Genomic DNA, 227259 nt, shown 5'->3' with positions numbered 1-227259 from the left:
GCAGAGGGTGTCGTTGGCGACGGCGAGCTCGAGCAGGCCCTGGCCGCCGCCGCCGTACTCCTCGGGGATGCAGAGACCGAGCCAGCCGCCGTCACCGAGGTCCTTGAAGACCTCGTCGGGGAAGCGGTGCTCCTCCTCGCAACGCGACCAGTACGCGTTGTCGTACTTCGCGGCCACCGCGGCGACGCCGTCACGGACGGCGAGCGCGGACTCGGGCAGGTTGAAGTCCATCAGGAGACCCTCTTCTCGGGCACCGGCCCGGCGTCGCGGTGCCGCTCGGCGCTGACGTCGCGCGGCCCGAGGTCGGAGATCTTGTAGCCGAACGGGTAGGTCCGGCTGGCGTCGTGGCGGTACGGGTCGTCCGCCGCGCGGGGCGGCAGGTGCCGGATCACCCGGCCGCGCAGCCGGAGCGCGCGGTCGAGGAGGCCGACCAGCCAGGCCGGCTGCTTCGGCAGGCCGAGCGCCACCCGGAGCGGCTCGTCGAGCATCGCGATCGTGACCCGGCGGAAGAGCGGCTGCACCGGGCGCGGGTACCAGTCGGTGACGATCCGGATGCTCGCCTCGGCGACCCGGGTGTTGGCCGGGTCGTAGGCGAACCGCTCGGCCTCGTACTCGTCGTGCAGGCGCTCGTACTCGGCGTACGTGGTCGGCAGGTCCTTGATGCCCATCAGCGTGCCGAGCCGGCTCGTGACGATCGTCATCGCGGCCCGCTCGTTCGGGTGCAGCGGTCGCCAGCCGTAGCGCTCGATGAACCGGACCGGGCCGACCAGGGTGGTCGCGAGCACGTAGCGGAACTCGTGGTTCGGGATGCCGTAGTGGCCGTGGATCTGGTTCATCCGGCGGATCGAGGCGTGCCCGCGCTCGGAGTCGACCCCGTCCACGGCGTACTCGTAGCCGATCAGCACGGTGTCGTCGTACCGCTTCTGGCCGTCGTGCTCGAAGCGGCCGGTGCGGTCCAGCAGGTCGCTGATCGTCGGCACGCCGTAGTCGCGCATGAACGCGATCGAGGTGCCTTGGACGACTTCCCAGGGGAACTCGTGGTACGCGACGAGCTGGAAGATCTCGTCGTAGTCGACCGCAGGGTCGAGCCGCTCGATCCGTCGCAGGTTCGCGAACCGGCCGCGCATCTCAGATGCCTAGCGATCGGCCGATGATTTCCTTCTGGATCTCGGTGGTCCCGCCGTAGATGGTCGAGATCCGGCTGTCCAGGTAGGCCTTCGCGATCGGGTACTCCAGCATGTAGCCGTAGCCGCCGTGCAGCTGGACGCCCTGGTTCACGTGCTTGTTCTGCAGCTCGGTGGCGTGGTACTTCGCCATCGAGGCGTCCACCGCGTCGAGCTTGCCGGCCAGGTGCTTCTTCAGGCAGTCGTCGATGAAGACCCGGGCGATCTTGGTCTCGGTGGCCATCTCGGCGAGCAGGAACCGGTTGTGCTGGAACTTGCCGATCGGCTTGCCGAACGCCTCCCGGGTCTTGGCGTACTCGAGGCACATGTCCAGGACCGCCTCGCACGCGGCGACCGCCTGGGCGGCGATGATCAGCCGCTCCTGGGGCAGGTTCATCATCAGGTAGATGAAGCCCTGGCCCTCCTCGCCGAGCAGGTTCTCCTTGGGCACCATCACGTCGGTGAAGGAGAGCTCGGCGGTGTCCTGGGCGTGCAGCCCGATCTTGTCGAGGTTGCGGCCGCGCTCGAAGCCCTCCATGCCCTCCTCGAGGACGATCAGGCTGATGCCCTTGTGGCCGGCGTCCGGGTCGGTTCGGGCGACGACGATCACCAGGTCGGCGTGGATGCCGTTGCTGATGAAGGTCTTCGAGCCGTTGACCAGGTAGTGGTCGCCCTTGTCGATCGCGGTGGTCCGGATGCCCTGCAGGTCCGAGCCGGCGCCGGGCTCGGTCATCGCGATCGCGGTGATGGTGTCACCGGAGACGCAGCCGGGGAGCCAGCGGGCCTTCTGCTCGTCGTTGGCGATGCTGATCAGGTACGGGACGATGATGTCGGTGTGCACCGAGAAGCCGGGGCCGCTGACGTTGGCCCGGGTCTGCTCCTCGGAGACGATCACGTTGTAGCGGAAGTCGTCGACCCCGGGACCGCCGAACTCCTCGGGTACGTCGAAGCAGAGCAGACCGGTCTCGCCGGCCTTCTTCCAGAGCTCGCGGGGGACGATCCCGTCCTTGTCCCACTGGTCGTGGAACGGCACGACCTCTTTCTCCATGAAGGCGCGGACGGTCTTGCGGAAGTCCTCGTGCTCGGCGGTGAAGATGTCACGCATGGAAGGGCGGTCCTTTGCTGGGTTCAAACGCTCCGGGTAACGCTGACAAGCCAACTGTTACAGCAATACTGTCACGATACAAGAGGCGCGTGACCTGTCCCACGCGGCGCTCGGTCAAACTGCCAGTTCTACTGTTACAGTCGCACCGTGCCAGTGGAGTCCAGCGCCGTTCCCGACGTGGTCGCCGAGGAGTCGTACACCGTCGACGAGCTCGCCGCGATCACCGGGATGACCGTGCGCACGACCCGGTACTACGCCGGTCTCGGCCTGCTGCCGCCGCCGATGCGCCGCGGCCGGATGGCCTACTACTCCGCCCAGCACCGGGCCCGGCTGGAGCTGATCCGCGCGCTCCAGGACCACGGGTTCACGCTGGCGGCGATCGAGAAGTACCTCGCCCGGATCCCCGCCGACGCCTCGGTCGAGGACCTCGCCGTGCAGAAGGCGATGCTGACCAGTTGGAAGACCGGCGGCCACGAGGTGGTCACCCGGCGCCAGCTGGAGACCCGGGCCGGGCGCAAGCTCTCCGAGGAGGACGTCCAGCGGCTGGCGGCGACGCTGGCGGTCGAGGAGCTCGACGACGGCCGCTACGAGCTGCTGCCGGCGTTCACGGTCGGGCTGCAGGTGCTCGACCTGCCGATCCCGGTCGACTCGATGGTCGCTGCCGGCGAGGCGATCAACCGGCACATGGTCGAGCTCGCCGACGAGCTGACCGCCGTCCTCAAGGACCGGGTGCTGACGCCGTACCTGGAGAGCCCGAAGAGCGAGGCCGACAAGGCCGAGTTCGAGCAGACCATGGCGCGGCTGCGCCAGCTGACCCTGGAGGCGGTGGTCAGCGGGTTCCAGCGGGCAGCGAACCAGGTGATCACCCGGTCGCTGTCCCGCTGAATCCTCAACCCTGCGGCATGATCGCCCAGGCCACGGCGTAAGCGACGATCGTCGCCGGGAAGCCGATCACCAGGGCGACGACCGCGCCGACCCGGACCAGCGTCGGGTCGACGCCGAGGTAGCGGCCCAGGCCGCCGCAGACGCCGGCGACCATCTTGTCGTCGTTGCTGCGCATCAGCCGGCGGATCGGCGGCGGGGGCGCCTGGTAGGTCGGAGGCTGGTACGGCGGCTGGGGAGCTCCCTGGGGAGCCTCCTGGGGTGTCTCTGGGGCGCCGTCCTGCGGGGGAGTGACCTGCTCGCAGCTCATGACTCGTCCTTGCGCTCGTCGAGGACGAGGGTGTCCTCGGGGGTGGTGGGCTCAGTGGTGCCGGCCTCGGGTGCGTCCGTCTCGGGTGCGCTCACCTCGGTGGCGGCGAACTCCTCGACCGGGGCTCCGGTCGCGGCTTGGATGCGCGTGTTCCGGCGCCGGCTGAGCACCGCGGCGATGAGGCCGATCACGCCGGCGCCGATCAGCACCACCGGGAGCCCGGCTGCCTGGTTGTCGAAGTCGGCGTCGTTGGCGTTGCCGATGAACCAGAGCGTCGCGATCCCGCCGAAGATCAGGCCGAAGATCAGGTGCGCGATGCTCAGCGGACGGGTGGTCGGGGTGGTCGGTGTCTCGGTGCTCATCGCTGCTCCACGTTGATCTGGCCGACCCGGACGTCGATGTCCAGGTCGAGGGCGGGGGTGGTGGTGGCCGGGGTGCCGGTCAGGCTGCGCTCGGCGGAGTCCTGGACCCCGCCGCCGTCGTACCCGGGGATGTCGATGCCCCCGGCGAAGCCGAGCTCGGCGTCGATGTCGACGTTCAGGCTCTTCGGCACGATCACGGTGATCTCCCCGGCGTTCAGGGTGAGGTCGATCTCGCGGCCGGCGAGTGCCGCCGGGTCGGCGACCTTGGTCAGGTCGACGTAGATCCGGCCCATGTGGGTCTTGTAGCTGGACTGCACCTCGGCGGCTGTCTTCGGCTCCGCCTCCAGGTTGCGCCCGTCGATGTGGAAGGTGCCCAGGACGGTTGCCATGCTCAGCGCCATCGTGGAGACGATGCCGACCAGGATCAGTCCGCCGGGACGTCCGAAGAACGAGCCGACCAGCAGCATCACGCCGGTGATCGCGACCGCCACCGCCGGGTAGACGCCGGGGTCGACCTGGTGCGCGTTGGTGTCGAAGATGCCGACCACGCCGAGCCCGATCGCGATCAGCGCGATCGTGGGCCAGAACCAGAGGATGCCGGTGCGCTTCGGGTGCGGCGGGATCAGCGGCGGCTGCGCCACCGGGGGCTGCCACGCGGGCGGGGCGGGAGGTGCGTAGGCGGGACCCTGGTCGGCCGGCTGCGGGTACGTCGACTGCGACGTCGCCGGGTAGCTCGTGGTGGGGTCGTGCGTCGCGGCGGCCCAGGGCTGGGCCGGCGTCTCCGCCGCGGGGTCGTTCTTCCCGCCGCGGCGGTCACGGGCGATCAGCACCACGCCGATCACCACCGCGACGCTCGCGATCGGCCAGCCGGCGTCCCAGCCGCCGCCGAAGACGTCGCCGACGGCCAGCAGGCCGGCCACGCCGACCGCGGCGAGCAGCAGGATCTTGCGCGGCTCGCTGCTGACGTTCACCGCGGACCGGTCCTTGCCGTCCTCGGGGACGAACATCCAGGCGACCGCGTAGATCAGCACGCCGGCGCCGCCGAAGAGGGTGAGCACGGCGAGCAGGACCCGGATGATGGTCGGGTCGACGCCGAAGTGCCGGCCGATGCCGCCGGCGACACCGGCGACGTAGCGATCGGTGACACTGCGGCGGAGCCGGTCCAGATCCTGGTGCGGCGGCAGCGGTGCCTGGTTGCCTGGGGCCCCGGGGGGTGTGCCGGGGCCGTACGTGGTCTCGTTCATGTCCTCCATCGTGGTCCGTGACCAGGCTCGGCACCATCGGGGAGAGCCCTGATTCTCGGGGAACGCCGTCTCAGGGTGACATCTCGGGGTCGCACCTGATGTCCCGATCGGGTCCGGATGCCACGATGGTCACATGACCCCCTCCGTGCCGCCTCCGAGTGCCGGCGTCGCCGCGCCGCCGAAGGCGTACCGGAACACCGAGGAGGGCCTGGTCGGCGGAGTCGCCGCCGGGCTGGCCGAGCACCTGCGGCTCCCGGTGATGTGGGTCCGGGCGGCGTTCATCGCCGCGTCGGTGATGGGCGGCTTCGGGCTGATGTTCTACGCCGGGCTCTGGATGCTGCTCCCGGTGCAGGCCCACTTCGACGACACCGCCCCCGGCCTGGCCGCCGCCGAGCGTCAGGGCAAGCGGCCCCGGCGCAAGCTCCGGCTGGTCGACTACGGACCGTTGATCGCGATCGCCACGATCGGTATCGGGACCGCCCTGCTGCTGGCGATGGTCACCGGTCGCGGCGGGATCTTCTGGCCGCTGCTGCTGGCCGTCGGCGGTGTCGCCGTGCTGTGGCGCCAGGCCGACGAGGCCCAGCGCGAGCGGTGGGTCGACTCGAGCGGACGGATCAACGTGGTCCGGGCGATCGTCGGCGGTGGCGGCGCCGCGTCGTACCTGCGGTTGGTCGCGGGCGTCGTGATGCTCGTCAGCGCGATCACCTTGTTCTCGTTCGGCGGCGGCGGGTGGGGCGCCGCGCGGGACGTCGGGATCGCGAGCACGCTCGGCATCCTCGGGCTGGCCTTCATCGCCGGGCCGTGGCTGATGCGGCTGACCTCCGACCTCTCCGAGGAGCGCGCCGAGCGGGTGCGGTCCCAGGAGCGCGCCGACGTCGCGGCGCACCTGCACGACTCGGTGCTGCAGACCCTCGCGCTGATCCAGAAGTCCGCGCACGACCCGGCCGCCGTGGCGAGGCTCGCGCGATCCCAGGAGCGTGACCTGCGGTCCTGGCTCTTCGACAGCTCCGGCGCCGACGCGACCACGCTCGCGGTGGCGCTGCGCACCCTGGCGGGCGAGGTCGACGACATGTACGGCGTTTCGGTGGAGGTGGTCTGCGTCGGCGACCCGCCGGTGACCGAAGGGTTGCGCGCGCTCGTGCTCGCGACCCGGGAGGCGGTCGTGAACGCGGCCCGGCACTCCGGAGCCGCCAAGGTCGACGTCTACGCCGAGGCCGGTGCCGAGATGATCGAGATCTTCGTGCGCGACCGCGGTGCCGGCTTCGATCCGGACGCGGTCGCAGCGGACCGGCACGGGCTCCGTGACAGCATCGTCGAACGGATGCGCCGGCACGGCGGCGCCGCCGAGGTCCGCAGCACGCCGGGCACCGGCACCGAGATCCGACTGAGCCAACCGACCGGGGAGTCCACCTGATGCCCAGACACAGCGTCGTGATCGTCGACGACCACGCGATGTTCCGCGCCGGCGTGCGCGCCGAGCTCGGCGACGCGGTCGAGGTGCTGGCCGAGGCCGCCGACGTCGACCAGGCCGTCGCGGCGGTGATCGCCGGCCAGCCCGAGGTGGTGCTGCTCGACGTGCACCTGCCCGGCGGCGGCGGTGGCGAGGTGATCCGTCGTACGGCGGGGAAGGCGGTCGATACCAAGTTCCTCGCGCTGAGCGTCTCGGATGCCGCCGAGGACGTGATCGGCACGATCCGGTCGGGTGCGCGCGGGTACGTCACCAAGACCATCACCGGCGACGAGCTCGTCGACGCGATCGCCCGGGTGGCGGCCGGGGACGCGGTGTTCTCACCACGACTCGCCGGCTTCGTGCTGGACGCGTTCGCGGGCACGATCGAGGTGGCCGCCGTCGACGAGGACCTGGATCGGCTGACCGAGCGGGAGCGCGAGGTGATGCGGCTGATCGCTCGCGGGTACTCCTACAAGGAGGTCGCCGCCGAGCTGTTCATCTCGATCAAGACCGTCGAGACCCACATGGGGTCGGTGCTGAGGAAGCTCCAGCTCAGCTCCCGCCACGAGCTCACCCGCTGGGCCTCCGAGCGCCGCCTCCTCTGACGTTGAGTAGGCCCAAAATCCTGTCGAACGGGCCCTAGTTTCAGCCGAGATGCAGATCTCGCCGGCGGTACGGGCCCACTCGACGGCTTTTCGGACCCACTCGACCTAGTCGGGGAGGAGGGTCGCCCAGGTCGGTCTCCAGGCCGTGCTGCGCTGCTGCATCTCCCAGCCGAGCGCGCGCAGGGTCGGCCCCTTGCCGTCGTACCAGGGCGGGAGGCTGTCGAACGCCCGGACCAGCGAGATCCTCCCGGCGGAGACCCGGACCTGCGCCGCGATCCAGGCCCCGGACTCCTCGCCGGCCTCACCGCGGTGCAGCTCGCGCAGGACGTTGGTCAGGCTCCCCAGCAGCGGGTCGGGGAGCGGGGGTGCGTCACCGAGGGTCACCAGCTCGCCCTCGTCGATCACCACGGTGTGCTCGAAGTTGATCCCGGGTTCGCTGACCCGGTGCCAGCGCGCCAGCAGGGTGGGTCGCTCCGGGAGACCGCGGTCGCGCTCCTCCGCCTCCCGCATCTGCCGGTGGATCTGGCTGCGCAACCGTTTCCGGATGGCGCCCTGGGCGGCGACGTGCGCGACACCGTGCGCCTGGCGCAGCAGCGGAGCGTCGGCGATCCCGGACTTGGCCTCGGCGACCAGCCGGGGATCGGCGCGGAGCAGCGGGGTCACCAGGTCGACGACGCCGTCGAACATCCCGGAGGTGCTGGTGTCCCACCCGTCGCGGGAGTACCAGGCCAGGAAGCCCGGCTTCACGTTGCGGATCGAGCGCCAGGCTGCGTTCGAGCTGGCCCAGTCGGGGGCTCCGTCGAGGACGTCCAGGTGCTCGCTGACGGCGTCCCGGGTCGAGCCGGCGGCGGTGCCCCAGATCACCGCGCGGCCACCGCCGATCCGCTGCATGAACACTGAGGAGTCGCCGTACGCGTAGCTCAGGACGTGCTCGGCGGCGTCGAGCTCGGCCACCGCCCCTTCGGGCAGGCGACCGTCGGCCGCGAGCACCGCCCAGGACCACCACAGCTCGTCGGCAGACGCCAGATCGTCCGCTTCCATGACGTCATTGTGCAGTGCGCGACGGCGCTTGGGCAGTACCTCGTTGGCGCGCCGCGCTACTGCGCGACCTCGGCCAGCGAGGCATCGATCAACCACTCCACCGGCGCGACGTCGTCGGTGTAGACGCGCCCGCCGGTGAGGCCGGGTGCGATCCGGGCCGCCGTGGCACGAGCCACCTCGGCGACATCGGCAGGGACGACCTCGGCGGCCTCGGCGAGCCGTCCGGCCGGATCGGAGGCGGTGCTCCCGATCAGCATCGTGTTCGTCGGCTCGGCCGGGTCCCGCCAGACCTGGTCGCGCCCGAACTCGGCCGCCATCGTCGCGGTCAGCACCTTCTCCAGCGCCGTCGAGCCCTCGGGGTGCCCGACGTTGATGATCACCAGCCCGCCCGGGTTCAGGTGCTCGCGCACCAGCGCGAAGAACTCCCGGGTGGCCAGGTAGAACGGGATGTAGGGCTGCCGGTAGGCGTCGACCATGATCGCGTCGTAGGTGTTCTTGCTGGCGTGCAGCCACGGCCGGGCGTCGGCGGTGAAGGTGCGCAGCCTCGGTCCGCGCATGTCGAACAGCTCCCGGCCGACCTCGGTGATCTCGCCGTCGATCTCGACCGCGTCGACCCGGGTCTCCGGGAAGTAGTACCCGATCGCGCGCGCCGTGGTGCCGGCGGCGTTGCCGAGGATCGCCACCGAGGACGGCGGCGCGGACCGGCCGGCCAGCGAGAGCGCCAGCAGTTCGTCCCAGTAGTTGCCGGTCAGCCAGTCGCCCGCGGTGTAGACCGAGTGCACCGCGTGCCCTTCGTTGAGCTCCAGGCTGCGCTTGCCGCTGGCGTTCTCGACCACCCGGGCGTACTGGTACTCGGTCTCCTTCTCCCAGATCACCTTCTTGCCGGCTTCGGCGGCCTTCAGGGTGCCGGTCGGCAGGGCGATCAGTCCGAGGATGGTCGCCGGTACGACGGCCGCGAGCAGCCGCCCGCGGGCCAGGTGCGGGAGCGCGGCGAGCGCCATCATCGCGGCCAGCAGCAGGAACGTCCGCCGGGTGCCGACCACCGGGATCAGCAGCAGCGAGGAGAGGAAGGTGCCGGTCAGCGAGCCGACGGTGGCGATCGCGGAGAGGCGGCCCGCGGTGCGGCCGGCATCGGCCACGGAGTCGACCGAGAGCCGGACGGCGTACGGCGACACCATCCCGAGCATCAGCAACGGCACCGCGAGCAGCACCCCGACCCCGACCAGTGAGCCGAGGAAGGTGGCGGCGCTGAGCTGGTCGACCGCCTTCACCGCCTGCCGCAGGAACGGGCCGCTGATGAACGGGACGATCGCGAGCAGCACCGAGGCGACCAGGACGATCTTGGCCAGGCCGGCTGGTCGCGGATCCCGGTCGGCGAAGCGGCCGCCGATCGCGTAGCCGATGGAGAGGGCGACCAGGACGATCGCGATGGTGTTCGCCCAGACGATCGTGCTGGCACCGAACCAGGGTGCCAACAGGCGGGCGGCGGCGATCTCGGACCCGAGGGTCCCCGCTCCGACGGCGAACACCAGGACTTCGAGGGAGCGGGAGCGGTTGGCCACGCGCGGAGCCTATCGAGCGCCCGAGCTTGCTCGAGGTCGAGTGGGCGACGACGCGATGACGAACGAAGTGAGGACCACGCGCGGAGCCTAACGGGGCCCTGGGAACCGGCCCTGCAGCTCGGCCTGGATCGCGACGTGCCTTTCCAGGAACCGGCGCTCGTCGAGGCGCTTGCGGCGCAACCAGCCGGTGACCTCGTCGTTGCACTTGCTGGCGTTGCAGGAGGCGCAGGCCGGTGCGATGTTGTCGAGCGTGTAGCGGCCGCCGCGCGAGATCGGCTGGACGCAGTCGCGCTGGAGCGGCCGGTCCGTCGCGGCGCAGTAGGCGCAACCTCCCCAGGCTGCCTGGAGCGCGTCCCACTGCTCGGGGCTGAGGTCGTGCTCGACCGCGTCCATCCGGCTCTTGCGGCGACGCGCGTACCGGGCCTTGCGAGTTCGGTTGGCCGGCATGCGGCTCAGCCTAGGAGGAGGCGGGCGGCAGATCCGGCTGACACGACGGGCACAACCACACGGTCCGCTCCTGGCCCTCGGGACCGAGCTCACCGGTCCGGACCGGGGTGCCGCAGCGCAGGCACGGGCCCTGGCGGCGGTACACCCAGAGCCGCCGGCCCGGTCGGCGGTCGCCGGTGGTGATCCGGCTGTGCCGGTCGCGATGGGTCTCCAGGAGCTGGTGGGCGATCGCGACCAGCTTCGGCAGGTTCCGGACCGCGTCGACGCGGGTGTTCGGGTCGACACCGGCGAGGAAGCAGGCCTCGGCGCGGTAGATGTTGCCGATGCCGGCGAGGTTGCGCTGGTCGACCAGGGCCTCGCCGATGCTCAGGTGCGGCAGCCGTTGCAGGCGGCGGACGGCCAGCACCGGGTCCCAGTCGGCACCGAGCAGGTCAGGGCCGAGGTGGCCGACGAGGCTCTGCTCGGCCTCGGTCGCGACCACGTCGAGCAGGATCGAGAAGCCGATCGCCTCGGACTTCTCGGTCCGCAGCACGGCGCGGGCCTCGTGCGCCGGCCGGCGCCACGGGGTGCCGGCGGCCTGCACGTCCCAGCGGCCCTCCATCCGCAGGTGCGAGTGCAGGGTGATGCCGTCGGTGAGCCGGGTCAGCAGGTGCTTGCCGCGGCTGACCGTGCCCAGTACCTGCCGGCCGGCGAGGTCGACGGTCGCCAGGCTGGGGATCCGCAGGTCCGAACCGGTGAGGACGTGACCCTCGAGTGCGTCCAGGCGCCGCGCGGTCTGCCAGACGGAGTCGCCCTCAGGCATCGGTCACCTCAGGCACGGAGCCTCAGCCCCTTGCTGGTCGCGACGAAGCCGGCTGCCTCCAGGGCGAGCCGGATCGGCTCGGCGTCGGCGCCGAGGATCCCGACCCCGTCAGCCTTCTCGACCGTCAGCTTGCCGAGAGCGCCGCGGCGGACGGCAGTGCCGAGGCTCTCGATCGCGGCGGCGGTCAGGGCGGCGTCCTCGGCGAAGGTGAGCAGGGTGCGGCCGCCGCGCTCGACGTACAGGGTGAGCTCGCCGTCGACCAGGACGACCAGCGCACCCGCCTTGCGGCCGGGCCGGTGGCCCGCGTCCTGGGGAGGCCAGGGCAGCGCGGCGCCGTACGGGCTGGCCGGATCGGTGGCCGCGAGGGTGACGGCGACCGGCTTGTCGCCCTCGGTCGTCGGCCCGAAGGTTCGCAGCCGGTCCACGGCTCCCGCGGTGCCGAACTGCGCCGCGCCCAGGCCCTCGACGAAGTACCCGCGGCGGGCACGCCCGGACTCCTCGAACCGCGCCAGCACCCGGTACGCCGCCGCGAACCCGCCCGGGGTCCGCTCGCTCACCACGGCCCCCCGGGTGACGACGCCGTGCCGGTGGAGGAGGCCCTCGGCGGCGGCATGGGCGCGCCGGGTGGCGTCGCCCTCCGGCTCGGGGAGCAGGAACCAGCGTCCGGCCATGTCCGGGGGGCCGCTCCGGCTGGGCATCGGCGCTCTGCCGGTGCCGGTGCCGGCGATCCGGGCCCGCGGCGGTGGCCGTCGGCTGCGGTGGCTGGCGCTCCCGGAGCGGGTCAGCGCGCGTAGCGGGGCCAGGGTGTCGTTGCCGACCCGGCCGGCCCAGACCAGCTCCCAGATCAGGGCCGCCAGGGCGGCGTCATCGGTGGAGGTGACCTGCTGGCCGAGCTGGCGGAAGAAGTAGGCCCCGCCGCCGGACAGGGCATCGAGGACGACCTGGTGCTCGTCGGTGATCTCGAGCTCGCCGACGGGCAGGGTCAGGGGTGCGGAGTCGGCCGGGTGCAACGAGACCCAGCCGTCGGCGCCGGTGATGCCGCCGTGCCCCGCCCAGAGCACCTCGCCGGACGCGGTCAGCTCGTCGAGGTAGGCGGGCTGGTAGTCGACGACCCGGCTCGGCAGCACCAGCGACTCCCACGCCGAGGCCGGGACGGCGCAGCCGGCCAGCTGCTCGACCACCGCGAGCACACCGTCCGGTCCGCGCAGTCCCCGGGATCCCGCGCCCGCGACGTGCTGCCAGGCCGGCAGGAACCGGCCCAGGGTGGCCGGCTCCACCGGCTCCACCTCGTGCCGGAGCCTCGCCAGCGAGCGCCGCCGCAGCTTCCTGAGGACCTCCGCGTCGCACCACTCGCTGCCCGCGCCGGCCGGCCGGAACTCGCCCTCCAGCACCCGGCCCTGCGCGGCCAGCCGGACCAGGTTCTGCCGGGCCACCGCGACGCCGAGGCCGAGCCGGTCGGCCACCTCGGCGGTCGTGAACGGGCCGTGGGTGCGGGCGTAGCGGCCGATCAGGTCGCCCAGCGGGTCCTCGACCGGGTCGGTGAACGCCTCGGGCGTGCCGGGCGGGACCGGGACGCCGAGGCCGTCGCGGAGCCGGGCCACGTCCTCGACCACGGCCCAGCGTTCGGCACCGGCGATCCGGACCTCGACGATCCGGCGCGCCCGGGCGAGCATCCCGAGGGCGTCGTCGACCTCGACCAGGGAACGGGCAGCGGCCTCGTCGCGCGACAGCGGGCCGATCAGCCTGAGCACGTCGACCAGGCCCTCGGGATCCCGGGCGCGACGGTCCTCCGCCAGCCGCTGCAGCTCGGACTCGACCTCCTCGAGCACCTCGACGTCGAGGAGCTCGCGCAGCTCGGTGCGGCCGAGCAGCTCGGCGAGCAGGCCCTGGTCCAGGGAGAGTGCGGCGGCCCGGCGCTCGGCGATCGGCGAGTCACCCTCGTACATGAACGCGGCCACGTAGCCGAAGAGCAGCGACTGGGCGAACGGCGAGGCCCGGTGGGTGGCGACGTCGACGAGCTGGACCTGGCGCTCGGCGATCCTGCGCTGAAGTCCGACCAGGGCCGGGACGTCGTACACGTCCTGGAGGACCTCGCGGATCGTCTCCAGCACGATCGGGAAGGACGGGTAGCGGGACGCGACCTCGAGCAGCTGGGCCGAGCGCTGCCGCTGCTGCCAGAGCGGCGAACGCCGTCCGGGGTCCCGCCGGGGGAGCAGCAGCGCCCGGGCCGCGCACTCCCGGAACCGAGCGGCGAAGAGGGCCGACCCGCCGACCTCGGCCGTGACGAGCTGCTCGATCTCGTCGGGCTCGAACACGATCAGCTCGGCCCCGGGCGGGTCCTGGTCGGTCTCCGGGATCCGCAGCACGATGCCGTCGTCCGCCGCCATCGCCTGCGCATCGACGCCGTACCGCTCCCGGAGTCGGGCATTGATCGCCAGCGCCCAGGGCGCGTGCACCGGAGTCCCGTACGGCGAGTGCACCACCAGCCGCCAGTCGCCGAGCTCGTCGCGGAACCGCTCGACGACGAGCTGGCGGTCGTGCGGGACCGCGTTGGTGGCTTCGCGCTGCTCCGCGACCAGCGCGACCAGGTTGTCGGCCGCCCAGGCGTCGAGCCCGGCTCCGAGGGCCCGCTCGGTCGCAGCCTTCCCGGAGAGCGCCGCCAGCTCGCGGGTGAACGCGCCGATCGCCTCGCCGAGCTCGGCCGGGCGGCCCAGGGTGTCGCCGGTCCAGAAGGGCAGCCGGCCGGGCTGGCCGGGCGCGGGGGAGACCAGCACCCGGTCGTGGGTGATGTCCTCGATCCGCCAGGTGCTGGTGCCGAGGGTGAAGAGGTCGCCGACCCGCGACTCGTAGACCATCTCCTCGTCGAGCTCGCCGACCCGGCTGGCACGCTCCCCGACGAGGAACACGCCGAACATGCCGCGGTCGGGGATGGTGCCGCCGCTGGTCACCGCGAGCCGTTGGGCTCCCGGGCGCCCGGTGAGGGTCCCGGTCACCCGGTCCCAGACGATCCGGGGACGCAGCTCGGCGAACTCGTCGCTGGGGTAGCGACCCGCGAGCAGGTCCAGAGTGGCGTCGAAGGCGCTGCGCGGAAGACCCGCGAACGACGCCGTACGACGGGCCAGGTCGAACAGCTCGTCGGCCTGCCACGCCTCCAGCGCGGTCGCGGCGACGACCTGCTGGGCGAGGACGTCGAGCGGGTTGGTCGGGATCCGGAGCGCCTCGATGCCACCGCTGCGCATCCGCTCGACGGCGACCGCGGTCGGCACCAGATCGCCGCGGTGCTTGGGGAAGAGCACGCCGCGGGAGGTCTCGCCCACCTGGTGCCCGGCGCGCCCGACCCGCTGCAGCGCACTGGCGACCGAGGGCGGCGACTCGATCTGGATGACCAGGTCGACCGCGCCCATGTCGATGCCGAGCTCGAGGCTGCTGGTCGCGACGACGCAGGGGAGCCGACCGCGCTTCAGGTCGTCCTCGATGACCGCGCGCTGCTCCTTGGAGACCGAGCCGTGGTGCGCCCGCGCGATCACCGGCGGGGCGCCGTGGGACTGGCCGGACTGGGCCATCACCTCGGCCGGGGTGCGGGTCGCGGGCGAGTCGGCGTCCGAAGCCGCCCGCTCGGCGACGATCTCGTTGAGCCTTGCCGTCAGCCGTTCGGCCAGCCGGCGCGAATTGGCGAAGACGATCGTCGAGGTGTGCGCCTCGATCAGGTCGACGACCCGCTCCTCGACGTGCGGCCAGATCGAGCCGGACCGTGGCGAGTCGTCGTCGGCGTCGAGGGCGGTCATGTCCTCGATCGGCACCACGACCCTCAGGTCCCAGGTCTTCTCCGAGGGCGGCGCGACGATCTCGACCGGCGCCGAGCCGCCGAGGAAGCGGGCGACCTCCTCGATCGGCCGGACGGTCGCCGACAGCCCGACCCGTTGCGCCGGTCGCTCCAGCAGGGCGTCGAGCCGTTCGAGGGAGAGCGCCAGGTGGGCGCCGCGCTTGGTGCCGGCGACCGCGTGCACCTCGTCCAGGATCACCGTCTCCACCCCGCGCAAGGCCTCCCGCGCCTGCGAGGTCAGCATCAGGAAGAGCGATTCCGGGGTGGTGATCAGGATGTCCGGAGGGTTGGTCTGCAACCGGCGGCGGTCCGCGGCGGAGGTGTCGCCGGAGCGGACGCCGACGGTGATCTCCGGGACCTCGGTGCCGAGCCGCTGCGCGGTGTGCCGGATCCCCGCCAGCGGTGCCCGCAGGTTGCGCTCGACGTCGACGGCCAGCGCCTTCAACGGGGAGATGTACAGCACTCGGCAGCGCAGCTGCTTCTCGGCCGGCCGCGGGTCGGTGGCGATCTTGTCCAGCGATGCCAGGAAGGCGGCGAGGGTCTTGCCGGAACCGGTCGGCGCCACCACCAGCGCGTCGCGACCCGCGGCGATCGCGTCCCAGGCGCCCACCTGGGCGGGGGTGGGCGCGGCGAAGGCGGCCTGGAACCAGGTCCGGGTCGCTTCGCTGAACTGCTGCACCCGGCCATCATTCCCCAGGACACCGACATCGCGGGGTGCTGGACGGGTCGGTCAGGGCCCGAAAAGGTTGTGCGGGATCCCCGGCGGGGTTCGGCGCGGGCTGGCTATGCTCGGCGCACCCGGCCGGTCCCGGCCCGCACGGAAGGCACACCGACGTTGAACGACGTACGGGCCTGGATCGAGAGGGTCCGGGTGACCCTGTTCGAAGGGGGCCGGCGCCGCACGATCGGGGTTCTCTGCGCCGGGTTCCTGGTGATGGAGCTCTTCGCCTACGCCGTCGCCGGGATCCTGGTCGGCGGTGGGAACGAGGCGGACCGCGAGGCCGTCGTGGCACAGCTCCGGCCGCTGGGGCTGCAGGGTGTGCTCAGTGCCCCGGGCGCGCAGCCGAAGAAGCTCGAGGAGCCGCGCGGGATGGGCTCCGAGAAGGCCGGCGTCGCCGTACTCGCGCTCTCCGAGGTCGACGCCGTGAAGACCTCGTCGGGGACCCGGCGAGCACCGGAGGGAAGCCGGCTGCTCGCGTTCCGGTTGGGGGACTGGGTCTGCGAGGTCGAGCCCTGCGAGGGCTGGCGGTCGGTCGCGCCTCGGGTGGACGTGGACGGCAGCTACGAGGACCTGCCGGCGGGCACGGACACCTTCGTGGTGGTGCTCCCGCCGGGCACCCAGGACGTGCGCCTGGACATGGACGCGGACGGCTTCGACCAGTCCCTCTCCCTGCTCGACGACTCGGCAGGCGAGGGCAACATCGCGCTGCTCGCGCAGAAGGACCAGACCGAACGGGTCCCGCTGAACCGGACCTTCCGGGTGATCGAGCGCACCAGCGTCCCGCTCCAGAACGCGAGCGGGCAGGTCAGCGACACCTTCACCCGGGACGTGACCGTGGAGTTCCAGCAGCGCCGGTTCTTCCTGGACGGCCTGGCGCCGTCGAGCCCGCGGCGGGTGTTCCTGATCGTCAACGCCTACTACTCGTACGCCGGCCAGACCCAGAAGTACGTCCCGGTCGACGAGGTGACCTTCGTGGACAAGAAGGGGCGCAGCTATCCCGGCCGCGACCTCGACCCGGACGCGTCGGTGGCCCTGGTCGGCTTCGAGATCCCGGCCGACGTCCGGGCCGGCGTCTTCCGGATGGGCGGGAGCCGGACCAAGGTCTCCACCAACGGTCAGAGCTACACCTCGACCCTCGGTGACGCCGAGATTCCGATCACCCTGCGCTAGGCGCACCCTAAGAAGACATAGTTGATCGGATATGTGTAGTTTAGAGGCCCGGGCGTTGGCTCGTCCGGACCAGAACCCTCACGGCCGGCGCCTGTCCTGGTCAGACGGGCGCCGGTCGTGAGGTCCGGTTGGACAGCCTCACCTAAGATCAGCCCGTGACCACATCTCAGCAGGAGCATCCCTACTCGCGGGCGCTGACCAACGTCGTCGGTACGACGATCTTCTTCAGCCGCTGGCTGCAGGCACCCCTCTACCTGGGGCTGATCGTTGCCCAGGGCGTCTACGTGGTGCTGTTCTGGAAAGAGCTCGTCCACCTGATCCAGGACTTCGGCCACATGACCGAAGAGACCATCATGCTGATCGTCCTCGGACTGGTCGACGTGGTGATGATCGCCAACCTGCTGATCATGGTGATCATCGGCGGCTACGAGACCTTCGTCTCCCGGATCAACATGCGCGGCCACCGGGACGAGCCGGAGTGGCTCTCGCACGTCAACCCGAACGTTCTCAAGGTGAAGCTGGCGATGTCGATCATCGGCATCTCCTCGATCCACCTGCTCAAGTCGTTCATCGAGGCCGAGCGTCTCGACAACGACACCCTGATGTGGCAGACGATCATCCACATGGCCTTCATCCTGTCGGCGATCGGCCTGGCCTGGATCGACAAGATGGGCTCCGGCGGGCACTCGCCGGCGCCGCAGCACGGCTGACTCGGCGAGCGCCGGCAGGTCAGAGCATCCGCTGGTAGATGCCGACGTCGATCATCCGGTCCTGCTTGTCGCCGACCTCGCGCATCGTCCCGGCGAGCTCGAACCCGGCTCGCTCGTGCAGCTTGACGCTGGCCTTGTTGGGAAGCGCGATCAGGGCCAGCGCGGTGTGGAAGCCGGCGTCGACCAGCCGGGGGAGCAGGTCGTCGTACAGGCGGGAGCCGAGGCGCTCGCCGCGGGCCGCGCGGTGCAGGTACACCGAGACCTCCCGGGTGCGCCCGTACGCCGGCCGGTCCCGGAACGGGGAGGCGTACGCGAAGCCGAGCACCTGGCCGCCGTCGACCGCCACCAGGAACGGGTCGCCGCTGTCGAGCTTGTGCTCCCAGTCGGAGAGCGGCCGCTCCTCGGTCTCGAACGTCGAGTAGGCGTAGAGCGACTCGTAGGTGTAGATCTCGGCGACGTACGGAAGGTCGGCCGCGATCGCGTCCCGGATGATCACGTTGCCCATGGACGAATAATCCCATCGGTGCCGGGAGCGGCGTGCGGCAGACTGCTCCCGTGGCCATCGAACCTGACACCAAGGACTGGACCTGGGTCCTCGAGCGACCGTGCCCGGAGTGCGGCTTCGACCCGTCCGCGATCGACGCGACGACGCTGCCGGACCTGATCAGGAGCAACACCCGCGGCTGGTACGGCGTCCTGGACGGTGCGGACGCCGCGGTCCGACCGGGTCCGCAGACCTGGTCGCGCCTCGAGTACGCCTGCCACGTCCGCGACGTGCACCGCCTCTTCGGTGAGCGGGTCGGGCTGATGCTCGACCAGGACGACCCGCAGTTCGCGAACTGGGACCAGGACGTCACCGCGATCGAGGACCGGTACGACGAGCAGGACCCGAGCGTGGTCGCCGTCGAGCTGGTCGAGGCCGCTGCCGACGTGGCCGCCGTCTACGCGGGCGTCGCCAGTGACGCCTGGCAGCGCACCGGCCGGCGCAGCAACGGCTCCCTCTTCACCGTCGAGACGCTCGGGATCTACCACCTGCACGACGTCGTCCACCACCTCTACGACATCGGCGGCAGCCCGGACTCCGGACCGGACGCCGAGTCCGCCACGTGAGGCACACCGAGTTCTGGGACCGGATGGAGCACGCGCTCGGTGCCAGCTACGCCCGCTCCTGGGCCTCGCTGTACGTGATCAGCGAGCTCGGCGGCCGGACCGCGGAGGAGGCGCTGGCCGCGGGAGTCCCGCCGAAGGAGGTCTGGCGCGCCGTCTGGGCCGTGCTCGAGCTCCCGGCCAAGGAGCGGTGATGGACGCGGTCGCGGCCCAGCGCCGTACGGTCTCGACGCTGGTGGGCGCGCAGGCGTTCGGCGCGCTCGGGATCACGATCGGCATCGCGACCGCGTCGCTGCTGGCCCGGGACATCTCCGGTTCCGAGGAGCTGGCCGGCACCGCGCAGACCGCGCAGGTGCTCGGCGCCGCGGGTGCCTCCTGGCTGCTGGCCCGGCTGATGGCGGCGCGCGGCCGCCGGATCGGGCTGGTCGTCGGCTACCTGCTCGGCGCCGCCGGCTCGGCGCTGGCGGTGCTGGCCGGCGTCCTGGAGTCGATGCCGGTGCTGCTCTTCGGTGCGGTCCTGCTCGGCGCGACCAGCTCGGCGACCTACGCCTCCCGGTACGCCGCCACCGACCTGGCGCCGCCGGACGGTCGCGGCCGGGCGCTCTCGATCGTGGTCTGGGCGACCACCCTCGGTGCCGTCGCCGGCCCGAACCTGACCGGCCCGTCCGCGGACTTCGCCGACTGGGCCGGCATCCCCGAGCTCACCGGGCCGTTCGCCCTCGGCACCGCCGGGATGCTGATCGCCGCGGTCGTGATCGGCGTCCGGATGCGCCCGGACCCGTTGCTGCTGGCCCGCTCGATCCACGCCGGCCAGGTCGCCGACGGGACCCAGTCCGCCGAGGAGAAGCAGCCGTTGCGGACCGTCCTCGCCGAGCGCCCGGTGATCCTGGCGGCGATGATCGGCCTGGCCGCGGCGCACGCGGTGATGGTCTCGGTGATGGTGATGACGCCGCTGCACATGGAGCACGGCGGCGCGGCGCTGAAGATCATCGGCGTGGTGATCAGCCTGCACGTCCTGGGCATGTTCGCGTTCGCACCGGTGATGGGCTTCGCGGTCGACCGGCTCGGTCCCGCGACCGTGCTGGCCGCCGGCGGCGTGGTGCTGCTGGTCTCGCTGCTGCTCTGCGGACGCGCGCCCGAGGGCAGCTCGACCGAGATCTTCGGCGGCCTCTTCCTGCTCGGCGTCGGCTGGTCGATGGCGACCGTCTCGGCCTCGACGATGGTGGCCGGGCACGCGCCGCTGTCTTCGGTGACCGAGGTCCAGGGCACGGCGGACCTGGTGATGAACCTGGCAGCCGCGATCGGCGGTGCCGCGTCCGGGGTGATCGTGGGGGAGTACGGCTTCTCGACCCTGGCCGGATTCGCCTCCGTCTTCGCGTTCGCCGCGCTCGGTGCCGCCGCGTACGCCGGGCTGCTGATCCGTCGTACGGGCGCGGTGGCGTAGGCAGGTTTCGCCGTCCGGGGCAGCGGGTACGCCCTGCCCTGGACGGGGCGCCTACTCCCTCCCCTCATGCGGGCGCCCCGTTTCCCCTGCGCGGCACGCGCTCCCGCGACACGCGGAGCCGATGACTCGCAAATCGAACACCTGTTCGGCTACGGTGAGATCCACAGGCCGGGATCGAGCAGCCGTTCTCCACAGCCACCGGCAACGGTGGCAGTGAGTGTCGGGGGCCGTCCCTAACGTCTGGCGGACACACAGAGCTGGATGACCTCAAGGACAGGACGAAGACATGGCGGGCAACACGGAGAAGGACAAGGGCAAGGCCCTCGACATGGCCCTGGCCAGCATCGAGAAGTCGTACGGCAAGGGATCGGTGATGCGACTGGGTGACGAGACCCGGGCGCCGCTGGAGGTCATCCCGACCGGTGCGATCTCGCTCGACATCGCCCTCGGCCTCGGCGGCCTGCCGCGCGGTCGCGTGGTCGAGATCTACGGCCCGGAGTCCTCCGGTAAGACGACGGTGGCCCTGCACGCGGTCGCCAACGCCCAGGCCGCCGGCGGCATCGTGGCCTTCATCGACGCCGAGCACGCGCTCGACCCGGAGTACGCCAAGGCGCTGGGGGTCGACACCGACGCGCTGCTGGTCTCCCAGCCCGACAGCGGTGAGCAGGCGCTCGAGATCGCCGACATGCTGATCCGCTCCGGCGCGCTCGACCTGATCGTGATCGACTCGGTGGCGGCGCTGGTGCCCCGCGCCGAGATCGAGGGCGAGATGGGTGACAGCCACGTCGGCCTGCAGGCCCGGCTGATGAGCCAGGCGCTGCGGAAGATGACCGGTGCGCTCAACAACACCAACACCACGATGATCTTCATCAACCAGCTCCGCGAGAAGATCGGCGTGATGTTCGGGTCGCCGGAGACCACCACGGGTGGCAAGGCGCTGAAGTTCTACTCCTCGGTACGCCTCGACGTCCGCCGGATCGAGACCCTCAAGGACGGCACCGACATGGTCGGCAACCGGACCCGGGTCAAGGTCGTGAAGAACAAGGTCGCGCCGCCGTTCAAGCAGGCTGAGTTCGACATCATGTACGGCAAGGGCATCTCCCGCGAGGGCGGCCTGATCGACGTCGGCGTGGAGCAGGGTCTCGTTCGCAAGGCGGGCGCCTGGTACACCTACGAGGGCGACCAGCTCGGCCAGGGCAAGGAGAACTCCAGGTCGTTCCTGAAGGACAACCCGGACCTCGCCAACGAGCTGGAGAAGCGGATCCTCGAGAAGCTCGGCATCGGCCCGACCCTCGACAACCCGGCCGACATCCCGCCGAAGGTGATCGACCCCGATGGCATCGATTTCTGATGGAGTCCGTGAAACCGCGGCGTTGGCCGCGTTGTCGATCGGTCGCCGGCCGCTCCGCTCTAAGGCCGGCTTCCCTCCTCCGCCTTGCCACCACCACGGTTTGACGAACTCCAATGGCTTCCCTCTCTGACCCCCAGGCAGTAGCTGATCTTTTCGGGGTCGCCCACGAGCCGATCAACCTGGCAGTGGGCACCCCGGAGAGGTCCGCGCCGGGGGCGGAGGAGGCCGCAGGGCCCTCTGCGCGACGAGGCTCCGGGCGGGCTCGGCGCCACCCGGGGCGTGGCCGACGATCGGCAGAACCTCCTCCGGAAGGTGACGCCGACCTGGGCCCGGAAGCCGATCCGGTATCGGTCGGGCGCAAGATCCTGCTCGACCAGCTGACCGGTCGCGCCCGCAGTCGGGCCGACCTCGCCAAGAAGCTGGCCGAGCGCAACGTCCCGGACGACGTCGCGCTCGGCCTGCTGGACCGGTTCGAGGAAGTCGGCCTGATCGACGACGCCGCCTTCGCCCGCGAGTGGGTGGCGCAGCGCCAGGAGGGGAGAGGGCTCGCCCGCCGGGCCCTTGCTCAGGAGCTCCGCCGCAAGGGCATCGACGACGAGCTGGCCCGCGAGGCGCTCGACACCGTCGAGGAGGAGGACGAGATCGAAGCGGCGCGCCTGCTGGTGCAGCGCAAGCTCCGCTCGATGCGTGGTCTCGACAAGCAGGTGGCGATCCGACGCCTGGTCGGCATGCTGGCCCGCAAGGGCTACTCGAGTGGAGTGTCGTTCCGCGTGGTGCGCGAAGAGCTGGACGCGGACCTGGCGGATCCGGAGCTCTAGCCGCCGAGCGCGGCGAGCATCCTCTTGCCGACCTCGCTCAAGGTCCCGTGCTGATCCGCGACACGACACCACTCGCGCGTCATGTCGGCGAACTTCTGCGGGTTGTAGATGTCCTCCTCGCGGATCAGGTTCCCGTCGTCGTCGAACGTCAGGATCGTGATGTTCGAGGCCTCGTGGACCGACCCGTCGCCGGGGTCGCGCATGATGTTGCGGACGTCGCAGATGACGCGGTTCGTCGGCGGGTCGAAGACGAACCAGGCCGGCGGGAACCCGATCATCTCGCTGCCCGGGAAGCTGGTCATCGTCTTGACGATCCAGGGACGGATCTCCTCGCGGCCGTCGAAGTCTCCGTACACGTGCTCGGAGTAGGTGGCGTCCTCGGTGAACATGTCCGCGAACGCGGACCAGTCGCGGGTCTCGCAGATGCCCTCGACGGTGTCCAGGTAGCGCTGGAACGCGGACTGCAACATGTTCTCGTTTTGGCTCACCGGCCCATCAAACCATCCACGGCAGAATGAGGGGATGCACTTCGAGATCCTGCGCGATCAAGCTGCCGCCGCGTCGTCCTGGGCCGATGCCGCGGATCGCCGGCTGGCGGAGCTCGGTGAGGCCGGTCCGGTGCTGGCGGTCGACCTGTCGGGCGAGCTGCTCCGGTTCCGGACCGATCCGGAGCACCGGTTCTCGATACGGCCGATGACGCGGGGCGACTTCCCCGATCTGGTGCGCTGGGTGAACGAGCCGCACGTCGCGCGCTGGTGGGACGAGAACCGCTCGCTCGAGCAAGTGACGGAGTACTACGGCAAGGCCCTGACGGGCGAGGACCCGACCCGGCTATGGATCTGGGAGGTCAACGGGCGCTCGATCGGGTTCAGTCAGGACTACCGGATCAGCGACCATCCGGAGTACGCGCTGGTGTGCTCGCGCCCTGACGCGATCGGTTTCGACTACGCGATCGGCGAGCCAGCGTTCGCGGGGCGGGGGCTCGGGACGTCGCTGCTGTGGGTCTTCCTCCGCGACATCGTCTGGCCGGCGTATCCGGGCGCCCGCGAGTTCTTCGCGGCCCCCGACCACCGCAACGCCGCGTCGCTCCGGGCTCTCGCGAAGCTGGGCCTGAGCGAGGGCGTCTGGTTCGACGAGCCGAAGGGGAACGGCGAGACGGATACGGTCGTCGGCTGCTCGCTGGATGTGGCGCAGGTCATGGGCCTGAACCCCTCGACCGAGTAGTTACTCGGAAGTAACCTCGAGGCATGCCCAACGTCGCAGACCTGTACAAGAAGTCCACCACGCTGCCGATCGTCGGACCGCTCGTCGGTGACCGGCTGTTCTCGATCGCGTTCGCGCAGAAGGCGCCGTACTTCGCGACCATCCACCCGCGGTTCACCGTGGTCGAACCGAACCACGCCGAGGTCGTGATCCCGAAGCGCCGCTCGGTGCAGAACCACATCGGCACCGTGCACGCGATCGCGCTCTGCAACGGACTCGAGGCGGCGATGGGTGCCCTGGCCGAGTCGACGATCCCGAAGAACAAGCGCTGGATCCCGAAGGGGATGGACATCTCCTACACGGCCAAGGCGACCTCGGACATCACCTGCATCGCCGAGACCGACCCGGAGCAGTGGACCAGCGACGACCCGGACCTGCACGTCCGCGTGAAGGGCATCCGCACCGACGGCGTCGTCGTCATCGAAGGAGTTATCAAGCTCTGGGTGACCGAGAAGCCGGGAGCGTAGCCCGGAGCGCAGTGACGCGGAGCACACCGCATTAGTCCTCCGGTAGGACGCGCCCGCCCCGCCACGATCGGGACACTTCTCGCATGAATCCCGAAGGCGCCGAGTCCGCGACCCTGGCCCGGTTGGCACGGTTCGCCATCAGGCGCGCCCCGCTGATGATCGGCGGCTGGCTCCTCGTCGTCCTCGCCGTCAACGTGCTGGTGCCGCAGCTCGAGACCGTCGTCGCCAAGGACAGCACCCCGTTCGTCCCGGAGTCCGCCCCCTCGCTGCGGGCGGTCAAGGACATGGACACCACCTTCGGCAACGGCAAGAGCCGCAGCTTCATCGTGCTGGTGGCGGCCCGCGACGGCGGCCTGACCAAGGCCGACGACACGTACCTGACGAACCTGGCCGACCGGCTCCGCAAGGACACCGAGCACGTCACCTACGTCCAGGACATCACCGACCCGACGCTGCGCTCGGCGTTGACCAGCGCCGACGGCGAGGCGTCGTACTTCCAGATCGGTCTCGCCGGCTACACCGGTGCGCCGACCTCGGTCGGCCAGGTGGAGGCGGTCCGCGACGACGCCAAGGTCGGCCGCCCGGAGGGACTCGACGTCAAGGTCACCGGAGCCTCGGCCACGATCACCGACATGGTGGTCGAGGTCGAGAACAGCATCGTCAAGATCACCGCCGTCACCCTGGTGCTGATCGCGATCATCCTGATGGTGATCTACCGCTCGGTGGTGATCACCGCGTTCGTGCTGTCGGTGATCGGGATCGCGCTCGCGGCTGCCCGTGGCGTGGTCTCGTTCCTCGGCGTGCACGACATCTTCGACGTCTCCACCTTCACCGGATCGTTCCTCACCGCGATCGTCCTCGGCGCAACGACCGACTACGCAATCTTCCTGATCAGCCGCTTCCACGAGCAGCGGCGCCGCGGCGTCGAACCGCGGGAGGCCGCCCGGGTCGCCTCGTCACGGGTATCCGCGGTGATCATCGGCTCGGCCCTGACCGTGATCCTCGCGAACGCCTGCCTGGCACTCGCGCACGTCGGCCTGTTCCGGACGACCGGCCCGGCGATCGCTGTCAGCGTCGCGCTCGCCCTGGGCATCTCGCTGACCCTGACCCCGCCCCTGGTCGCGATCCTTGGTGCTCGCGGCTGGCTGGAGCCCCGTCCGCGTCCCGGCAGCGACCGAGGCTGGATGCAGTGGGGCAACCGCGTCGTCGCCCGCCCCGGGATGGCCCTGGCCGCGGGCCTGGTCCCGCTGGTGCTGCTGGCCGCGTTCTTCCCGGTGTTCAAGCCGAGCTACGACGAGCGCCGGGTCCAGCCGGACGATACCGAGAGCAACGACGGCTACGCGCTGATGGACGCGCACTACCCCGTCAACGAGGCGCTGCCGGACTTCGTGCTGGTGACCGCCGACCACGACCTGCGCAACTCCCGCGACCTGGCCGCGCTCGAGCAGGCGGCTGCCTCGGTGGCCCGGGTCCCGGGCGTCGGATCCGTCCGCGCGGTCACCCGGCCGACCGGCACCACCATCACCGAGGCCTCGGTCGGCTACCAGGCCGGCGTGGTCGGCACCAGGCTGTCCGAGGCGAGCGGCAAGCTCCGCGACGGCAAGCAGGACACGACCCGCCTGGTCGACGGCGCGGGCCAGCTCGCCGACGGTGCCGGCGAGCTGGCGGCCGGTGCCGGCCGAGCCGCGAACGGTGCCGGCCGCGTGCTCGCTGGAGTCAAGTCGCTGCACACCGGTCTCGAACGCCTTGCGCACGGCAGCCGCGACGCCGTCGCGGGGAGTGCCCGGCTCCGCGCCGGCGCGAGCGCGCTGGCGGACGGGCTCGACACCGCGGTCGAGCAGACCCAGGTGGCGGTCGACGGTCTGGGGCTCGCCTACCAAGCACTCCGCAAGAGCCTCACCTGCGGGCTGGACCCGTACTGCAAGGGGGCCCGCGAGGGCATCCGCCAGGTGTACGTCGGCGAGCGCGACCAGCTGATCCCCGGCCTCCGCGAGGCGGCCGCGGGAGCACGCCAGCTCGCCGACGGCACCACCGACCTGGAGTCCGGCCTGAAAAGGATCCGTGGCGGCCTCGCCACCGCGGAAGCCGGATCGGCGAAGCTCCGCGACGGCCAGCAGTCCCTGGCCGCCGGGCTCGACGACCTCGCGGCCGGCACCTCGAAGGTGGCCGACGCGGGTTCGCAGGTGGCAGGTGGCACCAAGAAGCTGACCGGTTCGATGGACGAGTTGCAAGCCGGCCTGGCCACGGCTGCGGCGTACCTGACCTCGACGGCCCAGGCGACGAAGACCGCCGACGGCGGCTTCTACCTGCCGCCGAGCGCGCTGAAGGACCAGCGGTTCGCGCTGGCCAGCGGTGCCTACCTCTCCGCCGACGGCAAGGTCGCCCGGCTGATCGTGCTCGGCACTACCAATGCTTTCGGTCACGAGGCCGCGTCCCGCAGTAGGCAGATCGCGGCTGCGGCGAACGACGGCTTGCGCGGAACCGAGCTGGCCGGCAGCAAGGTCGCGATCACCGGGATGGCGGCGACCAACGCGGACATCACCGAGCTGTCCAGCTCGGACTTCCGGCTGGTGGCGATCGTGGCGCTGATCGCGGTGTTCCTGGTCCTCCTGCTGCTGATCCGCAGCATCGTGGCCGCGAGCTTCCTGCTGGCCTCGGTGGTGCTCTCGTACGCCGCCACGATGGGGCTCGCGGTGCTGGTCTGGCAGCTCCTGCTCGGCGACCCGCTCGAGTGGACGGTGGCCTGCATCGCGTTCGTGCTGCTGGTGGCGGTCGGCGCCGACTACAACCTGCTGCTGATCAAGCGGATGCACGAGGAGGCGCCCGACGGTTCCCGGGAGGGCATCGCCCGGGCGGTGGGCCTGACCGGTGGCGTGATCACCGCGGCCGGCGTCATCTTCGCCTCCAGCCTGTTCGCGATGATGAGCGGCAGTGTCACGACGCTCGTGCAGCTCGGGTTCACGGTCGGGCTCGGACTGCTGATCGACACCTTCGTCGTACGGACCCTGGTGGTGCCGGCGTTCGCCGCCCTGGTCGGCCCGCGCCTGTGGTGGCCGTCCCGCGTGAGCACGCCGCTCTCCTAGGCGCGGCGACCCTGGTCGCGCGCCTTGCCGACAGAACCTCATGTGCACGATTCCGTCATTCCCGTTGAGTGAAGTGGATGCCGTCGGTTTGATGTCGGTGGTGGTAGTCGGGGTCGTGGATGCGTCGGTGGTGGAAGCCGCAGAGCGGGATGGCTTGGTCGAGGTTGGTGGTGCCGCCGTGGCTCCAGGGAACTTCGTGGTGGAGTTCGCACCAGGCGTAGGGGCGTTCGCAGCCGTGGGCGGCGCAGGTCTGGTGGCGGGTGGCGAGGGCGACGCGTTGGGTTTCGGTGTAGAGGCGGTTGGTGCGGCCGAGGTCGAGGGGGAGGCTGGGTCCGTCGAGGATGGCGGGGAGGATCCCGGAGTTGCAGGCGAGGCGTCGTAGGTTGCCGGCGGAGAGGGAGTCGCCGGTGTCGAGTCCGGCCGCTCCGATGGCGGCTGTGAGCCGGGTGTGGTCGATGGTGACGACGACGGTGGCGGCGACCTTGCTGTGGAGGTGGTTGGTGGGGAGGTGTTCGAGGAGTTCGACGAGCGCGAGGCCGGATTGGTGGGCCCAGTTGCGGCGTGCGCTCGGGTCGCCTGCCTGGGCGGCGGGCGCGCCGAGGTGGGCGCGTCGGGGTGCGGTCATGGACTGGATGATCTTGGTCAGGATTGCTGCGGCGGGGGTGGGGACGGTGAAGTGTCCGCTGGTGGTGCCGTCGTGGTTGTCGTGCAGCGTGAGGCGGGTTCGGGCGAGGGCGGTGGTCTCTTCGGTGCGTAGGAGGGTGTCTTCGTGTCGGTCGACGGTCTGTTGGTCGGGCTCGATCGCGGCGAGGGCTCGGCGGGCGACTCGGCGGAGTTGGTCGGGGGAGAGGCGGGTGGCTTTCTCGACGAGTTCTTGTTCGACGGTGGCGACCGCGGTGGGGTTGAGTCCGGTGGGGAGTTGTTCGGTGGTCTTGATGATGACTTGGGCGTGGGCTGTGGAGAGGGAGCCGTCGGCGAGTGCGGTGGCGCACGGGCGTGGTGGTTCGGAGTGGTGCGGGGCGAGGGCGGTCGCGAGGTGGGTGTCGCGGGAGGCTTGGGCTGGGTCGGTGCGGGTGTGCTGGGCCAGCCAGGAGGAGGTGTCGGCCATCCCGGTTTGTTCGGCGATCCGGGCGGTGTCGGCGTCGGCGATGACGCCGAGCTGGAGGTACTCGAGGCGGCGGATCGCTCGGGCGTAGCTGGCGACCTCGGCGTCGTACTCGGCCGCTGTACGTCCCGGGCGGGCCGGAGGGTCCTGGAGCTGGTCGATGACCGCGTGCAGTGCGTCCAGGCCGGTCGGCGCGTCGAGGACTTCGACGTCGCGGGCGAGGAGAGTGGTCATGACGAAAACGCTATCGAACAGATGTTCGAGTCCTCAAGACCTGTCCCGAGAATGTGGATAACCCGCCAGTTCGGGTCACCTGTGGATCACTTGTCCGCGGTATCCCCGGCGCCGCCCCGCTCCTCGATCGTCTTGCGTAGGACATCCAGCAGCCGCGTCGTCGTCCACATGAACATGAAGATGAACCCGAGAATCAGCGCACTGATGCTGAGTCCCATCCCGTACGCCGACCGGGCAGCTGGTGCTGCGAAGAGCTCGCTGCCGAAGACGTCCTGGTACGTGCTGCCCAGGTCCCGTGCGCGATCGATCACAGTGCCGAACTGGGCGACCGAGAACCCGACGATCAGTGTGGTCACCGCTGTCGAGATCTTCGCCAGACCCGTGTTGTACGAGAGTCGGACGATGGCGGACCGGGTGGCGGACAGGTCCGCGGTCAGGGTGGCCTCGTCGCCTTCGCTGGGTTTCGGGATCCCCATGATGAAGCCCACCAGCGCGCCGACGGCGGCGAAGGTGAAGACGATGAGAACGGACAGCGAGAGCGCCTCCGGTTTCGCTCGCGTGGCGAGGAGGACGATCAGGGCCATCACTCCCGCCCACACCGCGATCGCCTTGAAGAGACCCTCGGCGAACAGTTCTCCTAGATCCTTGATCGTGGCCATCCGATCACTCCATCGCTCGGTGATGATGGAGCAACCTATGCCGGCGGTTCCGGGACCGTCGGGACTCGTTAGTCGAAGGGCTAGACCAGGGTCATCCGGGCGCGGAACGTCCGGATTCACCGATGAATCTCCGCGCACGTACCCTTGATCCGCTATGTCTGAGCCCCGCACCTACGAAGTCCGCACCTACGGGTGCCAGATGAACGTCCACGACTCCGAACGCCTGACCGGTCTCCTCGAGGACGCCGGCTACGTCGCCGCGCCCGACGACCTCCAGGCCGACGTCGTCGTCTTCAACACCTGCGCGGTCCGGGAGAACGCGGACAACAAGCTCTACGGCAACCTCGGGCACCTGGCCTCGGTCAAGGAGAAGCACCCCGGCATGCAGATCGCCGTCGGCGGCTGCCTGGCCCAGAAGGACCGCACCACGATCACCGACAAGGCGCCGTGGGTCGACGTCGTCTTCGGCACCCACAACATCGGGTCGCTGCCGGTCCTCCTCGAACGCGCGCGCTCGCTGGAGGAGGCCCAGGTCGAGATCCTGGAGTCCCTGGACGTCTTCCCGTCCACGCTGCCGACCAAGCGCGAGTCGGCGTACGCCGCCTGGGTCTCGATCTCGGTCGGCTGCAACAACACCTGCACGTTCTGCATCGTCCCGGCCCTGCGCGGGGCCGAGAAGGACCGCCGTCCCGGCGACATCCTGGCCGAGATCGAGGCGCTGGTCGCCGAGGGCGTCACCGAGGTGACCCTGCTGGGCCAGAACGTGAACACGTACGGCGTCGAGTTCGGCGACAAGCTGGCGTTCGGCAAGCTGCTCCGCGCCTGCGGGGAGATCGCCGGTCTGGAGCGGGTCCGGTTCACCTCGCCGCACCCGTCCTCGTTCACCGACGACGTGATCGCCGCGATGGCGGAGACCCCGAACGTGATGCCGCAGCTGCACATGCCGCTGCAGTCCGGGTCCGACAAGGTCCTGCGCGACATGCGCCGGTCCTACCGGCAGGAGCGCTTCCTCGGGATTATCGACCGGGTCCGCGAGGCGATGCCGTACGCGGCGATCACCACCGACATCATCGTCGGCTTCCCCGGTGAGACTGAGGAGGACTTCCAGGCGACCCTGGACGTCGTCCGGAAGGCGCGGTTCGCCAACGCCTTCACCTTCCAGTACTCCAAGCGCCCGGGCACCCCCGCCGCGGACCTGCCCGACCAGGTGGACCCGGCCGTGGTCACCGACCGCTACCTGCGCCTGGCCGCGCTGGTCAAGGAGGTCGCGCTCGCCGAGAACCAGACGTTCGAGGGCCGCTCCGTCGAGCTGATGGTGTCCGAGGGCGAGGGCCGCAAGGACGCGGACACACTGCGTCTCTCCGGGCGTGCTCCGGACAACCGGCTGGTGCACTTCACCCCGGTCGACGCCGCCGGCACGCGCGTGGAGGTCCGGCCCGGGGACGTCGTCACGGTCACCGTTACCCATGCGGCCCCGCACCACCTGGTCGCGGACTCCCCGGTGCTGTCGGTACGCCGTACCCGCGCCGGCGACGCCTGGGAGGCCCGTACGACGACCAAGGCAGCGGGCGTCTCGCTGGGTCTGCCGACGGTCGGCGTACCGGCACCTCTGGCCGACGCTCCGGCCTGCGGCTGACCCGTCAGCCGGCGCGGCCGCGAACCCGCCAGGCGCTCGGCGAGGTCTCGTGCTTGCGCTTGAACGCCCGGCTGAACGCCTCCTCCGACTCGTAGCCGACCCGCCGCGCGATGGCCGCGACCCCGAGCTCGGTCGAGGTCAGCAGGTCCTGGGCGAGGTGCATCCGCCACGCTGTCAGGTACCGGATCGGCGCCAGCCCCAGCACGCCGCGGAAGCGTTCGTCGAGGAGCGACTCGGAGACCGCGGCGGCCGACGCCAGCTCCGCGACGGTCCACTTCCGCTCCGGTGACCGGTGGATCAACGCCATCGCCGGCGCGAGCACCGGGTTCTGGATAGCGCGGATGAAGCCGAGCTCCGGAGCCGGCGCCTCCGCCAGGTAGAGCCGGAGCACTTCCACGAAGAGCAGCTGCACCAGGTGCGCGGGGGACTCGGCGTGCTCGGAGTCGACCAGGGAGGTCTGCGTCAGCGCGTAGTCGATGCTGGCCCGGACCCACTCGGCGGCCGACCCGGTCGGGTGCACGACCAGTACCGGCGGGAAGACCCGCAGGTCGGCGTCGAACAGCCGGTCCTCGGAGGTCAGGTAGCCGCAGACCACGTGGGTCGGGTCGCCGCCGTGGCCGTACTCGATGAACGGCATCGACGTCCACGGGGGAGGGTCGACCAGGGTCATCGCGTCGACGATCTCGGAGTCCTCGGTGCCGCCCATCAGGTGCGGGTCGCCGTACGGGAGCACGATGACGTCGCCGGCGTCCGCCCAGTGCCGGTCGCCGCCGACCTCGATCCAGCACCGGCCCTCGGCGACCAGGTGGAACGGGACGATCCGGCGGGCCTGCGGAGCGAGCAGGGCGGCGAGGTCCTCGGTCGGCACGGAGCTGTACGCCCAGCCTTCGGTGTACCGCGCGTGCAGGAAGATCGCGCCCTGGATGTGCAGCCGCTTCAGGGCGTCGGCGAGCGCCGCGTCTCTGGGTTCCTGGTCAGGTACGGCGGGGATCTGGTCATGGCCTGTCGGCGACCGGGGCACAACTCTGAGTGTGACAGCAAGCCCACCCGAACAAGGAGACTCCGATGCCACTTTTCATGGATGTGCACGAGACGATGCCCGAAGGCGCGACCGCTGCCGACGTGGCCGGTGCCCACGCCGAGGACCTCAAGGTCCAGGGCCAGTACGGCGTCGACTACAAGAGCTACTGGGTCGACGAGACCAACGGAAAGATCTTCTGCCTGGTCGATGCGCCGGACGCCGAGACGGCTGCCCGGGTGCACCGCGAGGCGCACGGGCTCGAAGCCGACCACATCTTCCCGGTGGTCGCCGGCTCCTGAACGACGATGCCGCCGGACCGCGCGAGGCGGTCCGGCGGCATCGGAGGTGTCACTTGATGTCGTCGTCCTGGCCGTCGAGCCCGTCGAGGGCGTCCTTGGCCTTGTCGACCCCGGTGTCGACCTTGTCGCCGAACTTCCCGCCGGTCTTCTCGTTGATCAGGTCGCCGGCCTTGTCGAGGCCGCTGGCGATCTTCTCGCCCTGGCTGTCGACGGCCTTGGTCAGCTTCTCCTTGGCGTCATCCAGAAATCCCATACCGGTCCTTCTTTCTGTCTTGCCGTTAGATGCGGTGAGCCCGCGGATCGAGCCCACCACATCATCGGCCGGAAGTACACAGCTCAAACCTCGGAGCTACCGGACCTTGGTCGCCCGGACGACCTTGCGGACGACGGTCGCGTACCCGGGCTTGGACAGCGTGATCCGGACACCGACCTTCTTCCGCTTGTCCTTCCGGACCAGCTTGTACGTCGCCCGGGTGGCGCCCTTGATCGCGACGCCGTTGCGCAACCACTGGTACCTCACGGTCGCCGCCGGCGTGCTCCTCGGCGCCACGGCGCGCAGCCGCTTGCCGACCTTGGGCTTGCCGAGGACGGCGGGCTTGGTGGTGAGCGTGAGGACCTGCAGCGCGATGGTCGCCGGGAGGGTCGAGACCGTCACCGGCTCCAGGCCGGTCCGCTGGGCGGTGATCGTCATCGTGATCCGCTTGCCCGCATCAGCGGCAGTGACCTGGTAGTTGAAGTCGTTCGGGTGCGGCACCACCACGCCGTTGCGCAGCCACTGGATCGCGTAGAACTCCGGGTCGGCGTTCCAGGTGCCCGGCACCCCGGTCAGCGTCGAGCCGACCTTGCGGGTCCCCGTGATCGAGGGCTTCGTCAGGTTCTGGAGGGGCGGCAGCGGGTCCAGCTGGGCGTCGAGGTCGGTCGGCGGTGAGCCGGCGGTGATGACGACGCTCTGGCCGGCCTGCACGGTATCGGCGTTGTTCCAGAACTCCTTCTTCAGGACGCTGGCATTCGTGGGGCGGAACTCGACCCGGTAGGTCCCGGACGGCAGGAACATGGAGTAGGTGCCGTTCGCCTCGGTGAACGCGGAGCCGTCGATGGACCCCCACCCGGTGCCGTCGTTCATCCAGAGCTGGACCAGGACGTCGGGCACGTTGTCTCCGGAGCCCGACGCCGTGACGGTGCCGCTGATGGAGCCCATCAGGGTCAGGGTCGGGTTGATCCCGGTCACGGCGGTCGGTGGGGTGACCGTGATCGGGTCGGCGGCCGCGAGCGTGGTCTTGCCGTTCCACCAGCTCTCGAAGCCGATGTTGTTCTCGTCGTAGACCTGGAAGTTGAGCTTGTAGTCGCCGGCGGGCAGGTTCGACAGCGTGTAGGTCCCGTTCGAGACGTTGGACCGGTAGTCGGCGTAGCCGCCGGGATAGCTGGCGTCCGCGACGTACGCCCACACGTAGCCGCCGGCGGTCGGCACGCTGACGGTTCCGCTGATCGATCCACCCGGGGCCACCTCGGCGTTGACCGTGGTGACCTGGCCGGCGGTGACCACCACCGGGGTGGAGCCGCCGCGGGTCGGAGAGTTGCCGTTCCACTCCGGCGCTTGTCCCGGCTCAGCGATCTTGATCCAGTAGCTGCCCGGTGCCAGCGCGAGCTCGTAGGCGCCGTTCGACCCCGTCGAGACGGAGGCCGTCTCGTTCTTCTGGCCGACGAGGAAGGCGGTCACCACGGCGGACATCGAAGCAGGTTCGCTCCGGGTGATCGTTCCGGCGATGCCCTGCGTCACCGCCGCCTGGGCGGCCACGGGCACGAGCAGGCCGGCGAGTGCCAGAGCGAGGGCAGCGAGGAGCGTCGTCAGAGGGCGACGTGGACTGAGGACCTGATTCGACATGGCGAACTCGATTCCAGAACTGGGAGGTATCGCAGAAACTAACAGCGCCCACCGGGTTCGGCCAGCACCACCGGTTCTTGGCACACTGCTCCCATGCCTCCCGTCCCGATCGTCGCCGTGGTCGGCGCGACCGCGGCCGGGAAGAGCAGCCTCGCGCTGGATCTCGCCGAACGCCTCGGCGGGGAGATCGTGAACACCGACGCGTTCCAGGTCTACCGAGGCATGGACATCGGTACGGCGAAGCTGCCGGTCGCCGAGCGACGGGGCATCCCGCACCACCTGCTCGATCTGGTGGAGATCACCCAGCCGACCACCGTCTCCTGGTTCCAGGAGCTGGCCAAGGCCGTCATCGCGGACTGCAGGGCGCGCGGCGTCGTGCCGGTGCTGGTGGGGGGATCGGCGCTGTACACCCGGTCGGTCGTGGACGTCTTCGAGTTCCCGCCGACCGATCCCGAGATCCGGGCGGGCTACGAGGCCCGCCTCGAGGCCGAGGGACCCGAGGCGCTCCACCGCCTGCTCGGCGAGCTCGCCCCGGAGGCTGCGGCGGTGATGAACCCGCTGAACGGTCGGCGACTGGTCCGAGCCCTCGAGGCGATCGCGGTCACCGGGAAGCCCTGGTCCGGCACCCTCCCGGCGCCGACGTACGCCGACCCGAGCACGGTCCAGATCGGGGTCGACATCGACCGACCGACCCTGGACGCCCGGATTACCGAACGCGTCGACGCGATGTGGGCCGACGGCCTGGTCGAGGAGGTCCGGTCCCTGGCCGCCCGCGGACTGCGCGAGGGGGTGACCGCCTCGCGCGCCATCGGGTACCCGCAGGTGCTCGCCTTCCTCGACGGTGAGATCTCCGAGAGCCGGGCGCGGGAGCAGATCGCCGCCGGCACCCGACGGTTCGCCCGGCGCCAGGACGGCTGGTTCCGCAAGGACGGCCGGATCTCCTGGGTCGCGTACGACGACCCGGACCGGATCGACAAGGCCGTCGAGAGTGTCGGTGCTCGATGACAACCTCGTCGCATGCTGACTCAGTACTTCACCGCCTCCAGCCTTGACGGGTTCATCGCGGCCGAGCCCGAGGACGGACTCGCCTGGCTGATCACCCGTGACGTCGACAGCGCCGGCCCGCAGGGGTACGACGCCTTCATCGCGGAGGTCGGCGCCCTCGCGATGGGAGCGACCACCTACCAGTGGCTGCGCACCCACCATCCCGACGAGTGGTTCTACGAGATGCCGACCTGGGTGTTCACGCACCGCACGTTCGACCCGCCACCGGGCGACGTCCGCTTCACGACCGACCCCGTTCCCGAGGTGCACGTCGCGATGGTCGAGGCTGCCGGCGGCAAGAACGTCTGGATCGTCGGCGGCGGTGAGCTGGCCGGCCAGTTCCACGACCACGGTCTGCTCGACGAGGTCTGGATCCAGTACGCGCCGCTGACCCTCGGATCCGGAGCGCCGATGCTGCCGCGGCGGATCGAGCTCGAGCAGATCGCCCTGGACCAGAACGGGGAGTTCGCCTGCCGGAGGCTCCGGGTCAAGCGCTGAGCTCGTCCGATCGGCCGAGGTGCCGCTCGGTCACGTGGCCGGGGACGTCCCAGCCGTCGGCGAGGTCCGGGCTCGGGACCGGCATTCCCCAGGTCTGGGTGATCGGCAGGACCCCGGCCCAGGCGGCCCCGGCATCGACGTCGTCCTCGTCGTCGACGGGCGGGCCGGTGCGGATCTTCACCGACGCCTCGGTGAGGTCGAGCGCGAGTACGGTCGTCTGGGCCAGCTCCTTGCGGTTCGGCTCCCGGGTGTGCGCCCACGACCCCGGCGCGAGGTGCTCGGTGAGCACCCGCAACCCGTGCAGCTTGTCCGCGTCGTCGGTGAGCACACGGGCCTGGCCGTGCACGACGGCGCACCGGTAGTTGACCGAGTGGTGGAAGACCGAGCGCGCGTAGACGACCCCGTCCAGGTGGGTGACGGCGACGCAGATCTCGCTGGTGCCGGCGGCGCTGAGGCTGCGCGCACCGGAGGACCCGTGCAGGTACAAGGTGTTGCCGTCGCGGCCGTAGCCGGTCGGCAGCACCAGCGGCGCGCCGTCCACGACGACCGACAGGTGGCAGATCAGGCCGGCATCCAGGACGGCGTCCAGCGCCTCGCGCTCGTTGACGGCTCGTTTCTTGCCGCGTCGGATCGTGCTGCGCGGGGTGGGGGAGAGGGTGGCTCGGTTCACGCTTCCAGCATCGGGCAGCCAGTGGCATCCTAGAAGGGCCAAAAGCATAGAAGATTGAGAGGCCACTTGTGTTCACCGTGCCACCGGTCGAGCTGGACCGCGATCGAGACGTCCCCCTCGCCGTCCAGCTCGCCGACGCCCTGCGTGCCGCGGCGGCGAACGGCCAGCTGCGCAGCGGCGACCAGCTGCCGTCCACCAGGGCGCTCGCGGTGCAGCTCGGGGTGAGCAGGACGGTGACCGCGGCGGCGTACGAGCAGCTGCACGCCGAGGGCTGGATCGCGGGCCGGCGCGGCTCCGGCACGTTCGTCACCACGGCTCCGCCGGGAACTCGGCCCGGGAAGCCGCGACGCTCGCGGGCGGACGCTGCCGCCCGGCCGCTGATCGATCTGACCTCCGGGGCACCCTGGGCCGCGGGGATCGACCGGGCGGCGTGGCGTCGGGCCTGGCGGGCCGCGGCCGACGCCGACCCGCTGCCGCGTCCGGAACGCGCCGGTCTGCCGGCGTACCGGGAGGTCGTGGCCGAGCACCTGGTGCGGCACCGCGGGCTGCTCGTCGAGGCCGACGGGGTGCTCGCCACCGGCGGCACCACCTCGGCAGTCCTGGAGCTCGCCGCCGCGGTCCTCGACCGGGGCGCCACGGTCGCGGTCGAGGAACCCGGCTACCAGCGCGCGGTCCAGGTGCTCAAGGCTGCGGGGATGAACGTCGTCCGGGCGCCGGTGGACGTCGACGGTCTCCGGGTGGCCGAGATCCCCGCCTCGGTCCGCGCGGTGTTCTGCTCGCCCGCGCACCAGTACCCGTTGGGCGGGCGGTTGCCGGCCGGCCGACGGGTCGAGCTGGTCGAGCGCGCCCGGCGCGAGGGCTGGCTGGTGATCGAGGACGACTACGACGGCGAGCTCCGGTACGACGTCGCGCCGCTGCCGCTGCTCGCCGCACTGGCGCCGGACGTGGTGGTGCACCTGGGGACCACCAGCAAGATCCTCACCCCGACCCTCGGCACCGGCTGGATGGTCGGATCGCCGGCGGTGACCGAGGCGGTCCGCGCCCTCCGGGTCCGGACCGCGACGGGGCCGTCGGTCGCCGGGCAGCGGCTGCTGGTCGAGCTGGCCCGGCACGGGGACCTGGGCCGGCACCTGCGGCGGCTGCGACGGGAGCTGTCGGAGCGGCGTGCGCTGATCGTCGACGTGCTGGGGTCGGCCGGGATCGCTGTCCGGGGCGACGACGCCGGTGCCCACGTGGTGGTGCCGTTGCGCTCCGGCCGGGCCGAGGACGAGGCCGTACGCCGGGCCGAGAGCCTCGGCATCCGACTCGACGGCCTGGCTCGCCACCACGCCGGTCGTCCTCGCTGGTACGGCCTCGTGCTGGGGTACACCGCGTGCTCCCGCACCGAGCTCACCGCGGCGCTGCCGACCTTGGTGGAGCTGCTGAGCGGCCGCGAGTCGGGGGACTAGGCCGCCGGCCCGGGAGCCTGCGGTCGCGCAGCCCTAGACTGGGGTGGTGGATTACTCCTTCGTCAAGGGACACGGCACCGAGAACGATTTCGTGCTGATCCCCGATGCCAACGGCCGTCACGAGCTCACCGCCGAGCAGGTGGCCCGGCTCTGCGACCGCCGGGCCGGGATCGGCGCCGACGGCGTGATCCGGGTGGTGCGCACCGACGCCACCGAGGACCCCGCGGCGGTCGCTGCGCGCGGCCAGGCGCGCTGGTTCATGGACTACCGCAACAGCGACGGCTCGCTCTCGGAGATGTGCGGCAACGGCATCCGGGTGCTCGGGCTGTACCTGGCGACCCACGCCGACGTCGATCCGCGCGAGCCGCTCCTGGTGGCGACCCGGGCCGGGATCCGGACGCTGACCTTCGACGGTGATCGGATCACCGTGGACATGGGCGCCCCCGAGGTGGCCGGCGAGACCAAGGTGACCGTCGGCGACCGCTCCTGGGCGGCGACCCGGATCAGCATGGGCAACCCGCACGCGGTCGCCTTCGTGGACGACCTCGCCGACGCGGGCGACTTGCGGACCGAACCCGAGTACGACCGGGTCGCCTTCCCCGACGGGGCGAACATCGAGTTCGTCGTACGGCGCGGGGAGCAGCACGTCGCGCTCCGGGTGCACGAGCGCGGCTCGGGGGAGACCCGGTCCTGCGGCACCGGCGCCTGTGCGGTGATGGTCGCCGCGGCACTCGCCGACGGGGCCGAGCGCGGGACGTCGTACACCGTGGACGTCCCGGGCGGGACGCTGGAGATCGTCTGGACCCCGGACGACCGGATCCTGATGACCGGCCCGGCGGTCCTGGTCGCGGAGGGCGTCACCGACCTCTGAGCCGCGGGTCAGGCCCCCAGGATCAGGCAGGTCGTGGTCGCGTGCGCGATCAGCTTGCCGTCCGCCGCGTAGAGCCGGCCCTCCGCGGTCGACTGGGTGCGTCCGCGGTGCAGCACCGTTCCGGTCGCGCGCACCGGCCCCATCCCGGGCATCATCGCGCGCAGGTAGTGCACGTTGAGCTGGGCGGTCGTGTAGCCGACGCCGGCCGGCAGGGTGGTGTGCACCGCGCAGCCCATGCAGGAGTCCAGGATCGTCGCCGCGATGCCGCCGTGGATGGTCCCGAGCGGGTTGGTCATCCGCTCGTCGGGGGAGAGCTCGAAGGTGCAGACGCCGTCGTCGATCTCGACCGGCATCATCCCGAGGGTGACCGCGATCCCCGGTGGCGGTACGTCCCCGCGGCCGACGGCGCGCATCAGCTCCAGTCCGGTCATCGCGACGATGTCGTCGAGGGTGAGGGGCGCGCTGTCGAGGGTCATGCCGGGTCTCCGATCTCTGCGGTCGTGGACGGTGCGGTGGCCCGGGCCGGTCGGGGCAGGGCCAGGGCAGCCAGCGAGGTGAGGACGCCGCAGAGCGCGAGCATCCACCAGACCCGCTGGAAGTGGTCGAGGGCGTTGAGCGGCGTCACCGTGCCGAGAAGCGCCACGGTCAGGGCTACCCCGAAGGTCGCGCCGAACTGGCGGATCGCCTGGTTGACCGCCGACCCGGCACCGAAGGCATCGGCGGGCAGCCCCTGGACCGCGGCGCTGGTCAAGTGCGGGATCACCATCGCGACGCCGAGGCCGCCGAGCAGGGCGCCGGGCAGCAGGTGCTCGACCCAGTGCGGCTCGGTGGTCATCGCCGCGATCAGCCACAGTCCGCTGGCCGCGTAGATCAGTCCGCCGGGGACGAGGATGGCGCGCTGGCCGATCCTGCCGGCGAGCCGGCCGAAGAGCGGCGCGAGCACGATCACGACGACCGGGCCGGGCATCATCACCAGGCCGGTCCTCACGATGCTGTAGCCCCAGACGTTGGTGAGGAAGAGGACCTGGGCGAAGAACATCGCGGTGAAGCCGATGGTGAAGGCGGCCGTCGCGATGTTGGCCCAGCGGAACGACGCGGCCCCGAACAGGCTGAGGTCGAGCGCCGGGTGCGGGTGGCCGAGGGTGCGGACCACGAAGACGGTCAGCACGACCAGGCCGGCGACCAGGGCGCCGATCGTGCGTGCCGAGAGCCAGTGCCACTGGTCGCTCTGCACGATGCCGAGCGCGAGCAGGCTCAGCGCACCGGCGAGCAGCAGGATGCCGATCGGGTCGGGGAACCGGGTCGTCTGCGCCTCGCGGGACTCCGGCATCGTGCGCCGGGCCAGCACGAGGGCGACCGCGCCGATCGGGAGGTTGATCAGGAAGACCGCCTGCCATCCCCAGGCGTCGACGAGCAGGGCGCCCGCCGTCGGGCCGACGGCCGCGGCGAGCGCGGCGATAGCGCCCCAGATCGCCACCGCGGCCGGGACCTTCTCGCGCGGGAAGACCGAGAGCACGATCGCCAGCGAGGCCGGGACCAGCGCCGCGGCACCGAGCGCCTGGAGGACCCGGAAGCCGACGAGCAGGCCGGGGGAGGCGGCGACCGCGCAGAGCGCCGACGCGATCGTGAAGGCGACCAGTCCGATCAGGAAGGTACGTCGGCGGCCGAACCGGTCGGCGAGCCGCCCGGCCGGGACCAGTGCCGCCGCCAGCGCGATCGTGTACGCGGAGAGCGTCCACGACATCGTCGCGAAGGAGACGTCGGGGAAGCTGGCGCGGATGTCCTCGAAGGCGACGAAGAGGACCTGGGTGTCGAGGAAGACCATGAACGCGGCGATGCTCGCGACCCCGAGCACGGCCCAGGGGCTCACGGTCCGGTCGGGTACGGCGGGATCCGCGGCGGACGCCGGGGTGGCCGAGGGGACGGTGGAGGTCATGGACGTGACCCTAGTCGATGTCGCTTTAAAAAATCAACCAATTGATAAAGAAAGTAAACCGTCCTATCCTGGGCGCGTGCCGTCCAAGAGCTACGACCAGCCCTGCACCATCGCCACCGCGCTCGACCGCGTCGGCGACCGCTGGACCCTGCTCGTCCTCCGCGAGCTCTCCTTCGGTGAGCAGCGCTTCACCGACCTGCGCGGCGCCCTCCCGGGGATCGCCTCCAACCTGCTCACCGACCGGCTGCGCGATCTCGAGGCGGCGGGTCTGGTGGAGCAGCACGAGTTGCCCGCCCCGGCCGCCCGCACCGTCTACCGGCTGACTCGCGACGGCACCCGGATCCGTCCGGTGCTCCGCGCCCTGGCCCAGTTCGGGATGCCGTACCTCCGGGAGCCGGCGGAGGGCACCATCCCGCCGCGGATGGCGGTCTTCGGCGGCGCCGCCGCGCTCTTCGACCCGGTCGGCGCCGCCGGCAAGGACCTGCGGGTCCGCTTCCTGCTCGACGGCGAGGAGCACTGGGTCGAGGTCCGCGCCGGCAAGCTGGTCCGCGCCGACACCACGGCCGCTCCCGACCTGACGTTCTCCGGGACGGCCGCCGGGCTCTTCGCGATCAACCGCGGCGGCGAGCTCGACGCGACCCTCGACGTGGAGGGCTCCCGAGCCGCCCGGGCCGTGTTCCGGGACTGCTTCCCGCCCTCGACCGCCCAGGTGTCGGTCCCTTCCTGACCCCGCGCCGGGCCGGGTCCTAGGATGCCGGGCATGGACATCAATGGAGCCAGTGCAATCGTCACCGGCGGGGCCTCCGGAATCGGGGCCGCCGCCGCTCGTCAGCTCGCCGCCAAGGGAGCCGTCGTCGTCATCGCCGACCTGAACGCGGAGGCCGGCGAGGCCCTCGCGAAGGAGATCGGCGGCGTCTTCGTCACCGTCGACGTCACCAACACCGACCAGATCCAGACGGCCGTGAACACCGCCGTCGAGCTCGCCCCGCTGCGCGCCGTGGTCAACTCGGCCGGCATCGGCTGGGCCCAGCGCACCATCGGGCGCGACGGCAACCCGGACTCGGCGCACAACCTGGACGCCTTCAAGAAGGTCATCTCGATCAACCTGATCGGCACCTTCGACTGCGTCCGGCTCGCCGCCACCGCGATGAGCCTGAACGAGCCGAACGAGTCCGGCGAGCGCGGCGCGATCGTCAACCTGGCAAGCGTCGCGGCGTTCGACGGCCAGATCGGCCAGGCGTCGTACTCGGCCTCCAAGGGCGGCGTCGTCGGGATGACCCTGCCGGTCGCCCGCGACCTCTCCGCTGCCGGCATCCGGCTCAACACGGTCGCCCCCGGTCTGATCGACACCCCGATCTACGGCGTCGGCCCCGAGTCGGAGGCCTTCAAGGCCAACCTCGGCCAGAACGTGCTCTTCCCGAAGCGTCTCGGCGTCCCGGACGAGCTGGCCAGCATGGTCGTCGAGTGCATCACCAACTCCTACATGAACGCCGAGACGATCCGCGTCGACGGCGGCATCCGGATGCCTCCCAAGTGATCTCCCGTCGTGCGCCTGAGCCCGTCGTCGATGACGTGATCAGGCGCACGACTGCTTTAACCAGTGGCGCGCCCGCCTACTCTGGTAACCAATGACGAACGCACCTGAAGACTTCGACCTGGACGACGAGCTGGCCGAGACGGCCGGCTGGGACGACGAGGCGGACCCCGAGGAGACCATCGGTTCGATGGAGCTCGCGGAGCGGCACGCCCTGCGCCGGGTCGTCGGACTCTCCACCGAGCTCGAGGACATCTCCGAGGTCGAGTACCGCCAGCTCCGGCTCGAGCGCGTCGTGCTCGTCGGGGTCTGGACCGAGGGCAGCGTCCAGGACGCCGAGAACTCGATGGCCGAGCTCGCGCTGCTCGCCGAGACGGCCGGGTCCCAGGTGCTCGAGAACGTCTACCAGCGCCGGGACAAGCCGGACCCGGCGACCTACATCGGCCGCGGCAAGGTCGACGGGGTGCGGGAGATCGTCCAGGCGACCGGCGCGGACACCGTGATCATGGACGGCGAGCTCGCGCCCAGCCAGCTGCGCAACCTCGAGGACAAGCTCAAGGTGAAGGTGGTCGACCGGACCGCGCTGATCCTGGACATCTTCGCCCAGCACGCGAAGTCCAAGGAGGGCAAGGCGCAGGTCGAGCTCGCCCAGCTGAGCTACATGAAGCAGCGGCTGCGCGGCTGGGGCGGCCAGCTCTCCCGTCAGGCCGGTGGCCGGGTGGCCGGCGGTGAGGGCATCGGTGGTCGCGGCCCCGGTGAGACCAAGATCGAGACCGACCGCCGCCGGATCAACGACAAGATCGCCAAGCTCCGCCGCGAGCTCGCGCAGATGAAGACCACCCGGGTGACCAAGCGCGGCGAGCGGCACCGCAACGCCGTCCCCAGCGTCGCCATCGCCGGGTACACCAACGCCGGCAAGTCCTCGATCCTCAACCGGCTGACCGATGCCGGCGTCCTGGTCGAGGACGCGCTGTTCGCGACCCTGGATCCGACCACCCGCCGTACGACGACCAGCGACGGCCGGGTCTACACGATGACCGACACCGTCGGGTTCGTCCGGCACCTGCCGCACCAGCTCGTCGAGGCCTTCCGCAGCACCCTGGAGGAGGTTGCCGACGCCGACCTGATCGTGCACGTCGTCGACGGCTCGCACCCCGACCCCGAGGGCCAGCTCTCGGCGGTGCGCGGCGTCTTCGCGGACGTCGACGCGGGCAAGGTCCGTGAGCTCGTGGTGATCAACAAGGCGGACATCGCCGACCCGCTGACCCTGGCCCGGCTGCGGCTGAACGAACCGCACTCGGTGGTCTGCTCGGCGAAGACCGGTGAAGGCATCGCCGAGGTGCTCGCCGCGATCGAGGACGACCTGCCGCGCCCGGCCATCGAGGTCCGGCTGCTGCTGCCTTACAGCCGCGGCGACCTGGTCAGCCGGCTGCACGACAAGGCGGAGGTGCTCGCCACCGAGCACACCGCCGACGGCACCCTGGTGCACGCACGGGTGAGTGAGGCGTTGGCCGGGGAGCTCGAGCTGTATACGTTGAGCGAGTCCGAACCGAGCTGATGATCCGGAGTAGGGTCGCGCCATGAACGACCCCACGGTGCCGGAGATGCTGATGTCGATGATGCTCGCGCTGCTCAGCATCTTCTCGTTCATGGGCGGTCTCGGCGGCTGACGATCGCTAGGGTCATCCCCATGAAGCAACTCCTGGCACGGGTGCTGGCCATGCTGGTCCTGGCGGCCGTGGTCGCCATCGGTGGAATCTCCTTCTCGGCCGTCTCCTCGCCCTCGGCCCCGTCGGAGTCGGCGACGATCACCAAGTACGAGTCCGACTACGACGTGAAGGCCAATGGCGACGTCGACATCGTCGAGCGGCTCACTGTCGACCTGCCCTGCTGCGACCGGCACGGCATCTTCCGGCTCTTCGACACCCGGGACCCGAACGTCGAGAAGAACCGGCTGATCCCGAAGGACATCACCGTCACCCGGGACGGGCGCGACGAGCCCTTCGACGTCCAGAGCAACGAGCGCGGCCGCTTCCGCAACGTGAAGATCGGCAGTGGTGACACCACCATCCAGGGCGAGCACGTCTACCGGATCTCCTACCGGATCAAGGGCGCCCTGACGCCGGGTCACGACGGCTCGCCGACCCAGTTCTACTGGAACCTGATCGGCGCCGGCTGGGTGATGCCGATCAAGGAGTCCGACCTGACCGTGCACCTGCCCGCACCGGGCACCAACCTGCGGTGCGCGGAGGGCGCCGGCAGCGGCGCCGGCTCCTGTACGGCGGAGGGCGACGGCACCGAGACGATCCGGGTGAAGACCGGGCCGCTGGCGCCGAACACGCCGGTCACCATCAAGACCGACCTGGACCTCGCGACCCCCGACGGCGACACCCGGCCGTGGGCCAGCAAGCTCGACCCGATCCTCGGTCAGCACCCGGTCCTGCTCGGCTTCGTGGTGGTGCTCGCCGGCCTGCTCGGCGTGGCCGGCGCGGCGCTGAGCCTGCAGACCCGGGAGAAGCAGCCGCCGTACCCGCTGATGTACGCGCCGCCGGAGGGCATCGGGCCGGCGCAGGCGGCGTACCTGATGACCGAGAAGGTGGAGAACAAGGCCTTCGTCGCCACGATGATGTACGCCGCGGAGCAGGGCGCGGTGACCCTCGCCCAGGACGGCAAGTCCTGGACCCTGACCGGCACCGACAAGACCGACACCTGGAGCAGGATCGACTCGGTCACCCAGCTCGCCGGGACCTCGCTCGGGGTGGCGAGCCCCGGTGCGGCGTTCACCGCGTCGCCGTCCTCGGTGAGCTCGGGCCAGAAGCTGAAGACGGCGCTCTCCGCGTTCGACGCCAACACCAAGGGGTGGGCGAAGACGTCCGGGCTGATGGAGAACGTCGGTCTCGGCGGATTCGGCGGGTTCTTCCTGTTGCTGCTGCTCGGCGCCACGGTGTACCTGGGAGCGTTCAACCCGTTCGACATGTCGATCATCGCGATCGTTCCCGGCATCTTCCTGATCACCGCGATCAGCGTCGGCGCGACCGGTGCAGGCACCCGCCGTACCGCCGCGGGCCGGGATCTCTGGTCGCGGGTGGGCGGCTTCTACCGGACCCTGTCGACCCCGTCGGCGCAGGATCGCTTCGACTTCTCGGGCCGCAAGGAGCTCTACACCTCCTACCTGCCGTGGGCGGTGGCGTTCGACTGCGCCGACGAGTGGGCCAAGAAGTACCGGATCGAGACCGGCGAGGAGCCGCCGGCACCGAACTACTTCCCGACGTACACAGGCGTGCACGCCGCGACCTTCGTCAACCAGATGGTCGACAGCTTCGACTCCACCGTCTCCTCGGCGATCTCCGCCTACAACGCCACCCAGAGCTCGTCCTCCAGCGGAGGTGGCGGGGGCGGCTTCAGCGGCGGCGGCGGAGGCGGTGGCGGAGGCGGCGGCTCCTGGTGAGTGTTGCTGAGCCCGCCCATCCGCTTGAATAGCCGTACGAACCTCAGGGAAAGAGGAACCACATGATCGTCGCCCTCATCATCGTCGCCGTCCTGATCGCGCTGGTCGGCTTCGTCATCGTCGGCTTCAACAAGCTCCGGACCACCGACATCGCCGCCCAGGAGGCGCTGGGCGGGATCGACGTCCAGCTGACCCGGCGCGCCGACCTGATCCCGAACCTGGTCGAGACGGTCAAGGGGTACGCCGCCCACGAGTCCGGCGTCTTCGAGGAGGTCACCAAGGCGCGGGCCGGCCTGGCCGCCGCGGCCGAGGGCGACGACGTCCCCGCGAAGGCTGCTGCCGACGCTGCCATGCAGCAGGCGCTGGTGAAGGTGAACGCCGTCGCCGAGGCCTACCCGGACCTGAAGGCGAACATCCAGTTCCTCGACCTCCAGCAGCAGCTGAAGGACACCGAGGACAAGATCTCGTTCGCCCGCCAGTACTACAACGACGCGGTGGCGACGCTGAACAAGCTCGTCGTGACGATCCCGTGGATGTTCCTCGCCGGCTTCGCCGGGGTGAAGACCCGCGACTTCTACGAGGCGCCGGCCGGGCAGGACGTCCCGCCGACCGTCAACTTCGGCACCGCGACCCCGCCGGCCCCGCCGACGCCGCCCGCGGCCCCGGCAGCCCCCGCCGCTCCGCCGGCACCGCCCGCACCGCCGGCTGCTCCGCCGGTGGCCGCTGAGCCTCCTGCTGCTCCGCCGGTGGCTGCTGAGCCCCCGGCCGCTCCGCCGGTGGCCGCCGAGCCGCCTGCCGAGCCGCCCGCCGCTCCGCCGGTTGCCGCGGAGCCTCCGACGGCACCGGAGCCGCCGACCGCTCCGCCGGCGGCACCGCCCACAGCCTGACGACGAGCACCCGAAGCCCCCGCCGGTCGCGACCGGCGGGGGCTTCGTCCGTACCGCCGACTACTCTTCCCCTCGTGCCCGACACCCCTGAGAAGCCGACGGTCCGCGACGTCCTCGCGGCCGCGGTCAGTGCTGTCGGGGGCTCCGAGCGCCCGGGCCAGGTCCGGATGGCGGAGGCGGTCACCGCCGCGATGGAGTCCGGCCAGCACCTGCTGGTCCAGGCGGGCACCGGCACCGGCAAGTCGCTGGGCTACCTGGTCCCGGCGCTGCTGCACCACCAGCGGGTCGTGGTCGCGACCGCGACGCTGGCGCTCCAGCACCAGCTCGTCGAGCGCGACATCCCGGCGCTGGTCGAGGCAGCCGACGAGGTCCTGCACGAGAAGGCCACCTTCGCGGTCCTCAAGGGCCGGTCGAACTACGCCTGCCTGCACCGGGTCCGCGAGGGCGTCCCGGACGACCAGGGCACCCTGGTCGACCTCCCGACCGGCTCGATCGGTGCCGAGGTCGTCGCGCTCCGCGAGTGGATCGAGGACGAGGCCAAGGAGGGCGGGACCGGCGAGAAGGACAACGCTCCCCGCCATACCGACCAGGTCTGGCGCCAGGTCAGCGTCAGTGCGCGCGAGTGCGTCGGCGCCGCCAAGTGCGCGTACGGCGTCGAGTGCTTCGCCGAGCGCGCCAAGGAGAAGGCCGCCAACTCGCAGCTGGTCGTCACCAACCACTCGCTGCTGGCGATCGACGCCATCGAGGGCATCCCGATGATCCCCGAGTACGACGTCGTGGTGATCGACGAGGCGCACGAGCTCACCTCCCGGGTGACCCAGGCCGCCACCGACGAGCTCTCCCCGAACGATGTCGAGCGCACCGCGCGCCGGTCCCAGCGCCACGTCGACGGGGACGAGGCGGATGCGCTCGCCGATGCGGCGGAGGCGTTGCGCGATGCCGTGGACACCACCCCGGGCGGGCGGCTGGAGACGGTCCCGGTGGCGATCAGCGATGCGCTGGAGCTGGTCCGCGACGCTGCCCGCGCGCTGATCACCGCGTTCCCCAAGGCGGCCCCCGGGGCCGAGGCGGACGCCGGCGCCACCCAGGCGCGGGGCTGGACCCAGGAGCTGTTCGCGACCGCCGAGCGGATGGCGGCCGACTCGGAGTACGACGTGCTCTGGATCTCCGAGCGCGAGGCCCGGCACGGCGGCAACCGGCTCTGCGTGGCACCGCTGAACGTGGCCGGGCAGATGCGCGAGAAGCTGCTGGTCGACAAGACCGTCGTCTTCACCTCGGCCACCCTGATGCTCGGCGGCGACTTCTCGGTGGTCGCCGGATCGGTCGGCCTGGACCGGGAGGCGGAAGGCGGCTCCTGGCAGGGGATCGACGTCGGCTCGCCGTTCGACTACGGCCAACAGTCGATCCTGTACGTCGCCAAGCACCTCCCGCAGCCCGGTCGCGACGGACTCCAGAAGGTCCAGCTCGACGAGATCGTCGACCTGATCGACGCGGCCGACGGGCGCACCCTCGGGTTGTTCTCCAGCCGCCGCGCCGCCGAGGCCGCCGCCGAGGAGGTGCGGACCCGGCTTCCGCACCTGACCACGCTCTGCCAGGGCGACGCCCAGCTGCCCGAGCTGACCAAGCAGTTCCTCGGCGACCCGCACACGAACCTGTTCGGGACCCTCAGCCTGTGGCAGGGCCTCGACGTCCCGGGGGAGACCTGCCAGCTGGTGCTGATCGACCGGATCCCGTTCCCGCGACCGGATGATCCGCTGATGTCGGCCCGGGCGCAGGCCGCGGACAAGGCCGGCGGCAACGGCTTCATGTCGGTTTCCGGCACCCACGCCGCGCTCCTGCTCGCCCAGGGCGCCGGCCGGCTGATCCGGACGACCAGCGACAAGGGCGTCGTGGCGATCCTGGACCCGCGCCTGGTCACTGCGCGCTACGGCAGCTTCCTGAAGGCGAGCCTGCCGCCGATGTGGATGACGACCGACCCCGAGGTCGTCCGGAAGGCACTGACCCGGCTCAGCGGTCGCTGAGGCACGCCTTACCCGCTCGCGGTGGCGGCGCCGTACTTCTCGCGGGTCGCCAGCGCCCAGGTGGTGACCGGGCGCAGGGCGATCGCGGCGCCGACGATCAGTCCGCCCATCACGAACCAGCCGGGTCGTCCCCAGGTGATGCAGAGCAGCGTGACCAGGGTCGGAGCGACCACGTTGGCCAGCCCGAAACCGAGCCCGGCGAACCCCTGGTACTGGCCCTGGCGCTCGGCCGGAGCGAGCCCCATCGACACGCCCCACTGGCCGCCGCTGCTGATCATCTCGCCGACGACGTGCACGCAGGAGCCGACCACGAGGAGAGCGATCGCCGCGACCCGGGCGAGGCCGTCGGTGAGTCCGATGACCGCGAACCCGCCGGCGATCCAGAGCGCGCCGCGGAGCATCTCCCGGGCCGAGCGGGCGACCGTGTCGGACCCCAGGCTCAGCCGGACCTGGAACAGCGCGACCAGGCTGGTGTTGATGATCAGCAGGACCGCCACCAGGGCGGTCGGGGCCTCGGTGTGCTCGCTGATCCACAGCGGAATGCCGACCTCCATCACCACGAAGTGCATCGACACCACGCCGGTCAGCAGCGTCACCAGCACGAACGGGGCGTCGCGGAGCACCGCCAGCCGCGGTTCGCCGTCCGCGCGCGGCGGTGCGGGCTCGAGGTGCGGGAGCCGGGTGAACAGCAGCCCGGCCAGGATCGAGGTGCCGGCGTCGAGCACGAAGACGGCGAGGTAGGCCCACGGTCGGTCGATCGCGAGCGCGACGCCGCCGAGCAGCGCGCCGAGTCCCATGGCGACGTTGGTGATCGCCCGCAGGTACGCCTTGAACCGGACGCCCTGGCCGCCGACGGCGATCCGGGCGACGTACCCGTTGCGCACCGAGTTGGAGACCGCGTCGGCGGCGTTGATCAGGGCCATCACCACGATCAGTGCCCAGAGCGGACGGGCGACGAGCAGCCCGAGGGTCGCGACGCCGGTGGCGATGGTGGCGACCCGCAGCACCTCCCGCGGTCCGCGGACGTCACCGAGGTGGCCGCCGGGCACCTGGACGAGCATGCCGACCAGGGCGCCGAGCGAGAGCGCCACGCCGACCTGGGCCGGGTGCAGTCCCACCTCGCGGGTGAAGAAGAGTGCGAACGTGGTGACCAGCGCGCCGGCGCCGGCGCGGTTGATCAGGGTGCCGAGGGCGAGGACCCGCAGCGTCGGATCGATCGGTACGCCGCGCCGGGTCAGCGGCGGCAGCGGGTCCGAGGTCACCGGTCGAACCTACCCAGAGGCCTTCGCCGGGAGCCACCGGGTTTCGGTCGGGGCTACCTGCTCAGCACGATCCGCGAGTAGCGCGAGTACGGCGCCGCGCCGACCCGGTTGTACGCCACCACCCGGAACTTGTACCGGCCGCCCGGAAGCGCCCAGGTGTAGGACCGGGTCGAGGGCTTGCGCAGGCCGGAGACCCGCGTCTTCACGATCTTGCCCTTCGCGTTCACCTGGTAGGCGATCACCTTGTAGCCGGTGATCGGCGATCCGCCGGTCCTGGCCGGCGCCTTCCAGCGCGCGATCGCGTTCTTGGCGCCGCCCCTCTTGCCGGAGGACGCGGTGCCGATCCCGGCAGCCGTCGGCCGGCTCGCCGGGCAGCCGCTGATCGTGACGGTGTACTGGCCGACGCTGCCGTAGTCGGTGTAGCCGTTGGCCGGCGGAGTGCCGTTGCCGACGCCGTCGACCCGCACGTAGTACGCGCCGGCCGCCGCGCCGCTCACGGTGACGGTCGCGCCGACGCCGTCAGGGACCGCGTCGCCGGCGGAGTTCAGGTGCTGGCTGGACGGCGGGTTGTTCGAGCCGAGCAGGTTGGCAGCTGCGCCGTACACCTTGAGGTCGATGTCGAGCGCCCCGCCCAGCCCGATCGGTCGCGCGGTCGCGGTGAGCGTCCCGGTGCAGGCGCGGTTGACCTTGAAGACGTCGACGTCGCCCGCGCTCCGGATGATGCCGGTGCGCCGGTAGACCGAGTCGGTCGGCAGGGTGCTGGCGGTCCCCGGCGTGTTCGGGTAGTCGTCGGCGCGGTACGGCGCCCCGTGGGCGGCGATGATCGCCAGGTCGTCCTCGGTGTTGGTCGCGTTGGCGTACTCGCCGCGGCTGAACTGGGCGAGCGCGACGCCGTTCGTGGACAGGCCCATGATCGGGATCCAGTTCTCGTGCCCGCCGTAGTAGTCCGTCCCGCCGATCAGCCCCGACTTGCCGTCGTGGTGGAGTCCGAAGGTGTGCCCGGCCTCGTGGGCGATCACGTTCGCGGTGGCCACGCCGATTCCGGACGTCGCCGACGCGTAGACCCAGGCATGGCGGATGTGGTTGGCGTTCGGATCGTCGAACACCCCCAGGTAGGCCTGGCCGGCGCAGCCGCCGCACCCCTGGCTGCGCGGCCGCGGGTCGCTCGTGACGATCATCCGGACGCCGAAGGCGTTGTCGCTGGCGCTGGCTCGCTGCAGGCCCGCCGTGCCGGGGTCCTGGGTGGTGACGTCGAGGTTGAACGGTGCGTACTTCTCCGCGACGATCCGCCAGATCTCCTGGATCCGGGTCAGCTCCGCGGCGGTGAAGGTGCTCGCGGAGCCCTCGAGGTTGAAGCCGCTCACCGGCCCGGCGGCCGCGCCCGACCAGTCGCCGCCGGAGGGGATCGTGTAGCCGTTGAAGTCCAGGTACAGCTTGCGAGGCGAGGAGGCCAGGCTGTGCAGCCGGAAGGTCTGGTTCAGCGGTGCCGCCGCGGCGACCGGGCGCGCGACCCGGTCGGCCTGCTCAGGGCCGCTCAGCTCGGGCGCCGGGTCGACGTAGTACCGGAAGCCGTCCGGGGAGGTCCGGAGGGTGTCGTCGTGGCCGGGGAGGGCAGCGCGCTCGGCGCCGGCGAACTGCGTCGGCAGCAACGCCGCGACGACGGCGAGCGAGACGCTGAGAACGATCCGGGACTTCATGGCGCTGAGTGTGGCACTCAGCGGGACACCACGAGCCTGGAATAGCCGGATGCGGGGGAGGCGCCGATGGCGTTGTACGCCACCACCCGGAACTTGTACGACCCGCCCGGCAGCCGCCAGACGAACGAGCGCGCCGAGGCGGGCAGGACGCGCGACGTGGCGGTCCGGACCACCTTGCCCTTGACGATCTTCGAGGCGATCACCCGGTAGCCGGTGATCGGGGATCCGCCGTTGCTGGTCGCGGTCCAGCGGGCGACCGCGTTCTTGACGCCCCGCTTCGCCCCCGAGGCCGCCGTCCCGATCCGCGGCGCCGACGGCTTCCTCGGCATCGTGAAGGTGAGCGAACGGCTCGGCAGGCCGGCCTGGTCCTCGGCGAGGTACGACGGCCGGAGCAGGAACGTGTAGGTCTTGCCGGCGGTCAGGCCGTTGAGTACGAGACTGGTCGCGCTCGCTGCCGGATGCAGGGTGACCGGGGTGGCGCCCAGGTTGTTCGTGCTGAGCGTCCATCCGGTCAGCACGGCCCTCCCCGGGTTGTCGGCGGCGCTGACGTCGGCCCACCGCAGCGTCGCGTTCAGCTTGCTGGTGCTGACGCTCAGCGACGGCTTCACCGACGGCACCCAGGTGTCGACCCCGAGCGTGGTCGTGGCCGCGGTGGCGGAGAGGCCGTTCGCGTTCCGGGCGTAGATCGAGACGGTGTAGGTCTCGCCGGGCACGAGGCCGGTGGCCGGATGGCTCAGCGCCGTACCGAGCGTCTTGGTCCCGCCGGGCAGGCCGGTGACGGTGTAGCCGGTGATCGGGCTGCCGCCGTTGCTCGCGGGAACCGTCCAGCTCACCGTGCCGGTGGTCGTCCGGGCGTTCGGCGCCGCCGTCGCGGTGCCCGGGGCGCCGGGGATCGTGCCGACCACGACCGGGCAGGCGCTGACGGTCAGGTGGTACTGCCCGATCGAGCCGTAGTCGGAGTAGCCGACGCTCGGGTCGGCTCCGGCGCCGGTCCCCTCGACCCGGACCCGGTACGTCGTCCCGCTGGTCGTCGGCGAGTACGTCGCGGACGCGTCGAGGCCGGTCGGGAGGTAGCCGATGTCGCCGGGCTGCGAGGTGTTCTGCCCGGACGGCTCGTCGTCGCTGGCGAGCACCGTGGACCCGTCCGCACTCAGGATGTCGAGCTCGATGTCGAGGCTCTGACCGGATCCGATGCCGGTCGCGGTCGCCACCAGCGGCGCGGTGCAGGTGCGGGTCACCGAGAACAGGTCGTCGTCGGACGCGCCGCTGATCACCCCGTCGATCACGTAGTTGTTCTGTGCATCGGGCGGCAGCGCGTCGATCGCGGTCGGGCTGTTCCCACTGCCGTAGTCGTCGGCCAGGAGCAGGCTGCCGGCGGTGTGGGTGTCGCCGTTGAGCGCGATCTCGGCGAGGTCGTCCTGCTGGTTGGTCGCGCCGGCGTACTCGCCCTTGCTGAACTGCGCGACCGCCTTCTGGTTGGTCAGTCCCATGATCGGGATCCAGTTCGCGTGCCCGGCGTAGTAGTTGGGATTCGCCGTACCGCCGTCGTGGCCGAGCCCGAGCGTGTGGCCGATCTCGTGAGCGGCCGTGTGCGCCGTCATCTGTGCCGAGCCGAAGGTCTTCGACGAGAACACCCAGGCCACCGTGTAGGCGGCGGTGTTGTACAGGTTTCCGTCGAGCCAGCCGTCGAAGAGCCCGCCGAACGCGATGCCGGCGCAGGAGTTGCCGCAGATCTGGGTGACCGGACTCGGATCGTTGGTGACGACCACCTGGACGCCGTACTCCGTGTCGTTGCTGGCGGTGCGGGTCAGGGCTGCCTGGCCGGGATCGACCGTGGTGACGTTCACGTCGAAGGGGGCGTACTTCTCGGCGACGATCCGCCAGGTCTTCTCGATGAAGTCGACCTCGGCCTGGCTGAAGTCCGCGCTGCCGTCGAGGGTGAAGCCGGTGTAGTTCCCGGCCGCGATGGTGTCTCCGGGGCCGACGGTCCAGTCACTGCCGGCGGACAGCGCGATGCCGTCGAAGTCGAGGAAGATCGTGTGCGTCGACGAGCTCCGGCTGTTCAGGACCGGGATCGCCAGGCCGGCCTCGCTGGTGGCGAAGCCGGGGGAGCGCTGCGGCCCGGTGAGACCGGCGGGCGGCTCCGGCGCCGGGTCGACGTAGTACAGGAAGCCGTCCTCGTCGAGGTGCGCGGTGTCGTCTGCCGCGAGGATCTTCTCGACCCGGGGCGAGACCCCGCTGTCGCCCGGTGCCTGGTCCGCGGCGGCGGGCCGGACCGGCGAGAGCGCGACCGCGAACAGGCTGAGAACGACCAGGGCCCCGGCGCTCTTGCTCATGAGAGCAAGTGTTCCCCAGCGCCGGGGCCTCTGTGCCGGAAATGTCCGGATTGGCGAAAGTATTTGTCTGTCGGTCAGACCTTGCGCAGGACCGCCGTGACGATGCCGAGGATCGAGGCGTCGTTGCCGTTGATCGGCTCGAACGCGTCGTTGTGCGGCATCAGCCAGACGTTGCCGTCCTTGCGCTTGAACGTCTTCACGGTGGCCTCGCCGTCGATCAGCGCGGCCACGATGTCGCCGTTGCTCGCGGTCCGCTCCTGGCGGATGACCACGTAGTCGCCGTTGCAGATGGCGGCGTCGATCATCGAGTCACCGACGACCTCGAGCATAAAGAGGGTGCCGTCGCCGACCAGGTCCTTGGGCAGCGGGTAGACCTCGGTGACCTGCTCCTCGGCGAGGATCGGTCCACCGGCCGCGATCCGGCCGACGAGCGGCACGTTCATCGCGGTCGGCATCAGGTCGCCGATGCCGGTCACGTCGGGCTCGGTGTCGTCCGCGCTGGAGATCGACTTGCGGGCGGCCATCAGCTCGGGCAGGAACACTTCGAGAGCGCGCGGGCGGTTGGGGTCGCGCTTGATGAACCCCTTGCCCTCGAGCACCCGGAGCTGGTGCGCGACGCTCGACGAGCTGGCCAGGCCGACGGCCTCGCCGATCTCGCGGATGCTCGGCGGGTAGCCGCGCTGCTCGATCTCGTCGCGCAGGAACCCGAGGATGCGCTTCTGCCGCGGGGTCAGCCCGGTCGCGTCCGGGGGAGCGTCGGGAAGCTCGCTGATGTTGTTGCCGTCAGTCGCCATGGGTCGACGGTAGACCCAAAGACGGGTCAACTTCAAACACATGTTCGAACGGGCGTGTCGCATCTCGGCGCCGAGCGTGGAATCGAAGTGTTCGAACATACGTTCTTGACATGTTCGAACAGGTGATCTAACTTCGTACATGTGTTCGATCGAACGTCTGATCGAGGAACCGGCCGGATGTGTCGGGGGTCCTGGATAGACAGACCGCACACGACGTAGGGGTCACAGAACCGATCTTCCCCAGGAGGTTGACCACCATGAGCACACTCAGCATCTCCCCAGCTTTCGTTGCGGGCACCGCGCGTACGCCGCGCCTGACCCGCAACGCGACCGTCCGGCTCACGCAGCGCGGACGCATCGTCTTCCTGTTCGCCTTCCTCGCCATCGCGCTCGTCGTGATGGTGAGCCTCGGCGGCCTGGCCACCGCGACCCTCGACTCCGGTACGCCGGAGCCGGTCCGCGTGATCGAGGTCCAGCCCGGTGACACCCTCTACGGCATCGCCGGCGACCTCGCCGAGCCGGGCAAGGTCCGCGAGATGGTGCACCGCATCCAGCAGCTCAACTCGCTGCCCGGTGGCGGCCTGGTCGCCGGCCAGAAGCTCGCGATCCCGCAGGGCTGATCGCCGGGCACCCCAACGTCCGAAGACCCCCTCGACCCGGGTCGTCGGCTGTGTGAAACGAAGGGCGGGATCTCCGTGGTCCCGCCCTTCGGCATGTCCGGGCGCCGGGTGACGCCCCTTTTCAAGAGATGCACCGACCGATAGCGTCGCGGCGCAGTCCGTCCCCTACGAAATCGGGCCGATGTTGTCACCTGATGCGAGCCACCTGAGCAAGTACCTCACCACCCTCGGTGTGGGGATCGTTGCGGCGACTCTGTCCGCCGGTGGTCTCTTCCTGCGGTTGCAGGACGGCTTGATGGTCTCCCGCAAGGAGCTGGCCGGGTTGACGCCGTCGGCCCAGCGGACGATCCGCGACAAGCAGGGCTTCCTCGAGTTCGCGACCAACGCGCTGCCGTGGTTCCTGGTCGTCGGCATTGCGGTGGGACTGATCGTGGCCTACCTCGGGTTGCGGGGATGGATCCCGCGGCAGGAGAGCGAGGACAAGGCCGACAAGGTGGCGGCCGAGCTGCAGGAGGTGGAGCTCCGCAAGCTCACCGAGCCGGAGCGCCGGATCGCTGCCGAGGCGGAGGCGCTTGCCCAGGCTCAGGACGACGCCTCCCCGGAGTCCGTCGGTGGTGCCTCGGGGGCGGAGCCGGCTTCTCGGGCCTTGCAGGCGGAGCTCGACGTGCTGGGGTTGGCGCGGGATGCGCTGGGGGACTCCCACCGCGTCGAGCTCGGCGTCGAGGTGCAGGGGCTCGAGAAGAACTACATCGTCGACGTCCTGGCTCGGCCCGAAGGCTCTGGCTTCCAGTACGTCATCGACGTGAAGTACCTCCGGCACCTGAAGTCCTACCGGACGACGATCCGCCGGGCCGTCCTCCACCAGGCCGCAGTGGTCAAGAGGCTCGGGCCGAACGCCGTACCGTGCCTGGTGATCGCCTACGGCATGTCAGAACCGGAGCAGCCGGCTCAGGCTCAGGAGCTCGCTGTCGAGCTCGCTGCCGAGTTCCTGCCCAACCTGAGGACCCTGGTGTTGCCGGCCGAGCAGCTCAGCACCGTGACGCGGGACCAGTTCCGGGACGCGTTCGGGATCCTCTAGGCCGGGCTCCCGGCTCGCGCCGCGCCCTCGCTCAGCAGGAACTGCGCGGCCGTGTACGTCGCCATCACCGCGGACTCCATCCGCGGCGGCGGGTTCTTCAGCAGGAACTTCCGGGTGCCCAGGATCGAGTCCGAGAGCATGAACAGTCCCGCTCCCGCCAGGGTCAGACGTCGCGCGGAGCGGGGGAGGGCGGGGTCGAGCTGGGTGGCCGCGGCGACGGTCGACGCGAGCGTCGCCGAGTAGCCGGCGATCGCGGGGCCGAGGCGCCGGTCGAGCCGGGACGCCTGGAACGCCATCCCGGGGGAGGTGGCGGCCCAGAGCGCGGCGATCGCCTTCGGGCCCGGTCGGCGCTCCTTGCTGCGGTTGGCCAGGAACCCGCTGATGTAGGCGGCGTGGCCGACGGCGAACGACCCGCTCCCGGCGAGGAAGCTCGACGGCCCGTCGCCCATCAGTGCGAGGTCGCCGCCCCAGCCTCCCGTCTGCGCGACCAGGGTGGACGTGCGCAGCGGCGAGTTCGCGGCCCGCGGGCTGGTGATCAGGGAAGCGGCGAGGGTGGGCATCAGCAGCGGCTTGGTCAGGACCCGGGCCTGGTGGGCCCGCGGGTTCGCGGAGCCCGACAGCCAGGTGTCGACGGCGGCGATCCCGACGTACGCGAGCTTGAGCTTCAGGGAGGTGGAGAGTGAGGGCACGAGCCGAAATCTAGTCCCTTCGGTAGCGTCCGGTTCATGGCCGGCTACTCAGGCACCCCGCTGGAGACCAAGCTCGGCGTCAAGGACGCCCAGACGGTCTACCTCGATCGCGCGCCGGACGGGTTCGCACTGGCCGCGCCGACCACGACCCGGCTGCCGAAGCTGGCCGCGATCACGCTGACCTTCCACACCGCGCCGAGCACCCTGGCGAAGCGGCTGCCGACCCTGATCGAGCACACCGAGCAGGCCGGGATGATCTGGGTCTGCTGGCCGAAGAAGTCCGCGGCCAAGCTCGGCGTCCCCTCTGACCTCGACGAGAACCAGGTCCGCGAGCTCGGCCTCGCGGCCGGAGTGGTGGACGTGAAGGTCTGCGCGATCGACGAGATCTGGTCGGGTCTCAAGTTCGTACGGCGCCTGGCCGACCGGGTCTGACCAGCGCCGACGACCTGTCCAGGTCTAGTCCCGCGCCGCGGGCCAGCCACTAGGATCCGTCCGGGAGTCACCCGTGGAGGATTGAATGCCTGAAGCATCCGTCGTGTTCGTGCACGGGATCTTCTCGTCGGCGCGTGCGTGGGCCCCGATGATCGACCTGGTGCGGAGCGATCCCGAACTGGCGGACATCGTCGACTGCCTGGCGGTCGACTACCCGTCCCCGAAGTTCCGCCTGAACCCGACGCGCCGGATCCCCGATTTCAACGATCTGGCTGAGTGGTTGGACAACAAGCTCCTGTCCCTCGATGCCACCCGGGTGATCCTGGTCGGCCACAGCCAGGGTGGGCTGATCATCCAGCGCTACCTCGCGCGGCTGCTCGACGAAGGACGGGCCGAGGAGCTCGCGCGCGTCCGCGCCTTCCTCATGTTCGCGACGCCGAACAACGGGTCCGAGGCGTTCCTGACCCTGCGCAAGGGCGGGTTCTTCCCGGCCCACGCGCAGGAGCGGGATCTGAGACCGCTCACCGACACGGTTGCGGCCGCCCAGGCGCGGATCATGCGCGGGGTGCTGATGGCGACCGATCTGACCCCGTCGACCTGCCCCATCGACGTACGGGCTCACGTCGCGATGGAGGACAACATCGTGCGAGCGGTCTCGGCCAAGGGGATGTGGCCCCAGACGACCACGCTCCCCGGTGACCACAAGACGATCATCCGGCCGACGTCCGCGAGCGACGACTCCTTCGTGGCACTCAAGACGCGGTTGATCGAAGCGAGCAAGGCGCCGATCCCGGAGCCTCCCGTCGTCGGGTTCACCAACCTCGCGACCTCCACCGAGCAGCACTTCCAGGACCGGCTGCACACCGATCCTCCGGTGCAGATCGCGATCGGCGGCGGGACGGTCGACTTCCACGTGCACTCGGGCCCGCCCGAGCGGCTCGCCGGTCTCGGCGCGATCGTGCTGTCCAGCAACACCTACCTGGCGATGTCCCAGTTCTTCAAGCCGTCGTTGTCCGGACGGCTGCGGCGGGCCGGCGCGGCGACGAGCCCGTCCGGCGAGATCGTCACCGACACGATCCACGACGAGATCACGGCGTGGGTGACCGAGCACCACCGGCTCGGTCTCACCGTGCTGCCCGGCACGGTCGCTCCGACGTCGGCGGGATCTCTGCAGCCCGCGACCGCCGTCCGGATCTACCACGCGGCGATCGCCGAGCCGGTGCTGGAGACCGACGACTACGCCGTCAACCCGCACGCGGTGAGCGCCGCCGTACGGGCGACGATGAAGCAGGCACGGCAGGACGCCGAGGAGTTGGACCACTTCCCTCGTTCGGTCTGCTTCCCGCTGCTCGGCGCGGGACGTGGGGGCCTGTCGCCGCAGGAGAGCTTCAAGTGGATCTGGCCGGCGCTCGAGGACGAGCTCGCGCAGGACCCGGCGTGGAGCATCCACTTCATCACCAAGCGCCTCGAGGACGCCGTCTTCCTCCGCACGCAGTTGAGCGGGCTGGCCGGCCATGGCGACTGACCGCCTGCCCCCGCCGCCGGCGTACGAGCGGCCGCTGGTCGACCCGGGCCTCCACGTCATCGAGCCGGGCGCGACGCTCTACCGGGTGTTCGTGTCCCGCAGCGATCGCGGTCCTCTCGACTGGAACTACGACGTCGCGCCGATCGCCTCCGGCGGCCGGTTCGACCCGACACCAGGTGACCGCTACCCGTACCTGTACGGCGCTCTGGACCGCACCGCGGCGATCGTGGGCACGCTGAGGTCGCTGGCCGCGGAGTCGCCGTCCGGAGCCCGGGTGATCGCGCGTACCGAGATCAGCACCCGCGCGATCCAGCGGTTCCGGGTGACCCAGCCGGTGGCGCTGCTCTCGCTGCTCTCCGAGGCGGACCGTGCACGAGCGAACGCGCCCGCGACGATCAACGTCGACCGGGACCGTCCGAGCACCCGTGCGTGGGGGAACTACTTCCGGCAGGTCACCGAACCGGGGATCTCGGGCATTGCGTACGAGTCGGCCGTGCTCAGCGACTCCGCCGCCGGCGTCTCCTTCGTCCTCTGGGGGGACCGTCTCGGCGACCAGGTACTGGAGCCGCTCGGCCGTCCCGAGCCGATCGAGGGCGGCCCGGTCGCGGCGTTGGAGATCCTCAGGGCCACGCTGGAGTAGCGCGCGGGGTTCTAGCGAGCGGCCCGCCGCCCGGGCACGGAGACCGTCTTGACCCGTACCTCGCCGCGCAACGTGGCGAGCACCTTGTTGACCAGGATCAGCGTCACGAACATGCAGGCGGTCGCGCCGAGCGTCGCGAAGAACGCGAACACCCACGCCTCGCCCTGACCGGACCGTCCCTGGGACCCGAAGTCGATCGCTTCGGCGACCAGGAACCCCCACGCGACGATGGTCGCGGTGATCCCGGCGGCAAGTTTCAGCAGCCGTCGCCGGTCCGGCGGCAGCTGTTCCTCCTCGACCGGATCGCCCGAGTGCTTGCCCACGCGGGACATTGTGGCCGAAAGGCCCAATCCGACCGGGGAGCACCGCCGGAGCGGGTCCCCGCGAAGTGTCGGTGGTCGCTGGAAGAGTGGTCGACACGCCGGTGATCAGACTCCTCTCAACGCCCTGACCTGCACGTTTGCGCATCGCGATCAGGCCGCCAGAACTTTTCACCCCCCGGTGTTGCATAGGTCACGGCCCGGGCGTAAGTTTACCCCTACATCTAGTACTTACACGGATGTAGTTATCCACATCTAGTTCCACAGGATGACCCGGTTACCCACAGCAAAGTGGGGTTTTACCCGAGGAATCCACAGCCGGATCCACATGTTTTACATCTCGACAGGCTCGATGACCGAGCCGGCCACCAAGCGGAGAGGAGACCCGTCGTGCACTGCCCGTTCTGCCGCAGTACCGACACCCGGGTCCTCGACTCGCGGGTGGCCGAGGACGGGTCGGCGATCCGGCGCCGTCGTACCTGCCCGTCCTGCGAGAAGCGCTTCACCACGGTCGAGCAGATGCAGCTCACCGTCCTGAAGCGCAGCGGCACCAGCGAGCCGTTCGCCCGCGACAAGGCCATCGCCGGGGCCCGGAAGGCGCTCAAGGGTCGCCCGGTCTCCGAGGACGACCTGGCCCGGCTGGGCCAGACCGTCGAGGACACCCTGCGCGCCGGCGGCTGGGCGGAGGTGCCGGCCCACGAGATCGGGCTGGCGATCCTCAACCCGCTGCGCGAGCTCGACGAGGTGGCCTACCTCCGCTTCGCCAGCGTCTACCGCGGATTCGAGTCGGCCGACGACTTCGAGACCGAGATCGCGATGCTCCGCGCCGAGCGCGCGACCCCGCCGGACGTCGAGCTCATCGAGCCGACGCCGGAACCTCAGCCCACGGGCTGACCCAGATCTGCCCGGTGCACCGTGGGGAAGCGGTGCGCCGGGCGGCCAACTCAGGCACCACCAGCACCACCAGCACCACGTACATCCAGGGATCAAGCCAGTGATCGACACAAAGGGGAACGACGCATGACCGAGACGGTGAGCGGGTCCAGCAAGACCCAGGCACGGCGGGCCAAGGGGCTGAAGATCGAGCGAGTCTTCAGCTCCGAGGGCGTGCACCCGTACGACGAGCTCAACTGGGAGCGTCGTGACGTCGTCCAGACCAACTGGAAGACCGGCGAGACCGTCTTCGAGCAGCGCGGCGTCGAGTACCCCGACTTCTGGAGCGTCAACGCCTCCACGATCGTGACCACGAAGTACTTCCGTGGCGCGCTCGGCACCGACGTCCGCGAGTGGAGCCTGCGTCAGCTCATCGACCGGATCGTCCTGACCTACACGAAGGCCGGTCAGGAGAACGGCTACTTCGCGACCGTGAAGGACGCGGAGATGTTCGAGCACGAGCTGACCTGGCTGCTGGTGCACCAGTACTTCTCGTTCAACTCCCCGGTCTGGTTCAACGTCGGCACCGCCTCTCCCCAGCAGGTGTCCGCGTGCTTCATCCTCGCCGTCGACGACTCGATGGACTCGATCCTGAACTGGTACAAGGAAGAGGGCTTCATCTTCAAGGGCGGCTCCGGTGCCGGCCTGAACCTGTCGCGGATCCGTTCCTCCAAGGAGCTGCTGAGCTCCGGTGGCACGGCGTCGGGCCCGGTCTCCTTCATGCGCGGTGCGGACGCGTCCGCGGGCACCATCAAGTCCGGTGGCGCGACGCGTCGTGCGGCCAAGATGGTCGTCCTCGACGTCGACCACCCGGACATCGAAGAGTTCGTGATGACCAAGGCCAAGGAGGAGGACAAGATCCGGGCCCTGCGTGACGCCGGGTTCGACATGGACCTCGGCGGCGCCGACATCACCTCCGTGCAGTACCAGAACGCCAACAACTCGGTCCGCGTCAACGACGAGTTCATGCGCGCGGTCGAGGACGGCACCGAGTTCGGCCTGCGCTCGCGCAGCACCGGCGAGGTCATCGAGACCGTCGACGCGCGGGAGCTGTTCACCAAGATCAGCCAGGCCGCCTGGGCCTGCGCCGACCCGGGCCTGCAGTACGACGACACGATCAACGACTGGCACACCAACCCGGAGACGGGCCGGATCACCGCGTCGAACCCGTGCTCGGAGTACATGTCGCTGGACAACTCCTCGTGCAACCTGGCGTCGCTGAACCTGCTGAAGTTCCTCAAGGACGACGACACCTTCGACGCGCCGCTGTTCGCGAAGGCCGTCGAGCTGATCATCACCGCGATGGACATCTCGATCTGCTTCGCCGACTTCCCGACCGAGCCGATCGGCAAGACCACCCGGGACTACCGCCAGCTCGGCATCGGGTACGCCAACCTCGGCGCCCTGCTGATGGCGATGGGCCTCGGGTACGACTCCGAGGGTGGCCGCGCAATGGCCGGCACCATCACCTCGCTGATGACCGGTGTCTCGTACAAGCGCTCCGCCGAGCTGGCCGGCGTCGTCGGCCCGTACGCCGGCTACGCCCGCAACGCGGAGGCCCACAAGCGGGTCATGCGCAAGCACCAGGCCGCGAACGACATCGTCCGGACGCTGGGCGTCTCGGACAGCCAGGTCCACAAGCTGGCCACCAAGGCCTGGGCGGACGTGCTGAAGATCGGTGAGAAGAACGGCTTCCGCAACGCGCAGGCGAGCGTGCTCGCGCCGACCGGCACCATCGGCTTCATGATGGACTGCGACACCACCGGCATCGAGCCGGACTTCTCGCTGGTCAAGTTCAAGAAGCTCGTCGGCGGCGGCTCGATGCAGATCGTGAACCAGACGATCCCGCGGGCGCTGCGCAAGCTGGGTTACCAGGAGGAGCAGGTCGAGGCGATCGTCGACTTCATCGCCGAAAACGGTCACGTCATCGACGCGCCGGGCCTGAAGCTCGAGCACTACGAGATCTTCGACACCGCGATGGGCGCCCGGGCGCTGAAGCCGATGGGCCACGTCCGGATGATGGCGGCCTGCCAGCCGTTCCTGTCCGGCGCGATCTCCAAGACGGTCAACCTGCCGGAGAGCGCCACGGTCGAGGAGATCGAGGACATCTACCTGCAGTCGTGGAAGCTGGGCCTCAAGGCGACGGCCGTCTACCGCGACAACTGCAAGGTCGGTCAGCCGCTGTCCGACGGCAAGTCGGACTCGGCGAAGGCCGACCAGGCGCTCCAGGACGGCTCGGCCCCGGCCGAGGCCGTGCAGGTCGTCGAGATCCACAAGCCGTTCCGCAAGCGCCTCCCGAAGAGCCGCGTCTCCCGGACGACGAGCTTCACGGTCGGCGGTGCCGAGGGCTACATGACCTCCGGCGCCCACGACGACGGCGAGCTCGGCGAGGTCTTCCTCAAGCTCGGCAAGCAGGGCTCGACCCTGGCCGGCGTGATGGACGCCTTCTCGATCGCCGTGTCGATCGGCCTGCAGTACGGCGTCCCGCTGGAGACCTACGTCTCCAAGTTCACCAACCTGCGGTTCGAGCCCTCCGGCATGACGGATGACCCGGACGTCCGGATGGCCCAGTCCCTGATGGACTACGTCTTCCGCCGCCTGGCCCTGGACTACCTGTCCTTCGACGAGCGCTCCGAGCTCGGCATCTTCTCCGCCGACGAGCGTCAGCGTCACCTGGAGACGGGGTCGTACGAGCCGATCGAGGAGACCGGCTCCGCCGAGGAGCTGATCTCGCACGAGGTCGAGGTCGTCGAGACCAGCGAGCTGCCGACCCTGGCCGCCCAGGTCAAGGCCGACCCGGTGATCAACCTCGAGCGCCCCGCGCCGGCCGAGGCGCACACGAGTGCTGAGCTGCTGGAGAAGATCACGGGTACCGCCGTGGACAGCCCGCTCTGCATGACGTGCGGGACGAAGATGCGGCCTGCTGGTAGCTGCTACGTGTGCGAGGGGTGTGGCTCGACCTCGGGCTGCAGCTGACGATAACCATCGGTTTCGTATCCCCTGACCGCGCAGTAACAAGAGGACAGTCGAAGTAAGAGCAGGACAGAAGTAACCACGGTGTGGTGTCCCCTCACCCCTCTCGGTGAGGGGACACCACACCCGGGGCGGGTCGAAGCAAGAACGGTCGACCAGTCCACCCGAGACGGAGCAAGACGATGAACAACGAGAACTGCACGCACCAGCCGACCCGGGCCACGGCCTACCCGGCACACGAGTGCACTTCGGAGTCGCATCGACACTCGAGCCCGAACTCGAACAACAGGCCCGCGCACCCGACCAGGGGTACGCGGGCCCCTTCGCTTCTCAGCCCTTGCGGAGCTTTCGGCAGCCCGCGACTCGAACGGCATCAGGCCCACCGCCACGCATGGGAACTGTCGGAGCCTGTTCGTACCTTGATGACCCTCCCGTCGACCGACCTCAAGGAGCAGTGATGGCTTCGACCTACTCCTCGGCTGGTCCGACGCCCGAGCCCTTCGACGGCGAGGTCTTCCAGATTCTCGCTCTCGACGGTGGCGGCGCGAAGGCCCTCTTCACCGCCCACGTGCTCGCTCGCATCGAGGAAGACCTCGGCGTGACGATCACCGACCACTTCGACCTCATCGCAGGCACCTCCGCCGGCGGCATTGTCGCCCTGGGGCTCGGAGCCGGCCTCAGGCCCGCAGAGATCGCCGAGCAGTACCTCCAACTCGTCAACCAGGTCTTCCCACGCCGCAGGCAGTTCGTCCTACGACCGAGCCGCATCTCGAACCCCGCCTACTCCTCCTCCTCGCTCCGGACGGCACTCGAGTCCGTCCTGGGCGACCGGGTGCTCGCCGAATCCTCGAAGCGGCTCCTCATCCCGTCCTGGGACCTCCGCAGCGGCGAAGTTCACCTCTTCAAGACACCCCACAGCCCGCGGCTGACCCGGGACGGCCGTATCCCCATGGTCGACGTCGCCTTGGCGACCTCGGCCGCCCCGACCTACTTCGCAGCGGCGAACGTCGACGGCTGCCAGCTCGTCGACGGGGGAGTCTTCGCGAACAACCCATCAGTCCTCGCCATCGCCGAAGCCGCCAGCATGCTCGGAGTTCCTCAGGACAAGATCCGCGTGCTGAACATCGGCACGATGACGCCTTTCGTCAACCACAACGACAAGCTCAACACCGCAGGCATCGCCCGATGGGGCCTGAAGGCTGTACCTCTGGTGCTCAGCGCGGGCAGCGCAAGCACCGTCGGCCTCGCACACCACCTCATCGGCTTCGACAACTTCGTCCGCCTCGACGCGAACGTCCCATCAAAGCTATTCGCCCTGGACCGCATCGACCCGAACAAGGTCGCATCCTTCGCCAGCAGCGTCAGCCGCAACCTCACCCCTGAGGTCCGCGAGAAGTTCACCGCCCACCACGCTCCCGCGTACGAACCTGCCAACCGGGCGGCCGTACCCCCGAACCCCAACCAGTAGGAGGTGGTCTCGCAATGGAGCAGACCAGCCACTTCAACGACTTCCTCAAGGACGTCGTCAACCTTCCCCAGTCCAAGCTCGACCACCTCGACGCCCGCGTCGAACGCATCTTCACTGCGCTCAAGGCGGCCGACCTCGGCACCCGAGTCCTCGGCATGAAGAAGCAGGGTTCCTGGGCGCAGCGCACCATCATCAACCCCGCCGAAGACGCGGAGTTCGACGCCGACTTCATGCTCGAGCTCGAGGAGCACGACGGCTGGAGCCCCGCGGACTACCAGGCCCCCGTCCTGGCCGCGCTGGAGGCCTACGTCGAGGCCCAGTCCATCAACACTCCCGCCGAAGCGAAGAACCGGTGTGTTCGAGTCACCTACGCCAACGACATGCACGTCGACGTCGTCCCCTACGTCAACCGCGACCCCGAGGGCCAGTGCATCCTCAACACCGACACCAACGGCTGGGAGGAGACCGACCCCGACGGCTTCACCCAGTGGGTCAAGGACAAGAACGCGATCGCCAAGGGCAACATGAAGCTCGTCCTGCGGCTGCTGAAGTACGTCCGCGACCACCGCGGCTACTACAGCGAAACCAAGTCAGTCATCCTGACCACCATCGTCGGCAACCTGATCACCGACGAGACGGCACGCATCCACCCGGGCTGCTACGACAACGTCTCCCGCGCCCTGCACCGGATCGCCACCGACCTCGCCGACTGGGTGCGCTACCAGTCGATCCGCCCTGAGGTCGACGACCCCTCACCCAACTCGTCGACCTCCTTCACCCGTCGGTGGCTCCAGTCCGAGTACGACGACTTCCGCCGCGACATCCAGACCGTGGCGGACCTGGTCGACGCCGCCATCAACACCAACACGTCGTGGTCCGACAGCACCGAGAAGTGGCGCGAGCTGTTCGGCGACTCCTTTGGGCCGAGCGACGCCGGGTCCAACAGCAGCAAGTTCCCGGCCACCGGCGCCGGGGCAGGAGCAGCTGGAACCGAGCTCACGTCCACCCGCAGCGGTCGGGCCGGGTAACCGCCACGATGACCCGGCGTCGCCTCTCACCCACGCCATGGCAGGCCAAATGCCTCGAACAGCTCAAGGCATCCGCCGCCCAGTCCGGCGGCATCCTCCGCGTCGTGGGCCAACCGCATCAGGACGCCGACACCGGCTCCCTGCAGGTCCGCTTCTGGCTCGACACCAGCGAGATCCCCGTCATCCCAGGAGGCCTGCCGCTCGGTGAAGCTGAAGAGTTCACCCTCGCCGTAGAGGAAACCGACGAACGCCCCCCGGCGGTCTTCGTCGATCACATCCGGTTCCTCGGCCACGCCCATGTCCTTTCCGGCCTGGTCTTCTGCCTCTACCTCGACGAGAGCCGCGAGTGGGAGCCCGGCCACTGCCTCGACGGCCCCGAAGGCGTCCTCAACCGGCTGTGGCGATTCCTCACGAAAGCAGCTAACCGCGAGTTCGACGGCAAGGAAGCGCTCTTTCACGCCGTCGGGGGAGTTCCCCACCTGACCCGCGACGCCAACCAGCTCGCTCCCATCGTCGTCCGCGACCTCCCACAACCTCGCGGAAGTATCGCCAGCGCCTGGCTGGTCGCCCGGTCGCCGTGGTGCTTCGAGCTGCGAGCAGACCGCCCAACGGATAGACGTGGCGAGCTAGAGGGGGAGGACGCCGAACCCGCATACGAACACGTACCCGTGTTCTTCCCTGACCACGACCTACCCTTCGGCGCCGGTACCGCCTACCTGCCCGAGCTCACCCAACGCATCGGGCTTGGCTACCCGGCCCTGCCGTGGAGGTTTCACCAGCCGCCCGTGGCCGGGCTACGCGACCTGGGCGAAATCGCTACCGAGTCCAACCCTCGGTGCAGGAAACCGCGGTGCCCGTTCCCTCGGCCTCAGCCGCTGGCGCAACGCCGGTTCCGACTCGGCCACGACCCTTCGATCGCGATGCTCGCCGTGCTCGCCGCCAGCGCGGCCCGAAAGCCTCCGGGCACCTCACAACTGCTGATGATCGCTGTGCCGCACCCCCACGGTGGCCCGCGGCACCTCATCGCCGTGTACTTCGACGCGCCGCTCTGCGATCGCCTGCGAACTGTCGCGGAAGAGCGACGCTCCGCCGTCGTCGAGTTCGACCAGGCCCGGCTGGACCGTACAACGCCGCTGCGTTGGTGCTACGTATCAGACGAACGGCCGGAGGTGACCACCCGACGCGACATCGGCCGCCCAGTCTCGGAGTACGAAGGCAAGAACATTTTCGTCTGGGGAGTCGGCGGGCTCGGCTCATGGGCGGCAGAGTTCGTCACCCGGGCAGGCGCACGCGAAGTCACCGTCTGCGACCACGGTCGCGTCACCGGGGGTCTCCTGGTTCGCCAGAACTACACCGACGCCGACATCGGTGCCGCCAAAGCAGACCGCCTCGTCGAACGCCTTCGAGCGATCGCACCAGAGGCCAACATCCAGCGAGCACACATACCGACCGACGACGAGCTTGAACGGCTCGCCACCGAAGTTGACGCCATCATCGACGCGACCGTCAACCCCGCCGTCGCCCGTCGTCTGGACGCCGTCGCAACCCGGGCTGACCGCAGGTGCGTCGTGGCTCAGATTTCGACCGACGTACGGACCGGGAGCCTGGGGTTGGCGGTCGTAGCAGGGCGAACTGGCTCAACTCCGGTCACCGCGATCGACCGGCAAACGGGTGTAGACGTCGAGGCTGCGCCCGCGCTTGAGGCGTATCGCGTCTTCTGGGACGAACCAGGGCCAGGCGACGAGTTCGTGCCGACCCGGGGCTGTTCCCTCCCCACCTTCCACGGCTCGGCCGCCGATCTAGCGTCTGTCGCGGGCAGCCTTATCTCCCTGGTAGCGAGCCACCTCCGAGATGGAGCAAGCGGAACGCACCTGATCTCCCTGCCTCACGCAGGCGTAACGCCCTCCCATCACTACCGCGCCGCGTGAACAGGCGGCCACGGACGACCCGGGACGCGTGCGGGGCGCGCACGCGGCAGGGCGCGACACTAACCCAACCCATTGGAACGATAAGCACATGTCAGTGACCGACCCCGTCTGCGGGTGCACCAGGACCATGACGCTGCCCGACGGGACGACCAGCGTCATCACCCACACCTTCCCCAAGGCATTGGAGCACCACTACCCGCTTCCTCCGCTGGAGGCGACCGGCATCCCGGTTTACCGCGGAGACTTCGACCTCAACGCGTTCCGGTGGCGAGGTGTGATCAGCATCGACCTTGAACCCCGTCCGACCCTCGTCGCCCATGGCGTGAGGGAGATGAACTTCGGGAAGGAGAAGGGCGGCACCGTCGGCGTCCGTGAGCCAGCCAAGTGGGTCGACCAGGAGCAGCTCACCATCACGGCGAAGTCCGTCCCGCCACCAGCGAAGACAACCCGCGCACCGCAACGACCCAAGGCGCCTGCGGTCGTCGGGACCCTTGCCGACAACCTGGCGCGTATCGACGTCGGCGATCCCGACCACCTGGACTACATCACGTTCTTCGTCATCAACGGCTGGTTTGGCCGCGACGGATTCAACACCTGTCACGACGGCCAGGAGCGGCAGGGTCGTATCGACATCGTCCTCGACGGCTGGCAGCTGCGAGTCGAGCCTCGCGGAGACATCGCGCCTGACCAACTGCGCAAGGACATGCAGGCCACAGGCAAGAACACAGTCACCCACGTCGGCCGGATCCGACGCGACGACGGCACGACCTTCAGGGCCGTCGAGGCTCTCGATCTCCTCAAGATCGTCGAGACTATGGGCGGCTTCGCGCTCGGGCGGGTGATCTCAACGGCGCTCCCCGTCGGCTACCGCGCCGGCAAGGCAACCTGGACTCGGTGGCAGTGCGACCGGGCCGTCGACAGGCCGATCGGCGCCACGCCCTTCTTGGATCCGGCAGTCAGTGCCGCGCAGATGGCCGAACTGTTCAGGGCTGGGCTTGCAACGAGCAAAGACACGCTGCGGTGGGAGGTCTTCGAGAACGCCCTTGGCTACCACTACGCGGCCGAGCACGACGCCACGGTCAACATCAAGGTGCTGCTGCCGGTCTCGGCGCTGCAGCTGATTTCCTACGCGCACCTCGTCGAAGAACTACCGTCGGGTCACCCCGACCACAAGACCGCAAGCCAGTGGAACGACAACTACAACTTCAGTACGACCGAGCAGTTGAGGACGGTTCTCAGGGTTGCGGGGATAGACATGTCCGCTCCGCCGCACCTGGTCAACTTGGCCAAGGTGCAGTCCGACATCACCGAACCCAAGAAGCTGCCGACCCCGGATGCTCTGGACTGTGTCGTGCGCCTGCGCAACAAGGTCGCCCACCCCAAGCAGAAGCAAGCCAATCGGTGGAGTACTGAAGAGTGGGCTGAGACAGGGTTCGCTGCCACCACCATGTTCAACCTTGCGATGCTGTGGTGGCTCAACTACGACGAGCGGTACCTGGGTAAGACATTCGAGTACCGAGGATCAGGCGACTCCCAGTTCGTTCCGTGGCACTAGCCCCCAGCACCTTGTTGACGGCGCAGCTGCACTGCGGCAGGTACGGACGCGTCCGCTCGCGGCTAAACCTAGTGTGTAAGTGTGACAAGGGGCCGTCTCCGGTGGAGGCGGCCCCTTGGGCGTCTTCCTCAGTAGTGGGCCATCACAGCGACTGATACCGCCATAGGCCGGAGGCAGCGGCGCAGAGAGGTGGCGGTGAATCTCAGTGATCAAGTCCTTCGACGTGCGCCAACTCACTTGACCCTCACCATTCCAAACACGGCATCGCGGGCCAGGCCCGAAAGGAACGCGCTCATTACGGCACAAGGCTGTACGTGTCGGAAGGAGATGCGACGCTCCTCCCATGAAGATGCTTCCTATCTACGCTTCGCTCGGGGTCTTCGCCGCCGCGGTCATTCAAATGATGGTGGCCCTCTCTCAACTGCGCGATGACGAGCAGGATGTGATCGAACACTGGGGCGCCAGAGATCAGCTACGAACTGAAGTGAGCTGGTGGCGGAACCCGATTCAGAGGTGGAGGCGGAGTCGCGACATCAAACAGATGATCGACGCGGGCGAAGAGCCAGCCTTCCTGCGGCGGTTCTGGAGAGTCCGGGCTTCAGTGCTTTCTTGGATGATCCTCGTGGTTGCGTCCGGGTATGGGGCGCTCGCCACACTCTTCGACTAGGAGTCAACATCCAGCCTGAACGTCGGACGCGGAGGCGGCGATGTATCCGACGTGCGACGGAATTCAGTCCTGGCCGGAACTTTAGACGCGGACGCTCCGCGACGGGACGTCAAGAGTCTGCTTGGCTGAGACCATGAGCACGTCGGACGGTAGAGGTAGTCGTATGACTTTCCTCGACGGTCCGCGTATGCACGACATCGCTACGCGGTTCAGCCGGCTTGAGCTCGCCCTGGCCTTCCTGGCTGCGGCTTTCCTTGGCGGCATACTCAATGCGCTTCAGGAGATTCTGTTGCCCGGCAAGGCATCAGACGAGGTGAAGTGGCTGGCTGCTCTCCTTCTGCTGGGACTCGTCGCTATCTGCATCGCTTGGGGTCTGGCCCGCACTAGATCGCTCGATGTCGGTGCCTGCCTGATCATCCGACCGGGCGAACTAGACAACCGTCAGGAAGTTTCTGCCGCGCTAAAGCGGTCGTCGAGATCATGGGTTCCTCTGGAGGTCGTCGACAACCTCAACTCGTGGTCCGAAGGCCCTCCGAAGGCGGTCCTCGAGCTGACGCAGAGCGTTGTAGCTCCTCTAAGCAACCCTGTTGGCGTTCCCCGTGTCTTGATTGCGCTAAGCAGTAGTGACGCGATCGGCTTCGCCCTTGGAAACATCCTGCGGCCGACACTTTTCGGGGCAGAGGTTCAGATAATGACACTTCCAACCAGGTCCCAAGTCTGGCGTCCAGTGCGCTACCACGTCGGGCAAGATTTCCACCGTCGTTTCTTTGAGGGTCGCGACCTAAGTGGGATTGGCTGCGGTTGCCCGAATCCACGCGGAGTTGGGGTTATCGATCGACTCCGCAGTCCTGACCACAACCCTGAAGTTGTGCTCGCGGGTCTACTTGCGCAGCAGATCGTGTGTTGCACCCGCGCCATACATCTGATTGCGTCTGCTCGGCCATCAAGCGCGCCGGTGTCGGAGGACGAGACCTTTGCAGCTGCCAGATTCGTCCGCGCGCGGGCTCGTTGGCTTGCGCGGGACCGAACCGACAACGAGATCAATGTGACGCTAACGGTTGGTCCTGAAGCCAGCATGGTCTTGGGGCTGGTGCTGTCCGGCTTTTCCGGGTGGCGTGTGTGGGAGTTTGACCGCGATCAGTCGAAGTGGAGAGCCAGGTGGACAAGTGACCATGCCTGACCGGCAAGGATGGGTCGCGATTGCTGACGGGGACGAGGTCGGCGCGCTGCTCGACACCTTTGCGACGGTCAACGACCTGGACGGCCTGGTCCGGACGTCCAGACAAATCGATTCAGATCGCGAGCACCTGTCGAGATGGTTCATTGATCTAGGTGCCACGGTCGCGCTCACCGTCGCCGACACAGTGATCGCATCAGGCGGAGGCGAGCCTCCTGGTGCTGCACAGTACCCATCGTTTGATCCCACCTGGTCTGTTGGCGTTGGCGTCGACATTGCCGGCGCGCGCGCCGCGCTTGCAGTTGCCAAGGCGCTCGGCCGGAACCGCGTGATCGACGGCCGTAGGTGGCAGGTGGATTGAGCTGAACGGCAGGCCGATGTCATTGACGGTCGCCCAGACGGCAGTCTGCCGCTGGGGCGCGGCAGGCAATAACGGCTTCAAATGCGGACATAGCGCGATCAGTCGACCGATCTCGCTAACTGCAAGCACCTCAACGTCTCGAGCCGGATGACGAAGCGCGCATCACCGTACTAATCGGGTCGAGGGGTCTCCGGGCGCCCGGGACGCCGGTCGGCGTGCTCTCGGGCCCAGTTCTCGACGTCGGTCTTGAGCCAGATGCGTCCTGCATGGAGTTCCGCGACAGGTTCCGGGAAGTCTTCGCGCTGGGCCAGTCGGTGGACCTGCTGCGGTGAGACGTCGAGGATCGCAGCTACCTCGGCAGTGCCGGCCAATGCGATCCGCATGCGCGAAAGCTACGCAAGGCGGGCGCACATCACGACAAATAGGTTATGATCATCACCTATTAGCGAGAGTGAAAGGAGTCTGGAGTTGGACGGTGACGCGGCGGGCAGCTGTCCAGAGTGGTGCGTCCTCGCGCGAGGCGAGGACCAGGTCCCACACCGCCACCTTGGTGCGCTTGTTCAGTTGGCGAGTCCTGAGGTCGGCACGGATGAGTACACGGCTCGACTTGTCTCAGGTGAAGATGGAACTGGATGCGAGGTCTTGCTCGAGTGGTGGACGCGCCAACGCGGACTGCGTCTTGATCTCGGTGAGCTCGACCTGATCCTGGATGCGTTCGACGACGGTGGTCGAAGAGTTATGCAGGATCTTGCTGGCCTTGTTCTGGTCGGCTCTTCGAGTTCGCTCTATGAACCGAGGGCGAGGTTGCAGACCTCCGCTGGTCTTGCTGGCTAGGGCCAGATCAGGGGAACCCGAACCTGTTGCGATGCTGCTTCAGGTGCGCGACGTCGATCGAGTGTCCGGTATTCGTCGTCAACGTGCCGAGAGCGGCGCCTGTGTGAGACCGAACCGTCAGATCGTCCTCGATGTAGATCGCGCCCTGGTCGAACAGCACGTGATCGTTGGGGCACAGGCACAGCAGATTGTCGGCCGTGTCGGGTCCATTGTGCGGCGCTCCAAGGGCGCGGACGTGGGCGCCTTCGGAGTACGCGCCGCCCGCCAACGTGAGGCGGATACCGCAGATCTGGCATGTGTTCTTGTGGATCTTCTTGACCCAGTCACTGACCGCGGTGCTGCGCACCACACGCACGACAACGCCAGACGTTCGACTTGGCGCGGAGACTCCGGGAGGTGGAGTCTCCGCTGTCGGATCAACACCAGGGGCGAAGGTTGTGGCTGTCTGGGTGTCGATCTGGTCGAGACGGAATCGCCAGATCAGAAACCCGTCCTTACCTGGTTCAGACCAGTGGTCCGTGACTTGGAAGAGGCCGTCGTAGCGCAGTCCCGTCGTCGGCGAATCTGGATGGTCGCCCTTGGCCCCGCGTAGGACGCGGATCGGGTAGCCGTTTTCTTGGCTGACCACCAATGCGGCGTTGGACATGTAGGTCAGACTTTGGTCTGCAATCTGCCTCTTGGTCCCGGGGTCGTTGCCGCCGGCGCCTGTGTAGATCACGTAGTGACCGTGATCTTCGTCGTCGACATACCCGCCATTGATCACAATCGAGACGGCGCCGACCTCTGTGTTCCCTGCAATGCCCTGGACGGTGACTTGGTGGACCTTCTTGTCCGCGGCGTCACGGCGATTGAGGTAGGTCGTGCCTACTGGCTGACCCGGTATCTCGCCTCGGACGTACTCGGCCACTGCTGTGACACCCCTTCGGTGTTCACCTTCCCCACTTGACGTGCTCCCTCACGTAGCTTGGCTGAGCTGTTGAGATCGCGTGGGGGAACGCCGAAGTTCGGCAGCGACCCCGCGAGCGACGTGCGAGGTGAGACGCTGGCTTCGCGCGAATCGAAGACTGGAAGGCACGTGAGCAACCTGAGGATCGACCTGCACACCCACTCGGACCGCAGCGACGGCACCGACGACCCGGGCACCCTCATGGCGAAGGCAGCACAAGCCGGGCTGGACGTGGTTGCGCTGACCGACCACGACACCACCGCGGGCTGGGCGGATGCTCAGATCGCCGCTGACCACCATGGCATCCGACTGATCCGCGGCATCGAGCTCGCCACCAAGGACCGGGGGCGGGGGCAGCATCTGCTGGGGTACGGGTTCGATCCTGCGCACCCGGCCCTGGTTGCGATGCTGCAGCGCGGGACGGATTCTCGCGACGGCCGGATCCCGACGCTGCTCTCCAAACTCCGCGGCCTCGGCATCGACCTCGACGAGCAAGCCATCCGTACCGAGGCCGGGGCCGGCTCGATCGGGCGGCCGCACGTGGCCGCGATCATGGTGCGGGACGGGCACGTTCCCGATCAGCAGACCGCCTTCGAGGAGTTCCTGGCCCCGCACGGTCGGGCCTACGTCGAGCGGTACGCGCCGACCCTCGAAGAGGCGATCGGCGTACTGAACGCCGCCGGGGGAGTCGCCGTACTGGCGCATGCTCGGGGGCAGCGGGGGCGTGCGGTCTCCGACGAGCGGTTCGACCAGCTTGCTGCCCTCGGTCTCGCTGGCATCGAGGTCGACCACCAGGAGCACGACGCCCGGACCCGGGCCGACCTGCGGGCACTGGCCCAGGAGCTCGAGCTGGTGGCGACCGGGTCCAGCGACTACCACGGCAGCCGCAAGGCGAACCACGATCTCGGCTGCAACCTCACCGATCCAGACGAGTTCCAGCGGCTGCTCGGCAACCTCTGACCGGTCCGTCCCGCGTGTTGGGCCGGATATCAGTGGTCCCGCCTCCGCGACTCGGCAGACTGTCCAGGTGGACACCCAACTCGGCGGCAAGCAGCGCCTCCCCATGGAGCGGCTGGTGCGGCTCGTCGCCGTTCTGCACCAGGCCGGACGCCACGGGGTCGCCGCCACCAACCTGGCAGAGATCGCCGGGTTCGACGGTGAGGACACCATCAGCCAGCTCGGCCGCGAGTTCCGTCACCTGCGCGCCCTCGGCTGGCAGATCGACAACGTCGGCGGCGAGGGCAACCACGGCATCTACCGGATGGTGACCGTCGACAACCGGATCGCCGTCAAGCTCACCCCCGAGCAACAGGCTGCCCTGCTCCGAGCCGTTCTCCTGGTCAACCGGGACGACCTCGTGGAACGCCTCGGCTTGCCGGCCTCCGAACGCCCCGCCGACGTGATCACCGCCGTCCCCGGTGACGGCGACCAGGCGATGTCGACGGTGTCCGAGGCGCTTCGGCTCGGCTGCATCCTCCGCTTCCGGTACGCCGGCTCGCTGCGGACCGTGCACCCGGAGTCCGCCCGCACCCAGAACGGCACCTGGTACCTGCGCGGCCACGAGGACGGCTCCGACGTCGTCAAGTCCTTCGTGATCTCCCGGATGAGTGAGGTCGCCGCCGATGCGACCACGCCCGCGGTCCGCCTGGAGACCTCCCGGCACCCCGGGCTGAACCCGATGAGCTGGGAGATCGACCCACCGGTCGAGGTCACCTTGCGTGCGCCTGCCGAGTTCGCCCCCGACGTACGGCGTTGGCTCGGTGCGCCTGCGTCCGAGCGCGAGGCCGGCAACGACATCGAGCTGACCTACGTCGTCACCCACCGGGCTGCGCTGCGCTCCCGGATCTACGAGCTCGGGCCGCGCGTCCAGGTGCTCGGACCCGACGAGATCCGAACCGAGCTGCTCGACGAGCTCGCGTTCATGGCGGGGGAGTGACGATGCCTCCGAAGTACGCGCAACGCTTCGCCCGGTTGCCCGAGGTCTTCACGATCCTCGCCGCCCACCCGAACGGGCTCCCGCTGGCCACTCTCGCCGCACGCGTCGGCGCGCCGCCGGCGGAGCTCCGCGCCGACCTGCTCGCCTTCTTCACCGCCGACCTCAACGGGTTCCTCGGTCTCACCCGACCGCCGACCCTCGACTTCCTCGGCCCGGACGGCAGCGACGTCGACCCCAACGACGCCGAAGTAGTCCGGCTCAGCGACGACCGGCAGCGCGACGAGCTCGGGGTCGAGTACGTCGACGCCCGCGAGCTGGGCCTGATCTACAACGCTGCACTCGCCCTTCAGGAGATCGACCCCGACGACCCGCACCTGCAGGGGGCGCTGGACGTTCTGGCCGAGACCATGGTCGGGCAGCCGATCGAGTCCGAGACAGCCAGCGGCACCGGGCTCGAGCTGCTGCAGGACGCTGCGCGCGATCACCGGCGAGTCCGGATCGTGTACTCCCGGGCCTGGAGCGAAGGCGTCATCGACCGGGTCATCGACCCGTACCGGCTGGTGCAGACCCGCCGCGGGTGGGAGATCGACGCCGGGCCGCCGGACGCGGACGGGCAGCTGCGCACGTACCTGCTCTCCAACCTCCGCTCGTACGACGTCCTGGACGAGAGCTTCGAACCGCCCGCGGACCTGGAGGCGCGGTTGGTGGAGCAGCGGAGCACGCGGACCGTCCGGGTGCGAGTGCCGCACGCGGCGCGCTGGGCTGCGGACATGTACGCCGAGCAGGTCACCGTCGTCGGCGACGACGAGGAGGACGTGACGCTGGATCTGGAGCTGCTGGCTCCGGTGGAGCGCCGAGTCGGCCTGTTGCTGCTGGCGGCTGGGGCTGATGCTCGGGTGGTTGATCCTCCGGGGATGATCTCGGCGCTGGCCGACGTCGCCCAGCAGCTGCTTGCCCACCATCGGGGGCAGGGCGGGGCTGTTCGGGCGTGACCTGGTCCTCAAGGCCTCCACGCCTTCGTCGCCCCTCTGTCGGGGGCTCGCCGTAGCCTCTGTTCCCGCAACCACCTGGAGGACCCGTGAGCCCAACGACCGTGAAGCCGCTCGGCCCGCGCGCCGCGTCGAGCTGCGCGGTCCGGGTCCAGTACGACGTGCTGCCGCCAGCCGCCGCCGAGCGCTCCGAGGTCTCCACCACCGCCCAGGGGCACCTGGACGCGGCGGCCGACTACCGGACCGACATCCTCGCGCAGCTCGCCCGGCTGCACCCTTCGGCGACCGTGGTCCAACCCGGGCCGGACGCCGAGGCCCAGACCCTTGCCGCGCTGGAGTCTGGCGCTGAGCTGATCCTGTACCCGCGGCTGCCGATCGACGCGGCGAACGGCCGGATGGGTAGTCCGCGGATCCTGCTGCGCGAAGCGGCGGGCTACGTTCCCGTCGAGATCCAGCTGCACGGTGTCACCCAGTCGCACGCCAAGAAGACGGTGCGGGTCTCGACGCTCGCGGCGCCGGCGGAGCTCGTCGACCGTGCCGGAGCCACCTGGAAGGCCGACCGGGTGATCCAGAACGCATTCGCGCTGGCGCACTACTGGCGCGCGCTCGAGGCTCTCGGGTTCGTCTCCGGTGCCCCTCGGGGAGCCGTGATCGACCGCTCCGGAGACCTGGTCTGGCTCGATCTCGCTGCGCCGACCGAGAAGGTCGGCTGGTCGGCGGACCCCGTCTCGTTGCAGGAGAGCTACGACCACGAGTTCGGCTTCCGGATCGAGGTGGCCGCGCATGCCACTGCGCGCGCCGGCGATCCGACGAGCCCGCGCCGGGTGCTGCCGATGGCCGTCCCGGAGTGCGAGAGGTGCCCATGGTCGGCGACCTGCTCGGCCGAGCTTCTCGACGACGACCACATCTCGTTGCTTCCGAGCTTCAAGGCGGACTGGTTCGAGGCGTTCACCGCCCGCGGGGTGCTGAGACGTGCAGACCTGGCCGCGTTGGACCCGTTGACCGCGTCGGTGGTCTCGGCCCTGACCGGGCCGATGCTCGCCAAGGTGCAGAGTGCGACCGGCGAGACACCGCTGGCGGAGCTCCTCGACAAGCGTCCGGAGCTCCTCGTCGAGCTCGCCTCGCTCGGCTGCACCACCGCCGGCGACCTCCACGGTCGGCTGCACGCCGAGACGCTCGCGTTCAGCGGCACCGGCCCGGGTGGGGCCTCTTTCGTCAAGCACATCGACACCGCCCGGGCGATCGGCGCCGGCGTGCCGCACAAGCAGCGTGGCGTGGCCACGCTCGACCTGTCCCCGGCCGTCATCGAGATCGACGTCGACATGGAGTCCAGCGCCAGCTCGGTCAGTGAGAACGGGCGGGTCTACCTCTGGGGCGCGCTCCCGGTCGTCCGAGGCGTCGTCGAGGACTACCGTCCGTTCGACACCTACGCCGAGCTCACCGCCCTCGCCGAGGCCGAGGTGTTCCTCCGGTTCTGGACCTGGCTGGCCGAGCAGCGGGAGCGGGCAGCAGCGCTGGGCGGTGCGATCCGCGTCTACTACTGGACCAACGCCGAGATCCGGGAGATGCGGCGGATCGTCAACGCCGCGGCCCACCCTGACCTTCCGTCACTCGACGACTTGAACGCCGTGATCGATGCGGAGTGGATCGACCTGGCTGTCGTCTGGGACCGCCACGTGCTGACCGGCCACGGCCGCAGTCTGAAGAACGTCGGGAAGGCGATCGGGGCCAGCTGGGACGAGGGCGACACCGGGGGCGACTTCTCGATGCTCCAGCACGGGAAGGCCGTCGCGGGTGACCAGTCCGCGATCGAGTGGCTGCACCGGTACAACGGCGACGACGTACGAGCGACGTACGAGGTGCGCAGCTGGCTGCGCGAGCACTTCGACTCGCTCCCGAGGATCGAGGACTGGACGCCCTAGCGGACGACGACCGCCGCCCGCTCGCACTCGGACCCGGTCAGCTCGGCGTCGCCCTGGTGCTCCTTCAGGATCGACTCCGCGCGGTGCCGGCCGAGGTTCCACTCGAGCCAGGCGTCGTCCCGGGGCTCGCGGACCAGGGCGCAGTCGATGACGTCCTCCGGCAGCTTCGCCAGCGCCGGAGCGGCATCCGCGGACAACCCGCGGAGGTAGTCGAAGTCGATCTTGCCGGTCTCGGCGTACCGGCTCACGTTGTGCTCCGCGATCCATGCGTCCGGGTTGATCGCGGCCAGCAGCAGGAGCGCCGTCGCGCCGCTGAGCAGGGCGGCCCGCCCGACCCAGGCCGCTCCGGCGGTCAGGCCCGCCACCATCACACCGATCACGACCAATCCGAGCCAGCCCTCGAAGACGTCCACCACCAGCCGCAGCCGGGTGAAGCCGTAGGCGTCCTGGTAGACGTGCATCCGGTACAGCGCCGAGCCGACCACGACCAGCGTGAGGGTGCACAGCAGTCCGAGCGAACCGCGCAACCAGGCGACGTCCTCCCGCGTCGTCCGGGGTGCCTTGCGGGCGGCGGCCCACACCACGAGCAAGGTCAGCGCGGTCGCGACCGTGAGCTGGCCGAAGCCCTGGTGCACGTACTCGGCATAGGTCAGGCCGGTGGTGCGGGCCAGGTAGTCGTGGCCGCCGAACATCACCGTGACCTGCGCACCGAGGAAGACCAGGAACACGCCGTCGATCAGCAGCACCGGCGCCAGCCACTCGTAGCGCTGAGCGACCGGGCGCGCCGGGCCGCCGTTCGGCTCGACCCGCGGCGGGTTCAGCGCCAGGTACGACGCCGCCAGCACCGCGCCGCCGACCGCGACGGTGATGAACGCGCGCAGGATCACGGAGTCGAGCTCGAGCTCCGGGAGCACGGCGTCGGCCCACTCCCGGAACAGGGCGTCGGCGGAGGCGAACAGCGCGCCGAAGACGATGAGGCCCAACACCGACAGCACCACGGTGCGGAGCACGGCCGCGTTGCGCGCACCGGTGATCTCGCGCAACGACCGACCGAGCCAGGGGAGGCCGCGGATGCCGGCCAGCGGCCAGGAAATGCCGGCGAGGACGAAAGCGGGCAGCGTGCGTCCGTTGACGAGCCCGGCGACGCAGACCGCTCCGCCGGCGAAGAGGCAGAGGACGACCACCCACTCGGCGTCGCGGATCATCACCGTGGACGCCAGCAACGCGCACAGAACAGCGCAGGCGAGGGTGAACGGCGACCGGCGGTTCACGCTGAAGCGGAGCACCGTCGCGCCCGCGGCGAGCAGCACGAGGAACGTGCCCAGGCCCAGGTTGTAGTCCGGGAACAACAGGGCGGCCAGGACGCCGACCGCGACGGACGCGACGACGGCGAGGGCGTTCCCGGAGAGGTTGACCTCCGGCCAGAAGCTGCCGAAGAGCGGGTCGGTCGTCGGCACCTGCGGCGGGGACGGGGGCGGTGGGACCGGCTCGCGGCGCGACGTCGGGTACGGGGGCAGAGGGGGCTGTGTCATCACGGGCTCCTGGGTCGTCGGGGAAAGGTCCGTGCTGGGCGGCTGCGTGCGCTGCCGTGGTTCGCGGGGGAGGTCGACGCGGACCCGGGCACCGGTCGCGCCGGGCTCGGGGTCGATGAAGCCGATGGTGCCGCCGTGCAGGTCGGTCACCCAGCGGGCGATCGCCAGGCCGAGCCCGGTGCCCCCGCCGCCCTCGGTGTCGGTGAAGCTTCCGAAGCGCTCGAAGACCCGGTCCCGCAGACTGACCGGCAGGCCGGGGCCCTGGTCGGTGACCTCCAGGCGCCAGCCCTCGGGCAGGTCCACCGCGGAGATCCGGACCACGCCGCCGACGGGGCTGTGCCGGGACGCGTTGTCCAGCAGGTTCGCGACCAGCTGGTGCACCCGGGGCTCGTCCACCGGGGCGGTCATCGCGGCCGGCGTGACACTGACCTCGTAGGTGACCGCGCGGCCGACCACCCGTGCCTCGGCCACGGCGCGCTCCAGGAGTGCCCGCACCGGTACGGCGGTCGTGGTGAGCTCGGCGTGACCGGCATCGACCCGGGCGAGGTCGAGCAGGTCGGAGGCGAGTGCGGAAAGACGCTCGGCCTGGGCCAGCGCGGTCCCGAGGGTGACCGGGTCCGGCTCGGCCACCCCGTCGACCAGGTTCTCCAGCACCGCGCAGAGTGCGGTGAGCGGCGTCCGGAGCTCGTGGCTGACGTTCGCGACCAGCTCGCGGCGCTGCCGGTCGACCGCGGCGAGGTCCTCCGCCATCCGGTTGAAGGCACGCGCCAGGTCGCCGACCTCGTCGCTCGACGTGGCGGTCACCCGGCCCGAGTAGTCACCGCGGGCCATCTGCCGCGCGACCGCGGTCATCTCCCGCAGCGGCGAGGTCATCCCGACCGCGAGCAGCTGGGTCACACCGAGCGCCAGCGCCACCGTGACCGGGATGCTGAGCCAGAAGCCCACCCCGCTGCCGGCGCCGATCGCCGCGACCACCGAGGCCACCACGACGCTGATCGCGACCAGCAGGCCGAGCTTGACCTTGACCGAGTTGACCCCGTCGAGCGCCCGGTTCACGAGGCACCCGGCTCGAGTGCGTAGCCGACGCCGTGGACGGTGCGGATCCGGTCCGCGCCGATCTTGGCGCGCAGCGCCTTGACGTGGCTGTCGACCGTCCGGGTGCCCGAGGCGCCCGACCAACCCCAGACCTCGGCGTACAGGCTCTCCCGGGTGAGGACCACGCCGACGCTGCCGGCCAGGCAGAGCAGCAGGTCGAACTCGATCGGGGTCAGGTGCACCTCGGCGTCGCCGACCTGGACCCGGCGCGAGCCGGCGTCGATGCGCAGGTCGCCGAACGCGACCTCGGACCGCGAGGCCAGTGTCGTCGCTCGCTCCACCCGGCGGAGCAGGGCGGCCACCCGGGCCACCAGCTCGCGCATCCGGAACGGCTTGGTCAGGTAGTCGTCGGCGCCGACGCCGAGGCCCACCAGGATGTCGGTCTCGTCGTCCCGGGCGGTGACCATCAGCACGGGGACCGGGCGCTCGGCCTGGATCCGGCGGCAGACCTCGTGGCCGTCGTACCCGGGGAGCATCACGTCCAGCAGCACCAGGTCCGGGTCGGTCTCCGCGAAGAGCGCGACCGCCCCCGGGCCGTCCCAGGCCTGGTCGACCTCGTACCCCTCGCCGCGGAGCCGGTCGGTGACCGCCTGGTTGATCACGGCGTCGTCCTCGACCACGAGGATCCTGGAGGGTGCGGGCATGTTCCGAGCCTAGGAGCCGGACCGGTCAGAAGTCGTCGGCGACGTGTGAAGGTTGTGTGCAGGTCCCGGCCGGTCTGAGAGGATGCCGAGGTGCCCCGGGCGAGTGCGCTGCGATCGTTGGTGACCTCGGTGCGCGCGGAGCTGCAGCGGGAGCTGGGGGAGCGCGCGGCGTACCTCTGCTTCATGGGGCTCGTGCAGGAGCGGGTGGCCGCCGTAGTCGGAGCGGCCGGTTTCGAGGCGCCCGCGAGTCCGGCCGACGTCCGAGCGCGGGTCCGTGAGGTGCTGACCGACGAGGTCTGCCAGGACGTCGAGGTGGTCGGGTGGCTGCACCAGGCCTGGATCGCCGAGCGCAAGGACCAGGTCTTCGCCGGCTTCAAGCAGCGGCGGAAGGCCGGCCCGGCCGAGATCCCGGCGGCGACCCAGCTCTTCACCCCGCACTGGATCGTCCGGCACCTCGTCGAGAACACCCTCGGACGGCTGTGGCTGCTGAATCATCCGGAATCGCGGCTGGCCGAGCAGATGCCGTACTACGTCACCCCGGCCGAGCCGGACACCGACTTCCTCCGGATCAGCGGGCCCGAAGACCTCACCGTGCTCGACCCGGCCTGCGGCTCCGGGCACATGCTGACCTACGCCTTCGACCTGCTGCACGCGATCTACACCGAGGCCGGGTACGACGCCGCGGAGATCCCGCAGCTGATCCTCACCCGCAACCTGTACGGCGTGGAGATCGACCCGGACGTGGCGGCGCTGGCGTCGTTCGCGCTGACGATGAAGGCGCGGCAGCGGGGGATGACGGGGCCGATCGAGCCGCAGGTCTGCGCGCTGCGACCGGTGTCGTTCACGGCCGACGAGCTCACCGAGCTGCCCGCGGGGGACTGGAACGCGTTCGAGCACGCGGACACGTTCGGCTCGCTGATCCGGCCCGGGGAGCTGCCGCGACGCAGCGACCGGCCCCGGGAGCGACTGGTGCGGGAGCAGGCCGCGTACCTCTCCGGCGACTACCACGTGGTCGTCACCAACCCGCCGTACCTGGGCAGCAAGAACCTCAGCGACCTGCTCGTCGAGCGGCTCCGGCAGGACCAGCTGGCCGGGAAGCTGGACCTGTACGCCGCGTTCATCGGCCGGGCGATGGCGCTGGCCCGGCCGGGCGGGCTCGTCGGGATGATCACGATGCAGGGCTGGATGTTCCTGCCCAGCTACACCGCCCTCCGGGAGTCGGTACGGGATCGCTGGTCGGTGGTGACGCTCAGCCACCTCGGGCCGGGAGCCTTCGAGGTCGGCCGCGGCGAGGTCGTCACCACCTGCGCGTTCGTGCTGCGGAACGCACCGGCGAGTGGTCCGGGAGCGTATTTCCGGCTGGTGGACGTGCCGCGGGACCGGAAGGAGCTGGTGGCTCGGGAGGCCTATCGCGGTGCGGGCGTCTCGACAGGCTCGACGTCCGGGGTGGGGGTCGGGCGGCGATTCGACGTGGACGGGCACCAGCTCAGCCAGTTGCCGGGGGGCGTGTTCGCGTACTGGCTCACGCCCGAGCTGCTGGACGCGTTCGCGCACCTCCCGCCGATCGCGGAGCGCGTCGACACCCGGTCCGGGATGGCGACCGGCGACAACGAGCGGTTCCTGCGGTACTGGTGGGAGGTGTCGACCGAGGCGCTCGGCCGGGACGCGACCTGGGTGCCGTACAACAAGGGCGGCCGCGCGCACCGCTGGTTCGGCACCAACGAGGTAGTGGTGCAGTGGCACAACGACGGCGAGCAGATCAAGGCGACCAAGGCCGCGAACCTGGCGGCCGGGCTGATCAGCACCAACAACGCCAAGTGCTGGAACCAGGACCGCTACTTCCAGCCGTCGGTGACCTGGACGACCATCGGGCACGGCCGCCTCGCCGCCCGGTACGCCGACCCCGGCTCGATCTTCGACACCAAGGGCCAGTGCCTCTTCGCGGACAGCGAGGAGGATCGGCTCTTCTACCTGGCGCTGCTGAACTCCGAGGTCGCCGGCCGGTTCCTGGAGGCGCTCGCGCCCGCACTCGACTTCAACTCCGGGGCGATCCGCCGGCTCCCGGACCCGTACGCCGACGCCGACCGCGACCGGATCGTCGCGCTGGCCCGGGAGGCGGTCGACCTCCAGCGGAGTGCGTGGAACCGGCAGGAGACCTCGCCGGACTTCGTCCCGCCCGGGTTCGAGCGCGGGACGGTGGCGGAGTACGTCCGCGGGCTGCAGGAGCAGCGCACCGCCGAGGTCCAGCGACTCGCTGCGATCGAGGACGAGCTGGACGGCTTGCTGGCGCGTGCCTACGACGGTGCCGAGGTCGCTGGGCCAGATCGCGCGGTGCAGGCCGTGCCCACGTCAGCAGACATCGTCCGCGACCTGATCTCGTACGCCGTCGGGTGCCTCTTCGGGCGGTACGCCGCCCCCGTCGAGCAGGTCGCCGACAACGTGATCCCGGTAGCGGCTCTCCCCGTCCTGCTCGACGACTTCCTGGCCGCGACCTTCGGCGAGGAGCACCTGGAGGAGAACCGGCGCTTCGTCGCCGAGGCCGTCGGAAGCGACTACCTGGCGAAGTCGTTCTACGCCGACCACGTGCTGCGCTTCCGGAAGCGCCCGGTCTACTGGATGTTCACCAGCTCGCGAGGGGCGTTCCAAGCGCTGACGTACCTGCACAGTTACACCCCGGAGACGGTGGTCGCGGTCCGCAAGCACCTCACCGCGCGACCCCAGCGGCCGGAGCTGACGGCGTACGACCGGGACGTCCTGGAGCCGTTGGCCGACCTACGGCTGAGCCTGGACCTCGACGACGGCGTCCGGGTCAACTACACCAGGCTGGGTGCGGGGCTCAAGAAGATTCCCGGACTCGGCTAGGCGCTCCGTCCTCGGCCTGCTCGCGTAGGTGTCCGAGGAAGTCCCGGACGGCCGCCGGCACCCGGGACTGGCGGCGGTGGACCGCTGCCAGCGTGAGGGTGGTCCGGTCGCCGGCGAGCGGTCGGGTGACGATCAGGCCGGCCCGTTCCAGCGGGTCGCCGGTGACGCTGTAGTCCGGCAGGATCGTCAGGCCGATCCCCTCGGCGACCATCATCTTGCCCATCTCGGCGCCGTCGGTGGCGTGCCACTCGGCCGGGAGGTCGGGGCCGAACAGCCGGTGCGCGAACCGGTACATCAGGTAGCCGGCCCGCATCGCGACGAACCGCTCGGCGCGGAGATCGTCGGTCGTGACCTCGTCGGCGGCGGCTAGCGCGTGGGCGGCCGGGACCACCGCGACCGGGCGCCCGACCAGCAGTCGGTCCGCCTCCAGCTCCGGGGGCAGGTCGTCGCCGTCGAGCAGGTTGATCAGGCCGACGTCGAGGGAGCCCTCCATCAGGGCGAGCTGGATCTCCTCCTGCTGCAGGTTCCGGATCTCCACCGACGACCCGGGGTGCTCGCCGGTGAACGCCCGGATCGCCGGGAGGGCCAGCGACGCGGTGCCGGCGTTGACGGTGCCGACCCGGACCAGCCGCCTGGTCGCGAGCTGGTCGCCGGCGGCGGTGCGCAGCCGGCCGACGGATTCGAGGATGTCCACGATCGGCTGGATCAGCTCGCGGCCGGCCAGGCTGATCTTCGACCCGGCCCGGCTCCGGTCGAGCAGGGTCACCCCGAGCTCGCGCTCGAGCTTGCGGATGCCTTCGCTCACGGCCGGCTGGGAGACGTGCAGCTGCTCGCTGGCGCGACGTACCGAGCCGTACTGGGTGACCGCGGCGACGTACTCAAGCTGTTCGATGCGCATCTTCTGCTCCTGGTTCAGGCGTCTCGACAAGCTCGACGTCCGGGCTCGTGGTGATCGGTGGCGGCGACGGGGTGATCGGCAACGCCGTTCCTCGCCGGCTTGCTATTCGATATGCAAGTAAGTCTACTATGTTGGTACACAAAGCGAGCAGCGAGAGGAGACCGACCCATGAGCACGACGTTCCACACCGTCCGTCGCCACGTCGACCTCCTGCGCACCGCTAGTTCTCTCTGTCGGTGAGCTCTGCCGGCATCGCCGGCTCCCGACTCGACCCCGGCGGCCCGCTGGGGTGCCCTTCCACTCCCCGGAGACCTGCCATGCCCGAGAGTCCTCAGCAACCCCTGCACTTCGCCGCGTTCGTGATGAACACGACCGGCCACATCGTCCAAGGCACCTGGCGCCGGCCGACTGCCCGCCAGACCGACTTCAACGACCTCGACCACTGGGTCAACCTCGCCAAGACCCTGGAGCGCGGGAAGTTCGACGCGATCTTCTTCGCCGACGTGGTCGGGCTCTACGCGCCGTACCGGGGCGACGAGCGCAAGTACTTCGAGGCGGGCCTGCAGGTGCCGAGCAACGACCCGTCGGTGCTGGCCAGCGCGATCGCCTACGCCACCGAGCACCTCGGGATCGCGTTCACCGCGAGCATCCTGCAGGAGCACCCGTTCAACTTCGCCCGCCGGATCTCCACGCTGGACCACGCCACCAAGGGCCGGATCGCCTGGAACATCGTGACCAACTACCTGCCGAACGCGTCCCGCAACTTCGGGCACGAGGGTCTGACCGCGCACGACGAGCGCTACCGGTGGGCCGACGAGTACGTCGACGTCACCTACAAGCTCTGGGAGGGCTCCTGGGAGGAGGACGCGCTGGTCCAGGACGCCGCGTCCGGCATCCACGCCGACTACGACAAGGTGCACCGGATCAACCACGTCGGCCAGCGCTACCAGGTCGAGGGCCCGCACCTGGTCAGCCCGTCGCCGCAGCGCACCCCGCTGCTCTTCCAGGCCGGGGCCTCCGAGGCCGGCCGCACCTTCGCCGCCAAGAACGCCGAGGCGATCTTCGTGCAGGCCCCCAACCCGGCCTCGGCCTCCCGGGACACCACCGACATCCGGGCCCGCGCGGTCAGCTACGGCCGGCTGCGCACCGACCTGAAGTTCTTCCAGGGCCTGCTGATCGTCCCCGGCTCCACCGAGGAGGAGGCCAAGCGGATCTCCGCCGAGCTCGACGAGTGGATCGACTACGACGCCCAGCTCTCGCACATGTCCGGTGCGGTCGGCATCGACTTCGGGCACGAGGACCTGGACACCCCCGTCGGCGAGATCAAGACCGAGGGGGTGCAGTCGATCGTGGGCTGGATCAAGGACCTGGTCACCGACCGGCCGGCGACCCTGCGCGACGTCGCGCACTACACCGCCACCAACAACCGGATCGTGGGGACGCCGGAGCAGATCGCGGACGCCCTCGAGGTCTGGCAGGCGGCCGGCATCGACGGGATCAACCTGGTCAACGCCGAGATCCCCGGCACCTACGACGACTTCGTCGACCACGTCACGCCGGTGCTGCAGGCCCGCGGGCTCCAGCAGCGGGAGTACGCCGAGGGCACCCTGCGGCAGAAGCTCTTCGGCAACGGCGACCGGCTGCCCGAGCGGCACCAGGCGAGCCACTACCGCGGTGCGTTCGGCGAGCCGCATCTCGACAGGCTCGATGTCCGGGTCGGCGCGACGTCATGAGCGCCGTACCCGGTGAGAAGAAGCGCCTCGTCCTGAATCTGTTCGAGATGAACTGCGTCAGCCACATCACCCACGGGCTGTGGCGGCTGCCGGACAACAACCGGGAGCGGTTCAACGACCTCGACTACTGGACCGAGCTGGCCCGGCTGCTGGAGGACGGCGGCTTCGATGCGGTCTTCCTCGCCGACGTGATCGGCACGTACGACGTCTTCCGCGGCTCGGCCGACACCTCGATCCGCGAGGGGTTGCAGATCCCGAACAACGACCCCGCCCTGGTGGTCCCGGCGATGGCCGCGGTCACCCAGCACCTCGGCTTCGGGATCACCTTCTCCACGACGTACGAGCCGCCGTTCGCGTGGGCCCGCCGGGTCAGCACCCTGGACCACCTCACCAAGGGCCGGGTCGGCTGGAACGTGGTCACCTCCTACCTGCCGAACGCCGCCCGGAACTTCGGCCACGACGACGAGGTCGAGCACGACCACCGCTACGAGCTCGCCGAGGAGTACCTCGACGTCCTCTACAAGCTGTGGGAGGGCTCCTGGGACGACGACGCGATCACTGCGGACCGCGACGGCAACGTCTTCGCCGACCCCGCGAAGATCCGGCCGATCCACCACGACGGCACCTACTTCAAGGTCGAGGGCCCGCACCTGCCGTCGCCGACCCGGCAGCGCACCCCGGTGATCTTCACCGCGACGGCTTCCGACGCCGGCTCGGCGTTCGCCGGCAAGCACGCCGAGGTGGTCTTCACCGGCGGCGCCACCGTCGAGTCGCTGCAGGAGACCATCGCCCGGATCCGCAAGGAGGCGGTTGCCGCCGGCCGCGAGGCGGACGACGTCCGGTTCATCACCATCGCCGGCGTGATCGTCGGGCGGACCCAGCAGGAGGCGGATGCCAAGCTCGCCACCTTCCAGGAGTACGCCAGCCAGGACGGCTACCTCGCGCACACCGGGCTGCCGTTCGACCCGACCGCGTTCCCGCCGGAGACCAAGCTCCAGGAGATCACCGCCGATGACGGGGGAGTCGGGCGGTGGAAAACTTTCGATCCGGAGCAGACCGTCGGGGAGTTCCTGGCCGGCTTCGGCGACCTGAGCACCCAGCCGCTGCTCGCCGTCGGCACCCCCGAGGTGGTCGCCGACGAGATCGAGCGCTGGCTCGACGAGGTCGGCATCGACGGCATCAACCTGCTCCAGTACCACTCCTACGACACCGCCCGGGACTTCATCGAGCTGGTCGTCCCGGTGCTCCGCGAGCGCGGCCGGCTGCGGGCGTCGTACGACGTCCACGAGTCGCTGCGAGCCCGGATCTTCGGCGCCGGCGACCGGCTCCCCGACACCCACCCGGCCACCCGTTACCGCGGGGGAGCCCACCTCCCCGATGCAAGCCCAACCAAGAAAGAAGCGATCCAGTGAAGACACCCCTCCACCGACTCCTAGCCCTCGGTGCCACCGCCGTCCTCGCGACCGGGACGCTGACCGCCTGCGGCAGCAGTGACGAGAGCGCGAACGGCGGTACCCCGGTGAAGGGCGGCACCATCGTCTACGCCCACGAGCAGGAGCCGCCGTGCATCTTCGGCGGCTGGATCCAGCAGGCCTACATCTCCCGCCAGGTGCTCGACGGCCTGGTGACGCTCGACGACAACGACCAGGTCCAGCCCTGGCTGGCCACGGCCTGGAAGGTCTCGCCGGACGGCAAGACCTACACCTTCACCCTCAAGGACGGCGTGAAGTTCACCGACGGCACCCCGCTCGACGCGGAGGCCGTCGCCTACAACTTCGACTACTGGGAGAACAAGGGCGGCAACAGCACCGCCAAGGTCTCCATCGACCCGTACTTCAAGTCGGCGAAGGCGATCGACGCCACCCACGTCGAGATCACCCTGACGCACCCGTACACGCCGTTCCTGACCCTGATCACCCAGGGCTACTTCGGGATCCAGTCGCCGACCGCGCTGAAGAACCGGAGCGCGAAGGAGAACTGCGAGCAGCCGATCGGCTCCGGCGGCTTCACCGTCGCGGAGTGGAAGCACGGCCAGGAGGTGATCCTGAAGAAGAACCCGAACTACACCTCCTGGCCGGCCACCGCCAAGCACCAGGGCCCGGCGATCGTCGACGAGGTGCAGTGGAAGTTCGTCCCCGACGGGGTCTCCCGCTACGCCTCGCTGACCACCGGCCAGACCGACGTCGTGTACGACGTCCCGACGGTGAACTGGAAGGAGGCCGAGTCGAAGTTCGACACGACCCTCTACATCACCCCGGGCAAGCCGGTCTCGGCGTACATCAACACCGTCAAGGGCGTCTTCACCGACAAGCTGGTCCGGCAGGCGTTCTCCTACGGCGCGGACCGGAAGAGCGCGGTCGAGGCCGGCTTCCACGGCGTGATCCCCTACGAGGGCAACGGGGCGGTCTCGCAGGCCACGCCGGACTACAACGCCGACGCCGCCAAGGACTACGCCTACGACCCGGACAAGGCCAACGCGCTGCTCGACCAGGCCGGCTGGACCGGCCGGGACTCCGACGGCTACCGGACCAAGAACGGCAAGCAGCTGTTCGTGAAGTTCCCGTACCCGGCCGGTGCGGTGATCAACACCGAGGGCGCCGTGGTGCTCCAGGTGCTCCAGGAGCAGTGGAAGAAGATCGGCTTCAACGTGAAGCTGATCCCGGCCACCCAGGCCGAGGTGTTCGCCGGGAAGTACTCCGGCCCGGACGCGTACGACGCCTCGCCGTTCTACTGGACCAGCCCGAGCCCCTCGATCCTCTGGATCGTCTGGCGGCCCTCGACCGAGGCCAACCCGAACGGCAACAACCAGTCGTTCTACAACAACGACGAGCTCGCCCGGGTGATCGATGAGGCCAACACCTCGACCGACCCGGCCAAGGCCAGCGAGCTCTACCAGCAGGCGCAGCAGATCATCTCCGACAACGCCGTGACCCTGCCGCTCTACACCCAGAACAGCACCTACGCGGCAGCGAAGGACCTGAAGGACTTCTGGCTCGAGAAGAGCCAGGGCGAGCCGGTCTTCGCGGATGCCTACTTCACGAAGTGAGCTGACCTGACATGTCGATCGCTCTCGATACGCGGCCGTCCGTGCGCTCGGGCGCACGGGCGGCCCAGGAGGCGGCCCGCAAGGCGCCGGCCCTGCTGGGCAAGGTGCTCAGCGCCGTCCTGGTGCTGATCGCCGCCGCCTCGGTGACCTTCTTCGCCCAGCTGCTGATCCCCGGCGACCGGGCCACCACGATCCTCAACCTGCAGACCGGCCGCTCCCAGAAGTGGAGCGCCGCCGAGCTGGCGCCGGTCAACGAGAAGTTCGGGTTCGACCACCCGGTCCTGGTGCAGTGGCTGCACTACGTGGGCGGTCTCTTCCAGGGCGACCTCGGCACCTCGTTCACCCAGTACCGCCCGGTGACCCAGGTGATCGGCGACCAGCTGCTGCCGAGTCTGGTGCTGACTCTCTCGGCCCTGGTGGTCGCCTGGCTGCTGGCCCTGACGATCACCCTGCTGACCGTCAAGCGCGGCCGCTTCGTCTCGGGACTGGGATCCTCCTGGGAGGCGGTCACCGCCAGCCTGCCGCCGTACTGGGTGGGGGTGGTGCTGCTGGTGCTCTTCGCGGTGAAGTGGCCGATCTTCCCCGTGATCGGCGGCACCGACCTTTGGGGGACCGTGCTGCCGGTGCTGACCCTGGCGATCCCGCTGGCCGGATTCCTCGGTCAGGTCACCCGCGACGAGTTCGAGAAGGTCCTCGACCAGCCGTTCGTCACCACCGCCCGCACCCGCGGGATGAGCGACACGGGGGTCCGCCTCCGGCATGCGCTGCGGCACTCGGTGCTGCCGGCGATCACCCTCTCCGGGTGGGCGCTCGGTGCGCTGATCTCCGGTGCCGTGATCGCCGAGAACATCTACGGCCGGCCCGGGATCGGGCAGGTCCTGGTCACCGCCGTGAACACCCGGGACGTGCCGACGGTGTCCGGGATCGTGCTGGTCGTCGCCGCGGTGTACGTCGTCGCGAACCTGCTGGTCGACCTCGCGTTCCGACTGGTCGACCCGCGGCTGGCCGTGAGCAAGGGAGGTCAGCGATGAGCGCGCTGACCCTGCCAGCGCGACCGGCAATCCGGTTCGACCTGCGCGCTCGTCCCGGGACCGTGCTCGCCCTGCTGGTGGTGGCGTTCCTGGTGCTCGCCGCACTGGTCCCCGGGCTGCTGACCCACCGCAGCCCGACCGCGATCGACCTGCAGAACAACCTCGCGCACCCGTCCTGGAGTCACCCCTTCGGCACCGACGACGCCGGGCGCGACCTCTACACCCGGGTCGTCTACGGCGCCCGGGAGTCCCTCGGCATCGGCCTCGGTGCGACCGCGCTGGCGATGGCCGTCGCGATCCTGCTCGGCTTCACCGCCGGACTCGCGGGCGGCTGGGTCGACGTGGTGATCACCCGCGCGCTCGAGGTGGTCTTCGCGTTCCCGGTGCTGCTGCTCGCACTGCTGCTGATCTCGATCCGTGGCCCGTCCGTCGGCACCGTGATCGTTGCGGTCGGCCTCGGGTCCGCGCCCGGCTACGCCCGGATGGTGCGCGGCCAGGTCCGCAGCGTCCGACAGTCCGGGTACGTCGAAGCCGCCGGCGCGCTCGGGCACCGGCGGACGACGGTGATCCGCCGGCACCTGTTCCCGAATGCGATCCGCCCGCTGGTCGCGGTGATGACCCTCGGCGTCGGCCAGTCGATCGTCTGGGCCTCCGGGCTGGCGTTCCTCGGTCTGGGCGTCTCGCCGCCGAGCTCGGAGTGGGGCGCGCTGCTCGACGCCGGCCGGCAGTACATCACCACGTCGTGGTGGCTGGAGATCCTCCCGGGCCTGGTGATCGTGCTGGTCGCCCTGGCCGTCACCTCGCTCGGCCGCACGCTGCAACACCGACTGGAAGGAGCTGCACGATGACGATCCTCGCCTCGAAGCCCGGAGCCGCCGCCACCGCCGAGCGGGAGGACGACCTGCTCGCCGTCGAGAACCTGCGGGTCGCCTTCGGCGGCACCGAGGTGGTCAAGGGCATCTCGTTCGGCATCCGGCCGGGACGCTGCCTGGCGATCGTCGGGGAGTCCGGTTCCGGCAAGAGCGTCACCGCCCGCACCCTGGTCGGGCTCACCGGATCCGGTGCCTCGGTCCGCGCGGATCGCCTCGAGCTCGGGCCGACCGACCTGCGCCACGTCGGCGAACGCTCCTGGCGCGGCATCCGCGGCAGCGAGATCGGCTTCGTGCTCCAGGACGCCCTGGTCTCGCTCGACCAGCTCCGCCGGGTCGGCGACGAGGTGGGGGAGCCGCTCAAGCTGCACGGCTGGGGCGACCGGGGCTCACGGGCCGAGCGGGTGGTCGAGCTGCTCGACGCGGTCGGCGTTCCCGAGCCGGAGCTCCGTGCCCGGCAGCGGCCCTACGAGCTCTCCGGCGGACTGCGGCAGCGGGCGCTGATCGCCTCGGCGATCGCGCTGGACCCGCCGCTGCTGATCGCCGACGAGCCGACCACCGCGCTCGACGTCACCGTGCAGGCCCAGGTGCTGGACCTGCTGGCGGCCTCGAAGGAACGCGGCACCGCGATCATCCTGATCAGCCACGACCTCTCGGTGGTGGCCCGCCTGGCCGACGAGGTCGCGGTGATGCGGCACGGCGAGATCGTCGAGCACGGCCCGACGGCCGAGGTGCTCCGGGCGCCGCGGCACGAGTACACCCGGGCGCTGATCGCCGCGGTCCCGTCCGAGCACACCCGTGGGACTCGCCTGGTCGCCGGCAGCACGTCGGTGCCGCGCACCCGGCGGCCGATCGACCGGGGCAGGCCGCTGCTCGAGGCCCGGCACCTGACCAAGGTGTTCCGCGGCCCGGACGGCGTGGACAGGACCGTGGTCGACGACGTCTCGTTCGAGGTCTTCGCCGGCGAGACCGTCGGCATCGTCGGCGAGTCCGGCTCCGGGAAGACCACCACCGCCCGGATCGCGCTCGCGCTGCTCGGTGCCGAGGGCGGCGAGGTGCGGCTCCGCGGCAATCCGTGGAGCACCCTGAGCGACCGTGACCGGCGACCGCTGCGGAGCCGGGTCGGCGTGGTCTACCAGGACCCGCTGAGCTCGTTCGACCCGCGCTGGCCGGTCGGCCGGATCCTCGCCGACGCGCTGACCCGCGGCCCGACCCCGCCGTCCTCGAAGGAGGAGTCGCTCGACCGGATCGTGCGGCTGCTGGAGCAGGTCGGCCTCGGCCGCCAGCACGTCGAGACCGGGCCGCTGCGGCTCTCCGGCGGCCAGCGGCAACGGGTCGCGATCGCCCGCGCGCTCGCGCCCGAGCCGGAGCTGATCGTCTGCGACGAGCCGGTCTCCGCTCTCGACGTGTCCGTCCAGGCCCAGGTGCTCGACCTGTTCACCGACCTGCAGGACGAGCTCGGCGTGACGTACCTCTTCATCTCGCACGACCTCGGGGTGATCCACCACCTCAGCGACCGGGTGCTGGTGATGAAGGACGGCCGTGTGGTCGAGCGCGGCACCGCGGACGACATCTTCCTGCGCCCGCAGGACGAGTACACCCAGCGACTGCTGACCGCGCTGCCCCGGCTGGAGCAGGCGACGAGGGGGCAGGGATGACGACCGATGCCGAGCTCACCACGCGGTTCGCGCCGGTGTTCGCCAGGATCGCCGAGGGCGCCCTGGATCGGGAGGCCGACCGGCGGCTCCCGTTCGAGGAGGTCGAGTGGCTGCGCGAGGCCGGCTTCGGCAAGATCCGGGTGCCGACCTCGCACGGCGGCCTCGGCGCGACCCTGCCGCAGTTCTTCCGGCAGCTGATCGAGCTGGGCCGGGCCGACTCGAACCTGCCGCAGCTGCTCCGCGGGCACTTCGGCTTCGTCGAGACCCGGCTGTTCGCCACCGATGCTGACGTCCGGGACCGGTGGCTGCACCGGCTCTCCTCCGGGGTGCTGGTCGGCAACGCCCAGAGCGAGCAGGGCAACCCGTCGTTCTGGGAGAACGCGACCTCGATCAGCCGCTCCGGCGACGGCTGGCGGCTCTCCGGGCGGAAGTTCTACTCCACCGGCAGCCTGTTCGCGGACTGGATCCACACCACCGCCTCGCTGGACGCCGAGCACAGCGCGACCGTGCTGGTGCCGGCCTCGGCGGCGGGGGTGTCCCGGTTCGACGACTGGGACGGCTTCGGTCAGCGGCTCACCGGCAGCGGCACCACCGTCTTCGACGACGTCGAGATCCACCTGGACGACGTCGAGGTCTACGCCAACGGCGACCTTCCCGGGACGCACCTGTTCGCGTTCTTCCAGCTGGTGCACCTGGCGACGCTGTCCGGGATCGGGCTGCGGGCCGTCGACGACGCGGTCGCGTTCGTGCGCGGCCGGACCCGCAACCTCGCCAACCCGGCCTATCCCGAACCTAAGGACGACCCGCAGGTCCAGCACGTCGTCGGCGGGATCTCGGCAGCGAGCTTCGCGGCGGTCGCCACCACCCTGGCGGCGGTGGACGCCGTCGAGGCGCTGGTCCGGGGCACGGGATCCCAGGACGATGCCGAGCTGGCCACCTTCAGCGCCCAGGCCCAGGTGATCGACCTCGTCCTCGGGCTGACCAGCGACCTGTTCGAGGTCGGCGGCAGCTCCGCGGTCACCGAACGCTTCCGGCTGGACCGGCACTGGCGCAACGCCCGGACGCTGGCCTCGCACAACCCGGCGATCTACCGGACCCGGATCGTCGGCGACCACGCCCTGAACGGGACCAGCCCGCGGGCGGAGATCCAGCGCTCCTGGCTGGACGTGCAGCGGAGGCGGCCGTGAACGTGCTGTCGACCGAGCGCATCGGCGTCCCGGTGCTCCCCGCCGCCGAGGCGATCGCCGTGGCGGCCGAGCTCGCGGCCGGGTTCGCCGACGGTGCTGCCGAGCGGGACGCGGGGCGGGTGCTGCCGTCGTACGAGCTGGACGAGCTGAGCGGCTCCGGGCTGCTGGCGATCACCGTTCCGACCCGGTACGGCGGCGCAGACGTCCCGGTGGAGACGCTGGTCGAGGTGATCCGGCTGCTCTCGGCCGCCGACCCCAACATCGGCCAGATCCCGCAGAGCCACTTCGTCTACGTCAACCAGCTGCGGCTGCAGGGCACCGACGCGCAGCGCGAGTTCCTGTTCGGCGAGGTGCTGGCCGGCAAGCGGTTCGGCAACGCCCAGTCCGAGCGCGGGACCCGGCACATTCGGGAGATCCGGACGACGCTGACGCCCGACGGGAGCGGCTGGAGGCTGACCGGCCGGAAGTTCTACGCCACCGGGGCGCTCTTCGCGGACTGGATCCCGGTCCTCGCGCACCTCGGCACCGACGGCCCGCTGCACGTCGCGTGGGTCGAGCGCACCGCGCCCGGCGTCGAGGTGATCGACGACTGGGACGGCCTCGGGCAGCGGACCACCGGCAGCGGCAGCGTCGTGCTGGAGGACGTCGCGGTCGACGCCGACCTGATCACGCCGTACGCGACCACCTTCGACGGCCCGCAGACGTACGGCGCCTTCGCCCAGCTGCTGCACGCCGCCATCGACGCCGGCATCGCCCGGGCCGCGGTCGCCGAGGCCGGAAGGTTCGTCCGCGAGCACAGCCGGCCGTACCCCGATGCCGGGGTCGAGCGCGCTGCCGACGACCCGCTGGTGGTGCACGCGTTCGGCGAGCTGGAGCTGGCCACCCGGGCCGCCGAGGCACTGCTGGCCGAGGCGGGCAGGGCGGTCGACCGGGCGAACGCCGACCTGACCGCCGGCAGTGCCGCGGCCGCGAGCCTGGCTGTTGCCGCGGCGCGGGCTTCGACGGCCCGGGCCGCGATCGAGGCCGGGTCCCGGCTCTTCGAGGTCTCCGGGACCCGGGCCGCTGCCGGCGGCAGCGGGCTGGACCGGCACTGGCGCAACGCCCGCACGCACACCCTGCACGACCCCGTCGCCTGGAAGATCCAGCACCTCGGCCACTGGGCCGTCGACGGCACCCCACCCCCGAATCACGGACAGGTGTAAGAGATGAGTGACCTGACGTTCCACTGGTTCCTGCCGACCAACGGCGGCGACGGACGCCACATCGTCGGCGGCGGCCACGGCACCGCCGTCGAGGGCTTCGGCGGCCGGCCGGCCTCGGTCGCCTACCTCGGCCAGGTGGCCCGGTCCGCCGAGCAGCTCGGCTTCGTCGGTGCCCTGACTCCGACGGGGGCCTGGTGCGAGGACGCCTGGATCAGCACCGCGATGCTGGCCAGCGTCTCCGAGCGGCTGAAGTTCCTGGTCGCGTTCCGGCCCGGGCTGACCGCGCCGTTCCTGGCCGCGCAGATGGCCGGCTCGTTCCAGAACCTCACCGGCGGCCGGCTGCTGCTCAACGTCGTCACCGGCGGGGAGAGCCACGAGCAGCGGATGTACGGCGACTACCTCGACAAGGATGCTCGCTACCAGCGCTGCGGCGAGTTCCTGGAGATCGTCAGCCGGCTGTGGAGCGGCGAGGTCGTCCACCACCAGGGGCAGCACTACCAGCTCGAGGACGCCCTGCTCGCGCAGATCCCGGACCCGCTGCCGCAGATCTACTTCGGCGGGTCCTCACCGGCCGCCCTGGACGTGGCCGCGCAGCACGTCGACGTCTACCTGACCTGGGGAGAACCGCCGGCAGCCGTGGCGGCGAAGGTCCGCAAGCTCCGCGAGCTGGCCGACCGCCGCGGCCGGGAGCTGCGCTTCGGGATCCGGTTGCACACGATCGCCCGGGACACCGCCGAGGAGGCCTGGGCCGAGGCCGGCCGGCTGATCGCGGGGATCTCCGAGGACCAGATCAACCGGGTCCAGGACGGCCTGCGCCGCAGCGAGTCCGAGGGCCAGCGTCGGATGCTCGCCCTCAACGGCGGCACCAAGGACGGCCTCCAGATCTACCCGAACCTGTGGGCCGGCGTCGGCCTGGTCCGCGGCGGAGCCGGCACCGCTCTGGTGGGCAGCCACCAGGAGGTGGCCGACCTGATCGAGGAGTACGCCGAGGCCGGCATCTCCGAGTTCGTGCTCTCCGGCTACCCGCACCTGGAGGAGGCCTACCGGTTCGGCGAGGGCGTGCTGCCCGAGCTCGTCCGGCGCGGCCGCTGGCGGCACCCGTCGCCGCCACGGCTGTCCACCCCGGCGGTCCCGTTCGGGGCGCCCCGTCAGCAGGAGTCGATCTCATGAGCATCGCCGTCGTCGTCGGCAACCCGAAGCCCGCCAGTCGCACGCTCAGCGCGGCGACGTACGTGGCCGCCGAGCTCGCCGGGGCAGAGCCGGACCTGGTGGTGGACCTCGCGACCCTCGGCCCGGCCCTGCTGGACGGGGCCAGCCCGGTCGTCGCCGAGCTGGTGGAGCAGGTCGGTGCCGCCGACCTGGTCGTGGTGGCCAGCCCGACGTACAAGGGCACGTACACGGGCTTGCTCAAGCTCTTCCTGGACCGGTTCGACGGCGGGACCGGGCTGCGCGGGCTCGCCGTCCCGCTGCTGGTCGGCGCCGGGTCGGCGCACGCGCTGGCCCCCGAGCTCACCCTGCGTCCGGTGCTCACCGAGCTCGGGGCGACGGTGCCCCGCCGCGGGCTGTTCGTGCTGGACCGCGAGTACGGCGACCCGGCCTCGTACGCCGAATGGCTCGCATCGGCCAGGCCGTACGTCGACGCCTGGTTGAGCCGGAAGGCGGTCGTCGCGTGACCGCGGTGGCAGCAAGCGCCCCGGGGCGGTTCCCGACCAACCAGGACCTCGACCCGGACCGGTTGCGGGAGGCCTTCGGGACCTTCCCGAGCGGCGTGGTCGCGGTCGCCGCGACCGTCGACGACCTCCCCGTCGGGCTCGCGGCCAGCTCGTTCACCTCGGTCAGCCTGGATCCGCCGCTGGTGTCCTTCTCGATCGCGAACACGTCCAAGACCTGGCCGGACCTGCGCACCGCCACGCACCTCGGGGTGACGATCCTCGCTGACCACCACGGTGTCGTCGCCCGCCAGCTCGCCGGCCCGGTCGAGCGGCGGTTCGAGGGGCTGGACCTGGTCGCGACGGCCGAGGGTGCAGTCACGCTGGCCGACGGGCTGGCGAGCTTCGACACCACGATCCACGAGGAGGTCGCCGCGGGGGACCACACCATCGTGCTGCTCAGGTTGCACGCGGTGCAGCGGGCCGAGGCGACCTCGCCGCTGGTCTTCCACGGGAGCGTGTTCCGGAGGCTGATGGTCGACTGAGGTCTGCGCAGCCTGTGGAAAGCCGTTGGCGTCCGGGGGCCCTGCCGATCACACTCGTGGGGACATGCAAGGTGCATGTCCCGACCGTGATCGGAGCTACGATGCTTGTCATGTCCCCCTCGCTGCAGGTGCGCAACGTCCCCGAGGACATTCACGCCGAGCTGCGCCGGCGCGCCGAGATGTTCGGGATGTCCCTCTCCGACTACGTCCTCCAGCTGCTCACCGAGGTCGCCTCCAGGCCGACGGTGGCAGAGGTTCTGCAGCGAAGCGCCGAGCGGGGCGATCCCCCCGGCATCACCGGGCAGGACGTCGTCGACATCATCCGACGCGGGCGCGACGCGCGTTGATCGTGGTCGATGCGTCGGCTCTCGTGAACGCCCTGACGTTCCCCAACAGGTTCGCGCCGCTCCGGGAACGACTGACCGGAGCTGGCAGTCTGCACGCACCGCATCTGGTGGACAGCGAGGTGCAGTCAGCGTTGCGCGGCATGGTCGCGGGCCGCAAGGTCTCACCGGTCCTGGCGCAGCACGCACTCGCCGAGCTCGGCGACCTGACTCTGGCCCGGTACCCGGCCGCCGGTCTGGCTCACGACGTGTGGGCGCTGCGGAGTCGGATCACAACGTACGACGCCACCTACGTGGCCCTGGCTGCCCGTCTCGACTGCCCGCTCGTCACCTGCGACCGCAAGCTCGCCCGCTCGGCTCGCGGGATCCCGGTCGAGGTCTTCTGATCCCGCCCGTCCTTCCTCACTCCCCGAGGCGCAGCTCCCGGCTGAACCGCAGCTGGAGCAGGGCACTACCGCCGTCGACCGGGAGCTGGACGCCGTTGACGTAGCCGGACTCGTCCCCGGCCAGGTACTCGACGGCTGCCGCCACCTCGTCCGGCTGGGCCCACCGCCGGCTGGGGACCGTACCCAGCGCGTGCTCGCGGACGTCCGCGGGTGCGTCGGCGAGCCGGGGTACGTCGATCACGCCGGGCAGTACGCAGTTGCTGGTGATCCCGCGCGGCCCGTACTCGAGGGCCACGGTGTTCGACAGGCCGATCAGGGCGGCCTTGGACGCGGCGTAGTGCGCCTGGCGGTAGCCGCCCTGGACGGAGCTGATGCTGGCCACGTTGACGATCCGGCCGAAGCCGGCCGCCACCATGTCGGGCAGCACCTCGCGCATCAGCAGGAACGGTCCGCGGGCGTTCACCTGCATGTACCGGTCCCAGGTCTCCAGGGCGATCCGGTGGGTCGCGTGGTAGTCGCCGAAGAGCGCGGCGCAGTTGACCAGGACCTCGATCGTGGTGCCGTCGGCGCGGAGCCCGTCGATCGCCGCGGTCACGGCGACCTCGTCGGCGAGGTCCGCGGCGAGGTGCCGGACTCCGTCGATCGGCGTCTCCGGCTGGGTCAGGTCCAGGCCGGTCACCCGGTGGCCGGCAGTGGCGAACCGTTCCGCGACCAGCCTGCCCACCACGCCGTTCGTCCCGGTCACCAGGATCGTCCGCGGGGTGCTCATCGGTCGTCCTCCGCCAGCATCGCGACCACGAGCTCGCGGACCGCTACCCGCTGCACCTTGGACGAGAGCGTGTGCGGGAGCTCGTCGAAGACCAGCACCTGCTTGGGGACCTTGTAGTCGGCGAGCTCGGTACGGACGCCGGCGATCAGGGCCGCCGGATCCACGGCGGTGCCCGGCTCGGGGACCACGCACGCGACGATCTCCTCGCCCCAGCGCTCGCTGGGGACGCCGACCACGGCGGACTCGGTGATGCCCGGGTACCGGTCCACCACCCGCTCCACCTCGGCCGGGTAGACGTTCAGGCCTCCGGTCACGATCATCTCCTTCTTGCGGCCGGCGATGAAGTAGTAGCCGTCCTCGTCCGCGTGCGCGAGGTCGCCGGTGCGCAACCAGCCCCCGACCAGGACCTCCTCGGTGAGGTCGGGTCGTCCCCAGTAGCCCGGGAAGACCTGCGGGCCGCGCAGGGCGATCTCGCCGACCTCGCCGATCGCGACGTCGTTCCCGTCGCTGTCGAGCAGCCGGATCTCGAAGCCGAGCGCTGCCCGACCGACCGAGCCGACCTTGACCCGGATCATCGCGTCGTCCATCCACATCGACGGTCCGCCGGTCGCCTCGGAGAGACCGTAGGCCTGGCTGACGTCGATCCCGCGGGCGCCGTACGCTTCGACCATCTCCGGTGGGACCACGGCCCCGCCGGACTGGATCCCGCGCAGCGACGTCAGGTCGGAGGTCTCCCACGCCTCGGACGCGCGCATCCGGTCGAGGATCGTCGGGACCGAGGTGATCCAGCTGACCCGGTACCGCTCGATCAGCCGGAGCGTCGCGAGCGGGTCGAAGTCGCGGACCAGCACGATCGTGGCACCGGCCGCGATCGCGTGCTTGGACGAGGCGATGAAGCCGCCGGCGAAGCAGAGCGGCATCACCACCAGGTGCACATCGCGGTGGGTGAGGGCGTACTCCGACATCCACAGGGTCCTGGACGCTTCCAGGTTGCCCAGGGTCAGTTGGACGCCCTTGGGCCGCCCGGTCGTCCCCGAGGTGTACAGCAGCGCCGCGATCTCGTCCGTGTCCCGCGTCGGCAGCGGCGACCGGTCCGGCTCCGCCGCGGGCGGTACGTCGACGTCGATCGCGGTGCCGCCGGTCCAGCTCCCGGCCAGGTACGCCGCCAGTGCAGCGAGCGCCTGCTCGTAGACCACGACCGCGGGCGCGGCGTCGTCGAGGGTCTCGGCGAGCTCGCGCGGAGCCAGCCGGGTGTTGAGCGGCACCACGATCGCCCCGATCCGGTGCGCGGCGAACTCGACGTACAGGAACTCCGGCCGGTTCAGCAGGCAGATCGCGACGCGGTCGCCGGCCCGGACGCCGTGCGCGCTCAGCCTCGCCCGCCAGCGCGCGACCTCTTCGTCGAACTGCCGCCAGCTGACGACCTGGTCCTCGAAGTGGATCGCCGGGCGGTCGCCGAACAGGGTGGCCCAGTGGCCGACCCAGGTGGGGAGTGTGCTGCGCACTGCTAGTTCTCCTGCGGGACGGGACGGTTGTTGCGACGGGCGACCTCGACCAGTCCGTGCTCGACGAACTCGACCACCGCTCCATCAGGATCCTCGAAGAAGACCGCGTCCAGAAGACCGACCCCCGCGCCGATGTCGATCTTCGCCACCCGGGCCGGCTCGGGCAGCAGTCCGGACAGGTGCTCCAGGCTCGCGGCGAAGTCCTCGGTGACCAGTGCCATCCGGTACAGGCCGGGGTGGTTGCCCGGGGTGAGCGCCCGGGGGAGGAGCACCTCGGGGTCGGGTTCGCAGAGCTCGATGCCGAAGGTGTCCCGGTTGCCCGCGTAGCGGAGCATCCGGCGGTGCACGGCGACCCCGTCGATGGAGGTCCGGCGGTCGTCGGCGACCCGCATCCGCAGCACCCGCTGGTAGAAGCTGGTGCTCCGCTCGATCGAGCTGCAGTTCAGCCGGACGCCGCGGAACCGGATCGGCTGGCTCGTGTCCAGCAGCACCTCGAGGTGGGTGCCGTCGGGATCGCGGAGGTGCAGCGCCGGGACCGGCTCGGTGCTCTCGTCGGTGAATTCCACCGTGCGGGCGTTGAGCTCCCAGCCCGCCGCCCTGGCGACGACCTGGTCCAGGTCCGGTGCCGTGAAGAGGAGCCGGTTGAGGCCCCAGCGGTGTCCGCCGCCGGCCTGCCGGCCGGGCTGGTCATCGGGAGCGGGGTGCCACTGGAGCACGTCGAGCACCGGACCGCGGATGCCGCGGTCGTCGCCCATCAGGACGCCGTTCCAGCGGACCAGCTCGTCGATGGCGAAGGCATCGCCGGACTGGTCGATCTCAGGTGCCATCCGCACCAGCGGACGCAGGCCGAGGACGTCGGCGTAGTACTGCTCGGAACGGGAGATCTCGCTGACGTTGAGGTTCACGTGACCGAACCACTTGGGAATGCCCTTCACGGTTGATTCCTTTCCAAAAGGTGACGCCACCTTAACAAAAAGACCCGTATTGCGGTCAAGATGCCTGTTGACGAAGCAGGAAATGGTCCTTAAAGTGATGCCGTTCTCACAAAACCGGTGACGGCGATCACACGTCGTTCCGGTGGCACCCCGAAAGGAACATCATGATCCGAACGCTTCGACGCGTTGCTCTGAGCGCCGCGGTGCTGTCCTTGCTGGTGACGGCGGCATGCGGTGGCAGCGACTCCGGGAACGGCGGCAAGTCCGGCGACCCGCTCCAGGCCAAGATCGGCCTGATCGGACCGAAGTCCGGTGCGGCGCAGTTCTACTGGACCGAGCTCGAGCGCGGGATCGAGCTCGCCGAGCCGGAGATCAAGGAGAAGTTCGGCGTCACCTTCGAGAAGGTCGAGGGCGATGACCAGGGTTCGCCGGACGTCGCGTCGCGGGTGATCCAGACGATGCTCAACCAGGACAACGTCGACGTCGTCTTCGGCCCGTCCCAGTCCGGTCCGAGCCTCCAGGTCGCCGAGACGATCCAGCGGACCGGACGGCCGTGGCTGGTCTCGATCGCGGCGGCGGACGAGATCCTCAACCCGGAGGCGAGCCCGAACTGGGGCTTCCGCACGAACAACAACAACTCGGACGCGATCGCGGTCAGCGGCTCCTACCTGTGGTCCGACTCGGACGCGAAGGTTGGCATCTTCTACGGCGCGGACGCCTACGGGCAGTCCAACCACGACATGCTGCTGGCCTACGCCAAGAAGAACGGCAAGACGGTCGTGCACGAGGAGGTCATCCAGCCCGGAGCCACCGACGTCTCCTCGCAGGTCCGCAAGATGCGCGACGCGGGCGTCACCTCGATCCTGGGTGCGGTCACCACCGGTGCCGACACCGCCGCGATCACCAAGGCGATGGACCAGCTGGGCTACAAGCCGGACCGGTTCCTGGTGACCGCGACCGTGCTCGCCGGTTACACCGACCTGGCGAAGCCCCGCGAGTGGGAGAACCTGGCCTTCATCGAGCCGCGTGACCTCACCGGTGACTCCTTCGCGGGCATCACCCAGAAGTACGAGGAGAAGTACGGCGAGAAGCCGACCAGCTCGGTGGCCGTCTACACGACGTACACCTCGGCGCTGCTCTACGGTCAGGCCGTCGCCGCGGCGAAGGACGCCCACGACTGGAAGGCGGTCCGGCAGGCGATGGAGGATACTCCGAAGCTCGACGTCAACGGCCGGGTCTGGGAGAAGCCGTTCGGCGCGGCCGACCACGACCTGTACGAGGACGACCCGTCCTCCTGGTTCGTCATCGGCTTCGACCCCGAGGGCAAGGTGCGCACGATCGGATCGGCCGGCTCCTGATGGTCGACCAGATCCTCGTGGGTGCTGCGATCGGGTGCCTGTACGCCCTGATCGCGCAGGGCTTCGCGCTCACCTTTCGCACCACCCACACGATGAACTTCGCCTCTGGTGAGATCGGTGCCATCGGCGCGTTCATCGCGGTCGGGCTCGCTGGGGCCGGTGCTCTGCCGGCCCCGGTGAAGCTCGCCGTAGTCGCGGTCGTCGTGGCCCTGATCGGGGCGGCGCTCTTCGCCGTCCTGATCAGGCCCTTCGTCACCAACGACGGGCACGACGCCCGCTGGTTGCTGGTCACGGTCGCGATGTCACTGGTGGCCGTGGACGTGCTCCGCAACAGCCAGGGCACCCAGCACCGGCCGCTGGGCTTCGCGCAGCTGGACGGGGTCTTCTCGCTCGGCTTCGCGCAGGTCCCGCAGCAGCTCGCACTACTCGCGGTCGTCTGCCTGGGCCTGGGCGTCGTGATCGCCCTCGTCGTCACCCGGACCAGTCTCGGGGTGCGGATGCGGGCCGTCGCCGAGGACGCCGAGACGGCCGGGCTGGTCGGTATCGACTCCCGCCGGATCGGCATGCTCAGCTACGCGATCGGCTCGGGTGCCATCGCGATCGGTGCGACGCTCTGGACCGGCTACGTCGGCGTGTTCCCCGACATGGGGCCGCTGCTGCTCGTGCCCGCGTTCGCCGGTGCCGTGATCGGCGGCCTGGTCTCGGTCTGGGGAGCCCTGGTCGGCGGCATCCTGTACGGCGTCGCCGACCAGCTGTTCACCTACTGGCTCGGCACCGCCGCCGGTGGCGTGATCGGCCTGCTCGCCGTCGTCGCGGTTCTCGTGCTGCGGCCCGAGGGCCTGTTCGCCCGTCGCCAGGAAGTGAAGGTCTGATGCCCGCCCGTACTCCGATGCCCGCCCGGCTCCGGCCGTGGGCCTTCCCGCTGCTGGTGGCCCTGGTCGCCGGGATCGCGATCGTCTACACCACCGACGGCTCCGGCGTCCGGTTGTCGAACAACCAGCAGATCGGCCAGATCTGCGCGTTCCTGGTCGCCACCACCGGGCTGAACCTGCTCGTCGGCCGGACCGGGATGCACTCCTTCGCGCAGGGCGGCTTCCTGGCGATCGGCGCCTACGCCTTCGTCTGGACGCAGCTGAAGTGGGACGCTCCGTTCCTCGTCGGCCTCGCGGTCGCCACGATCATCCCGGCGCTGGCCGGCGTGCTGATCGCCGTCGCCACCACGAAGATGCGCGGCCCGCAGCTGGCGATGGTCACCCTGATCGCGGCCGTCGTCATCTTCAAGGTGCTCTCCGAGTGGAAGCCGTTCGGCCAGTTCGGCGGCTACCCCAACGTCTCCGCGCACGGCACCAGCCTGATCGAGCCGCCGTCGCTGTTCGGCTGGGAGCTGCAACCGCCGCTCTTCGGCGGAACCCCGGCGACCGCGCTGGTCCCGGTCATCGTCCTCGCCGCCCTGGCGCTGCTGCTCTACCGGCGGCTGGTCGGGACGACGTGGGGTCTGTCGCTCTCGGTGATCAAGCAGAGCGAGCTGCTCGCCGAGCACCTCGGCGTCAACGTCTACCTGCGCAAGATCGCGGTGGTCTCGCTGGCTGCCGGGATGGCCGGCGTCGGCGGAGTCGGCTACGCCCTCGTCTTCGCGCACCTCCAGCCCGAGACGTTCGCGCTGATGCTCGGCGTGAACCTGATCGTGATGGTGATCCTCGGCGGCTCCGGGTACGTGCTCGGCCCGGTGATCGGCACCGCGGCCATCGTCTACCTGCAGACGGCGCCCTCGGTGGCGTCCTTCGTCCGCTGGGAGAACGACGTGATCAGCGACCGCTGGTACCTCTCCGCCCAGGGCCTGATCGCCTTCCTGATGATCGCGGTCCTCTTCGCGATGCCTGCGGGCATCGTCGGCAGTGCCGCGCGCCTGTACCGGCGCTGGCGACCGCGCACGTCCGCGGCCGCCACGACCTCCTGGGACGGCGACGACCCGGCGGCGCACCTCTTCGGCGAGGAGGCGGTGCCGACCGAGCTGGTCGTGGACGGGGTCGGTCTCGCCTTCGGCGGCGTCCGGGCCGTCGACGGGGTCTCCCTGACAGTGGTCCCCGAGACCATCGTCGCGATCATCGGCCCGAACGGAGCCGGCAAGTCCAGCGTGGTCAACCTGATCTCCGGCGTGTACGCCGTCCAGGGCGGGACCGTCCGGCTCGGCGGGGACGTGCTGCAGGGGGTGCCGTCATACCGGCGCTCCCGGCTCGGCGTGGCCCGGACCTTCCAGACGCCGATCCTGTCCCCGGACCTGACCGTCACCGACAACGTGCTGGTCGGATCCGAGCAGACCGCGCTCGGCTCCTGCGCCGGTGCGGTGGTGCCGACGCCGTCGTCACGTCGGCGGCACCAGCGCGACCTGCTCGACGTCGCGGCGGCGCTGGAGCTGGTGGGTCTCTCAGAGGTCGCCGGCCGGACGGCGGACGAGCTCTCCTACGGCCAGCAGCGCCTGGTCGAGCTCGCCCGCGCCCTGGTCTCCCGGCCGCGGCTGCTCGTCCTGGACGAACCCGCCGCCGGCCTCAATCCGACCGAGATCGCGGCCCTGGCCACGATCCTGGAACGGCTCCGCGGGCAGGGGCTCTCGATCCTTCTCGTCGAGCACCACATGGACCTGGTACGCCGCATCGCCGACCACGTGGTCTGCATGATCGACGGGCGGGTGGCCGTCGCGGCCGACGCCGACACGGTGCTCGCGGACCCGCAGGTGGTCTCGGCCTACCTCGGCCACGGGCACCTCGAGACGACAGGGGATCGGCATGCTTGAGCTCACCGGAGTCTCGTCCGGGTACGGCGCGGTCCCGGTGCTGCACGGGGTCGACCTGACCATCACCGCGGGGGAGGTCGTCACCGTGCTCGGCGCGAACGGCGCCGGCAAGACCACCCTGGCCCGGACGATCAGCGGCCTGCTCCCCGTCAAGGAGGGCTCGATCCGGCTCGACGGGACCGACCTGACCCGGAAGCCGCTGCACCGCCGCGCCGGGCGCGGCGTGATCCTGGTGCCGGAGGGCCGGCGCCTGTTCGGCGGGCTCACCGTCGCCCAGAACATCGAGCTCGGCCGGATCGCGGCCAAGGGCCGGCAGCAGGACGCCGACGCGGTCGGGCACCTGCTCGACGCGTTCCCGAAAGTGCGCACGTTGTGGGACCGCCAGGCCGGCCTGCTCTCCGGCGGCGAGCAGCAGATGGTCGCGCTGGCCCGGGCTGCCGCCGGTCGTCCGCGGGTGCTGCTGCTCGACGAGCCGTCGCTCGGTCTCAGTCCGCTCCTCGTGGACGAGGTTTTCGCTATGGTCACGTTCATGGCGCGCGAGACAGGGAGCGCGGTGCTGCTCATCGAGCAGATCGTGGACGGAGCGCTCGCGGTCGCTGACCGTGGCGTCGTGATGGCGCACGGGCAGATCGTCGCCGCCGGTACCGCGTCCGAGCTGAGTGCTTCGCCGGCCGTGCGCCAGGCCTACCTGGGCGGCGCCGGCCTCGACGAGGCGGCTCGATGAGCGGCCCGAAGAGCGGCACGGCGAGCGGCACGGAGAGTCCGGCGCGGCTGCCGAAGGACGTGGTGCGCGACGTCGTCGAGCAGGGCCGGGCCGAGTCGTCGCTGATCGACGCCGCCGCGGTGCCGCAGCCCCGCACCGTGAAGGGCAGGGCGACCCTGGTGCAGATCAAGGAGGCCGGCCGGGTCGTCTTCCAGCGCGACGGCTACGTGCACGCGCGGGTCGCCGACATCGCGGCGGAGGCCGGCCTGTCGAACGGTGCCTTCTACCGGTACTTCACCGACAAGGAGCACCTGATGCTGGTGATCCTGGACGACTTCCTGCGCCAGTACCGCGACTACATCCGGGTGCCCTTCAACCCGGACCGGCCGCTCGCCTCCATCCAGGCCAGCTACGAGCGCTACCTGGAGTTCTACCGCGAGCACGTCGACCTGATGACGCTGATGAACCAGGCCAGCCAGGTCGTCGAGGAGGTCCGCACGCTGTGGCTGAGCTCGGCAGCCGAGGTGTACGCGCGGATGGCCCGGCTGCTCAAGCGCTGCCAGGACCTGGGCATGCTTCGCGACGGCGTTCAGATCGAGCTGATCGCACCACTTCTCGGCGGGATGATCGAGCAGTACGCGAACCTGACCTACGTGCACAACGCCCACGAGGTCAGCGACCCCGCGGTGGTGGCCGAGCAGATCACCGCGATGTGGGTCTCGGGGGTCCTCAAGAACGTCGATCGCTGACACGCTCCCGACGTCGGCGGAGAACAGCGCCGACGCGACCGGTCGCCGCCCTACGATGGCGGTGACAGCGCGTGCGGACGACGGACAGAGATGAGGACAGCGTGGCCGGTGACGGTGCCGACCAGGTCGCGGATCCGCTGACCCTGAAGATCCTGGACGTCGTGGTCGCGCTGATGCGCGAGGGCGGACTGGCGGCGGTCACCACCGAGTCGGTTTCTGCGGCGGCGTCGGTCAGCAAGGCGACCATCTACCGGCGCTGGCCGTCGATGAGCAAGCTCGTCGCCGAGGCCGCCACGCACGCGTTCCCGGAGGTCGAGGTCCCCGACCTCGGCGACGTGATCGCGGAGCTCCGCTGGTTCCTGACCGCGCGGATCCGCCAGTACGCCGTACCGGGGTCCGCGCGGCTGGTGGCCAGCCTGATCGGGGCCTCGGTGAGCGACGACCACGTGCAGTCCTTCTTCCGCGACTGGGTGAGCGGGCAGTCGCTCAGCAGTCGCGCTGTCTTCGAGCGCGCGGCCGCTCGCGGGGACTTCCCGGCCTCGCTGGACATCGACGACCTGCGCACGGTGATGTCGGCGCCGGTGATGTTCCGGGCGGTCGCGGAGAACGGTGCCCCGGACGAGGCGCTGGTCGAGACGACCCTCACCGTCCTCCGCGCGCTGATGGTCAGCGGGACCTGACGGTCCTCACTCGGAGAGTCGGATCGCTCGGACCGGGCACGCCTCCGCGGCGGTCCGAACCGCTGCCTCGGAGTCCGGGGCCGGGGCGTCGTCGAGCAGCAGCACGATGCCGTCCTCGTCGTCCTGGTCGAAGTGGTCGGGCGCCATGCCGACGCACACGCCGGCGGCGATGCAGCTGCCGGCCTCAACAGTGATCTTCATCGGTGGCTCCCGTGGACGTCGACCAGCACTTCGAGTGCGGTGTGGATGGTGGTGCGGTTGAACCTGAGGTCGTCGGGCGGGGTGACCAGGCGCATCGACGGGAAGCGTGCGAACAGCTTGCTGAGCACGACGTCCAGCTCCAGCCGGGCCAGCGCTTGGCCGAGGCACTGGTGGACGCCGTACCCGAAGGCGACGTGCTTGCCGGGCGCCCGGGTCACGTCCAGCACCTCCGGGTCGGGGAAGACCTTCGGGTCCCAGTTGGCGGCGAGCAGCGAGGCGAACACGCCGTCGCCGGCGGCGATCGGGGTGCCGTTGACGTCGATGTCGGCCGTCGCGCTGCGGGACCCGATGAACTGGGCGATCGTCAGGTAGCGCAGCAGCTCCTCGACCGCGCCCGGCCACAGTGCGGGGTCGGCGTCGAGCAGGGCGGCCTGGTCCGGGTTCTCCAGCAGCAGCACCGTGCCGAGGGCGATCATCGAGCTGGTCGTGTCCAGGCCACCGATGAGCAGGTCGAGCAGCATCCGGCGGGTGCCCTCGCGGCTGAGGTGGCCGGGGACGAGCTGCGCGTGCACGAGGCGTGAGGCGAGGTCGTCGCGCTCGGTCCGCTCGCGGTCGGCGACCACCGCGTCGAAGTAGTCGATCAGCGCGGTCATCGCGGCGGCGGACTGCTCCGGCGTGCTCGCCTGGCTCATGAACGTCGCCAGGCTGGCGCGGAGGAAGCCGGCATCGGCCGGGGGAAGGCCCATCATCTCGCAGGTGATCAGGGCCGGGACGACGTCGCCGAGCATCGTGACCAGGTCCACCGGCTGCTCGGCGGCTTCGATCGCGTCGAGCAGGTCGTCGGTCACCCGTTCCAGGAACGGGCGGTAGGAACGGACCCGCTTGACCAGGAACTCGGTCTGCACCATCCGGCGCTCGTGGTCGTGCTCTGGGGGATCGGTCTTGTCGAAGGTGCCCTTGACCTTCCAGAACGTCAACGCGGCCTCGCTCGGCGACGGCAGCACGCCGGGCTTGTGCGGATCGGAGCTGAATCCCGGGTCGCCGAGCACGGCCTGGACGTCGGCGTGGCTGGTCGCCAGCCAGGCGTCCTCACCGCTCCAGAGGCTGACCTTCGCCATCGGGCAGCCCTCGCGGCGCAGCGCGGCGTGCTCGACGGGAGGAGTGAGCGCGGTCGCCCTGTCGAACGGCCAGCTCAGGATCGGATCGTCGACGTTCACAGGCTCTCCTCGGTGGGATACAGTACCGTACAGTACCGTCAATCTAGGAGGCCGTTCCCGTGACGTCAAGAGATGCGCAGACCCCGACCGCAGCGATGGTCCGGGAGATCCCGGCGCACGAGGAGCTGCGGGTGCGCAGCCACTGGGTCGACGTCAACGGACACCTCAACGTGCAGCACTACTTCATGCTGGCGGCCACCTCGGTCGGGTACTGGTACGAGGACATCGGGCTCGACCAGCGCTACCGCGTCGACCGCCGGCACTCGATCTTCACCCAGTCCCACCACCTGAGCTACCACGCGGAGGTGGATCTCGACGACCAGGTCTCGGTCCGGCCGCGGCTGCTCGGCCGCAGCGCCAGCGCGGTGCACGCCCGCGCCTTCATCGTCAACGAGAGCAAGGACCGGCTCGCCTGCACCCTGGAGGTCGTGTTCGTGCACGTCAGCCTGGACGACCGGTCCACGGTGTCGTTCCCGCTCGACGTGGCGACCTGGATCGACGCGGCGATGGCCGAGCAGCCGGCACTGGACTGGGATCCCGGAGCCGGGGCGACGCTCTGGCGCCCGCGCGGTGGCCTGTCCGCCGCGAACCAGCAGCGGCGGACCCGATGAGCCAGAACGACGACCACCCGACGGAGTAGCCGGTCGCGGGCGCCGGATCGTGGCATCCTTCGGCGCATGATCCCCAAGATCCCGCGCGACCGCGACGACGACTACGGAGCTGCCGCCATCAAGGCGCGCCAGGACTTCGTCCGCGAGCACACCGGCAGCCGGGTCGAGCACCAGGCGTCGTACTCGCTGGACCCGAGCACGCTGCCCGGCAACATCGAGAACTTCTACGGCGTCGCGCAGGTGCCGATCGGGCTGGCCGGGCCGCTGCTGGTCAACGGCGAGCACGCGACCGGGGAGTACTTCGTCCCGCTGGCCACCACCGAGGGGACCCTGGTGGCGTCGTACAACCGGGGCATGAAGCTGTGCCGCGACGCCGGCGGCGTGACCACCACGGTGCTCGACGACAAGATGCAGCGGGCGCCGGTGTTCAGCTTCGGCAGCGCTCGCGAGGCACGGGACTTCCGGGACTGGCTGGACGAGCACTTCGAGGAGATCGCCGCCGCGGCGGAGACCACCACCAGCACCGGGAAGCTGGTCGAGATCCAGAAGTTCTCGGTCTCCAAGCTGCTCTACACCCGGTTCAACTACACCACCGGTGACGCCGCCGGGCAGAACCTGACCGGCAAGGCGACGTTCGCGGCCTGCGCCTGGATCAAGCAGAACTACCCGCGCGAGCTGCACTTCCTGCTCGAGGGCCAGTTCGCCACCGACAAGAAGACCTCGGTGGTGAACATGCTGCACACCCGCGGCAAGCGGGTCGTCGCCGAGATCACCCTGCCGGCGGCGCTGGTCGAGGAGCAGATGCACGTCTCCACCGACAAGCTTTTCAGCGCCCGCCTCAAGGGCCAGCTCGGCTCGATCATGTCGGTCACCAACAACAACGGGAACCACTCCGCGAACGGGATCACCGCGCTGTTCATCGCCACCGGTCAGGACGTCGCCAACGTCGCCGAGTCCTCGGCGCTGTACGGCTTCTCCGAGCTGCTCCCGAACGGCGACTTCTACGCCTCGATCACGCTGCCGTCGCTGATCATCGCCACGTACGGCGGCGGCACCGGCCTGGCCACCCAGCGGGAGAGCCTGGAGATTCTCGGCTGCTACGGGGCCGGCGGGGTCTACAAGCTGGCCGAGATCATCGCCGCGACCGTGCTCGCCGGCGAGCTGTCGCTGGGCTCGGCGGTCGTCGCCGAGGAATGGGTGCAGGCGCACGACGACCTCGGCCGCAACCGCCCGTGAGGCTCCGATGACCGATCAGCCGGAGGTCTACGGCCTGACCTGGCCCGGCAAGCGCGCCGCCGCGGCGTCGGCCGAGGAGCCGACCACGGCGACGCTGCAGGCCCTCGCCGGAGAGTCGGTCGACCCGCGGAGCACCGCCAACCTGTTCATCGCCGGGGACAACCTGGAGGCCCTCAAGCTGCTGCGGACCTCGCACGCCGGACAGGTCAAGCTGATCTACGTCGACCCGCCGTACAACACCGGCAGTGAGTTCATCTACGCCGACAAGTTCGCCGGGCACGCGGCCTGGCTGAGCATGATGTACCCGCGGCTGCTGCTCGCCCGCGACCTGCTCCGCGAGGACGGCGTCGGCTTCGTCAGCATCGACGGCAACCAGGTCGCCCAGCTCCAGATCCTGCTGGCCGAGGTCTTCGGCGAGGAGAACGTGGTCGCGACGATCGTCTGGGTGAGCAACCTCAAGGGCCGCCAGCTCGGTGACGGCGGGCCGGCCGGCACCCACGAGTACATCCTCTGCTTCGCCCGCGACCGGAAGCGGATCGGTGCGTTCCGGGGGTCCGCCGCCGAGCTCAAGGCGCTGATGCCCGCCGTCTACAAGGGGCCGGCGTACGAGGTGAAGGAGGACGCGAAGGGTCCGTACGTCACCAAGAACGAGCTCTACAACACCAACTCGAAGTTCAACGACCGGACGGCGCCGTCGATGGTGTTCCGGATCCACTACAACCCGTCGACCGCCGAGGTGCGGATCACCGACCTGGACGACGAGACGACGTACCCGGGCTTCCTGGTGGCGATGCCGCACCCCAACGCGCGGCCGGGGCTCGCCTGGCACGCCTGGCGGTGGAGCCGGGCGAAGATCCTCGCCGAGCACGACGAGCTCGAGTTCGAGGTGACCGGCGAGACCTTCCGGGTGCGGACCAAGATCCGCGACGTCGACGGGATGACGCTCAAGGACCTGGTGATCGGACCGTCCACCGCCACCGCGCAGACGGACCTGGAGGAGCTCGGCCTGCGGCGCGCCTTCGAGACGCCCAAGCCGGTCGCACTGCTGGAGCTGCTGATCGGTGCCTGCACCTCGGGGGACGACCTGGTGCTGGACTTCTTCGCCGGCTCGGCGACCACGGCGCACGCCGTACTGGCGCGCAACCACCGGGACGGGGGAGGGCGGCGCTTCGTGATGGTGCAGCTCGACGAGGAGTGCGCGTCGACCTCGGCCGCGGCCGAGGAGGGGTTCGCGACGATCGACGCGATCGGACGCGAGCGGGTACGGCGGGCCGGGGCTGCCCTGCGTGCCGACGGGTTCGCGGGCGACGTCGGGTTCAAGGCGCTGCGGGTCAGGAGCTAGCGGCGCTCGCTCGCAACCAGTCCGCGGTCGCCTCGTCGGCCGGGAAGAACGACTCGATCACCAGCTCGGCCACGGTCACGTCCAGCGGGGTCCCGAAGGTGGCGACCGTGCTGAGCAGCGCAAGGTCGGTGTCGCCGATCCGCAGCCGCAGCGGCACCACGACCTCGCCGGGCCCGTGCACCTCCTCCTCCGCTTGGTCGCAGGGATAGCCCTCGAGCTCGGTGAGGAGGTCGGCGAGCTCGTGATCCGCGGTGAGGGCTACCTGGCGGCGCAGCCGGCTGAGCAGGTGGCTGCGCCACTCGCCGTGGTTGAGGATGTTCGGGGTGATGCCGTCCGGGTGCAGGCTCAGCCGGAGCACGTTGACGGGGGGCGTGAGCAGCTCGGGCGCGACGCCGCCGATCAGCAGCAGCAGGCTGTCGTTGGCCTCGACCAGGTTCCACCAGCGATCGACGACCAGGGCCGGGTACGGGTTGTGCCCGGCCAGCAGCCGGCGGAGCGTCTCGCGGACGGCCAGCATCTGCGGCGAGTGCAGCGAGCTCTCCGGGAAGACCGGCGCGAACCCCGCGGAGAGCAGCAGCTGGTTGCGGTCGCGCAGCGGTACGTCGAGGTGGTCGGCCAGGTGCAGCACCATCTCCCGGCTCGGCTTCGACCGCCCGGTCTCCACGAAGCTGAGGTGCCGGGTGGAGACGTCGACCTGCGAGGACAGCTCCAGCTGGCTGAGGTGCCGGCGCTGGCGCCAGGTGCGGAGCAGGTCACCGCAGGTCGCGGGTGTGTCCGGTGGGGTGCGCAGGGCCGTCATACCGACCGAAGGTAGTCGAGGCCCGTCGTGCCAACCATGACCTGGCAGGTAATCGACGCGCCGACGCTCTGCCCGCACGCTGATGCCTCCACTACTCACTGGAGGTAACGATGCTCAACCTTGCTCTTCGACTCGACGTCCTCGCATCCGGCGGTCTCGGACTGCTGCTGCTCGTGCTGACCGGGCCGGCCGAGGACGAGCTCGGGATGCCGGTCGGCTTCACCGTCGGCGCCGCCCTGGTGATGATCGGCTGGGCCGGCTTCGTCGCCTGGGTCTCGGCACGTCCTTCGCGCGGACTGGTCACCGAGGTCGTCGCCCTCAACCTCGTGTACGTCGCCGCGAGCGTCCTGGTCGCGGTCAGCGGCTGGGTCGACCTCACCGACCTCGGCGTGGCGTTCGTGCTGCTGCAGGGACTCGCGGTACTCGGGCTGACGGTCTGGCAGTTCCTGGGCCTGCGCACGGGCGACCCGGTCGCAGCATGAGCGACCTGGACGACGGGGCCCGGGCCTGGATCGACCTGGTCGTCGCCGGTTCGCCGGTCGCCAAGGCCCTAGGGGTCGAGGTGGTCGCCGCTGAGGTCGACCGGGTCCGGGTCCGGGTGCCGTACGACGACGGGCTGACGACCGTGCCGGAGACGGTCCACGGCGGGGTGATCGCGACCTTGATCGACATCGCCGGTGCGGCCTCGTCCGCGTCCGGGCTCACGGCGGGCGACGGTGCGACCGGGGGAGCGACTTCGCACCTCTCGGTCACCTACCTGGCGCCGGCCCGGGGTGATCTCGAGGCGGTGGCGACGGTCGTGCACCGGTCTCGTTCGATGAGCCAGAGCGACGTCGCGGTCCGGGCCGTCGGGGGAGACCTGGTCGCCGTCGGGCAGGTGACCAGCCGGGTCTTCCACTGAGCGTGCCTCTCGTTCGCCGTCCACAGGGTGCCTTCGAGGGGAGTTCTCCACAGGTCCGGCCCGAGCCGCCGCGAGTGCCTCGAACGTGTGTTCGACTAGGTGCCTTGTCGAAGGGAGGCGCTCGTGAGCATGGATCACCAGGATCCAGATCTGTCGGTCCATCCGGTCCGGGTCTGCGCTGCCGTTTGCACCCAGGCCCTGAAGGACGTGGCGGACGTGCCGGTCGAGTTCCTGAGCGCGCAGGACAAAGCGGAGGCGCTGCTGGAGATGGCCGCGGTCGACGACCTGATGGCGTCCCTGCGGTGCCGGTTGCTGGCCGCCTCCGACGATGTGGCGGCCGTGGACGGGGCTCGGGATGCGGGCGCGTGGTTGGCGCACCGGGCTTTGACCGATCCGGGCCCGCGGCAGGCAGATCTGCGGCTGGGGGAGGCAGTGCGGCGCTGGGTGCGGGTCGGGGATGCGTGGGCGCACGGTGCCGTGAACCGCGGGCAGGCCCGGGTGATCGCGGACGCGTTGGACGCTCTGCCACCGGGACTGGACCCGGAGATCGTGGCACGTGCTGAGGAGCACCTGATCGCGCTGGCCGGTCAGTTCGCCCCCAAGCAGCTGCGGGTGCTGGGTCGCAGGATCCTGGACGTGGTCGCCCCGGAGGTCGGTGAGGCTCAGGAAGCGCGAGAGCTGGAGGCCGAGGAGTCCCGCGCGCGGGACGTCGCGTCGCTCCGGTTCCGGCCGGCCGGGGACGGACGGACCCGGATCGAGGCGATCGTCCCGGACGTGGTGGCGCACCGGCTGCGGACCTGTCTCGACGCCTTCACGTCGCCCCGCCAGGACGCTGTTCCCGGCGCTGGCCGGGAGGGGAGTGGCGGCGTCGAGCGCGACCGGATCTCGCCGGACCGCAAGCGCGGGCAGGCCTTCTGCGCATTGCTCGAGGCGATCGACCCGCAGCGGTCACCGCTGCACGGCGGCGACGCGACGACGGTCTTCGTGAGTGTCACGCTGGAGGCGTTGCGCAGCGAGCTGGCCGCGGCGGACGTCATCGGTGCCGATGACGAGCGGATCAGTGCGTCGCAGGCTCGTCGGTTGGCGTGCACGGCGAAGGTCGTCCCGGTGGTTCTCGGCGCAAGGTCGGAGATCTTGGACCTGGGGCGAAGCTCACGGTTGTTCTCACCAGCGCAACGCAAGGCGATGCGCCTGCGGGACCGCCGATGCCGGGCACGGGGGTGCACCGTCCCGGCGCCCTGGTGCGAGGCCCATCACCGACATCCCTGGTCCGCCGGCGGGTCCACGGACCTCGCCGACGGGCGACTGCTCTGCAGCTTCCACCACCACCGAGCTCACGATTCCCGGTACGAGACGACCGAGGAGGCGAACGGCGATGTCGGCTTCCACCGGAGGACCTAGGCGTGTCAGCTCCCGAAGGCGGGCTTCTCCTTGGCGAGGAATGCGCGGACGCCCTCGGCGAAGTCAGTGCCGGTGTACACCTCGGCGAGCAGTTCCTTGTCGGAGTCGGGCTCCGCCTCGAGCAGGGTGGCGCGGGCGGTCAGCTGGGCCTTGGTGGCGCGCAGGGTGACTCCGGAGGCGTGCAGGAGCCCGTCGACGACGGCGTTCACCTCGGCGTCGAGGTCCGCGACCACGGCCATGACCGCGCCGACTGCGTAGGCACGGTCGGCCGAGGTCAGCCGGGAGGTCAGCAGCATCTCGCGGGTGAGGGACTCGCCGAACACGGTGGCGCACCGGTAGACGATCGACGCTGACAGGGCGTTGCCCAGGGTCCGGGCGATCGGGTAGCCGAACCGTGACTCCGGGGTGGCGATCCGGAGGTCGCAGTGGGTGGCGACGGCCAGGCCGCCGCCGACGCAGACGCCCTCGACGGCCGCGATCGTGACCTGGGGGAGCTCGAAGAGGGCGACCAGCAGCTCGCGGATACTCTCCTCGTAGGCCACCGCGTCCCGGTCGAGGAAGTCCGAAATCTCGTTGCCGGCGGCGAACGCCTTGCCACCGGCGCCGCGGAGGACCAGCACGCGTGTCGAGGTGTCCGTGCTCAGCTCGTCGCAGAGCTCGCGCATCCCGGCGTACATGGCGCTGGTGAACGCGTTGCGGCGCTCGGGGCGGTTGAAGACCACCTCGACCACGCCGTCGCGCCGCTGGACCTGGAGCTCGTCGGTAGTCACCGGGTCAGACTAGGCAACGCGGTACGGCACGATGCGCCTGGCCCTCCGATGCCGCCGACCTCTCCTATGCTGCCGGGCATGGAACCGTCCGCGGCGATCGTCGAGCTGATCGCGGCGTGGGAGGACTGCGGGATCTCTAGTGGGGCTCCGGGTGGCGACGTCGATCCTGGTGAGATCTTCCGGGCCGCGGTGGCGGCACTCCTGCGCGCGGCCTTCGTCGATCTCGCGGAGCGGCGCGGGACGGTGCCGGCGTCGTACGAGGGGAGCCTGCTGTTCGCGCCGGACCGGTACGGCGCGCTGCCGGCCCCGTCCGCCCCGGCGTGCGCCGAGATCGATGACCTCGGCCGCCTCTACGAGAGCCTGCTCGGTCTCACCTGCCGTCGGGACGACCGCGGTCGGCTGGAGGTCGTCGCGACGGCCGGTCGCAAGCACGCCGGTGCGCACTACACCCCGCCCGACCTGGCCGCTGAGGTCGTCCGGCACGCCTTGGCCCCGCTCGTCGCCGGCCCGCGGGCGATCCTCGATCTCCGGGTCGCCGACATCGCCGCGGGCTCCGGCGCCTTCCTGCTCGCGGCGGCGCGAGACCTGGGCGGCCGTGACGGTGCGCCGTCGCTGCGCCAGATCGTCTCGACCTGCCTGTACGGCGCCGACATCGATGCGCTCGCAGTGGAGGTCGGCCGGCTCTCGCTCTGGTTGCTGGTCGGCGATCCGGACCTGCCGCTCTCGTTCCTCGACGAGCACCTGGTGGTGGGGAACGCGCTGCTGGACGACGATCGCCTGGGAACGCCGGTGGACTGGGCGGCGCTGGCACCGGCCGGGTTCGACGCCGTCGTCGGCAACCCGCCGTTCCTCGGGGTCAAGGGCATCCGGGGCGCGCTCGGCCGCGAGCTCCGCGACCACCTGGCCGGGTCGCTGCTCGACGGGGAGTCCGGGCGCTCCGACCTGGCGATCTTCTTCCTCGCTCGGGCGCGACGGCTCTCCACCGCGACGATCGGGCTGGTGCTGCCGGCGGCGATCTGGTCCGGCGACAACTACCGGTTCGGCCTGGCTCGCGCCTTCGAGGAGGGCTTTGCCTGCTACCGCGCGGAGACCTCGCGCCCGTGGCCCTCGGACGCCGGTGTCCGGATCGCGTTGACGTGGCTCTCCCGGATCCCGGCCGGCCGGCCGTTGCTGGACGGCGTACCGGTCGACCGGATCCCGGCGACGCGTGCGCGGGACGCGTCGCGATCAGCAGGCCCGCCGCCGTGGATGCCGCACGGCTTCCAGGCCTCGATCGTCCTGGGCAAGTCGTTGCTGCTGACCCGGGACGAAGCCGCCGCGATGATCGGTGAGGACTCCCGGGCGGAACGCTGGATCCGGGAGTACCTCAGCGGCGACGACCTGGTCTCCACGCCCGGACCTTCCAGTTCCCGGTGCGTGCTCGACCTGGCCGGGGCGGACCTGGACGACCTGCTCGCGATCCCGCCGATCGCGCGCCGGCTCCGCGCCGTCCGGACCGAGCGCGACGGGCAGCTCGGCAAGTACCCGCAGCTCGCCGGCCGCTGGTGGACGTTCCTCAACCGCGTCGACCGCCTGTACGACGAGCTGGCCGGCTTCTCGGAGGTGATCGCGTTCTCGAAGCACGCGAAGTACACCTGGCCGGTGCTGGTCGGTACCGGTCCGGTCTTCAGCAACGGCGCGATCGTCTACCCGACCGACGACCGCGCCGTCTACGGATTCCTCGCCTCGACGCCGCACCGGATCTGGGCGACGGAGGAAGGGGGGTCGCGGCTGAACCAGAGCCATCGCTACAACCCGTCGCGGCTGCTGCGGACCTACCCGTTCCCCGACTCGATCGCCTCTGTCCGCGGGCCCGGGGAGGAACTGGCCGCGGCGATGTCCGCCGCCCGGGACGAGCTCGGGGTCGGCGTCACCGAGGTCCTCAACCGGGTGCACGGCGCCGACCGTGCTGCCACGTCGATCGAGCGGATCAGGCGCGCGATCACGGAGGTGGATGCCGCGGTGCTCGCCGTCCACGGGCTGACCGGGATGACCGATCCTGCCGGGATCAGGTCGGCCCTTGTGGATTGCGCCAGCGAGCGGGCCGCGTTCCGCTCCAAGATTCTCCGATGAGCATTCGACGCCCGCCCTACGACCAGCAGCCGATCGACTCCGACGCCGCGCTCACCGCACGCTGGGACTCCTACCTGGAGCCGGAGCCGTTCCGGTTCCGGGCGCTGTGGCTGCTCTTCATCGACCCCGCGGGTCGCCCGGCCGGGCCGGTGATCACGATCGACGACGTCCCGGACGGGCCGTACGACATGAGCAGCGACGACCTGGTCACCCTCTGCCGCAACATCCTCGACGGGCCGGGCGGAGGCGGCCCGGACGGAGGCGGCTCGGTCGCGCTGCTGATGTCGCGGACGGGAGTCGGGCCGTGGACCGTCAGCGACCGGGCCTGGGGGCGGTTCCTGCAGCGCGCCGCCGACGAGATCGGCGGACGGCAGTGGCCGGTGCACCGGGCGCACCGCCGGACGCTGGAGGAGTTCGTGCTCCCGGAGCGGGCCGGGAGTCTTGCGCCCGGCGGCAGCCAGGAGCACGCTTCCTAGTAGGGGAGAACCGAAGGAGTCCGAGATGTCCCTCACCAGTAGCAGCGTCGCCGTCATGCTTCCGATCAGCGATCCCGATCGCGCCCGCGAGTTCTACTCCGACCGTCTCGGCCTTCCCTACGAAGGAACCAACAGCGAGCAGAGCCTGCTCTACCGACTGGCCAGCGGCGCCCAGCTGGTGTTGCTGCCCCGTCCTGACCAGGAGCCGTCGCCGAGCACCGCGCTGAGCTTCGAGGTGGCCGACATCGAGGCCGAGGTCGCAGCGCTCGAGGGCCGCGGTGTCGCCTTCGACGACTACGACCTCCCCGACCTCAAGACCGTCGACCACGTCTGCGTGATGGCGAGCGAGAAGGCCGCCTGGTTCCGGGACCCGCACGGCAACGTGCTCTGCATGCACCAGAACCTCTGAGGTCACCCCGTTCTGGGGCACCCTCTGGGGCACAATCGACGCATGGCAGGAAGTCTCCTCTCCTACAAGTCCGACGGCTCGATCCTGTCCATCCACTCGAAGGGCTCGATCCTCTCGATCGGCAGCATCGGCTCGTTCGCGTCGATCGGGTCGATCGGGTCGTTCGGTTCGGTGCTCTCGATCGGGTCATTCCTCAGCGCCCTGTCTGCGCTGTCCGGGACCTCGCTCGGGTCGGTGATGTCCTGGCGCAGCCGCCGCGGGGTGATGGCGGCCTCAGGTCGGGATTGCCCGGACGCTGGCTGCTGCCCGGGCCAGCAGTAGCTCCTGCTCGCTGGTGTTCCTGGTGAGCGCCGCCGCCGCCTGGAACGCCTCGGCCGCCTCGGCGTGCCGTCCGGCCCGGGAGAGCAGGTCGCCGCGGACGCTCGGCACCAGGTGCGATCCGGGCAGCGCGTCCGCGGGCAGCTCCTCGAGGACGGCGAGCCCGGCGCCGGGGTCGAACGCGCGTCCGTGCGCGACCGCTCGGTTGATCTCGACGATCGGGCCTGGCGCGGCCTGGGCCAGGACGTCGTACAGGATCGCGATCGCGCGCCAGTCCGTCTCCTCCGGTGTCTGCGCGCGGGCGTGCCGGGACGCGATCGCGGCCTGCAGGTAGTACTTGCCGACGGCGGCCCCGCGCGCCGCGAGCAGCTCGGCGCGTTCCAGGGCGGCGAGGCCACGGCGGATCAGCAGCTGGTCCCAGAGCGCACGGTCCTGGTCCTCCAGCAGGATCGCCCGGCCGTCCGCCCCGGTCCGGGCCGCGGTCCGGGACGCCTGCAGCTCCAGGAGCGCCTGCAGGCCGTGCGTCTCGGTCACCTCGGGCATCAGCTCGGCCAGCATCCGGGCCAGCCGGATCGCCTCGTTGGTCAGCTCCGGGCGCATCCAGTCGTTGCCGGCGGTGGCGGTGTACCCCTCGTTGAAGATCAGGTAGATCACGGCCATCACGTCGTCCAGGCGGCGCAGTCGCTCCTCGCCGACCGGGAGCTCGAACTCCGCCTTGGCCTCGGCGAGGCTCTTCTTCGCCCGCGAGACCCGCTGCCCCATCGTCGACTCGCTGGTCAGGAACCCGCGGGCGATCTCGGCGGTGGTCAGACCGCCGACCAGGCGCAGGGTGAGCGCCGCGCGGGACTCCGGGGTCAGGTTCGGGTGGCAGGACAGGAAGATCAGCCGGAGGACGTCGTCCTCGATGAAGTCGACCTGGGAGTCGAGGTCGGGCATGCCGTCCTCCTCCCTGAGGTCGTGGCGCAGCACGTCGGTCTTCTTGCGCAGCGTGTCCGCGCGCCGGAAGTGGTCGATGCCACGCCGCTTCGCGGTGGTCATCAACCAGGCTGCGGGGTTGCTCGGCACCCCCGCCGCGGGCCACTGCTCCAGGGCGGCGACCAGGGCGTCCTGGGCCAGGTCCTCGGCCAGCTCGACGTCCCGGGTCATCCGGGTGAGGGCGCCGACGAGGCGGGCCGATTCGGCCCGCCACGCGGCGGTGATCGCGTCAGCGGTTGTGGTCTCTGCAGGCACGGAGCCAGCGTAGGACCACCACCGGTGCGTCAGGCGTCAGCAGCCTCGGGCGCCTCGTCCGAGATCTGCCGCAGGGTCGCGACCATCGAGCACTCCGGCCAGTACTTCGCGTGCAGGTCGGCGAACTCCTGCTGACCGGCGATGGCCTCCTCGAGGCTGTCGTACTGCAGGATCGCGAACCCGCCGACGACCTCCTTGGCCTCGGCGTACGGACCGTCGACCCGGGTGGTCTCGCCCTTGCGGACGACGAAGTTCACCGCGTCCTCGGTGCCGTAGAGGCCACCACCGTCGAGGAACGTCCCCTTGGCGGCCTGCTCACCGATGTAGGTGTCCATGGCGTCGAAAAGTGCCTGCGGCGGCGCTCCGATGCCCTCTTCCATCTTCACGAAACCCATGAAACGAGGCATGTTGATCAGTCCTTCTGGTTGGTGGGGTTGCTGTTCTGACCATCCGTCGAACGGGTCATGCGCCTTTCGACATCGCTCCCAAACATTTCTTCAGACCTCGTAGAGATACCTGCTCGTCGGCACCAGGTCCAGCCCGTCTCCGGCACCGAACCGGGCCACGCTGGTCATCAGCCGGGTGATCCGCCGGTCGAGCTCGGCGTCGTCACCGCCGCTGCCGTAGAACGCGTGCACGTCGGTCATCCCGGCCATCAGGAACAGCTCCTCGACGATCGCGGAGATCTCCGGCGCGCCCGGGGTCAGCGCCTCCTCGACGACGTTCTGGATGTAGCCGAAGGTGTGCTGCGTCTCCGAGGCGATGGCGGTGTGGTCGCCGAGCCAGATCTCCAGGTACCGCTCGCGGCTCATCCCCTCGGGACGGCGCAGGACGGCGATGTTCGCGAGCGCGTCGGCCCGTACGCCGGGCGTCACCACCGGCGGCTCGACCGGCCGGCGCTCGGTGACCCGGTAGACGTGCGGGTCCTCGGCGAGGCCGGCCAGCACCGCGAGGGTGGCGTCGGCGTCGTCGGTCCAGACCGTGACGAACCCGGTGATCGGCTCGCCGGGCCCGAACCGCATCGCCGGGGCCACCGCGGCGTCGTCGACGTTCACCTGGAGCGCGGTCGCTCCGGCGCCTGCGAGGCGCCGGTGCAGGGCAGGGTCGTGCAGCGCCGTTGCGGCCTTGGGTCCGTGCAGGGCGGCGATGAGCTTGGTCACCTGCGAAAACTAGCCCAAGGTGCCGAGATCGTCCGGCACGTCGACGGAGTGCTCCTGCAGCCAGGTCAGCGGGACCAGCTCGAGGGCGCGCTCGCTGGTGGCGGCCAGCACGACCGGCGCAGCCACCCCGTCGGCGTAGGCCTGCTGCCAGCGCACCGTCACCACGCACCAGCGGTCGCCGGGGACCAGACCCGGGAAGCGCCATTCCGGGTGCGGGGTGGAGAGATCGTTGCCGACGGCCTTCTGGTGCTCCAGGAACTCGGCGGTCATCACCGCGCAGACCGCGTGCAGCCCGACGTCCTCGGGACCGCAGGTACAGGTGCCGTCGCGGTGGAACCCGGTCACCGGATCGGTCCCGCACGGTTCCAGCGGTCCGCCCAGCACGTTGCGTTCAGCCATAGGACGAGCCTGCCAGAGTTCGCCTGACGTTTGGTGTCCCGTCAATCACGGTGGCGGGGAATGCCTACCGGCCGGGGGGCATTATGGAGACGTGAGCCGCAAACTTCCGTTCCTGGCCGCAGTCGTGGGTGCGACCGCCGTCCTCGTCTCCCCGGTCACCAACGCGACCCGGGGACTGCGTCGCTCCATGGGCGCGAACCCGACCGGTTTCGACAGCCCGCAGTGGCGGGACGGTTCGTTCCAGAACCGGCTGCCCTCGGCGATGCTGGAGACCGGCAACCAGGGCTCGATGGCGGTCGACTTCGCCCGCAAGGGCGACATCGGGCGGCCGGCCCGGGCAGTGCCGCTGGTCACCCCGGAGCTTCCGGCCACCGCGGCCGACCTCGCCGCGACCTGGCTCGGGCACGCCACGGTGCTGCTCGAGGTCGGCGGGCACTGGGTCCTCACCGACCCGGTCTGGAGCGACCGGGTGTCGCCGTCCGCCACCGTCGGCCCGAAGCGCAGCCACCCGGTCCCGATGCAGCTGGCCGAGCTCCCGGAGCTGTCCGCGGTGCTGATCTCGCACGACCACTACGACCACCTCGACACCGCCACGATCGACTGGCTGGTGGAGAACCAGACGATGCCGATCGTCGTACCGCTCGGCATCGGTGCGCATCTGCGCGCCTGGGGTGTGCCGGAGGACCGGATCGTCGAGCTGGACTGGGACGAGTCCTACCGGCTGGACGACCTGGTGCTGACCTGCACCGAGGCCCGGCACTTCTCCGGCCGCGGCTTCACCCGCAACAAGACCCTCTGGTCCTCGTGGGTCGTGGCGGCCGGTGCGGGCGACTCCCGGCGCGCGGTCTTCTTCGGCGGGGACACCGGCTACACGCCGGCCTTCGCCGACATCGGGGAGGCGCACGGACCGTTCGACCTGACCGTGCTGCCGATCGGCGCGTACGACGCCCGCTGGTCCGATATCCACATGAACCCGGCCGAAGCGGTGCAGACCCACCTCGACGTCGACGGCGAGCTGCTGCTGCCGATCCACTGGGGCACCTTCGACCTGGCCTTCCACGCCTGGTCCGCACCCGTGGAGTGGCTGGCGACCGAGGCGGAGGAGCGCGGCGTCCGGCTGGCTCTGCCGCGTCCCGGCGAGCGCTTCGACGCCGCGAGCGTGCCGGCGGACCGCTGGTGGCGACAGGCGGCGGCGAACGGCACTAGATTGCCTGCATGACAGATCAGACCCCGCCGCCGATCGACCCTCCCTCCGACCCGACCGCGCCGCAGCCGCCGCCGCCGGCGTACGGCGCACCGGCGCCCGGTCAGGTCCCGCCCCCGCCGCCGTACGGCGCCGTTCCGGTCAACCCGTACGGCGCTCCGCCGGTCGCGTACGGCGCCCCCGGCTACGGCCAGATCGGCAAGGTCCGGTCGACCGGTACCTCGATCCTGCTGTTCATCGTCACCCTGGGGATCTACGGGTACGTCTGGTGGTGGAAGACCCATGACGAGATGAAGAACCACACCGGTCAGGGCCTCGGCGGTCCGATCGCGTTCATCATCGCGTTCCTGATCTCGCCGGTGGCCGCGTTCCTGACCTCCGACGAGGTCGGCAAGCTCTACGAGCGTCGCGGTCAGGCGAAGCCGGTCTCGGCGATCACCGGACTCTGGTACTTCCCCGGCATGTTGCTGCTGGTGCTGCCGATCGTCTGGTTCGTGAAGACCAACGGCGCGCTCAACGACTACTGGAAGTCGCTCGGCGCCCAAGGCTGAGCAGCCGGCTCGGAACTGTCCTTGCGCTTGCGTAGGGTTGGCCTGACATGAGCATGCAGTTTCCGATCCCCGGCCTCCCGTCCGTCGAAGCCGCGGACGTCCCGCCCGAGCAGTCGCAGAAGCGGCGGCGTCCGAGCCGGGACGAGCTGCTTGAGGGCTTGAACGAACCGCAGTGGCGCGCCGTCGTCCACGAGGGCGCGCCGCTGCTGGTCGTTGCCGGTGCCGGCTCCGGGAAGACCCGGGTGCTGACCCGGCGGATCGCCTGGCTGATCTCGGAGCGCAACGCGCACCCGGGATCGGTGCTGGCGATCACCTTCACCAACAAGGCCGCCGCCGAGATGCGCGAGCGCGTCGAGGAGCTGGTCGGCGGCCGCGCCAAGATCATGTGGGTCAGCACCTTCCACTCCGCGTGCGTCCGGATCCTGCGCAAGGAATCGGCCAACCTCGGCTTCAAGTCGAACTTCACGATCTACGACGCCGCCGACTCCAAGCGGCTGATGACGCTGGTCTGCCGCGACCTGGACCTGGACGTCAAGCGCTACCAGCCGCGGGCGATCCTGAACTGGATCTCGAACGCCAAGAACGAGCTGCAGGACGCGGACGAGGCGGCGCGGGACGCGGAGAACGACCAGGAGCGCACCTACGCCGAGGCCTACAAGGTCTACCAGGACCGGTTGCGGCAGGCCAACGCGCTCGACTTCGACGACCTGCTGATGATGACGGTGGTGCTGTTCCGGACGTTCCGGGAGGTGCGGGAGAACTGGCGCCGCCGGTTCCGGCACGTGCTCGTCGACGAGTACCAGGACACCAACCACGCGCAGTACGCGCTGATCCACGAGCTCTGCGGCAACGCCATGGAGGACCTGCCCGACGAGCCCGGTGAGCGGGTGCCGGGCGCCGAGCTGATGGTGGTCGGCGACGCGGACCAGTCGATCTACGCCTTCCGCGGCGCCAACATCCGCAACATCATGGACTTCGAGCAGGACTTCCCGAACGCGGAGACGGTGCTGCTGGAGCAGAACTACCGCTCGACCCAGACCATCCTCACCGCGGCGAACTCGGTGATCGGCAACAACCAGGGCCGGACCCCGAAGCGGCTGTGGAGCGACGCCGGGGACGGCGCCAAGATCGTCGGGTACGTCGGCGACGACGAGCGCGACGAGGCCCGGTTCGTCGCCGAGGAGATCGACAAGCTCACCGACGAGGGGGAGGCCCGCGCGGGCGACGTGGCGGTCTTCTACCGGACCAACGCCCAGTCCCGGGTCTTCGAAGAGGTCTTCATCCGGGTCGGGATGCCCTACAAGGTCGTCGGCGGCGTCCGGTTCTACGAGCGCAAGGAGGTCCGCGACGCCCTTGCCTACCTGCGGACCCTGGTGAACCCGGCCGACCAGGTCTCGCTGCGCCGGATCCTGAACACCCCGAAGCGGGGGATCGGCGACCGGGCCGAGGCGTGCGTGGACGCGTTCGCGAGCCGGGAGCGGATCACCTTCTGGGAGGGGCTGCAGCGCGCCGCCGAGGCGCCCGGGATCGCCAGCCGGTCGCTGAACGCGATCACTGCCTTCGTCGAGATCATCGAGCAGCTCCAGCAGATGGTCGAGGCGGGGGAGCGGGTCGACGTCGTCCTGGAGCAGGCGCTGACCACCAGCGGCTACCTCAAGGAGCTCGAGGAGTCGGACGACCCGCAGGACGAGACCCGGGTCGAGAACCTCGCCGAGCTGGTCGCGGTCGCGCGCGAGTTCGCCGACGACCCCCAGCTCGGGCCGAGTGCCGACCCGGCGGACGCCGACCCGGACGCCGAGCCCGGGGACGCGCCCGCGCCGGGGCTGATCGACTTCCTGGAACGGGTCTCGCTGGTGGCCGACTCCGACCAGATCCCGGACGCGCCCGAGGGGGAGGAGGCCCCCGGGATGGTCACGATGATGACGCTGCACACCGCCAAGGGCCTGGAGTTCCCGGTCGTCTTCCTGACCGGGCTCGAGGACGGCGTGTTCCCGCACATGCGGTCCCTGGGCGACAAGCCCGAGCTGGAGGAGGAGCGCCGGCTCGCGTACGTCGGCCTCACCCGGGCCCGCCAGCGGCTCTACGTCTCCCGCGCGATCGTCCGCTCCGCCTGGGGCGCCCCGTCGCACAACCCGGCGTCCCGGTTCATCGACGAGCTGCCGGTCGACCTGGTCGACTGGCGGCGTACGGCGGCCGAGCAGACGAGCTGGGTACGTCAGGACCTCGGCAGGGGCTCAGGGGCCGCGTACTCCGGGCAGCTGACCGGCCGCGGTCGCCAGCAGATGGCGAGCCGGTTCTCCAGCGCGACCGCCAGCGCGGACGCGTCCAAGAAGGCGATGGCGGCGCGGGACATCCCGAACCTCGACCCGGGTGACCGGGTTACCCACGACACCTTCGGGCTGGGCACGGTCGTCAGCGTCGAGGGGGTGGCGGAGAAGGCGGTCGCGAGCATCGACTTCGGCGCCGACGGGGTGAAGCGGTTGCTGCTGCGGTACGCGCCGGTGGAGAAGTTGTAGCCGACGGACGGTGCCGCGCTGGTTACGGAGTAACCCCGTGGTAGATGAACGCGGGGTACGGGTCCACCGGGTCACCGCCGCCGGGGCGGACCTCGATGTGCACGTGCGGGCCGGTGACGTTGCCGGAGCTGCCGACGCGGCCGATCTGGGTGCTCTGCACGACCTTCTGGCCGACGGTGACGCCGATCTCGGACTGGTGGCAGTACCAGATCTCGGTGCCGTCGGCGAGGGTCTCGACGGTCTTGTTGCCGTACGCGCCGTCGTACCCGGTGGAGGTGATCACGCCGTTGGCGATCGCGTAGATCGGGGTCCCGCTCGGGGCGGCGAAGTCCAGGCCGGTGTGGTTGCGCGACCAGAGTCCGCTGGACTGTCCGAAGCGCGCGGTCAGGTGGTAGCCGACCGTGGGCAGCACCCAGAGGTTCTTGGCGATCTGGTCGGCGCGCTTCTGCGCCAGGCCGGCGAGCGACTGGAGCTCGGAGTTGCGCTGTTGGGCGACCTCTTCGACGGCCGCCTCGGTCTGCTTGTTGGCCGCGTCCTCGAGAGCCTGGCGCGAGGAGTCGCGGCTGATCGCGACGGAGCGGGCGTCGGCACCGGAGAAGTTGAAGGCGTCGGTGCCGCTGAAGCTGTCCGCGGCACCGGAGGAGAGCGCGAGGTTCTGGCCGGCCTGGAGCTCGCCGCCGCCGACGCCGAGGGCGCCACCAGCGGCCGCAACGATGGCGACCGCGCCGACGATGGTCGGCACGGCCGGGATCTTGCGGAACGGGTTCGCCTGGGACTGGCGTCGGGTCGCTTTGCGGCGGCCTCCGACGGGACGGGCGGCACCGCTGGGGGTCGTGTCGACCACAGCCCTCGCGGGACTGCGGTGATCCGCCCGGTGGTTGCCCATGCTGTCCTTACGTCGCGCCTTGGTGACCTCAGTCGTCGTACCGACCGGCCAAACAGTAACGGAACGGTCACAGGCTGGTGAAATCGAGGTCCCGGGGGACCTGTGACCCGTGCTTGGCGGTTGGTACCGAAGGTTAAACGATCAACCGTGGCGTGGGTCACTTTCCAAAATAGTAGGGGGCCCTACGAAATGGTGTTCCGGGGCGATAGCCTCATCCCCATGTTGCGGATCGTTGTCGCCAAGCCCGGGCTGGACGGGCACGACCGAGGTGCGAAGGTGGTGGCCCGGGCACTGCGGGACGCCGGGCACGAGGTGATCTACACCGGCCTGCACCAGACGCCCGAGCAGATCGTCGAGACGGCGATCCAGGAGGACGCCGACCTGATCGGACTCTCGGTGCTCTCCGGCGCGCACATGACCCAGTTCCGCCGACTCGTCGAGCTCCTCGCCGAGCGCGACTCCAGTGACATCGTGGTCTTCGGCGGCGGCATCGTCCCCGACGAGGACCTGCCGGCGCTGACCGAGCTGGGCGTGGCGAAGATCTTCACCCCCGGCGCGACCACCAGCGAGATCACCGACTGGGTGGCGGAGCAGTTCCCCGAAGAATGAGGGAACCCGTCAGTAACGTGCGCGGGGTCACTGTCCACCTCGCGGCCTGGAATCGCTAACCCGTCGTCAACGGGTTTATGGTGCTCGATGCGTCTCGATCTCGGTCAGACCGAGGATCCGGGCGCATCACAGACATCTAGTGGATGGGTAAAACCGTGGATCTGATGGAGTACCAGGCGAAGGAGCTCTTCGCCAAGCATGGCGTGACCACGACCCTCGGGGTCGTCGTCGAGACCGCCGACGAGGCCAAGGCCGCTGCGGAGCAGCTCGGCGGGGTCACCGTCGTCAAGGCCCAGGTCAAGGCCGGCGGTCGCGGCAAGGCCGGCGGCGTCAAGCTCGCCAAGACGGCGGACGAGGCCTTCGAGCACGCCTCCAACATCCTCGGCATGGAGATCAAGGGCCTCACGGTGAACCGTGTCCTGGTCACCCCGGCCACCCCGCCGGTGGAGGAGTACTACTTCTCCTTCCTGCTGGACCGGTCCAACCGCTCCTACCTCTGCATCGCGAGCGTCGAGGGCGGTGTCGAGATCGAGGAGGTCGCGAAGACCAACCCGGACGCCGTCCGGCAGATCCCGATCAACGCGCTCGAGGGCGTGACCGCCGAGAAGGCCGCCTTCATCGTCGACGACGCCAAGTTCCCGGCGGAGCTGCGCGACCAGGCGATCGAGATGGTCCAGAAGCTGTGGGAGGTGTTCATCGAGGAGGACGCCACCCTGGTCGAGGTGAACCCGCTGGCCCGGCTCGAGGGCGACAAGCTCGAGGCGCTGGACGGCAAGGTCTCGCTCGACGAGAACGCCGAGTTCCGGCACGAGGACCACGCCTCCTTCGAGATCCGCGAAGAGGCGGACCCGCTGGAGTCGAAGGCCAAGGACAAGGGCCTCAACTACGTCAAGCTCGACGGCGAGATCGGCATCATCGGAAACGGCGCCGGCCTGGTCATGTCGACCCTGGACGTCGTCGCGTACGCCGGTGAGAACCACGGCGGCGTGAAGCCGGCGAACTTCCTGGACATCGGCGGCGGCGCGAACGCGCAGGTGATGGCCGACGGTCTCGACGTGATCCTCAACGACCCGCAGGTGAAGTCGGTGTTCGTGAACGTCTTCGGCGGCATCACCGCGTGCGACGAGGTCGCGAACGGCATCGTCGGCGCCCTCGGCATCCTCGGCGACGCGGCCACCAAGCCGCTGGTCGTCCGCCTCGACGGCAACAACGTCGAGGAGGGTCGTCGCATCCTGAACGAGGCCAACCACCCGCTGGTGACCCTCGTCGAGACCATGGACGGTGCGGCCGACAAGGCCGCCGAGCTGGCGAACGCCTGAGAAGGACTGACTAACACATGGCTATCTACCTGAACTCAGACAGCAAGATCATCGTCCAGGGCATGACCGGCGGGATGGGTGCCAAGCACACCACCCTGATGGTCGAGTCCGGCGCGAACATCGTGGGCGGCGTCAACGCCCGCAAGGCCGGCACCACGGTCAACCTCGGTGGCAAGGACCTCCCGGTCTTCGCCGACGTCGCCCAGGCGATGAAGGAGACCGGCGCCAACGTCTCGGTCGCGTTCGTGCCGCCGGCGTTCACCAAGGACGCGGCGATCGAGGCGATCGACGCCGAGATCCCGCTGCTGGTGGTCATCACCGAGGGCGTCCCGGTCCAGGACAGCGCCGAGGTCTTCGCGTACCTCGACGGCAAGAGCACCCGGATGATCGGCCCCAACTGCCCCGGGATCATCTCCCCGGAGCAGTCGCTGGCCGGTATCACCCCGCACACCATCGCGGGCGCCGGTCCGATCGGCCTGGTCTCGAAGTCCGGCACGCTGACCTACCAGATGATGCACGAGCTGCGTGACTTCGGCTTCACCACCGCGATCGGCATCGGCGGCGACCCGGTCATCGGTACGACGCACATCGACGCCCTGGAGGCGTTCGAGAACGACCCCGACACCAAGGCGATCGTGATGATCGGCGAGATCGGCGGCGACGCCGAGGAGCGTGCGGCGGCGTACATCAAGGAGCACGTGACCAAGCCGGTCGTCGGCTACGTCGCCGGCTTCACCGCCCCGGAGGGCAAGACCATGGGCCACGCCGGCGCCATCGTCTCGGGCTCCTCGGGCACCGCCCAGGCGAAGAAGGAGGCCCTCGAGGCCGCCGGGGTCAAGGTCGGCAAGACGCCGTCCGAGACCGCGGAGCTGATGCGGGAGATCCTGAAGGGGCTCGGTCTCTGAGCCGGCAGCAGCACTGACAGCTGTGCCACGAAGGCCCCCGGGTTCGCCCGGGGGCCTTCGTCGTGCCGGGGCCCGGCTCAGGGGCGGGTCCCGGAGACGACGAGCATCTCGCACGGACCGGTGAAGCCGTCCGGTCCCTCGAACTGGCCGAGGGCCTCCGCGATCTCGCTCCAGGCCGCTGCCCGCGCGGTCTCGTCGACGCCGGAGAGCATCTGGTGCAGGGCTCCGAACGACTCCTGCTCGAAGCGCACGCACTCGGCCGCGCTCGGCAGCCGCACCGGTGAGACCACGGTCGTGACGCCCACCTCGGTCAGACCGGCGCGCTCGTACGCCGCGGCGGCGACGCCAGGCCCGCCGAGGCTGAACGGGCCGGGGAGCCCGGGTCCGGGAGCGGGAAGCCCGGCGATCCGCCGGATGATCCCGACCGGGATCGAGAAGAAGCCGTTGCGGTCCGGCGTGGAGTACACCACCGCGGAGATCCGGCCGCCGGGGCGGACCGCCCGGCACATCTCGCTCAGCGCCCGGTGCTGGTCGGGGAAGTAGATCAGGCCGACCCGGGAGATCGCGGCGTCGAAGGTCCCGGCCGGGACGGCGCCGAGATCCTCGCCGTCGGCCTCGAGCACCGCGACGTTGTCCAGGCCGGCCGCCGAGGCCGACCCGAGGGCGTACTCGAGGATCGCGGGCGAGATGTCGGTCGCCAGCACGTGGCCGGTCGGCCCGGCGCGCCGTGCCGCGGCGAGCGTCTGCCCGCCGGCGCCGGCGGCGACGTCGAGGACGCGGGTGCCCGCCTGGACGCCGGCGTCGTCCAGCATCTGCTCGGTGGCTGCGCCGAGCCAGTCCTCGATGGCGGGCCCCCACCGGTTCCAGGCCTCGGCGGCGGTCTCCCACTGGGTCCTGGTCGTCGCCTTGAAGGCGATCGGGTCGAAGGTTGTGGTCATGGTTCCTCCTCGGATCGACGGTGACTCCGAGCGTCCGGCACGGCCGGGGCGGGCTCCAGGGCAAGAACTGGACCTGGGCGGGACAATTTCTGGACTTGGCCGGGGGCCGCGCGCACAATCGGACGATGAAGGAGTACGCCCAGTACTGCCCGGTCGCGCTGGCCAGCTCGGTGTTCGCCGAACGCTGGACCCCGCTGATCATTCGTGAGCTCGTCATCGGCGGGCGCCGCTTCAACGAGATCGACCGCGGTCTTCCGGGCATCTCCCGATCACTGCTCAAGCAACGCCTGGACCACCTCGAGCGCAAGGGCGTCGTCGAGCGGGTCGAGCTGCCGCAGGGGCACGAGTACCAGCTGACCCCGGCCGGGCGCGATCTCGAAGGCGTGATCATGGCGGTGGGCGAGTGGGCCGTGCGCTGGATGTTCAGCGAGCCCGAACCGCGCGAGGTCGATCCGGTCACGCTGACCTGGTGGATGTCGCGGCGGCTCGTCGTCGAGACGTTGCCCGAGCGGCGCACGGTCATCCAGTTCGACTACACCGGAGCGGACCCGACCCGGATCTGGATGGTGATCGAGCGCCGGGAGAGCTCGGTGTGCACCGACCCGCCGGGCTTCGACTCCGACCTCGTCGTCAGCACGGACCCGGTGACCCTGATGAGGGTCTTCTCCGGGATCATCCGCTATCCCCAGGCGCTCGGAGAGGGCACCATCACCGTGAACGGACCACCCGGGCTCGCGCGGGCACTGCCGCAGTGGTTCGCGTGGAGCCCGTTCGCGCCCGCGGTGCGCGAGCGGCTCGGTCTCGACGCCTGAGCCGACCTCAGGTGACGGCGTTGCGCTCGGCGTACTCGGGCGCCAGGTGCTCAGCCCATCGGGGCGTCGGGGCCGGGCAGCGGCGACGGGGAGTGCGACTGGATCTCGCCTTCGGTCACCGCCCGGCGGGTGCCGGAGACCTCCCGCAGGCTGCCGCTACGGCGGCGGTCGTGGCGCCAGGCGACGAGCATCACCAGCGCGATCACGGCCAGCACGATCATCCAGAACACCAGGGCGCCTCCTCGGTGGGGACCTCCAGCATGCGGTCCGGAGGACCTCCTGGCAATCAGGTGACGGCGTTGCGCTCGGCGTACTCGGGCGCCAGGTGCTCCGCACCCGCCAGTACGGCGACCAGGTGCTCGACCGCGTCGTGCACGTCGGCGTGGCTCAGGTAGAGCGGGGTGAAGCCGAACCGGGCGATGCCGGGGGCGGCGCCGTCGTCGCGGAAGTCGCCGATCACGCCGCGGGCGATCAGTGCCTGGACGATGCCATAGGCGTGCTCGTGACGGAAGGAGACCTGGCTGCCGCGGCGGGCGTGGTCGCGGGGGGTGACGATCTCCAGCTCCGGCAGCCGCTCGTCGAGCAGCCGGAGGAAGAGGTCGGTCAGGGACAGCGACGCCGCCCGGAGCTCCTCGACGGTGACCCCGTCGAACGCCTCCAGGGCGGTCTCCAGGGCGGACAGCGCGAGGACCGGGTGCGTCCCGGACGCCCAGCCCGTCATCCCGTCGGCGACGGCGAAGTCGCGGGTCATCGCGAACGGGCTGGCGTGTCCCATCCAGCCGGTGATCGGCTGACGGGCGTCGGCCTGCAACCCGGGGGAGACCCAGGTGAACGCCGGGGCGCCCGGCCCGCCGTTGAGGTACTTGTAGGTGCAGCCCACCGCGAAGTCGGCGCCGGAGCCCTCCAGGTCGACCGGGACGGCGCCGGCGGAGTGGCACAGGTCCCACTGGACCAGGGCGCCGCGGGCCTGCGCCGCGGCGGTGATCGCGGCCATGTCGTACATCGCGCCGGTCCGGAAGTCGACGTGCGTCAGGGTCAGCAGCGCGACGTCCTCGTCGACGGCCGCGACTGGATCGGCCGGGTCGCACCAGCGGAGCTCCAGGCCGAGCAGGTCGGCCACCCCGGCGGCGATGTAGCCGTCGGTGGGGAAGGTGGACGGCTCGACCACGATCACCCGCCGGCCGGGACGTAGCCGGGCTGCGGCCACCATCGTCTTGAAGAGCGACACGCTGGTCGAGTCGCCGACGTGCAGGTCCGCTCCTCGGGCCCCCACCAGGGGCGCGATCCGGGCCGCGATCCGGCCGACCAGCTCCATCCAGCGAGCGTCGTTCCAGGAGCGGATCAGGCCGGTGCCCCACTCGCCCTCCACCACGCCGGCCAACCGCGCGGCCACCCCGGCCGGGAGGGCGCCGAGCGAGTTGCCGTCCAGGTAGATCACGCCCTCGGGCAGGACGAACCGGGCCCGGGTGTGGCGCAGCGGGGAGGACTCGTCCAGGGCTACGGCGTCGGTGCGGGTGCTGGTCATCGGCGTACCTCGTGCAGGCGGTCCCGGGCCCGGGCCAGCAGCAGCCCGAACGTCGGCTGGTCGACGTCGTACTTCTTCACCGGGGTGAGCAGCAGCTGGGCGACGTTCGGACCGACCCGGACGATGCCGATCCAGTACATGACCTCGGGCTTGCTCGGGCTGACCTGGTTGCCCAGCCGCCAGAGCGCGAAGGACTGGTCGCGGGAGCGGTTGGTCCGGATCAGCTGCTGGGTCACGGTGCTGCCCAGCTCCTTGTCCGGGCAGGCCTTCATCCGGGCGATCACCTGGTCGGTGAACTTGGCGGCCTGCCGGTTCGTGGCGAAGGTGCCGATCGTCTCGGTCAGGCCGAACCGCGACGGCAGCCCCGCCTTCAGGATCACGAACGAGCGGCTGGTCGGCTTGGTCGCGCCGCTCGCCGCGAAGTTGGCGCGGTCGCAGGTGGTCGCCGCCGGGTTCCGGGTGGCGTCGGTCGCCGCGGTGCCGGACCAGGCCGCGCGGACCCCGGGCACCACCGGCAGGTCGGCGATGGCGAGCATGCCGGGCGCTTCCCCGGACGGCGGCGGGAGGGTCCTGGTGGTGCGGACGGCGCTGACGCAGGTGCCGGCGACCTTGGAGGTGCACAGGTCGGTCACCGAGGCCGCCAGGGTCGACGACATCGAGGTCGCCGCCGCGGGAGCCGGGGTCGCGGTCTCGAGCACGGTCGAGGTGGTCAGCGACCCGGTCCGGGCCAGGGCGATCACGAACGAGCGGTCCTTGGCGCCGGGGATTCGCATCCGGAGGACCTGGGCCTGGTCGCCGACACCGGTGACCGTGTAGGCGTCGACCAGCTGGATCCGCGCCACCTTGCAGCCGGCGTACCAGCCGAGGGTGGTGTCGTAGGCCTGCTTCGCGGCGCCGGGGGAGTTCGAGATCTCCACGGTCTGCACCAGCTTGCGGGGTGCGGCCCCGGCGGCGTCGTACTTGCGGACCCAGGTGCCGAGGCCGTTGGTGTCGGCGAACTGGGCGGTCTGGCACATCGTGTTGATGCCCTTGCCAACGGTGTTGTTGTCGGTGCTGGTCAGCCGCCAGGGCGTCTTCGGCGACAGCGGCGCCACCTGGGCCGGGGTCAGCAGCATCTTCTTGCTGACCAGGGCGCCCTGCCGCGGCGGTGCCTCGGCCGGGGCGCTCACCGCCACGAAGGCGCCGGCGGCGACGGTCGTCGCGGCGAGCAGGATCGAACCGACCACGGCATGATTGCGCCGGCGGCGCAGGCCGTTGCGGCGGACGATCGAGGGCCGCGGCAGCTTGACGTTCTCGGTGGCCGCCTCGAGGTGGGCCAGGTGCGCGCCGACCTCGTCGTCGGTGCAGTCCAGCGCGGCCGTGACGGCGGCCGTCGCGGTGTCGAAGAGCTCGTCGAGCCGGGGCAGGGTGTGGCCGAGCTCGCGGGCGATCTCCGGCAGGCCCAGCTCGGAGAGATGGGTGAGCACGAGTACCCGGCGCTGGGCGTCCGGCAGCTTGTGCAGCGCCTCCAGGGTCGCGGCCTGATCGGCGTCCAGGTGCCGTTCCCGGTGGATCGGGCGGGCCGCGCGCCGGCGCTGCGCCGCCGCCCACGCCTTCGGCCGGATCCAGGACTCGGGGTCCTCGAGGCGCCCGACCTTCTCCCAGTGGTGACGGGCGGCCACGTAGGCGTCGCGCACCGCGTTCCGGGAGGCCGGGAGGTCGCCGGTCAGCGCGAACGTCTGGACGACGAGTCCGCGGCGGGTGGTGACGTAGAACTCGTCGAATTCCTCGGCAGTTGGCATGACAGGTCGAGATTACGCGACCGAAGTTCGTCACACCTGCGTGGCACGCATTCTCAGCATCCACCCATGGGCGAGGATGGTGCGGCGATGTCCAACCCCACCGATCCCACCGTCCGCCTCCGCCGCGGCACCGGCACCCCGGCGGATGCCGGCCGCTCGCTGGCAGCAGCCGCGGCCCTCGCCGGGCTCGTCGCTGCCGGCGTCACCCTGGTGATCTGCATGTCGCTGGCGCTGACCGGCTGGTTCCTCGCCGACGCGGGCGCCCACGGCGACACCACCGACGCTCTCCGGGCCGGGGCCGACGGCTGGCTGGTCGGCCACGGTTCCCGGCTCGACCTGGCCGGGCTGCGCCTCGGGATGACCCCGCTGGCGCTGACGATGATGCTCCTCCTCGGCACCTTCCGGGCCGGGCGCTGGGCGACCCGGCGGGCGGACGGCACCGCCGACGACCGGACGCTCGCCACCGCGGCGGCCGCCCTGGTCGGCTGCTACGTCGTGATCGCCGTCCTGGTCTGCGTGGTCGCGACCCAGTCCGGCGCGACCCCGGGGCTCGGTCGCACCGTCCTCGGTGCGCTGCTGGTCGGGACCGTCGGCGGCGGGCTCGGGCTCGCGTCCGGGACCGGCCGGCTGGACGACTGGCTGGACCTGGCGCCGCGCTGGGCGCGGGAGCTGGCGGTCGGCGCCGCGGTCTCGGCACTCGCGCTGGTCGCCGCCGGTGCCGCCCTGGTCGCGATCTCGCTGCTGTTCTCGTTCAACGAGGCCTCGTCGATCTACTCCGGGCTCGGCCTCAGCGCCGGCGACGCGCTCACCTTCACCTTCCTGATGCTCCTGATGGCGCCGAACGCCGCCCTGCTGGGCAGCGCCTACCTGCTCGGCCCCGGGTTCGCGTTCGGGACCGGCACCACCGTCACCCCGACGGCGGTCGGCCTCGGCGCCGTACCGGCCTTCCCGATCCTCGCGGCGCTCCCGGACGACGGCCCGCCGCCGGGGTGGCTGGTGGGGGTCCTGGTCGTCCCCGCCGTCTGCGCCGCCGTCGGCACGGTGGTCGCGCGCCGGGACACCGAACCGCTGGCCTACGACCTCGCCGCCCTCCGCGGCGCCGGCACCGGCTTCGCCGCCGGCGTGCTGATCACGATCGCGATCGCGCTCGCCGGCGGCCCCCTCGGCACCGGGCGGCTCAGCGAGATCGGGGCGCCGCTCGCCGAGGTGCTGATGTTCTCCACCGGGATCATGGGGCTCGGCGGTCTCATCGGAGGGATGGGCCAGGCCTGGGCCCAGCGCCGTCGCCACTAGGCTCTGCCCCGTGAACCCCGCTCGTCTCGTCGTCCTCGTCTCCGGTGCCGGCACCAACCTGCAGGCCCTGATCGACGCCAGCGCCGAGGCGTCGTACGGCGCCAAGGTGGTCGCCGTCGGAGCGGACCGGGACGGGATCGAGGGGCTGGCCCGGGCCGAGCGCGCCGGCATCCCGACGTTCGTGCGCCGGGTCGGCGACTTCACCTCGCGCGAGCACTGGGACCTCACCCTGACCGACACGGTGGCCGCGTTCGAGCCCGACCTGGTGGTGCTCGCCGGCTTCATGAAGCTGGTCGGCAGCCCGTTCCTGGAGAAGTTCGCCGGCAAGGTCGTGAACACCCACCCCGCTCTCTGCCCGTCGTTCCCGGGGACGACCGGACCGGCAGACGCGCTGGCGTACGGCGTCAAGGTGACCGGCGCGACCCTGTTCGTCGTGGACGAGGGGGTCGACACCGGCCCGATCGTCGCGCAGACGGTGGTCCCGGTCCACGACGACGACGATGTCGAGTCGCTCCACGACCGGATCAAGCTCGCCGAACGGACGATGCTCGTGGAGAGCGTCGGCCGGATCGCCCGGGAGGGCATTGCGGTCAAGGAGCGCCGCGTTATCTTCGGACGGTAGGAACCTCTAGAATCGACCCCACACGACTGGCGCAGGTGGGCAACCACCGGGGAGTGCCCCTCCGAGGGGACCAGGAGTGCATCGAACGCCTGGGTGCACTCGGCAGCATTCCCGCGACCCCAGGAGTTTCAGCATGAGCGCGCCCACCGGCCAGCCGACGGCACCCCTCGACCAGATCCCGATCAAGCGGGCGCTGGTCTCGGTCTTCGACAAGACCGGTCTCGAGGACCTCGTCCGGGGCCTCGCCGGGGCCGGCGTCGAGCTGGTCTCCACCGGCGGCTCCGCGGCCCTGATCGAGGGCCTCGGCCTGCCGGTCACCAAGGTCGAGGACCTCACCGGCTTCCCGGAGTGCCTCGACGGCCGGGTCAAGACCCTGCACCCGCGGGTGCACGCCGGCATCCTCGCCGACCGCCGGCTGGAGACCCACGTGACCCAGCTCGCCGACCTCGGTGTCGAGCCGTTCGACCTGGTGGTGGTGAACCTGTACCCGTTCGCCGCGACCGTCGCCGCGGGCGGCACCGTCGAGGAGATCATCGAGAAGATCGACATCGGCGGTCCGTCGATGGTCCGCGCGGCGGCGAAGAACCACCCGAGCGTCGCGATCATCACCGACGGCGCCGACTACGGCCGTGCGCTGGAGGCTGCCCGCAACGGCGGCTTCACCTACGAGGAGCGCAAGGCGCTGGCCACCAAGGCGTTCGTGCACACCGCGACGTACGACGTGCACGTCGCCTCCTGGATGGGCTCGGTGCTGACCGACTCCACCGAGGGGACCGGCTTCCCGGCCTGGGTCGGCGGCACCTACACCAAGGACTCCGTCCTCCGGTACGGCGAGAACCCGCACCAGCAGGCGGCGCTCTACCTCAACGGCTTCGGCGCTCCCGGCCTCGCCCAGGCCGAGCAGCTGCACGGCAAGGAGATGTCGTACAACAACTACATCGATACCGACGCCGCCCGCCGTGCCGCGAACGACTTCGCCGAGCCCGCGGTGGCGATCATCAAGCACGCCAACCCGTGCGGGATCGCCGTCGGCGCCGACATCGCCGAGGCGCACCGCCGTGCCCACGAGTGCGACCCGGTCTCCGCGTTCGGCGGCGTGATCGCCTCCAACCGCCCGGTCTCGGTCGCGATGGCCGAGCAGGTCGCCGAGGTCTTCACCGAGGTGATCGTGGCGCCCGGCTACGAGGACGGCGCCGTCGAGATCCTCCAGGGCAAGAAGAACATCCGGATCCTGGTCGCCTCGGCCGGCCCCGGCTCGCCGGTGGAGACCCGGCCGATCTCCGGCGGCCTGCTGATGCAGACCGTCGACCACGTCGACGCCGAGGGCGACGACGTCGCGAACTGGACGCTGGCGACCGGAGAGGCCGCGTCGCCCGAGGTCCTCGCCGACCTGGCGTTCGCCTGGAAGGCCTGCCGCTCGGCCAAGTCCAACGCGATCCTGCTCGCCAAGGACGGCGGCTCGGTCGGCATCGGCATGGGCCAGGTCAACCGGGTCGACTCCTGCAAGCTGGCGGTGGAGCGGGCCAACAGCCTGGTCGACGGGGTCGAGCGGGCCCGCGGCGCGGTCGCCGCGAGCGACGCGTTCTTCCCCTTCGAGGACGGTCCGCAGATCCTGATCGAGGCGGGCGTCACGGCGATCGTGCAGCCCGGCGGGTCGGTCCGCGACGAGCTCACGGTCGAGCTGTGCAGGCAGCACGGCGTGACCATGTACTTCACCGGTACCCGTCACTTCTTCCACTGATCACTGAGAGGATCAGCCCCGTGACCGCACAGAAGCTGGACGGCGCGGCCACCGCCGCCGCCATCAAGGACGAGCTCAAGTCCCGCATCGCCGCGCTGCGCGAGCAGGGCATCGTCCCCGGACTCGGCACCGTCCTGGTCGGCGACGACCCCGGTTCGCGCTGGTACGTCAACGGCAAGCACAAGGACTGCGCCGAGGTCGGGATCGAGTCGATCCGGGTCGACCTCCCGGAGACGGCGAGCCAGGACGAGATCGAGGCCGCGGTCGCCGGTCTCAACGCCGACCCGGCGTGCACCGGCTACATCGTGCAGCTCCCGCTCCCGCGCGGCCGCGACGAGAACCGGGTCCTCGGCCTGATCGACCCGGCCAAGGACGCCGACGGCCTGCACCCGACCAACCTCGGCTGGCTGGTCCTCGGCACCGACGCGCCGCTGCCGTGCACGCCGTACGGCATCGTCGAGCTGCTCCGCCGCCACGACGTGCCGATCGCCGGCGCCGAGGTGGTCATCGTCGGCCGCGGCGTCACCGTGGGCCGCCCGATGGGCCTGCTGCTGACCCGGCGCTCCGAGAACGCCACCGTCACGCTGTGCCACACCGGCACCGTCGACCTGGCCGCGCACGTCCGCAAGGCCGACATCGTGGTCGCCGCGGCTGGGGTCCCCGGCATCATCACCGGCGACATGGTCAAGCCCGGCGCGGCACTCCTCGACGTCGGGGTCTCCCGGGTCGACGGCAAGATCGCCGGCGACCTCGCCGACGACGTCTGGGACGTGGCCGGCTGGGTCTCGCCGAACCCCGGGGGAGTGGGCCCGATGACCCGCGCGATGCTGCTCGCCAACGTCGTCTCGATCGCCGAGAAGAACGCGGCCCGTTGAGCGAGCGCCGACCGTCGACGTTCGGCGGCCTGATCTACCTGGTCGTGGTCGCGACCACGGTGGTCGGGCTCTGCCTGGTCGCGTTCGGTCCGTGGCGGCGCGGGATCGCCCTGGTCGGGGTCGGGTTCCTGTTCGCCTCCGGGATGCGTCTGATCATCAACGAAGGTGAGGCCGGCATGCTTCGGGTCCGAGGCCGCTGGTTCGACGTCGCCGCGCTGGCGACCGTCGGCGTCGCCCTGATCGTGCTGTCGGGCAACATCCCCGACCAGCCGGGGCTGTGACGATGACGCGGACGAAGGTCGGCCTGGTCGGCACCGGCTACTGGGCGCGCCAGGTGCACGCGGCTGCGCTGGCCGTGCACCCGGACCTCGAGTTCGTCGGGATCTGGGGCCGTGACCGGGAGCGGGCGGACGAAGCAGGCGCCCCGCACGGCGTCCCCGGGTACGACGACTTCGACGCGCTGCTCGCCGAGGTCGACGTCCTCGCTTTCGCAGTGCCGCCGTCGGTCCAGTCCGAGCTGGCCGTGCGCGCCGCCGAGGCCGGCAAGCACCTGTTCCTGGAGAAGCCGATCGCCCTCGACCTGGCCTCGGCGGACCGCCTGGTCGCGGCTGTCGACGAGCGCGGACTGAGCACCGTCGTCTTCTTCACCTCGCGCTTCGTGCCGGTGTGGGAGAACTGGCTCGACTCGATCGCAGCGGCGGGCGTCCTCGGCGGCCGCGCCGACTGGCTCTCCAGCCAGACCGGCAAGGACAACCCGTACGTCGGCTCCGCCTGGCGCCGCGAGAACGGCGCCCTCTGGGACGTCGGCCCGCACCAGCTCGCTCAGCTGATCCCGGCGCTCGGCCCGGTGGTCGACATCGCCGGTGCCCGCGGGGTCGGCGACCTGGTGCACCTGATCCTCACCCACGAGGGCGGCGCGACCAGCCGGATGTCCCTGGGGCAGGGGATGCCGAAGTCGGCGGTCCGGTTCGCCGTGGAGTTCTACGGCGAGGACGGCTGGAGCTCGCAGCCGGAGGACCCGCGCGACGTCGGCAAGGCCTACGCCCGGGCGGTGGACGAGCTGCTCGCCAACATCGCCGCGGGCGAGACCGCGCACCGCTGCGGGGTGCACTTCGCCCGCGACGTCGTCGAGGTCATCACCCGGTGCGAAGCGGTCCTCGGTCGCCGCTGAGGGTCCGGCCGAGCGTCCGGGTCAGGAAGCTCACCGCGTGGGTGACCGCGGCGTCGTGCCACGGTTTGCCGGGGAACACGTCGAAGTGGTCGCACGGGTAGTGCCGCACCTCGGCGCCGCCCTTGAACGCGGCCTTCGCGGCGGCGTACGGGGGAGCGCTCCGGTCGAAGTCGGCGATCTGCACCAGGAGCGGGCAGGCAAGGTCCTTGGCAGCCTTGGCCGGTGCCCGGCTGCCGAGCTCCAGGCTCACGTCGGCCGCGATCTCGTTGCGCCAGCTGGGGCCGGCGATGCTCAGGTAGTCCTCGAGCGCGCCGTCCAGGGTGAGGGCGCCGACCTCGCCGGGACGGGCCACGATCGGCATCATCCGCGGGCCGCGTCCGGTGCGCGCCGAGATCCGGCTGGCGATGCCCAGGCCGGTGGCCCGGGCCAGCTCGCGGCCGCTGTGGCTCTTGGTCGCGTGCACCGCCGCGGCGATGCCGTCGACCATCGGCACCAGGGCGACCACCGCCGCGATGTCGTCGCGGCCGGCCGCGGCGGAGAGCACGTGCCCGCCGGCGAGCGAGACGCCCCAGAGGACCACCCGACCCGGGTCGACGCCCGGCAGCGCCTGGGCCGCGGTGATCGCGGCCCGGTAGTCGGCGAGCTGGTCGGCCACCGACACGGTCTGCCGCGGGCTGCCGGCGCTCTCGCCGAAGCCGCGGTAGTCGAAGACCAGGACGTCCAGGCCCGCGGCCGCGAAGCCCTCGGCGAACGGGGCCAGGCCGGAGTCCTTGGTGCCGCCGAGGCCGTGGGCCATCACTACGACCGGGCGGCCCGCCTTCCCGGCGAGGTCGTCGTGGGCGGCGCGGAAGTGCCAGGCCGCGCAGGCGGTGCCGGCGGAGCTGAAGGTCAGGTTCTCGGGGGTCATGGGTTCTCTCCGTAGATGGTGCGCAGCCAGAGGAAGGTCAGCGCCTCGATGTGCTGGTCGCGCGGCGGTCCGGAGCCGAGCGAGTGCCGCTCGACGGCGTAGTCGTTGAGGTCGAGCAGGACCGAGGCGAGGGCGTCCGGCTCGGTCCCGTCGGTGGCCCGCCCGGCGGCGCGCTCGGTGGCGATCATGCCGCCGATCAACCGGGCGAAGTCGGCCCGGCCGGCGTCCCACAGCTGGCGGACCGCGACGCTGGCGGCCCGGGCCTCGAGCAGCGCGCGGTAGGTGTGCGGACTGCTGTCGACCGAGTCGAAGAGCATCGTGATCGCGGTGCGGATCCGGGTCTCCGGGTCGCCCTCGGCCTTCATCAGCAGCTCGTTGGCGTCGGCGGCCGCGTCGTACAGGTCCCGCATCAGGGCGAGCACGGCGACGGCCTTGGACTCGAAGTAGAAGTAGAACGCCGAGCGGGTCACGCCGGCACGCCCGGAGATCTCGGCGACGTTCACCTCCTCGAGGCTCTTCTCGCGGAGCAGCTCGTCGAACGCGGTGAGCAGCGCGTCGCGCCGGGCGTCACCGCGGTTGGCGCCGCGCCGGTCGACCAGCCGGTCCCAGGACTCCTCGGTCATGCCGACGCCTTCGCAGCCCGGGCGCGCTCCCGGCCGGCCGGGATCTCCCGGGCCCGGATGTCCTCCTCGTAGATGAAGTAGTCCACCTGCTGGGTGTGCCGGGGCGTCTTGAGGACGTGGCCGATGTACTTCGCCTCGTCGGCCTTGATCACCCGCTCCATCTCCGGGATCGACGGGAGTGCGTACTCGCCGATCAGGTGCGCCGCGACCAGCCGGGCCTGGGACTCCACGAACGGGAACAGCGTGGGCGTCGACTGGGCGAACCCGACGAACGAGAGATCGTCCATCCCGGGCTGGTAGATCCGCTTGTAGAGCGGCAGCCGGTTGTCGGGCGCGTGCAGGAAGTCGCGGTCGAAGAACGGGAAGGTGATGTTGTAGCCGGTCGCGTAGACGATCACGTCGAAGTCGTCGCTGGTGCCGTCCTCGAAGTGCACGGTGCTGCCGTCGAGCCGGGAGACGTTCGGCTTCGGCGCGATGTCGCCGGAGCCGAGGCGCAGGGGCAGCTCGACCGACTGGGTCGGGTGCGCCTCGAAGAACTTGTGGTTGGGCTCGCGCAGCCCGTAGAGCGCGCTGTTCGAGCCGTTCATCGGCTGCGCCAGCTGCATCACCTTGCGCTGCCAGGAGAGCGGCAGGTACGGCGTGGTCCGGTACATCGTGTCCGAGGGCCGGCCGTAGACGTACTTCGGCACGATCCAGGCGCCCGAGCGGGTGGACAGCGTGACCTGGGTCTGCAGTGACTTGCTGGAGAGCTCGACGGCGATGTCGGCGGCGCTGTTGCCCAGTCCGACCACCAGGATCCGCTGGCCGGAGAAGTCCAGCGGGTCCTTCGGGTCGATGTAGTGGTGGGAGTGGATCGACACCCCGCTGAACTCGCCGGGGAAGTCGGCGAACCGGGGGTCCCAGTGGTGGCCGTTGGCGACGACGAGGTGGTCGAAGGACCGGGTCGCGCCGGCCTGGTCGAGGATCTCCCAGCCGCCGCCCTCGAGCCGGCGCGCGTGCGCGACGCCGTTCTCGAACTCGATGGCGCGCTTGAGGTCGAACGCCTCGGCGTAGGACTCCAGGTAGTCCTTGATCTGGCTGTGGTGCGGGAAGTCCGGGTAGTGCTCGGGCATCGGGAAGTCCCGGAACGAGAGCCGCTCCTTGGAGGTGTCGATGTGCAGCGACCGGTAGGCGCTGCTGTGCCCGTTCGGGTTGCCGAAGGCCCAGTTGCCGCCGATCCGGTCGGAGGACTCGAAGCACGTGTACGGCACGCCGTAGTCGGTGAGCATCTTGCCGACCGTGAGGCCGCTGATGCCGGCGCCGATCACTGCCACTGTCATGGGGACTCCTGGCGGAAATAGTTGCGGTCAAGGGGGTGACGCAGACCACGTTAGGGTCTACGTTTGACACGTGTCAATCACAATCGACAAGTGTCAGGAGCACGCATGAGCCAGGCAGCACCCGTCACCGTGGTCATCGGGGGCGCATCCGGAATCGGCCGGGCGACCGCCGAGGACCTCGCCGCGCACGGGCACACCGTCGTGGTCGCCGACCTCAACCCGCCGGCCGGCGGACCGGGGTCGTTCGTGGCCGTCGACGTCGCCGACGAGGCGAGCGTCGCGGCCCTGTTCGACCAGGTCGTCGCCGAGCACGGCGGCTTCACCGGCGTCGTGAACTGCGCCGGCGTGAGCACGCTCGGTCTGGTCGTCGAGCACGACGCGGCCGAGTTCCGCCGGGTCCTCGACGTCTGCCTGACCGGCGCCTTCCTGGTCCTCAAGCACGCCGGGCAGCGGGTCGCGGACGGCGGCTCGCTGGTCTCGCTCTCCTCGCTGAACGCCCGTCAGCCCGGCACCGGGATGGCGGCGTACTGCTCCGCCAAGGCCGGGCTGGTGATGCTCACCCAGGTGGCGGCCCTCGAGCTGGCCGCCCGCAAGGTCCGGGTCAACGCGGTCTCACCGGGACTGGTGGTCACGCCGCTGACCGAGCCGGCGATGGACATCCCCGGCGTCCGGGACAGCTACCTGGAGAACACGCCGCTCGGCCGCAGCGGCGAGCCGTCGGAGATCGCCGCTGCGCTGCGCTTCCTGCTCGGCCCGGAGTCGACCTGGGTCACCGGGGAGAACCTGGACATCAACGGGGGAGCGCACCTGCAGCGCTACCCCGACCTGCACGGCCTGGTGATGGCGGCGTTCGGATGAGGGCGGTCCGGAAGGTTCCGGCCCCGGGCGCGTACGCCGGCCGCACCGCGATCGTCACCGGCGGGGGCTCCGGGATCGGCGCCGCGCTCGGTTCCGCCCTCGTCTCCGCAGGCGCGACCGTGGTGCTCGCCGACCTCGACGGCGAGGCGGCCGCGACGGTGGCTGCCGGCCTCGGCCCGGGTTCGGCACGCGGCGTCGCGGTCGACGTCACCGACGCCGCCGCCGTCCAGGCGCTGGTCGACGAGGTCGTCGCCGAGCACGGCCGGCTCGACCTGATCTTCAACAACGCCGGGATCAGCCTGATCGGCGAGACCCAGGACCTGACCCTGACCCAGTGGGACCGGATCATCGACATCAACATCCGCGGGGTGGTGCACGGCGTCGCGGCCGCCTACCCGGTGATGATCCGGCAGGGCGGCGGCCACATCGTCAACACCGCCTCGATGGGCGGGCTGATGGCAGCCGGGCTGCTGACGTCGTACGTGATGACCAAGCACGCGGTCGTCGGCCTGTCGCTGGCGCTCCGCTCCGAGGCGGCGGCGTACGGCGTCGGCGTGACCGCGATCTGCCCGGCGGCGGTGAACACCCCGATCCTGGACAAGGGCCAGTTCGGCGCGGTCCGGGGTCGCGACTACTTCCTCAAGGGGCAGGGGATCCGGAAGCCGGTCGACCCGGACGCGCTGGCCGCCCGGACCCTGGCCGCGGTGGCGGGCGGGGAGGCGCTGGTGGTGGAACCGGTGCAGGCCCGGATGGCGTACCGGCTGCAGCGGTGGTTGCCGGCGGTGACGCAGAAGGCGTCGATCCGGTTCATCGCGAAGCAGCGGAAGCTGGCCGCGCGGACTAGGTGAGCTCGGGGTCGTAGGGCTCGCCGACAGCGGAGCTGTCGACCGGCCACACCACCAACCGGTACGCCGCGAAGTTGAGCACGAAGCAGATCGCGATCGACACGAGCTTCGCCACCAGCACCTGATCGATCACGCCGAGCAGCAGGTGGATCGCCACCGGCTGCACCGCCCACATGGTCAACCCGGTGGTCGCCAGGAACGTCGCGGCGTGCCGGACGGTCAGCTTCTCGGCGCGGAAGGTGAAGAGCCCGTTGACGATGAAGCTGAACGTCATCCCGGCGCTGGTGGAGGCCAGGTTCGCGAGCAGGATGCCGAGGCGGTCGTGGAGCAGCACGAACAGGCCGGTGTCGATCGCGGTGTTGATCACGCCGACGCCGCCGAAGCGCAGCGCCGTCGAGGAGAACGCCTTCCGGACCAGGTCGCCGATCAGGACGCACCCCGGGCGACCAGGGAGAGCGAGTACAGCGGCCGGTCCTGGGTCTCGACGTACACCCGGCCCAGGTAGCTGCCGATCACGCCCATCATGATCAGCTGGATGCCGCTGAGCAGGAACATGCCGACCCCGAGGAACGCCCAGCCCGGCACGGAGTCGTCGGGGTTGAAGACCCGGACCCCGAAGACGTACGCCGCCAGCACCACGCTCAGCGCGGAGATCGCGAAGCCGAGCCGGGAGATCATCTTCAGCGGCATCGTCGAGAACCCGATGATGCCGCTGGCGGCGAAGGAGAGCATCTTCCGCAGCGGGTAGCCGGTCTCGCCGGCGTACCGCTCGTCACGGTCGAAGAGCAGCGCCTCCTGCCGGAAGCCGACGTGCGCGACGATGCCGCGCAGGAAGCGGTCCTGCTCGCGGTAGCGGTTCACCTCGGCGACGACGCGGCGGTCCATCAGCCGGAAGTCGCCGACGTTGCGCGGGATGTCGATCGAGGCGAGCCGGTCCAGCACCCAGTAGAACCCGTACGCCGTCGCCCGCTTGAAGGCGCCGTCCTTCCGGCTGCGCCGCTGGGCGTAGACGACGTCGACGCCGTCCTGCCACATCGTGATCATCTCCATGCTGACCGCAGGCGGGTCCTGGAGGTCGGTGTCCATGATGATCACCGCGTCGGCCTCACCGGCGGCGTCCAGGCCCGCGGTCACGGCCACCTGGTGGCCGCAGTTGCGCGAAAGACTGAGCACGGTCACCCGCTGGTCGGTGGCGCGCAGCTCGAGGAGGCCCTCCAGCGAGTTGTCCTTGCTGCCGTCGTTGACGTAGATGAACTCGAAGTCCAGGTCCGGCCGGGTGCTCGTCGCCGCCTGCATCGCCGCGTGGAAGACCGCTAGGTTCTCCTCCTCCTCGTAGACCGGGAGGATGTAGGCGACTGACGTCATGGGAGCTTCCTTCTCGTTGCGTTCAGATCGTGGCGAGGACGACCAGCCCGACCGCGACCAGCACCACCGCGGCGGCGAGGACGGTCTGGACGATCGTCAGCCACCGGCTGATCACCGGCTCGCTGATCGCCGAGCCGTGCTCGGTGTCGCCCTTCATTATCCAGGTGCCCTGGCTGAACCTCGGCTGAGCGCGGCGGGCATCGATCAGGAAGAGCAGCAACGCGGCGGCGATACCGGCCAGCGGCGCGGCGCTGGTCCAGTACCGGGAGCCGGCGATGTGCACGAACGGCTGGGTCAGCAGCGAGCCGATCCCGAGGGTGACCAGCAGGCTGATCACCTGGGCGTCGACGGTGCGCCGGACGACGGTGAGCAGCAGGCCGATCCCGGAGACGGCCAGGAACGCCCACATCACGTTGGTCGCGTACAGGATGAACTTGTGCATCGCCTCCGGCGAGTGGTCCGGCGACCGGACGTCCTTGCTGAACGAGGCCGGCTGGAAGGTGTAGCGCGCGAACCCCATCAGCACGTCGTCGGCGTAGCTGCGCGGGGTGACGTCCTGACGGGCGTAGGCGGACATCTCCTTGAGCACGACCAACTCGTTGGTGTCGGTCGCCCGGGCCACCTCGCGGGCGTAGCGCACCGGGGTGAACCAGATCGTGCTGGTCGGGTCGCACGGCCCGTAGCAGAGCTCGTCGCGGTCCCCGAAGGTGTTCGCCAGCACGGTCGGCACCGAGGTGGTGGTGATGACCCGGCCGCCGAGCGAGTGCGACGCGAACAGCGACCAGGGCGCGAGCAGCAGCAGGAAGACCACCCCGGCCAGGCCGCCGGCGAGGACGGCGCGGACCCGGTCGCGGCCGCGGAGCAGGGTCAGCGAGACGAACAGGACCACGATGCCCATCCCGAGCACCAGGATCGAGGCGCTGGACCGGGCGTAGACCACCGCGATCGAGATCAGCCCCATCCGGACGGCGGCCCACGCGGACGGCGGGTGGCCGACCCGGAGGGTGCGGATCCAGGAGACCAGCTCGGTGATCAGCAGCACGATCAGCAGCCCCGCGACCAGGTCGCCCCAGCCGCCGATCGAGAAGAGCAGCCACATCGGGATCAGGCCGGGCACGACGAGCAGCATCGCGGCGTACAGGTCGCCGAGGACGTGCCGGACCCGGATCACCGTGATCAGCAGCAGCAGGCTGGTGACGACACCGAGGTAGAGCCGGATGGTCACGATCGACGCGTGCGGGTCGACCAGGAACAGCGGCGTGATCAGGATGCCGTTGCCGGGCATGAACCAGCCGTTGCCGACCAGGTTGCGCTTCAGCTCGGCGGTGTCGACCGGCCCGAAGCCGACCAGGTCGCGGACCAGGTTGGAGAGCGCGCGGGCGCTGTCGAAGTAGTACCGCTCGTCGCCGTGCAGCGGCGCGTGCGACATGTACGGGAAGAGCACCACCTTGAGCAGCAGGTGCGCGGCGAAGAGGCCGACCAGCACCTTGGTGGAGGTGGACGCCCCGGCGAGGATCCGGCCCCTCATCGGTCCTGCTCCGCTTCGGCGAACCGCTTGGTGGAGAACCGGTCCAGACATTCGGGCGCGTCGGAGGTGCGGGCGACCTTCGGCAGGATCAGCTCGACGGTGCCGCGGACCAGGTCGTCGTCGCCGAGGCGGGGGATCGGGGTGATGGTCGCGCGGACCTGGCCGACGCCGGGCTTGGCGTAGTCGAGGACGTCACCGCGGGCGCGCGGGGTGAACCCGGCCCGGACCAACGCCTCGGCGAGGTCCCGGCGCGCCTGGTCGGCATCGATCTCGTCGTACTGCAGCACCAGCCGGCGAGTCCGCCCGTCGGCCAGGTCCTCGTCGGTGCGCACCTGGTACGGGAAGTCGATGGTCAGCCCGGTGGGCAGCGGGTAGCAGCCGGTGGTGAGCGCGTCCGGGGGCAGCGGCGGCCGGTAGCGGCCGGACGGCTCGGCCCGTCCGAACTGCGGGCTCAGCACGATCAGGACCGCACCGAGGACGCAGCCCGCGACGACCGTCGCGCGCTTCCGCGAGCCCGCGGGACCATGCCTGTCCAAGTTCAGTACTCCCGCTGGGCAACAAAGTTCGTCGGCAGCATATAGGGGTGCACGGCGGGGTAGGACCCGAGTTGGGCCCACACCGACACCCGGAAATCCTTCCGCGAGCCGGTGTCAACCCCCATACTCGAAATAGAACACGTTTCAGAAAGTAACTTCTTACCCCTTGTGCAGTTATGTGATGCACATCTACTTTCTGTTCGTCCTCACCGGAAGAACTGGCGTCAGGAGTGCTGCTGTGCAAAGCGTTGTGAGGTCCGCCCGGGCCCGTCGGCTACTCGGAATCGGAGTGGTCGTGCTCGCGCTCGCCATCCCGGCTGCCTGCGGTGGCTCCCAGCGGACGCCCGAGGAAGTCAAGGCGGCCAACGACAAGCTGAACGGCTCGATCAACGGCGGGAACTCGAACGGCAACGGAGTCGACCCGGTGACCGGCGATCCGGTCGACCCCGGCACCGACCCGGGCACCAACGATCCGGGCACCACGGACCCGGGCGGCACCGGCAACACCCCCGGTGGCACCGGCAACACCCCCGGTGGCACCGGCAACCCGGGAGGCGGCGGCAACCAGCCGATCGCCCCGGGCGTCAAGGCCGGCTCCTGCGACGGGTTCAAGAACGGTCAGGGCATCTCGGACTCGACGATCAAGATCGGCAACTCGTCCGACATCAGCGGCCCGGTCCCGGGTCTCTTCGAGGCCGCGCAGCAGGCCACGAAGGCGTACGTCAAGTACTTCAACACGACCCAGCCGAACGGCATCTGCGGTCGCAAGCTGGAGCTGACCAACCTGGACTCGCGAACGGACGCCGGTGCCGACCAGGCGTCGTACCAGAAGCTCTGCGAGTCGGTCTTCGCCGCGGTCGGCTCGATGTCGGCCTTCGACTCCGGCGGCGCCCAGACCGCCGAGAACTGCGGCCTCCCGGACATGCGCACCGCGGTCGTGACGGCGACCCGGAACAGCTGCAAGACCTGCTTCGGCGCGCAGCCGACGGGACCGTACGAGTTCTCGAACGCGGTCCCGGACTTCATCGTGAAGAACTACAAGGCCGCCAGCCAGAAGGCCGCCTTCCTCTACCTCAACGCCGGTGCCGCCGCGGAGAACGCCAAGGCCCAGCAGAAGGTCGAGGAGAAGCGCGGGATGAAGTTCCTCTACACCCAGGGGATCGACGTCGCGACCGCCAGCTACGCGCCGTACGTGCAGAAGATGAAGAGCCTGGGTGTCGAGTACGTCCAGTTCATCGGCGCGTACCAGCAGTCGGTGACCCTGGCCAAGGCGATCCAGGCCGGCGGCTTCAAGCCGCAGGTCCGCCTCTACGACCCCTCGGTCTACGACGTGAACTTCCTCAAGACCGGCGGCTCCGCGGTCGAGGGCGTCTTCATGTTCATCAACTTCACCCCGCTCGAGGAGAGCCAGCCCGAGCTGAACCTGTACAAGCAGTGGCTCCAGCAGGTGGCGCCGGGCGCGAACCCGACCTTCTTCGGCGAGTTCGCCTGGTCGGCCGCGAAGCTCTTCGTGCAGAACTCGATCGCCCTCGGCGGCAAGCTGAACCGGTCGACGTTGGCGAAGAGCTTCACGTCGGTGCACAAGTGGACCGGTGGCGGCATGCACGGCCCGATGGACGTGGGCGGCAAGCACTCGCCGTCCTGCGTCCGGTTCCTGCAGGTGAAGGGTGGCAAGTTCGTGCCGCTCGGCTCCACGAAGTACATGTGCAACGGTTCCAGCGTGGGCCGGTGACCGGGTGAACGAGTTCCTCTCCTACACCGTCATCGGGATCTTCACCGGTGCGGCGTACGCGATCGCGGCCAGCGGTCTCGTGCTCACCTACAGCACCACCCGGGTGTTCAACATCGCCCACGGTGCGATCGGGATGTTCTTCACCTTCGTCTACTGGGACTTCTCCCAGCGGCAGGGGTTGCCGGCCTGGCTCTCGCTGGTGCTGGTGCTCGGTATCTGCGCTCCGCTGACCGGCGTGCTGCTGCAGCGGTTCGTCACCCGCGGCCTGGGCACCGCCCCGGTCGGGGTCTCGCTGGTCGTCACGGTGGCGCTCCTGGTCGCGATGATCGGTATCGCCACCCAGATCTGGAAGCCGGAGGCCCGGGCGATCCCGGAGTTCTTCCCGGACAAGCGGTTCGACGTCTGGGGCATCGTCATCACCCCGCAGCACATCATCACGCTGGTGCTGTCGCTGCTGGTCGCCGGCGGGTTGTACGTGCTGCTGGCCCGGACCCGGGTCGGTACGGCGATGCGCGCCAGCGTCGACAACGCCGAGCTGCTCGGTCTGTACGGCGGCCGTGCCGAGGTCGTCTCGGCGCTCGCCTGGGCGGTCGGCACCTCGCTGGCCGCGCTCGGCGGGATCCTGCTCGCCCCCCAGATCGGGATGGACTTCTACCTGCTCACCCTGATCGTGATCTCCGCGTATGCCGCGGCGATGCTCGGCAAGCTGACCAGCCTGCCGATGACCTACGTCGGCGCGATGGCGCTCGGCCTGGCGTCGTCGTACGTCGTCGGGTACCTGGACAAGTTCCCGGGTGCCGAGAACCTCACCGGCCTGCCGCCGGTGGTGCCGACGATCTTCCTGTTCGCGATCCTGGTGCTGCTGCCGCAGGCGCCGCTCCGGATCGGCCAGGTCAAGGGCCTCGTCTCCGCGCCGGTGCCGTCGCCGACCAAGACCGGTGTCTGGGGCATCGGCCTGATCGGCTTCGTGGTCCTGCTGGTCAGCGGGATGGCCGACTCCACCCTGCTCAACGTGGGCACCGCGATCGCCTACGGCATCCTGATGCTCTCGCTGGTCCTGCTCACCGGGTACGGCGGCTTCGTCTCGCTGGCCCAGTTCGCCTTCGCCGGCGTCGGCGCGGTGATCTACAGCCAGGTCGAGCAGCCCAACCTGTTCGGCCTCGCGGTCGCGATCATCGGGACCGGCCTGGTCGGCGCGATCGTGGCGATCCCGGTGCTCCGGCTGACCGGTCTCTACCTCGCGCTCGCCACCCTGGCGTTCGGCCAGCTGATGGACAAGCTGATCTTCACCTCGGCCTGGGCCTTCGAGTTCAACAACCCGCTGAAGGCGGAGCGGCTCTCGGTCCTCGGCTACAAGTTCGAGTCGCTGACCAGCACGGTGATCATGATGGCGGTCTTCTTCGTGCTGGTCGCCTTCGTGATCATCGCGATCCGGCGCGGCCGGCTCGGCCGGATCCTGATCGCGATGCGCGACAGCCAGGCCGCCTGCGGCACCCTCGGGCTGGACATGCGCTGGTTCCGGGTCGGCGTCTTCGCCGGGTCCGCCTCCATCGCCGGCCTGGCCGGGGCGCTGCTGATCAGCATGCGGATGTCGATCACCGCCAACGACTTCCTGTACTTCAACAGCCTGCTCCTGCTGCTGATGGCCGGTGTCTGGGGCCTCACCTCGATCACCGGTGCCGCTCTCGGTGGCGTCTTCATGATGTACCTGCCGGTGGCGCAGGGGGAGAACCCGGACATCGCCGGGCTGCTCTTCGTGCTGCTCGCGGTCGGCGCGATCATCCTCGGCCGCAACCCGAACGGACTGGCGTACTACCTGTTCCAGCTGCCGCGGTGGATCCAGGGCTCGCTCTTCCCCGCGCTCGCGGAGAAGTACCCGGGGATGGCGCTGCGCGCCCAGGAGTACGGCTTCGGCCGCCGCGACGACGATGACTACGACGACGGTGACCACAACGACGGGGACCCGGGCGGGGATCCCGGCGCCGGACCGTTGGCAGAGGAGGTGGACACGCATGCCGTTGCTGCACGTTGACGACGTCGTCGTCCAGTTCGGCGGCGTGACCGCCGTCAACCACGCGAACTTCGAGGTCGAGCAGGGCTCGATCACCGGTCTGATCGGCCCGAACGGCGCCGGCAAGACCACCACGTTCAACGTGGTCACCGGGTTGCAGACGCCGACCTCGGGCCGGGTCGTCTTCGACGACAAGGACATCACCCGGATGCCGGTGCACCGCCGGTCCCGGCGGGGGATCGGCCGGACCTTCCAGCGGCTGGAGGCCTTCGGGTCGCTGACCGTGGCCGAGAACGTCCGGACCGCGTTCGACATCCACGACGGGTTCGCCGGGCTGTTCCGCTCGGTCCAGAACGACGTCGACGACCTGCTCGACCTGGTCGGCATCGCCAACCACGCCGACGACCGGGCCGACTCGATCCCGACCGGCACCGCGCGGTTGCTCGAGCTCGCCCGAGCACTGGCCTGCGACCCGAAGCTGCTGCTCCTCGACGAGCCGTCCTCGGGGCTGGACGAGTCCGAGACCGAGGCCTTCGGGGAGCTGCTCCAGCAGCTCGCGAACGAGGGCCGCACGATCCTGATGGTCGAGCACGACATGGACCTGGTGATGAACGTCTGCGACACCATCCACGTCCTGGACTTCGGCTCGGTCATCGCCGACGGGACGCCCGCCCAGGTGCGCGCCAACCCGGTGGTCCAGAAGGCCTACCTGGGCTACTCGGACGACGGACCGGCGGGGGACGACACGGCCGTGCTGCCGCTGGTGAACGAAGAGGTTGTCCTGTGAGCGTCCCGATTCTCGACATCATCGACCTGCACGCCGCCTACGGCCGCATCGAGGTGCTCCGCGGGGTGAACCTGACCGTGCCCAAGGGCGCGGTGGTGGCGCTGCTCGGTCCGAACGGCGCCGGCAAGTCGACGCTTCTCAAGGTGATCAGCGGTCAGATGCAGCAGACCTCCGGGGACATCCACCTGGCCGGCATCCACGTCACCGGCGCCAAGCCGGACGACCTGGCGCGGCTCGGCCTGACCACGATCCCCGAGGGGCGCAGTGTCTTCCCGAACCTGACGGTCGAGGAGAACCTGCTCCTGATGTCGTACGCCGGCGTCGCGCCGGAGGCGGTCTTCGACACCGCGTACAGCTACTTCCCGCGGCTGCACGAGCGCCGCTTCCAGCTGGCCGGGACGATGTCCGGCGGCGAGCAGCAGATGCTGGCGATGGCGCGCGCGCTCGCCTCCGACCCGGCGCTGCTGCTGCTCGACGAGCTGTCGATGGGCCTGGCGCCGCTGATCGTCGACGAGCTCTACGAAACTGTCGCGAAGATCGCCGAGACCGGTGTCTCGATCCTGGTGGTCGAGCAGTTCGCGCGCACGGCACTGCGGGTCTCCGACTACGCAGCGGTGATGACCGGGGGAACGGTCGTCGCCACGGGAGAGCCTGACGAGATCAACGCGATCATGGCTGATGTGATTCTGGGGGGTGCTGCATGACCTGCGGCGAGTGCACGAACGACCACAAGGGCGAGAAGACGCTCTATGACAAGACCGTCGCGCGGCGGATCGAGACCGCCAGCCGGCGCGCCAAGCGGACCGTCGCGAGCGCTGCCGTCCTCGGCCTGCTCTCGATCGGCGGCGCCGCCTCGGTGATGCCGGCGCAGGCGGCCGACTACAGCGGGTGGAGCACCTACGCCCAGGCGACGCCGCTGCGGATCGAGCTGCGCGAGCCGGCGATCCCGATCCCGTCCGACCCCCAGCTCGAGCTGAACTTCTCCTACACCAAGGTCGGCAGCACCTCGGGCCCGATCGGCAGCGCCCGGGCCTCGGCGCTCTGGCCCGGCGACGCGGTCGGTGAGGGCCTGAAGACCTTCGGCGAGCAGCTCGGTCTTCCGGGCGCGCTGACCGACGGCGGCTACCCGGTGCAGGTCAACGCGATGAGCCCTGGCGACACCGCCGCGGCCACCCAGGAGTTCTTCCCCGGGATGACCGGCAAGGTCACCACGTCCCCGAAGAAGGCCGTAGCCAAGGTCGGCTACGGGACCGCCGGCGATGTCGATCCCGGCGGCGACGGCACCGGCACCAAGCCCAAGACCCCCCTGGAGCTGCTCCAGTCCGGCGACCTCAGCGCGCTCAGCGGTCTGCTCGCGGGTGCGTCGACGGCCGGCCCCGGCGAGACCCCGTCGACCAGCCCGCTCGGCCTGCTCAGCCTGCTGATCAAGGCCGGCGGCATGGAGAGCATCTCCTCGACGACGTACGACGAGGAGGGCGACTCGGTCATCGCCACCGCGACCAGCCGGCTGGGCAGCATCGGCCTGCTCGGCGGCATCGTGAAGCTCGACGGCGTCGAGGTGATCACCACCGTGACCAGCAACCTCGCCAAGGGTGCGGTGATCTCCCGCAAGGTCACGATGGGCGCGCTGTCGATCGCCGGCAACAAGTTCGCGATGACCGGCGACGGCATCGAGGCGATGGGCAAGGTCAACCCGATCCCCGGTCTCCCGGACGCCCCGGCGGCGGCCCTGAAGGCGCTCGGGATCAGCATCGACCTCGGCAAGGCGACCCAGTCCAAGACCGGCCCGGCCGGCTCGGTCACCGCCGAGGCGCTCCGGATCACCATCAAGACGGCGCCGCTGCTCAGCAAGCTCCCGAAGCTGCCGCTCGGCCAGCTGATGGAGAAGTTCCCCGACCTCCCGGGCCAGGCAGGCATCCTCAAGGGCCTGATCATCGCCCTCGGCGACGCCACCCCGCAGCTCGACATCGTCCTCGGCCAGGCCACCTCCCGCGCCGAGACCGTGGCAGGGATCGACCCCGGCCCGACGGTGACCCCGCCGACCACCGGCGGTCCCACCACCGAGACCCCGGGCGGCACCGACGGTGGCCCGGGCATCGACAGCGGTCCGATGCCCGGCGAGCTGCCCCCGGTCCAGGCCGGTGGGGAGCAGCCGTCGGTCACCACGCCGGTCGTTCCCCGGAACGCCACGTCCGGGCTGCCGCCGCTGGACAAGCTGCCGACCTGGCTCGTCCTCCTCGGTCTCGCGATCGGGGGAGGCCTCGGTTGGTACATCTTCCGCTCCGGTTCCCTGCTCTTCGGGGGCGCCGTCACCTGTGCCCACGGCCTCCGGGCCGGCATCCCCGACCTCAGAAAGGTATGAGATGACCACGATCCAAGCCCAGCAGGCTCCGGCCCACACGATGCCGAGGGCATCGAGCAGGGACGGGGTGGCCCCGCTCCGGGGCAACCCGGCCCAGCTGCTGCACCTCGTCCTCTTCGTCGCGGGGGCGGTGCTGCTGCCGACCGGTCTGATCGTGATCGGCCTCGGCTGGTACGGCGCCGCGCACACGCTGTACCAGTACGACCAGATCCCGTACCTGATCTCCGGCGGCGTCCTCGGTCTGGGCATCACCTTCGTCGGCGGCTTCCTGTACTTCGGCTCCTGGCTCGCCCGGATCGCCGCGGACCAGAAGGACGCGCAGCGCCAGCTCTCCGAGACGCTGCTGCTGCTGGCGGACGCGGTCGCCCAGAATTCAGCCCAGAATGGGGCGGCGCCGGTCGAGACCGCTGTCGCAGCGCCCTACGCGGCTCCGGCCGAGACCGTTGCCGCACCGGCCGCCCGGCCGGCAGCGACGCCGGCCCGTGCCCGGGACGCGGGTTCGGTGCTGGTGACCGCCGGGCGCGGCAAGACCATGCACCGCGCCGACTGCGACCTGATCGCAGGTCGCGAGGACCTGCAGCCGGTGGGAGCCAACGCCGACGGCCTGGTCCCGTGCAGGCTCTGCCAGTCCTGAGGCACCGATGACGACGGTCAGCGCCGCGCCCGATCTCGGGCCGGCGCGCGGAGCCGCCGGCACCCGACGGTCCGCCCCTCGCCGTACCCAGGTGGAGCGGCGGGCGGAGAGCGAGCGCCGGCTACTGCGGGCTGCCGCGGAGCTGCTCGTCGAGCGCGGCATCGAGGGCACCTCGCTGGCCGAGATCGGCCGCCGGGCGGGCTACAGCCACGGCCTGGTGCACCAGCGGTTCGGCTCCAAGGACGCGATGATCGCTCGGCTGACCGACGAGGCGGCCCGGCTCTTCACCACCACCATGGTCGAGCGGATCGGCAACGCCACCGGCGCCCTGGCGGTGCGGGTCCTCGCCGAGACCTACCTGAGCCTGGTCCAGGGTCCGGACCCGGTGGCCCGGGTGCACCTGCTGGTCTGGAGCGAGGCGATCGCCAACGGTTCCGGTGAGCACCGGACCCGGCCGAGCTGGGACCGGGTGTTCCGCTCCTCGCTGGCGACGATGATCAAGGACGGGATCGCGCGCGGGTCGGTCCGTGCGGACGTCGACCCGGTCCCGGCCGCGGTGGTCATCGTCGGGCTGCTCCGCGGGGTCGCGCTGCAGCAGATCCTGGACCCGGCAGCGGGCTCGATCGCCGGTGCGCGGACGGTGGCGCTCGACCACCTGGACCGGATGCTCCGGCCGACCGTCCTCAACCCGCGTCCGGACGCACCCGTAGGTCGCTGAGCACCAGCTCCCGGATCAGCGACTGGGCGGAGTCGAGGTCGATGCCGCCGTCGACGAGTAGCTGCATGGCGGTGCCGCGCAGCGCGCCGACGATGGTCAGCGCGGTGTCCGCGACCGGCACGTCGGCGCGGATCGAGCCCTCGGCGACCCCGTCCTCGATGAGTCCGGAGACGAAGTCCCGGAACTGGCGGTCCCACTCGAGCTGGGCGTTGCGCCGCGAGGCGCTGTGCGCGACCGCCTCGCTCCACAGCACCACGTGCACCCGGCCGATCGGGTCCGGCCCGTCGACCAGGTCGAGGTAGAGCGCGCAGAGCTCGAGCACCGCGTCCAGCCCGGTCCGGGCGCCGATCCGGGTCCGAGCCGCGTGCGCGTAGTACCGGGTGGCCTCCTCGATGATCCGGTCGACCAGCTCGTCCTTGGACCCGAAGCGGTGGTTGACCAGTGCGTGGCTCGCGCCTGCCCGGCGGCCGATGTCGGCCAGCGAGGTCCGGGCCAGACCCTGCTCGACGATCAGCTCGACCGAGGCGGTCAGCAGCCGCTGCTCGCTCTCGGCGCGCCGCTCCGCCTGGGTACGGCGCGCGTCGGGGCGCCGGGCGGGTTCCTGGGGCGTGGCCACCCGCTGACGCTATCGGCAAACCCTTGGAGTTCGCCCGGATCAGGCGTACAAAGGAAGGAGGCGCCGGATCTTTCCGACACCCTCATCGAGGATGGTGTTTGCCGATGCTCGGGATATTCATTGCAGTGGGATTCGTGACCGCCGCGTTCGTGGCGGCCCTGGTGGTGGCGGCGTTCGCCGACCGGCGTCGATCGACCGAGGTCGACTCGGACCCGTCCCGGTTCGCCCCGGCTCCGGTCAACCCGAGGCTGCCCTGGTCGGCGTAGCTCCTCACGCCAGGTAGGCGCGGATCAGGTGGTTGACGGCCGCGGGCTGCTCCAGCTGCAGGAAGTGGCCGGCCTCCGGCACCAGCACGACCTGGCTGCCGGGCGGCAGGTGCGGCTCGGCCAGGGCGGCCAGCCGCGGGTCCAGGCAGCCGTCCCGGTCGCCGTGCAGGGAGAGGATCGGCTGCAGCGGGAGCCGCATCTCGGCACCCTTCCAGCGCCGGTACGCCGGCGGCGGACCGAACGGGCTGAGCAGCGCCCGGTAGTAGCCGATGATCGTGCGCCGGTTCTCCGGACCGGCCATCGCCGCGAGCACCGCGGGCAGGTCCTCGGCGGCGTCATACCCGGGGGACCAGTCCCGCCAGAGCTTGCGGACCAGCCGGGCGTAGGCCCGCTCGGGCAGCCAGGGGAGCCGGTTGAACAGGATGTACCAGCTGCTGCGCAGCTGCCGGGGGAGGCTGCGGGCGACGTTCGGCGACCGCAGCGCGGCGAACGGCGGCACCGAGAGCGTCACCACCTTCGCGAACGGGCAGTCCTCGTGGGCGGCCAGGGCGTTGGCCGTGATCGCGCCCCAGTCGTGGCCGACCAGGACCGCGTCCGGTCCGCCGCCCAGGGCGGCGTGCAGGCCGAGGACGTCCGAGATCAGTGCCGCCACGTCGCCGCGACCGTCCGCCGGCACGTCGGAGGGGGCGTACCCGCGCAGGTACGGCGCCACCACCCGCCAGCCGTCCGCGGCCAGGTCGGGCCCCAGGTGACGCCAGGTGCGGGCCGTGTCCGGGAACCCGTGCAGCAGCAGGGCCAGCGGCCCGTCGGCCGGTCCCCAGGTCAGCGCGCTCAGCGATACCTGGGGCAGGTCGATCCGGATCTCGTCCATGCCCGACATCCTGGCGTACTCGGCCGACCGCGCACGGCCTAGGGTTGCCTCATGACTTCCGGTCCGGGTGCCACCGCGTCCACGCCTCGCCGCGTGGTCGTGGTCCCGACCTACAACGAGGCGCCGAACGTGCTCCGCGCGATCGACGCGGTGCTGGCCGCCGCGCCCGAGTGCCACGTCCTGGTCGTCGACGACAACAGCCCGGACGGCACCGGCCCGCTGGTGGCGGCGCACCCCGACTTCGGCAACCGGGTGCACCTGCTCGGGCGCCCCGGCCGCGGCGGTCTCGGCGCGGCGTACCGGGCCGGCTTCGCCTGGGCCTTCGACCACGGCTACGAGCAGATCGCCCAGATGGACGCCGACCTCTCGCACCCGCCCGACCGGTTGCCGGCGCTCTTCGCCGCGCTGGACGACGCCGACGTGGCGGTCGGCTCGCGCTACGTCCGCGGCGGCGGGGTGAAGCGCTGGGGCTGGCACCGGCAGTTGATCTCGCGCGGCGGCAACCTGTACGTACGGCTGCTGCTCGGCACCCCGGTGCGCGACACCACGGCCGGGTTCAAGGCCTTCCGGGCCGAGGCGCTGCGGACCATCGACGTGCTGGCGTCCGAGTCCAACGGGTACTCCTTCCAGATCGAGAACACCTGGAACGCGACCCGGCGCGGCCTGCGGATCACCGAGGTCCCGATCACCTTCACCGACCGCACGGCCGGGGCGTCCAAGATGTCCGGATCGATCGCCCGGGAGGCTCTCGGGCTGGTGCTGCGCTGGCGGATCGCGGAGATCCGGGGCCGCGAACCCCGGGCGCGTCGCCGTACGGCGGCCTGAAAGCACGGAAATTCCCTCGCCCACAAGGCGAAACTGCCGAATTCCTGGTTGCCGTCCCGGTACGTTCTGAGGACGGATCGACGTGAGGGGGACCTTCGATGAGCACGAATTCGCACGCGCAGGCACTGCGGTTGGTCGCGCCGCTCGAGGCCGCTCCGTTCGACGTCGTCGAGGTCGGCCCCCGCCGGGTGCCGCGGACCGAGTTCGGTGGCGGGTCGGTGCGCTCCTCGATCCTGGCCCGGGCGATGTCCAGCACGGTGAAGCCGTTCATCTCGCTGTGGGCCCGGGTGCCGCTCGCGCCCTGGCCGTACTTCGTCGTCGACTACGCGGGCCTCGCCCTGCGCACCGTCCCCGGGACCACCTACGAGCGGATGGAGTTGCCGCACTGCAAGGCCGAGGTGCTCCGGACGCCGTCCGCCGAGGACCGGGTGATCGTCTACCTGCACGGCGGCGCGTTCGTCGTCGGCGGCCGGTTCCTGCACCGCCAGCTGATGTCCCGGATCGCCGAGGAGACCCGGGCCAGCGTGATCGCGGTGGAGTACCGCCAGCTGCCGAAGCACCCGGTGAGCGCCTCGGTCGCGGACGCGCTGGACGCCTACCGCTACGTGCTCGACTCGGGCGTGCCGGCCTCGCAGGTGATCATCATGGGCGACTCGGCCGGCGGGTACCTGACCTTCCAGACGGCGCTGGCCGCCGCCGAGGCCGGGCTGCCGATGCCGGCCGGGCTGGTCGCGATGTCGCCGCTGATCGACTTCGACGGCACCGCCAAGGTCAACGCCGAGTCCGCGGAGACCTGCGCACTCTTCCCGAGCAACTGCTTCGACGGTCTCGCCGAGGTGGTGCTCCGGGCGTCCCGCCGGGCCGGCGAGGCGCACGCGCTCCCGGACCCGCCCAGCCGCGCCGCGCTGCACGGCCTGCCGCGGTCGCTGATCCAGGCGAGCTCCGCGGAGATGGTCTTCCCGGACGCCGAGGCGATGACCGAGGCGCTGCTCGCCGCCGGCGTCGACGTCGAGCTCCAGGTCTGGGACCACCAGGTCCACGTCTTCCAAGCCGCCGCCGGCCTGGTACCCGAAGGCGCCCAAGCCCTTGAGGAGCTAGCAGCCTTCGTCGAGGACGCAGTCCCCGACAAGCTGCGCGCCCTCAAGCAACGCTGAGTGGGCCGTTCCGGACTGTTGAGTTGCGCCTTCTGGTCGGCCGTTAGTCTCGCCACGTGACCGATGTCGACTCCTGGTTCGCCGCGAACACCAGTTCCTGGTGCGAGCGCACGCTGACCGAGCTGCTCGCGGCCAAGGCGTCCAGCGGGCTGAGCGTCAGCCTGGTGGTACCGGCCCGCAACGAGGCCGCCACCGTCGGTGACGTGGTGACCCGGGTCCGCGAGGCACTGGTGGAGACCACCGACCTGCTCGACGAGATCGTGGTGATCGACTCGGACTCGACCGACGACACCTACGTCGTCGCCCAGGACGCCGGCGCGGTGGTGCACCGGTCTGCGGAGATCCGACCCGACCTGGACTCGTACCCGGGCAAGGGCGAGGCGATGTGGAAGTCGCTCTTCGTGACCACCGGCGACGTGCTGGTCTTCATGGACGCCGACCTGCTCGACTGGGACACCCACTTCGTGCCCGGCCTGCTCGGCCCGCTGCTGACCCGCCCGGAGATCGCGCTGGTCAAGGGGTACTACGAGCGCCCGCTGGCCGACGGGTCCGCCGACGCCGGCGCGTACGAGGGCGGCCGGGTCACCGAGCTGGTCGCCCGCCCGCTGCTCAACCTGCTCTTCCCCGAGCTCGCCGGGCTGGTCCAGCCGCTGGCCGGCGAGTGGGCCGTGCGACGGGAGCTGTTCGCCTCGCTCACGGTGCCCACCGGCTACGCGGTCGAGACCACCGCCCTGATCGACACCGCACGCACCCGGGGCATCGACGCGATCGCCCAGGTCGACCTCGGCCGGCGTGCGCACCGGCACCAGGCGCTGCGCGACCTCGGCGGGATGGCGACCCAGATCCTGGCGGCAGCCCTGGACCGGGCCGGCTGGGAGCACCGTCCCGGGGACGGATCGGTGCTGCGGCAGTTCCACCCGGTCGACGGGGTGGCCACCGCGACCGATCGCTTCGTCCCCCAGAGCGAACGTCCCCCGGCGGCAGGATTCCTCCGATGACCCTCAAGCTCGGCCGGCACTCCTTCGCCGACGACGCCACCCTGATGATGGCGATCGTCAACCGGACCCCGGACTCGTTCTACGACAAGGGCGCGACCTGGGCCGAGGACAAGGCCTTCGAACGGGTCGTCCAGGTGGTCGACGAGGGCGCCGAGATCGTCGACATCGGCGGCATCAAGGCGGCACCCGGCGTGTTCATCGACCCGGACGAGGAGAAGGGCCGGGTGGTGGACTTCGTCGCCCGGGTGCGGGACGCCTTCCCCGGGCTGGTGATCTCGGTGGACACCTGGCGGGCCGAGGTGGGCGCCGCGGTCTGCGAGGCGGGTGCCGACGTCCTCAACGACGCCTGGGGCGGGGCCGATCCCGGGCTGGTCGACGTCGCCGCGTCGTACGGTGCCGCGATCATCTGCACCCACACCGGCGGCGTCACGCCGCGGACCAGACCCTTCCGGATCGAGTACGACGACGTGGTGAAGAGCGCGGTCGCCGACACCATCGCGTACGCCGAGCGGGCAGTCCTCGCCGGCGTCGCCCGGGAGAGCGTGGTGATCGACCCGGCGCACGACTTCGGCAAGAACACCTTCCACTCCCTGGAGCTCACCCGCCGGCTGGACGAGATGGTGGCGACCGGCTGGCCGGTGCTGGTGTCGCTGTCGAACAAGGACTTCGTCGGGGAGAGCCTCGACCTCCCGGTGGGTGAACGACTGACCGGCACCTTGGCGGCGACGGCCGTCTGCGCGCTCGCCGGGGCGCGGATCTACCGGGTGCACGAGGTCGTCGAGACCCGCCAGACCGTCGACATGGTCAACACCATCGCCGGCCGCCGGTTGCCGCAGCGGGCGATCCGGGGGCTCGCATGAGAATCGTGGTCGTGCCCTCGACGCTGGCGCTGCTGCCGCGGTACGCCTCCGCGTCCGACCCGATCCCGGAACTACGCGCCGCCGTGCACGCGGCGACCGCGTGGGTCCTGGAAGACGGGCCCGTCGGCGGTGTCGCCGGCTCCCCGGCCGGGCTCGAGGTCGCCCGGCACCTGGTCGGTGACCCGGTCGAGGCGGTGCCCGGGCTGCTGGTCGCCGCCGGTGGTTCGGCGATGCGCACCGAGAATGCCCCGGGAGCGTTCGACGAGCGCGCCGAGGGCTACGACGCCGTCGTCGGGAAGGCGCTGGCGACCGGCGACCTTGAGGCCCTGTCCAGGATCGACGTGCCCCTGGCCGAGGAGCTCTGGGCCGGCGAGGACGCGCTGGTGCTGGCCGCGCTCGGCCGTCGGCTGGCCGGGACCACCCGGGTGCTCGACGTCCAGGTCGACTACGACGACGCGCCGTACGGGGTGCAGTACTGGGTGGTGAGGTGGCAGTGCGAGTCCTGATCGACACGCTGGCGCCGGGATCCGACGACCTGGCCGACCTCTACGCGCCGCCGCGCCTGCCCTGGTTGCGGGTCAACATGGTCAGCACCCTCGACGGCGCCGCCAACGGCGAGTCCGGCACGAGCGGCTCGATCAACAACGCGGCCGACAAGGCCGTCTTCGACGCGCTCCGCGCGCAGGCCGACGCGATCATCGTCGGCGCCGGCACCGCGCGGACCGAGGGCTACCGGGTCGCCGACGTGCCGCTGGTGATCGTGTCGCACTCCGGCCAGGTACCCGAGGGCCTGCAGGACGCGCCCGCCGGCAAGGTGCTGCTGGCGACCTGCGCGACCTCTCCGGGCCTGGCCGCCGCGCAGGAGCTGCTCGGCACCGAGAACGTGATCGTCGCCGGCGACACCCAGGTCGACCTGGCCGCGATGAAGGCCGCCCTGGTCGGCCGCGGCCTGGAGAACCTGCTCAGCGAGGGCGGCCCGCACCTGCTCCGCGACCTGCTCGACGCCGGTGCGGCCGACGAGCTCTGCCTGACCTTCGTGCCGCAGGCGATCGGCGGCGTGCACCCGCGGATCGTGATGGGGGAGTCGATCCGGGCCGACCTCGCCCTCGCCGTGCTGCTGGAGCAGGACGGGACCCTGCTCGGCCGCTGGCTGACCTAGGCCCAGGGGTTCTCCCGGCGCCAGGCCACCGGGAAGGAGAGCGCCACGCCGTCGCGCTCGGCGAACCGGGTGAACGCCTGCAGGGTCACGTCGAGGTCGTCGCCGGCGTACGGGAGCGCCCGCAGCGGCGGGTCCTCGGTGGTCATCGGCAGCGGTGAGAAGAAGTCGTCCCAGTGGGTGAGGACCACCCGCCGGGCGCCGACCGCGCTGACCGTCTCCGCCCAGTACGACGCCAGGTAGTCCTGGTCCTGGATCCCCAGCTGGCCGATGCCCAGGTAGGCGACCTCGGCGCTCCGCCCGGCCAGCGAGCCGGTCACGAACCCGGCGCTGCCCTGCACCAGGGCGGTGCGGCCGCTGTCGTGCGCGACCAGGATCGACCAGGCCTCGCCGCACTTGTACGCCGCCGCCTTGACCGGTGGCCGCACCGGCTCGGTGATCTCGCCGGGGTAGCGGTCCGGCGGGCAGTGGTGCGACGCGACCAGGGTCAGCGTCCAGGGACCCACCACGATCGGCTCCCCGGGCGTGACGACGGTGATCCGCTCCTCGGCGAGACCCCCACCGCGACCGATGTTCGCCGTCGAGGTGCCGCCGATCAACCGGGCCCCGGTGCGAGCCGCGACGACCGCGGAGTCCATCGCGTGGTCGAAGTGGCTGTGCACCGGCAGCACCGCGTCGAGCCGGTCGATCCCGGCCTTGGCCAGGCACGCGGCGATCCGGTCCTCGTTCGGCGCGATCCTGCCGAGTCCGACCGAGAGCAGCCCGGGGCGGCTGAAGAACCCGTCGGTCAGGATCGCCGACGTACCGTCGTCGAGGAGCAGCGTGCTGACACCCAGGAAGGTGACCCGGAGCCCGGTGCCGTCGGACTCGGGGACGTCGAACCGGGAGCAGTGGTCGGCGATCGCCGGTCTGCCGAGCTTGAGCCTCATCCGACCACCCCCTCCACGTGGAACAGCGCGTGCTCGCCCTCGAATCCCTTGAGCTCGACCGACTCGGCCTCGGTGAACGCGTAGTAGTCGGCCATCGCTGCGGCGATCTCGCCGGTCACCAGCACCTCACCGCCCTGGGCCTGGGCGGCGACCCGGGCAGCCAGCGCGACGTTCTGACCGAAGTAGTCGCCGTCCCGCTCGATCGCGGTGCCGGTGTGCAGCCCGATCCGCACCCGGATCGGCGTCCGGCGCAGCTCCCGGCTGCGGTTCCAGTGGGCGCCGAGGGCGCGCTGGATGTCCAGCGACGCGGCGATCGCCAGGTCCGGGGTGGAGAAGACGACCATGTGCCCGTCGCCGAAGCTCTTCACGATCAGGCCGCGGTACTTCTCGACGTAGGTCTCGACCAGGTGGTCGTGGGCGCCGAGCACCTTGAGCCAGCGGCTGTCGCCCAGTTGGGTGTTGATCAGCGTGGAGTTCTCGATGTCGGAGAAGAAGATCGTCACGGTGCCGTCCTCGGACGCCATCCGGCCGATCGCGGCGCGCTGGTCGGCGGCCCACCGGTTGAAGTCCTCGAGGGTGCTGACCAGCATCCCGCCGACGCCCTGCTCACGGACCCGGCTGACCGCCTCCAGCACGCCGCGCATCGCGGTGCCGGCGGTCAGCACGGCTCGCGGGGCGGCACCTCCGGGCAGCGGCGGCGGGACCCGCAGGTTGGCCTCGGCGAGCTCGGCCCGGGTCTGGCGCAGCGCGACCAGGCAGGCGGCCAGGGCGGCCACGGCCAGGAACAGGGCCGCGGCCAGGATCCAGGCGGTCGTCGTGGCTTCGAGCACGCCTGAACTCTGACACACCGATGTTTCCGCTCGGTGACCCATGAGATAGTTCAGAACAGGTTCTACCTTCGAGACGGGCCGTACCGGCCCTCCCGGGTACCGATCTTCCAGGAGCGAAATGACGGCGACAAGTCCGGCCATCGAGGGCTGGTTCACGAGCGGGGACGGAGCCGGCTCCGGGCCGGCGCTGATCGGGTCGGAGTGCACCACCTGCAGCACGGTGTTCTTCCCGCGGACGGCCGGCTTCTGCCGCAACCCCGCGTGCGACGGCGACGAGTTCGCCGACACCGAGCTGTCCCGCCGGGGCCGCGTCTGGTCCTACACCGACGCGCAGTACCAGCCGCCGGCGCCGTACATCCCCGCGACCGACCCCTACGTCCCGTTCGCGCTGGCCGCGGTCGAGCTCGCCGAGGGCATCGTGGTGCTCGGCCAGGTCGCCGACGGCTTCACCGTGAACGACTTCAAGGTCGGTGACGAGATGGAGCTGGTCGTCGAGACCCTCTACACCGACGACAGCGGCGACCGCACCATCTGGCGCTGGAAGCCCGTGACGAGCCCGGACGTCGAGCTCGTCGAGACGCCTGGAGGTGCGCAGTGACTGCCAACGACGTCGCGATCGCCGGGGTCGGCATGCACCCCTGGGGCAAGTGGGGCAAGAACTTCGTCGAGTACGGCGTCGTGGCGGCCCGCGCGGCGCTGGCGGACGCCGGGATCCCGTGGACCGACGTGGACCTGATCGTCGGCGGTGAGACCGTCCGCAACGGGTACGGCGGCTACGTCGCCGGGGCGACCTTCGGCCAGGCGCTCGGCTGGAACGGGGCCCGGGTCGCGACCAGCTACGCCGCCTGCGCGACCGGTGCCCAGGCCCTGGACACCGCCCGCGCCCGGATCCTCGCCGGCCTCTCCGAGGTGGCCCTCGTGGTCGGCGCCGACACCACCCCGAAGGGGTTCCTGGCCCCCAACGCCGGCGAGCGCTGGGACGACCCGGACTGGCTGCGGTTCCGGCTGCTCGGCATGACCAACCCGGCCTACTTCGCGCTCTACGCGCGCCGCCGGATGGACCTGTACGGCGCGACCAGCGAGGACTTCGCCCAGGTCAAGGTCAAGAACGCCAAGCACGGCCTGAGCAACCCGAACGCGCGCTACCGCAAGGAGGTCGTCGCCGAGGAGGTGCTGAGCTCGGCGATCGTGGCCGACCCGCTGCACCTGCTCGACATCTGCGCGACCTCCGACGGTGCCGCCGCGGTGATCCTGTGCTCGACCGAGTACGCCGCCAAGCACAACCTGGGCGGGGGAGTCAGGATCAAGGCGATCTCCACGGTCACCCCGACCTTCCCGAACACCGTCATCGACATGCCGCTGATGTCGACGGAGTCCTCGGCCGGCGGCGTGCCGGAGTTCACGTTCAAGGAGTCGATCGCGCAAGCCGCCTACGAGGAGGCCGGGATCAGTCCCGAGGACGTCGACGTGGCCGAGGTGTACGACCTCTCGACCGCGCTCGAGCTGGACTGGATCGAGGACCTGGCGCTCTGCAAGCGCGGTGAGGCCGAGCAGCTGCTCCGGGCCGGCGACACCACCCTCGGCGGCCGGATCCCGGTCAACCCGTCGGGCGGTCTGGCCTGCTTCGGCGAGGCGGTCCCGGCCCAGGCGCTGGCGCAGGTCTGCGAACTCACCTGGCAGCTCCGCGGCCAGGCCGAGGGCCGTCAGGTCGAGGGCGCCCGGATCGGCATCACCGCGAACCAGGGCCTGTTCGGCCACGGTTCGTCGGTCATCGTCGCGCGCTGACCGCCTTGACGCCGGCGGGATCGTGACGCGGGTGCCCCCGGGATCGTTGAGCACCAGGTGAAGCGATCCCGGGCCGCTGCCACGGCGGCAGCGATGGTGCTAGTGACGTTCGGTCCCGGTGCGGGCCCGGCCGCCGCCGACGAGCCGCCGCCCCCGCTGGTGCCGCCGGGGATCACGGCGCCGACCCCGACCGTGCGGCCGTCGTCCGGGCCGACGTACGAGGTGACGCCCGGCGCTCCGGGTGGCGACCTCGGGGCTCCCGCGAGCGAGCCCGCCGCGACCCCGGGGAAGGCCGGCACGAAGAAGCGACCGGGAGCGAGGCCGACCGGCCGCGCGACCCCGGCCGCGGACGGATCCGCGGCCGACCCGGTCGCGGATCAGGGCGTCAGCCGCTCCGAGGAGCTCTCCTGGAAGCTCGGAGCCGCGGGGTTCCTGCTCCTGGTGCTGGGCGAATTCACCCGGATCGGATTCCGCCGCAAGCCCGACGGTGCGTGACCGGCACCGGTCCGTGTCGTTATCGGTGCATGCGTCGTACTGCTGCGTTCTCGCTCTTCTTCGTCCTGGCGGCCCTGCTCTTCAGCGACGGTGACCTGCTCGGCCGGAAGGGCCCGGCAGCCGCCGCGGCCGGGAAGACGCCGCTGCGCGACGTGATGCTGGTCGGCAACAACTGGGCCGGCACCGCGACGATCGTCGACGCGCACACCCTGAAGCTGCTCAAGACCGGGGTGAACTTCATCCCGGACAAGGCCCAGGAGATCGCCGACATCAAGAAGAACCCGGCCCAGCTGGCGTTCTACTACCTGATCCAGCAGGGCCCGGGCGAGGGCCACGACCAGTACGTCGACGACATGTTCACCACCAAGGACGGCCGGTACGTCGCCGTCTCCCGGCCGAGCTTCGCCGACGTGGTCTGGATCGACCTGGCCAAGGCCACCGCCGGCCGCACCGACAGCATCGTCCGTGAGCAGCAGATGGACGGCTTCCGGACCGACCACATGGGCGTCTCCCCGGACGGGCGCCGGCTGCTGGTCAGCGACTCCACCAAGAACCAGGTGATCGAGTACTCGATGGTCGACGAGACCGTCGCGGGCAAGCAGATCAAGATGGGCGACCGGATGCGGACGTTCCCGTCGGGGGAGACCCCGCACGAGAACAACTACTCGCCGGACGGCAGCCTGATCTACCACGCCTCGATCGGCAAGGTGTACCTCCCCGGCGACCAGCACTCGATCGGCCCGATCAAGATCGGCCCGCTGCACGACCTGCTCAAGGGTCACCGCTGGTACGAGATCGTCAACAACGACGACTTCAGCATCAAGTACCGCTGGGACATGGGCAAGGAGCTCAAGGAGGCCGGGTACGACGGGATGAGCTCGGCGGTCCGGCCGATGGCGGTCGCTCCGGACCAGCGCTACCTCTACTTCCAGGTGTCCTACTTCCACGGCATCGTCGAGTTCGACACCCAGGCGCCGGACAAGGACGGCAAGGTCAGCTACACCGCGGGCGGCATCCCCGAGCCGCGGGTCGGTGCGGTGAAGCGGCTGATCAACCTGCCGAACCGGGTCCCGAAGATGCCGCTGGAGAACTACGTCAACGACTCCGCCCACCACGGGTTGTCGATGAACTCGGCCGGGACCACGCTCTGCGCGGCCGGCACCATGGACGACTACGCCGCGTTCGTGGACCGTCGTACCGGCAAGGCGAAGATCTTCGACAAGGCCAGCACCGGCCACGACTACCTCAAGCCGTACTGGACCACCGAGGGCCTGCACAACACCTGCTGGATCTCGCTCAGCGACTCCGACGCGGTGGCGGTGCTCGACTTCGACACCGCGCGTGAGCTCGCCTTCCTCCCGGTCGGCGACCACCCGCAGCGGGTCCGGCACGGGTACGTCCCGGCGGCCCTGGTGAACTCGTGGGCGCCGGTCAAGCCGGGTGCGTTCGGCGGTCCCAACGGCGGCAGCGGCGGCCTGATCAACACCATCAGCACCGGCATCGGCGCCCTCCTCGGACTGGTCGACCCGGTGCTTCCGGTACGGTGACCGACCGGAGACGAACCCCGGGTTGAGCACTGGAGGCATGGGCGTGCGGAAGTACCTCGTCGCGGTAGCGGCGGTCGCCCTGGTGGCGTCCGGGTGCGGCGGCGGGAGCGGGGACTCCGAGTTCTGCTCGGGCAGCTCCACCTCGGGCTGCACGGAGGTGCCGAAGGCCGCCGCGAAGGAGGACTTCTGCGCGGCCGGAGCCGCCTTCTCGGGCTCCAAGGGCTTCAAGAACGGGCTGAAGGCCGCCCGCCGGCTCGCCGCGGTCGGGACGCCGAACGACATCGAGGCGAGCGCGCGGGCCGGGTTCGTGGAGCTGGTGGAGCGGATGGTCGACTCCAAGGACGGGCCGGACTTCCGCGGGCGCACCCGGAACCTGAGCTCGGCGGAGAGCAAGCACCTGCTCGACCTGGACACCTACATCCAGGCGACCTGCTGACGGCTCAGTCGAGCTCGTCGCCGTCGACGTACACCCAGCGGCCGCCGCGCCGGCTGAACCGGCTGCGCTCGTGCAGCGCGCCCGATCGGCCCGACCAGGTCCAGTGCGCCCGGAACTCGACCTCGCCGGAGTCCTCGACGGGCTCCGGCGCCGCCAGGATCTCCAACCCGGTCCAGGCCAGGTGCTCGTCGGGGGTCACGTCGTCGGGACGGGTGCGCGGGTGCCAGCTGCGGAAGAGGTGGTCCCAGGCGCCCACGACGTACGCGCTGTACCGCGAGCGCATCAGCTCCTCCGGGGTCGCGGCCTGCCGCTCGTTGCGGTGCAACGGCCCGCAGCAGGCCGCGTAGCCGGCACCCGAGCCGCACGGGCAGGCATCGGGCGGGCGGGATTCCGAGGGCGCGAACGCGGACATGCGGCGCAGGCTATCGCGGCGACCTGGTTATTCGGGTTCGCGGAGCACCGGTGCCTGAGTAGCCTGCAGGAGTGACCTCTACGCACTCCCCGAACCCCGCCCCCACCACCGCGACCCTCGGAGAGCTCCGCGCCTCCGGCCACGTCCAGAAGTCGCTCCGCACCGAGCTGCGCGACAACCTGCTCGACGCGCTGCGCGAGGGCCGGGACCCGTGGCCGGGCCTGCACGGCTTCGAGACCACGGTCATCCCGCAGGTCGAGCGGGCCCTGATCGCCGGCCACGACATCGTGCTGCTCGGCGAGCGCGGGCAGGGCAAGACCCGGCTGCTGCGCACCCTGGTCGGGCTGCTCGACGAGTGGACGCCGGTGATCTCCGGCTCCGAGCTCGGCGAGCACCCGTACGAGCCGATCACGGTCACCTCGAAGCAGGCGGTCGCGGCGTACGGCGACGACCTGCGGATCAGCTGGGTCAGCCGCGACGAGCGGTACGCCGAGAAGCTCGCCACCCCGGACACCAGCGTGGCCGACCTGATCGGTGACGTCGACCCGATGAAGGTCGCCGAGGGCCGCACCCTGGGCGATCCGGAGACGATCCACTTCGGGCTGATCCCGCGCAGCCACCGCGGCATCGTCGCGATCAACGAGCTCCCCGACCTGGCCGAGCGGATCCAGGTGGCGATGCTCAACGTGATGGAGGAGCGCGACATCCAGATCCGCGGGTACGTGCTGCGGCTGCCGGTCGATGTGCTGGTGGTCGCCAGCGCGAACCCGGAGGACTACACCAACCGCGGCCGGATCATCACCCCGCTCAAGGACCGGTTCGGTGCCGAGATCCGGACCCACTACCCGATCGAGGTCGAGGACGAGATCGCGGTGATCCGCCAGGAGGCGCACCTGGTCGCGGACGTCCCGGACCACCTGATCGAGATCCTGGCCCGGTTCACCCGGGCGCTGCGGGCGAGCCAGTCGGTCGACCAGCGCTCCGGGGTCAGTGCCCGGTTCGCGATCGCCGGTGCCGAGACCATCGGCGCCGCGGCGCTGCACCGCGCGACCGCGCAGGGCGAGCCGGAGGCGGTGGCCCGGGTGGTCGATCTGCAGACGGCCGTCGACGTGCTCGGCGGCAAGATCGAGTTCGAGACCGGGGAGGAGGGGCGCGAGGACGAGATCCTGACCCACCTGCTGCGGACCGCGACCGCCGAGGTCGTCCGCGAGCGGCTGGCCGGTCTCGACCTGGCGCTGCTCGTGGACGCGCTGGAGGACGGCGCCGCGATCACCACCGGCGAGCAGGTCACCGCGGCCGAGCTGCTGGCCAGCGTGCCGGAGCTGCCGCCGGTCGAGGCCAGCGAGTCCGACCTCTACGACCAGCTCGCCGACCGGGTGCACGCCACCAACGACGGCCAGCGCGCCGGCGCGATCGAGCTGGCGCTCGAGGGCCTCTACCTGGCCCGCAAGGTTGCCAAGGACGAGTCCGGGGGCGCAACGGTCTATGGCGGCTAGTCGACGTCCCGGAGGTCGCCATCGGGCCCGCTACGGCCGGTACGACGGCGGCCCCGACCCGCTCGCCCCGCCGGTCGACCTGGCCGAGGCGCTGGGGCACATCGGCGAGGACGTGATGGCCGGCTACTCGCCGGAGCGCGCGATGCAGGAGTTCCTGCGCCGGGGCGGACGCGACGGTCGCGGCCTGGACGAGCTTGCCCGCGAGGTGGCCCGGAAGCGCCAGGAGCTGCTCGCGAAGCACAACCTCGACGGGACCCTGAACGAGGTTCGCGAGCTCCTCGACAAGGCGGTCCTGGCCGAGCGCGGGCAGCTGGCCCGGGACGTCGACCTCGACGACGGCGACCGGGCGTTCCGGGAGCTGCAGCTGGGCAACCTGCCGCCGTCCACCGCCGCCGCGGTCAGCGAGCTGGCGTCGTACGACTGGCAGAGCGCGGAGGCGCGCGCCGACTACGAGAAGATCAAGGACCTGCTCGGCCGGGAGCTGCTCGACCAGCGGTTCAAGGGCATGAAGCAGGCGATGGAGGGTGCGACCGAGGAGGACCGGGCCGCCATCAACGAGATGCTCGGCGACCTCAACGAGCTGCTGGAGAAGAACCGGGCCGGGACGGACACGCCTGAGGACTTCGCCGAGTTCATGGCGAAGCACGGATCGTTCTTCCCGGAGAACCCGCAGAACATCGACGAGCTGATGGACGCGCTCGCGCAGCGTTCCGCCGCCGCGCAACGGATGCTCAACTCGATGACGCCGGAGCAGCGCCGCGAGCTGATGGAGCTCTCCGCCCAGGCGTTCGGATCACCCGAGCTGATGGAGGGCCTGAACCGGCTCGACCAGAACCTGCAGGCGCTGCGGCCCGGGGAGGACTGGGGCGGTTCCGAGCAGTTCGGCGGCGAGGAGGGGCTGGGCCTCGGTGACGGCACCGGCGCCCTCCAGGACCTCGCCGAGCTCGACGCGCTCTCCGAGCAGCTGTCCCAGGCGTACGGCGGCGCCCGGATGGACGACCTCGACCTCGACAAGCTCGCCCGCCAGCTCGGCGACGCCGCTGCCGTCGACGCCCGGACGCTGCAGGAGCTCGAGCGGGCGCTGCGCGACTCCGGCTACCTCAAGCGCACCTCGGACGGCCAGCTCCGGCTCTCGCCCAAGGCGATGCGCCAGCTCGGCAAGGCCCTGCTCAAGGACGTCGCGAACCGGATCTCCGGCCGCCAGGGCGAGCGCGACCTGCGTCAGGCGGGCGCTGCGGGGGAGCGCAGCGGAGCGACCCGGGAGTGGGCCTTCGGGGACACCGAGCCGTGGGACATCCCACGCACGGTGCTGAACGCGGCACGGCGCCGGGCCGCGGACGGAGACGGGTCCGGCCGGCTCTTCGAGCTGGCCGACGTCGAGGTCCAGGAGACCGAGGCCCGCACCCAGGCGGCCGTCGCGCTGCTGGTCGACACGTCGTTCTCGATGGCGATGGACGGCCGCTGGGTGCCGATGAAGCGGACCGCGCTGGCGCTGCACCAGCTGGTGACCAGCAGGTTCCGCGGCGACCACCTTCAGCTGATCGGGTTCGGCCGGCACGCCGAGGTGATGGAGATCGAGCAGCTCACCGCCCTGGACTCGATGTGGGCCAAGGGCACCAACCTGCACCACGGCCTGCTGCTCGCCAACCGGTTCTTCCGCAAGCACCCGAACGCGCAGCCGGTGCTGCTGATCGTGACCGACGGCGAGCCGACCTCGCACCTGGAGCCGGACGGGGAGGTCTACTTCTCCTACCCGCCGCACCCGCTGACGATCGCGTACAGCGTGCGCGAGCTGGACAACGCCGGCCGGCTGGGTGCTCAGGTGACGTTCTTCCGGCTCGGCGAGGACCCCGGGCTGGCCCGGTTCATCGACTCGATGGCCAAGCGGGTGGACGGCCGGGTCGTCGCGCCCGAGCTGGACGACCTCGGTGCGGCCGTGGTCGGCAGCTACCTGGGATCGCGCGGAGGGCGGGGGAGCACCGCGGCGGCGGCGGAGAGCACCTTCGGCGGGTGGTTCGGCGGTTCGAGGGGTTTCTGGGTCGGGTAGGCGCTCTAGCCGAACAGCTGCTTCGCCATGGCGCCGATGACCGCGTCCAACGCCTTCATCGGCCTGATCATCACGGTGAACGAGACGATCAACCCGTCGTCGTCCCAGGTGATCAGGTCGACCCCTTCGACCTGCTTGCCGTCCACGACCGTGGTGAAGCGCAGCACCGCGTCGTTCTCGCGCTGCCAGGTGTCGTGGTAGGCGAGCTCCGGCCCGAGCACCACCAGCGCGGCCGACAGGTAGGCGATCACGACGTCGCGCCCCTCCTGCGGCGTGTGCACCGCCGGGGAGCGGAAGACCGCGTCCGGCGCGATCATCGCGGTCAGCTCGGCCGGGTCGCGGGAGGCGATCACGTCGTGCCAGCGCTGGAGGCCGATGTCGGCGGGCGTGCTCATCAGTAGACCAGCCTCGCCCGGACCCGGAAGTTCTGGGCGTCGTAGTAGCCGGTGCTCGCGTTGGTCGCGATCACGATCACCGAGCGCACGTACTTCCGGTTGAAGCCGTAGAGCTTGCTGGCGTAGCCGGTGCGGGACAGCCGGAGGACCGACGAGGTGACCCGGCCGCTGCGGTACCGGATCTGCACGGTGGCCTGGCTGCCGTGGCTCGTGTCCGGCGCGTCCACGATCACCCGCAGCTTCGACCGGGTCGGGATCCTGGCCTGCGGGCGGAAGAGGAACGGTCCGTGGGCCAGGTGGTTGAGCCTGATCTGGTACCCGGCCTGGTTGTGCGCCTTGGAGAGCGTCTTCGCGGCGGCGTACGCGGGGGAGGGCCAGAACCCGCGGTCGCCGTACGAGTTCGGCGGAAAGGTGTTCCAGACGCCGTACCGGGCGAACTCGGTGCCGAAGGCGTAGCCGCGGGACTTGAGCACCGCGACGACCGCCTGGATCCCGGTACGGGGGCCGGCCGCCGACTCCCAGATCTTCCGGATGATGTGGACGTCCCGGAATCGCTCGGAGAGGTACTTCCAGAAGACCACCGAGCCGTAGACGGCCAGGCCGCCGGCGTAGTCGGCCGACTGCCACGGGCGCCGGATCTGGCTGACCGGCAGGTACTGGCGGTAGTCGTTGATCGCCGGGTAGACGATGTCCTCCATCCAGACCGCCGTGCCCTCCAGGAACCAGGAGCTGTCGTTGGCGTCGTAGGCGAACTGGACGGCGTGGAAGAACTCGTGCGCCGCGGTGACCCGCAGCGAGTTGATCGGCGGTGCGCCGTACTCGGCGGTGGAGAAGTTGTTGTCGACCGCGCAGTACGCCGCCACCACGCTGCCCGGGTCGTCGCTGTTGCAGTAGCCGTAGATGCGGTCGTCGCCGAGGTTCAGCAGGTAGACGTCGAGCAGGCCGTCGCCGTCCGCGACCGGTGCCCGGAAGCCGAGGCTGTTCGAGGCGCCGCTCACCTGGCGCCGGTAGACGTCCTCGAAGGTCTGCGCCGTCAGCTGCGCCTGCTGGACCGTGCCCACGTCGTCGGCCGCGAAACCGGCCAGGAGCGGGTTGCTGTAGTAGTGGACGCAGAAGTGCTGAGTCTGGACGACGCCCCCGAAGAAGCCGCCCGAGCAGCTCGCGCTGGCCGTCGGCCCGCCCAGGAGCGCCGCGGCGGTGGCTCGCTCGGCGCGGTTCAGGGCCGGCATCGAGAGGCGCAGCCGGCGCAGCAGCACCGTCACGTCGGTGCGCGGCAGCGGGCTCGTGCGCGGCGCGGTCCGGTCGGAGCCCTGGCCGCTGAACGCCGCCACGACCTTGTCGAGCACCGCTTTCGCCTGGGCGTGCCGGGCATCGGCCTTCGCCGGAGCAGCAGTCGCGGGGGCCAGCGCGGTTCCGCTGACCAGGACGGCCGCGGCCAGGACAGCGGCCAGGAAGGCCGCCGCGGTGGTTCGGGAGGGGCGCGATGTCAGGAGAGGCACCCGCTGAGCCTAGGTCAGACCGGGGCGGAGTACGACCTTTCGGGCATGGCAGCGCCCGGCGCGGACTCCGGTAGCGTCGGCGGACGATGAGCCTCTCGATGATCCTCCCCCCGGGCGCCGCGGACGCCGAGCGCCGCCGGCGGCTGCGCACCATGAAGTCGGTCGCGATCGGATTGCTGCTCCTCGCCGCCGTCGTCTACCTGCTGACCCGGGACGCCGGCGGGTTCTGGGGCTACGTGAACGCCGGCGCCGAGGCGAGCATGGTCGGCGCGATCGCGGACTGGTTCGCGGTGACCGCGCTCTTCAAGCACCCGCTCGGACTGCCGATCCCGCACACCGCGCTGATCCCGCGGAAGAAGGACGAGCTGGGCAAGAGCCTCGAGGACTTCGTCCAGGAGAACTTCCTCCAGGAGGAGATCATCCGGGACCGGCTGGCGGCGGCCCAGATCGCGGCCCGGGCCGGGGAGTGGATCCGCGAACGCCCTCACGCCGCCCGCGTCGTGGCCGAGGGCGCGTCGTTGCTGACGCTCGGCCTGAAGCGGCTCAAGGACAGCGACGTCGAGGCCGTCGTCGCCGAGGTGCTGCTGCCGCGGCTGGTCGCCGAGCCGATCTCGCCGATCGCCGGCAACCTGCTCAGCGAGGTGCTCGCCGACGACGCCCATCACGGCCTCGTCGACCTGGCGCTGGAGGAGGGGCACCACTGGCTGGTGCACAACCAGGAGACGTTCACCGCGGTCCTCGGCGAACGCGCGCCCTGGTGGGCCCCGGACCGGCTCAACGAGGTGGTCACCGACCGGATCCACCTGGAGACGATCCGCTGGATCGCGGACATCCGCGCCGATCCGCACCACCGTGCCCGTGCCGCCCTGGACAGCCTGCTGCGGCAGCTCGCCGACGACCTGCTCACCGACCCCGACACCCAGGCGCGCGCCGAGCGCCTCAAGACCCGGCTGCTGGAGCACCCCCAGTTCCTTTCCAGCGGGATGGCGCTGTTCGACGCGCTCAGGAGCGCGCTGCTGGACGCCCTCGCGGACGACCAGGGGCCGCTGCGCGAGCGGGCCACCACCGAGCTGCAGGCCTTCGGGAACCGGCTCGGGGCCGACCCCGCGCTCCGTGCCCGGATCGACGAGTGGGCCGCCGAGGCGGCAGTCTTCGGCGTCAACCGGTACGGCGGTGAGCTGACCGCCGTGATCACCCACACGATCGCGCGCTGGGACGGCCGCGAGGCGGCATCCCGGATCGAGCTCCAGGTCGGCCGTGACCTGCAGTTCATCCGGATCAACGGCACCATCGTCGGCGGACTGGTCGGGGTGCTGATCCACGCGGTCTCCGCGGCTCTCTAGTGGGTACCGTGGGGGCACCATGCGCATGATCGAGATCCGCGACGACGCCATCCGGCTGGGCCAGCTGCTCAAGCTGGCCGACTTCATCGACCACGGCAGCGAGGCCCGGGAGCTGCTCATCCAGGGCCACGTGCTGGTCAACGGGGAGGTCGAGACCCGTCGCGGCCGGCAGCTCGTCGTCGGGGAAACTGTGACCGTCCGCGGTGAGACCGTTGGCATCGCGGCCCGCGAACACTAGATTCCGTACATGAGGATCAGTGAAGTCGTAGCCGGCAAGGCCAGCCAGGTCATCGTCACCATCACCCCTGACGCCACCGTCCGCGAGCTGGTAGCCCTGCTCGCGCAGCACAACATCGGTGCCGCGGTGGTGAGCAGCGACGGCACGACCGTGGCGGGCATCGTCAGCGAGCGCGACATCGTCCGCCGGCTCACCGGCGACGACGGCGCCCTCTCCGCCACCGTCTCCGAGATCATGACCGCCGACGTCCGCACCTGCGAGCCGGGCAGCTCGCTCGACGAGGTCCGCACGATCATGACCGACGGCCGGTTCCGGCACCTCCCGGTCGTCGAGGACGGTCGCCTGGTCGGCGTCGTCAGCATCGGCGACATCGTGAAGAACCACATCGACCAGGTCGAGTTCGAGCGCGATCAATTGGACTCTTACGTCCACCAGACGTAGTCGAGAAGTCCTGCCTTAGGGTTGGACGCATGAGTGAAAAGCCTGAGGTCGACTTCTTCGACGGTCCTGCCCCTACTGAGCTCGTCATCACCGACCTCGTCGTCGGCGACGGCGCCGAGGCCGTGGCCGGCCAGAACGTGTCCGTGCACTACGTCGGTGTCGCGCACTCCACCGGTGAGGAGTTCGACGCGTCGTACAACCGCGGCTCGGCGTTCCAGTTCCCGCTCGGAGGCGGTCGCGTCATCGCCGGCTGGGACCAGGGCGTCCAGGGGATGAAGGTCGGCGGTCGTCGCCAGCTCGTGATCCCGCCGCACCTGGGCTACGGGGACCGCGGCGCCGGCGGTGCGATCAAGCCCGGCGAGACCTTGATCTTCGTGGTGGATCTGCTGGCCGTGGGCTGACAGTTCAGCTCTCGGGCGGGGTGCTCTCGTTCGCGAGGTCCTCGTCGTTGAGGCGGCGGCGCTCGGCCAGGTCGTGGACCGAGCCGCCGCCGCGCTGGGCGTGCCGGGACTCCTCGTCCACGGTGCCGAGGAAGGCGAGCGCCTGGTCGTGCAGCTTGCCGTTGCTCGCCAGGGCGTTCCCGCCCAGCGGGCCGGGCTCGCCGTCCAGCGAGGTGAAAATCCCGCCCGCCTCGCGCACGATGATGTCCAGCGCGGCCATGTCGTAGAGCTCCAGCTCCGGCTCGGCCGCCAGGTCCACGGCGCCCTCGGCGACGAGCATGTAGGACCAGAAGTCGCCGTACGCGCGAGTCCGCCAGCAGCGGCGCGACAACGCCAGGAAGTCGTCCAGCCGGCCGCGCTCCTCCCACCCGTCCAGCGAGGCGTAGGAGAGCGACGCGTCCTCGATCCGGGAGACGTCCGAGACCTGGATCTGGGTGGCCCGCAGCAGCGAGGTCCCCGTCCAGGCGTTGCCGTCCTTCATCGCCCACCAGCGCCGGTTCAGCTGCGGGGCCGAGACGACGCCGACGACGACCTCGTCCTCGACCATCAGCGAGATCAGGGTCGCCCAGACCGGGACGCCGCGGACGAAGTTCTTGGTGCCGTCGATCGGGTCGACGACCCAGCGGCGGGTGCTCTGCCCGGTGCTTCCGGACTCCTCGCCGAGCACGGCGTCGCGAGAGCGGGCCCGCGAGAGCGTACGCCGGATGCCGTCCTCGACGGCCTGGTCGGCGTCGGTCACCGGGGTCAGGTCCGGCTTGGTCATCACGTGCAGGTCCAGCGCCTTGAACCGTGCCGTGGTCAGCGCGTCCGCGTCATCGGCGAGCACGTGCGCCAGGCGCAGATCATCGGTGTAGTCGAGGGCCATGGGCACAGGCTATCGAGCCGTCGCGGTCAGTCGCCTTCTCGGGTGTCGCGGGTGGCGAGCAGGCGGCGGAAGGACTCCACCCGGTCGCGCTGGTCTCCCTCGGCCTCGTCCAGACCGCACTCCGGCTCGCCGAATCCGTGGGTGCACCCCCGCGGGCAGACCTCGGTGAGCTCGTGCAGGTCCGGGAACGCCTCGATCAGCTGGTCGGGCTGCACGTGCGCGAGCCCGAAGGAACGGATCCCCGGGGTGTCGATGATCCAGCCGTCCGGCGGCCCGCCGCCCTCACCCGGCAGCGGCAGCATCAGCGCGTTGGTGGAGGTGTGCCGGCCGCGCCCGGTGACCGCGTTCACGACGCCGACCGAGCGCATCGCGTCCGGCACCAGCGCGTTGACCAGGGTGGACTTGCCGACGCCGCTGTGGCCGACCAGCACGCTGGTCCGTCCGGCCAGCCGGGACCGGACCCCGCTGACCTCGGCGCCGCGCTGGGTGACCACGTACGGGACCCCGAGCGGCCGGTAGATCGAGACCAGCGTCTCCGGGTCGGCGAGGTCGGACTTGGTCAGGCAGAGCAACGGGTCCATGCCGGAGGCGTACGCCGCCACCAGCGCCCGGTCGATCAGCCGCGGTCGCGGCTCCGGGTCGGCGAGGGCCGCCACGATGACCAGCTGGTCGGCGTTGGCGACCAGGATCCGCTCGACGGGGTCGGTGTCGTCGGCGGTACGGCGCAAGGTGGTCGCGCGCTCGTCGACGAGCACGATCCGGGCCAGGGAGCCGTCGTCCCCGGAGACGTCCCCGACCAGCCGGACCCGGTCGCCGACCACGACGCCCTTGCGGCCGAGCGGCCGGGACTTCATGGCCATCACGACTCTGCTCTTGTCCGGGCCGTCCTCGAGCAGGCAGGTCAGCCGGCCGCGGTCGACGGTGACCACCCGCGCCGGCACCGCGTCGTCGTAGGACGGCCGGTCCTTCGTCCGCGGACGAGTACGACGACGAGGCCGCTCGTAGGACTCCGGGTCGTTCTCGTCGTAGCGCGGGCTCACGGCGTTTCGAGCCCCGCCGCCAGCAGGCCGTCCCAGACGCGCTCGAACCCGGGGAAGGTCTTCGAGGTGGTGCCGATGTCCTCGACCAGCACGCCGTCGACGGCCGAGCCGATCACCACGCCGGCGTGCGCCATCCGGTGGTCGGCGTAGGTGCGGAAGACCCCGCCGTGGAGCGCGGCCGGCCGGATCGTGAGCCCGTCCTCGTGCTCGGTGAGGTCGGCGCCCAGTGCGGTCAGCTCGGTGGCGAGCGCCGCGAGCCGGTCGGTCTCGTGGCCGCGGATGTGGGCGATCCCGCGCAGCTGCGAGGGCGAGTCGGCCAGTGCCGCGAGCGCGGCGATCGCCGGTGCCAGCTCGCCGACGTCGTGCAGGTCGAGGTCGACGCCGTGGATCGCGCCGGTCCCGGTCACCGTCAGCCCGTCGGCGTCCAGCGCCACCTGGGCGCCCATCGCGGTCAGGATCTCGCGGAGGGCGTCGCCGGCCTGGGTGGTGGCGGCCGGCCAGCCCGGCACCCGGACCCGGCCGCCGCTGGTCAGCGCCAGCATCAGGAACGGGGCGGCGTTGGAGAGATCCGGCTCGATGTCGACGTCGCGGGCGGCGACCGGGCCGGGGAGTACCCGCCACCGGTCCGGGACCGAGTCGTCCACCTCGACGCCGCGCGCCCGCAGGCAGGCCAGCGTCATCTCGATGTGCGGGAGCGAGGGGACCGGCTTGCCGGCGTGCCGGACCTCGATCCCGGCGTCGTACCCGGGCGCGGCGAGCAGCAGCGCCGAGACGAACTGGCTGGAGGCGGACGCGTCGATGACCACGGAACCGCCCGCGACGCTGCCGGAGCCGAGAACGGTGAACGGGAGCCGGTCGGCGTCGTCGGCGAACCGGACGCCGAGCCCGCGGAGGGCGGCGAGGATCTCCGACATCGGCCGGGTGCGGGCGTGCGGGTCCCCGTCGAAGGACACCGCCGCGTTGCGCAGGGCGGCGAGCGGCGGCACGAATCGCATCACGGTGCCGGCCAGGCCGCAGTCGATCTCGACGGCAGACCCGGGCTGGCGCGAGATGCCCGGCGCCACCGTCCAGTCGGCACCGGTGGTGTCGACCGTCGACCCGAGTGCGGTCAGCGCCCGTGCCATCAGCTCGGTGTCCCGCGAGCGCAGCGCCCGGCGTACCGCACCGGGACCGTCGGCGAGGGCCGCCAGCACCAGCTCGCGGTTGGTCAGCGACTTCGAGCCGGGCAGCTCGACCGTCAGGTCGACCGCCTCCCGGGCGCGCGGAGCGGGCCAGAGGTCGGCGTCGGAAGCAGGGCTCACCTGCGCAAGGCTATCGAGAAGGCTCAGAGCAGCCCGAGCAGCATGCTGTCGCGGTTGTTCCAGGCCACCGGGTCGGGGATGTTCGCCGGGCCGGTCAGGGTCGCCGTCGCGGTGACCGGCAGGCCGTTGACCTTGAACCGCAGCGGTGCCGCGCCGGCGCTGACCTGGCAGGTCGCCGTACCGCCCTTGATGTCGCAGCTGCTGGCTCCGGCGGACCGGGCGCTCGACGTCCGGGCGCTGGTCGTCGTCAGCTGCTCCAGGGTGCCGCCGAAGACCTCGATCTTGATGGTCCCGACGGTGCCCTCGGGGATGCCGAGGGTGGCGGCGGTCAGGTTGCCGAGCGTGCCGGCGTCCTTGGCTCCGAGGAGTCCGAGCTTGGCCTGGAAGGTCAGGCTGACGCTGGAGTCGGCGCTCGACGGCGGGGTCACCGGGGGAGTCGTCGGCGGCGTGGTCGGCGGCGTGGTCGGCGGCTTGGTCGGCTTGACCGGGGTGCTGGGGGTGTCGCTGGGCGAGGTGTCGGGGGTGGAGACGATCGGCACCACCCCGGTGCCCGCACCGTCCGGTCCCGAGTCCGGCTCGGTCGTCGGCGTCTCGCTGGGCTTCGGGGTCGGCTTCTCGGTCGGCGCCGGGACCGCCGGCGTCTCGATCACCGTCGGCGGCTCGGCCAGCTGGGTCCCCGGAGGGCCGCCGGCGTTGGTGACCAGGACGGCGACGGTGGCGATGCCGGCGACCGCTGTCGCGGCGCCGACGCCGATCGCGACCTGGCCCTGGGCCAGCACCGCGTCCTTGACCCGGCCGGCCGCGCCGACGAGGCCGCCGCCGACGCCGGCCAGGAAGCCGCCGAGCGCGCCGCTGGTGCCGGCGCTGCCGAGGTAGCCCATGGTGGCGGTGCCGAGCACGAGCGGCCCGATCACGCCGGCCATCGACGAGTTCACCTCGGAGAGCTCGACGAAGAGCGCGGTGCACTTCCGGCAGTTCTTGAGGTGCTCCTCGACCTTCGCGGCGTCCCGGCGGGAGAGGCCCTTGCGGACGTAGGCGCCCATCTTGTCGTGCACCCACCGGCACTCGGCGTCGCTGATGTCGGCGGAATGCATCTGCAGGTAGGCCTGGCGCAGGCCCTCGCGGGCGCGGTACGCCAGTGCCGAGACGGAGTTCGGCGTCATGCCCAGCAGCGGCGCGACGTCGGCCGGCTTCTGGCCCTCGACCTCGAGGTGCCAGAGGACCAGCTGCCAGCGCTCCGGGAGGCTGGCGTAGGCCCGGGCCGCCGCGCCGCCCTCGAAGCCGGCGATCACGGTGTCCTTGAACGGCTCGCCCTGGTCGTACGGCGTCAGGTCGTCGGTGGGCATCGCCCGGTTGGTGGACCGGATCTTGTCGACGTGCAGGCGTCGTACCGCCGTCAGCAGGTAGGCGCGGAAGGCTACGTCCGGGCCGCCGCCTGCGAGCAGCACGTTGAGGACCTTCGCGAAGGCCTCGGAGACCAGGTCGTCCGCGTCGGGAGCGGAGACCAGCTGCCGGGCCAACCGGGTCGCGGCGTCGCGGTGCCGCGCGAACAGATCTCCGTACGCGGAGACGTCGCCTCCGCGCACGCTCGAGATCAGCTCGGCGTCGCTCTGCTCACCCGGCGGGGTGACCCGGTCTATAACGGTCATATGTCTCAATAACGGACGAGTGGTGGATTAGTGACGTCATCCTGTCACGGCGCCACGGCCGAACGACGTGTTCCCCAGTATTCCGGGGTCCGGGGAAATATGCTCGGTTCCGCGTCATGAAACCTCCCCAGCGCCGTTTCCTCGGTGCGTTCGGTCGTCGGGGAGGATCGAAAGCAATCTAGGAAACGTGAGCCCGGAGGAATGGTGATGGGACTCTTCGCGACGATGTCGAGAAGGAGCACCGCCACCGCCGGCGGCAAGAGCCAGGAGATGTCCGAACGCCTGCGGCAGAAATTGCCCGCACGCTTCGAGGCAGTTGGGGAAGCTCTGTCCGCCGGCTCCGAGGCACACGCGGCCTGTGCTGTGGTGGGCCGGGACCTGGCCCGCGACGGGGTCGACCTGAGCGAGGCGCTGCACGGCCTCCGGACGACGTTCGCCCTGGTCGTCGGGCGCGAGCCCGACTTCGAGTCCACCCGGTCGCTGGGGATCGCCTGGAGCGACGAGACCCTCGGCTACCTGCACGAGGTCTCCTGCGAGAACCCGCTGACCGGCCTCGCCACCCTCGCCCACATCCGCGGCCGGCTCGCCGAGATCCAGCGCGGGGCCGAGTCCCGCGGGCACGTCGGCGACCCGACGCACGCGCTCGTCGTCGTCGACGTCCCGCTGCTGACCGGTGGCGACCACGAGGTCCGCCTGGGCAGCGCCCTGGTGATGGCGCAGGTGGCCAGCCAGGTGCGCCTCGTCTTCGAGGGCGAGGAGAGCGTCGGCGAGGCCAGTCCGAGCCGGCTCCTGGTGATCGCCGAGCGCACCGACAACCTCGGCAACCGGGTCAGCACGCTGCGCGACTACCTGGCTGAGGTGACGCCGCCGGACTCGGTGGTGCGGATCTGGATCGAGGGGTTGCCCGCTGGGGCGGCTGCCACGTCGACGCTGCTGGACGAGCTGGCCAGAACCTAAAAGGTCCCCGGGCACCTCTAACCTGTCCCCATGATCCTCGCTTCGCTCGTCAACGAGTTCTCAGCCACTCGGCCTCGAGCAAGCTCGGGCGCTCGGTAGCCTCGACTCATGTGCGGCCGCTACGCCTCGAGCGTCGATCCCGAGGACATCGTCGACGAGTTCGAGATCCACACCGAGGTGCCCGACCTGCCCCGGTTGCCGGCCGACTACAACGTCGCGCCCACCAAGGAGATCTACGCGGTGCTGGAGCGGCCGCCGCGCAAGGACGCCCCGGACGGCCCGGAGCTCCCGGCCGAGCGGCAGCTGCGGACGCTGACCTGGGGGTTGGTGCCCTCCTGGGCGAAGGACCCGAAGATCGGCAACCGGATGATCAACGCCCGGATGGAGACGGTGGCCGAGAAGCCCGCCTACCGCCGGGCGTTCGAGAAGCGCCGCGCGATCCTGCCCGCCGACGGGTACTACGAGTGGTATTCCACCGACCAGCTCACCAAGGCCGGCAAACCGGTCAAGCAGCCGTTCTTCATCCGCCCGCGGGACGGGTCGATCCTGGCGATGGCCGGCCTCTACGAGCTCTGGCGCGACCCGACCAAGGCGGCCGACGACCCGGCGCGCTGGAAGTGGACCGCCACCGTGATCACCACCGAGGCGACCGACGACCTCGGCCGGATCCACGAGCGGATGCCGCTGATGCTGCCGCGCTCGGCGTACGACGCCTGGCTCGATCCGACCCCGCGGGACCCGGCCGTGCTCCTCGACCTGCTCGAGCCGGCGGCACCCGGGCTGCTCGAGGCGTTCCCGGTCGCGACCCTGGTCTCGAACGTGGCCAACAACGGACCCGAGCTGATCGAGCCGTTGCCGATCGAGCCCTCGGCATGACCGCTGCGGAGAAGCTGGTCCCGACCCCGCAGGGCGCCGCCCGCGTCGTCGTACGCCGGGCACGCCGGCCGGTCGCGTCCCTGGTCCTGACGCACGGCGCGGGTGGCGGTATCGACGCCGCCGACCTGACCCGGATCGCCGCGGACCTCCCGGCCCAGGGCATCTCGGTCAGCCTGGTGGAGATGCCGTGGCGGGTGCTCGGCAAGAGGCTGGCACCGCGGCCGGCCCTGATCGACGAGGCCTACCTGGCCGTCCTGGGCGGGCTGCGGTTCCGGACCCCGTTCGTCCTCGGCGGGCGCAGCGCGGGCGCCCGGTCGGCCTGCCGGATCGGCGCCTCGGTCGGAGCGGCGGGCGTGCTGGCGCTCTCCTTCCCGCTGCACCCGCCCGGAAAGCCGGAGAAGTCCCGGTTGCCCGAGCTGGCCGGCGCCGGGGTGCCGACGCTGGTCGTCCAGGGCGGACACGACCCGTTCGGGCGTCCCGAGGAGTTCCCCGACGACGTCGAGCTCGCGGTGGTGCCGACCGCCGACCACAGCTTCAAGGTGCCGAAGTCGGCCCCGCTGAGCCAGGCCGACGCGCTGGCGATCGTGGCCGAGGCGACCCTGGAGTGGCTGGTCCGCGACATCGTCGGGAATCCCACCGGCTGAGGAGTTGTTCACTCCCATGACGGCGGACGTTCGCCGCCGATCCGATCCGGAAGGGAGTTCGACGTTGCTGGCCACTTTGGAGCGACCGCACCGAAGCAGTGCGCAGGATCCCGTTTCCGCCGACGCCTCGCTAGTCTTGGGGACGATGACCGACTCAGCAGCAGCCACCGATCCTCTGGCCGAGGAGACCGAAGCAGAACGCCAGCTCCGGTTCGAGACCGACGCCCTTCCGTTCCTCGACCAGCTCTACTCCGCGGCGATGCGGATGACTCGGAACCCGCAGGACGCCGAGGACCTGGTACAGGAGACGTTCGCGAAGGCGTTCGCCGCGTTCCACCAGTTCAAGCCCGGCACCAACCTGAAGGCCTGGCTGTACCGGATCCTCACCAACACGTTCATCAACACGTACCGCAAGAAGCAGCGCGAGCCGCAGCAGTCGATGGCCGAGGACGTCGAGGACTGGCAGCTCGCCCGTGCCGAGTCGCACACCTCCACCGGACTGAAGTCCGCCGAGATGGAGGCGCTCGAGCACCTGCCCGACTCGGACGTGAAGGACGCGCTCCAGCGGCTCCCGGAGGACTTCCGGCTCGCGGTCTACCTGGCCGACGTCGAAGGCTTCCCGTACAAGGAGATCGCCGAGATCATGGACACCCCGATCGGCACCGTGATGTCGCGATTGCACCGCGGCCGGCGGCAGCTGCGTGAGATGCTCTCGGACTACGTACGCGACAACGACCTGACGGGATCGCGGGGAGCCACCTCATGAGCGAGCACCAGAGCCACGACACCGACTGTTCCCAGGTGATCCACCAGATCTTCACGTTCATCGACAACGAGATGCCGCAGGCGGACTGCGCGGTCATCCAGCAGCACCTCGACGAGTGCGGTCCCTGCCTGGCGAAGTACGACCTCGAGCGCACCGTGAAGTCCCTGGTGCAGCGCTCCTGCTCCGAGCAGGCTCCGAACGAGCTGCGGGACAAGGTGCTGCTCCGGATCCGCGAGGTCCAGATCAGCATCGACGCCCGCATCGAAGGGTCCTGAGCCGGACCCGGTTCGCGCCGCGGCGCGATACCTGAGAAGATGTACGCCGCCCACAACGATCTAGCGTGCTCTCCTAGTTCGGCGGGCCGAACAGTCCAAGGAGGACCACATGGGTAAGACCGGACGCAAGCGCCGCGCTCGCAAGAAGAAGGGCGCGAACCACGGCAAGCGCCCCAACGCCTGAGACTCGTCTCAGCGCGATGGCTGAACACTCTGAACTCCTGGGTCGATCCTCGACCCGGGAGTTCGTTGTTTCCGAAGCCGACACCGCCGCCGCGGTCGGCTCCGGCTCCCTGCCGGTCCTCGGTACGCCGGTCCTGCTGGCGTGGTGCGAGGCCGTCACCTGCGACGTGCTCGGCCTGACCTCCCCGCAGACCTCCGTCGGCACCCGGGTCGCCCTGGAGCACCTGGCCGCCTCGAAGGTCGGTGCGACGGTCGTCGTGACCGCCACGGTCGCCTACGCCGACGGCCGGCTGGTCCGGTTCGAGGTCGACGCCCGCGAGCCCGAGGGCAAGCTGCTCGGCTCCGGTGAGATCACTCGGGTGGTCGTCGACGCAGAGCGGTTCCTCGGCCGGCTCTGACGCTCAGATCCCGAAGGTCGCGCGCGGGTAGGCCGCGTTCACGTCGGTGATCACGTTGACCAGGTACGGCACGTTCGCCGCGAAGGCGCGGTCGATCGCCGGGCCGATCTGGTTCGGGTCGGTGACCAGCTCACCGGCACCACCGAGCGCCTTCACCACCTCGTCGTACCGGGTCGCCGGGGCCAGGTCGGCCGCGACGTCGTACCCGTAGAGCAGCTGCATCGGGCCCTTCTCCAGGCCCCAGGCCGAGTTGTTGCCGCAGATCATCACGACCGGCAGGTCGTGGCGGACCAGGGTGTCGACGTCCATCAGCGACATCCCGGCGGCGCCGTCGCCGTACAGCAGCACCACCTGGGCGGACGGTCGGTGCAGGCGGGCGGCGATCGCGCCGCCCATGCCTGCCCCGAGGCAGCCGTACGGGCCGGGGTCGAGCCAGCCGCCGGGGCGCTTCGGCTCGACGAACTTGCCGGCGAACGAGACGAAGTCGCCGCCGTCGCCGATCACGATGGCGTCGTCGGCCAGCCGGGGGAGCAGCTCGCCGTAGATCCGGGCCGGGTGGATGTGCTCCGCGGTGGCGCCGAGCAGGTCGGCGTCGCGGGCGACCCCGGCGGCCACGGTCTCCTGCAGGGCGGTGACCCAGCCGCTCCAGTCCGGACGGGCCTGGCGGTCGAAGGCGGCGGCCAGGCCGTCCAGGACCAGGGTCAGGTCGCCATACGCCGACCCGGCCAGCTCGGCGTGCCCGGAGACCTGGCCGGCGGAGTCCGCCAGGTGCACCGTCTTCGCGACCGGGGCGCCGTCCTTGCCGCCGAAGATCCCGTACCCCAGCCGGAAGTCCAGCGGGGTGCCGACCACGATCGCCAGGTCGCAGGTGCCGAGCGCCTGCCCGCGGGCCTTGGTGACCAGCAGCGGGTGTCCGCCCGGGACGACGCCGCGGCCCATGCCGTTGGTGATTGCCGGGATGCCGAGGTTCTCGACCAGGCGCAGCGCAGCGACGTCGGCGCCGTCCGCCCAGACGTCGGTGCCGAGGATCAGCACCGGGCGCGCCGCGGCGGCGAGGAGGCCGGCGATCGCGGTCAGGGCGTCGGAGTCCGGCTCGACCGGCGTCGCGGCGGAGACGACCGGGCGCACCGAGGAGGCCGAGTTGAAGAACTCGTCCATCGGCACGTCCACGAAGACCGGGCCGCGGTGCGAGGCACCGGCGGCGGTGAACGCCTCGTGGATGCCGTCGGCGACGTCGGCGGCGGTGTGCAGGGTCTTGGCCAGCTTTGCGACCGGCGCGATGATCGGCGGCTGGTCGAGCTCCTGGAGCGATCCCGTCCCCCAGCGGTTCGCGGGCGCCCGGCCCCCGACGACCACCAGCGGCGAGCCGGCGAACTGGGCCTGCGCGATCGCGCTGACGCCGTTGGTGACTCCGGGTCCTGCCGTCAGCACGGCCAGCCCGGGCTTCCGGGTGAGCTTGCCGGTGGCCTCGGCGGCGAACGCGGCGGTCTGCTCGTGCCGGACGTCCAGGATCCGCATCGGCGGCTCCGCGGTGACGGCGCCGTCGTACATCGGGAAGACATGCGCCCCGGACAGGGTGTACATCGCCTCGACCCCGTGCGCGCGGGCGACCGCGACGGCGTGCTGGCCGGCGTGGGCCTCGATGGGCTGGGAGTCCTCGGGCCGGGTCTGCTCGGGTGCCTGCGTCATGCCGGTGAGGCTACGCGAGGAGCGCCGCGGAGTGCAGCAACGAGGCGCGCGCGTCAGTGCGCGCGCGGTGGCGGGAAGTACGCCGGGTTCGTGGTCCGGAGGTGGCCCATCAGGGTGAGCAGCAGGTCGGTGCGCAGCTCCGGGTGCTCGGAGCCGAGGGCGAGCTGCAGGTGCAGGCTGCGCAGGTAGGACTGGACGTTCCCGGCGACGCGGAACGGGTTGTTGTCGGCGTCGCCGCGACCGGTGGCGCCGGCGGCGAGGCGGGCGATCCAGGGCTCGAGGACCTCCAGGCCCAGGACGTTGCGGCGCAGCAGGTGCATCGTGGCGTAGGCGAACCGGTCGTCCTCGCCGCAGACCAGGAACTCGTCGGTCGGGGTGAGCAGCCGGTCGGCGATGACGTCGAGGATGACCGTCAGCTCCAGCCTGCCCAGGTACGGCGACCGGGCGAGCGCGCCGAGGGCGTCGGCACCGTGCGCCAGCGCGTGCGCCCAGCCCTTGCCGGGGACGAAGCCGCGGAGGTCCTGCTCGCGAGCCAGCCAGCCCATCACCCGGTCGCCCCAGCGCAGCACCACCTCGGGTCCGGCCAGCCCGGCCGTGGTCGTGCGGTCGATGCACTCGGTGAGGATCAGAGCGGAGAAGCTGCGCCGGAAGACGCTGTCGTCGGCGGCCAGGCCGATCCCGATGTCCAGGCCGTGGCACATCCCGTCGCCGAGGCCGACCAGGAGCTCGTCGTAGACGCCCTCGTCGATCCAGGTCGCCATCGTCGGGAACGCGATCCCGTCGCGGACCTCGGGGTCGGGGTCGCCGAGCATCCGGGTCAGGTCCTCGGTCATCTCCACCAGCGACCGGTCGGGGGGAACTCTCAGCCCGTCAGCGACTACCTGTTCCCAAAATCCCGAGGCCATGCGCAGCATTCTTGCATCCGGAACGACAGAGTCTCAGAGGACGCTCCTTGCGGCTCCACTCGCGCTCGATAGGCTCCACGCGTGCCGTCCCTTCCCGAGCTCGCCCGCTCGTACACCGACCTCGGCGACGAGGACATCGCCTGGCTGGCGCTGCTCCAGGCGGACTGGCAGATCGTCGCGGACCTCTCCTTCGCCGACCTGGTGCTGTGGCTGCCGGACCGCACGGGGAGCGGCTACTGGGCGGCGGGGCAGATGCGTCCGACGACGGGTCCGACCGCCCTGGTCGACGACATCGTCGGTACCTTCCTGCCGACCGGCAAGCGCCCGCTGCTCGACGCCGCGCTGGCCGAGGGCCGGATCGCCCGCGAGGGAGATCCGGAGTGGCGTGACAACGTCCCGGTCCGGGTCGAGGCGATCCCCGTACGGCGCGACGAGCGGGTGATCGCGGTGGTCGCCCGGAACACCAACCTGCACGGCGTCCGGACGCCCAGCCGGCTGGAGCTCTCCTACCTTCAGACTGCGAGCGAGCTGACCCAGATGATCGCGCGCGGGGCGTTCCCGTACCCGGGCCAGCGCTCCGACCACGCCGACTCGCCGCGGGTGGGCGACGGCTTCATCAAGGTCGACGCCGCCGGCACCGTCGCCTACGCGAGCCCGAACGCGCTCTCGGTCTACCGCAAGCTGGGCCTGACCGGCGACCTCGCCGACCAGGACCTGGCCGAGCTCACCCGCTCGCTGGTCCCCGCCGCCCAGCGGCCGGACGAGGAGACCATCAGCGCGGTGCTCGGCGCGCGGATGCCGCGGGACTCCGAGATCGGCAACCGCGCGGCCACCGTGATCCTGCGAGCGATCCCGCTCCGCCCGACCGGGGTGCACACCGGTGGGCTGATCCTGCTGCGCGACGTCACCGACCTGCGTCGCCGGGACCGGGAGCTGGTCACCAAGGACGCCACCATCCGGGAGATCCACCACCGGGTGAAGAACAACCTGCAGACCGTGGCGGCGCTGCTCCGGCTGCAGGCGCGGCGGATCGAGTCGGTCCGCGGCCGGGAAGCCCTCGAGGAGGCCGTACGCCGGGTCGGGGCGATCGCGGTGGTCCACGAGACGCTGAGTCAGAGCTTCGAGGAAGCGGTCGAGTTCGACACCGTCGCCGACCAGCTGATCGGGCTGGTCAGCGAGGTCGGCGCGCACGCGGGTTCGGTGCGGCTGCGCCGGGACGGCTCGTTCGGGACGCTGAGCTCGGAAGCGGCGACCTCGGTGGCGATGGTGCTGACCGAGGTCCTCCAGAACGCGATGGAGCACGGGTTCCCGGACGGACGCTCCGGGACGGTGCAGGTGCAGGCCTCGGTGAGCCCGGCCGGGGCCGAGCCGGAGCTGCTGATCCGGGTGGTCGACGACGGGGTCGGGTTGCCGGACGGCTTCGACCCGGAGACGTCGACCAGCCTCGGGTTGTCGATCATGCGCTCGCTGGTCGCCGAGCTCGGCGGCACCCTGCGGATCGGTCCGCGCGCTGACGGAGCCGGGACCGCGGTGGAGCTCGCCTTCCCGCGCGAGTGACCCGGACCGCGCGCACGTCGGCACGTCTCGACAGGCTCGACGTCCGGGAGTCCGAGCGCGCTGCTCACCGACCGACGATCAAGCCGCTCCCGCGTCCTTGATCAGGTGCGTACCCGCGCGCGAGCGTTGCGGCGCTTCAGCGCGCGTCGCTCGTCCTCGCTCAACCCGCCCCAGACGCCGTGGTCCTGCCCCGCTTCGAGCGCCCACGCGAGACACTGCTCGCGCACGTCGCACCGACGGCACACCTGCTTGGCCTCCTCGATCTGGAGGATGGCCGGCCCTGTGTTGCCGATGGGGAAGAACAGCTCCGGGTCTTCGTCGAGACACGCGGAGCGATGGCGCCAATCCATGGCGAGGAACTCCTGTTCGCAAGGTATGTGAATGCATTCACTAGGTCGCCCCTGGGTCCGGGCCGATCGGGTCCGGGCAGGGAGGTTGTCACCACGTCAAGAACTCGGGGCGTAGTTACCAAGAGATCTTCCCAAGGTCTCGGAACGGGCACAAGACCCCGCGCTGGTCACCTTCATCACAAAAGTTCGCTTTTCAACGAGACCTGGCCGCCTGATTACTCGTGGAAACGGCCGACTACGCTGGATTTCGTGGAATCCGACCTCGCGCAGGACCGACCGATCGCGCCGACCTCGTTGCGGGTCGCTGCCGCGGTGGTGGCGGTCGAAGGCATCGGGACCGCGGTCTTCGGCATCTTCGAGGCGTTCCACACCACCTCCGCCCGGGTGGTCATGGGGACGACGACGGCGCTCTTCTTCGTCGGGTTCGGCGCCGCGCTGGTGGCCTGCGCCTGGGGGCTGACCCGGATCTCCAGCTGGGCTCGCGGGCCGGTGCTGTTCACGCAGCTGGCCGGGCTGGGCCTGGCCTGGAACTTCCGCGGCGACGACACCTGGTGGATCTCGGTGATGCTCGCCGTGCCCGCGGTGGTCACGCTGGTGGCGATGCTCCGCCCGGCGACGATCGCCGCGCTCAACGACGCCGGCTGACCCTCAGTCCATCTCGTCGCGGAGCTGCTCCAGGGTCCGGGTGAGCAACCGGGAGACGTGCATCTGGGAGATGCCGACCTGGGCGGCGATCTGCGACTGGGTCTGCTGCTTGAAGAACCGGAGCACCAGGATCTGCTGCTCCCGCGCCGGCAGTGCCTCGATCAGCGGGCGCAGCGACTCGCGGATCTCGACGTGATCGAGCGCCTCGTCCTCGCCGCCGAGGGTCTCGATCCAGGAACCGGAGTCCTCGCCGGAACCCGCGTCCAGCGACATCGTGGTGTAGGCGTTCGCCGACTCGATGCCCTCGAGAACCTCCTCGACGCCGACCCCCAGGTGCTCGCCGATCTCCCGGGGCGTCGGTGACCGGCCCAGGCTCTGGGAGAGCTCGCCGGTGGCGGTGGCGATCGACATCCGGAGCTCCTGCAGGCGGCGGGGGACCCGGATCGCCCAGCCCTTGTCCCGGAAGTGCCGCTTGATCTCGCCGATGATCGTCGGCGTCGCGTACGTCGAGAACTCGACCCCGCGCTCGAGGTCGAACCGGTCGACGGCCTTGATCAGCCCGATGGTGCCGACCTGGACCAGGTCGTCGTACGGCTCGCCGCGGTGCAGGAACCGGCGGGCGCAGTGCTCGACCAGCGGCAGGTGCAGCTCGATCAGGGCGTCGCGCAGTGCTCGCTGCCGCGGGTCCGCCGGCCCGGCGGCGAGCTCGGCGAACATCGCCTGGCTGCGCTCGCGGAGCGTGGCGAGCAGGTGCGGACTGTCCTCGGACATGCTCAGGCGGGCGCGCTCGACGTCGCCGAGCTCACCGCGAGGGTGATCGAGATCCGGTCCGCCGTGGCGGCCGCGCTGACGTCCTCGGCGGTGGTGGTCAGGACCTGCCAGGCGAAGCTGTCCGGGTCCGGGGCGGCGGGATCCTTCGCGTCGGCCGAGACCTGGACCTCGACCCGGCCGTCGCCCAGGAAGAACCGCGCCGTCAGGCTGCCGCCCGGATCGGCGTCGGCCAGCACCATCGCGCACGCCTCGCCGACCGCCATCCGCAGGTCCTCGACGTCGTCGAGGGTGAAGTCGAGGCGGGCGGCGATGCCGGCCGCGGCCATCCGGAGGACGGCTACGTAGGCGGTCTCCGCCGGGAGACGTACTTCGGCGTCGGGGTGCATGGGTTCACCCTAGGCCGGGGAACGCAAACAGGGCCGGACCCGAAGGTCCGACCCTGCTGTGGTTGCGCTCAGCGGTCGCGCCTTCGCAAGCTCAGGCGCGCTTCGGACGGCGAAGGCTTGATCTCAGCTGCTCCTCCGTCGCTGCTGAATCAAGCCTTCTTGGTCTCCCAGAAGATCTCGGCGATCTCGTCGATCTTCGCCAGCAGCTGGTCCGCCGCGTCAGCGTCCAGGCTGCCCTTGGTCCCGCCGGCACCGGCCAGCTTGGTGGCCTCGTTGACCAGGGTGTGCAGCTGCGGGTACTTCTCGAAGTGCGGGGGCTTGAAGTAGTCGGTCCACAGCACCCACAGGTGGTGCTTGACCAGCTCGGAGCGCTCTTCCTTGATGATCAGCGCCCGGGTGCGGAAGTCGGGGTCGTCGTTGTCGGCGACCTTGCCGATCAGGGCCTTGATCGACTCGGCCTCGATGCGGGCCTGAGCGGGGTCGTAGACGCCGCAAGGCAGATCGCAGTGGGCGGATACCTCGACGGTGGGAGCGAACAGTCGCGCGAACATCCTCGGTCCTCTCTGGTGGATCACTTGAATAAGTTCCACCTGCGAGACTACTCCGCGTGGAACACGACCGGCGGTGGGGTCTCGCGGTGGTGAAGGGGCGCTCGATGACGCCGACGCTGCGGCCCGGCGACCGGCTCCTGGTCCGGTACGGCGCGGAGGTGGCAGCGGGCGCGCTGGTGCTGGCCCGCTTCGCCGACGGCACCCTCGCCGTCAAGCGGGCGGCGCGCCCGGCGACGACGCCGTCGGGGCGGCCGGGCTGGTTCCTGCTCAGCGACAACCCCGACGAGGGGGTCGACTCCCGACACCGCGGGCCGGTGGGTGCCGAGGATGTGGTCGCGGTGGTGCGGCTCCGGCTCTGGTCTCGTCCCGGCCGCGTCGGCTGAGCGTGTCTGATACGCCACATTCGCACACCCGGTCTGGGGCGAATCACCACGTTGTGGCACGATGGGGTGCGGGAGATCCCCCGTTTCTTCGCATCATCTCTGGCAACTCCGCGGACTCACTCAAGGTCGGTGTCGAGCAGCCTCACTGCCCTTGTTCCTTGCTTCCCTGATGTCACGAGAGAGTCAACCCGATGGTTGCGTTTGACCAGATCCCCGCCGTGGACCCGACTGTCGAGGTCCCCGATCCGCACGCTGACGACCCGATCTTCGACCTGCACGTAGCGGGGAAGATGGAGGTCGCCTCGACGGTGGCGCTGAACGGTCCGGACGAGCTGTCGATGGCGTACACCCCGGGCGTGGCGAAGGTCTGCGAGGCGATCGCCGCCGACCCGGGCGTCTACTACGACTACACCTGGACGGCGAACACCGTCGCGGTGATCACCGACGGCACCGCGGTCCTCGGGCTCGGCGACATCGGCCCCAAGGCCGCGATGCCGGTGATGGAGGGCAAGGCGATCCTGTTCAAGCAGTTCGGCGGGATCGACGGGATCCCGATCTGCCTGGACACCACCGATACCGACGAGATCGTCGAGACCGTCATCCGGCTGGCCCCGAGCTTCGGCGGCATCAACCTCGAGGACATCTCGGCGCCGCGCTGCTTCGAGATCGAGGAGCGGCTCAAGCAGGCGCTCGACATCCCGGTCTTCCACGACGACCAGCACGGCACCGCCGTGGTCACGCTGGCCGCGCTCGAGAACGCGATGAAGCTGACCGGCAAGTACCACGACACCGTCCGGATCGTCGTCTCCGGCGCCGGCGCCGCGGGTGTCGCGGTGACCCGGATCCTGCTCGCCGCCGGCTACCGGGACATCGCCGTGGTCGACCGGGCCGGCGTGCTGCACCGCGACCGTGACGACATGAACCCGAGCAAGCGGTCTCTGGCCGCTGAGACCGCCGATACCACCGGTCGCTGGGGCACGCTGGCCGCCGTGATGGACGGCGCGGACGTCTACATCGGCCTCTCGGGCGGAAGCGTGCCGGAGGACGTGGTGGCGTCGATGGCCGAGGAGCCGATCATCTTCGGCCTGGCCAACCCGACCCCCGAGGTGCACCCCGACCTCGCGCACAAGTACGCACGCGTGGTCGCCACCGGCCGGTCGGACTTCCCGAACCAGATCAACAACGTGCTGGCGTTCCCGGGCATCTTCCGCGGCGCTTTCGACGCCCGCGCGACCGCGATCACCGAGGGCATGAAGCTCGCGGCTGCTCAGGCCCTGGCCGCGATCGTCGGCGACGAGCTGCGCGAGGACTACATCATCCCGTCGCCGTTCGACCCCCGGGTCGGACCGACGGTCGCGAGCGCGGTCGCGGAGGCCGCCCGGCGCGACGGAGTAGCCCGCCGGTAATCTCGGCCGTATGTTCGCCGTCTACGCAGAGAAGTTCTCCTCCGACGACCCGTTGTCCGGCCTGGTGGTCGGGGAGCGCCCTGATCCCGAGGTTCCCGACGGGTGGGCCAAGGTCACCGTCAAGGCGGCCTCGCTGAACCACCACGACCTCTGGTCGTTGCGCGGGGTCGGGCTCCGCGAGGAGGCGCTGCCGATGATCCTCGGCTGCGACGCGGCCGGGTACGACGAGGACGGCAACGAGGTCGTCGTGCACGCGATCGTCAACGACCCGACCTGGTCGGGGGACCAGACCTTCGACCCGAAGCGGTCGATCCTCTCCGAGCGCTACCAGGGCACCTTCGCCGAGTCCGTCGTCGTGCCGCGGGCGAACCTGATCCCCAAGCCGGCCTCGCTGTCCTTCGCGGAGGCCGCCTGCCTGCCGACCGCCTGGCTGACGGCGTACCGGATGCTGTTCACGCAGGGCAACCTGAAGGCCGGCGACACGGTGCTGGTGCAGGGTGCCGGCGGCGGAGTCGCGACCGCGCTGATCATCCTGGCCCGCGCCGGCGGGCTCAAGGTGCTCGCCACCAGCCGCGACGAGGCCAAGCGTGCCCGGGCTTTGGAGATCGGCGCGCACGAGGTCTACGAGACCGGCGCGCGGCTGCCGGTGAAGGTCGACGCGGTGATGGAGACCGTCGGCAAGGCCACCTGGTCGCACTCGATCCGGGCGCTGCGCCCGGGCGGTGCGATCGTGATCTCGGGCGCCACCTCCGGCCCGAACCCGGACGACGCCGAGCTCACCCGGATCTTCTTCCTGCAGCTGCGGGTGATCGGCTCCACGATGGGCACCGCGACCGAGCTCGCGAGCCTGATCTCGATGCTGGACGCCACCGGCGCCCGGCCGCTGATCGATCGCGAGCTGCCGATGGAGCGGGCCCCCGAGGGCTTCGCCGCGATCGCAGCCGGCGACGTGTTCGGGAAGATCGTCCTGACCCGGTAGCGGACGCTCACGACACCTGGAGGAACCGTGGACCTGTACGACGTGATGCGGACGACCGCGGCGGTCCGGGAGTTCACCGACGACCCGCTTCCCGACGAGGTGCTGCACACGCTCCTCGAGAACGCCCGGTTCGCGCCGAGCGGCGGCAACCGCCAGGGGACCCGGGTGATCGTCGTACGGGAGCGGACGACGCGGGAGGCACTGGCCGAGCTCACCCTGCCCGGGGCGCGCCGGTACGTCGCCCAGATCGCGGCCGGGGAAGGTCCGTGGAACCCGGTCGAGCCGACCGGGCTCACCGAGGAGCAGATCGCCGCGACCGAGGTCCCGGACCGCTTCACCGCTCCGCTGCTGACCGCGGCCGCGGTGCTGGTGGTCTGCGTGGACCTGCGCCAGGTCGCCTCGGTCGACCAGGACCTGGAGCGGGTCGGCGTGATCAGCGGCGCCTCGGTCTACCCGCTGGTCTGGAATCTGCTGCTGGCCGCCCGCAACGAGGGCTTCGGCGGCACCATCACCACGATGGCGGTCGCCGAGGAACCGGGCGTCCGCGCGCTGCTCGGCATCCCGGAGTACTGCGCCGTCGCGTGCGTGGTCCCGCTCGGCAAGCCGGTGCGCCAGCTGACCAGGCTGAGCCGGATCGGCGTCGCCGAGCTGGCCAGCCGGGAGACCTGGGACGGGGACGGGTTCGATGTCTGAGGTCCGTGTCCACCTGGTCACCGGTGCCGGGTCCGGGATCGGGGCCGACCTGGCGCAGCGGCTGGAGGAGCGCGGCGACCGGGTGGTCCGGGTGACCCGCGACGTCGTCGACCTCGCCGACGCCGAGGCGGTACGACGCTGGGCGGTCGCGCTCGACGAACCGCGGCTGGACTCGCTGGTGCACTCGGCCGGCACGGTGGAGCTGAGCACGGTCGAGGACCTGGACCTGGCCGACTGGCGCCGCCAGCTCGACGTGAACCTGACCGCGCCGGCGATCCTCACCGCCGCACTGCTGCCGGCGTTGCGGGCGGCCGCGGGCACGGTGGTCTTCGTGAACTCCTCGGCCGGGATGATCGCCAACCCGACCTGGTCGGCGTACGCGGCCTCGAAGTTCGGGTTGCGGGCCCTGGCCGACGCGCTCCGGGCCGAGGAAGCCGAGCACGGGGTGCGGGTGACGACGATCTTCCCGAGCCGGACGGCCACCCCGATGCAGGAGAAGGTGCACGCGCAGGAGGGCCGGACCTACGACGCGTCCCGGTGGATCCGGCCTGGGACCGTCTCGGACGCGATCCTGCACGTCCTGGACCTGCCTGCGGACGCGACCGTGCCGGAGATCACGCTCCGTCCGCGCTGAGAACGGATTTAATCGTTCGAGGAATGTCGGTGCGCTCCTCTAGGTTCTAGGTCTGGCTGGTGTCGTAATCGCCGGATCTCGTTCGTCGTACTCATGACAGACGGTTTCTGGGCGCAGCCCAGCCCCCATCGCACTCGACGTTACGAAGGACCCTCATGTCACACGACACCTCGGCCGCCCCGGCCAAGACCTCCGCGAAGGACATCGCCGTCCTGCGCTGGCTGGTCGCTGCCACGTTCATCGTGATCCTCAACGAGACGATCATGATCAACGCCATCCCCGACCTGAAGGCCCACTTCCACGTGGGCAACGGTGCGGCCCAGTGGCTGACCACCGCGTTCATGCTCACGATGGCCGTGGTCATCCCGATCACCGGCTTCTTCCTGCAGCGGGTCACGACCCGGCAGGCCTTCGCGCTCGCGATGGTGGTCTTCTGCACGGGCACCCTGCTCGCCGCGGCCACCCCCGCGTCGATGTTCTGGCTGCTGATCGTCGCCCGCGTCATCCAGGCGGCCGGCACCGCGGTGATGATGCCGCTGCTGATGACCACCCTGATGTCGGTGGTCCCCGAGAGCGACCGCGGCCGGGTGATGGGCAACGTCACGCTGGCGATGTCGGTGGCTCCGGCGCTCGGGCCGGCCGTCTCCGGTCTGATCCTGTCGTCGCTCTCGTGGCGCTGGATGTTCATCCTGGTGCTGCCGGTGGCCGCCGTGATCGCGATCGCGGGCCTGTCCCGGCTGAAGAACGTCGGCGAGCCGACGGCCGGGTCGATCGACCTCCCCAGCGTGGTCGCCTCCGCGATCGGGTTCGGTGGCCTCGTCTACGGGCTGAGCCTGATCGGCCGCGACGACGCCCCGGTGTCGCCGTACGCACTGATCGGTGGTGCGGTCGCCGTCCTGGCGCTGTTCGTCTGGCGCCAGATCAGCCTGCAGCGCGACGGTTCGCCGCTGCTGGACCTGCGCACCCTGACCCACCGCACCTACACGCTCTCGCTGGCGCTGATGGCGCTGGCCTTCATGGGCTTCCTGGGCTCGATGCTGCTGGTGCCGCTCTACCTGCAGGACGTGCGCGGCCTGACGCCGCTCAACACCGGCCTGCTGATGATGCCGGGCGGTCTGGCGATGGGTCTGCTCGGGCCGCGTGTGGGCAAGGCCTTCGACAACTTCGGCGGCCGCGCGCTGGTGATCCCCGGCTCGATCGGGATCACGATCGCGCTCGGCATGTTCACCCAGATCAGCCTGGACACGCCGTACGCGCTGATCCTGGCCGCGCACATCCTGCTGATGGTCAGCCTGGCGCTGGTCTTCACGCCGGTCTTCACCCTCGGACTGGGCGCCGTCCCGCCGCAGCTGTACTCGCACGCGAGCTCCTTGCTCGGCACCCTCCAGCAGGTGGCCGGCGCGATGGGTGCGGCGCTCTCCGTCGCCGTGCTGACGGCTCGGCAGGAGTCGCTCAGCGACGGCGGGTCCTCGCAGCTGTCGTCGTACAACGGCGGCATGCAATGGGCCTTCGCCCTCAGCGCGATCCTCTCGATCGGTGTGATCGTGCTGGCCGCCGTGCTGCCGAACCGGCTGCCGGCTCCTGACGACGACCACTTCGGTGGTGCGCAGGAGTCCGACGACGACCTCCTCGGCGAGGCCGAGGCGGTCCCGGCCAGCTGATCAGCTCGGGGCGCTGGACTTCCAGTTCAGCGCCCCGACGATCACCATCAGCAGCTGGGTGCGCGCCCGGTGCTTGATGTCGGGGAGATCCCGCGGGTCCGCCCGCAGGATCTCCTCCGACGTCGCGATCATCGAGCCGACGATCAGGTTCGACAGGATCCGCAGGTCATCCGCCGACCAGTGCTCCATCGGGAGCCGGGCCAGGTCGGTGGCCAGCTCGCGCTCGAAGTAGGCGAACTCGCGGCGGACGGCGTCCCGGACCGGCGCTGAACCGCCGGACTTCTCGCGCGCGATGAAGCCGAAGTGCGCGCGCTGGTCACGGACGTGCTCGGCGAGCACGTCGACCGACCGGTCCACGATCTGCCCCAGCGAGGGCGATCCCTGGCGGGTGTCCCGGATCATCGCGCGCAACGCGCCGAAGGACTCCTCGACCAGCGCCAGCCCCAGCTGGTCGATCGAGTCGAAGTGCCGGTAGAACGCGGTCGGCACGATGCCGACCTCCTTGGCGACCTGGCGCAGCGACAGCCCTGCCAGCCCGGTGTCCTCGGTGAGGGTGAGGGCGGCGTCCAGGATCGCGCGCCGGGTGCGCTCCTTCTTGTCGCTGCGACTCTCCGGAGGGGTGGTCTCGGTCACGGGGATCAGGGTAGCGGGCTCGTCGCCGACGAGTTTCGGTGCACGGATGTGCACCGTGTCCGGCGTCACGTGCTCCCGTGCTTGACCCTCGGTCGCGGCTGCGGTCATAGTTTCAGTGTACGCACGTTCACTGAAAGGAGGCCACTTGATGACACTCACCAGCAAGGTTCTCGGCTCCCGGGCCGTCGCCGCGTTGACCTCACCGCACGGTGTGGACCGCTACCTGGAGATGTTCCACCCGATGTGGGCCGCCATCGAGGTTCGAGCCCGCGTCGTCGACATCCACCGGGAGAACCCGGACGCCCACGGCTCCGCCCCGGTCGCCACTCTCACGCTGCAGCCGACCAGCACCTGGCGCGGACACCGCGCCGGTCAGTACGTCCAGGTCGGTGTGGAGATGCCGGGCAGCGCCCGCCGGATGACCCGATGCTTCTCGATCTCCTCGGCGGCCTCGCTGCCCGGCGAGCGGATCACGCTCACCATCCGGGCCAACGACGAGGGCACTGGCGGGGGGCACAGTGTGAGCACGTTCCTGGTCAACGAGGCCAAGGTCGGCCAGATGCTGCACCTGAGCCAGGCCGAGGGCGACTTCACGCTGCCGTTCACGCCGACCACCGGCGGACCGGATCCGGTCCTGATGATCTCCGGCGGCTCCGGGATCACCCCAGGCATGGCGCAGCTCCGGACCCTTCTGCGGGACGCCCCGCGGATGGGCAGCAGCGGCGGTCGCACCAACCGCAAGGTCACCTTCGTGCACTTCGCCCGCAGCCCCGAGGACCAGATCTTCGCCGACGAGCTCGCCGCGATCGCCGCCGCCGACAACAACATCGATGTCCACCTGCGCTACGGCGACCAGACCTTCAGCGAGTTCGAGCTGCGCCGGCTGGTGCCCGACTTCCGGAACACCGACACCTGGGCCTGCGGTCCGAGCGGGTTGATCGAGCTGGTCCGGGCGGCGTACGGCGAGGTGGCGACGCCGGAGGGGAGCGGAGCGACCGACTGCCCGAACCCGCGGCTGCGGGTCGAGTTCTTCAAGCCGCCGGCCCTCACGACCGGCGCCGCCGGCGGCGAGGTCTCGTTCACCAGGTCCGGGGCCACCGGCGAGAACACCGGCGCGACCCTGCTCGACCAAGCCGAGGCGCTCGGCCTCAACCCGGAGTCCGGGTGCCGGATGGGCATCTGCTTCTCCTGCGTGAAGACCAAGACCGACGGCACCGTCCGCAACGTTCTGACCGGCGAGGAGTCCTCGCTGCCCGACGAAGAGATCCGTATCTGCGTGAGCGCGCCCGTGGGCGACTGCTCCGTGGACCTGTGACAAGGAGAGACGACATGACCATCACCGACATCCCCACCAAGCTGGCCAAGAAGCGCTCGACCGTGCGGGCCAGCGACCCGAAGAACCCGAACCTGACCGCCGAGCAGCTCGAGGAGTTCGGCGCGGAGATGGACGCGCTGCGCCAGCGGGTGATCGCCGACCTCGGCGAGGAGGACGCGGCGTACATCCGGATGATCGTGAAGCGCCAGCAGCAGTTCGAGATCGCCGGCCGCGCGCTGTTCTACCTGCCGCCGGCCTGGCCGCTCGCGGTCGCGGCGTTGAGCGTCTCCAAGATCCTGGAGAACATGGAGATCGGCCACAACGTGATGCACGGCCAGTACGACTGGATGGGCGACCCGAAGCTGAACTCCCGGATCTACGACTGGGACACGATGGCGCCCGGGGAGAACTGGAAGTACGGGCACAACTACATCCACCACACGTACACGAACATTCTCGGGAAGGACCGGGACATCGGCTACGGGATTCTGCGGATGGATGAGGACCAGAAGTGGAACCCCTACTACCTGGGCAACCCGCTGTACGCCTTCCTGCTGATGGTCTTCTTCGAGGAGGGCGTCGCGCTGCACGACCTCGAGGTCGACCGGATCCGGTCCGGTGAGCGCACCTGGGAGGAGACCAAGCAGGTCGGCAAGCCGATCGTGAAGAAGGTGGGCAAGCAGGTCTTCAAGGACTACCTGCTGTTCCCGGCGCTGACCGGCCCGTTCTTCGTGAGCACCCTGATCGGCAACGCGGTCGCCAACCTGGTCCGCAATGTCTGGACCTTCAACATCATCTTCTGCGGTCACTTCCCGGCCGGCGTCGCGACGTTCACCGAGGAGGAGTGCGAGAACGAGTCCCGCGGGCACTGGTACTACCGGCAGCTGCTCGGCTCGGCGAACATCACCGGCGGCAAGCTCTTCCACATCATGTCCGGCAACCTGTCCCACCAGATCGAGCACCACCTGTTCCCGGACGTCCCGGCCCGGCGCTACCCGGAGCTGTCGGTCGAGGTGCGGGCGCTCTGCGAGAAGTACGGCATCGAGTACAACACCGGTGGCCTGACCCACCAGCTGTGGACCGTCGCGAAGAAGATCGTCCGGCTCTCGTTCCCGAACGCGAAGCGGAAGACCGACCCGGCGCCCGCGACCGGCCTCGACGACGCCGTCGCGGCCTGAGATCGGCCTCACGTTGCCCAGGACCGCCCCGACCCGGAGACTGGTCCTCATGAAGGACCACATCAGCAAGTCCGAGATTCGCAAGGATGCCGTCCAGGACGGGGTCGAGGCGGTCACGCACGCGGTCGGTCAGGGCACCCAGATCGTGATCGGCGCCGTGTCGGACATCGCGAAGACGGTCGGCGGCCTGGCCACCGACCTCTTCGAGATCCGCGAGGCGAGCAAGCGGGCCAGCGCTGACAGCCGGGTGGCGCCGGAGCAGTCCGCCGCGCCTGCCGAGGACGTCTGACCCACGGCGGGCGTGGTGACTGTCTAGCCCGGACCTGCGGGATCCCGGGTTCTGGGGTACTAAAGGACCCAGCCGTTCTCGCATCGGACGGTGCTCAGACCTCCCTCCCCGCAGGAGTACCCGTGTCCCAGCGCCTCCGCCGGCTCTCCGTCCCGCTCGTGCTCGCCCTGGTGGTCGGAGCGTTCTCGGTGCTCGCACCGCGTGCCGCCGACGCGCAGACCCCGCCGTGCACGCTGCACCAGCGGCCGAACGCGGCCGACCTCAGTCCGGCCCAGTGGACCAAGTTCTTCGCTGCGGTGAAGCAGCTCCAGACCCGGGAGACGGGCCAGCCCAGCACCTACGACGGACTGGCGTCGGCGGCCTCCACGAACGCGGCCGCGATCAGCAACTTCCCGCTCCAGCTGCCGTGGATCCGGGCCCAGCTGAGCGACTTCGAGGACCGGCTCCGCGCGATCGATCCGGACGTCGTGCTCCCGTACTGGGACTTCGGCGCCGACAGCGCGGCACCCGAGACCTCGTCGGTGTGGGATGCCGACCGCTTCGGCGGGAACGGAGACCCGCTCGACGACATGGTGGTCCAGGACGGCGCCTTCGCCAATTGGCGCCCGTTCTACCCGACCGAGCACGGGCTGACCCGGGCCTGGGACGACGGCGACGTCCTGACGCCGTTCGCCTCCACGGCCGACCTCGCCGCAGGCCTGGCCGCCTCGGGCACGTACAGCGCACTGCGCGCCTTCCTGGTGCCGAAGTACGGCCAGGTGCGGGCCGGCATCGGTGGCGACCTCGCGACCGCCACCGGTCCGAACGACCCGCTGTACTGGTTGATCGCGGCCAACCTGGACCGGTTGTGGGCCGCGTGGCAGAAGACCCACGCCGGCGCGTACGACGGCACGAACTCCGGCGGGTCCGCCGCGGCGCTGACCGACCCGGTCCCCGGGTTCGCCGGCGTCGAGGTCGCGGACGTGATGGACATCGGCGGCCTCTGCTACACCTACGACCCGTTCGTCACCTCGGTGACTATCGTCGGTCCGACGTCGCCGCCGGCGGGGGAGTCGATCCACTTCCAGGTGGCCGCCACCTACAACCACGGTGATGCTGCGGACGTCAGCGCCGACGCCACGCTGACGGTCGCACCGGCCTCGGCCGGGACCTGCGCAACCCCGGTCGGCACGACGTGCGTCTTCACCAAGGCCGGCCCGGCGCAGGTCACCGCGACGTACGAGGGCAAGTCCGACGTGTGGCCGATCACCGTGCAGGCCGCCGCGGCCACGGCGGTGACGCCCGTCTCCGGCGGCCTGCAGCAGGCGTTCCCGGGCGCTACCTATCCGCAACCGCTGGTCGCGAAGGTAGTGGACGCCTACGGCAACGCCGTCTCGGACCGGCCGGTCACCTTCACCGCCCCGGCAGGCGCCTCCTTCGAGGGCGGGGCCAAGACGTTCACCAGCGGCTCGCACGAGGACGGGACCGTGACCAGTCCGCGGGTAGTCGCCGGGAGCGCACCCGGCCTGGTCACGATCACCGCCCGGATCTCCGGCGTCCTCGATCCGGCCGCCTTCGTGCTGGTGGTCAAGGCCCAGGCCGACCTCGCTGCCGGCCTCGCCGCTCCGGCGCGGGCGCGTCGCGGGCACCCGATCTGGGTCCGGGTGACCCTGGTCAACCGCGGGCCGTCGGCCTCGGCCGGGGCCGCCAGGCTGGCGATCCCGCGGGCGTGGCGGGTCCGCAGGGCAGCGGGCGGGACCCGGGCCGGCAACGTCCTGGTGCTGCCGTCCGCCAGCCTGCAGCCGGGCCAGCGGAAGACGTTCACGCTCCGGCTGGTGCCCAGGAGGGGGCTCGGCGCGAAGCAGCTCCGGGTCGTCGTCCGTCCGACGACCGCGGACCCGATCCCGGCGAACAACACCGCGACCAGGAAGGTGCGGGTACGTCGCTGAGGCTCAGCCGAACGACATGCGGAAGTCCGCCTGCCGGAACGACCCGAGCGTCCGCTTCCCGGCCAGCCAGCCGAGGGCGCCGTCCGGGTTGAAGTCCCAGCTCGCCCGGCACGGTGCGGCCTTGGACGATCCGACCAGCGCGGCGGTGACCTCCTCGCCGTCGGCGCGCTGCTGCCAGGTGCTGCCCTTGAACGGCAGTCGCGGCACCGAGCTCGAGATGTCGGCGAACGAGGCGGTCGCGATCGGGACGCCGTCCAGCTCGGCGGTCCACAGGGTCCGGGTGACCAGGCCCTTCCTGCTGGTGGTGACGCTGAAGTCGCAGAGGTCCTTCGGGATCGCCCACAGGTCGCGGCCGCCGTGCACCGACTGGATCGAGTCGACCCAGATGTCGGTGATGTTCACGGCCTTGTTCAGCGGGCGCGCGACCAGCAGCTCGCCGTACGTCAGCGGGCTCGGCTCCTCGTACTTGACCAGCGCGACCCCGTAGATCCCCGGCTCCCGGTCCGGGTGGTCGCCCTCGCGGACCCGGAAGAGCGAGAGCCAGAGCTGGCCGGTCATGTTCCAGGGCGCGTCGGGGTAGGTGACGTCGCCGGAGGTGGGGGAGGAGATCCACTGGACGGTCATGAGCGCATCCTAGGTGAGTGACGACGAAGGCGTACCGCGCCGCCCTCGGGTCGTCTCCCGACGCTACGCACTCGAGGATTAGCAGCGGTCACTGTCGCGGCCCGGGTTCCGGGCGCCACGCCCACACCGAGCCGTCGCGGTTCGTCTTGTTGTCGCTGGTCTGGTGGGTGCCGCCGATGACGATCAGCCGATCTCCGGCCCAGACCGCTGGACCGGGTTGGACGGCCGCGCCGCGCGGATGCGGAACCTTGGTCCAGGACGCGGTGCCGTCGTAGATCCAGCCCTCGGCCGCGATCCGGTCGGTCCCGACCGCGCCGACCGGCCAGCCGCCGGTCAGGTACTTCGGCGGGTTCGGGAGTCGGCCCCAGGTCTTCGTCCCGAGGTCCAGGGTTCCGCCGAACGGGATCCGGCGGCCGTAGTCTCCGGCTCCGGGGCCGCCTCCGTTGGAGCTGTCCAGCGAGAGGTTGACGACTCGTGAGCCGATCACGCCCCAGGATCCTCCGCCGAGCTGGTCGCTCCTCGGCAGCGTCGACCAGGTCCCGGTCGAGCGGTCCAGGAGCGCTCCGAGCACGTACGACGGCCGGTCGCCCCCGCCGGGGCTGGCGACCAGTTCCTTGCCGACGAGCAGGACTCCGGCCGGAGTGGCGAGGAGACCGCGGTCGAACAGCGGCCCGAGCGGATCCTCGGGCAGCTCCGACCACGCCCGGGTCACGGGTTCGTAGGCGAGGTCGGGTCGCACCCCGTTCTCGTCGCTTCCGGAGACCAGCAGCAGCCGGTCGCCGTCGGCCTCCAGGTCGTACCAGTCCGACGACGGCCGGGTCAGCACCCGCCACCGGTCGGCGTCGAGGTCGTAATCGAGGAGCTTCCTGCCGACCCGGACGAACAGGTGGCCGTCGACCACGGCCGACGGCGAATAGCCGGGCACCGGGACCGGTGCTGGCGCGATCGGGCGCCAGGTGCCGACGTCGGGATCGAGAGCGGCCCCGTCGGCAGCCGACTCGTTGGGGAATGCGCAGTCCGCGTTCGGGGGGCAGGTGTCGCCGACCTCGCCGCCGATCGCCAGTACTTCGCTGCCGGTCCAGACGACGACCGGCGCGCTGCGCGGCGAGAGCGGAGCCTCGGTGAGGCGCTGCCAGCCCGGTGCCCGGTCGTTCGGATCGGGTTGCGCCTCCGCGCCGCACCCGGTCAGCGTGAGGGCGGCGAGCAGGGCCAGGCCGAGGATGCGGGGCATGACACTCGGACGCCGGCGAGGACCGGCCGGTTCCGTCTAGTCGTCGTCCGGGTCGTCGACCCGGGCCAGCCAGGTGGCGAAACGCTCGATCGGCACCTCGAAGTCGGGGTGCACGTCGACGAAGTCGCGCAACTGGTCCGCGAGCCACGCCAGGGTGACCTCCTCGTCACCCCGGCGCTTCTCCAGCTCTTCGATGCCGCGGTCGGTGAAGTACATCGGTGCTGCTCCTAGCTCACGACGCGGTGGGGATCACGCGAACGCCTGGTCCATCAACGCCTTCTGCTCCTCCAGGTGCCGGGAGTGCTGGCCCACCGACGGGGAGGACGACTCGGGTCGGGAGATCAGCTGGACCGGGTGGTCGAGCTGCCCGAAGAGGTTCAGCCGGAAGTGCGGCGACGGGCCCATGTTGGCGGGCTCGTCCTGCACCCAGCGGACGGTACGCAGGTTCGGGAACCGGCTGAGCTCGGCCTTGAGCTCCTCGACCGGGCGCGGGTAGAGCTGCTCGATCCTGACGATCGCCGTCGTCGGGTCCTCGCCCTGGCGCTTGCCGCGCTCGACCATCAGGTCCCAGGTGATCCGGCCGCTGCAGAGCAGCACCGTGGTCACCTTCTCCGGGTCCGCGACGGTGTCGCCGGCGACCGGGGTGAACGAGCCCTGGGTGAACGCCTCCGGCTGCGAGGCGGCTTCCTTGCGCTTGAGCATCGACTTCGGGGTGAAGATGATCAGCGGCTTGTGCGCCTCGCCGAGCGCGTGCCGGCGGAGCAGGTGGAAGTGGCTGGCCGGCGTCGAGGGCTGCGCGACCACGAACGCGTCGTCGGCGGCCATCTGCAGGAACCGCTCGATCCGGGCCGAGGAGTGGTCCGGGCCCTGGCCCTCGTAGCCGTGCGGCAGCAGCAGCACCACGCCGGACTGCTGGCCCCACTTGGTCTGACCGGCGGTGATGTACTCGTCGGTGACGATCTGGGCGCCGTTGACGAAGTCGCCGAACTGGGCCTCCCAGAGCACCAGAGCGTCCGGTCGGGCCACCGAGTAGCCGTACTCGAAGCCGAGGGCGGCGTACTCGCTGAGCAGCGAGTCGTAGACGTGGAACGGCGCCTGGTCCTCGGTGAGGTTGGCCAGCGGGGTCCACTCGTCGGCGTTCTTGCGGTCGATGATCGTCGCGAACCGCTGCACGAAGGTGCCGCGCCGGGAGTCCTGGCCGGCCAGCCGGACCGGCCGGCCCTCCATCAGCAGTGAGCCGAACGCCAGGATCTCGCCGGTGCCCCAGTCGATCGGGCCCTCGTTGATCGCGGCGGCCCGGCGCTGCAGCTGCGGCAGCACCTTCGGGTGCACGGTGAAGCCCTCGGGCGGGCTCACGTAGGCGTCCGAGATCCGCTTCATCGTCTCCGGGCTGATCGCGGTGCTGGTCTCACCGGTCGCGAGCTTGTCCGGGTAGTCCGGCACGGTGGTCCAGGAGTCCGGCTTGGTGTCCGCCTCGCGCACCTCGGTGAAGACCCGCTCGAGCTGCTGCTGGTAGTTCAGCAGCACCTGCTCGGCCTCCTCGACGGTGATGTCGCCGCGGCCGATCAGGGACTCGGTGTAGAGCTTGCGGACCGAGCGCTTCTGCTCGATCAGGTCGTACATCAGCGGCTGCGTGTACGACGGGTCGTCGCCCTCGTTGTGCCCCCGGCGCCGGTAGCAGACCAGGTCGATGACGACGTCCTTGTTGAACGCCTGGCGGTACTCGAAGGCGAGCCGGGCGACCCGGATGCACGCCTCCGGGTCGTCGCCGTTCACGTGGAAGATCGGCGCCTGCACCATCCGGGCGACGTCGGTGCAGTACAGCGACGAGCGCGAGGAGGCCGGTGAGGTGGTGAAGCCGACCTGGTTGTTGACCACCACGTGGATGGTGCCGCCGGTGCGGTAGCCGCGCAGCTGCGACAGGTTGAGCGTCTCCGCGACCACGCCCTGACCGGCGAAGGCGGCGTCGCCGTGGATCAGCAGCGGCAGCACCGGGTACTCGGCACCGCGGTTCAGCACGTCCTGCTTGGCGCGGGCGATGCCCTCCAGGATCGGGTCCACGGTCTCCAGGTGCGAGGGGTTCGCGGCGATCGAGACCTTGATCTTGTCCCCGGAGCCGGCGACGAACTCGCCCTCGGCACCGAGGTGGTACTTCACGTCACCGGAGCCCTGGACCGTGCGCGGGTCGATGTTGCCCTCGAACTCGCGGAAGATCTGGTTGTAGGACTTGCCGACGATGTTGGCCAGCATGTTGAGCCGGCCGCGGTGCGCCATCCCGATGGTGACCTCGTCGAGGCCGAGCTCGGCGGCCGCCTCGCAGATCTCGTCCACGAGCGGGATCGTGGTCTCGCCGCCCTCCAGGCTGAACCGCTTCTGCCCGACGAACTTGGTCTGCAGGAAGGTCTCGAACGCCTCGGCCTGGTTGAGCTTCAGCAGGATCCGGAGCTGCTCCTCGCGCGGCGGCTTCTGGTGCGGCTGCTCGACCCGCTGCTGGATCCAGCGGCGCTGCTCGGGGTCCTGGATGTGCATGTACTCGATGCCGACGGTCCGGCAGTAGGAGTCGCGCAGGATGCCGAGCACGTTGCGCAGCTGCATGAACCGGCGCTCGCCGCCGAACTCGCCGGTCGCGAACTCGCGGTCCAGGTCCCACAGGGTCAGCCCGTGCGACTCGACCTCGAGGTCGGGGTGGCTGCGCTGCTTGTACTCCAACGGGTCGGTGTCGGCCATCATGTGGCCGCGGACCCGGTAGGCGTGGATCAGCTCGAGGATCCGGGCCTGCTTGCTGACGTCCTCGTCGTGGCTGTGCGAGACGTCGACCGACCACTGGATCGGCTGGTAGGGGATCCGCAGGCTGCGGAAGATGTCGTCGTAGAAGCCGTCCTCGCCCAGCAGCAGCTGGTGCACCCGGCGCAGGAACTCGCCCGACTGGGCGCCCTGGATGACCCGGTGGTCGTAGGTCGACGTCATCGTCATGATCCGGCTGATGGCGTTGCGGGTGATGGTCTCCTCGGACGCGCCCTGCGCCTCCGGCGGGTAGTCCATCGAGCCGACCCCGATGATCGCGGCCTGGCCCTGCATCAGCCGGGGCACCGAGTTGTTGGTGCCGAGGCCGCCGACGTTGGTCAGGCTGATCGTGGTCCCGGAGTAGTCCTCCATCGTCAGCTTGTTGTCCTTGGCCTTGCGGACGATCTCCTCGTACGCCGTCCAGAAGTGCGCGAAGTCCATCGACTCGCAGTTCTTGATCGACGGGGCCACCAGCTGACGGGTGCCGTCGGGCTTCTGCTGGTCGATCGCCAGGCCGAGGTTGATGTGCGGCGGAGTCACCATGTTCGGCTTGCCGTCGATCTCGGCGAAGGTGTTGTTCATCTCCGGCAGCGTCTTGATCGCCTTGATGATCGCGTAGCCGATCAGGTGCGTGAACGAGACCTTGCCGCCGCGGGCGCGCTTGAGGTGGTTGTTGATGACGATCCGGTTGTCCCAGAGCAGCTTGACCGGGATGTTGCGCACGCTGGTCGCGGTCGGGACCGACAGCGAGATGTCCATGTTCTTGGCGGTCGCCGCCGCGATGCCGCGCAGCACGGTGTGCTGGGGCTCCTCGGTCGCGGCCGCGGCCTTGGCGACGGTCGGCTCCTTGGGGACCGGCGGGGCCGTCGGGGTGGCGGGGGCAGCGGCGGCGGGGGTGGTGACGGCGGCCGGGGTCGGTGCCGCCGACGGGGTGGCGACCGGGGTGGGCGCGGGAGTCACCGGGGCGGCCGGCGCCGGCGCTGCGGGGACCGCGCCGTTGCTGGCGGGCGCGTCCGTCTTGGCGGGAGCATGGGACTTGTAGGTGGCGAAGAAGTCCCACCACGCGGGATCCACCGAGCTCGGGTCCTTCTGGTACTGCTCGTACATCTCGTCAACGAGCCATTCGTTGGCTCCGAATGCTGCGAGGGGGTTGCCTTCAGTGGGCTCTGGCACGGCTTTGTTTCGCCTCTTCCGATGCTGTGCTGGGTGTGAAGTCCCGGATGACGTCGCAGCCAAGGTTAGTCCGCGTCGCACCTGGTCGCAGCCTGTGGAGTGAGAGTTTGGTCTCGGAATAGATTCCGGCCGTTCGCGGGGTCCTCACGAGCAGCCGCCGACACCGGCGATGTCCGGGTTGCGTAGTTCGGTCCCGTGGCTGCGGACGTCGTACGCCGAGCAGTAGTAGAAGCTCAGTCCGGCCGCCCGATCGAGAGTGATCGGAGACCAGACGCCGCGGCCTCGGGGCTCCAGGTAGCGGAAGCTCGTGCCGAGCAGCGCGGCGTCGACGTCGGCGTGCTTGAGGTACTTGTCCAGCCACAGCTGGACGTAACTGCTGGTCAGCGCCTGCCCGTACCGGCTGGCCGGCAGCACGTACGGGATGTCGGTGTACTCGAGGTGCGTCGAGGCCCGCGGGACGATCAGCATCGAGTCCACGCCGGCCGCGGCCCAGTCGTCGAACCCGGTCCGCCGCTCGCGCATCGGGTCCGGCCCCTTCGGCGACCCGGACGGGATGATCGAACTGCCGCCGGAGAGGAAGTACGGCGTCACCGCGAAGCCGTACTCGGACTGGATCGCGAGCGCCGGCACCACCGGCGTGTTGGTGTTCCCGCCGCTGATCGCGGAGAACGCGCTGGTGTCGCCCTTGCCGGCCAGCTTGTCCAGGGCCACGACGGCGGCGACGCGCGGGTCGGTGCCCTGGAGCTGGGAGACCGCGGCCGCGCCGAGCGAGTGCCCGACGATCGCGATCCGGCCGGTCCGGCCCGGCGTCGCCGTCTCGGTGTCCGGGGTCCGGTCCAGCCGGGCGGCGTAGGGGTTGGCGGGGGAGAGGAACCAGTCCAGCGCGTCGGTGGTGCCGGTGGTGAAGTTCGCGAGCTGCTGGAAGGGCACGCCGGGGCAGCCGAGCAGGTTCCCGTCGACCGGCTTGGCGAACGGGTTGCAGAACGGGAACGGGGTGCCGCCGACGTGCGGCAGGGTCTCGCTGGTGCCCTGGCCCTGGACGTCGTAGGTGAGCACCACGTAACCGCGCTCGGCGAGGTCCTGGGCCAGCCAGACGTACATCCCCTCGGAGCCCTGGATCGAGCCCGGAGTGATCACGACGCCGGGGAACGGTCCCGTCAGGGCGGCTCCGGTGTACGGGTCGCGGGCGCCCGGCTTCGGCGCGTAGACGGTGCCGCGGAGCAGGGCGCCGTACCGGTTCAGGAACGAGATCGTGGTGGAGACGCCGCGGGTGCCGTTCCAGCCGGCGCGCAGCGGGTTGCCGACGTTCCAGCCCGGGACGAGCTGTCCGGCGCTGATCACCGGGCGCAGCGGGTTCGCGGCCTGGTTGAGCAGCTGCGTCGCCGAGAGCAGCGTCGCCTCCTTGACCAGCGCCGGCAGGTACGCCGGATTGGCGAGCTGCCCGCCCGGGCCGATGATCCGGCCGTAGGCGTCGGCGAGGTTCTTCAGGTCGCGGGCCAGGTACGCCGGCGTCCCGACCGCCGGGCCGCTCGGCGGGGGCGGCTCGGCCTGCGCCGGGAGGCCGAGGACGGTCAGGGCGGTGAGCACCCCGAGGGCGGTGAGCGCGGCAGCAGCTCTCGGGGCAAGGACGCGTCGCATGCTGCGTCCAACGAGCGGGCCCCTCACGAGGTACGACGGGGCACGCCCCACAGCGCGGCGACGTGGCTGCTGTCGGTACCGCAGCACCCGCCCAGTACCGCGACCGACGGGACCAGGTCGCGGATGGTCGCCGTGGAGGACCTGAGGAGCTCGACGTCCCCGGTGTCGAGCACCTCCGAGGCATCCAGCTCCTCGTGCGACTGGGTCGACGCGTTCGGCCGCAGGAACCGGAGGTGCTGCTGCCACTCGCCGCCGTCGAGCGCGTGCACGAGGTGGGTCGGGTGGGCGCAGTTCACGCCGTACCAGTCCGCCGGGGAGGCGGCCTCGACGTCGGTGACCGCCTGGCGCAGGGTGCGGCCGTCCGGCAGGACTCCGTCCGTCTCGACGGTGAACGAGACTGCGACGGGAACGCCGGCCGCGCGGGCTGCCCGAACCACTCCGATGGCCTCGTTCGGCCCGGTCATCGTCATGGCGTGCACCAGGTCCGCTCCGGCCGCCGCGAAGGAGCGGACCTGCGCAGCGTGGTACTCGGCGGCCTCGTCGGGGTCGATGACCTCGGCTTGGTACCCGTCGCCCCGGGGACCGACGGCGCCGCTGGTCAGGCACCGTTCGGCGGCTGCGTCGATGCTCCGCACCAGCGCCACCGCTTCCTGGTTGACCCGGTCCAGGGCCGCGGCGTCGTAGCCGAGGACCCGGCCCCAGTCGGGGTTGGCCCGCCAGGTCGGTGTCTCGAGCAGGACGCCCGCGCCTGCGACGGCGGCGATCTCGTCGTACTCGCGGAAGTAGCGGAGGAGCGCCGTACGACCTGCCTCGTCGTCGACGAGGGGGAACGACGCGAACTCGGGGAGGTCGAACCCGCGATGGAAGATCAGATCGGTCTCCAGGCCGCCGTCGGTGACCCAGCTGCTGCTGCCCAGCACGTCCGTGCTCATCGGATCCTCCTCGACCTTCAGAGGTTTCAGACCGCCCCGTCCGTTGTACCAGAAATCGGTGGTTGTAGCGGCCTGGCTATACCTGGTATATAGATACCCAGTATCTATTCGTGGAGGTCCTGGATGTCGGTCAAGATGGGGCTGCTGGCGCTGCTGGCGGACGGTCCCCAGTACGGCTACCAGCTGCGCGCCGAGTTCGAGGGGCGCACCGGCTCGACCTGGCCGCTCAACGTCGGCCAGGTGTACACGACCCTGGCCCGGCTCGAGCGTGACCACCTGGTGGAACCCGCGGGCTCCGAGGAGGGGCGGGTGCTCTACCGGATCACGGACGCCGGCCAGGACGAGGTCGCCGCCTGGTTCCTCACCCCCGTCATCCGGACCCAGCCGGCGCGCGACGAGCTGGCCATCAAGCTCGCCTTCGCCGTCACCGTCTCGGGCGTGGACGTCGGCGCCGTGATCCAGCGGCAGCGCACCGCCACGATGGCGGCGCTCCAGGACTACACCCGGCTCAAGCGCCAGGACCACGACCTCGCCTGGACGCTGGTCCTGGACGCGATGGTGTTCCAGACCGAGGCCGAGATCCGCTGGCTCGACCACTGCGAGGCGCGGTTGCGTCGTGCCGCGACGGAGAGACGGGTCGTTGCCACCCCCGCCGAGGACACCGCCGACAAGGAGACCAGCCGATGACCACGATCCTGAAGCTCGATGCCGTCAGCCGGGTGCACGGCGAGGGCGCCACCGAGGTGACCGCCCTGAACGCGGTGACCTTCACCGCGAGCGCCGGGGAGCTGGTGGCGGTGATGGGCCCGTCCGGCTCCGGCAAGTCGACCCTGCTGACCCTGGCCGGCGGACTGGACTCGCCGTCGAGCGGCACCGTCCTCGTCGAGGGCGCCGACCTGGCGACCCTCGGAAACCAGGGCCGGGCCCGGCTGCGCCGTACCGCGATCGGGTACGTCTTCCAGGACTTCAACCTGATCCCGGCGCTCACCGCGGCCGAGAACGTGTCGCTGCCGCTCGAGCTGGACGGGGTCGGGGTGGCCAAGGCGCGCGCCGCCGCGCTGGTCGCGCTCGGCCAGGTGGGCATCCCCGACCTCGCCGACCGGTTCCCCGACGAGATGTCCGGCGGTCAGCAGCAGCGGGTCGCGATCGCGCGGGCCGTCGTCGGCGACCGCCGGCTGATCCTCGCCGACGAGCCCACCGGCGCCCTCGACACCGAGACCGGCGAGGACATCCTGCGGCTGCTCCGGCTGCGCTGCGACGAGGGCGCCGCGGGCGTCCTCGTCACCCACGAGCCCCGGCACGCGGCCTGGGCCGACCGGGTCGTCTTCCTCCGCGACGGCGTGGTCGTCGACGAGTCCGGCGGTACGTCGGTGGACGCCCTTCTCGACGCGGACCGGGTGTGATCGCGGGCTGGCGGCTCCCGCTGCGGATCGCGCGGCGGGACGCGCTGCGGGCCAAGGGCCGCTCGATCCTGATGCTGGTGATGATCGCGCTGCCGGTGATGGGCGTGACTGCTGCGGACGTGCTGATCCAGACCCAGGACGTGAGCTCGGTCGAGTCCCTCGACCGCCGGCTGGGCACCGAGGCCGCGGCGAAGGTGTCGTACGGGGGCGAGCGGGTCGGCAGGCAGGAGCAGGGCCTGGACCCGGACAGCGGTGCCTCGGGCGGCGACGTCGGCTCGATGCCGCCCCCGACCCTGGCCACGGTGCTCGCTGCACTCGGGGGCGAGCGCCGCGGCATCGAGGTCGGCGGTTCCTACCTCAGCGTGAAGACCGACAAGGGGTCCGTCGAGGCGGGCGGCACCGAGGTCGACCTCGAGGACCCGCTGGCGCGCGGTCTCTTCCGGCTCGAGGACGGCCGCTGGCCCCGGAACGCCGACGAGGTGGTCGTCAATGCAGCCCTCGCCCAGCGCGGGCCCGGGCTGGGCGAGCGGATCAGGTTCAAGATCGACAAGTCCCTCGGCGGCTCCGGGACCGAGGTCGAGCGGGTGGTCGTCGGCATCGCCGAGTCGGCCAGCGTCAAGGACTGGGGGCAGGTCGCCGGCCCTCGGGGCAGCGTGCCCCTGCCGGTGCGTCCGGACGCCTCGGAGCGCTACTGGCTGATCGGCGGCGGCCCGGTCACCTGGGACGACGTGCTGAAGCTGAACGCCCTCGGCGCGCTGGTGGTGAGCCGCTCGGTGATCAGCGATCCGAGTCCGGCGGCGCTGGCCGCCGACCGTGCGCTCACGGGGGAGTCCGGGATCGACGACGCCACCGTGACCGTCGCGATCCTGGTCGTGGTGATGGCCCTGATCGAGGTCGTCCTCCTCGCCGGACCGGCGTTCGCGGTCGGCGCCCGGCGCCAGGCCCGTCCGCTGGCCCTGATCGCCGCGAGCGGCGGCACCCCGCAGCAGGCCCGGCGGGTGGTGCTCGCGACCGGCCTCGTGATCGGGACGGCGGGAGCGATCGGCGGGGTGGTGCTCGGCATCGCCGGGGCCGCGGCCCTCAACCCGATCCTGCAGCGGTCCAACGGGAGCTGGTTCGGCCCGTTCGAGGTGCCGTGGCCGCACCTGCTCGGGGTGGCGCTCTTCGGGTTGATCAGTGCGCTCGTCGCGGCGGTGGTCCCGGCCTGGATCGCCTCGCGGCAGGACGTGGTGGCGGTCCTGGCCGGGCGGCGGGGCGACCGCAGGCCGTCCGCGCGGTCGCCGTTCATCGGGGTGGCGCTGGTCGGCGCGGGTATCGCACTGGCGGCCCTCGGTGCCGGGCAGCGGCAGACGACCAGCGCCTCCTTCATCGCCCTCTCGGCGATCTGCTGCGTGCTCGGCATGCTCTTCCTGGTCCCGGTCGTGGTGGTCGGCTTCGCCCGGCTCGGGCGACGCCTGCCGCTGGCGCTGCGCTTCGCCGTACGGGACGCCGCGCGGCACCGGACCCGGACGACGCCGGCGGTGGCCGCGGTCGCCGCGACGGTGATGGGGGTGATCGCGTTCGGCATCGGGACGAGCAGTGACGAGGCCCGGAACGAGGCGACCTACGTCCCGAGCCTGCCGATGGGCAGCGCGTCGGTGGGCGCGGACGACGGCTCCGGTGATCCGGTCGCCTGGGGCCCGTACGTCGACGCGGTGGCGGCAGAGCTCCCGGACGCGCGGATCGACCAGGTCCGCGGCATCCCGTACGTCGGCCCGGGCGGCATCTCGACGTCGATCGGATTCACCGGCCCCGACGACACTCCGCTCCTCAGCAGCTTCAGCTCGAACCTGGGATCGGGCGTCTACGTCTACGACGGCGACCTGCCCGAGTTCATCGCCGCGATCGACGGCTTCGACGCCGCCGCGGCGGAGAAGACGCTGGCGGCCGGCGGAGCGGTGGTCTTCGCCGACGACGACCGGCCCGTCCGTGCGGTCGACATCACGGTCGAGAGCTACGACCAGAACGGGATGACGGACGAGGAGACCACGGCGGGCGAGAAGAACGTGCCGGCGATCGCCTTCGACCTGCGCGGCCGGGCGCCGGGAACCGGGATCATTCCCCGGGCGATGGCGAAGCGCCTCGGACTCGGAGTCACGACCGTCGGACTCGTGGTCAACGGCGCGACGATCAGCAAGGCGCAGCAGAAGGACATCGATGAGCGCCTGAACTCGTTGTCGCCGAGCGGCTTCCTGTACGTCGAGCGCGGCTACCAGACCCCTCCGGACATCTGGCTCGTCCAGCTGGTGCTGGGCGGCCTCGGGGCGATCCTGATGCTCGGCGGCACCTTGACCGCCACCTTCCTGGCGCTCTCGGACGCCCGCCCGGACCTGGCGACGCTGAGCGCGGTGGGTGCGGCCCCACGCGTACGACGCGGGGTCGCGGCGGCGTACGCACTCGCGGTTGGTGGCATCGGCGCGCTGCTGGGCGTGGTGATCGGGTTCGTCCCGGGGATCGCGGTCACCTACCCGCTCACCTCGCAGGGCTGGCAGACCTGCTCGGCCCAGTCCTGCTTCAGCTCGTCCGATTTCCAGCCCGACCACTACCTGGCGGTCCCGTGGCTGCTGATCGGCGGCGTGGTCGTGCTGCTGCCGCTGCTCTGCGCCGCGATCGTCTGGGTGTTCGCCCGCTCCCGGCTACCGCTGGTGGCGCGGCTCAGCTGAGTCCTACCGGGTCTCGCTCAGCGTGTGCGCCACCAGGGCGTTGGCGTGGCCGTGCCCGAGCCCGTGCTCGGCCTTGAGCCAGGTGACCAGCTCCAGGTGCCGGGTCAGCGGGCTGCTCCGGATCACCTCGGTCCAGTGCGCGATCGGGTGGCCGTACTTCGTCTCGATCGAGGGGAAGTACGACGCGGGTCCCTTGGTGTGGTCCGGCCTGAGCTCGTTCATGCGGGTGTCCTTCCGTCGGAGGTTCTACCCGTACGACGAACGGGCGAGCGCGATCACGACATCGCCGGGCTCAATCCTTCCTGGTCACCAGGATCGCCTGGTGGTCCGAGGCGGTGACCACCCGGCGTACGTCGAGGGCGGGGCCGGGTCCGTGCACGTCGTCGATCTTCCGCTTGCCGCGGCCGTGGGTGCCTGGTTCGTCCTCGCGCCCGACCCACGCCGAGGTCAGGCCGGCCAGCCGGAGTCCGTCCAGGTTGGAGTCGCCGGCCGCGTGGACGACGTGCCCGTCGCGCTGCAGCTCCGCGACCAGGCGCTCCAGCCCGCGGATCTCCTGCTGGTGCCGGGCGGCCAGCAGCGGACGGTCGGCGCGGTACCGGCCGCGGGACTGGACGCCGGCCGAGAGGTGGTAGCTGATCACCGCGACGGTGCGGTCCACGACCCGGTCGCGGAAGATCCCGAGCGCGACGAACCGCGGCGGCTCGGTGCGCAGGAACCGGTCGGGCCGCTCCGACCGCGCCGGACCGACGTTCAGCACCGCCCGGGCCTCCAGCAGGTCGAAGCGGTCGGCCCGGGCGCCGACCCCGTTGCCGTCGGCCAGCGTCGTCACCCAGTGATACGACGACCCGCCGCGGCCTGCGGGCACCGGTACCGACGGCAGCCGCCCGACCGTGGCCAGCCGGACGTCGCCGTACCGGCGCAGGATCGGGAGCCGCGAGACGTACCACTCCTGGAGCGCCACCAGGTCGGGCTCCTCGGCGAGCACCAGCTCCAGAGCCTCAGCCGCCTGCGGGGCAGCGAGGGTGTACAGGATGTTCGCCGAGGCGAGGGTGGTCATGGGAGGAGTCTGCCCGTGCCCCCGGCCTCATCGGCGGACCCTGACCGGTCTGGTCGTGACGGTGCGGGTGGCGTAGCCGGCCTTGCGGACCGTGACCCGGACCGACAGCGACCGCTTCCGGTCCTTCGCCTGCACCCGGTAGGCGGCCTTGGTGGCGCGGGCGATCGGGCGGCCGTTGCGGCACCACTGGTAGCTGACGCTGGTCGGCGGGACCGACCAGGCGCCGGCCGAGACCCGGAGCGTCCGCCTGGCCTTCGGCGTCCCGGAGACGACCGGGCTCCTGACGACCTGGAACGCGATCGGGGCGGGCCGGGTCGTCTGCAACGGGGAGAGCGACCAGGACGGCTGCGACCCGCCGCCGATCACCAGCTCCGCCGGGACGCCGCAGTCGGCCGGTGCGTCCTTGACCCAGAGGCCGTCCGGCTGGCTCCAGGCGAGCGCGGAGGAGTCCGGGGCGAAGGTCGGGCTGCGGTAGCCGGTCAGCGGGTTCGACTCGCACACCGCGGTCGGCAACGGCGGAACGCCCCCTTCCCGGGGTGATCCCGGCAAGGTGTAGATCCGGATCCGGGAGTCCTGGAACTCGCCGCGCACCATCGCCATCAGACCGCCGCTCCGCGACACGGCGCCGTCGGCGAGCGTCTTGAAGTCCGAGCCGGGGACCATGCCCTCGTGGAACCAGAACATCGAGCCGCGACCGAGGTCGAACAGGTAGATCTGGTCGAAGCCGATGCCGTTGAGCAGCAGCCGGCTGTTCGTCAGCCAGGTCGGGTGGTCGTAGAAGGAGATGCCCCACTGGGTCGGCGAGGTGAGCCGGTCCGCCGCCGTGATCGCGGTGACCCAGCGCAACCGGCAGGCCGGCGAGGGCGGCGGCCCGAGCGGGCAGCTGTAGCGTTCGTAGGTGTAGGTGATCTTCGTTCCGTCCGGCGAGATCGTGGTGCTCTTCACCGCGCCGCCGATCAGCTCGCCGGCGGAGCTCTTGAGGTCGGGCGGGTCGAGCACGGTGAGCTCGGTGCCCCACTGGTTCATCCGGTACACCTTGGTGCCGCGGACCGCGACGACCGTGCCCCGGTCGGACTGGTCCGGCGAGCGCCACGGGGCCGCGGCCGTGCCGGTGGAGGTGAGTGCGCGCTGACCGGTGCCGTCCGGGCGGGAGACCCAGACGTTGTGGTTCTTGATGAAGACCAGCGACCCGACGTTCGTGGTCGCTCCGGCGGGAGCGACCGCCGGGGAGGAGACCACCAGTCCGGCGACGACGAGGGCGAGCGGGAGCAGCCTGCCCGCCCGGCGCCGGATCCGCAGGCCGCTCATCGGGCGAACGCGATCGTGAACTTGCCGGTGCCGGGGGTGATCTGGAAGTCGACGCCGTCCACCGCGCCGACCAGCACCTCCCCGCCGAGCGGTCCCTCCTCGCGAGCGGCTCCCAGGGCCGGGTCCAGGCCGTCCTCGTACGCCTCGAGCACCTGCTCGGCGCTCAGCGTGGTCACGTAGTCGGCGTTCTCCCGGGAACCGCCGATGGTCTCGGCGGTCTGGCACAGCGTCGACCCCGGCGGCGGCTCCGGCCAGCCCGCCGGGAGCATCGAGATCTCGGCGATGTCGGGCGCGCCGAACGCAGCCGGGAACGCTTCCTTGCAGACCTCGGGGACGCCGGAGGACACGGTCGGGTCCGCTTCCGGGGCGGCGCCGTCCGGGTCGTCCGATCCGGCACCGCAGCCGGTGAGTGCGAGCGCCCCGACGACGAGGGCAGCGGACAGGCGCCGCCGTACCTTCCGGTCGTGGTCGTGGGCGCGGGTGCGGACAGGGGCGTGGCTCATAGCCGTAGGTCTCCTTCGTGAGTGGAGCACCGACGCTCCACGTCCCGACGGCCCGGCGACCAGGGTCAGGTGTCCTTCATGTCCGTGCTGGACGACCTCGAAATGCACGACACCCCGGATCCGCGGTGCGGTCCGGGGTGTTCGCGACGGGTGCCCCCGGCAGGATTCGAACCTGCGACTCCTGGTACCGGAAACCAGTGCTCTATCCCCTGAGCTACGGAGGCGTGCGTCGCGGAAGGTTCTCCGCGATGCGAAGCCGAACACTACCGGGCGAAACTGGTGCGTAGGAAACCGGCACCCGCCGATAGGCTTGCCGGGTGAATCCCGAGCAGCTCTCCAGCACCATCGTCGCCGCCCTGACCGCACTCGCCGAGTCGGGCCGCCTGACCCTGCCCGACGGGGTCCCGACGACGGTGGCGGTCGAGCGGCCGCGCAGCAAGGAGCACGGCGACTACGCCACCAACGTCGCGCTCCAACTCGGCAAGAAGGCGGGGATGAACCCGCGCGACTTCGCCCAGGCACTGGCCGAGGAGCTGACGGCCGCGGACGGCGTCGCGAAGGTCGACGTCGCCGGGCCCGGGTTCCTGAACATCACCGTCGAGGCCGGCGCCCAGGGCCAGGTCGCCACCGACGTGGTGGCCGCCGGGACGTCGTACGGATCCTCCGAGGCGTTTGCGGGGGAGAAGATCAACCTGGAGTTCGTCTCGGCGAACCCGACCGGCCCGATCCACATCGGCGGCGTCCGCTGGGCCGCGGTCGGCGACGCCCTCGGCCGGATCTTCACGATGGCCGGCGCCCAGGTCACCCGCGAGTACTACTTCAACGACCACGGCGGCCAGATCGACCGGTTCTCCGGCTCGCTACTCGCGGCTGCCCACGGGCGCCCGGTGCCCGAGGACGGGTACGGCGGCGACTACATCGAGGAGATCGCCAAGAACGTCCTGGTCCAGCGCCCCGACGTGCTCGGCCTGCCCGACGAGGAGGCCCAGGAGGTCTTCCGGGAGATCGGCGTCGACCTGATGTTCGCCGAGATCAAGCAGAGCCTGCACGACTTCGGCGTCGACTTCGACGTCTACTTCCACGAGGACAACCTGCACAAGTCCGGTGCCGTCGACAAGGCGGTCGCCCGGCTCACCGAGCTCGGCAACACCTACGAGCAGGACGGCGCCATCTGGCTGCGCACCGAGAAGTTCGGTGACGACAAGGACCGGGTGATCATCAAGTCCGACGGGCACGGCGCGTACCTGTCCGGCGACCTCGCCTACTACCTCGACAAGCGCAGCCGCGGTTTCGACCGCTGCTTCATCATGCTCGGCGCCGACCACCACGGGTACGTCGGCCGGATGATGGCGATGTGCGCCGCCTTCGGCGACCAGCCCGGGGTGAATCTGGAGATCCTGATCGGCCAGATGGTCAACCTGGTCCGCGACGGCCAGCCGCTGCGGATGTCCAAGCGCGCCGGCACCGTGGTGACCATCGACGACCTGGTCAGCGCCATCGGTGTCGACGCCGCCCGGTACGCGCTGGCCCGCTACTCCTCGGACTCGAACATCGACCTGGACCTGGACCTGTGGGCCACCCAGTCCAACGACAACCCGGTCTTCACCGTCCAGTACGCGCACGCCCGGGTCTCCAGCCTGCTCCGCAACGCCGCCGACCTCGGCCTCGCCGCCGAGCCGCACCCGGAACTGCTCACCCACGAGAAGGAGGGCGTCCTGCTCCGCGCGCTCGCCGAGTTCCCGCGGGTGGTCGCCAGCGCCGCCGACTTCCGCCAGCCGCACCGGATCGCGCGCTACCTCGAGGAGCTCGCCGGCACCTACCACCGCTTCTACGACAACTGCCGGGTGCTGCCGATGGGCGACGAAGAGCCGAACGACCTGCACCGGGCCCGGCTGCTGCTCGTCGACGCGACCCGGGTGGTCCTGGCGAACGGTCTCGACCTGCTCGGCGTGAGCGCACCGGAGCGGATGTGAGGGCGCACGAGGCCGGCTGGGCGCACGCGGTCACCTCGGTCCGCGGGCCGGCCTGGCTGCGCGAGCCCGCCGACGCCAACGCCCTGCTGCCCCAGCTGTGGTCGACGACCGCGCGCAAGGTCGACGGCGTCCTGGAGGTCGGCGGGGTCGCGCTGACCGACCTGGTCGCGGAGCACGGCTCGCCGGCGTACGTGCTGGACGAGGCGGACTTCCGGGCCCGCGCAGCGGCGTTCAACACCGCGTTCGCGGACTACGACGTCTACTACGCCGGCAAGGCCTTTCTCTGCACGACGGTCGCCCGCTGGGTGATCGAGGAGGGGCTCTTCCTCGACATCTGCTCCGGTGGCGAGCTGGCCGTCGCCGAGCGAGCCGGCGTGCCCGCGGAGCGGATCGGCTTCCACGGCAACAACAAGTCGGTCGCCGAGCTGACCCGAGCCGTCGAGCTCGGGGTCGGCCGGATCATCGTGGACTCGTTCCACGAGATCGAGCGGCTGGCGCAGATCGTCTCGGCAGGCTCGACGTCCGGCGCACGGATGACTGCCCGGGTGCTGATCCGGGTCACCGCCGGGGTCGAGGCGCACACCCACGAGTACATCGCCACCGCGCACGAGGACCAGAAGTTCGGCTTCTCGATCAGCTCCGGTGACGCCCTCGAGGCGGCCCGCCAGATCACCGCGATCGAGGGCCTGGAGCTGCTCGGGCTGCACAGCCACATCGGTTCGCAGATCTTCGACTCGGCGGGCTTCGAGGTGGCCGCGCGGCGGGTGCTCGCGCTGCACGCCCAGATCTCCGACGAAGTCGGCGTGGTGATGCCGGAAATGGACCTCGGCGGCGGCTTCGGGATCGCGTACACCACCCAGGACGACCCGTCCGACCCGGCGCAGCTCGCCATCGAGCTCACCAAGATCGTCACCGAGGAGTGCAAGGCGCGCGACCTCGCCGTGCCGCGGCTCTCGATCGAGCCCGGTCGCGCGATCGTGGGTCCGGCGATGTGCACCGTCTACGAGGTCGGCACCGTCAAGGCGGTCGAGCTCGACGCCGGGGCGGTGCGCACCTACGTCAGCGTCGACGGCGGGATGAGCGACAACATCCGCACGGCCCTGTACGACGCGGACTACTCGGCGACCCTGGCCAGCCGTGCCTCCGACGCCCCGGTGCTGCTCTCCCGGGTGGTCGGGATGCACTGCGAGGCCGGCGACATCGTGGTCAAGGACGAGTTCCTCCCCGGTGACCTGGTGCCCGGCGACCTGATCGCCGTACCGGGCACCGGCGCGTACTGCCGCTCGATGGCCAGCAACTACAACCACGCCCTGCGACCGCCGGTGATCGCGGTCGCCGCCGGGGCGACGTCCGTGGTGATCCGCCGCGAGACCGTCGACGACCTGCTGAGACTCGACGCCGGCGCGGCCGCGTCGATGGGAGACTGAGGCCGATGAGTACCCAGGAGTCCGACAAGCCCGTGCGCGTAGCCCTGCTGGGCTGCGGGGTGGTGGGCACCCAGGTGGCCCGCTTGATCCTGGAGCAGGCCGACGACCTGGCCGCCCGGGCCGGAGCGCCGGTCGAGCTGGCCGGCATCGCCGTGCGCCGGCTCGGCCTCGAGCGCGACGCGGAGCTGCCGGCGGAGCTGTTCACCACCGACGCGGAGGCCCTGGTCACCCGCCCCGACGTGGACGTGGTCGTCGAGGTGATCGGCGGCATCGAGCCGGCCCGCACCCTGATCCTGGCCGCGCTGGCCGGCGGCGCCTCGGTGGTCTCGGCCAACAAGGCCCTGCTCGCCGAGGACGGCCCGACGCTCTACGCCGCCGCCGAGGCGGCCGGCCGGGACCTCTACTACGAGGCCGCGGTCGCCGGCGCCATCCCGATCCTGCGGCCGCTGCGCGAGTCGCTGGCCGGAGACAAGGTCACCCGGGTGCTCGGCATCGTCAACGGCACCACCAACTTCATCCTCGACAAGATGGACACCTCCGGCGCCGGGTTCACCGAGGCGCTCGAGGAGGCCCAGGCCCTCGGGTACGCCGAGGCCGACCCGACCGCCGACGTCGAGGGCTTCGACGCCGCCGCCAAGGCGGCGATCCTGGCGAGCCTGGCCTTCCACACCCGGGTCACCGCCGCCGACGTGCATCGCGAGGGCATCGCCGAGGTCACCGCGAGCGACGTCGCCTCGGCCCGCGCGATGGGGTGCGTGGTCAAGCTGCTGGCGATCTGCGCGCTCGAGGACGGACCCGACGGCAAGGCCGTCTCGGCCCGGGTGCACCCGGCAATGATCCCGGCCAGCCACCCGCTGGCCAGCGTGCGCGGCGCTTACAACGCGGTCTTCGTGGAGAGCGAGGCGGCCGGTCAGCTGATGTTCTACGGTCCCGGCGCCGGCGGGGCGCCGACCGCGAGCGCCGTCCTCGGCGACCTGGTCACGGTGGCGCGCAACCGGATCGCGGACGTCCGCGGTGCCGGTGAGTCCGCGTACGCCGACCTGCCGATCCTGCCGATGGGCAGCACCGAGACCCGCTACCACGTGCAGATCGACGTGGACGACAAGGCCGGAGTGCTCGCCGCGGTGGCGCAGGCGTTCGCCGAGCACGACGTCTCGATCCAGACCGTGCGCCAGGAGGGCCGGGGCGACGACGCCCAGCTCGTCGTGGTCTCGCACACCGCCAGCGACGCCGACCTGGCGTCGACCGTGGAGGCGATCCGCCGGATGGCGTTCGTCCGTGACGTGTCCAGCGTGATGCGTGTCGAAGGAGGACCGGAGTGAGCAGGCCGGCTAGGACGCACCAGTGGCTCGGCGTCATCGAGGAGTACCGCGACCGGCTGGACCTCCCGGAGAACACGCCGACGATCACCCTGCGCGAGGGCGGCACCCCGATGGTCGCCTCCGACTGGCTCTCCGGGCTGCTCGGCGCCGAGGTCTGGCTCAAGGTCGAGGGCAACAACCCGACCGGCTCGTTCAAGGACCGCGGCATGACGGTCGCGCTCTCGGTGGCGGTCGGCCAGGGCGCCAAGGCCGTGGTCTGCGCCTCCACCGGCAACACCTCGGCCTCGATGGCCGCGTACGCCGCCAAGGCCGGCATCAAGGCCCTGGTGCTGGTGCCGCAGGGCAAGATCTCGGCCGGCAAGCTCGCCCAGGCGGTCGTGCACGGCGGCCAGGTGATCATGGTCCGCGGCAACTTCGACGACTGCCTCAAGATCTCCCGCCAGCTGGCCGAGGAGTACCCGGTCGCGCTGGTGAACTCGGTCAACCCGATGCGGCTGGAGGGCCAGAAGACCGGCTCGTTCGAGATCGTCGACTTCCTCGGCGACGCCCCCGACGTGCACGTGCTGCCGACCGGCAACGCCGGCAACATCTCGGCGTACTGGAAGGGCTACAAGGAGTACCTCGCCTCCGGCGACTCCACCCGTACGCCGGTGATGCGCGGCTGGCAGGCGGCCGGTTCCGCGCCGCTGGTGCTCGGGGCGCCGGTTCCGGACCCGGAGACGGTCGCCTCGGCGATCCGGATCGGCAACCCGGCCTCGTGGGACCTCGCGATGGCGGCGGCCCAGGAGTCCGGCGGCGCGTTCCGCAAGGTCACCGACGAGCAGATCCTAGCCGCGCAGCGCGAGCTGGCCTCCCAGGACGGCGTCTTCGTGGAGCCCGCGTCGGCGGCCGGTGTCGCCGGACTGCTGGTCGAGCACGCCGAGGGTGCCGACCTGCGCGGGAAGCAGGTCGTGGTGACGGTCACCGGCCACGGTCTGAAGGACATCGACACCGCGCTCTCGACCTTCACCGACCTGGTGGACACCGTCGTCGACGCCGACGTCACCGCGGCCGCTCGCGCGGCCGGCCTGGACTGAGCATGGCGGTGCCGACCGCTCCTGCCTTCGTGCCGGGCCCGGTGACGCTGGAGGTTCCCGCGACCAGCGCCAACCTCGGTCCGGGCTTCGACTGCCTCGGGCTGGCGCTGGACCTGCACGACCGGCTGACCGCCGAGGTGGTGCCGGGCGGACTGGAGATC

General features: G+C 70.7%; 224 protein-coding genes and 1 tRNA gene (2 of these 225 only partly in view). 141 read left to right on the top strand and 84 right to left on the bottom strand.

Going from position 1 to position 227259, the window contains the following annotated elements; translation table 11 throughout:
- The 3 genes in view from EFK50_RS05755 to EFK50_RS05745 are tightly spaced (at most 1 nt apart) and all read right to left on the bottom strand, a layout consistent with a single transcriptional unit that may run on beyond the window.
- A protein-coding gene (locus EFK50_RS05755) for an acyl-CoA dehydrogenase family protein (RefSeq protein ID WP_123226559.1) crosses the window boundary here: on the bottom strand, positions 1-231 show its beginning. Its footprint begins 960 nt before the window's first position; only the first 231 of its 1191 coding nucleotides appear in the window; its start codon is at positions 229-231; its stop codon lies beyond the left edge, outside the window.
- Positions 231-1127: an oxygenase MpaB family protein gene (locus EFK50_RS05750; RefSeq protein ID WP_123226558.1), complete on the bottom strand. Its 897-nt coding sequence runs from the start codon at positions 1125-1127 to the stop codon at positions 231-233. The genes EFK50_RS05755 and EFK50_RS05750 overlap by 1 nt, the downstream gene beginning before the upstream one ends.
- Before the next feature lies 1 nt (position 1128).
- Positions 1129-2268 (bottom strand): acyl-CoA dehydrogenase family protein, encoded by a 1140-nt coding sequence (locus EFK50_RS05745; protein ID WP_123226557.1) that lies wholly within the window; start codon positions 2266-2268, stop codon positions 1129-1131.
- Between the two features lie 147 nt (positions 2269-2415).
- Here EFK50_RS05745 and EFK50_RS05740 point away from each other — a divergent pair, with 147 nt between their 5' ends.
- Entirely contained in the window at positions 2416-3153 is a 738-nt protein-coding gene (locus EFK50_RS05740) for a MerR family transcriptional regulator (RefSeq protein WP_123226556.1), read from the top strand.
- Between the two features lie 4 nt (positions 3154-3157).
- Here EFK50_RS05740 and EFK50_RS22425 read toward each other — a convergent pair whose 3' ends face one another.
- Genes EFK50_RS22425 through EFK50_RS05725 form a run of 3 tightly spaced genes read right to left on the bottom strand, consistent with a single transcriptional unit; the run spans position 3158 to position 5066 of the window.
- Positions 3158-3460 carry a PspC domain-containing protein gene (locus EFK50_RS22425; protein WP_221177279.1) on the bottom strand — a complete coding sequence of 101 codons (303 nt, stop codon included), beginning with the start codon at positions 3458-3460 and terminating at the stop codon, positions 3158-3160.
- Entirely contained in the window at positions 3457-3822 is a 366-nt protein-coding gene (locus tag EFK50_RS05730; RefSeq protein ID WP_123226554.1) for a hypothetical protein, read from the bottom strand. The genes EFK50_RS22425 and EFK50_RS05730 overlap by 4 nt, the downstream gene beginning before the upstream one ends.
- Positions 3819-5066, bottom strand: coding sequence for a PspC domain-containing protein (locus EFK50_RS05725; RefSeq protein WP_183407691.1), 1248 nt, complete (start codon positions 5064-5066; stop codon positions 3819-3821). The genes EFK50_RS05730 and EFK50_RS05725 overlap by 4 nt, the downstream gene beginning before the upstream one ends.
- Positions 5067-5199: 133 nt before the next feature.
- Between EFK50_RS05725 and EFK50_RS05720 the strand changes: the two genes are divergently transcribed.
- Together EFK50_RS05720 and EFK50_RS05715 are read left to right on the top strand one after the other, a co-directional pair.
- A complete protein-coding gene (locus EFK50_RS05720) occupies positions 5200-6480 on the top strand; it encodes an ATP-binding protein (RefSeq protein WP_123226552.1) in 1281 nt (426 codons plus the stop codon).
- Positions 6480-7121: a LuxR C-terminal-related transcriptional regulator gene (locus EFK50_RS05715; protein ID WP_123226551.1), complete on the top strand. Its 642-nt coding sequence runs from the start codon at positions 6480-6482 to the stop codon at positions 7119-7121. The genes EFK50_RS05720 and EFK50_RS05715 overlap by 1 nt, the downstream gene beginning before the upstream one ends.
- A gap of 105 nt (positions 7122-7226) precedes the next feature.
- On the opposite strand, the gene EFK50_RS05710 is transcribed toward EFK50_RS05715, so the two are convergent.
- The 5 genes from EFK50_RS05710 to EFK50_RS05690 form a co-directional block, all read right to left on the bottom strand.
- A complete protein-coding gene (locus EFK50_RS05710; RefSeq protein ID WP_123226550.1) occupies positions 7227-8162 on the bottom strand; it encodes a hypothetical protein in 936 nt (311 codons plus the stop codon).
- Between the two features lie 56 nt (positions 8163-8218).
- Positions 8219-9724, bottom strand: coding sequence for a spermidine synthase (locus EFK50_RS05705; RefSeq protein WP_221177278.1), 1506 nt, complete (start codon positions 9722-9724; stop codon positions 8219-8221).
- A gap of 87 nt (positions 9725-9811) precedes the next feature.
- A complete protein-coding gene (locus EFK50_RS05700; protein ID WP_123226549.1) occupies positions 9812-10171 on the bottom strand; it encodes an HNH endonuclease in 360 nt (119 codons plus the stop codon).
- A 10-nt stretch (positions 10172-10181) separates the two neighbouring features.
- Positions 10182-10973 (bottom strand): DNA-formamidopyrimidine glycosylase family protein, encoded by a 792-nt coding sequence (locus EFK50_RS05695; protein WP_123226548.1) that lies wholly within the window; start codon positions 10971-10973, stop codon positions 10182-10184.
- 8 nt (positions 10974-10981) lie between these two features.
- Entirely contained in the window at positions 10982-15475 is a 4494-nt protein-coding gene (locus EFK50_RS05690; protein WP_246004043.1) for an ATP-dependent helicase, read from the bottom strand.
- A 192-nt stretch (positions 15476-15667) separates the two neighbouring features.
- Here EFK50_RS05690 and EFK50_RS05685 point away from each other — a divergent pair, with 192 nt between their 5' ends.
- Positions 15668-16687 carry a hypothetical protein gene (locus EFK50_RS05685; RefSeq protein WP_148046066.1) on the top strand — a complete coding sequence of 340 codons (1020 nt, stop codon included), beginning with the start codon at positions 15668-15670 and terminating at the stop codon, positions 16685-16687.
- Positions 16688-16842: 155 nt separating this feature from the next.
- A complete protein-coding gene (locus EFK50_RS05680) occupies positions 16843-17397 on the top strand; it encodes a TIGR00645 family protein (RefSeq protein WP_123226545.1) in 555 nt (184 codons plus the stop codon).
- Between the two features lie 19 nt (positions 17398-17416).
- Here EFK50_RS05680 and EFK50_RS05675 read toward each other — a convergent pair whose 3' ends face one another.
- On the bottom strand, positions 17417-17902 hold the full coding sequence (locus EFK50_RS05675) for a GNAT family N-acetyltransferase (RefSeq protein WP_123226544.1): 486 nt from the start codon (positions 17900-17902) through the stop codon (positions 17417-17419).
- Between the two features lie 50 nt (positions 17903-17952).
- Here EFK50_RS05675 and EFK50_RS05670 point away from each other — a divergent pair, with 50 nt between their 5' ends.
- The 5 genes from EFK50_RS05670 (at position 17953) to EFK50_RS05650 (ending at position 22117) form a co-directional block, all read left to right on the top strand.
- The gene (locus EFK50_RS05670) at positions 17953-18507 is read left to right on the top strand and encodes a DinB family protein (protein WP_221177277.1); all 555 of its coding nucleotides are present in this window, start codon (positions 17953-17955) and stop codon (positions 18505-18507) included.
- Complete coding sequence (locus EFK50_RS05665) at positions 18504-18698, top strand: DUF3046 domain-containing protein (RefSeq protein ID WP_123226542.1); 195 nt, start codon at positions 18504-18506, stop codon at positions 18696-18698. Before EFK50_RS05670 ends, EFK50_RS05665 begins: the two co-directional genes overlap by 4 nt.
- Entirely contained in the window at positions 18698-19948 is a 1251-nt protein-coding gene (locus EFK50_RS05660) for an MFS transporter (protein ID WP_123226541.1), read from the top strand. Before EFK50_RS05665 ends, EFK50_RS05660 begins: the two co-directional genes overlap by 1 nt.
- Before the next feature lie 286 nt (positions 19949-20234).
- Positions 20235-21299 (top strand): recombinase RecA, encoded by a 1065-nt coding sequence (gene recA / locus EFK50_RS05655; protein ID WP_123226540.1) that lies wholly within the window; start codon positions 20235-20237, stop codon positions 21297-21299.
- Between the two features lie 113 nt (positions 21300-21412).
- Positions 21413-22117 (top strand): regulatory protein RecX, encoded by a 705-nt coding sequence (locus EFK50_RS05650; protein WP_123226539.1) that lies wholly within the window; start codon positions 21413-21415, stop codon positions 22115-22117.
- On the opposite strand, the gene EFK50_RS05645 is transcribed toward EFK50_RS05650, so the two are convergent.
- Positions 22114-22605 carry a nuclear transport factor 2 family protein gene (locus EFK50_RS05645; protein WP_221177276.1) on the bottom strand — a complete coding sequence of 164 codons (492 nt, stop codon included), beginning with the start codon at positions 22603-22605 and terminating at the stop codon, positions 22114-22116. The two genes, EFK50_RS05650 and EFK50_RS05645, sit on opposite strands and share 4 nt — an antisense overlap.
- On the opposite strand from EFK50_RS05645, the gene EFK50_RS05640 reads away from it, so the two are divergent.
- From EFK50_RS05640 to EFK50_RS05630, 3 genes are all read left to right on the top strand, one after another.
- On the top strand, positions 22586-23341 hold the full coding sequence (locus tag EFK50_RS05640) for a GNAT family N-acetyltransferase (protein ID WP_123226537.1): 756 nt from the start codon (positions 22586-22588) through the stop codon (positions 23339-23341). The two genes, EFK50_RS05645 and EFK50_RS05640, sit on opposite strands and share 20 nt — an antisense overlap.
- Positions 23342-23364: 23 nt before the next feature.
- On the top strand, positions 23365-23847 hold the full coding sequence (locus tag EFK50_RS05635) for a hotdog fold domain-containing protein (RefSeq protein WP_123226536.1): 483 nt from the start codon (positions 23365-23367) through the stop codon (positions 23845-23847).
- Positions 23848-23930: 83 nt separating this feature from the next.
- Positions 23931-26930 (top strand): MMPL family transporter, encoded by a 3000-nt coding sequence (locus EFK50_RS05630; RefSeq protein WP_123226535.1) that lies wholly within the window; start codon positions 23931-23933, stop codon positions 26928-26930.
- Between the two features lie 55 nt (positions 26931-26985).
- On the opposite strand, the gene EFK50_RS05625 is transcribed toward EFK50_RS05630, so the two are convergent.
- Together EFK50_RS05625 and EFK50_RS05620 are read right to left on the bottom strand one after the other, a co-directional pair.
- The gene (locus EFK50_RS05625; protein ID WP_123226534.1) at positions 26986-28269 is read right to left on the bottom strand and encodes an HNH endonuclease signature motif containing protein; all 1284 of its coding nucleotides are present in this window, start codon (positions 28267-28269) and stop codon (positions 26986-26988) included.
- 86 nt (positions 28270-28355) lie between these two features.
- Positions 28356-28928 carry a hypothetical protein gene (locus tag EFK50_RS05620; RefSeq protein WP_123226533.1) on the bottom strand — a complete coding sequence of 191 codons (573 nt, stop codon included), beginning with the start codon at positions 28926-28928 and terminating at the stop codon, positions 28356-28358.
- Positions 28929-29082: 154 nt separating this feature from the next.
- Between EFK50_RS05620 and miaB the strand changes: the two genes are divergently transcribed.
- Positions 29083-30564 (top strand): tRNA (N6-isopentenyl adenosine(37)-C2)-methylthiotransferase MiaB, encoded by a 1482-nt coding sequence (gene miaB, locus EFK50_RS05615; RefSeq protein WP_123226532.1) that lies wholly within the window; start codon positions 29083-29085, stop codon positions 30562-30564.
- Between the two features lie 4 nt (positions 30565-30568).
- Here miaB and EFK50_RS05610 read toward each other — a convergent pair whose 3' ends face one another.
- The gene (locus EFK50_RS05610) at positions 30569-31585 is read right to left on the bottom strand and encodes an AraC family transcriptional regulator (RefSeq protein WP_246004042.1); all 1017 of its coding nucleotides are present in this window, start codon (positions 31583-31585) and stop codon (positions 30569-30571) included.
- Positions 31586-31629: 44 nt separating this feature from the next.
- Here EFK50_RS05610 and EFK50_RS05605 point away from each other — a divergent pair, with 44 nt between their 5' ends.
- Complete coding sequence (locus tag EFK50_RS05605) at positions 31630-31884, top strand: DUF4242 domain-containing protein (RefSeq protein WP_123226531.1); 255 nt, start codon at positions 31630-31632, stop codon at positions 31882-31884.
- Positions 31885-31933: 49 nt separating this feature from the next.
- Here the strand turns inward: EFK50_RS05605 and EFK50_RS05600 are convergent, their stop codons facing one another.
- Both EFK50_RS05600 and EFK50_RS05595 read right to left on the bottom strand, forming a co-directional pair.
- The gene (locus EFK50_RS05600) at positions 31934-32137 is read right to left on the bottom strand and encodes an antitoxin (RefSeq protein WP_123226530.1); all 204 of its coding nucleotides are present in this window, start codon (positions 32135-32137) and stop codon (positions 31934-31936) included.
- A 96-nt stretch (positions 32138-32233) separates the two neighbouring features.
- The gene (locus EFK50_RS05595) at positions 32234-33766 is read right to left on the bottom strand and encodes a carboxypeptidase regulatory-like domain-containing protein (protein WP_123226529.1); all 1533 of its coding nucleotides are present in this window, start codon (positions 33764-33766) and stop codon (positions 32234-32236) included.
- Between the two features lie 93 nt (positions 33767-33859).
- Between EFK50_RS05595 and miaA the strand changes: the two genes are divergently transcribed.
- Both miaA and EFK50_RS05585 read left to right on the top strand, forming a co-directional pair.
- Complete coding sequence (gene miaA / locus EFK50_RS05590; RefSeq protein ID WP_123226528.1) at positions 33860-34771, top strand: tRNA (adenosine(37)-N6)-dimethylallyltransferase MiaA; 912 nt, start codon at positions 33860-33862, stop codon at positions 34769-34771.
- A 12-nt stretch (positions 34772-34783) separates the two neighbouring features.
- Positions 34784-35308 (top strand): dihydrofolate reductase family protein, encoded by a 525-nt coding sequence (locus EFK50_RS05585; RefSeq protein ID WP_123226527.1) that lies wholly within the window; start codon positions 34784-34786, stop codon positions 35306-35308.
- Here EFK50_RS05585 and EFK50_RS05580 read toward each other — a convergent pair.
- Positions 35298-35978: a pyridoxamine 5'-phosphate oxidase family protein gene (locus EFK50_RS05580; protein ID WP_246004041.1), complete on the bottom strand. Its 681-nt coding sequence runs from the start codon at positions 35976-35978 to the stop codon at positions 35298-35300. The two genes, EFK50_RS05585 and EFK50_RS05580, sit on opposite strands and share 11 nt — an antisense overlap.
- A 68-nt stretch (positions 35979-36046) precedes the next feature.
- Between EFK50_RS05580 and pdxR the strand changes: the two genes are divergently transcribed.
- Together pdxR and dapF are read left to right on the top strand one after the other, a co-directional pair.
- Entirely contained in the window at positions 36047-37426 is a 1380-nt protein-coding gene (gene pdxR / locus EFK50_RS05575; protein ID WP_123226525.1) for a MocR-like pyridoxine biosynthesis transcription factor PdxR, read from the top strand.
- Between the two features lie 46 nt (positions 37427-37472).
- Positions 37473-38297 (top strand): diaminopimelate epimerase, encoded by an 825-nt coding sequence (gene dapF / locus EFK50_RS05570; protein WP_123226637.1) that lies wholly within the window; start codon positions 37473-37475, stop codon positions 38295-38297.
- Positions 38298-38305: 8 nt separating this feature from the next.
- Here the strand turns inward: dapF and EFK50_RS05565 are convergent, their stop codons facing one another.
- Both EFK50_RS05565 and EFK50_RS05560 read right to left on the bottom strand, forming a co-directional pair.
- Positions 38306-38773 carry a PaaI family thioesterase gene (locus EFK50_RS05565; RefSeq protein ID WP_123226524.1) on the bottom strand — a complete coding sequence of 156 codons (468 nt, stop codon included), beginning with the start codon at positions 38771-38773 and terminating at the stop codon, positions 38306-38308.
- Positions 38770-40233 (bottom strand): DHA2 family efflux MFS transporter permease subunit, encoded by a 1464-nt coding sequence (locus EFK50_RS05560; RefSeq protein ID WP_123226523.1) that lies wholly within the window; start codon positions 40231-40233, stop codon positions 38770-38772. Before EFK50_RS05560 ends, EFK50_RS05565 begins: the two co-directional genes overlap by 4 nt.
- A 76-nt stretch (positions 40234-40309) precedes the next feature.
- On the opposite strand from EFK50_RS05560, the gene EFK50_RS05555 reads away from it, so the two are divergent.
- From EFK50_RS05555 to EFK50_RS05530, 6 genes are all read left to right on the top strand, one after another.
- Positions 40310-40960 (top strand): winged helix-turn-helix transcriptional regulator, encoded by a 651-nt coding sequence (locus EFK50_RS05555; RefSeq protein ID WP_221177275.1) that lies wholly within the window; start codon positions 40310-40312, stop codon positions 40958-40960.
- 33 nt (positions 40961-40993) lie between these two features.
- Complete coding sequence (locus tag EFK50_RS05550; protein ID WP_123226522.1) at positions 40994-41770, top strand: SDR family NAD(P)-dependent oxidoreductase; 777 nt, start codon at positions 40994-40996, stop codon at positions 41768-41770.
- Positions 41771-41861: 91 nt separating this feature from the next.
- Positions 41862-43325 (top strand): GTPase HflX, encoded by a 1464-nt coding sequence (hflX, locus tag EFK50_RS05545; protein WP_123226521.1) that lies wholly within the window; start codon positions 41862-41864, stop codon positions 43323-43325.
- A gap of 132 nt (positions 43326-43457) precedes the next feature.
- Positions 43458-45215: a DUF2207 domain-containing protein gene (locus EFK50_RS05540; RefSeq protein ID WP_123226520.1), complete on the top strand. Its 1758-nt coding sequence runs from the start codon at positions 43458-43460 to the stop codon at positions 45213-45215.
- A gap of 62 nt (positions 45216-45277) precedes the next feature.
- Complete coding sequence (locus tag EFK50_RS05535; protein WP_221177274.1) at positions 45278-46102, top strand: LemA family protein; 825 nt, start codon at positions 45278-45280, stop codon at positions 46100-46102.
- Positions 46103-46176: 74 nt separating this feature from the next.
- On the top strand, positions 46177-48123 hold the full coding sequence (locus EFK50_RS05530) for an ATP-dependent DNA helicase (RefSeq protein WP_246004040.1): 1947 nt from the start codon (positions 46177-46179) through the stop codon (positions 48121-48123).
- A gap of 8 nt (positions 48124-48131) precedes the next feature.
- On the opposite strand, the gene EFK50_RS05525 is transcribed toward EFK50_RS05530, so the two are convergent.
- From EFK50_RS05525 to lexA, 4 genes are all read right to left on the bottom strand, one after another.
- Positions 48132-49385, bottom strand: coding sequence for an MFS transporter (locus EFK50_RS05525; RefSeq protein WP_123226519.1), 1254 nt, complete (start codon positions 49383-49385; stop codon positions 48132-48134).
- Positions 49386-49438: 53 nt separating this feature from the next.
- The gene (locus tag EFK50_RS05520) at positions 49439-51082 is read right to left on the bottom strand and encodes a fibronectin type III domain-containing protein (RefSeq protein ID WP_183407690.1); all 1644 of its coding nucleotides are present in this window, start codon (positions 51080-51082) and stop codon (positions 49439-49441) included.
- A 17-nt stretch (positions 51083-51099) separates the two neighbouring features.
- Complete coding sequence (locus EFK50_RS05515; protein ID WP_123226517.1) at positions 51100-53418, bottom strand: fibronectin type III domain-containing protein; 2319 nt, start codon at positions 53416-53418, stop codon at positions 51100-51102.
- A 74-nt stretch (positions 53419-53492) separates the two neighbouring features.
- On the bottom strand, positions 53493-54212 hold the full coding sequence (lexA, locus tag EFK50_RS05510; protein ID WP_123226516.1) for a transcriptional repressor LexA: 720 nt from the start codon (positions 54210-54212) through the stop codon (positions 53493-53495).
- A gap of 257 nt (positions 54213-54469) precedes the next feature.
- Between lexA and EFK50_RS05505 the strand changes: the two genes are divergently transcribed.
- Both EFK50_RS05505 and EFK50_RS05500 read left to right on the top strand, forming a co-directional pair.
- Positions 54470-54832: a LysM peptidoglycan-binding domain-containing protein gene (locus EFK50_RS05505; RefSeq protein WP_123226515.1), complete on the top strand. Its 363-nt coding sequence runs from the start codon at positions 54470-54472 to the stop codon at positions 54830-54832.
- A gap of 181 nt (positions 54833-55013) precedes the next feature.
- The gene (locus EFK50_RS05500) at positions 55014-55910 is read left to right on the top strand and encodes a hypothetical protein (RefSeq protein ID WP_123226514.1); all 897 of its coding nucleotides are present in this window, start codon (positions 55014-55016) and stop codon (positions 55908-55910) included.
- Here EFK50_RS05500 and EFK50_RS05495 read toward each other — a convergent pair.
- Positions 55907-56599 carry a lysoplasmalogenase gene (locus EFK50_RS05495; RefSeq protein ID WP_123226513.1) on the bottom strand — a complete coding sequence of 231 codons (693 nt, stop codon included), beginning with the start codon at positions 56597-56599 and terminating at the stop codon, positions 55907-55909. The two genes, EFK50_RS05500 and EFK50_RS05495, sit on opposite strands and share 4 nt — an antisense overlap.
- 36 nt (positions 56600-56635) lie before the next feature.
- Between EFK50_RS05495 and EFK50_RS05490 the strand changes: the two genes are divergently transcribed.
- The 3 genes from EFK50_RS05490 to EFK50_RS05480 all read left to right on the top strand — a co-directional run bounded on the left by EFK50_RS05490 (position 56636) and on the right by EFK50_RS05480 (position 59196).
- Complete coding sequence (locus EFK50_RS05490) at positions 56636-57031, top strand: DUF3052 domain-containing protein (protein ID WP_123226512.1); 396 nt, start codon at positions 56636-56638, stop codon at positions 57029-57031.
- An 85-nt stretch (positions 57032-57116) separates the two neighbouring features.
- Positions 57117-58556, top strand: coding sequence for an alpha/beta fold hydrolase (locus tag EFK50_RS05485; RefSeq protein ID WP_123226511.1), 1440 nt, complete (start codon positions 57117-57119; stop codon positions 58554-58556).
- Positions 58546-59196: an RES family NAD+ phosphorylase gene (locus EFK50_RS05480; RefSeq protein ID WP_123226510.1), complete on the top strand. Its 651-nt coding sequence runs from the start codon at positions 58546-58548 to the stop codon at positions 59194-59196. The genes EFK50_RS05485 and EFK50_RS05480 overlap by 11 nt, the downstream gene beginning before the upstream one ends.
- 11 nt (positions 59197-59207) lie before the next feature.
- On the opposite strand, the gene EFK50_RS05475 is transcribed toward EFK50_RS05480, so the two are convergent.
- Positions 59208-59519, bottom strand: coding sequence for a hypothetical protein (locus EFK50_RS05475; RefSeq protein WP_123226509.1), 312 nt, complete (start codon positions 59517-59519; stop codon positions 59208-59210).
- 387 nt (positions 59520-59906) lie between these two features.
- Between EFK50_RS05475 and nrdR the strand changes: the two genes are divergently transcribed.
- From nrdR to EFK50_RS05435, 9 genes are all read left to right on the top strand, one after another.
- Positions 59907-60410, top strand: coding sequence for a transcriptional regulator NrdR (gene nrdR, locus EFK50_RS05470; RefSeq protein WP_123226508.1), 504 nt, complete (start codon positions 59907-59909; stop codon positions 60408-60410).
- Positions 60411-60536: 126 nt separating this feature from the next.
- Positions 60537-63425, top strand: coding sequence for a vitamin B12-dependent ribonucleotide reductase (locus tag EFK50_RS05465; protein WP_123226507.1), 2889 nt, complete (start codon positions 60537-60539; stop codon positions 63423-63425).
- A gap of 388 nt (positions 63426-63813) precedes the next feature.
- Complete coding sequence (locus EFK50_RS05460) at positions 63814-64890, top strand: CBASS cGAMP-activated phospholipase (protein ID WP_123226506.1); 1077 nt, start codon at positions 63814-63816, stop codon at positions 64888-64890.
- A gap of 14 nt (positions 64891-64904) precedes the next feature.
- Positions 64905-65918, top strand: coding sequence for an SMODS domain-containing nucleotidyltransferase (locus tag EFK50_RS05455; protein ID WP_123226505.1), 1014 nt, complete (start codon positions 64905-64907; stop codon positions 65916-65918).
- An 8-nt stretch (positions 65919-65926) separates the two neighbouring features.
- A complete protein-coding gene (locus tag EFK50_RS05450) occupies positions 65927-67846 on the top strand; it encodes a ThiF family adenylyltransferase (protein ID WP_123226504.1) in 1920 nt (639 codons plus the stop codon).
- 127 nt (positions 67847-67973) lie between these two features.
- Positions 67974-69401, top strand: a complete 1428-nt coding sequence (locus EFK50_RS05445; protein WP_148046065.1) for a YopA family protein — start codon at positions 67974-67976, stop codon at positions 69399-69401.
- A 343-nt stretch (positions 69402-69744) separates the two neighbouring features.
- Entirely contained in the window at positions 69745-70068 is a 324-nt protein-coding gene (locus EFK50_RS05440) for a hypothetical protein (protein ID WP_123226502.1), read from the top strand.
- A gap of 163 nt (positions 70069-70231) precedes the next feature.
- On the top strand, positions 70232-71248 hold the full coding sequence (locus EFK50_RS21800) for a hypothetical protein (protein ID WP_148046064.1): 1017 nt from the start codon (positions 70232-70234) through the stop codon (positions 71246-71248).
- A complete protein-coding gene (locus EFK50_RS05435) occupies positions 71241-71606 on the top strand; it encodes a hypothetical protein (protein WP_246004054.1) in 366 nt (121 codons plus the stop codon). The genes EFK50_RS21800 and EFK50_RS05435 overlap by 8 nt, the downstream gene beginning before the upstream one ends.
- A gap of 170 nt (positions 71607-71776) precedes the next feature.
- On the opposite strand, the gene EFK50_RS05430 is transcribed toward EFK50_RS05435, so the two are convergent.
- Together EFK50_RS05430 and EFK50_RS05425 are read right to left on the bottom strand one after the other, a co-directional pair.
- A complete protein-coding gene (locus EFK50_RS05430) occupies positions 71777-71989 on the bottom strand; it encodes a helix-turn-helix transcriptional regulator (protein WP_123226500.1) in 213 nt (70 codons plus the stop codon).
- A gap of 458 nt (positions 71990-72447) precedes the next feature.
- Positions 72448-73347 carry a YDG/SRA domain-containing protein gene (locus EFK50_RS05425; protein WP_123226499.1) on the bottom strand — a complete coding sequence of 300 codons (900 nt, stop codon included), beginning with the start codon at positions 73345-73347 and terminating at the stop codon, positions 72448-72450.
- 168 nt (positions 73348-73515) lie between these two features.
- Here EFK50_RS05425 and EFK50_RS05420 point away from each other — a divergent pair, with 168 nt between their 5' ends.
- From EFK50_RS05420 to EFK50_RS05405, 4 genes are all read left to right on the top strand, one after another.
- Positions 73516-74346: a PHP domain-containing protein gene (locus tag EFK50_RS05420; protein WP_246004039.1), complete on the top strand. Its 831-nt coding sequence runs from the start codon at positions 73516-73518 to the stop codon at positions 74344-74346.
- Between the two features lie 67 nt (positions 74347-74413).
- The gene (locus EFK50_RS05415) at positions 74414-75322 is read left to right on the top strand and encodes a helix-turn-helix transcriptional regulator (protein WP_148046063.1); all 909 of its coding nucleotides are present in this window, start codon (positions 74414-74416) and stop codon (positions 75320-75322) included.
- A gap of 2 nt (positions 75323-75324) precedes the next feature.
- Complete coding sequence (locus tag EFK50_RS05410; protein WP_123226497.1) at positions 75325-76314, top strand: WYL domain-containing protein; 990 nt, start codon at positions 75325-75327, stop codon at positions 76312-76314.
- A gap of 86 nt (positions 76315-76400) precedes the next feature.
- Positions 76401-78233 (top strand): ribonuclease H-like domain-containing protein, encoded by a 1833-nt coding sequence (locus EFK50_RS05405; protein ID WP_148046062.1) that lies wholly within the window; start codon positions 76401-76403, stop codon positions 78231-78233.
- Here the strand turns inward: EFK50_RS05405 and EFK50_RS05400 are convergent.
- Positions 78230-80821 (bottom strand): DUF4153 domain-containing protein, encoded by a 2592-nt coding sequence (locus tag EFK50_RS05400; RefSeq protein ID WP_123226495.1) that lies wholly within the window; start codon positions 80819-80821, stop codon positions 78230-78232. The two genes, EFK50_RS05405 and EFK50_RS05400, sit on opposite strands and share 4 nt — an antisense overlap.
- Positions 80818-81504, bottom strand: coding sequence for a response regulator transcription factor (locus tag EFK50_RS05395; RefSeq protein WP_123226494.1), 687 nt, complete (start codon positions 81502-81504; stop codon positions 80818-80820). The genes EFK50_RS05400 and EFK50_RS05395 overlap by 4 nt, the downstream gene beginning before the upstream one ends.
- Before the next feature lie 90 nt (positions 81505-81594).
- Between EFK50_RS05395 and pglX the strand changes: the two genes are divergently transcribed.
- A complete protein-coding gene (pglX, locus tag EFK50_RS05390; RefSeq protein ID WP_148046061.1) occupies positions 81595-84366 on the top strand; it encodes a BREX-1 system adenine-specific DNA-methyltransferase PglX in 2772 nt (923 codons plus the stop codon).
- On the opposite strand, the gene EFK50_RS05385 is transcribed toward pglX, so the two are convergent.
- Positions 84341-85264 (bottom strand): LysR family transcriptional regulator, encoded by a 924-nt coding sequence (locus EFK50_RS05385; RefSeq protein WP_123226492.1) that lies wholly within the window; start codon positions 85262-85264, stop codon positions 84341-84343. The two genes, pglX and EFK50_RS05385, sit on opposite strands and share 26 nt — an antisense overlap.
- 111 nt (positions 85265-85375) lie before the next feature.
- Here EFK50_RS05385 and EFK50_RS22940 point away from each other — a divergent pair, with 111 nt between their 5' ends.
- The 14 genes from EFK50_RS22940 (at position 85376) to EFK50_RS05320 (ending at position 98914) form a co-directional block, all read left to right on the top strand.
- Positions 85376-85504, top strand: coding sequence for a putative leader peptide (locus EFK50_RS22940; RefSeq protein WP_425454370.1), 129 nt, complete (start codon positions 85376-85378; stop codon positions 85502-85504).
- 77 nt (positions 85505-85581) lie between these two features.
- On the top strand, positions 85582-86997 hold the full coding sequence (locus EFK50_RS05380; RefSeq protein ID WP_221177273.1) for an LLM class flavin-dependent oxidoreductase: 1416 nt from the start codon (positions 85582-85584) through the stop codon (positions 86995-86997).
- On the top strand, positions 86994-88409 hold the full coding sequence (locus EFK50_RS05375) for an NtaA/DmoA family FMN-dependent monooxygenase (protein WP_123226491.1): 1416 nt from the start codon (positions 86994-86996) through the stop codon (positions 88407-88409). Before EFK50_RS05380 ends, EFK50_RS05375 begins: the two co-directional genes overlap by 4 nt.
- Complete coding sequence (locus EFK50_RS05370) at positions 88406-90043, top strand: ABC transporter substrate-binding protein (RefSeq protein ID WP_123226490.1); 1638 nt, start codon at positions 88406-88408, stop codon at positions 90041-90043. Before EFK50_RS05375 ends, EFK50_RS05370 begins: the two co-directional genes overlap by 4 nt.
- 41 nt (positions 90044-90084) lie before the next feature.
- Entirely contained in the window at positions 90085-91074 is a 990-nt protein-coding gene (locus tag EFK50_RS05365) for an ABC transporter permease (RefSeq protein WP_221177272.1), read from the top strand.
- The gene (locus tag EFK50_RS05360; protein ID WP_123226488.1) at positions 91071-91922 is read left to right on the top strand and encodes an ABC transporter permease; all 852 of its coding nucleotides are present in this window, start codon (positions 91071-91073) and stop codon (positions 91920-91922) included. Before EFK50_RS05365 ends, EFK50_RS05360 begins: the two co-directional genes overlap by 4 nt.
- The gene (locus EFK50_RS05355; protein ID WP_123226487.1) at positions 91919-93601 is read left to right on the top strand and encodes a dipeptide ABC transporter ATP-binding protein; all 1683 of its coding nucleotides are present in this window, start codon (positions 91919-91921) and stop codon (positions 93599-93601) included. Before EFK50_RS05360 ends, EFK50_RS05355 begins: the two co-directional genes overlap by 4 nt.
- Entirely contained in the window at positions 93598-94788 is a 1191-nt protein-coding gene (locus EFK50_RS05350; protein WP_123226486.1) for an acyl-CoA dehydrogenase family protein, read from the top strand. The genes EFK50_RS05355 and EFK50_RS05350 overlap by 4 nt, the downstream gene beginning before the upstream one ends.
- A complete protein-coding gene (locus EFK50_RS05345) occupies positions 94785-95990 on the top strand; it encodes an SfnB family sulfur acquisition oxidoreductase (RefSeq protein WP_246004038.1) in 1206 nt (401 codons plus the stop codon). The genes EFK50_RS05350 and EFK50_RS05345 overlap by 4 nt, the downstream gene beginning before the upstream one ends.
- 3 nt (positions 95991-95993) lie before the next feature.
- Positions 95994-97160, top strand: coding sequence for an LLM class flavin-dependent oxidoreductase (locus tag EFK50_RS05340; RefSeq protein ID WP_123226485.1), 1167 nt, complete (start codon positions 95994-95996; stop codon positions 97158-97160).
- Positions 97157-97663, top strand: a complete 507-nt coding sequence (locus EFK50_RS05335; protein ID WP_123226484.1) for an NAD(P)H-dependent oxidoreductase — start codon at positions 97157-97159, stop codon at positions 97661-97663. Before EFK50_RS05340 ends, EFK50_RS05335 begins: the two co-directional genes overlap by 4 nt.
- Positions 97660-98184 carry a flavin reductase family protein gene (locus EFK50_RS05330; RefSeq protein ID WP_246004037.1) on the top strand — a complete coding sequence of 175 codons (525 nt, stop codon included), beginning with the start codon at positions 97660-97662 and terminating at the stop codon, positions 98182-98184. The genes EFK50_RS05335 and EFK50_RS05330 overlap by 4 nt, the downstream gene beginning before the upstream one ends.
- 110 nt (positions 98185-98294) lie before the next feature.
- Positions 98295-98531: a FitA-like ribbon-helix-helix domain-containing protein gene (locus EFK50_RS05325; RefSeq protein WP_123226631.1), complete on the top strand. Its 237-nt coding sequence runs from the start codon at positions 98295-98297 to the stop codon at positions 98529-98531.
- Between the two features lie 2 nt (positions 98532-98533).
- Positions 98534-98914: a type II toxin-antitoxin system VapC family toxin gene (locus EFK50_RS05320; protein ID WP_246004036.1), complete on the top strand. Its 381-nt coding sequence runs from the start codon at positions 98534-98536 to the stop codon at positions 98912-98914.
- Positions 98915-98930: 16 nt separating this feature from the next.
- Here EFK50_RS05320 and EFK50_RS05315 read toward each other — a convergent pair whose 3' ends face one another.
- From EFK50_RS05315 to EFK50_RS05305, 3 genes are read right to left on the bottom strand one after another with little or no spacing between them, the layout of a single operon-like run.
- Positions 98931-99683 (bottom strand): SDR family NAD(P)-dependent oxidoreductase, encoded by a 753-nt coding sequence (locus tag EFK50_RS05315; RefSeq protein ID WP_123226481.1) that lies wholly within the window; start codon positions 99681-99683, stop codon positions 98931-98933.
- Positions 99680-101188, bottom strand: coding sequence for a class I adenylate-forming enzyme family protein (locus tag EFK50_RS05310; RefSeq protein WP_123226480.1), 1509 nt, complete (start codon positions 101186-101188; stop codon positions 99680-99682). Before EFK50_RS05310 ends, EFK50_RS05315 begins: the two co-directional genes overlap by 4 nt.
- Positions 101189-101190: 2 nt before the next feature.
- Positions 101191-102123, bottom strand: a complete 933-nt coding sequence (locus tag EFK50_RS05305; RefSeq protein ID WP_123226479.1) for a VOC family protein — start codon at positions 102121-102123, stop codon at positions 101191-101193.
- 164 nt (positions 102124-102287) lie between these two features.
- Between EFK50_RS05305 and EFK50_RS05300 the strand changes: the two genes are divergently transcribed.
- The 6 genes from EFK50_RS05300 (at position 102288) to EFK50_RS05275 (ending at position 108404) form a co-directional block, all read left to right on the top strand.
- A complete protein-coding gene (locus EFK50_RS05300; protein WP_123226478.1) occupies positions 102288-103481 on the top strand; it encodes an ABC transporter substrate-binding protein in 1194 nt (397 codons plus the stop codon).
- Positions 103481-104353: a branched-chain amino acid ABC transporter permease gene (locus tag EFK50_RS05295; RefSeq protein WP_123226477.1), complete on the top strand. Its 873-nt coding sequence runs from the start codon at positions 103481-103483 to the stop codon at positions 104351-104353. Before EFK50_RS05300 ends, EFK50_RS05295 begins: the two co-directional genes overlap by 1 nt.
- A complete protein-coding gene (locus tag EFK50_RS05290) occupies positions 104353-106272 on the top strand; it encodes a branched-chain amino acid ABC transporter ATP-binding protein/permease (RefSeq protein WP_123226476.1) in 1920 nt (639 codons plus the stop codon). Before EFK50_RS05295 ends, EFK50_RS05290 begins: the two co-directional genes overlap by 1 nt.
- The gene (locus EFK50_RS05285; RefSeq protein WP_123226475.1) at positions 106265-106996 is read left to right on the top strand and encodes an ABC transporter ATP-binding protein; all 732 of its coding nucleotides are present in this window, start codon (positions 106265-106267) and stop codon (positions 106994-106996) included. The genes EFK50_RS05290 and EFK50_RS05285 overlap by 8 nt, the downstream gene beginning before the upstream one ends.
- Entirely contained in the window at positions 106993-107724 is a 732-nt protein-coding gene (locus tag EFK50_RS05280; RefSeq protein ID WP_123226474.1) for a TetR/AcrR family transcriptional regulator, read from the top strand. The genes EFK50_RS05285 and EFK50_RS05280 overlap by 4 nt, the downstream gene beginning before the upstream one ends.
- Positions 107725-107825: 101 nt before the next feature.
- A complete protein-coding gene (locus EFK50_RS05275; protein WP_123226473.1) occupies positions 107826-108404 on the top strand; it encodes a TetR/AcrR family transcriptional regulator in 579 nt (192 codons plus the stop codon).
- A 6-nt stretch (positions 108405-108410) separates the two neighbouring features.
- On the opposite strand, the gene EFK50_RS05270 is transcribed toward EFK50_RS05275, so the two are convergent.
- Together EFK50_RS05270 and EFK50_RS05265 are read right to left on the bottom strand one after the other, a co-directional pair.
- Positions 108411-108605, bottom strand: a complete 195-nt coding sequence (locus EFK50_RS05270; RefSeq protein WP_123226472.1) for a ferredoxin — start codon at positions 108603-108605, stop codon at positions 108411-108413.
- A complete protein-coding gene (locus EFK50_RS05265) occupies positions 108602-109822 on the bottom strand; it encodes a cytochrome P450 (RefSeq protein WP_123226471.1) in 1221 nt (406 codons plus the stop codon). Before EFK50_RS05265 ends, EFK50_RS05270 begins: the two co-directional genes overlap by 4 nt.
- A 59-nt stretch (positions 109823-109881) precedes the next feature.
- Here EFK50_RS05265 and EFK50_RS05260 point away from each other — a divergent pair, with 59 nt between their 5' ends.
- The 3 genes from EFK50_RS05260 (at position 109882) to EFK50_RS05250 (ending at position 113011) form a co-directional block, all read left to right on the top strand.
- Positions 109882-110433, top strand: a complete 552-nt coding sequence (locus tag EFK50_RS05260; protein ID WP_148046060.1) for a thioesterase family protein — start codon at positions 109882-109884, stop codon at positions 110431-110433.
- Between the two features lie 66 nt (positions 110434-110499).
- Positions 110500-111669 carry a hydroxymethylglutaryl-CoA reductase gene (locus EFK50_RS05255; protein ID WP_221177270.1) on the top strand — a complete coding sequence of 390 codons (1170 nt, stop codon included), beginning with the start codon at positions 110500-110502 and terminating at the stop codon, positions 111667-111669.
- A 7-nt stretch (positions 111670-111676) separates the two neighbouring features.
- Complete coding sequence (locus EFK50_RS05250; RefSeq protein ID WP_123226469.1) at positions 111677-113011, top strand: site-specific DNA-methyltransferase; 1335 nt, start codon at positions 111677-111679, stop codon at positions 113009-113011.
- Here the strand turns inward: EFK50_RS05250 and EFK50_RS05245 are convergent.
- The gene (locus tag EFK50_RS05245) at positions 113001-113810 is read right to left on the bottom strand and encodes a helix-turn-helix domain-containing protein (RefSeq protein ID WP_123226468.1); all 810 of its coding nucleotides are present in this window, start codon (positions 113808-113810) and stop codon (positions 113001-113003) included. The genes EFK50_RS05250 and EFK50_RS05245 overlap by 11 nt on opposite strands.
- A 110-nt stretch (positions 113811-113920) precedes the next feature.
- Between EFK50_RS05245 and EFK50_RS05240 the strand changes: the two genes are divergently transcribed.
- From EFK50_RS05240 to EFK50_RS05230, 3 genes are all read left to right on the top strand, one after another.
- A complete protein-coding gene (locus EFK50_RS05240) occupies positions 113921-114292 on the top strand; it encodes a hypothetical protein (RefSeq protein ID WP_123226467.1) in 372 nt (123 codons plus the stop codon).
- Positions 114289-114711, top strand: coding sequence for a PaaI family thioesterase (locus tag EFK50_RS05235; RefSeq protein ID WP_123226466.1), 423 nt, complete (start codon positions 114289-114291; stop codon positions 114709-114711). Before EFK50_RS05240 ends, EFK50_RS05235 begins: the two co-directional genes overlap by 4 nt.
- A 129-nt stretch (positions 114712-114840) precedes the next feature.
- The gene (locus tag EFK50_RS05230) at positions 114841-116112 is read left to right on the top strand and encodes an HNH endonuclease signature motif containing protein (protein WP_246004053.1); all 1272 of its coding nucleotides are present in this window, start codon (positions 114841-114843) and stop codon (positions 116110-116112) included.
- Between the two features lie 5 nt (positions 116113-116117).
- On the opposite strand, the gene EFK50_RS05225 is transcribed toward EFK50_RS05230, so the two are convergent.
- Positions 116118-116882: an enoyl-CoA hydratase-related protein gene (locus tag EFK50_RS05225; RefSeq protein ID WP_123226464.1), complete on the bottom strand. Its 765-nt coding sequence runs from the start codon at positions 116880-116882 to the stop codon at positions 116118-116120.
- 78 nt (positions 116883-116960) lie between these two features.
- Here EFK50_RS05225 and EFK50_RS05220 point away from each other — a divergent pair, with 78 nt between their 5' ends.
- The 4 genes from EFK50_RS05220 to EFK50_RS05205 are packed head-to-tail and all read left to right on the top strand — an operon-like array spanning position 116961 to position 120200.
- Complete coding sequence (locus EFK50_RS05220; RefSeq protein WP_183407689.1) at positions 116961-118994, top strand: Eco57I restriction-modification methylase domain-containing protein; 2034 nt, start codon at positions 116961-116963, stop codon at positions 118992-118994.
- Positions 118991-119470 (top strand): hypothetical protein, encoded by a 480-nt coding sequence (locus EFK50_RS05215; RefSeq protein WP_123226462.1) that lies wholly within the window; start codon positions 118991-118993, stop codon positions 119468-119470. Before EFK50_RS05220 ends, EFK50_RS05215 begins: the two co-directional genes overlap by 4 nt.
- Positions 119471-119495: 25 nt before the next feature.
- Entirely contained in the window at positions 119496-119879 is a 384-nt protein-coding gene (locus EFK50_RS05210; protein ID WP_123226461.1) for a VOC family protein, read from the top strand.
- 42 nt (positions 119880-119921) lie between these two features.
- Positions 119922-120200, top strand: a complete 279-nt coding sequence (locus tag EFK50_RS05205; protein ID WP_123226460.1) for a hypothetical protein — start codon at positions 119922-119924, stop codon at positions 120198-120200.
- Here EFK50_RS05205 and EFK50_RS05200 read toward each other — a convergent pair.
- The 4 genes from EFK50_RS05200 to EFK50_RS05185 all read right to left on the bottom strand — a co-directional run bounded on the left by EFK50_RS05200 (position 120153) and on the right by EFK50_RS05185 (position 122986).
- Positions 120153-121427 (bottom strand): RNA polymerase sigma factor, encoded by a 1275-nt coding sequence (locus tag EFK50_RS05200; RefSeq protein WP_123226459.1) that lies wholly within the window; start codon positions 121425-121427, stop codon positions 120153-120155. The two genes, EFK50_RS05205 and EFK50_RS05200, sit on opposite strands and share 48 nt — an antisense overlap.
- A gap of 29 nt (positions 121428-121456) precedes the next feature.
- Positions 121457-121834 (bottom strand): YciI family protein, encoded by a 378-nt coding sequence (locus EFK50_RS05195; RefSeq protein ID WP_123226458.1) that lies wholly within the window; start codon positions 121832-121834, stop codon positions 121457-121459.
- A 90-nt stretch (positions 121835-121924) separates the two neighbouring features.
- Positions 121925-122587 carry a hypothetical protein gene (locus EFK50_RS05190; RefSeq protein WP_123226457.1) on the bottom strand — a complete coding sequence of 221 codons (663 nt, stop codon included), beginning with the start codon at positions 122585-122587 and terminating at the stop codon, positions 121925-121927.
- A gap of 9 nt (positions 122588-122596) precedes the next feature.
- Positions 122597-122986: a DUF2237 family protein gene (locus tag EFK50_RS05185; protein WP_123226456.1), complete on the bottom strand. Its 390-nt coding sequence runs from the start codon at positions 122984-122986 to the stop codon at positions 122597-122599.
- 91 nt (positions 122987-123077) lie between these two features.
- On the opposite strand from EFK50_RS05185, the gene EFK50_RS05180 reads away from it, so the two are divergent.
- From EFK50_RS05180 to pcrA, 3 genes are read left to right on the top strand one after another with little or no spacing between them, the layout of a single operon-like run.
- Positions 123078-124205 carry an MBL fold metallo-hydrolase gene (locus EFK50_RS05180; protein ID WP_221177269.1) on the top strand — a complete coding sequence of 376 codons (1128 nt, stop codon included), beginning with the start codon at positions 123078-123080 and terminating at the stop codon, positions 124203-124205.
- Complete coding sequence (locus EFK50_RS05175; protein WP_123226455.1) at positions 124202-124741, top strand: DUF4234 domain-containing protein; 540 nt, start codon at positions 124202-124204, stop codon at positions 124739-124741. Before EFK50_RS05180 ends, EFK50_RS05175 begins: the two co-directional genes overlap by 4 nt.
- Before the next feature lie 47 nt (positions 124742-124788).
- On the top strand, positions 124789-127257 hold the full coding sequence (gene pcrA, locus EFK50_RS05170) for a DNA helicase PcrA (RefSeq protein WP_123226454.1): 2469 nt from the start codon (positions 124789-124791) through the stop codon (positions 127255-127257).
- Between the two features lie 22 nt (positions 127258-127279).
- Here the strand turns inward: pcrA and EFK50_RS05165 are convergent, their stop codons facing one another.
- Entirely contained in the window at positions 127280-127999 is a 720-nt protein-coding gene (locus EFK50_RS05165) for a M23 family metallopeptidase (RefSeq protein ID WP_221177268.1), read from the bottom strand.
- A 363-nt stretch (positions 128000-128362) separates the two neighbouring features.
- Between EFK50_RS05165 and EFK50_RS05160 the strand changes: the two genes are divergently transcribed.
- The 3 genes from EFK50_RS05160 to sucD all read left to right on the top strand — a co-directional run bounded on the left by EFK50_RS05160 (position 128363) and on the right by sucD (position 130976).
- The gene (locus EFK50_RS05160; RefSeq protein WP_221177267.1) at positions 128363-128752 is read left to right on the top strand and encodes a cobalamin B12-binding domain-containing protein; all 390 of its coding nucleotides are present in this window, start codon (positions 128363-128365) and stop codon (positions 128750-128752) included.
- Between the two features lie 155 nt (positions 128753-128907).
- Entirely contained in the window at positions 128908-130071 is a 1164-nt protein-coding gene (gene sucC / locus EFK50_RS05155) for an ADP-forming succinate--CoA ligase subunit beta (RefSeq protein WP_123226451.1), read from the top strand.
- Positions 130072-130088: 17 nt separating this feature from the next.
- Positions 130089-130976 carry a succinate--CoA ligase subunit alpha gene (gene sucD, locus EFK50_RS05150; RefSeq protein WP_123226450.1) on the top strand — a complete coding sequence of 296 codons (888 nt, stop codon included), beginning with the start codon at positions 130089-130091 and terminating at the stop codon, positions 130974-130976.
- 77 nt (positions 130977-131053) lie between these two features.
- Here sucD and EFK50_RS05145 read toward each other — a convergent pair whose 3' ends face one another.
- Positions 131054-131914: a class I SAM-dependent methyltransferase gene (locus tag EFK50_RS05145; protein WP_123226449.1), complete on the bottom strand. Its 861-nt coding sequence runs from the start codon at positions 131912-131914 to the stop codon at positions 131054-131056.
- A 125-nt stretch (positions 131915-132039) separates the two neighbouring features.
- On the opposite strand from EFK50_RS05145, the gene EFK50_RS05140 reads away from it, so the two are divergent.
- Positions 132040-132726: a winged helix-turn-helix transcriptional regulator gene (locus EFK50_RS05140; RefSeq protein WP_123226448.1), complete on the top strand. Its 687-nt coding sequence runs from the start codon at positions 132040-132042 to the stop codon at positions 132724-132726.
- 50 nt (positions 132727-132776) lie between these two features.
- Here the strand turns inward: EFK50_RS05140 and EFK50_RS05135 are convergent, their stop codons facing one another.
- Genes EFK50_RS05135 through EFK50_RS05125 form a run of 3 tightly spaced genes read right to left on the bottom strand, consistent with a single transcriptional unit; the run spans position 132777 to position 136032 of the window.
- On the bottom strand, positions 132777-132956 hold the full coding sequence (locus tag EFK50_RS05135) for a hypothetical protein (RefSeq protein ID WP_123226447.1): 180 nt from the start codon (positions 132954-132956) through the stop codon (positions 132777-132779).
- 56 nt (positions 132957-133012) lie between these two features.
- Entirely contained in the window at positions 133013-134251 is a 1239-nt protein-coding gene (kynU, locus tag EFK50_RS05130; protein ID WP_123226446.1) for a kynureninase, read from the bottom strand.
- Complete coding sequence (locus tag EFK50_RS05125; RefSeq protein ID WP_123226445.1) at positions 134248-136032, bottom strand: SigE family RNA polymerase sigma factor; 1785 nt, start codon at positions 136030-136032, stop codon at positions 134248-134250. Before EFK50_RS05125 ends, kynU begins: the two co-directional genes overlap by 4 nt.
- A 66-nt stretch (positions 136033-136098) precedes the next feature.
- Between EFK50_RS05125 and EFK50_RS05120 the strand changes: the two genes are divergently transcribed.
- From EFK50_RS05120 to EFK50_RS05095, 6 genes are all read left to right on the top strand, one after another.
- A complete protein-coding gene (locus tag EFK50_RS05120) occupies positions 136099-137325 on the top strand; it encodes a cell division protein PerM (RefSeq protein WP_148046059.1) in 1227 nt (408 codons plus the stop codon).
- A 10-nt stretch (positions 137326-137335) separates the two neighbouring features.
- The gene (gene purN, locus EFK50_RS05115; RefSeq protein ID WP_123226443.1) at positions 137336-137947 is read left to right on the top strand and encodes a phosphoribosylglycinamide formyltransferase; all 612 of its coding nucleotides are present in this window, start codon (positions 137336-137338) and stop codon (positions 137945-137947) included.
- Between the two features lie 133 nt (positions 137948-138080).
- On the top strand, positions 138081-139688 hold the full coding sequence (purH, locus tag EFK50_RS05110) for a bifunctional phosphoribosylaminoimidazolecarboxamide formyltransferase/IMP cyclohydrolase (protein ID WP_123226442.1): 1608 nt from the start codon (positions 138081-138083) through the stop codon (positions 139686-139688).
- A gap of 20 nt (positions 139689-139708) precedes the next feature.
- Positions 139709-140563 carry a bifunctional methylenetetrahydrofolate dehydrogenase/methenyltetrahydrofolate cyclohydrolase gene (locus tag EFK50_RS05105; RefSeq protein ID WP_123226441.1) on the top strand — a complete coding sequence of 285 codons (855 nt, stop codon included), beginning with the start codon at positions 139709-139711 and terminating at the stop codon, positions 140561-140563.
- Positions 140560-140844, top strand: coding sequence for a DUF3017 domain-containing protein (locus EFK50_RS22080; RefSeq protein ID WP_183407688.1), 285 nt, complete (start codon positions 140560-140562; stop codon positions 140842-140844). Before EFK50_RS05105 ends, EFK50_RS22080 begins: the two co-directional genes overlap by 4 nt.
- 2 nt (positions 140845-140846) lie before the next feature.
- The gene (locus tag EFK50_RS05095) at positions 140847-141734 is read left to right on the top strand and encodes a Gfo/Idh/MocA family protein (RefSeq protein WP_123226627.1); all 888 of its coding nucleotides are present in this window, start codon (positions 140847-140849) and stop codon (positions 141732-141734) included.
- Here the strand turns inward: EFK50_RS05095 and EFK50_RS05090 are convergent.
- From EFK50_RS05090 to EFK50_RS05080, 3 genes are read right to left on the bottom strand one after another with little or no spacing between them, the layout of a single operon-like run.
- A complete protein-coding gene (locus EFK50_RS05090) occupies positions 141700-142641 on the bottom strand; it encodes an alpha/beta hydrolase (protein ID WP_123226440.1) in 942 nt (313 codons plus the stop codon). The genes EFK50_RS05095 and EFK50_RS05090 overlap by 35 nt on opposite strands.
- Complete coding sequence (locus tag EFK50_RS05085) at positions 142638-143264, bottom strand: TetR/AcrR family transcriptional regulator (RefSeq protein WP_123226439.1); 627 nt, start codon at positions 143262-143264, stop codon at positions 142638-142640. Before EFK50_RS05085 ends, EFK50_RS05090 begins: the two co-directional genes overlap by 4 nt.
- A complete protein-coding gene (locus tag EFK50_RS05080) occupies positions 143261-144583 on the bottom strand; it encodes a flavin-containing monooxygenase (RefSeq protein ID WP_123226438.1) in 1323 nt (440 codons plus the stop codon). The genes EFK50_RS05085 and EFK50_RS05080 overlap by 4 nt, the downstream gene beginning before the upstream one ends.
- A 105-nt stretch (positions 144584-144688) precedes the next feature.
- Between EFK50_RS05080 and EFK50_RS05075 the strand changes: the two genes are divergently transcribed.
- Both EFK50_RS05075 and EFK50_RS05070 read left to right on the top strand, forming a co-directional pair.
- Entirely contained in the window at positions 144689-145441 is a 753-nt protein-coding gene (locus EFK50_RS05075; protein ID WP_123226437.1) for an SDR family NAD(P)-dependent oxidoreductase, read from the top strand.
- Positions 145438-146289, top strand: a complete 852-nt coding sequence (locus EFK50_RS05070; protein WP_123226436.1) for an SDR family oxidoreductase — start codon at positions 145438-145440, stop codon at positions 146287-146289. Before EFK50_RS05075 ends, EFK50_RS05070 begins: the two co-directional genes overlap by 4 nt.
- Here the strand turns inward: EFK50_RS05070 and EFK50_RS05065 are convergent.
- The 4 genes from EFK50_RS05065 to EFK50_RS05050 are packed head-to-tail and all read right to left on the bottom strand — an operon-like array spanning position 146282 to position 149715.
- Positions 146282-146674, bottom strand: coding sequence for a GtrA family protein (locus tag EFK50_RS05065; protein WP_281273989.1), 393 nt, complete (start codon positions 146672-146674; stop codon positions 146282-146284). The two genes, EFK50_RS05070 and EFK50_RS05065, sit on opposite strands and share 8 nt — an antisense overlap.
- 38 nt (positions 146675-146712) lie before the next feature.
- Positions 146713-147651, bottom strand: a complete 939-nt coding sequence (locus tag EFK50_RS05060; RefSeq protein ID WP_123226434.1) for a glycosyltransferase family 2 protein — start codon at positions 147649-147651, stop codon at positions 146713-146715.
- Between the two features lie 22 nt (positions 147652-147673).
- Positions 147674-149179, bottom strand: coding sequence for a hypothetical protein (locus tag EFK50_RS05055; RefSeq protein WP_123226433.1), 1506 nt, complete (start codon positions 149177-149179; stop codon positions 147674-147676).
- A complete protein-coding gene (locus EFK50_RS05050; protein WP_123226432.1) occupies positions 149176-149715 on the bottom strand; it encodes a hypothetical protein in 540 nt (179 codons plus the stop codon). The genes EFK50_RS05055 and EFK50_RS05050 overlap by 4 nt, the downstream gene beginning before the upstream one ends.
- 295 nt (positions 149716-150010) lie before the next feature.
- Between EFK50_RS05050 and EFK50_RS05045 the strand changes: the two genes are divergently transcribed.
- The 7 genes from EFK50_RS05045 to EFK50_RS05015 are packed head-to-tail and all read left to right on the top strand — an operon-like array spanning position 150011 to position 157959.
- Positions 150011-151447 (top strand): ABC transporter substrate-binding protein, encoded by a 1437-nt coding sequence (locus EFK50_RS05045; RefSeq protein ID WP_148046057.1) that lies wholly within the window; start codon positions 150011-150013, stop codon positions 151445-151447.
- Between the two features lie 4 nt (positions 151448-151451).
- Positions 151452-153479, top strand: coding sequence for an ABC transporter permease (locus EFK50_RS05040; RefSeq protein WP_123226430.1), 2028 nt, complete (start codon positions 151452-151454; stop codon positions 153477-153479).
- Positions 153460-154245: an ABC transporter ATP-binding protein gene (locus EFK50_RS05035; RefSeq protein WP_123226429.1), complete on the top strand. Its 786-nt coding sequence runs from the start codon at positions 153460-153462 to the stop codon at positions 154243-154245. Before EFK50_RS05040 ends, EFK50_RS05035 begins: the two co-directional genes overlap by 20 nt.
- Positions 154242-154949 (top strand): ABC transporter ATP-binding protein, encoded by a 708-nt coding sequence (locus EFK50_RS05030; protein WP_123226428.1) that lies wholly within the window; start codon positions 154242-154244, stop codon positions 154947-154949. The genes EFK50_RS05035 and EFK50_RS05030 overlap by 4 nt, the downstream gene beginning before the upstream one ends.
- On the top strand, positions 154946-156607 hold the full coding sequence (locus EFK50_RS05025) for a choice-of-anchor P family protein (protein WP_123226427.1): 1662 nt from the start codon (positions 154946-154948) through the stop codon (positions 156605-156607). Before EFK50_RS05030 ends, EFK50_RS05025 begins: the two co-directional genes overlap by 4 nt.
- A 1-nt stretch (position 156608) precedes the next feature.
- Positions 156609-157241, top strand: a complete 633-nt coding sequence (locus tag EFK50_RS05020; RefSeq protein WP_123226426.1) for a hypothetical protein — start codon at positions 156609-156611, stop codon at positions 157239-157241.
- A gap of 7 nt (positions 157242-157248) precedes the next feature.
- Positions 157249-157959: a TetR/AcrR family transcriptional regulator gene (locus EFK50_RS05015; protein WP_123226425.1), complete on the top strand. Its 711-nt coding sequence runs from the start codon at positions 157249-157251 to the stop codon at positions 157957-157959.
- Here EFK50_RS05015 and EFK50_RS05010 read toward each other — a convergent pair.
- Complete coding sequence (locus EFK50_RS05010) at positions 157925-158575, bottom strand: TetR/AcrR family transcriptional regulator (protein WP_123226424.1); 651 nt, start codon at positions 158573-158575, stop codon at positions 157925-157927. The genes EFK50_RS05015 and EFK50_RS05010 overlap by 35 nt on opposite strands.
- 125 nt (positions 158576-158700) lie before the next feature.
- Here EFK50_RS05010 and EFK50_RS22075 point away from each other — a divergent pair, with 125 nt between their 5' ends.
- Entirely contained in the window at positions 158701-158841 is a 141-nt protein-coding gene (locus EFK50_RS22075; protein WP_183407686.1) for a hypothetical protein, read from the top strand.
- A 4-nt stretch (positions 158842-158845) separates the two neighbouring features.
- On the opposite strand, the gene EFK50_RS05005 is transcribed toward EFK50_RS22075, so the two are convergent.
- Positions 158846-159712 carry an alpha/beta fold hydrolase gene (locus tag EFK50_RS05005; protein ID WP_123226423.1) on the bottom strand — a complete coding sequence of 289 codons (867 nt, stop codon included), beginning with the start codon at positions 159710-159712 and terminating at the stop codon, positions 158846-158848.
- A 51-nt stretch (positions 159713-159763) separates the two neighbouring features.
- On the opposite strand from EFK50_RS05005, the gene EFK50_RS05000 reads away from it, so the two are divergent.
- The 6 genes from EFK50_RS05000 to EFK50_RS04975 all read left to right on the top strand — a co-directional run bounded on the left by EFK50_RS05000 (position 159764) and on the right by EFK50_RS04975 (position 164708).
- Positions 159764-160537, top strand: coding sequence for a polyprenol monophosphomannose synthase (locus EFK50_RS05000; protein ID WP_123226422.1), 774 nt, complete (start codon positions 159764-159766; stop codon positions 160535-160537).
- 98 nt (positions 160538-160635) lie between these two features.
- Positions 160636-161691 (top strand): alpha/beta hydrolase, encoded by a 1056-nt coding sequence (locus tag EFK50_RS04995; RefSeq protein ID WP_123226421.1) that lies wholly within the window; start codon positions 160636-160638, stop codon positions 161689-161691.
- 56 nt (positions 161692-161747) lie between these two features.
- The gene (locus EFK50_RS04990) at positions 161748-162689 is read left to right on the top strand and encodes a glucosyl-3-phosphoglycerate synthase (protein WP_123226420.1); all 942 of its coding nucleotides are present in this window, start codon (positions 161748-161750) and stop codon (positions 162687-162689) included.
- Positions 162686-163549 carry a dihydropteroate synthase gene (gene folP, locus EFK50_RS04985; RefSeq protein ID WP_123226419.1) on the top strand — a complete coding sequence of 288 codons (864 nt, stop codon included), beginning with the start codon at positions 162686-162688 and terminating at the stop codon, positions 163547-163549. The genes EFK50_RS04990 and folP overlap by 4 nt, the downstream gene beginning before the upstream one ends.
- Positions 163546-164055: a class III extradiol ring-cleavage dioxygenase family protein gene (locus EFK50_RS04980; RefSeq protein WP_123226418.1), complete on the top strand. Its 510-nt coding sequence runs from the start codon at positions 163546-163548 to the stop codon at positions 164053-164055. Before folP ends, EFK50_RS04980 begins: the two co-directional genes overlap by 4 nt.
- Positions 164037-164708, top strand: a complete 672-nt coding sequence (locus EFK50_RS04975) for a dihydrofolate reductase family protein (RefSeq protein ID WP_246004035.1) — start codon at positions 164037-164039, stop codon at positions 164706-164708. Before EFK50_RS04980 ends, EFK50_RS04975 begins: the two co-directional genes overlap by 19 nt.
- Here EFK50_RS04975 and EFK50_RS04970 read toward each other — a convergent pair.
- Both EFK50_RS04970 and EFK50_RS04965 read right to left on the bottom strand, forming a co-directional pair.
- Positions 164705-165634 carry an MBL fold metallo-hydrolase gene (locus EFK50_RS04970; RefSeq protein WP_123226416.1) on the bottom strand — a complete coding sequence of 310 codons (930 nt, stop codon included), beginning with the start codon at positions 165632-165634 and terminating at the stop codon, positions 164705-164707. The two genes, EFK50_RS04975 and EFK50_RS04970, sit on opposite strands and share 4 nt — an antisense overlap.
- Complete coding sequence (locus EFK50_RS04965; RefSeq protein ID WP_183407685.1) at positions 165631-166464, bottom strand: adenylate/guanylate cyclase domain-containing protein; 834 nt, start codon at positions 166462-166464, stop codon at positions 165631-165633. The genes EFK50_RS04970 and EFK50_RS04965 overlap by 4 nt, the downstream gene beginning before the upstream one ends.
- Before the next feature lie 118 nt (positions 166465-166582).
- Between EFK50_RS04965 and EFK50_RS04960 the strand changes: the two genes are divergently transcribed.
- From EFK50_RS04960 to EFK50_RS04940, 5 genes are read left to right on the top strand one after another with little or no spacing between them, the layout of a single operon-like run.
- The gene (locus EFK50_RS04960; protein ID WP_123226414.1) at positions 166583-167062 is read left to right on the top strand and encodes a Zn-ribbon domain-containing OB-fold protein; all 480 of its coding nucleotides are present in this window, start codon (positions 166583-166585) and stop codon (positions 167060-167062) included.
- A complete protein-coding gene (locus tag EFK50_RS04955; RefSeq protein ID WP_123226413.1) occupies positions 167059-168249 on the top strand; it encodes a lipid-transfer protein in 1191 nt (396 codons plus the stop codon). The genes EFK50_RS04960 and EFK50_RS04955 overlap by 4 nt, the downstream gene beginning before the upstream one ends.
- A gap of 57 nt (positions 168250-168306) precedes the next feature.
- A complete protein-coding gene (locus EFK50_RS04950) occupies positions 168307-168744 on the top strand; it encodes a hypothetical protein (protein WP_148046056.1) in 438 nt (145 codons plus the stop codon).
- Positions 168745-168773: 29 nt separating this feature from the next.
- Positions 168774-170291 (top strand): YncE family protein, encoded by a 1518-nt coding sequence (locus EFK50_RS04945; RefSeq protein WP_123226411.1) that lies wholly within the window; start codon positions 168774-168776, stop codon positions 170289-170291.
- 43 nt (positions 170292-170334) lie between these two features.
- Positions 170335-170727: a hypothetical protein gene (locus tag EFK50_RS04940; protein WP_148046055.1), complete on the top strand. Its 393-nt coding sequence runs from the start codon at positions 170335-170337 to the stop codon at positions 170725-170727.
- Positions 170728-170731: 4 nt separating this feature from the next.
- On the opposite strand, the gene EFK50_RS04935 is transcribed toward EFK50_RS04940, so the two are convergent.
- Entirely contained in the window at positions 170732-171139 is a 408-nt protein-coding gene (locus tag EFK50_RS04935) for a YchJ family protein (protein ID WP_123226409.1), read from the bottom strand.
- A gap of 71 nt (positions 171140-171210) precedes the next feature.
- Here EFK50_RS04935 and EFK50_RS04930 point away from each other — a divergent pair, with 71 nt between their 5' ends.
- Both EFK50_RS04930 and EFK50_RS04925 read left to right on the top strand, forming a co-directional pair.
- The gene (locus EFK50_RS04930; RefSeq protein ID WP_123226408.1) at positions 171211-172635 is read left to right on the top strand and encodes a sigma 54-interacting transcriptional regulator; all 1425 of its coding nucleotides are present in this window, start codon (positions 171211-171213) and stop codon (positions 172633-172635) included.
- Positions 172625-174682 (top strand): vWA domain-containing protein, encoded by a 2058-nt coding sequence (locus tag EFK50_RS04925; RefSeq protein ID WP_123226407.1) that lies wholly within the window; start codon positions 172625-172627, stop codon positions 174680-174682. The genes EFK50_RS04930 and EFK50_RS04925 overlap by 11 nt, the downstream gene beginning before the upstream one ends.
- A 5-nt stretch (positions 174683-174687) precedes the next feature.
- Here the strand turns inward: EFK50_RS04925 and EFK50_RS04920 are convergent, their stop codons facing one another.
- A complete protein-coding gene (locus tag EFK50_RS04920) occupies positions 174688-175077 on the bottom strand; it encodes a nuclear transport factor 2 family protein (protein ID WP_123226406.1) in 390 nt (129 codons plus the stop codon).
- Positions 175077-176576: an MXAN_6640 family putative metalloprotease gene (locus tag EFK50_RS04915; protein ID WP_123226405.1), complete on the bottom strand. Its 1500-nt coding sequence runs from the start codon at positions 176574-176576 to the stop codon at positions 175077-175079. Before EFK50_RS04915 ends, EFK50_RS04920 begins: the two co-directional genes overlap by 1 nt.
- An 86-nt stretch (positions 176577-176662) precedes the next feature.
- Between EFK50_RS04915 and EFK50_RS04910 the strand changes: the two genes are divergently transcribed.
- The 4 genes from EFK50_RS04910 to EFK50_RS04895 are packed head-to-tail and all read left to right on the top strand — an operon-like array spanning position 176663 to position 178999.
- Positions 176663-177919 carry a DUF445 domain-containing protein gene (locus EFK50_RS04910; protein WP_123226404.1) on the top strand — a complete coding sequence of 419 codons (1257 nt, stop codon included), beginning with the start codon at positions 176663-176665 and terminating at the stop codon, positions 177917-177919.
- Between the two features lie 25 nt (positions 177920-177944).
- A complete protein-coding gene (locus EFK50_RS04905) occupies positions 177945-178157 on the top strand; it encodes an RNA-binding S4 domain-containing protein (RefSeq protein WP_425454374.1) in 213 nt (70 codons plus the stop codon).
- 9 nt (positions 178158-178166) lie between these two features.
- Entirely contained in the window at positions 178167-178598 is a 432-nt protein-coding gene (locus tag EFK50_RS04900) for a CBS domain-containing protein (protein ID WP_123226402.1), read from the top strand.
- A gap of 29 nt (positions 178599-178627) precedes the next feature.
- Complete coding sequence (locus EFK50_RS04895; RefSeq protein WP_123226401.1) at positions 178628-178999, top strand: FKBP-type peptidyl-prolyl cis-trans isomerase; 372 nt, start codon at positions 178628-178630, stop codon at positions 178997-178999.
- Between the two features lie 4 nt (positions 179000-179003).
- Here the strand turns inward: EFK50_RS04895 and hisN are convergent, their stop codons facing one another.
- Genes hisN through EFK50_RS04880 form a run of 4 tightly spaced genes read right to left on the bottom strand, consistent with a single transcriptional unit; the run spans position 179004 to position 183893 of the window.
- The gene (gene hisN, locus EFK50_RS04890; protein WP_123226400.1) at positions 179004-179903 is read right to left on the bottom strand and encodes a histidinol-phosphatase; all 900 of its coding nucleotides are present in this window, start codon (positions 179901-179903) and stop codon (positions 179004-179006) included.
- A 26-nt stretch (positions 179904-179929) separates the two neighbouring features.
- Complete coding sequence (gene rsgA, locus EFK50_RS04885; protein ID WP_221177266.1) at positions 179930-180943, bottom strand: ribosome small subunit-dependent GTPase A; 1014 nt, start codon at positions 180941-180943, stop codon at positions 179930-179932.
- Positions 180940-182244, bottom strand: a complete 1305-nt coding sequence (gene aroA, locus EFK50_RS22420; protein WP_221177265.1) for a 3-phosphoshikimate 1-carboxyvinyltransferase — start codon at positions 182242-182244, stop codon at positions 180940-180942. Before aroA ends, rsgA begins: the two co-directional genes overlap by 4 nt.
- Before the next feature lie 23 nt (positions 182245-182267).
- Positions 182268-183893 carry a sigma-70 family RNA polymerase sigma factor gene (locus EFK50_RS04880; protein ID WP_123226399.1) on the bottom strand — a complete coding sequence of 542 codons (1626 nt, stop codon included), beginning with the start codon at positions 183891-183893 and terminating at the stop codon, positions 182268-182270.
- 207 nt (positions 183894-184100) lie between these two features.
- On the opposite strand from EFK50_RS04880, the gene EFK50_RS04875 reads away from it, so the two are divergent.
- The 7 genes from EFK50_RS04875 to EFK50_RS04850 all read left to right on the top strand — a co-directional run bounded on the left by EFK50_RS04875 (position 184101) and on the right by EFK50_RS04850 (position 187992).
- On the top strand, positions 184101-184850 hold the full coding sequence (locus EFK50_RS04875) for a hypothetical protein (protein ID WP_148046054.1): 750 nt from the start codon (positions 184101-184103) through the stop codon (positions 184848-184850).
- Between the two features lie 108 nt (positions 184851-184958).
- Positions 184959-185726, top strand: coding sequence for an SOS response-associated peptidase (locus EFK50_RS04870; protein ID WP_123226397.1), 768 nt, complete (start codon positions 184959-184961; stop codon positions 185724-185726).
- A complete protein-coding gene (locus EFK50_RS04865; RefSeq protein WP_123226396.1) occupies positions 185723-186370 on the top strand; it encodes an alpha/beta hydrolase family protein in 648 nt (215 codons plus the stop codon). The genes EFK50_RS04870 and EFK50_RS04865 overlap by 4 nt, the downstream gene beginning before the upstream one ends.
- 145 nt (positions 186371-186515) lie before the next feature.
- The gene (locus EFK50_RS04860) at positions 186516-187136 is read left to right on the top strand and encodes a sigma-70 family RNA polymerase sigma factor (protein ID WP_123226625.1); all 621 of its coding nucleotides are present in this window, start codon (positions 186516-186518) and stop codon (positions 187134-187136) included.
- Positions 187133-187411 carry a mycothiol system anti-sigma-R factor gene (gene rsrA, locus EFK50_RS04855; RefSeq protein WP_123226395.1) on the top strand — a complete coding sequence of 93 codons (279 nt, stop codon included), beginning with the start codon at positions 187133-187135 and terminating at the stop codon, positions 187409-187411. Before EFK50_RS04860 ends, rsrA begins: the two co-directional genes overlap by 4 nt.
- Positions 187412-187520: 109 nt before the next feature.
- Positions 187521-187595: a 50S ribosomal protein bL37 gene (locus EFK50_RS22935; protein WP_369759046.1), complete on the top strand. Its 75-nt coding sequence runs from the start codon at positions 187521-187523 to the stop codon at positions 187593-187595.
- A gap of 16 nt (positions 187596-187611) precedes the next feature.
- Positions 187612-187992, top strand: a complete 381-nt coding sequence (locus EFK50_RS04850) for a thioesterase family protein (RefSeq protein WP_123226394.1) — start codon at positions 187612-187614, stop codon at positions 187990-187992.
- Positions 187993-187995: 3 nt separating this feature from the next.
- Here the strand turns inward: EFK50_RS04850 and EFK50_RS04845 are convergent, their stop codons facing one another.
- Both EFK50_RS04845 and EFK50_RS04840 read right to left on the bottom strand, forming a co-directional pair.
- Entirely contained in the window at positions 187996-189681 is a 1686-nt protein-coding gene (locus tag EFK50_RS04845; RefSeq protein ID WP_123226393.1) for an acetolactate synthase, read from the bottom strand.
- A 53-nt stretch (positions 189682-189734) separates the two neighbouring features.
- A complete protein-coding gene (locus EFK50_RS04840; protein WP_246004034.1) occupies positions 189735-190514 on the bottom strand; it encodes a DUF2785 domain-containing protein in 780 nt (259 codons plus the stop codon).
- Between the two features lie 153 nt (positions 190515-190667).
- Between EFK50_RS04840 and EFK50_RS04835 the strand changes: the two genes are divergently transcribed.
- Positions 190668-192143, top strand: coding sequence for a sensor histidine kinase (locus EFK50_RS04835; RefSeq protein WP_123226392.1), 1476 nt, complete (start codon positions 190668-190670; stop codon positions 192141-192143).
- 101 nt (positions 192144-192244) lie between these two features.
- Here EFK50_RS04835 and EFK50_RS04830 read toward each other — a convergent pair whose 3' ends face one another.
- A complete protein-coding gene (locus EFK50_RS04830) occupies positions 192245-192493 on the bottom strand; it encodes a WhiB family transcriptional regulator (RefSeq protein ID WP_123226391.1) in 249 nt (82 codons plus the stop codon).
- 249 nt (positions 192494-192742) lie between these two features.
- Here EFK50_RS04830 and EFK50_RS04825 point away from each other — a divergent pair, with 249 nt between their 5' ends.
- Positions 192743-193138 carry a hypothetical protein gene (locus EFK50_RS04825; protein ID WP_123226390.1) on the top strand — a complete coding sequence of 132 codons (396 nt, stop codon included), beginning with the start codon at positions 192743-192745 and terminating at the stop codon, positions 193136-193138.
- A 3-nt stretch (positions 193139-193141) separates the two neighbouring features.
- Here EFK50_RS04825 and EFK50_RS04820 read toward each other — a convergent pair whose 3' ends face one another.
- The 3 genes from EFK50_RS04820 to sodN all read right to left on the bottom strand — a co-directional run bounded on the left by EFK50_RS04820 (position 193142) and on the right by sodN (position 194846).
- Positions 193142-193909: an RNA polymerase sigma factor SigF gene (locus EFK50_RS04820; protein WP_123226389.1), complete on the bottom strand. Its 768-nt coding sequence runs from the start codon at positions 193907-193909 to the stop codon at positions 193142-193144.
- Between the two features lie 2 nt (positions 193910-193911).
- The gene (locus tag EFK50_RS04815) at positions 193912-194295 is read right to left on the bottom strand and encodes an ATP-binding protein (RefSeq protein ID WP_123226388.1); all 384 of its coding nucleotides are present in this window, start codon (positions 194293-194295) and stop codon (positions 193912-193914) included.
- 149 nt (positions 194296-194444) lie between these two features.
- Positions 194445-194846: a superoxide dismutase, Ni gene (gene sodN / locus EFK50_RS04810; protein WP_123226387.1), complete on the bottom strand. Its 402-nt coding sequence runs from the start codon at positions 194844-194846 to the stop codon at positions 194445-194447.
- 56 nt (positions 194847-194902) lie between these two features.
- Between sodN and EFK50_RS04805 the strand changes: the two genes are divergently transcribed.
- The 6 genes from EFK50_RS04805 (at position 194903) to EFK50_RS04780 (ending at position 200602) form a co-directional block, all read left to right on the top strand.
- Positions 194903-195229, top strand: a complete 327-nt coding sequence (locus tag EFK50_RS04805; RefSeq protein ID WP_221177264.1) for a S24/S26 family peptidase — start codon at positions 194903-194905, stop codon at positions 195227-195229.
- A gap of 191 nt (positions 195230-195420) precedes the next feature.
- Positions 195421-196635, top strand: coding sequence for an NAD(P)-dependent malic enzyme (locus EFK50_RS04800; protein ID WP_123226386.1), 1215 nt, complete (start codon positions 195421-195423; stop codon positions 196633-196635).
- 10 nt (positions 196636-196645) lie between these two features.
- Positions 196646-197614, top strand: a complete 969-nt coding sequence (locus EFK50_RS04795; protein WP_123226385.1) for a zinc-binding dehydrogenase — start codon at positions 196646-196648, stop codon at positions 197612-197614.
- 27 nt (positions 197615-197641) lie between these two features.
- Positions 197642-198307, top strand: a complete 666-nt coding sequence (locus EFK50_RS04790; protein ID WP_123226384.1) for a nitroreductase family protein — start codon at positions 197642-197644, stop codon at positions 198305-198307.
- Positions 198300-198941, top strand: a complete 642-nt coding sequence (locus tag EFK50_RS04785) for an SDR family oxidoreductase (protein ID WP_123226383.1) — start codon at positions 198300-198302, stop codon at positions 198939-198941. Before EFK50_RS04790 ends, EFK50_RS04785 begins: the two co-directional genes overlap by 8 nt.
- Positions 198942-199096: 155 nt before the next feature.
- Positions 199097-200602 (top strand): MDR family MFS transporter, encoded by a 1506-nt coding sequence (locus EFK50_RS04780; protein WP_123226382.1) that lies wholly within the window; start codon positions 199097-199099, stop codon positions 200600-200602.
- On the opposite strand, the gene EFK50_RS04775 is transcribed toward EFK50_RS04780, so the two are convergent.
- Positions 200603-201343 carry a TetR family transcriptional regulator gene (locus EFK50_RS04775; protein ID WP_123226381.1) on the bottom strand — a complete coding sequence of 247 codons (741 nt, stop codon included), beginning with the start codon at positions 201341-201343 and terminating at the stop codon, positions 200603-200605.
- A 40-nt stretch (positions 201344-201383) separates the two neighbouring features.
- On the opposite strand from EFK50_RS04775, the gene EFK50_RS04770 reads away from it, so the two are divergent.
- The 4 genes from EFK50_RS04770 to EFK50_RS04755 all read left to right on the top strand — a co-directional run bounded on the left by EFK50_RS04770 (position 201384) and on the right by EFK50_RS04755 (position 205945).
- Positions 201384-202550, top strand: coding sequence for a ferredoxin reductase (locus tag EFK50_RS04770; protein ID WP_123226380.1), 1167 nt, complete (start codon positions 201384-201386; stop codon positions 202548-202550).
- 14 nt (positions 202551-202564) lie between these two features.
- Entirely contained in the window at positions 202565-203728 is a 1164-nt protein-coding gene (locus EFK50_RS04765) for a fatty acid desaturase family protein (RefSeq protein WP_123226379.1), read from the top strand.
- Positions 203729-203777: 49 nt separating this feature from the next.
- Positions 203778-204017 (top strand): hypothetical protein, encoded by a 240-nt coding sequence (locus EFK50_RS04760; RefSeq protein WP_123226378.1) that lies wholly within the window; start codon positions 203778-203780, stop codon positions 204015-204017.
- Positions 204018-204139: 122 nt separating this feature from the next.
- Positions 204140-205945, top strand: a complete 1806-nt coding sequence (locus tag EFK50_RS04755; protein ID WP_123226377.1) for a tyrosinase family protein — start codon at positions 204140-204142, stop codon at positions 205943-205945.
- A 3-nt stretch (positions 205946-205948) separates the two neighbouring features.
- Here the strand turns inward: EFK50_RS04755 and EFK50_RS04750 are convergent, their stop codons facing one another.
- From EFK50_RS04750 to EFK50_RS04725, 6 genes are all read right to left on the bottom strand, one after another.
- Positions 205949-206569 carry an acetoacetate decarboxylase family protein gene (locus EFK50_RS04750; RefSeq protein ID WP_123226376.1) on the bottom strand — a complete coding sequence of 207 codons (621 nt, stop codon included), beginning with the start codon at positions 206567-206569 and terminating at the stop codon, positions 205949-205951.
- A gap of 88 nt (positions 206570-206657) precedes the next feature.
- A complete protein-coding gene (locus EFK50_RS04745) occupies positions 206658-207800 on the bottom strand; it encodes a Kelch repeat-containing protein (RefSeq protein WP_123226375.1) in 1143 nt (380 codons plus the stop codon).
- A gap of 36 nt (positions 207801-207836) precedes the next feature.
- Positions 207837-208016: a DUF6104 family protein gene (locus EFK50_RS04740; protein WP_123226374.1), complete on the bottom strand. Its 180-nt coding sequence runs from the start codon at positions 208014-208016 to the stop codon at positions 207837-207839.
- A gap of 33 nt (positions 208017-208049) precedes the next feature.
- Positions 208050-211757 (bottom strand): multifunctional oxoglutarate decarboxylase/oxoglutarate dehydrogenase thiamine pyrophosphate-binding subunit/dihydrolipoyllysine-residue succinyltransferase subunit, encoded by a 3708-nt coding sequence (locus EFK50_RS04735; protein ID WP_123226373.1) that lies wholly within the window; start codon positions 211755-211757, stop codon positions 208050-208052.
- A gap of 144 nt (positions 211758-211901) precedes the next feature.
- On the bottom strand, positions 211902-213395 hold the full coding sequence (locus EFK50_RS04730) for an alpha/beta hydrolase family protein (protein WP_148046053.1): 1494 nt from the start codon (positions 213393-213395) through the stop codon (positions 211902-211904).
- 23 nt (positions 213396-213418) lie between these two features.
- Complete coding sequence (locus EFK50_RS04725; RefSeq protein ID WP_123226371.1) at positions 213419-214327, bottom strand: homocysteine S-methyltransferase family protein; 909 nt, start codon at positions 214325-214327, stop codon at positions 213419-213421.
- A 123-nt stretch (positions 214328-214450) separates the two neighbouring features.
- Here EFK50_RS04725 and EFK50_RS04720 point away from each other — a divergent pair, with 123 nt between their 5' ends.
- The 3 genes from EFK50_RS04720 to EFK50_RS04710 are packed head-to-tail and all read left to right on the top strand — an operon-like array spanning position 214451 to position 218432.
- Positions 214451-215014 (top strand): PadR family transcriptional regulator, encoded by a 564-nt coding sequence (locus EFK50_RS04720; protein WP_123226370.1) that lies wholly within the window; start codon positions 214451-214453, stop codon positions 215012-215014.
- Positions 215011-215730, top strand: a complete 720-nt coding sequence (locus EFK50_RS04715) for an ABC transporter ATP-binding protein (protein WP_123226369.1) — start codon at positions 215011-215013, stop codon at positions 215728-215730. The genes EFK50_RS04720 and EFK50_RS04715 overlap by 4 nt, the downstream gene beginning before the upstream one ends.
- Positions 215727-218432 carry an ABC transporter permease gene (locus EFK50_RS04710; RefSeq protein ID WP_123226368.1) on the top strand — a complete coding sequence of 902 codons (2706 nt, stop codon included), beginning with the start codon at positions 215727-215729 and terminating at the stop codon, positions 218430-218432. The genes EFK50_RS04715 and EFK50_RS04710 overlap by 4 nt, the downstream gene beginning before the upstream one ends.
- A gap of 3 nt (positions 218433-218435) precedes the next feature.
- Here the strand turns inward: EFK50_RS04710 and EFK50_RS04705 are convergent, their stop codons facing one another.
- From EFK50_RS04705 to EFK50_RS04685, 5 genes are all read right to left on the bottom strand, one after another.
- On the bottom strand, positions 218436-218654 hold the full coding sequence (locus EFK50_RS04705) for a DUF4287 domain-containing protein (protein WP_123226367.1): 219 nt from the start codon (positions 218652-218654) through the stop codon (positions 218436-218438).
- Positions 218655-218724: 70 nt separating this feature from the next.
- On the bottom strand, positions 218725-219489 hold the full coding sequence (locus EFK50_RS04700; protein ID WP_123226366.1) for a hypothetical protein: 765 nt from the start codon (positions 219487-219489) through the stop codon (positions 218725-218727).
- Between the two features lie 27 nt (positions 219490-219516).
- Positions 219517-220797: a TolB-like translocation protein gene (locus EFK50_RS04695; protein ID WP_123226365.1), complete on the bottom strand. Its 1281-nt coding sequence runs from the start codon at positions 220795-220797 to the stop codon at positions 219517-219519.
- Positions 220794-221300 (bottom strand): hypothetical protein, encoded by a 507-nt coding sequence (locus EFK50_RS04690; protein WP_123226364.1) that lies wholly within the window; start codon positions 221298-221300, stop codon positions 220794-220796. Before EFK50_RS04690 ends, EFK50_RS04695 begins: the two co-directional genes overlap by 4 nt.
- A 151-nt stretch (positions 221301-221451) precedes the next feature.
- A tRNA-Arg gene (locus tag EFK50_RS04685) sits at positions 221452-221524 on the bottom strand.
- A 93-nt stretch (positions 221525-221617) separates the two neighbouring features.
- Between EFK50_RS04685 and argS the strand changes: the two genes are divergently transcribed.
- The 5 genes in view from argS to thrB are tightly spaced (at most 5 nt apart) and all read left to right on the top strand, a layout consistent with a single transcriptional unit that may run on beyond the window.
- The gene (gene argS / locus EFK50_RS04680) at positions 221618-223273 is read left to right on the top strand and encodes an arginine--tRNA ligase (RefSeq protein WP_123226363.1); all 1656 of its coding nucleotides are present in this window, start codon (positions 221618-221620) and stop codon (positions 223271-223273) included.
- Positions 223270-224700: a diaminopimelate decarboxylase gene (gene lysA, locus EFK50_RS04675; protein ID WP_123226362.1), complete on the top strand. Its 1431-nt coding sequence runs from the start codon at positions 223270-223272 to the stop codon at positions 224698-224700. The genes argS and lysA overlap by 4 nt, the downstream gene beginning before the upstream one ends.
- Before the next feature lie 5 nt (positions 224701-224705).
- Positions 224706-226022, top strand: a complete 1317-nt coding sequence (locus EFK50_RS04670) for a homoserine dehydrogenase (protein WP_123226361.1) — start codon at positions 224706-224708, stop codon at positions 226020-226022.
- Positions 226019-227098, top strand: coding sequence for a threonine synthase (thrC, locus tag EFK50_RS04665; protein WP_123226360.1), 1080 nt, complete (start codon positions 226019-226021; stop codon positions 227096-227098). Before EFK50_RS04670 ends, thrC begins: the two co-directional genes overlap by 4 nt.
- Before the next feature lie 2 nt (positions 227099-227100).
- A protein-coding gene (gene thrB / locus EFK50_RS04660) for a homoserine kinase (RefSeq protein ID WP_123226359.1) crosses the window boundary here: on the top strand, positions 227101-227259 show its beginning. Its footprint extends 753 nt past the window's final position; only the first 159 of its 912 coding nucleotides appear in the window; it begins with the start codon at positions 227101-227103; the stop codon falls past the right edge of the window.

Origin of the sequence: Nocardioides marmoriginsengisoli, assembly GCF_003725695.1 — a bacterium.
In the GTDB taxonomy this organism is placed as follows: Bacteria; Actinomycetota; Actinomycetes; order Propionibacteriales; family Nocardioidaceae; genus Marmoricola; species Marmoricola marmoriginsengisoli.
The sequence above is the reverse complement of the archived record's forward strand: the minus strand, read 5'-3'. Positions and strand labels throughout refer to the sequence as shown.

Coding starts and splice junctions, on each gene's coding strand:
- EFK50_RS05380 (WP_221177273.1), top strand. CDS start 85,582: ATGCCCGAGAGTCCTCAGCAACCCCTGCACTTCGCCGCGTTCGTGATG.
- EFK50_RS04750 (WP_123226376.1), bottom strand. CDS start 206,569: ATGACCGTCCAGTGGATCTCCTCCCCCACCTCCGGCGACGTCACCTAC.
- EFK50_RS05560 (WP_123226523.1), bottom strand. CDS start 40,233: ATGACCTCCACCGTCCCCTCGGCCACCCCGGCGTCCGCCGCGGATCCC.
- EFK50_RS05120 (WP_148046059.1), top strand. CDS start 136,099: ATGGGCGAGGATGGTGCGGCGATGTCCAACCCCACCGATCCCACCGTC.
- EFK50_RS05660 (WP_123226541.1), top strand. CDS start 18,698: ATGGACGCGGTCGCGGCCCAGCGCCGTACGGTCTCGACGCTGGTGGGC.
- EFK50_RS05720 (WP_123226552.1), top strand. CDS start 5,200: ATGACCCCCTCCGTGCCGCCTCCGAGTGCCGGCGTCGCCGCGCCGCCG.
- EFK50_RS05600 (WP_123226530.1), bottom strand. CDS start 32,137: ATGGGATTTCTGGATGACGCCAAGGAGAAGCTGACCAAGGCCGTCGAC.
- EFK50_RS05060 (WP_123226434.1), bottom strand. CDS start 147,651: ATGACGTCAGTCGCCTACATCCTCCCGGTCTACGAGGAGGAGGAGAAC.
- EFK50_RS05350 (WP_123226486.1), top strand. CDS start 93,598: ATGACGACCGATGCCGAGCTCACCACGCGGTTCGCGCCGGTGTTCGCC.
- EFK50_RS04905 (WP_425454374.1), top strand. CDS start 177,945: ATGATCGAGATCCGCGACGACGCCATCCGGCTGGGCCAGCTGCTCAAG.
- EFK50_RS04840 (WP_246004034.1), bottom strand. CDS start 190,514: ATGACCGAGGACCTGACCCGGATGCTCGGCGACCCCGACCCCGAGGTC.
- EFK50_RS04920 (WP_123226406.1), bottom strand. CDS start 175,077: ATGAGCACGCCCGCCGACATCGGCCTCCAGCGCTGGCACGACGTGATC.
- EFK50_RS05025 (WP_123226427.1), top strand. CDS start 154,946: ATGACCTGCGGCGAGTGCACGAACGACCACAAGGGCGAGAAGACGCTC.
- EFK50_RS05595 (WP_123226529.1), bottom strand. CDS start 33,766: ATGTCGAATCAGGTCCTCAGTCCACGTCGCCCTCTGACGACGCTCCTC.
- EFK50_RS05125 (WP_123226445.1), bottom strand. CDS start 136,032: ATGCCAACTGCCGAGGAATTCGACGAGTTCTACGTCACCACCCGCCGC.
- EFK50_RS05410 (WP_123226497.1), top strand. CDS start 75,325: ATGCCTCCGAAGTACGCGCAACGCTTCGCCCGGTTGCCCGAGGTCTTC.
- purH (WP_123226442.1), top strand. CDS start 138,081: ATGAGCGCGCCCACCGGCCAGCCGACGGCACCCCTCGACCAGATCCCG.
- EFK50_RS05325 (WP_123226631.1), top strand. CDS start 98,295: ATGTCCCCCTCGCTGCAGGTGCGCAACGTCCCCGAGGACATTCACGCC.
- EFK50_RS05515 (WP_123226517.1), bottom strand. CDS start 53,418: ATGAGCAAGAGCGCCGGGGCCCTGGTCGTTCTCAGCCTGTTCGCGGTC.
- EFK50_RS04935 (WP_123226409.1), bottom strand. CDS start 171,139: ATGTCCGCGTTCGCGCCCTCGGAATCCCGCCCGCCCGATGCCTGCCCG.
- EFK50_RS05020 (WP_123226426.1), top strand. CDS start 156,609: ATGACCACGATCCAAGCCCAGCAGGCTCCGGCCCACACGATGCCGAGG.
- EFK50_RS04780 (WP_123226382.1), top strand. CDS start 199,097: ATGTCACACGACACCTCGGCCGCCCCGGCCAAGACCTCCGCGAAGGAC.
- EFK50_RS04870 (WP_123226397.1), top strand. CDS start 184,959: ATGTGCGGCCGCTACGCCTCGAGCGTCGATCCCGAGGACATCGTCGAC.
- EFK50_RS05095 (WP_123226627.1), top strand. CDS start 140,847: ATGACGCGGACGAAGGTCGGCCTGGTCGGCACCGGCTACTGGGCGCGC.
- EFK50_RS04725 (WP_123226371.1), bottom strand. CDS start 214,327: ATGAGCACGGACGTGCTGGGCAGCAGCAGCTGGGTCACCGACGGCGGC.
- EFK50_RS05565 (WP_123226524.1), bottom strand. CDS start 38,773: ATGACCCTCGACAGCGCGCCCCTCACCCTCGACGACATCGTCGCGATG.
- EFK50_RS05000 (WP_123226422.1), top strand. CDS start 159,764: ATGACTTCCGGTCCGGGTGCCACCGCGTCCACGCCTCGCCGCGTGGTC.
- EFK50_RS04670 (WP_123226361.1), top strand. CDS start 224,706: ATGAGTACCCAGGAGTCCGACAAGCCCGTGCGCGTAGCCCTGCTGGGC.
- recA (WP_123226540.1), top strand. CDS start 20,235: ATGGCGGGCAACACGGAGAAGGACAAGGGCAAGGCCCTCGACATGGCC.
- EFK50_RS05075 (WP_123226437.1), top strand. CDS start 144,689: ATGAGCCAGGCAGCACCCGTCACCGTGGTCATCGGGGGCGCATCCGGA.
- folP (WP_123226419.1), top strand. CDS start 162,686: ATGACCCTCAAGCTCGGCCGGCACTCCTTCGCCGACGACGCCACCCTG.
- EFK50_RS05185 (WP_123226456.1), bottom strand. CDS start 122,986: ATGGCTGAACGCAACGTGCTGGGCGGACCGCTGGAACCGTGCGGGACC.
- EFK50_RS05435 (WP_246004054.1), top strand. CDS start 71,241: ATGCCTGACCGGCAAGGATGGGTCGCGATTGCTGACGGGGACGAGGTC.
- EFK50_RS05210 (WP_123226461.1), top strand. CDS start 119,496: ATGTCCCTCACCAGTAGCAGCGTCGCCGTCATGCTTCCGATCAGCGAT.
- EFK50_RS05625 (WP_123226534.1), bottom strand. CDS start 28,269: ATGACCACTCTCCTCGCCCGCGACGTCGAAGTCCTCGACGCGCCGACC.
- EFK50_RS05620 (WP_123226533.1), bottom strand. CDS start 28,928: ATGGCCACGATCAAGGATCTAGGAGAACTGTTCGCCGAGGGTCTCTTC.
- EFK50_RS05195 (WP_123226458.1), bottom strand. CDS start 121,834: ATGCCTCGTTTCATGGGTTTCGTGAAGATGGAAGAGGGCATCGGAGCG.
- EFK50_RS05205 (WP_123226460.1), top strand. CDS start 119,922: ATGGCAGGAAGTCTCCTCTCCTACAAGTCCGACGGCTCGATCCTGTCC.
- EFK50_RS04695 (WP_123226365.1), bottom strand. CDS start 220,797: ATGAGCGGCCTGCGGATCCGGCGCCGGGCGGGCAGGCTGCTCCCGCTC.
- EFK50_RS05220 (WP_183407689.1), top strand. CDS start 116,961: ATGGAACCGTCCGCGGCGATCGTCGAGCTGATCGCGGCGTGGGAGGAC.
- hisN (WP_123226400.1), bottom strand. CDS start 179,903: ATGGCCCTCGACTACACCGATGATCTGCGCCTGGCGCACGTGCTCGCC.
- EFK50_RS04895 (WP_123226401.1), top strand. CDS start 178,628: ATGAGTGAAAAGCCTGAGGTCGACTTCTTCGACGGTCCTGCCCCTACT.
- EFK50_RS04745 (WP_123226375.1), bottom strand. CDS start 207,800: ATGCCCCGCATCCTCGGCCTGGCCCTGCTCGCCGCCCTCACGCTGACC.
- EFK50_RS05335 (WP_123226484.1), top strand. CDS start 97,157: ATGAGCATCGCCGTCGTCGTCGGCAACCCGAAGCCCGCCAGTCGCACG.
- EFK50_RS05285 (WP_123226475.1), top strand. CDS start 106,265: ATGCTTGAGCTCACCGGAGTCTCGTCCGGGTACGGCGCGGTCCCGGTG.
- EFK50_RS05070 (WP_123226436.1), top strand. CDS start 145,438: ATGAGGGCGGTCCGGAAGGTTCCGGCCCCGGGCGCGTACGCCGGCCGC.
- EFK50_RS05710 (WP_123226550.1), bottom strand. CDS start 8,162: ATGGAAGCGGACGATCTGGCGTCTGCCGACGAGCTGTGGTGGTCCTGG.
- EFK50_RS04770 (WP_123226380.1), top strand. CDS start 201,384: ATGACACTCACCAGCAAGGTTCTCGGCTCCCGGGCCGTCGCCGCGTTG.
- hflX (WP_123226521.1), top strand. CDS start 41,862: ATGACGAACGCACCTGAAGACTTCGACCTGGACGACGAGCTGGCCGAG.
- EFK50_RS05445 (WP_148046065.1), top strand. CDS start 67,974: ATGACGCTGCCCGACGGGACGACCAGCGTCATCACCCACACCTTCCCC.
- EFK50_RS22425 (WP_221177279.1), bottom strand. CDS start 3,460: ATGAGCTGCGAGCAGGTCACTCCCCCGCAGGACGGCGCCCCAGAGACA.
- EFK50_RS04875 (WP_148046054.1), top strand. CDS start 184,101: ATGGGACTCTTCGCGACGATGTCGAGAAGGAGCACCGCCACCGCCGGC.
- EFK50_RS05300 (WP_123226478.1), top strand. CDS start 102,288: ATGATCCGAACGCTTCGACGCGTTGCTCTGAGCGCCGCGGTGCTGTCC.
- EFK50_RS05635 (WP_123226536.1), top strand. CDS start 23,365: ATGCCCAACGTCGCAGACCTGTACAAGAAGTCCACCACGCTGCCGATC.
- EFK50_RS04865 (WP_123226396.1), top strand. CDS start 185,723: ATGACCGCTGCGGAGAAGCTGGTCCCGACCCCGCAGGGCGCCGCCCGC.
- EFK50_RS05505 (WP_123226515.1), top strand. CDS start 54,470: ATGAGCACACTCAGCATCTCCCCAGCTTTCGTTGCGGGCACCGCGCGT.
- EFK50_RS05245 (WP_123226468.1), bottom strand. CDS start 113,810: ATGACGGCCCTGCGCACCCCACCGGACACACCCGCGACCTGCGGTGAC.
- EFK50_RS04910 (WP_123226404.1), top strand. CDS start 176,663: ATGAGCCTCTCGATGATCCTCCCCCCGGGCGCCGCGGACGCCGAGCGC.
- EFK50_RS04925 (WP_123226407.1), top strand. CDS start 172,625: ATGGCGGCTAGTCGACGTCCCGGAGGTCGCCATCGGGCCCGCTACGGC.
- EFK50_RS04690 (WP_123226364.1), bottom strand. CDS start 221,300: ATGAGCCACGCCCCTGTCCGCACCCGCGCCCACGACCACGACCGGAAG.
- EFK50_RS05700 (WP_123226549.1), bottom strand. CDS start 10,171: ATGCCGGCCAACCGAACTCGCAAGGCCCGGTACGCGCGTCGCCGCAAG.
- sucD (WP_123226450.1), top strand. CDS start 130,089: ATGGCTATCTACCTGAACTCAGACAGCAAGATCATCGTCCAGGGCATG.
- EFK50_RS04800 (WP_123226386.1), top strand. CDS start 195,421: ATGGTTGCGTTTGACCAGATCCCCGCCGTGGACCCGACTGTCGAGGTC.
- EFK50_RS04860 (WP_123226625.1), top strand. CDS start 186,516: ATGACCGACTCAGCAGCAGCCACCGATCCTCTGGCCGAGGAGACCGAA.
- EFK50_RS04765 (WP_123226379.1), top strand. CDS start 202,565: ATGACCATCACCGACATCCCCACCAAGCTGGCCAAGAAGCGCTCGACC.
- EFK50_RS05455 (WP_123226505.1), top strand. CDS start 64,905: ATGGAGCAGACCAGCCACTTCAACGACTTCCTCAAGGACGTCGTCAAC.
- EFK50_RS05450 (WP_123226504.1), top strand. CDS start 65,927: ATGACCCGGCGTCGCCTCTCACCCACGCCATGGCAGGCCAAATGCCTC.
- EFK50_RS04775 (WP_123226381.1), bottom strand. CDS start 201,343: ATGACCGCAGCCGCGACCGAGGGTCAAGCACGGGAGCACGTGACGCCG.
- lexA (WP_123226516.1), bottom strand. CDS start 54,212: ATGGCGACTGACGGCAACAACATCAGCGAGCTTCCCGACGCTCCCCCG.
- EFK50_RS04900 (WP_123226402.1), top strand. CDS start 178,167: ATGAGGATCAGTGAAGTCGTAGCCGGCAAGGCCAGCCAGGTCATCGTC.
- EFK50_RS05340 (WP_123226485.1), top strand. CDS start 95,994: ATGAGTGACCTGACGTTCCACTGGTTCCTGCCGACCAACGGCGGCGAC.
- EFK50_RS05085 (WP_123226439.1), bottom strand. CDS start 143,264: ATGACCGAGGAGTCCTGGGACCGGCTGGTCGACCGGCGCGGCGCCAAC.
- EFK50_RS05090 (WP_123226440.1), bottom strand. CDS start 142,641: ATGACCCCCGAGAACCTGACCTTCAGCTCCGCCGGCACCGCCTGCGCG.
- EFK50_RS04995 (WP_123226421.1), top strand. CDS start 160,636: ATGAGCACGAATTCGCACGCGCAGGCACTGCGGTTGGTCGCGCCGCTC.
- EFK50_RS05005 (WP_123226423.1), bottom strand. CDS start 159,712: ATGGACGAGATCCGGATCGACCTGCCCCAGGTATCGCTGAGCGCGCTG.
- EFK50_RS05280 (WP_123226474.1), top strand. CDS start 106,993: ATGAGCGGCCCGAAGAGCGGCACGGCGAGCGGCACGGAGAGTCCGGCG.
- EFK50_RS05250 (WP_123226469.1), top strand. CDS start 111,677: ATGACCGATCAGCCGGAGGTCTACGGCCTGACCTGGCCCGGCAAGCGC.
- EFK50_RS05675 (WP_123226544.1), bottom strand. CDS start 17,902: ATGGGCAACGTGATCATCCGGGACGCGATCGCGGCCGACCTTCCGTAC.
- EFK50_RS05295 (WP_123226477.1), top strand. CDS start 103,481: ATGGTCGACCAGATCCTCGTGGGTGCTGCGATCGGGTGCCTGTACGCC.
- EFK50_RS05215 (WP_123226462.1), top strand. CDS start 118,991: ATGAGCATTCGACGCCCGCCCTACGACCAGCAGCCGATCGACTCCGAC.
- EFK50_RS05695 (WP_123226548.1), bottom strand. CDS start 10,973: ATGCCTGAGGGCGACTCCGTCTGGCAGACCGCGCGGCGCCTGGACGCA.
- EFK50_RS05080 (WP_123226438.1), bottom strand. CDS start 144,583: ATGACAGTGGCAGTGATCGGCGCCGGCATCAGCGGCCTCACGGTCGGC.
- EFK50_RS05240 (WP_123226467.1), top strand. CDS start 113,921: ATGCTCAACCTTGCTCTTCGACTCGACGTCCTCGCATCCGGCGGTCTC.
- EFK50_RS05750 (WP_123226558.1), bottom strand. CDS start 1,127: ATGCGCGGCCGGTTCGCGAACCTGCGACGGATCGAGCGGCTCGACCCT.
- EFK50_RS05145 (WP_123226449.1), bottom strand. CDS start 131,914: ATGACCACAACCTTCGACCCGATCGCCTTCAAGGCGACGACCAGGACC.
- EFK50_RS05485 (WP_123226511.1), top strand. CDS start 57,117: ATGCCTGAAGCATCCGTCGTGTTCGTGCACGGGATCTTCTCGTCGGCG.
- EFK50_RS04795 (WP_123226385.1), top strand. CDS start 196,646: ATGTTCGCCGTCTACGCAGAGAAGTTCTCCTCCGACGACCCGTTGTCC.
- EFK50_RS04720 (WP_123226370.1), top strand. CDS start 214,451: ATGTCGGTCAAGATGGGGCTGCTGGCGCTGCTGGCGGACGGTCCCCAG.
- EFK50_RS04850 (WP_123226394.1), top strand. CDS start 187,612: ATGGCTGAACACTCTGAACTCCTGGGTCGATCCTCGACCCGGGAGTTC.
- sodN (WP_123226387.1), bottom strand. CDS start 194,846: ATGTTCGCGCGACTGTTCGCTCCCACCGTCGAGGTATCCGCCCACTGC.
- EFK50_RS05355 (WP_123226487.1), top strand. CDS start 91,919: ATGACGATCCTCGCCTCGAAGCCCGGAGCCGCCGCCACCGCCGAGCGG.
- EFK50_RS21800 (WP_148046064.1), top strand. CDS start 70,232: ATGACTTTCCTCGACGGTCCGCGTATGCACGACATCGCTACGCGGTTC.
- EFK50_RS05270 (WP_123226472.1), bottom strand. CDS start 108,605: ATGAAGATCACTGTTGAGGCCGGCAGCTGCATCGCCGCCGGCGTGTGC.
- EFK50_RS05490 (WP_123226512.1), top strand. CDS start 56,636: ATGGCCGGCTACTCAGGCACCCCGCTGGAGACCAAGCTCGGCGTCAAG.
- EFK50_RS05585 (WP_123226527.1), top strand. CDS start 34,784: ATGCTGACTCAGTACTTCACCGCCTCCAGCCTTGACGGGTTCATCGCG.
- EFK50_RS04980 (WP_123226418.1), top strand. CDS start 163,546: ATGAGAATCGTGGTCGTGCCCTCGACGCTGGCGCTGCTGCCGCGGTAC.
- EFK50_RS05650 (WP_123226539.1), top strand. CDS start 21,413: ATGGCTTCCCTCTCTGACCCCCAGGCAGTAGCTGATCTTTTCGGGGTC.
- EFK50_RS05430 (WP_123226500.1), bottom strand. CDS start 71,989: ATGCGGATCGCATTGGCCGGCACTGCCGAGGTAGCTGCGATCCTCGAC.
- EFK50_RS04700 (WP_123226366.1), bottom strand. CDS start 219,489: ATGACCACCCTCGCCTCGGCGAACATCCTGTACACCCTCGCTGCCCCG.
- EFK50_RS04830 (WP_123226391.1), bottom strand. CDS start 192,493: ATGGATTGGCGCCATCGCTCCGCGTGTCTCGACGAAGACCCGGAGCTG.
- kynU (WP_123226446.1), bottom strand. CDS start 134,251: ATGACCAGCACCCGCACCGACGCCGTAGCCCTGGACGAGTCCTCCCCG.
- EFK50_RS05395 (WP_123226494.1), bottom strand. CDS start 81,504: ATGCCCGCACCCTCCAGGATCCTCGTGGTCGAGGACGACGCCGTGATC.
- EFK50_RS04845 (WP_123226393.1), bottom strand. CDS start 189,681: ATGACGCAGGCACCCGAGCAGACCCGGCCCGAGGACTCCCAGCCCATC.
- EFK50_RS05140 (WP_123226448.1), top strand. CDS start 132,040: ATGAAGGAGTACGCCCAGTACTGCCCGGTCGCGCTGGCCAGCTCGGTG.
- rsrA (WP_123226395.1), top strand. CDS start 187,133: ATGAGCGAGCACCAGAGCCACGACACCGACTGTTCCCAGGTGATCCAC.
- EFK50_RS05255 (WP_221177270.1), top strand. CDS start 110,500: ATGATCCCCAAGATCCCGCGCGACCGCGACGACGACTACGGAGCTGCC.
- EFK50_RS05160 (WP_221177267.1), top strand. CDS start 128,363: ATGTTGCGGATCGTTGTCGCCAAGCCCGGGCTGGACGGGCACGACCGA.
- EFK50_RS04880 (WP_123226399.1), bottom strand. CDS start 183,893: ATGACCGTTATAGACCGGGTCACCCCGCCGGGTGAGCAGAGCGACGCC.
- EFK50_RS04760 (WP_123226378.1), top strand. CDS start 203,778: ATGAAGGACCACATCAGCAAGTCCGAGATTCGCAAGGATGCCGTCCAG.
- EFK50_RS05535 (WP_221177274.1), top strand. CDS start 45,278: ATGATCGTCGCCCTCATCATCGTCGCCGTCCTGATCGCGCTGGTCGGC.
- EFK50_RS05035 (WP_123226429.1), top strand. CDS start 153,460: ATGCCGTTGCTGCACGTTGACGACGTCGTCGTCCAGTTCGGCGGCGTG.
- EFK50_RS04785 (WP_123226383.1), top strand. CDS start 198,300: ATGTCTGAGGTCCGTGTCCACCTGGTCACCGGTGCCGGGTCCGGGATC.
- EFK50_RS05500 (WP_123226514.1), top strand. CDS start 55,014: ATGTTGTCACCTGATGCGAGCCACCTGAGCAAGTACCTCACCACCCTC.
- EFK50_RS05230 (WP_246004053.1), top strand. CDS start 114,841: ATGGATCACCAGGATCCAGATCTGTCGGTCCATCCGGTCCGGGTCTGC.
- EFK50_RS05605 (WP_123226531.1), top strand. CDS start 31,630: ATGCCACTTTTCATGGATGTGCACGAGACGATGCCCGAAGGCGCGACC.
- EFK50_RS05715 (WP_123226551.1), top strand. CDS start 6,480: ATGCCCAGACACAGCGTCGTGATCGTCGACGACCACGCGATGTTCCGC.
- miaA (WP_123226528.1), top strand. CDS start 33,860: ATGCCTCCCGTCCCGATCGTCGCCGTGGTCGGCGCGACCGCGGCCGGG.
- EFK50_RS04960 (WP_123226414.1), top strand. CDS start 166,583: ATGACGGCGACAAGTCCGGCCATCGAGGGCTGGTTCACGAGCGGGGAC.
- EFK50_RS05745 (WP_123226557.1), bottom strand. CDS start 2,268: ATGCGTGACATCTTCACCGCCGAGCACGAGGACTTCCGCAAGACCGTC.
- EFK50_RS05055 (WP_123226433.1), bottom strand. CDS start 149,179: ATGAGGGGCCGGATCCTCGCCGGGGCGTCCACCTCCACCAAGGTGCTG.
- EFK50_RS04970 (WP_123226416.1), bottom strand. CDS start 165,634: ATGAGGCTCAAGCTCGGCAGACCGGCGATCGCCGACCACTGCTCCCGG.
- EFK50_RS05440 (WP_123226502.1), top strand. CDS start 69,745: ATGAAGATGCTTCCTATCTACGCTTCGCTCGGGGTCTTCGCCGCCGCG.
- EFK50_RS05175 (WP_123226455.1), top strand. CDS start 124,202: ATGACAGATCAGACCCCGCCGCCGATCGACCCTCCCTCCGACCCGACC.
- EFK50_RS04715 (WP_123226369.1), top strand. CDS start 215,011: ATGACCACGATCCTGAAGCTCGATGCCGTCAGCCGGGTGCACGGCGAG.
- EFK50_RS04815 (WP_123226388.1), bottom strand. CDS start 194,295: ATGCACCCCGACGCCGAAGTACGTCTCCCGGCGGAGACCGCCTACGTA.
- EFK50_RS04820 (WP_123226389.1), bottom strand. CDS start 193,909: ATGTCCGAGGACAGTCCGCACCTGCTCGCCACGCTCCGCGAGCGCAGC.
- EFK50_RS05640 (WP_123226537.1), top strand. CDS start 22,586: ATGTTCTCGTTTTGGCTCACCGGCCCATCAAACCATCCACGGCAGAAT.
- EFK50_RS05015 (WP_123226425.1), top strand. CDS start 157,249: ATGACGACGGTCAGCGCCGCGCCCGATCTCGGGCCGGCGCGCGGAGCC.
- EFK50_RS05520 (WP_183407690.1), bottom strand. CDS start 51,082: ATGAAGTCCCGGATCGTTCTCAGCGTCTCGCTCGCCGTCGTCGCGGCG.
- EFK50_RS05290 (WP_123226476.1), top strand. CDS start 104,353: ATGCCCGCCCGTACTCCGATGCCCGCCCGGCTCCGGCCGTGGGCCTTC.
- EFK50_RS05235 (WP_123226466.1), top strand. CDS start 114,289: ATGAGCGACCTGGACGACGGGGCCCGGGCCTGGATCGACCTGGTCGTC.
- miaB (WP_123226532.1), top strand. CDS start 29,083: ATGTCTGAGCCCCGCACCTACGAAGTCCGCACCTACGGGTGCCAGATG.
- EFK50_RS05480 (WP_123226510.1), top strand. CDS start 58,546: ATGGCGACTGACCGCCTGCCCCCGCCGCCGGCGTACGAGCGGCCGCTG.
- EFK50_RS05360 (WP_123226488.1), top strand. CDS start 91,071: ATGAGCGCGCTGACCCTGCCAGCGCGACCGGCAATCCGGTTCGACCTG.
- EFK50_RS05630 (WP_123226535.1), top strand. CDS start 23,931: ATGAATCCCGAAGGCGCCGAGTCCGCGACCCTGGCCCGGTTGGCACGG.
- EFK50_RS05460 (WP_123226506.1), top strand. CDS start 63,814: ATGGGAACTGTCGGAGCCTGTTCGTACCTTGATGACCCTCCCGTCGAC.
- EFK50_RS04740 (WP_123226374.1), bottom strand. CDS start 208,016: ATGTACTTCACCGACCGCGGCATCGAAGAGCTGGAGAAGCGCCGGGGT.
- pcrA (WP_123226454.1), top strand. CDS start 124,789: ATGAGCATGCAGTTTCCGATCCCCGGCCTCCCGTCCGTCGAAGCCGCG.
- EFK50_RS05725 (WP_183407691.1), bottom strand. CDS start 5,066: ATGAACGAGACCACGTACGGCCCCGGCACACCCCCCGGGGCCCCAGGC.
- EFK50_RS22940 (WP_425454370.1), top strand. CDS start 85,376: ATGCAAGTAAGTCTACTATGTTGGTACACAAAGCGAGCAGCGAGAGGA.
- EFK50_RS04730 (WP_148046053.1), bottom strand. CDS start 213,395: ATGCGACGCGTCCTTGCCCCGAGAGCTGCTGCCGCGCTCACCGCCCTC.
- EFK50_RS05385 (WP_123226492.1), bottom strand. CDS start 85,264: ATGCGCATCGAACAGCTTGAGTACGTCGCCGCGGTCACCCAGTACGGC.
- EFK50_RS05375 (WP_123226491.1), top strand. CDS start 86,994: ATGAGCGCCGTACCCGGTGAGAAGAAGCGCCTCGTCCTGAATCTGTTC.
- EFK50_RS04945 (WP_123226411.1), top strand. CDS start 168,774: ATGCGTCGTACTGCTGCGTTCTCGCTCTTCTTCGTCCTGGCGGCCCTG.
- EFK50_RS05465 (WP_123226507.1), top strand. CDS start 60,537: ATGACCGAGACGGTGAGCGGGTCCAGCAAGACCCAGGCACGGCGGGCC.
- EFK50_RS04705 (WP_123226367.1), bottom strand. CDS start 218,654: ATGAACGAGCTCAGGCCGGACCACACCAAGGGACCCGCGTCGTACTTC.
- EFK50_RS05730 (WP_123226554.1), bottom strand. CDS start 3,822: ATGAGCACCGAGACACCGACCACCCCGACCACCCGTCCGCTGAGCATC.
- EFK50_RS05315 (WP_123226481.1), bottom strand. CDS start 99,683: ATGAGCACCCCGCGGACGATCCTGGTGACCGGGACGAACGGCGTGGTG.
- EFK50_RS05550 (WP_123226522.1), top strand. CDS start 40,994: ATGGACATCAATGGAGCCAGTGCAATCGTCACCGGCGGGGCCTCCGGA.
- EFK50_RS05540 (WP_123226520.1), top strand. CDS start 43,458: ATGAAGCAACTCCTGGCACGGGTGCTGGCCATGCTGGTCCTGGCGGCC.